Below are 230,686 nucleotides of genomic sequence, written 5' to 3' on the forward strand. Positions count from 1 at the left end.
CCGCCGCTCGATGACCCGCACCAGATGCGCCTCGCAATCGCGAAAGGAGCGAACCAGCGCCGGTCGCGCGGTCCTGAACTGCGCATCGAGCGAAGCCGAAGCTGCCAGCGCCGCTTCGAGATCGGCCGCAATCGACGCCGGCTTGGCCTGACTTTGCCCGATCCTGCGCCCGAACAGCCCCGACGTGTCGATCCCGGCCGTCTCATCGAACAGCCGCCGGTGCTGCAAATCAGCGGTCGCGGTCAGTGAATCCAGTTGCTTCACCAGCGACAGGGCCAGATTTCTCCAGCGATCGAGCAGCTCGATCGTTTCACGCACCAGCGCCTCTTCCACCGGGAAATTGATGGCGTCGACGCGCCCGTTGCCCTTGGCATTGCCGCCGAGCCCGGCATTGGCCGCATCCATGCCCTTGATCGCGTCCTCGAGCGCCGCGCGGGCCTTGTCGATCTCGCCGTCGAAAGAGTGGGCCTTGACCATGAAAGCGTCTCTCAATTGCCGTTGTTGGCGAGACTAACCGCTTAAATGCACAAAGAAAATGCCTGAGCGTGCAAACCTGCCTCAGTGTGTGACAGAAGGGTTCTTCAAATAGGCGATCAGATTGTCCAAATCCTTGTCGCTCTTCAAACCGGGAAAGGTCATCTTCGTGCCTTTCACCAGGAATTGCGGACTGGGCAGGTATTTCCGCAGCAGCGCCTCGTCCCAAACCTTGCCATCGGCGCCGAAGGCCTTCATCGCCGGCGAGTAGTTATAATCCGGCACGGTGGCCACGGGACGACCGACCACGCCCATCAGCGATGGCCCGACATGGTTCTCATGTTCGGTTGCCGTGTGACAGACGGCGCACTTCTTGAAGACTGCCGCACCGGCAACTGCATCTCCGTCGGCAAGAGCGGCCGAAGCGGAAAGAAGAACGGCGGCCACGGCCGTCAGACAGCGCAATTTCATGTTTCCTCCACCATCGGATGTCTGGATGCGATTCCGATTGCCACGACCATAAAGAAATTCGCCGCCATCTACCGGATGACGCAATGCCGCGGACGCTTCATTCCCCGGCCATGGCTTCCTCCCAGTGACGGCGGCAGAGAGAAACATATTTGTCGCTGCCGCCGATCTCGATCTGCGCGCCCTCGTGCACCACCCTGCCCTGTCGGTCCAGGCGCACCAGCATCGTCGCCTTGCGGCCGCAGTGGCAGATCGTCCGCACTTCACGCATCTCGTCGGCAATCGTCAAAAGCTCCTGCGAGCCCGGAAACAGCTTGCCTTGGAAATCGGTGCGCAGCCCATAGGCCATGACCGGTACGCCGAGGCGATCGACAATGTGGGCAAGCTGCCAGACCTGCTCGCGCGACAGGAACTGCGCCTCGTCGACGAAGACGCAAGCAAGCGCTTCCTCGGCGTGCAGGTTGTCCACCATTGCAAAGAGATCGTCCGTTTCATCGAAGGGCGTGGCGGCCATCTCCAGGCCGATACGCGAAGCGATCTTGCCGCGGCCGGCGCGATCATCCAGCGCGGCGATGAAGGCAACCGTCCGCATGCCGCGCTCCTCATAATTATAGGCAGCCTGCAGCAGCATGGTCGACTTGCCGGCATTCATCGTCGAATAGTGGAAGTACAGCTTGGCCATGATATTCTCCTTGAGCGTCTCATGGGTTCTCCATCGCCGGAAGGAAAGACGCCTTCGGCGAAAACCACAGGAATTGCGCGGCCCGGACAGGACAGATCGGCTCGGCAATATATGGCTGAAAAAATATTGGGGAGTCGCAATCAGCCCCTACAAACCGACGCAAATACAATGAGGTCGCTTGAAAATGTCAGTTATTGGTGGTTGCTTGGGAACGTTAGACTGGGAGTCACACAATGATAAAAATGACTTTAACCGCATTTGCCTTCGCTTCAGCTCTTTCCGCGCTGATGCTGGGCGCAACCACCGCATCCGCCGCTGAGCCGGCAAGCTGTGGCAACGTACATTTTGCCGATGTCGGCTGGACCGACATCACCTCCACCACCGCGACGGCCTCCATCCTCCTGAAGGCTCTCGGCTACGACACCGACGTCAAGGTGCTCGCCGTGCCGGTGACCTATCAGTCCCTGAAGAACAAGGACATCGACGTGTTCCTCGGCAACTGGATGCCCTCCATGGCCGAGAACATCAAGCCGTTTGCCGCTGACAAGTCGGTCGAAACCGTACGTGCCAACCTCGAAGGCGCCAAATACACCCTGGCGACCAACGAAAAGGGCGCAGCACTCGGCATCAAGGACTTCAAGGATATCGCTGCCCACAAGGACGACCTTGACGGCAAGATCTATGGCATCGAGCCGGGCAATGACGGTAACCGCCTGGTCATCGACATGGTCGACAAGAACACCTTCGGCCTGAAGGGCTTCGAGGTGGTCGAGTCCTCCGAGCAGGGCATGCTGGCTCAGGTGTCGCGCGCCGACAAGGAAGGCAAGCCGATCATCTTCCTCGGCTGGGCGCCGCATCCGATGAACAACACCTACAAGATGACCTACCTCACCGGCGGTGACGACATCTTCGGACCGAACTTCGGCGGCGCGACCGTCTACACCAACGTCCGCACAGGCTACCTGCAGGAATGCCCGAATGTCGGCACCTTCGTCAAAAACCTCGTCTTCTCGCTGCCGATGGAAAACGAGATCATGGGTAAGATCCTGAACGACAGCAAGGAGCCGGAAGCGGCTGCCACGGAATGGCTGAAGGCAAATCCGACTGCGATCACTCCCTGGCTCGCTGGCGTCACCACCAAGGACGGCGGCGACGGGCTTGCAGCGGTTAAGTCCAAGCTCGGTCTCTAACAACATCCGGGGATAAGGGGCGGCTCAACCGCCCCTTTCTCTTCCGGTGGACGAGAGACTGTTTCCTTCCTATTGCGCCACATATCCGGCAGTGACCGGGTGGCGCCATAGGCCGTTATTCTCCGGCGGCCCTATCCGGAATCATTTAAGACGCCCGGAATTGCCGCCCCAATGGTGGGCAAAGACGTGAACTGGTTAAACGATTACCGCATCCCCATCGGTCCATGGGCCAAGGCCGTCGTGGATTGGCTGACAAGCAATTTCATATGGTTCTTCGACGGCCTTTCCTTCGTTGCCTCACATGGGATCAAAGGACTGCTGTTCCTCTTGCAGGAACCACATCCGCTGGTCGTCGTCGTCATTTTCGCGGCCGTTGCCTACTGGTTGCGCCGGAGCATTCCGGTCACGATCCTGACCCTGGTCGGCCTGCTGATCACCATCAATCAAGGCTATTGGAAGGAAACGACGGAGACGCTAGCGCTGGTGCTGGCCTCGACCTTCGTCTGCATGCTCGTGGGCGTCCCCCTCGGGATAGCCGCCGCTCGCCGCCCCTGGCTCTATGCCTTCATGCGGCCGATCCTCGACCTGATGCAGACCATCCCGACCTTCGTCTATCTGGTACCGGCGATGATCCTGCTCGGCCTCGGCATGGTCCCGGGCCTGATCGCCACCGTCGTCTTCGCCATCCCCGCATCGATCCGTATGACCCGTCTCGGCATCATCTCGACACCGCCTTCTCTCGTCGAAGCAGCCGAAGCCTTCGGCGCGACGCCGCGACAGGTGCTGCGCAAGGTCGAGGTGCCCTTCGCCATGCCGCAGATTATGGCCGGCCTGACGCAGACGATCATGCTGTCGCTCTCGATGGTCTCAATCGCCGCCCTCGTCGGTGCGCCTGGCCTCGGCGTGCCGGTGCTGCGCGCGCTGAATAGCGTCAACGTCGCCAAGAGCTTCGATTCCGGCTCCTGCATCGTCATCCTGGCGATCATTCTCGACCGCATGTTCCGTGCCCCCGGCGAAGGAGAAAAATCATGACCACCGCCGTCGGCTTCAAAAATGTTAGCATTATCTTCGGCGACCGTCCCGAGGCAGCGCTCAAGCTTGCAGATGCGGGAAAAACGCGCGACGAGATCGGCAAGGCGACCGGCCTCGTGCTCGGCGTCGCCAATGCCTCGCTCGAGATCGAAGAGGGCGAAATCCTCGTGCTCATGGGCCTGTCCGGCTCTGGCAAGTCGACACTGCTGCGCGCCGTCAACGGCCTGGCGCCGGTCGTGCGCGGCGAGGTCGTCGTCAACAGCAAGACCGGACCGGTCAATCCCTATAGCTGTAATCCCAAGGCACTGCGCGACCTGCGTATGCATACCGTCTCCATGGTGTTCCAGCAGTTCGCGCTGCTGCCCTGGCGCACCGTCGCCGAAAATGTCGGCTTCGGTTTGGAGCTGGCGGGCGTGCCCGAGGCTGAGCGCAAGAAGCGTGTCGACGAGCAATTGCAACTCGTCAACCTGACGCAATGGGCAAACCGCAAGGTCAACGAACTCTCCGGCGGCATGCAGCAGCGCGTTGGCCTCGCCCGCGCTTTCGCCACCGGCGCGCCGATCCTGCTCATGGACGAGCCGTTCTCGGCGCTCGACCCGTTGATCCGTACCCGCCTGCAGGACGAGCTTCTGGAATTCCAGCGCCGCCTGAAACGGACGATCCTCTTCGTCAGCCACGATCTCGACGAGGCCTTCCGCATCGGCAACCGCATCGCCATCATGGAGAGCGGCCGGATCATCCAGTGCGGCACGCCGCAGGAAATCGTCAAGAACCCCGCTGACCAATATGTTGCCGACTTCGTGCAGCATATGAACCCAATCAGCATGTTGACCGCCCGCGATGTCATGCAACAGGGTCTCGGCCACTCCGGAGCAGGCGGCTCGGTCACTGCTACGGCCACGGCCACGACACCGCTCATCGATATCCTCGACGCGCTGACACATCAGCCAGGCAATATCGGCGTCGTTGACAACGGCGTGATTATCGGGACGATTTCCGCCCAGGATGTCGTGGCTGGCCTCACCAGCCACCGGCGGAGAGAGTAGTCTATCTCAGGCTCTCTCCCGTCTTGTAGAGAGAGCAACTATGAACGACAAACCGTCCGTATTGCGGGAAACCGATGACGAGGCGCGCAAGCAGGCACGTATCCTGCTGCGCGCCGCTCGCTATGCGGCCATGGCCGTCATCGATCCGGAAACAGGCTTCCCTTCCGTCAGCCGCGTGCTGACCGGCACGGATATCGATGGCGTGCCGGTCATTCTCGTCTCCGGCCTTTCCGCCCACACTAAAGCGCTATCGAAAGACCCCCGCGCCTCGGTTCTCTTCGGCGAGCCCGGCAAAGGCGATCCGCTCGCCTACCCGCGCCTCGGTGTTCAGTGCAGGGCCGAGCGCGTCGATCGCGAAAACCGTCTGCATGGACGCATTCGTTCGCGCTTCCTTGCGCGGCATCCCAAAGCCAAGCTCTATGCCGATTTTGCCGATTTCTGCTTTTTCCGCCTTATACCGCTTACCGCCAGCCTGAATGGCGGTTTCGGAAGAGCATATATTTTGCCCGGGAACGATCTGATGATTCTTTCAGCGGCGAACGAGATGCTTGCTGAACAAGCAGACGAGATAGTGCGAGAATTACTAGCCCACTACCCACGTATCATTACAACTATAGTGAGTAGTCTAAGAGGATCGGGCGGCAAAAATTGGCGGATTTGTGGCCTAGATATGGCAGGAATCGACCTAATTTGGGGAGATGAGGCCTTGAGATGGGAATTTGACCCACCTTTGGCGGAGCCGCACGACGCTCATACATACATATCTAAAATAGCATACTCGATACCTTAAATTTAGGTATATACAATCTTTGGCCTGTATTGGTATTGTTACTTATCGGATTAATTCCCCGATTAGAGCAAAAACCCGCAATTTCTGATGTACGCTCCGCATTAGGAAGATTAAAAAGATGAAGACAAGAAATTTGGCCGAACACTCCAACGTGGCGGCAGCATTATTATCTGCTATGGCGAACCCGAAGCGCCTCATGATTCTTTGCAGCCTGGTCAAGGGTGAAGTTCCGGTTGGTGTATTGGCCAATCAGGTGGGGCTCAGCCAATCTGCACTTTCCCAGCACCTTTCGAAGCTGCGCGCCCAGAAGCTGGTGAAGACCCGCCGCGATGCTCAAACGATTTACTACTCCAGTACTTCAGACTCGGTTATCCGGGTTCTGGAAACACTGGAAGACATTTATTGTGAACCGGAAAAAAGTAGATCGGCTGCTTAATAGCCAAAACTGGCTATGAGTATGTCGAGGCAAGGTCCGCAAGGAAAAGATAGTTTCCAACCTTAGGATCAAGCCTCTTTCATCACCACATATATAAATGATTTGGCTGGCAAATTACCCAATTTGCCAGCCTTTTCGTGTTCGGTGCCTTGCTCTTGGGCGAGCGCGGTGCGGCATGCGAGCATTGCGCCAAGCGCTGCGGCACGCGGGGCGGGGCAGGATCCACTATAGACCCGCGCGCTATCCTAACGCCCACCTTTGTCTTGACACCCATGTTTGTCTTGACGCCAAGGGGCCGGCTGATAATTTGACCAGGCAGTAAATAATCACGCGGCCCCACGGCTGCGATCGGGAAATGGCCCCCGAATGGCCATGGAGAACAGCATGTCCGACCGTCAGAATGCCACCCCCAACGATCTGCGCGCCTTTTGGATGCCGTTTACGGCCAATCGCCAGTTCAAGAAGGAACCACGTCTCTTCGTCGGCGCCAAGGATATGTACTATACGACCCATGATGGGCGGCAGGTGCTTGACGGTACGGCCGGCCTCTGGTGCGTGAATGCCGGCCACTGCCGGCCGAAGATCACTGAGGCCATTCGCGAGCAGGCGGGCGAACTCGATTATGCGCCGGCCTTCCAGCTCGGCCATCCCAAGGCTTTCGAATTGGCGAACCGGCTGGTGGACATCGCCCCCGAGGGCATGAACCACGTTCTCTATACCAATTCAGGTTCCGAATCCGTCGAGACCGCGCTTAAGGTGGCGCTCGCCTACCATCGCGTGAAGGGTAACGGCTCGCGTTTCCGCCTCATCGGCCGCGAGCGCGGCTATCACGGCGTCAACTTCGGCGGCATCTCCGTCGGCGGCATCGTTTCCAACCGCAAGATGTTCGGTACGCTGCTGACCGGCGTCGACCACATGCCCCATACGCATATTCCCGGCAAGAATGCCTTCACGCGCGGCCAGCCGGAGCACGGCGGCGACATTGCCAGCGAGCTGGAGCGCATCGTCACGCTGCATGACGCCTCCACCATCGCCGCCGTCATCGTAGAGCCGATCGCCGGCTCCACGGGCGTGCTGATCCCGCCGAAGGGCTATCTGCAGAAGCTGCGCGAGATCTGCACCAAGCACGGCATCCTTTTGATCTTCGACGAAGTCATCACCGGCTTCGGCCGCCTCGGCGCTCCCTTCGCCGCGCAATATTACGATGTCGTCCCGGACATGATCACCACAGCCAAGGGCCTGACGAACGGTGTCATCCCGATGGGCGCCGTCTTCGTCACCTCGGAAATCCATGATGCCTTCATGCAGGGACCCGAGCACATGATCGAGTTCTTCCATGGCTACACCTATTCCGGCAACCCGATTGCCTCTGCCGCCGCTCTTGCGACGCTCGATACCTATAAGGAAGAAGGCCTGCTGACGCGCGCTGCTGAGCTTTCGGACTATTGGGCCGATGCGCTGCATTCCCTGAAGGATTGCCCGAACGTTATCGACATCAGAAACACCGGCCTGATCGGCGCCATCGAGCTCGACCCCATCGCCGGCGAACCCACCAAGCGCGCCTTCACCGCCTTCCTGAAGGCCTATGAAAAAGGCCTGCTGATCCGCACCACCGGCGACATCATCGCACTCTCCCCACCGCTGATCATCGAAAAGCACCATATCGACGAACTCTTCGGCAAACTCAGGGATATCTTGCAGAATAATATCTGAGGCTTAGTCTCGTCAGAATCAGCCCCTCATACCCCCATTGCAATTGCAGAATGGTCGGGCATGAGGGGCAAACTTTATACGAGGAATGGACATGTCGGAAAAACTTGAACGCTATATCGACCAGGGTGTCGGCCGGGAGCCGGCGGATATCGTGCTCAAGGGCGGGCGGTTCTTCGACCTGGTGACGGGCGAGCTCGTCGCCTCGGATATCGCCATCTGCGGCGATCGCATCGTCGGCACCTGCGGCACCTATCAGGGCCGCGAGGAGATCGATATCTCCGGGCGGATTGTCGTTCCGGGCTTCATCGATACGCATCTGCATATCGAATCCTCCCTGGTGACACCGCATGAGTTCGATCGCTGTGTTCTGCCCTATGGCGTGACCACGGCCATCTGCGATCCGCATGAGATCGCCAATGTGCTCGGCACGGAAGGTATCCAGTATTTTCTGGATTCCTCGCTGGAAACCATCATGGACGTCCGCGTCCAGCTTTCCTCCTGTGTGCCGGCAACGCATCTGGAGACGTCGGGAGCCGATCTGCCGATCGAACGACTCCTGCCCTTCCGCGATCATCCGAAGGTCATCGGCCTGGCAGAATTCATGAATTTCCCGGGTGTCGTGCACAAGGATCCCATCTGCATGGCCAAGCTCGACGCCTTTCAGGGCGGCCATATCGACGGCCATGCGCCGCTTTTGCGTGGCAACGACCTCAACGGCTATCTCGCCGCCGGCATCCGCACCGAACATGAATCGACGACCGCCGAGGAAGCGCTCGAAAAGATCCGCAAGGGCATGCATATCTTGGTGCGCGAAGGCTCGGTCTCCAAGGACCTGCATGCGTTGATGCCGATCCTCACCGAGCGCCTGTCGCCCTATCTGGCGCTTTGCACTGACGATCGCAATCCGCTCGACATCGCCGAACAGGGCCATCTCGATTATATGATCCGCACTGCGATCGCCCACGGCGTCGAGCCGCTGGCGATCTATCGCGCAGCCTCCATCTCGGCCGCCCGCGCCTTCGGCCTGCGGGACCGTGGCCTGGTGGCGCCCGGCTGGCGCGCCGATCTGGTCGTCATCGACAGTCTGGAGAACTGCAAGGCGGAGACCGTCTTCTCCGCGGGCCGGCGCGTCACTGCAGAGCTTTTCGCCACCCGCAAATCCGTCGCCCCGGTCGGTCTCGACAGCGTCAAAGCGCGCCCGATCAACGCTGCCGATTTCGGCGTGCCGATGACCGAGGGCGAAAGCTCCGTGATCGGCGTCACCCCCGGAAAAATCATCACGCAGCATCGCCGTTACCGCCTGCCGGTCAAGGGCAACCAGACCGATATCGATCTCGGCAACGATGTCATCAAGGTGGCCGTCATCGAGCGGCACGGCAAGAACGGCAATCATGCTAATGGTTTCGTTCAGGGCTTCGGCCTGAAGAAGGGCGCCATCGCCTCGACGGTCGGTCACGATAGCCACAACATCTGCGTCGTCGGCGTCAATGAAGACGATATGGCTCAAGCCGCCAACCGCCTCAGCGAAATCAATGGCGGCTTCGTCGTCGTCGAAAACGGCGTCGTCACCGGCGAAATCGCCCTGCCAGTCGCCGGCCTGATGAGCCTCGAGCCCTATGAAAATGTGCGCGATACGCTGCATCACCTGCGCCAGGCTGCTTACGCCCTCGGCGCGACGCTGGAAGAGCCCTTCCTGCAGCTCGCCTTTCTGCCGCTGCCGGTCATCCCACATCTGAAGATTTCAGACCGAGGTCTTGTCGATGTCGACAAGTTTATGCTGATTGGGTGATGAAGCCCGCAATCAAACAATTCACGCGCTGGGACTCCAATTGAGTGGCGCGTATTGTTATCTTTTAATCGCAACGCAAAATCACTTGGCAACGGAAAATACTCGTGACGAAGCTTGAGCAGATTGAGAAAAACATCACCGAACTGGGACAAGAGGATTTCAAGGCGTTCACCGAATGGTTTGAAGCTCTCCAGGCGGCTCGCTGGGACAAGCAGATTGAGGCCGATATCAACGCCGGTAAGTTGGACCAGCTAGCAGACGGAGCCCTCGCCGATTTCCGGGCAGGAAAGACTAAGGCGCTGTGAAACATCATGCGGCGCCGACATTCTGGCAAGCTTATGAAAAGCTGCCAAAACACGTCCAAGAACTGGCTGATCGCAACTTCGAACTACTGAAATCGAACCCGAAGCATCCGTCGCTTCACTTCAAGCAAGTGGGACGCTTTTGGTCAGCCCGTGTAGGAATTTCCTGGCGTGCGCTTGCCGCAGCGGATGGGGAGGATCTCATTTGGTTCTGGATCGGCTCCCACACCGACTACGACAAACTCCTGCGCTGATCATCCCACCTGCCCGCAGAACACGTCCAGTGCCGCGAGGGTCACCGCCTCGCTGGCGTGGGCGGTCGCAAAGCCCGGCATCGGCACGGTCTTTGTCACTTTGATCCCCTTTGGCAAAGCGACCTTTACAGGCTCCCGGGACAGGTTGAAGACAAAGAGCAGTGTTTCGCCCCCCTTCTTGCGCGTAAAGGCGAGAACATCTGCTTTGGTATCGAGGAAGGTCATGTCGCCGTCGACCAGCGCTGCGTGCCGCTTTCGGAAGGCCAGCGTCGCACGGTAATGATGAAGAACGGACTGCGCATCCGCCTCCTGCTTGTCGACGGCGAGTGACGCGTGCTGATAGGGCACCGGCAGCCATGATTTCTCGGCCGTGGTGAAGCCCGCATGCACGCGGCCCGCCTCCCAGGGCATCGGCGTGCGGCACCCGTCGCGGCCCCTGAAGGCCGGCCAGAAGCGGATGCCGTAGGGGTCCCGAAGATCCTCGAAAGCGAGCTCCGCCTCGGGCAGGCCCAGTTCTTCACCCTGATAGAGACAAATCGAACCGCGCAAGGTGGAGAGCAAGGAGATCGCCAATTTGGCGACACGCGGCTGCTCGGCCTCCGTTTCGGCAAACCGGCTAACATGACGGTTCACGTCGTGGTTGGAGAAAGCCCAGCAAACCCAGCCGTCTGTGACGTTTTCCTGGAAATCGCCGACACAGCGGCAGAAATGTTCTGGCGTGAAGTCCGGGCCTAGCAGGTCGAAGGTATAGCACATATGCAGCTTGTCGCCGCCGCTGGTATAGGCGGCGACCGTCTGCAGCGAGCGGGCGCCATCGCCGACTTCGCCGACGGTCGTGCGTCCCTCGTACTGATCCAGCAGCTTGCGGAAGCGCTTCAGGAAGCCGATATTTTCCGGCTGCGTCTTGTCGTGGAGGTGGTTCTGCATGCCATAGGGGTTGCTTTCCGGCGCATCCAGTCCGCCAATGGCAACCGCGGCCGGCGGATTGTCCCGCAGCTTCTTGTCACAGAAATAATAGTTCACCGTATCCAGCCGGAAACCGTCGACGCCGCGATCGAGCCAGAACTTGACCGCCGCAAGCACGGCATCCTGGACCTCGCCATTGTGGAAATTCAAATCCGGCTGAGAGGTCAGAAAATTGTGCTGGTAATATTGACGGCGCACGCCGTCCCATTCCCAGCCCGGCCCGCCGAAGATCGACAGCCAGTTGTTCGGCGCCGTGCCGTCCGGCTTCGAATCGGCCCAGACATACCAGTCCGCTTTGGGATTGTTGCGGCTTGCCCGGCTCTCGACGAACCAGGGATGGCGATCCGACGTATGCGAGATCACCTGATCGATGATGACCTTGAGGCCGAGCGCATGTGCAGCCGTCATCATCTCATCGAAATCGGCGAGCGTGCCGAAGATTGGATCGACGTCGCAATAGTCGGCGACGTCATAACCCATATCGGCCATCGGCGAGGTGAAGAACGGAGCCAGCCAAATGGCATCGACGCCGAGTGAGGCAATATGCGGCAGGCGGCGGGTGATGCCTTTGATATCGCCGAGCCCGTTGGCGTCGGTATCCTGAAATGACCGCGGATAGACTTGATAGATCACCGCACCGCGCCACCAATCGGCTCCCGCCGCTTTGTCCGTTGATTTCATGAAACAATCCGCCTCGATTTCCTCTCGCCCTTCAGATTGCACACTAAGCCTTGGGCGGCAAGCTGCAACTCAGGCGAAGGGTGAGCCCGTGCTTATATGAGCAAAAATTTGTGAAGTGATTTCGGAAAACTGCCAATGTAGATATTCACAGCCGCGAGCCCGAGCTTGCTTTAGGACTTGAAAGCGACGTTGCATCGGATAACTTGCGACATTGACCTGCACGTACAGGTCACCTGCGGGATAAAAATAGCCTTAAAAAACAAGGCCCATAGCTCCAGAAAGGTGGGGAAAGATATGACTCATTTTAGCAAGAAGTTCATCGTGTCGGCATTCGTCGGCACGTTGTTAAGCGTCTCTGCACATGCAGCAACCCTCAATATCCACAACGGCGGCGACCCCACGTCGCTCGACCCGCAAAAAATTTCCGGTGACTGGGAAAACCGCATCGACGGCGACATTTTCGAAGGCCTGGTGACGGAAGATTCCAAGGACAACCCGATCCCTGGCCAAGCGGCAAGCTGGACCGTTTCCCCCGACCAGAAGGTCTATACCTTCAAGCTGCGTGACGGCATCAAGTGGTCCGATGGCCAGCCGGTGACCGCCGAGGATTTCGTCTTCGCCTTCCGGCGCCTGATGGACCCGAAGACCGCCGCCCAATACGCCTATCTGCAGTACACGATCTTGAACGCGGAGAAGATCAACAAGGGCGAGATCAAGGATCTGACGCAACTCGGCGTCAAGGCCATCGACGACAAGACGCTGGAAATCACGCTTGAGAACCCGACGCCTTACTTCCTCAATGCCCTGATGCACTACACGGCCTACCCGCTGCCGAAGCATGTCGTGGAAGCCAAGGGCGACGAATGGGTCAAGATCGGCAACATCGTCACCAACGGCCCCTATAAGCCCGTAGAATGGGTGCCCGGCTCGCACGTCGCCAACGTCAAGAACGATCAGTACTATGACGCCAAGAACGTGAAAATCGACAAGGTGAACTTCTACACGCTGGAAGATCAGGCAGCCGCGCTGAAGCGCTATCGCGCCGGCGAATTCGATGTTCTGACGTCGTTCCCCGCCGATCAGTTCGAGTGGATCCAGAAGAACCTTCCTGGCCAGGCACATGTGGTTCCGTTCCTCGGCACCTATTACTACGTCCTGAACGCCACCAAGCCGCCCTTCAATGACAAGCGCGTCCGCCAGGCCCTCTCCATGGCCGTTAACCGCGAGGTCATCGGGCCGAAGATCCTCGGCACCGGCGAGCTGCCGATGTATTCCTGGGTACCGCCGGGCACGGCCAATTACGGCGAGCCGGCTTACGTGAGCTGGAAGGATGAGCCTTATAAGCAAAAGGTCGAAGAGGCCAAAAAGCTGCTGAAGGACGCCGGCTTCGGCCCTGACCATCCGCTGAAGGCACAGCTTCGCTACAACACCAACGACAACCATAAGCGCATCGCCGTTGCGATCGCCGCCATGTGGAAGCCGCTCGGCGTCGATATCGAACTCTACAACACCGAAACCAAGGTGCATTACGATGAAATGCAGCGTGGCCAGGTGGAAATTGGCCGTGCCGGCTGGCTTGCCGACTACAACGACCCGATCAACTTCCTGAACCTGCTGTCCACCGGCGTCGAGATGAACTACGGCCGCTGGAGCAACCCGGATTACGATGCGCTGATCAAGCGGGGCAACGAACAAACCGACCTGCAGAAGCGGGCCGAAATCTACAAGAAGGCCGAGCAGCTCGCTCTCGACGACAGCGCTGCCATCCCGATCTACTACTACGTTTCCCAGAACATCGTCGCCCCGAAGGTCCAGGGCTTCGTCGATAATATCCAGGACATCCACCGCACGCGCTGGCTGTCGATCAAAGAATAATTGGGAACAGGCCCCCTCCCGGACACAACCGGGAGGGGGCCGTCTAAGACCATGTTTGGCTACGCTCTCCGTCGTTTGCTGTCTACAATCCCGGTCCTGTGGATTGCCGTGACAGTGTGTTTTTTCATTCTGCGCCTCGCTCCCGGCGGCCCTTTCGATGGCGAAAGGCCATTGCCGCCGGAAGTCAAAGCCAACCTCGCGGCTCACTACAACCTCGATAAGCCCCTGGTTGAGCAATACCTGATCTATGTCGGCGACGTCATGAAGGGCGACCTTGGCCCCTCCTTCGCCAATCAGGACTTCACCGTCACCCAGCAGATCATGTCCGGCTTCCCCTATACGCTCACCATCGGCGGCGCCGCCTTCGTGCTCGCAACCATCGTCGGGGTGTTTATAGGCTGTCTTGGGGCGCTCTATCAGAACCGCTCGGCCGACTATTGGCTGGGCGGCGGGCTCTTGATCGGCCTGGTCATGCCAAGCTTCCTGATCGCCCCGATCCTTCAGCTCGTCTTTGGCAATACGCTCGGCTGGCTGCCGGTCGGCGGCTGGGGTGATGGCTCGATCCGGTTCCTGATCCTGCCCATCGTCGTCCTGACGCTGCCGCATGCGGCACGCATCTCGCGGCTGATGCGCGGCTCGATGATCGAGGTGATGAGCCAGAACTTCATCCGCACCGCCAAGGCCAAGGGCATAGGCCCGCGGCTCACCGTAATGCGGCATGCGTTGAAACCGGCCATGATGCCCGTCGTGTCCTATCTCGGACCGGCGGCAAGCTACCTGCTCACCGGTTCACTGGTCGTCGAAAGCATTTTCGGCCTCCCCGGCGTCGGTCGCTACTTCGTCGGCGCAGCGCTGAACCGCGACTACGGCATGGTCCTCGGCACGGTCATTTTCTACATGGTCCTGATCGTGGTCCTCAATCTGCTGGTCGACATCGCCTATGCCTGGCTCGATCCGAAAGTGAGAATGCGATGATCCTCAATTCCGCCAAGAGAGAATTGCTGGAAGCGGAATTGCTTTCGGCAGAAGGGCTTGCACCCAAGGGGCGCTCCCTCACCGGCGATGCGATGCGTCGCCTGCTCCGCAACAAGGCCGCAGCACTTTCCCTGATCGTGCTGGGGCTGCTGGTTCTTGTCGCCATTTTCGGCCCGTACTTCCTGCCCTTCAACTATGAGGACCCGGACTGGAACTCCTTTCGAGGCGCGCCAGACTTTGCCGCCGGCCACTATTTCGGTACCGATGGCAACGGTCGCGACCTTCTATCGCGCACGCTCTACGGTACGCGCGTTTCGCTGACCGTCGCGCTCGTCGCCACCCTCGTCTCGGTGGTCATCGGCGTGCTCTACGGTGCCGTCTCGGGTTATTTCGGGGGCCGTGTGGACGCCATCATGATGCGCTTCGTCGATATCATGTACGCGCTCCCCTACGTCCTCTTCGTCATCCTGCTGATGGTGATCTTCGGCCGCAACGTCTATCTGCTGTTTGCGGCGATCGGTGCGCTCGAATGGCTGACCATGGCGCGTATCGTGCGTGGCCAGACGCTCTCCATCAAGCAGCGGGAGTTCATCGAAGCCGCGCGGGCCTCCGGCCAGCGATCGTTCAAGATCATCCTCAAACACATCGTGCCGAACCTCGTCGGTCCGGTCGTCATCTACGCGACGCTGACCATTCCCGAGATCATCGCAACGGAGAGCTTCCTCTCCTATCTCGGCTTCGGCGTGCAGGAACCACTGACCTCCCTCGGCACGCTGATTGCGGAAGGCTCGGCCGGCATGGAGACGACGCCCTGGCTGCTGTTCTTCCCGGCCGGCTTCTTGGTCGCGCTGTTGATGAGCCTGCTCTTCATCGGCGATGGCCTGCGCGACGCTTTCGATCCGAAGGATCGCTGACATGACAGATACACTTCTCGAACTCAAAGACTACTCCATCACCTTCCGCACCCCGGAAGGCGAAGTCGCCGCCGTCTCAAAGATGAACCTCAAGATCGGCCGTGGCGAACGCATCGCCATCGTCGGTGAATCCGGTTCCGGCAAGAGCCAGACCTTTCTCGGCCTGATGGGCCTGCTCGCCAAGAACGGCCGCACCAGCGGCCAGGCGCTGCTCGACGGCAAGGACCTGCTGACGCTGAAGCCCCGCGAACTCGACCATGTGCGTGGCAAGGACATGGCCATGGTCTTCCAGGACCCGATGACGGCGCTCAATCCATCGCTGCGCATATCGCGGCAATTGACCGAGCAGCTCGAGGTCCATGGCGGGCTTTCGGCGCGTGCGGCTTCGGCGGCAGCACTCGACATGCTGAAGCGGGTCGGTATCCCTGACCCGACGCGCCGCTTCAACCTCTATCCGCATGAGCTCTCGGGCGGCATGCGCCAGCGCATCGTCATCGCCATGGCGCTGCTCACCAAGCCGAAGCTCCTGATCGCCGACGAGCCGACGACGGCGCTCGACGTGACGATCCAGGCGCAGATCCTTGATCTCTTCAACGAGCTGACGGCGGAAATGCACACGGCGCTGGTGATGATCACCCACGATCTCGGCGTCGTTGCCGGCCTCGCCGACCGCGTCGCCGTCATGTATGCCGGCCGCATCGTCGAGGAAGCACCGGTCGAGGAGCTGTTCGAAAATCCGGCCCATCCTTACACCGCGGCGCTCCACGCCTCCATCCCGCGGCCGGATCAGGATGTCGATGATCTCGCCGTCATTCCTGGCCGGCCGCCGAACCTGATGCATCTGCCACGCGGCTGCTCCTTCTCGCCGCGCTGCGCCCATGTGCAGGACGACTGCCTGGACGCACCGCCGCCGCTCGACCGGCTTGCGCCGCAACGCTGCGCCGCCTGCTTCCATCCTCTTTCCGCCCAGCAGGAACGGAGCCTCATCCATGGCTGAACCCACGCTTCTGAAGGTCGAGCATCTGACCACCGAATTCGAGCTGCCATCGAAATCCTTCTTCAAACCGCCGTTGGTCCTGACGGCGGTCAACGACGTCAGTTTCGAACTGAAGACCGGACGCACGCTCGGCATCGTCGGCGAATCCGGCTGCGGCAAGTCCACGCTCGGCCGCTCCATCCTGCGGCTGATCAAGGCGCAGAAGGGCCGCATCATGTGGCAGGGCGGCAACCTGCTAGATCTTTCGGAGGAGGAAATGCGCGCCGCCCGCCGCGACATGCAAATCATCTTCCAGGACCCGATCGCCTCCCTCGACCCGCGCATGACGGTCGGCGACATCATCGCCGAGCCGCTGACCGTCTTCGAGCCAAAGCTGACGAGAGCTGAGCGGCAGGACCGCGTCCGCGAGATCATGGCAGCGGTCGGCCTCGTGCCGGAGATGATCAATCGCTATCCGCACGAGTTCTCCGGCGGCCAGGCGCAACGCATCGGCATCGCCCGCGCTGTGGTGACGCGGCCAAAGCTGATCGTCTGCGATGAGCCGGTCTCGGCCCTCGATGTTTCGATCCAGGGCCAGGTGATCACGCTGTTGCGCAAGCTGCGCAAGGAGTTCGGTCTGACGCTGATCTTCATCAGCCACGATCTCTCCGTCGTGCGCCTGATCTCGGACGACGTGCTGGTGCTTTACCTTGGCAAGGTGGTGGAAGCGGGCGACGCTGCCACCGTCTTCGACCATCCGGCCCATCCCTATACGCAGGCGCTGTTCTCCGCCGCCCCTATCCCCGACCCGAAACGGGCGCGGGGCCGCGAGCGCATTCGCCTGCAGGGCGATCCGCCTTCGCCGCTCAATCCACCAGCCGGCTGCGTCTTCTCGCCGCGCTGCTGGAAGGCGACGGATATCTGCAGGACAAAGATGCCGCCGACCGAACAGGTTCGCCCCGGCCAGACCGCGGCGTGCTATCATATGGACAGGCCGTAAAGCTCAAAAAAGGTGGACGGCGCAGCCCGCCGTTCGCCTTGCTCAAGCAGCCACATACGCGTATGCAGCAGCGAAGGGAAAACGCAGGAGGACGTCTTGGGCGGGCATTTTCTATCGATCGGCGAATGCATGGTGGAGCTGTCGCAGGCCCCGGACGGGCATCTGCGCAAGGGCTTTGCCGGCGACACCTTCAACACAGCCTGGTACGCCCGCGCCTGCCTGCCGGCGGATTGGTCCGTCGATTATTTCACCGCGCTCGGCGATGACCCGATGTCAGACGAAATGCTGGATTTCATGAAAGCGCATGACATCGGCATTTCGAATATCCGCCGTCTCCGTGGCAAGACGCCTGGCCTCTACATGATCAACCTGAAGGATGGCGAGCGCTCTTTCAGCTATTGGCGCGATAGTTCGGCTGCCCGCCAGCTTGCCGCCGATGGCGACCGGCTTCGCACCGCGATCGAAGAGTCCAACGTCCTCTATTTCTCCGGCATCACCCTGGCGATCCTGTCGCATGAAGACGCCGAGACGCTGCTTGCCGAGCTCCGCCGCGCCAAGGCCGTCGGCAAGCTGGTGGTCTTCGACCCCAACCTGCGCCCGCGTCTTTGGTCGAGCTTCGACGCGATGCATACCATGATCGGCGAAGGCGCACGGGCCTCGACGCTAGTGATGCCAAGCTTCGACGACGAGGTCTCTCATTTCGCCGACGACTCGATTGCCGGCACCATCCGCCGCTATCGGCAGCATGGCGCCAATATGGTCGTCGTCAAGAATGGTCCAGACGGCGCGACCGTCGGAACCGATGCCGGCGAAACGCTTGTTCCAGCCGTCAAGGTCGCCAAGGTCGTCGACACCACCAGCGCCGGCGACAGCTTCAATGGCGCGTTCCTCGCGCATTATCTGGAGCATGACGACCCCGTTGCCGCCGCCCATTTTGCCGCAGGGATCGCCGCAAAGGTCATCCAGGAACACGGTGCCTTGGTGCCGCCGGAAAAGCTGCAGGCCGCCGGCTGAACACTGTAATATTTCCATCATAGACACCCCGCACAATAAGGCAGGCGCGGGAATCATCTTTACTGCACCGGAATTGGTTGTACCGACACCATGAGGGTGCGGTGCGGATGGAACGTTTTTGGATATGTTGCAGCGCTTGTCGGACATCGATCACAGAGCATGGGCCGAAGCGGCTACCCCGGTCGCGACGCCGGAGCGCTTGCTCATCGTCAGCGATGCCTGGCACCCGCAGGTGAATGGCGTCGTCCGCTCCATCGAAAATACCAACCGCGAACTGGCGCGTATCGGCGTGGATGTCGTCATGATCACGCCGGAAGGTTTCCGCAACGTCCCCTGCCCGACCTACCCGGAAATCCGCTTGTCGATTGCAAGCTACCGCAAAGTCGCCGCCAGGATCGAAGCGGTCCGGCCAACCTATGTGCATATCGCGACAGAAGGTCCACTCGGGCTGACGGCCAGGCGCTGGTGCTTGAAAAACGGCATGCCGTTTTCGACGAGCTATCACACCCGCTTCCCCGAATATGTTGCGGCCAGGCTGCCGATCCCACAGAGCTGGCTCTACGCCTTCGTCAAATGGTTTCACAATGCCGGCTCCGGCTGCATGGTGGCGACACCGAGCCTTGCCAGTGAGCTCAAGCAGAAGGGCATCCATAATCTGCTGCCCTGGAGCCGCGGCATCGACTCGACGCTTTTTCGCCCCCAGCCGCTCGAGGAAAACCCCTTCGGCCTGCCTCGCCCGATCTTCATGACCGTCGGCCGGGTAGCGCTCGAAAAGAACCTGCCGGCCTTCCTCGATCTGGACCTTCCCGGTTCGAAGGTGGTCGTCGGCGACGGACCGGCGCGCGCCGAGCTGCAGAAACTTTATCCAAAGGTGCTCTTCCTCGGCTCGAAGTTCGGCGAAGCGCTAGCGCATGCCTATTCGCAAGCCGACGTTTTCGTCTTCCCGTCAAAGACCGATACGTTCGGCAACGCTATTTTGGAGGCCTTGGCGAGTGGCGTCCCCGTCGCCGCCTATCCCGTCACCGGCCCCGCCGATATCCTTGGTGGCAACGATGCAGCCGGCGTCGTCGATGAAGACCTGGCGAAAGCCTGCCGTGCCGCACTCTCCTCTTCCCGCGAAGAGGCTCGCGCGCTGGCACTCAACTACTCCTGGGAAGCCGCCACGACGCAATTCATCAGCAACGTCCGTCTCGCCAATCATCGCGGCCGGACGTTGCCTCGAAACGACTGAGTGTGGGCCATTCGCCGTCGCCCGACGGCCGCTGTTGCGTGTCAGGCACGCATGAATTCACGATTCTCTTCGATCTTTAGCTGACAAGGAATGAGGTTCGCATCGCAACCGGCTCTGGCCGGCGCAGGCGTGACGTCATATTGCGCAATGCGGCGAGGGAACAGTTAGCCGGTCCACCGCGTTCACTGGCACGCATAGCGACGTTTTGCCTTCATCCGCGAACGTCACAACATTGAATTCTTTGGCATGTTCCGCCACAGACTTGGCATCGGCACCAATGTTGGTGACCATCCGCGAACCGCGTGGCCGGCTCTCCAAGGCAACTTACATTGCGCAGGACTCTTTATCGCTAAAATCAAGAAAATGCATAGCTGTCATGCATTTTTATGTATACGATTATTTATCGCACGATTTAAGTAAAGTCGCTTATGGAGTGCTAAACATGACAGACGACCCGCTGAAACTGGATACTTTCATATGCTTCGCCCTTTATTCGGCGAACCATGCGATGAATCGGCTATACAAGCCCATGCTCGACGAGCTGAACCTCACCTATCCGCAATATCTCGTCATGGTGACGTTGTGGGAGGAGGATGGCCAGACCGTCGGCGGCATCGGCGAAAAGCTTTTTCTGGAATCAAGTACGCTGACGCCGCTGCTGAAGCGCCTGGAAGCCGCCGGCTTCATCCGGCGTACCCGCAGCAAGGAAGATGAACGCCAGGTGCTGATCCGCCTGACGAGCGAAGGCACGGCTTTGAAGAAGAAAGCCACAGGCATTCCCGCCTGCATTCTCGATGCATCGGATACGACGGCGAACGAGCTGACGCGGTTGAAAGTGGAAATCATTAAGCTGCGCGAAGCACTGAGCAAGAACGCGGCCTGATCCCTCAGCCACTGATCCCCTGGGCCGTCACCGCTTCTTTTTGCTCTCGTACGGATTTTCCGACGAGCGGAAATGGATGCGGATCGGCACGCCCGGCATGGCGAAATCTTCGCGCAGGCCGTTGATCAGGTAGCGCACATAGGATTCCGGCAGCGCATCCGAGCGCGTACAGGAAATCATGAAGGCCGGCGGGCGCGCCTTCACCTGGGTCATGTATTTCAGCTTGATGCGCCGGCCGGAAACCGCCGGTGGTGGATGCTGGACCTGCTGCGTCTCCAGCCAGCGATTGAGCCTTGCGGTGGACACGCGCTTGTTCCAAACCTTATCGGTATCGACGACCGCTTGCATCAAGCGATCCAGCCCCTCGCCCGTCTGACCGGAAATCGGGACGGCGCGAATGCCGCGAGCCTGCGGCAGCAGCCGATCGGTCTTTTCGCGCAGATCGGCAAGCACCGCCTGGCGATCCTCGATCATGTCCCACTTGTTGAAGGCAAGCACGGCGGCCCGGCCCTCGCGGACGACGAGATCGACGATCTGCAGATCCTGCTTCTCGAAGGGAATGGTGGCGTCGAAGACGATGACCACGGTTTCCGCGAAACGAATGGCGCGCAACGCATCGGCGACGGAGAGCTTTTCGAGCTTTTCGGTCACCCTGGCCTTGCGGCGCATGCCGGCGGTATCGAACATTTTCACGGTGCGGCCGCGCCAGCTCCAATCGACCGAGATCGAGTCGCGGGTAATTCCGGCTTCCGGACCGGTCAGCAGCCGGTCCTCACCAAGGAAGCGATTGATCAGGGTCGACTTGCCAGCATTCGGGCGGCCGACGATCGCGACACGCAGCGGCCGCGTGTCGTCATAGGCCGGCTCCTCGTCGATCTCTTCACCGTCTTCGCCGACGGCAGGACGCGGAATGTTGACATTCGTCTCCGCCTCATCATCCCTGGGCGGAAAGGCGCGCTCATGGCCGAGCGCCTCGACGATGGCATCGCGCAGATCCATCATGCCCTGGCCATGTTCGGCAGAGATCGGGCAAGGCTCGCCAAGGCCGAGCGTGAAAGCATCGTAGAAACCGCTATCCGAACCGCGTGCTTCCGACTTGTTGGCGACGAGCACCACCGGGCGTCCGCGCTTGCGCAGCATTTCGGCCAGCGCCTTGTCGACATGTGTCAGGCCCATCTTGGCGTCGACGACGAAGAGCGTCAGATCGGCTTCGTCGATCGCAGCCTCCGTCTGGGCGCGCATGCGGCCTTCCAACGTCTCCTCGCCGGCTTCTTCAAGACCAGCGGTATCGACAATGCGAAAACGAAGATCGACGAGGCGCGCATCGCCGGGACGGCGGTCGCGCGTCACACCCGGCGTGTCGTCGACAAGCGCCAGCTTCTTGCCAACCAGACGGTTGAAAAGAGTGGACTTACCGACATTCGGGCGACCGACGATCGCAACCGTGAAACTCATTTAGTGATTTACCCTTCAGCCTTTCGCGACCGGTGCCTTGCCGGATGCGGTAATGAGATCAAGCAGCATCTGGGCGCGGTTGCCGACATTGCGCGGGCTCTGGGGATCGTCGACGATCGCCTGGAACCATTGACGCGCCTTGGCAAAATCGCCGGCCTTGTAGGCAGCAAGACCGAGCACGTCACGTGCGGAATGCCGGAAGGCATTGGCCGGCACGGCCAGTTCCTGGGCTTCCGCGGCAACTTGGTCGTACGTGCCCGTATCGACAAGCAAATAAGCAGCGCGCAGGCGAGCCGCATCCTGGATAACGGCCGGAACGCCGGATTCCTTGCCGATCGCCGAGAAGGCGGCGATCGCGCCGGCCGTATCGCCCTTCTGCGCCTGCAGCGTAGCGGCGCGCATGCGCGCCAGCAGCGGATAAGAACCGCTGCCGCTCTTCTCGATGGCGGCCAATGCAGCCAGCGCATCGTCCGTCTTGTTCTGGTCAGCCAGCGTCAACGCGGCGATGAACTGATCGCCGCTGCTGCCGGCCTGACGACCCGACCAGTAGCGGTAGCCGCTAAAGGCCGCAGTGCCGAGAACGATGAGCACGGCAGCACCGATGATAAGCCGGCCAAAACGGCGCCATACGAACCGCAACTGGTCCGAACGCAGTTCCTCGTTCACCTCGCGGATGAAGCTATCGTCGTTGAATGCCATTCTCGTCTCCGGCCCAGGCCAAAATATTGCAAAGAGCTTATGGGTAGTGGGGCCTTCTACTCCATTTTGCGGCCGTTGTAAGGGGGAATGGCAGAAATCGTCACATAACGAGCGGCGAAACCCCGATAATCCACGCGTGCAGCTTCCAAATGATCAATCCCCAGACCACGATGCCGATGACGATGGCATAAAGATCGTATTTCGCCGAAACGAAGGGCCGCAGGGAAATCTCGCCCGCGCGTTCGCGCCGCTTCAGCGATATCCGCATGATAACGCCCCAGGCCAGGAAGGCGGCAAACAACAGCATGGCGGCGCCATCGCCATTGGAAAGCAGATGCGCGAAGGCCCAGATCTTCACCGACAGCACCATCGGATGCTTCGTCCTGACCGCGATATGCCCTGCCGGCAGCAGAGAGGCGACAAGACAGATCAGTGCAAAAAGCATTAGCAGGATGGTGATATGGCTCATCCAGAATGGCGGAGACCAGATCGGGGTCGAATCGCGCGCTTGCCCGAAGCCGTAGATCAATAGAATCAGCGTGACGATGCTGGCAATCGAATATCCGATCTTCCAGCCGCCCTCGCCGAGACTCTCGATCATCGAGCGGCGGAAGCCGGGTATCACGACGCGGATCAGATGAATACCAAGGAAAAGGATGATGCCAAGGATGAGCAGTGACATGAGTGAAATCCTGTTCGTGTCTTATAGAGACACCAGTATCGACTATGGCGAAAAATTGCCAGCGGGACCGCAGCTTTGCCGCATTTGACCGGCAGGGAGGCAAGAAAGCTAAGCATCTCTCCCGAACCGCATGTTCACGCTGCGAAAAGCGTGAAGCGGATTACGGACAAGATCATGCCCACCTCCACAATTTTCACGGTGCCCATGTTTCGTTTTGTCTCTTTCACCTCCCTCGCCCTCTCCTTTGCCTTGCCGGCAATTGCCGAGGCTCAAGAAAAGCCGAAGCAATTGGTAATGATCTCTTTCGACGGCGCACATGACAATGCGCTGTGGACGAAGAGCCGCGAGATCGCTTCGCGCAACGGCGCACATTTCACCTACTTCCTGTCCTGCACCTTCCTGATGAACCGCGATCAGGCCAAGGTCTATCAGGCGCCGGGACAGAGAGCCGGCAAATCGAATGTCGGTTTCGCCAAGAGCGAGGACGACGTGCACACGCGTATCGCCAATATCTGGGGCGCACATCTCGAAGGCCACGATATTTCCAGCCACGCCTGCGGCCATTTCGACGGCAAAGCATGGACATCGGCAGACTGGCAGCAGGAATTCATGAATGCCCGCATCGCGCTACGCGATGCCTGGAAGAACGTCGGCGAAGCGGACAAGGAACCACCGGGCTGGCAGGAATTTGCGACGAAAGACGTCAAAGGTTTCCGCGCGCCCTATCTTTCGACCAGCGACGGCCTGATGCCCGCCGAAAAGGCCGTGGGTTTCCAGTACGACGCCAGCCTGGTGACCAAAGGCCCGGCATTGCCGCAGGTGGTCGACGGCATCTACCGCTTTGGCCTGCCGCTGATCCCTGAGGGTCCGGACCACCATCCGGTGATCGGCATGGACTATAATCTCTATGTTCACCATTCCAAGGGCGTCGAAGACAAGGCGGATTCCAAGTCCTTCGAAGACCGCACCTTCGATGCATTCGAAGCCGCCTTCGCCAAGCAATATAATGGCGACCGCATCCCGCTGCAGCTCGGCTTCCATTTCGTCGAAATGAACGACGGCGCCTATTGGCGCGCGCTTGATCGCTTCGTCAGCGACGTCTGCCACAAGGACGGCGTTGCCTGCGTCAGCTATTCCCAGGCGATCCCATTGATCGCGGCGCGAGGCAAAGCGCAACAGGGGTGAGGAGCGGTTGGGCGAGCCCGAGCAAAGCTAAGGCCGGTGGTGCGGCAAGCGGAGGCTCCTCGATTAGCCTAACGCTCCCAATTTCCCGCCATTGGTATCATTGAAAAAGGCTCCGCTTCCGGAGCCTTTTCCTTGTTTCATTACCCATCGACATGCACGATGCCGGTCTCACGCTCCAGATAAGTCTGGTCGATCTTCGGTAACGGCTCATCATCGATCGCCGCTTCGAAAGCCTTGAGGCGCTTGTGGATCGACAGGAGCTCGATGATCGTCGTCCAGGAGTTGACGAGATACTGGAACGAATTGCTGACCTGGCCAAAGGCGGTCGCGATCTGCTGATAGATGCCGTAGGTGATCGCGCCGGCGACAAAGGTCGGAACCAGCATGAACAACACGAACATCGAGTCCGCCTGCAGATAGAAATAGCGGGCGACGTTGAAATAGACGTAGTGGAAGTAAATGCGGTAATAGTTCCGCCTGACATTCGCGAAGAGCTCTCCGACGGTCGCCGGCTGCGCACGCTCGCCATTGTCTTCGCCGTAAACGAGCTCCTTGCGGTAAGCTGCTTCCACACGCTGGTTCTTAAAATTCAGGCCGGGCAGCTTGATGCCGGCAACCGCCAGCAACACCGTGCCGAAAGCCGACCAGAAGAGCGCCAGCCAGAAGAGCGAATGGGAAATCTTGCCGATGATCGGCAGTTCGGTGACATAGCTCGAAAGCGCAAGCAGAATCGGCAGAAACACGATCAGCGTCATCACCGAGTTGATCAGGCTGATGCCCAATCCTTCCAGGGTGCTGGAAAAACGCATCGTATCTTCCTGCACACGCTGCGAAGCGCCTTCGATGTGACGCAGCTTTTCCCATTTCGACATGTAGAAGCTGTTCATCGCCGTACGCCAGCGGAAGATATAATGGCTGGTGTAGAAATCCGTCAGGATGGAGACGAACATGCTGAGGAAGGCGATCTGCGCGAAGATTATCATCAACGTGTAGAAGCTCTCCACCGTCACCCCAGGCTGTTTCGTGAGCGCAGCCTGCAGGAGGTCACCGAAAGGACGGCGGAAGTTGTTGACGACGACGGACACCTGGACACCGAAATAGGTGACCAGAATGATCAGCGCCGAGCCCCAGATCGACCAGAGCTTCCAGGGATGATCCCAGGCTTTGATGTGCCATGCCCCGCAGAAAATCGCGGTGCATAAAAAGAAAAACCCGTAGAACCAGAGATTCCCCCACAACACGAAATAGCTGAGGTCATAGGGCTCCTGCCCTTCCGCAGGCATGACGAAACCGAGATGCGTCCCCAAATCGGAAAGAGACGCATACCAGACTGCTATGCAGAGAATCGTCCAGACCACCATCGAGGTGAAGAACAGCTTTGGCTGGGGGAAGAAAGAGTGAAACACGGGAGGCAAGCTTTCTTGATTGGGTCAGCGACCGCAATGACGTTTATTCGCGGCGAACCTAAGGCACTTCGCTGGAGGCGGCAACCGGCCTTGGCTTATTCTTACATAGATGTAATCGCTTATCCCATGATCGTGATGCGATTGTTCAGCCACGGTTTCCCTTTTTAGGAAGGCCACCCTGTCGCCGTTCAGAGATCCGGCAACCCCTTCACTGCAAAAATCCCGTGCCCTCTTGCAGAATTCTATCTTACGATATATATCGTACGACATGACGAACGATATAAACCCTCGTCATCAAAGGAGATACATTATGAGAGGCTTTAGAGATCGCATGTGCGGCGATAGCTTTGACACCATCGAGGCATATATCCTACGACATGGCGAAAGCCGTGATTCACACGGGAGGCACAGGAGAGACTTCATGAGAGGCTTCAAGGGCGGCATGTTCGGCGGCGGCTTTCGCACCGGCCGAAAATTCGATGCCGCTGATCTGCAGCTCATCATTCTCGCCCTGCTTTCCGAGCAGCCGCGGCATGGCTATGAACTGATCAAGACCCTGGAAGAGCGCTCCGGCGGCTTCTATGTGCCGAGCCCCGGCGTCATCTACCCCGCCCTCACCTACCTGGAAGAGACGGGCCTGGCCGAAGTCGAAGCGAGCGGCACGAAGAAACTCTACCGCATCACTGAAAACGGTCAGAAGCGCGTCGAGGAAAACCAGGCGCTGGTCGAGGCGACGCTCGCCAAGCTCAGCGCCATTGGCGAGAAGATGGCGCATGTCAGGCGCGTCTTTGGCGGCGAAGATGCCGGCGACGATGAAGGCCGCGAAGGCCCGTTCGGCCGCGATGCCGGCGATGTTCACCTCGCACGCCAGCTTCTGCGCTCGGCGCTGCGCTCGAAATATCCATGGAGCAAGGCTGAAGGCGCGCGCATCGCCGCAATTCTCGAACGCGCCGCCGCCGATATCATCCGCGGCGAGACGAAGGCGGAAGACTAAGGTCTAGCCGCTTAGTTGTCCGCCAAGGTCAGGATGACAGGCCCGTTGCGGGTGGCGACGACGGTATGCTCGAACTGAACCGTGGGCGCGCGCGGATCGGCATAGAGCGTCCAGGCATCATCGCCGCCCTCCGCCCAGCTTGCGCCGAGCGATAGGAACGGCTCGACGGTGAAGACGAGGCCGTCCTGCATGATGCGGGTCTCGTCCGGATCAGCCCAGGTAGACACTTCCGCCGGTTCCTCATGCAGCGAACGGCCGATGCCATGGCTCGCAAGATTGGCGATCAGCGTATAACGGTTCTTCTGGGCGAAAGCACCAACGGCGTGGCCGATCTTCGAGAAAGGCGCGCCGCTGCGCACCTGGTTCAGCCCAACCCAGAGCGCCCGCTTGCCGTCGCGGCAAAGACGTTCGATCTTCGGCTTGACCGGCGGCACGGCAAAGGACGAGCCGGTATCGGCGAAGAAACCATCCTTCTCCGCGGAAACATCGAGATTGACGAGATCGCCGGCCTGGATCACCCGCGGACCGGGAATGCCATGCGCCACTTCCTCATTGACGCTGATGCAGGTGGCGCCGGGAAATTTGTAAACAAGTTCCGGCGCCGAGCGGGCGCCGGCATCGTCCAGCACCTTGCGGCCAATATTGTCGAGTTCCAGTGTGGTGATGCCCGGCTCCAGCGCCGCAGCCATCGCCTGTATGGCGTTGGCGCAGATGCGGCCGATTTCTTTCAGCTTGGTCAGTTCGTCGTCGTTCGAGATGATCATTCAAAGCTTCCGGATAGCATGCGTCTGTTCGGACAGGCGTTCAAGCCGTCGCTTTCGCCTCTTCGCTTTCTTCAGTCAATGCCTTTCTGACAAGCGGCGCGACTTTCGTGCCGTAAAGCTCGATCCCGCGCATGATCTGCTCATGCGGCATTGTGCCGATCGCCATCTGCAGCAGGAAGCGATCATTCTTGAACAGCTTGTGATGAGCGACGATCTTCTGCGCCACCACTTCGGGATCGCCGACGAAGAGCGCACCATGCGGCCCGCGCGATTGGTCGAAATGTGCCCGGCTCGTCGGTCCCCAGCCGCGCTCGCGGCCAATCCGGTTCATCACCTCGGCCTGCGGGCCATAGAACTGATCGGCGGCGGCCTCAGTCGTATCGGCTACGAAGCCGTGAACATTGATGCTGGTTTTTAGCTTGGCTGCATCCTGCCCGGCGCGGCGGGCGGCCTCGCGGTAGAGATCGATGAGCGGCGCAAACCGGCGCGGCTCGCCGCCGATGATGGCAAGTGCCATCGGCAGACCAAGGGCACCGGCGCGCGCAACTGACTGCGGCGTGCCGCCGACTGCCACCCAGATCGGCAAGGGATCCTGCAGCGGTCGGGGATAGACCCCTCGCCCATGGATCGGTGGGCGGAGTTCGCCTGTCCAATTCACCTGTTCGCTCTCACGGATCGCCAACAGCAGGTCGAGCTTTTCCTCGAAAAGCTGGTCGTAATCTTCGAGATTGTAACCGAAGAGCGGGAAGGACTCGATGAACGAGCCTCGTCCCGCCATGATCTCGGCGCGGCCGTTGGAAATGAGGTCGAGCGTCGAAAACTGCTGGAATACGCGCACCGGATCGTCCGAACTCAGCACCGTCACGGCACTGGTCAACCGGATGTTCTTCGTCTTTGCCGCAGCCGCCGCAAGGGCGACGGCCGGAGCCGATGCTGCGTAATCCGGGCGATGATGCTCGCCGAGCCCGAAGACATCGAGACCGACCTGATCGGCCAGCTCGATCTCCGCGATCAAATTCTTCAGGCGACGCGCCGCTTCCGCACCCTTGTTGAGGGCGGGATTGGGATCGACGTCCGCGAAGGTATAGAGACCAAGTTCCATGATAAAAATCCCATCTGTCATTGACGGACGAAATAGGAAGGCAAGGCTGATACCGCAAATATGAATTGTCGAACGGTTTGTTCGACAATGTTGATACTAAGCCTCTAATTCGAATCCGAATTCAACAGCTTGTCCGCCGCTTCGGAATCGACATCGGAAGCCCTTGATGCTGGACATCAAAGGCGCGGATCGTCCGACAGCAACGCCCAGCGTTCATGGTCGCACCAGACGCCGCCGATCCTCAGATATTTGGGTGAGAAACCTTCCTTGCGGAAGCCGAGCCTTTGCACCAAGGCGATGGAGGCATGGTTCGCGGGCTGAATATTAGCCTCCAGCCGATGCAGGCCGATATCGTCGAAACCATGGGCGACTGCCAGACGTAGTGCCTCGGTCATGAAACCCTGGCCGGCAAAGGCCACCATGCCGTGATAGCCGAGAAAGGCGCTGCGGAAACCGCCCCAAACCACCTGGCTGATATTGACCACTCCGACGATACCGCCCGAACCGGCATCGCGCGCAACCAGGCCGATATTGGATCCGGTCACGGTTTGCCCGAACCAGGCATCGAAGCCATCCCGATCCAGGAAGGGATAGGCCCATGGCGTATGATAAGCGCGGCTCGCTATATTCGCCGCGATCAGTTCGCCAGCATCGGATTGCCTGACTGGTGCGATGGTGACTTGCGGCATGGCTCGCTCCACAAATAGATGTGGCAGCGAGGCATAGCAAATCGAATCCAAAATCAACAGCTTCAACGCAGGAACGGAATCATTTTCCGAACCGCTTCATAGCGAAGATAAAGTCCGCCCCAGGCGATGACGCCGAGGTAGAAACCGAACAGCAGATGCGAGAACACCGGGCTGCCGACCCTGAGATGCGTCGCCATCGCCCCACCGAGCAGACCGGTGAGAAGGATCGCGCCGAGAACCGATGTCTGGGGAATGGCGTATAGAACTGCGCAAAGAAGCGTGATGGCACCGAGCAGCCGCGCCAATGCCGGATCGGCGGAATAGCCGAGAGCTTCCATAGTCTCCGTAACCACAGGCAAAGGAATGAGCTTGATCGCGCCGTCAAAAACAAGAAAGGCGACGATCAGGCCGCTGAGGATCGTGCCGGCCACACGCTGCACCCGAGAACTGGATGGTGATTCCATTGCATAAAACATTGCTGTATCCCCCGGAATTGAATCAACAATTCAGATCTTCGACGCCAGCGCCGCGAGCTGGTCGGTGCACTGGCCCCACCCCTCGTGAAACCCCATCTTCTCATGCGCCTCGCGATCCTCCGCCGTCCAATGCAGGACCGTCGCGGTATAGCGTGTCTTGCCATTGCCGAGATCGTCGAGCTGGATGGTGCCCACCATGAAGGGTTTGGCCGAGGGTACCCACGCGCTGGTGAAGGCATCCGTGAACACGATCCGCTCGTTCGGAACGACCTCGAGATAGACGCCGACGTTCGGGTACTCCTCCCCGTCCGGACTGCGCATGGTGATGGAGCTTGTGCCGCCGGCGCGAACGTCGAGTTCGGCCGCCGAAATCGTCCAGGGCAGCGGCGCAAACCATTGCTTCACAAGGTCCGCTTCCGTCCAGCATCGATAGATCTTCTCGCGCGGAGCATCGATGATGCGGGTAAGAGAAAGTTCGAGGCGTGCATTCTGTTCGGTCACGGCGTGTTCCTTTCTTTCGCGTGAAACGGCCTGATCGGCCTATGTCTCAAGGACGTTGACGTCAGCCTCTTCCCGACATGGAAGGACGGATTTTTTGATTATTTTGCAATTGCCGGAACCGCGGCGCTGAGGCGGTCGAGCTGATGACGGATATGGGCGGCTTCGGCGGGCGAATGGGCCAGCGCGATTGCACGGTCGAAGGCAACGTGCGCCTCACGCGGCCGCCCTAATTGGGCAAGAAGACCGCCCCGAAGCCCGTGAAAATAGAAATAGCCATCGAGTTTATCCGTGAGCGCCTCGACCAAGGCCAGCGCCTCCTCCGGCCCTTTAAGCTTGGCAACTGCGACGGCGCGGTTCAGCGTCACGACTGGCGACGGGTGCAGCCGCTCCAGCGTTTGATAGAGCAGATCGATTTCCGCCCAATCCGTATCCTCGGCTCGCTTGGCGCGCGAATGCAGCGCGGCGATGGCGGCCTGAAGCTGGTAGGGTCCGGGGCGGCGATGGCGGATTGCCTTGTCGAGCAGAGCAAGCGCCTCATCGATCAATTGGCGGTTCCAGAGCGACCGGTCCTGGTCCTCCAGTAGAATGATCTGGCCGTCCGCATCGAAGCGGGCAGCATTCCGCGATTGCTGCAGCAGCATCAGCGCCAGCAGACCCATGATCTCAGGTTCCGCCTGAAAGATGCGCAGCAACAACCGACCCAACCGGATTGCCTCATCGGCAAAGGCGGACGCCTCGCGGCCCGGTCCGCCGGCGGAATAACCCTCGTTATAGATGAGATAGATCATGGCGCTGACAAGCGCCACGCGCTCGGCCCGCTCGACCGCACCCGGCGTCTCGAAAGGCACGCCGGCGGCCGCAACACGCGCCTTGGCGCGGGTGATGCGTTGCTCCATCGCGCTTTCGCTGACGAGGAAGGCACGGGCGATCTGGGTCACCGAAAGGCCGGAGACGACGCGCAGCGCCAATGCGATCTGCTGCGTCGCCGGCAGGTCGGGATGACAGCAGATGAACAGCAATCGCAGAATATCGTCACGATAGTTGGAGCCGTCGAGCCGCTCGGCAATATCGCTTTCGGCGTCGCCGGTATCGGAGATCACCTCCTCATCCGGCAAGCCCTGCGTCTTCGACTGTTTGCGCACGGCGTCGATGCCGCTGTTGCGGCCGACGAAGATTAGCCAGGCGACGGGATCGCGCGGCGGCCCCTTATCCGGCCATGTCTTCAAAGCTCTAAGACAAGCCTCCTGAAACGCCTCCTCGGCAATATCGAGATTACGGAAATACCGCAGCAACGCGCCGAGCACCTGCGGCCGGGCATTGGTGAATGCGATATCGATCCAGGCGAGGTCCGTCATGTTGCGATCGTCCCTGGTCTAAAGACATAAAGCGGGCGGATTTCATAGGAACCGGCGCCGGGATTGGCGATGGCCAGTTTCTTTGAAAATTCAATCGCTTCGTCAAGCGTCTCAAAGTCGACGACGTAGAAGCCGAGCAATTGTTCCTTCGTTTCTGCAAAAGGTCCGTCGATGACGAGGGGTTCGTTCTTGCCCTTGCGCAGCGTCGTTGCCGCCGTCGTCGGCATCAGCCGCGCGACCGGACCGAGCTTGCCGGCTTCGCCAAGCGGCGCCTGCACCGCCAGCAACCGGTCCATCGTCGCCTCTTCCTCCTCCTTGGACCAGGAAAATACGGCGTCTTCGTCGTTGTAGCATAGGATCGCGTAGAGCATGAGGACCTCCTTCTCATGTAAGACGAGGGAGTATCGCCCGCGCCGACAAGCCGCGTCAAAAAATTATCGCAGCAGAAAGCTATGCATCACCGCGGCGGACCGTCAGCGTCCCCGCTTTCGCATCGAGAATGGCAGCCGCGCCGATCGGTACGTTCAGCGGGCTGTGCCCATGCCCCAGCGGCAGGCCGCCGAGGACCGGCACGCCGAGCGCATCGAGATGCTCACGCAAGATATCGATGACCGAGAAGCGGCGATCGAATTCGAAGCGGGTGAACTGGCCGACCGCAACGCCCGCCAGACCGTTCAAATGCCCCGCCTTGCGCAGCATCGTCAATTGCCGGTCGACCTGCCCGCGGTACATGTTGACCGCTTCGAGCAACAGGATGGCACCGCGCAGATCCGGCAGAGCCCAGCCGGCGGCTGTTGCGACCATATCGAGATTGCCGCCGATCAAGCGTCCGGTAACCGTACCCTCGGTCGTCAGCGCCACCGTCGGTTCCTCCGGGCGCGCGCGAATGACGATGTCCTCTGATGTCATCAGCACCCGGCGAAGGGACAAGCTGGTTTCCAAACTGACCTCCTGTTCGCCGTCACCGACGAAAAGCGCGCCGTGGACACCCACCTGCCGGCAGTGCATCCACAGGCTGAGATGCAGTATGGTGATATCGCTGAAACCGACGAGAAACTTGGGATCACGCCGGACGGCTTCGAAATCCAGCCGGTCGGCGATACGGTAAGACCCCTTGCCGCCGCGCGTAGCGAAAATCGCCCGAACCTCCGGATCACGAAGCGCCGCATTGAAATCCGCCAGCCGCTCCTCGTCGGTTCCGGCAAGATAGTCGTGCTTGCAAAACGCATGTTCGCCGAAATCGACGTTGAGCCCCCACTCCTTCAGTATCTCCACCTGCTTCAAAATGAGGTCCCTGTCGGGCGGGCTTGCGGGCGAAACAAAACGGATTTTATCGCCCAGCCGGAGCAGCGGCGGCGTCAGGACGAGATCGGTTTCGGCGCGATCGGGTGATTCCATGCGGGGATTTTGGCATGGAACGCTGATGGGCGTTAGCCTCTGGCTGCGCATCACGCGGCCGCCTGGATTGAGACCGGAATTCCCCTCTTCAGGGAATTGCTGACCATGCATCTCGCCTTGGCTTCATCGATCACCGGCTGCGGATCGGAACCATCGAGCGTTTCGCAGGATACCGTCATCATCGCTGCCTTGGTAAACGACAGATCGCTCTCGAGTTCCACCCGCACGGAGATCGCGATTTTTCGCAAGCCGACACCCATTTCGGCTGCGATGTAATACAGGTCGTTGCAGAAACATCCGCCGATCGCCAATCCCAGCAGTTGGGCGCCGTTGAAGCCGAGCCCCTGCCCGCCGGCACGGCCTGGCGGACGGTCGACGGCAAGCGTATGGCCGCTGGCCCAGCCCAGTGCCGCCTGCGTATCCTCCACATTGCGCAATTCAACGGTCACGGACACCATGGCTGATCTCCTCATTCGCCGGAAAGACGAATGATTGCGCGATCAACGCAGCGATGGAGTCAAGTGAGTAGCCCCTTTGGAGGTCAGCCCTTCAGCATTCGCGGAGGCTTGCGTCTCCCGCCGGGCCGACGCCTTGCCCTGCCACAAAGGCAATCCGAGGGATTCCGATACGGTTGGATCGGCCGTAAAGACGGGGTAACCCTGCTCCATCAACCGCAACAGAATTTCCCTGTCCTTTTGAATATGCAGCCGGGCCAGATTGACCTGGTTGTAAATGTGACCGCCGGAAGCTGGATTGATGCCGGTAATGATCACCGCCGTCGCACCGTTATAGAGCGCGAAAAGTACCGCATTGATACCGTTCGAACATTTGTCATCCGCACCCAGTTCGCTGCATTTTACGCCGCCGATCCGGTCGAGAAGCGCCATCCGCTTATAGCGGTCGACGATTTCAAGATCGTCATATTGGTACTTGAAGGCCTTCAGCCCATTCTCCAGCCGCTCACGGCTCTTTCGCCACAGGAGAATGTAAAGCTTCTTCGTGCGCTCGCCATTGAGAACGCGGCGCACTTCGACGGCGTTCGTATTCGTCCCCTCGATCTGGTTGAATTGAACGAACGAGACATCCGGCACCTCAATGCCCCATGCCTTGGTGACGACCTGAGAGCCGTTGATGGTGATAACCTTGAAGGTCTCGTCGAAATCCGCGGGCTTATGAGACACCGGCGCCGATCCGACCACAAGAACGGGTCCGCAGAAAGGCTCGGCCAGCGTCGGAGGTTTCGGCCGGCAAAGCCAGTATTTGACACTCCGATAAAGGTGTCTCTTCAATTCCGTATAATTAGCAGCCATGCCTCGCCTTGATGTCCCCAAAAGGCGTTCATCGGAAAACAGTCGAATCCAGCCCCCCACTCGAAGGGCGCACTATCACCGCTTCGAACTACATTAGGAAAATAAAATTATCTTACATAATCAAACCGTAGGTGATCTGCCGGCTGGCTTCTGCCGCCTTCAACCCGCACTCAAGGTGCGCGCCACGGCGTTCTTCCATCCCTTGAGCTTCGCGCTTCGCGTCTTCTCGTCCATATCGGGCTCGAAGCGCCGGTCGCGAGCCCAGGCCTTGGCAAAGCTCTTGCGGTCGGGCCAGACACCGGCACGGCTGCCGGCAAGCCAGGCGGCACCGAGCGCGGTGGTTTCCAGGATGGTGGGGCGATCGACGGGCGCGTCCAGCAGGTCGGCGAGCCGCTGCATCGTCCAGTCGGAAGCGACCATGCCACCGTCGACCCGCAAAACGGTCTCCTTGCCGCTGCCGCTCTTCCAATCCTTGTGCATGGCGTCCAGCAGGTCGCGCGACTGATAGCAGACCGCCTCCAGCGCAGCGCGAACGATTTCCGCGGGGCCGGTATTGCGCGTCAGCCCAAAGATCGCACCGCGCGCATCCGGATCCCAATGCGGCGCGCCGAGACCGGTGAAGGCCGGCACGAGATAAACCTCCTGCATCGGATCAGCCTTTTCCGCAAACCCATCGGAATCGGAAGCGCGCTTGATCGCCTTCAGTCCGTCGCGCAGCCATTGCACGGCCGCGCCCGCGATGAAGATCGAGCCTTCCAGCGCATAGGTCGTCTCGCCGTTCAACCGATAGGCGATGGTGGTCAGCAGACGATTTTTCGAGCGCACCATGTCCGTGCCGGTGTTAAGCAGCGCGAAGCAGCCGGTGCCGTAGGTAGATTTCATCATGCCGCGCTCGAAACAAGCCTGGCCGATGGTCGCCGCCTGCTGATCGCCAGCAACGCCGAGGATGGGGATTGCCGCCCCGAAGATGGATGGATCGGTGATCCCGAAATCGGCCGCGCAGTCCTTCACCTCCGGCAGCATCGCGGCGGGAACACGCAGGATCTCGAGCAGATCCTCGTCCCATTCATTGCTGCCGATATTGTACATAAGCGTCCGCGAGGCGTTGGTCGCATCGGTGACGAAACTCTTGCCGCCGGTCAGTCGCCAGATCAGGAAGGTGTCGATCGTGCCGAAGCAGAGTTCGCCCTTGGCGGCACGCGCGCGGGCGCCCTTCACATTGGCCAGCATCCACGAAAGCTTCGTGCCGGAAAAATAGGGATCGAGCAGCAGGCCTGTGTGGCGGGTGAAGAGCTTTTCCAGATCCTGCCGCTTCAGCTTGTCGCAATAGCTCGCGGTGCGGCGGTCTTGCCAGACGATGGCATTGTGGATCGGCTTGCCGGTCGCGCGGTCCCATACGACGACGGTTTCGCGTTGGTTGGTGATGCCAAGAGCGGCGATGTCCTTTGCGGTGATCCCAGCAGCTTTGATCGCCTTATTGACGGTCGCAACCACGGAAGCCCAGATTTCCTCCGGATCATGCTCGACCCAACCGGGCTTCGGATAGTGCTGCGTGAACTCCTTCTGGTCGACGCCGGCAATCTTCATGTCACCGTCGAAAACGATAGCCCGCGTCGACGTCGTTCCCTGGTCGATCGCCAAGACATAACCGCTCATGCATTCCTCCCCGATTGTTCCTGTCCTTGAAACAACAGATACGGCAGCAAAACGAATGTGAAAAGAAAGCAAAACGAAATTTTTGACGAAAATTCCTTATTCCAGCTCGCGGATATATGAAGGGAACTGTCTCCAAAGAGTCTCGCCGGGATGCGATTGCCATATCCGCCGGTTTGAGACTAACCTCAAAGCCGCTATTGCGCTGCAACAACAGCCGCGCCGTCCAAGGAGAAAATCATGGCAAGAACAGTTGTTGTCACCGGTTCTACAAGCGGCATCGGCCTCGCCATTGCGACCGCCTTTGCCGCGAAAGGTGAAAACATCGTCCTCAACGGCTTCGGCAAGCCTGAAGAAATCGATGCCATCAGAAACACGCTCGAAGCCTCCGGCGGCGGCAAGGTGATCTACCATCCGGCCGACATGACCAAGCCCGCGGAAATCGCCGACCTGATCGCGAGCGCCAATTCAACCTTCGGCAGCGTCGATGTCCTCGTCAACAATGCCGGCGTTCAGCATGTCGAGAAGATCGAGGACTTTCCGATCGAGAAGTGGGACCAGATCATTGCCATCAACCTCTCAAGCTCGTTCCATACGATGCGCGCCGCCATTCCGCTGATGAAGGCGAAGAAATACGGCCGCATCATCAATATCGCCTCGGCCCACGCCCTCGTCGCCTCGCCCTTCAAATCCGCCTATGTCGCGGCAAAACATGGTATTATGGGTCTGACCAAGACTGCGGCACTCGAGCTTGCCGAGTTCGGCGTCACCGTCAACGCCATCTGCCCCGGCTATGTCCTGACCCCTCTCGTCGAAAAGCAGATCCCGGATACGGCCAAGGCGCGCGGCATGACCGAAGAGCAGGTGAAGACCGAGGTCATCCTCAAGGCGCAGCCGACGCGTGAATTCGTCAAGGCCGAAGAAATCGCGTCATTGTCGATCTATCTTGCCAGCGACGATGCCCGTCAGGTCACCGGCACGCACGTCTCGATTGACGGTGGCTGGACTGCGGCATAACCATAGACGGTCGAGCATGATCCGAAAAGTGCGGAGCGGTTTTCGGATCAGATTATGCTCAACCGAACAGATGGAACGAGATGACGGTTCGAAGGAAAGTTATCTCGTTCTAGAGTCCGGACTGGGGTTATCCCGTGACCGGCCTTGAAAGACCAAAATAATTGGGAACGACATGAACGACAGCATCCGCCTTATCCTCAACGGCGAGGATATTTCACTTTCCAGCCTGCGCCCGACCGAGACGCTCCTCGATTTTCTGCGTCTCAACCGGCATTTGACCGGCACGAAAGAAGGATGCGCGGAAGGCGATTGCGGCGCCTGCACTGTGCTGGTCGGCCGGCTGATCGATGGCGGATTGCATTACGAGTCGGTCAATGCCTGTATCCGTTTCGTCGGATCGCTGCATGCCACCCATGTCGTCACCGTCGAACATCTGGCCGCCAAGGACGGCACGCTACACCCCGTACAGCAGGCCATGGTCGACTGTCACGGCTCGCAATGCGGTTTCTGCACGCCGGGTTTCGTCATGTCGCTTTATGGCCTGTGGCTCGCGACCGAAAAGCCGAGCCGGGCACAGATCGAAAAAGCCCTGCAAGGCAATCTCTGTCGCTGCACCGGTTACGAGCCGATCGTCAAGGCGGCCGAACAGGTAAGCCAGGCGCGTCCGAGCGCTCTGTTCGATCCTCTTGAAAAGACAAGGGCGGACATCATCGCCCGCCTCTGGGCCATGCAGGGCGGCGATACCATCACCATTGCCTCCGGCGAAGATCGCCTGATCGTGCCGGGCTCGGTCGCAGCCCTTGCGCAAGTGTTGGCCGACGAGCCGAAGGCGACCGTCGTTGCCGGCTCCACCGATGTCGGCCTCTGGGTCACCAAGCAGATGCGCAAGCTCGACCCCGTCGTATTCATCAACCATCTGACGGACTTGCAAAAGATTGTTATGGAAGACACCGGCCTCACCATCGGCGCCGGCGTCACCTACACCCAAGCCTTTGCAGCCATGGCCGAAAAGATCCCGGCGATCGCGAACCTCATCAACCGCATCGGCGGCGAGCAGGTGCGCAACATGGGCACGATCGGCGGCAACATCGCCAACGGCTCGCCCATCGGCGACACGCCGCCGCCACTGATCGCGCTCGGCGCGACCGTGAAACTGCGCTCCGTTGCCGGCACCCGCACGCTGCCGTTGGAAGACTTCTTCATCGATTACGGCAAGCAGGACCGTAATCCCGGCGAATTCGTCGAAAGCATTTTCGTGCCCTATCCCGCCGAAGACATTCATTTCGCCGTCTACAAGATCTCCAAGCGCCGGGATGAGGATATTTCGGCGCTCTGTGGCGCTTTCCACTTGGCACTGGATGCAGCCGGTAACGTCGCCGATATCCGCATCGCCTTCGGCGGCATGGCCGGCACGCCGAAGCGCGCCCGCACGGTGGAAGCCGAACTGATCGGCAAGCCCTGGACGGAAGCAACGGTCACCGCCGCCCGCTCGGCCTTCGATGCCGATTACACACCGCTCACCGACTGGCGCGCCAGCGCCGAATACCGGCAGTTGACCGCCAAAAACCTGCTCATCCGCTTCTATCTTGAAACGGCTGGTGCGCCGCAGGAATTGAAGCGCTTCGCAACGGTGGAGGCATAATCATGGACAAATCCACCTTCGAAGAACGCAAGGTCATCAACGGCTCGATGCATGGTTCGCTGAAGCACGACTCGGCGCACAAGCATGTAACGGGCGCCGCCGACTATATCGACGACCTGCCGGAGCCGGCGGACCTTCTGCATGGCGCACTTGGCCTTTCCGACCGCGCCCATGCGGACATCGCCGGCATCGACCTCTCCGCCGTGAAAGCCTATCCGGGCGTCGTCTGGGTGTTCACTGCAAAGGACATTCCCGGCGCCAACGACACCAGCTCCAACGGCATGCATGACGAGCCGCTGCTGGCCGACACCAAGGTCGAGTTTCACGGCCAGCCGATCTTCGCCGTGATCGCCGAGACCCGCGATGCAGCCCGTCGCGCCGCGCGCCTTGCCAACATCGACTATCGCGATCTGCCCCATTGGAGCGACATCGATGGCGCGCTCGCCAATGGCGCACCGGTGGTCTACGAGCCGATGACCCTGAAGCGCGGCGAGCCGGAAACCGAGATGGCCAATGCCAAGCACCGCATCAAGGCGCAGATGCGCATCGGTGGCCAGGAGCATTTCTATCTCGAAAGCCACATCGCCATGGCGATCCCCGGCGAAGACGACGAGGTTGCCGTTTGGTCGTCCACCCAGCATCCGAGCGAGATCCAGCACATCGTCGGCCATGTGCTCAACATTCCGTCCAACGCCGTCACCGTCAACGTGCGCCGCATGGGCGGCGGCTTCGGTGGCAAGGAAACGCAGGGCAACCAGTTCGCAGCCCTCGCCGCTGTCGCCGCCAAAAAGCTTGGCCGCGCCATCAAATTCCGCCCCGACCGCGACGAGGACATGGCTGCCACCGGCAAGCGCCACGATTTCCTGGTCGATTACGAGATCGGCTTCGACGACGACGGCCGCATCCACGCCGTCGACGCGACCTATGCCGCCCGCTGTGGCTTCTCCTCTGATCTCTCCGGCCCGGTCACCGACCGCGCCTTGTTCCATGCGGATTCGAGCTATTTCTATCCGCATGTCCATCTCGTCTCGAAACCGCTGAAGACGCACACTGTTTCCAACACCGCCTTCCGCGGCTTCGGCGGCCCGCAGGGCATGGTCGGCGGCGAACGGTTCATCGAAGAGATCGCCTATGCGCTGGGCAAGGACCCGCTGGAGGTCCGCCGTGCGAATTTCTACGGCCAGCCGGGCTCCGGCCGCACGCTGACGCCCTATCATCAGGAGGTGGAGGACAACATCATCCACCGTATCGTCGACGAGTTGGAAGAGAGCTCCGACTATCAGGCGCGGCGCAACGCCATCATCGAGTTCAACCGCTCCAGCCGCTTCATCCGCAAGGGTATCGCGCTGACGCCGGTGAAATTCGGCATCTCCTTCACCATGACCGCCTTCAACCAGGCCGGCGCGTTGGTGCACATCTATCAGGACGGCTCCATCCATCTGAACCATGGTGGCACGGAAATGGGCCAGGGCCTCTATACCAAGGTGGCGCAGGTTCTGGCCGACAGTTTCCAGGTGGATATCGACCGGGTGAAGATCACGGCCACCACCACCGGCAAGGTCCCGAACACCTCGGCGACGGCAGCATCCTCCGGCTCCGATCTCAACGGCATGGCAGCCTTTGACGCCGCCCGACAGATCAAGGAGCGGCTGGTTGCCTTTGCCGTCGAGAAATGGGGCGTCGCCGCCGAAGAAATACAGTTCCTGCCGAACCGGGTGCGGGTCGGCGACATGGAAATTCCCTTCCCGGATTTCATCAAGCAGGCCTATTTCGCGCGCGTGCAGCTTTCCGCCGCCGGCTTCTACAAGACGCCGAAAATCCATTGGGACCGCAAGGCCGGCCGCGGCACGCCGTTCTATTACTTCTCCTATGGCGCCGCCTGCTCCGAAGTGTCGATCGACACGCTGACCGGCGAATATCTGATCGACCGCACCGATATCCTCCACGATGTCGGCCGGTCGCTGAACCCGGCGATCGACATCGGCCAGGTCGAAGGCGCTTTCGTGCAGGGCATGGGCTGGCTGACGACCGAAGAGCTTTGGTGGGACGCCAAGGGGCGGCTGCGCACGCACGCGCCTTCGACCTACAAGATCCCCCTCGCCTCCGACCGGCCGAAGATTTTCAACGTCCGCCTTGCCGAATGGTCCGAAAATGCCGAGGCCACCGTCGGCCGCTCCAAGGCCGTCGGCGAACCGCCTTTCATGCTCAGCATCTCGGTGCTCGAAGCCTTGTCCATGGCCGTCGCTAGCGTCGCGGACTACCGCGTCTGCCCGCGGCTCGACGCGCCGGCAACGCCGGAACGGGTGCTGATGGCGGTAGAGCGGCTGAAGGGGATGTGACCATGGCGGTCCGCGAAGTGCTTTCCGGCGTCATACCCAGGAGCGACTTCCGCGCATTTCTCGCGACACGCCCCTCTTCCATCCTCATCGAGATCGTTGAAACACAGGGTTCAACGCCGCGCGAGGCTGGCACCTTCATGCTCGTTTCCGAACGTGCCATCTGGGGCACGATCGGCGGCGGGCAGTTCGAATTTTTGGCGATCCAGAACGCCCGCGAATTGCTGGCGGGCAACGGCGTCGAACTGATGGACATCCCGCTTGGGCCGGAGATCGGCCAATGCTGCGGCGGTCGCACGCAACTGTGCTTTCAGAAGATGACGGCACAATTGCTCGAAGAACTCGAAGCCAAACGGGCCAGCGAAGCGGAACATCGGCCCGAGACCTATCTCTTCGGCGCGGGACATGTCGGCCATGCTCTCGCGGCCGCGCTGGCACCTCTGCCGCTTGCGGTGACGGTGATCGAGACGCGGAAGGAGGAATTGGCAAACCTGCCGGCAGAGACGAAAACTGTGCTTTCGCCAATGCCGGAGGCGCTGGTGCGAGATATTCCGGCCGGCTCGGCCATCGTCATCCTGACCCATGATCACGCCCTCGATTTCCTGATCGCCAAGGAAGCGCTCGCTCGCACCGATCTTGCCTATGTCGGCATGATCGGCTCGGCAACCAAGCGGGCCACCTTCTCCCGTTGGCTGACCCGCGAAGGCGGCGACAAGGCCTCGCTTGAGCGACTGACGCTGCCGATCGGCGGGGCCACGGTGAAAGACAAACGTCCGGAAGTGATCGCCGCCATGACGGCCGCCGAGCTGCTGACGGCCTTCGCGGCTTACCCCATACGATCATCCTCATAACGCGGCTCGCGCCCGTCCAGAAAACCCAGATCGCGCTTAAGCCGATCCGGCATTCCCTCCAGATCCAAGTGTGGCGAAGGCTCTGTGCCCCTCATGAAGACCTGCGCCAGTGTTTCCAACATGCGGGCCAAGGCTGATGGCCCGGCGTTCGTCTGTTCGACGGCATAGCAATCCATGACAATACCTCAATCCAATCGGTGATGTGGATTGCAGTTTGCCGCTGAAAATGCTGAAATTCCAATCGAACAATCGTCTGCATACATAAAGAGAACTTATCCATGAAGCTCTCGAAACAGTTTCCGCTGAATGCGCTGCGGGTCTTCGAGGCCGCTGCCCGACACGGCAGTTTCACGCGCGCCGGTAAAGAGCTCGGCATGACGCAGACGGCCGTCAGCTATCAGATCAAGCTTCTGGAGGAGAATGTCGGCGAGCCGCTGTTCCTGAGGCGGCCGCGCCAGATCGAGTTGACCGACGCTGGCCAGCGCTTGGCGCCGAAGGTAAGCGAGGCCTTTGGCATGCTGCATGAGGCGATGGCTTCGGTCAGCAGCGATGCCGAAACCACGCTCCTCATTCACTCGACACCGACCTTCGCCTCACAATGGCTTGCTCGCCACCTGGGCTCATTTCAACTGCTGCACCCGAATGTCGCGGTACGGCTTGCCACATCAGACAAGATCATTGATTTCTCTCGCGAGTCGTCCGACATCGCCATTCGCAGTGGCCGCGGAACTTGGCCGGGGCTGCGCGCGCATCTTTTGATGAAAATGAACTTCACGCCCATGCTGAGCCCAGCGCTCGGAGCCAGCATCGGCGGCGTCCATACGCCGGCCGATCTTCTCAAACTTCGGATCATCGATGCCGGCGACCCGTGGTGGGTGCAATGGTTCGAAGCGGCTGGGGTTCCGGATCCCGGCCTGCAAGGCCGGCCGAGAAGCAGGCTTGGGGCACAATCCTTCGAAGCAAGCGCCGCCATCGCCGGACAAGGCGTCGCCGTCCTGACGCCTGAATTCTATGCCGACGACCTAGCCGCCGGCCGGCTTGTCCAGCCCTTCGATATCCTCTGCAACGATGGCTCGAATTATTGGCTCGCCTATCCCGAAAACAGACGTCACACGCCAAGAATCCGCGTTTTCCGGAATTGGATACTCGGCGAGTTCGGCATGCCGCTGGAATAGGCGTCGTTCAATAGGCCATATCCGGCGCATAGAAGCAGCGCGGCGTGTTCTCGTCCGGAAACAGACAGAGATGATAGGCTCCGTCCGGCGAACGCATCGTCTTGCGCTGTGGCAGCGTGAAGATATGGGCGTGCGTCACGTAGCGATGATCTCCGGGATAGAGTGTGATCCGATAGCCGCCCGGGATAACGGTAACCGTGCGCGAGGGGATCATCTCGCAATCACCGGTCTTGCTGTCACCGTTGCAACAATAAGGATCGTAGGACCAGCCGGAGGGCGCATCGTGCGCCATGGCGGAAGTTGCGAAGAGGAATAGTGCAAACGCCAGTATACCACGCATGGGCAAATCTCCGACGATGCGGCGAACCGGGGGCTCCGCTGCCCGTTTATCGCCGACGGCGCTGAAAAAAGCGTCCGATTTTGATCTATGGCGAACTTAACGCTCGACAAGAGCGGCAGTATATCGGTCACGGAAGTGTGTGATAATACGAAAAGTAGTCCCTCGCTCAAACTCCGCTTCCCTCTGCGCCCAACATTTTGCAAGGTGTCGAGTCGGAGGAAGAAAAGGGGACCTGAATGTATGAATACGCCATAGCGTGGGAATGGCTGGCCTTTGCTGCCCGCTGGTTCCACGTCATAACCGCCATTGCCTGGATCGGCTCGTCTTTCTATTTCATCGCGCTTGATCTTGGGCTGGTGAAGCGCCCGCATCTTCCGCCCGGCGCCTACGGCGAGGAATGGCAGGTGCATGGCGGCGGTTTCTACCACATCCAGAAATATCTGGTGGCGCCGGCCACGATGCCCGAGCACCTGACGTGGTTCAAATATGAGAGCTATTTCACCTGGCTTTCAGGCTTCCTGATGCTCTGCATCGTCTATTACGGCGGCGCAAATCTCTTCCTCATCGACCGGCATGTGCTCGATGTCAGCGTTCCCGTCGCCATCCTGATTTCGCTGGCTTCGCTCGCTGGCGGTTGGATCGTCTATGATCTGCTCTGCAAGTCGCCGCTCGGCAACAATACCTGGGGCCTGATGGTGGTGCTCTACGCCGTCCTCGTCTTCATGGCGTGGGGCTATACGCACCTGTTCACCGGCCGCGCCGCCTTCCTGCATCTCGGTGCCTTCACGGCGACGATCATGTCGGCCAATGTCTTCATGATCATCATTCCCAATCAGAAGATCGTCGTCGCCGACCTTATCGCCGGACGCACGCCCGATCCGAAATATGGCCGCATCGCAAAGCAGCGCTCGTTGCACAACAACTACCTGACGCTGCCCGTCATCTTCTTCATGCTGTCGAACCACTATCCGCTGGCCTTCGGCACCGCCTATAACTGGATCATCGCGGCGCTGGTGTTCCTCATGGGCGTCACCATCCGCCACTGGTTCAACACGACCCATGCCCGCAAGGGGCGGCCGACCTGGACCTGGATCGTCACCTTCATCCTCTTCATTCTCATCATATGGCTCTCGACCGTGCCGAAGATTCTGACCGGCGAGAAGGATGCCAACGCCATCGCACCGGCTTTCCAGCAGTTCGCATCGGATGCACACTTTCCGGCCGTGAAGCAGATGATCTCGACGCGCTGTTCGATGTGCCATGCCGCCGAGCCGGCGTTTGAAGGCATTGCGCGGGCGCCGAAGGAAGTGATGCTGGAAAACGACGCGGAAATCGCTATGCATGCCCGAGATATCTATATTCAGGCCGGCCGCAGCCACGCCATGCCTCCCGGCAACGTCACCGATGTGACGCCGGAGGAACGCAAGCTGCTGGTCGCCTGGTTCGAAAGCTCCGTCGGAGAAAAAGACCAATGATTACCCTTTTGCGCGGCCGCCTGCTCTCCTTCAAGCGTGCGCCGCAGAGCCTGAGCGACACGGACAGCTACTCGTATGAAAGCGATGGCGGCCTGCTGATCGAGAATGGCATCATCGCAGCCGTCGGTCCCTATACGGAGGTCAAAGCGAAAGCGCCCGCAGACGTCGCCGAAGTCGACCACCGGCCGCACCTGATCCTGCCGGGCTTAATCGACATGCACCTGCATTTCCCGCAGATGCAGGTCATCGCCTCCTATGCCGCAAACCTGCTGGAGTGGCTGAACACCTATACCTTCCCCGAGGAATGCCGCTTCGTCGAAAGCGCGCATGCTGAGCGTATCGCCACCCATTTCTACGATGAGCTGATCCGACACGGCACGACGACGGCAGTTGCCTATTGCTCGGTGCACAAGACCTCCGCCGATGCTTATTTTGCCGAGGCCATGCGACGCAACATGTGCATGGTCGGCGGCAAGGTGATGATGGACCGCAATGCACCGCAGGGCCTGCTCGACACACCGCAGATGGGCTACGACGAGACCCGGCAGGTGATCGCCGACTGGCATGGCAAGGGCCGCAATCATGTCGCCATCACCCCACGCTTCGCCATCACCTCAACGCCTGAGCAGATGGAAGCGACCGCCGCACTCGCGCGCGAATTCCCGGATCTGCATATCCAAACGCATCTTTCCGAGAATGACGACGAGATCAAATTTACCTGCGAGCTCTATCCGGAAGCGATCGATTACACCGATATCTATGCGCGCTACGGCCTGCTCGGCCGCAAGAGCCTGTTCGGCCACGCGATCCACCTTTCCGAACGCGAAGCCGACGCCATGAGCGAAGCCGGCGCCGTCGCCGTCCACTGCCCCACGTCCAACCTCTTCCTCGGCTCCGGCCTCTTCCCGCTGAAAGCGCTTGCTCGCCGCGAAAAACCCGTCCGCATCGGCGTCGCCACCGATATCGGCGGCGGCTCCAGCTATTCGATGCTGCGCACGATGGACGAGGCCTACAAGATCCAGCAGCTTCTCGGCGAACGGCTGAACCCATTGGAAAGCTATTACTACATGACCCTTGGCAATGCCGAGGCCCTGTCGCTGACCGATAAGATCGGCACTCTCGATCCCGGCACCGACGCCGACCTCGTGATCCTCAACGCCTCGGCAACGCCGGCCATGGCGCTGAAGATGGAAGTGGTGAAGAGCCTGACCGAGGAGCTCTTCCTGTTGCAGACCATGGGGGATGATCGGGCGATCATCGAAACCTATGTCGCTGGAAAGCCGATGAAATCGATCCTGCAATAAAGCGATCCGACCTCGCCGCAATGTAACCGCCCAGAGGACAAACAGCCATGACCGCGCCGCTCACCATTGCCGAACTGAAGAAGCTCGCTCAGCGGCGCGTCCCGAAGATGTTCTTCCAGTATGCCGATTCCGGTTCTTGGACGGAGTCGACCTACCAGGCGAACGAGGCTGACTTCGCCAAGATCAAGCTGCGTCAACGCGTGCTCGTCGACATGTCCGACCGGTCGCTGGCAACCAGCATGGTCGGCCAGAAGGCTGCCATGCCGGTGGCGCTGGCGCCGACGGGTCTTACCGGCATGCAGCACGCCGATGGCGAGATGCTGGCGGCTCGCGCGGCGGAAGAATTCGGCATTCCTTTCACGCTCTCGACGATGAGCATCTGCTCGATCGAAGACATCGCCGCGGTCACGAAGCAGCCCTTCTGGTTCCAGCTCTACGTCATGAAGGACCGCGATTTCGTCTTGAACCTGATCCAGCGCGCCAAGGCGGCGAAATGCTCGGCACTCGTGTTGACGGCCGACCTGCAGATTCTCGGCCAGCGCCACAACGACATCCGCAACGGATTGTCGGCGCCGCCGAAAATGACGGCGAAAAATCTCTGGCAGATGGCAACACGGCCCGGCTGGTGCATAGGCATGCTGAAGACGAAGCGTCATTCCTTTGGCAATATCATCGGCCATGCCAAGGATATCTCCGACATGACGACGCTGTCGCACTGGACGCATTCGCAGTTCGATACCAAGCTTTCATGGAGCGATGTCGGCTGGATCAAGGAGCGCTGGGGCGGGCCGCTGATCATCAAGGGAATCCTCGACGTCGAGGATGCGAAGGCCGCCGTCGCTACCGGTGCGGACGCGATCATCGTTTCCAACCACGGCGGCCGGCAGCTTGACGGCGCTCCTTCGTCCATCAGCATGCTGCCGAGGATCGTCGACGCCGTCGGCGACAGGATCGAGGTACACCTCGATGGCGGCATCCGCTCCGGCCAGGACGTGCTCAAGGCCATGGCCCTCGGCGCCAAAGGCACCTTCATCGGCCGCCCTTTCCTCTATGGTCTGGGTGCCATGGGTAAGGAGGGCGTGACCCTCGCGCTTGAGATCATCCGCAAGGAGCTGGATATCTCCATGGCGCTCTGTGGCAAGCGGGATATCAAGACGGTGAATCGATCGATCCTCGCCGATCTCTAACGCAACCAGCCCGTCGCCAGACCGCTAGCCCATTCCATGCGGCCATTCTGCGCCGCCAGCTTCGCCATCGCCATGTGATCGTAGGCCACCTGCCGGAATATAGGCAGCCACATGCCGTCCACCTTCTCCAGAATGGCATAGGAGGCGAAGGGATGGCCTGCTTCAACCTTATGAAAATGAGGCAGATCGTCGTCGTAGGCGGGGCAGCCGACGCTGCCGGGATTGACGATCAGGCGGCCATCGGCAAGCCTGACAACGCGCTGAATATGAGTATGTCCGCACAGGATCAGTGGAAAATCGATGCCGGCGGCCAGTGCTTCGATTTCCTCGATGGGCTTCTGATAGACATGACCGTCTGGCGAGACGGATTCGAGCCAATAGGTATTATCGTCTTTGGGCGTCGCATGGCAAAGATAGGCCTCGTCCCTATAGACGGCACTGAAGGGCAAGCTACGCAGCCAATCGAGATGACGCTCGGCCAGTTCGGCATGGGCGGCACTATCCGAAGCGTGCATCTGCTCGGGCATCTGCTCGATCAGATACCGATCATGGTTGCCGCGAACCGTCACGGCATCAAGCGCAAGGAGAATATCCGCTGTCTTTCCCGCCGTCAGCGGCCCGCTAAAGCAGTCACCGAGATTGACGATGTCGGCAATGCCCTCCCCGCGGATATCCGCAAGCACCGCCTCCAGAGCCAGATGATTGCCATGTACATCCGCAATCGCCGCAAAACGCAAGTCTCAGCTCCCGCGATAGGTGGAATAGCCGTAGGGCGAGATCAGCAGCGGCACATGGTAATGCGCCGTCGTATCGGCAATGCCGAAACGGATCGGCACAAGATCGAGGAACGCCGGCTCCGGCAGCTTGGCGCCGGTTGCTCGTAGATAGTCGCCGGCGCGGAAGAGCAGCTCGTAAGTCCCGGCGATAAAACTGTCGTCGACCAGGATCGGCCCGCCGTCGACGCGCCCATCCGAATTGGTCGTGACCGTCTTCAGATGCCTCCGCGTCTCACCCTCGATCTTGAAAAGATCGATCGTCAAGCCTTCGGCGGGCTTACCGAGAGCAGTGTCGAGCACATGGGTGGTCAATCCGGTCATAGCGTCGGCGCTCCGATGATGAAGGGGGTGTCGAAGAAATATTCCTCGAGATTATTTCCAGGCCCGTCGCGATCCACGATGAGAAAATCACTCCGCTCGCCGAGCGCCATGAGGGGATAGTGCCAGACATTGCGGTAATAATTCACGCCCTGATCGCCTTGCGCCAGGAAAACTTGCGGCCTGCCGGGCTTGCCGCCCTCATCACGCGCGACCACAACGAGGAACGGCCAGCCGTTCAACGGTACGAAGCACTGGCTGCCGAAGGGATGACGCTCCATCATGTCGATCGAGAAGGGAAAGGCACGCGGCTGGCCGCGAAACAGATTGATGATGACCCTCGCTTCGTCGCCCACGGCCTCCGCGCTCGAAAGCGCATGAAACCGCTCCGTCGTGCCGCCATTGATGAATCGCATCGTGGTCGGATCAGCCTCGATCACATCGCCGAACGGCGCGAATGCGGCTTTTGTCAAAGGCTTGATGTCCAGATGCTGTGTCATTGAATGATCATTCGCCTTCCGCGCGCCAATGGCGAATGGACTCCAATCGCAGGAGCAGCTCCGGAAGAGATTTCTGTGCGATGTCCCATAGGGTCGTCAACTCGATGTCGAAATATCCCTGCATAATCCGATTCCTGAAGTCGCGCATCTCATCCCAAGACAACTCCGGATGGTCAACGACAAACTCAGGATAGTCCTCCGCAATGCGCGCAGCCGCCTCGCCGATCAACATGAGATTCATGCCGGTAGCACGCTGCTTCTCAACATTTTTGAAAAACGCTGCTTGATCGACTCCTCGAAGGAATTGATCAATTTCAGATGCAGCCCGCTGCATGCGCTCAAGGTAAATGATCAGCCGATCCAAACTCATACCGGCTTCACTTCGTCGACAATGGTCTGCCGTCTGCTTCCAGCTCTATCCAATGCTTTCCAAAGCCTCATCACAGCACCCTACCGAGCGGATACTAAGCCATGAACGGACCGAAACATAGCGTGCAGGCCGCGCATCAGCCTTCAGGAAGCATGGATTGCAGCCGCAGCAGGGCGATCTTCTCCACCTGCGCCGTCGCGGTCGCAAATTCCGCGTCCCGGTCATTGCCGATCCGTGTTTCGAAGGCGGCAAGAATGTCGTCTTTGCCCAGCCCCTTGACCGCAATGATAAAAGGGAAGCCGAATTTCGCTACGTAAGCCGTATTGAGCTCGGTGAAGCGCGCATGCTCGGCCGGTGTCAGCCGGTCAAGCCCGGCGCCTGCCTGCTCCTTGCGGCTGTCTTCGGTGAGCTTGCCGGCGATTGCGAGCCGACCGGCGAGATCGGGATGCGCGCGCAAAACGCCAAGCCGCTCGTCAGCGCTGGCAGCGCGGAAGATGGCGGTCAGCGCGCCATGGACACCGCCCGATGTCAAAGGCTCGGCAATTTTTCCGGTGTCATAAGCGCGTTCGGCGATGAACGGAGAGTGCTCAAAGACGCCGCCGAAGTGGGTCACGAAATCATCACGCGATATCATCTCAGGGCGCGCCTACGGGAAGGTGATGCTGGTGCCAATGGTTGGCGATCTCGATGCGCTTGGGTATCCAGACCTTGTCGTGCTTCAGCACATATTCAATGAAGCGCCTGAGCGCCGCTGCGCGACCCGGTCGCCCAACCAGACGGCAATGGAGGCCGACCGACATCATCTTCGGGCTCCCCTGCTTGCCCTCTTCATAGAGCGTGTCGAAAGCATCCTTGAGATAGGTGAAGAACTGATCGCCGGAATTGAAGCCCTGTGGCGTGGCGAAGCGCATATCGTTGGTTTCGAGCGTGTAGGGGATGATCAGAAATGGCTTACCGTCGATGCCATCGACCCAATAAGGCAGATCGTCGGCATAGGAATCCGACGAATAGAGGAAGCCGCCTTCCTCCATCACCAGCCGCAGCGTATTGTCGGAGGGCTTGCCCTGGTACATGCCATAGGGCCGCTCACCGGTCAGCTCTGTATGCAGGCGCACGGCTTCGAGGATGTGCTTGCGCTCCAGATCCTCTGAAAAATCCTTATATTCCAGCCAGCGATAGCCATGACTGGCAATTTCCCAACCGGCTTCCTTCATGGCGGCGACCGCTTCAGGATTGCGCGCCATGGCGAGCGTCACGCCATAGACGGTCGCCTGTACCTTGAGTTCGGTAAACATGCGCCACAGCCGCCAGAAGCCCGCGCGCGAACCATATTCGTAGATCGATTCCATGTTGAGATTGCGCTGGTTTGGCCACGAGGCCGCACCCACGATCTCGGAGAGCAGGTTTTCGGAGCCACCATCACCATCGAGAATGCAGCTTTCCCCGCCCTCTTCGTAATTGATCACGAACTGCACCGCGACGCGGGCGTCACCCGGCCATTTCGGATCGGGTGTATTGCGGCCATAGCCGACGAGATTGCGGGGATAGGTATCGGACATCAAAGCACCTTCTCGAATATGCGAGGACGGTAGCATTCACGGCCGGAATGTCGAGACGGAAAGTGTGAAATCTACTTTCCTTTCAACGTCGAGGTCTCAGGCGATCTTACGGGCGCTGACCTTGCCCATGGGATGCAGCGAGTGCACCCGGAACGGCCCGCCCGTGCCCTCTTCCATCATCAGCGCGATGTTCGACACCGGCATCGGCTCGGCAAGCACCGGCTCGAAGAAATCGCGCAACACCCGCTCCATCCGCGGCAGATCGGCGGGGCTGACCGTGCCGGTCAACATCATCTGGAAGCGGAATTCGTCCATCACATGCGGATGGCCCCATCGATGCAAATTGGCGAACTGCGCTGCCGACAGGCCGTCGGGATCGCTGCGCTCGATTTCCGCTTCGGTCAGCGGCGCGCGATAGTGATCGAAGGCCTGGATCAGCGACGCCGCCAGGAAATTCATCTGCTGAGATGGTTCTGATGGCACCAGCCCGAATGCACCGCCGAGACGCGCGACCTCCATCCGCGGAATCTCAAACGGCGTCACGGTGCCGGAAAAACGCATGAGATCGCGCAGAAGCGCCGCCTCGGACATATCCTCAGCCAGGCGAAACGGCGCTTTCAAAGTGCCGTTGAAGCCATAACGGCGCGGCACGGCGGTATGGAAGGCGATTTCATGAATGCCGAGGCCGCGAATAGCGGGCGGATCGACCATCTCGCCGGAATAGACATTGCGGCCGAGCCAATTTGCGGCCACGAGCGTCAGCGGATCGCTCGCAGACGGCGTGAAGCAAATGGCGTAGCGCATAAAATCTCCTCCAGAGCGCGAAAAGCCGGCCGACCGATCCAACCGGCAGCCGATGGGCAAGGAGATAGGTGATTTGCGTGACAGATTAACGACCTGAACGGCGTTTATATTCACGTTTTATGTGATGCTACCATAATGTGATGCGAAAGGGCGAAGCCTTCGGGCAGCTTGAAAGAACAGGGAATTTCCATGGCCTCCCGGATCGCTGCTTCGGCCAGGCGATGCGCAAGGCCGAAGCTGACCTTGAAGCCGCCGGTCAGCGCGATGAGCCGCGGATGGTCCGGATGCGCTCCCACCATGGGGTCCCGATCGATCGCCTTCGGCCGCAAGCCGGCCCAGCGTTCGACCACTTCGGCATCCGCCAGTTCCGGCGCCATTGTTCGCGCAGCGGTCAGCAGCTTATCCAACTGACCATCCGTCGATACCGGATCGTCGAAGCGGTTCTCGCTCGTGCTGCCGACTGCGACCAATCCGCCCTCATGCGGAACGATATAGAGCCCATCGCGGAAAATCACCGGCGAGCCGAGATCGACATCCGCTTTCAGCAGCGCCGCCTGACCCTTGACCGGCTGACCGAGTAAAGAATGACGTCCGGGCGTCAATCCATCCAATAGCGGAAAGGAGCGATGCCCGGAGGAGAGGATGCAACGGCTAAAGCAAATGGTGCCTTCGCGAGTCGTCGCGATACCGCGATCTGGATCGATACTTTGGATTTCCAGACCTTCGGCAAGCCGGACATGCTTCGCCCTATCAAGAAAGCCGGTAAGAACCCTTATGAAAGCTCGCGGCGCCACGCGGGCGGCGAGCGTGTCGAAGACGAATCCGCTGTCGCCGGCGGCCGGATCGATCCAGCCGTCTACCGGCGCAGCTTCGAGCACATGCCAATGAAATCGCCGCTCGCCATGATGCCAATGCGTTTCGGCATCCTGCGAGTGGCCCAAAGCGATCTTATGTAGATGCGGCTTCGGCAAAGGCATCAGCCGGCCGGAACGACGGTATCCGGCGGCAAGCCCGGTTTCCGCTTCCATCGCGGCAATCTCGTCCTCGAGAGAAACCAGCGCATCGAACTGGAACTGCTTCTTCTCAGACCACTTATCCGGCATATGCGGCATCAGCGCGCCCAGCAGGCCGCCGCTTGCCCCCTGCCCCAGCCGACCTGCGTCGACGAGCAGAGTCTCGATGCCCAGACGCTCCGCATGCACCGCCGCCCAAAGGCCCATGATGCCGCCGCCGACGATCAGCAGTTCGACGGATGATTGACCGGCAAGCCCCGGAGGATTATCGGCTCTTCCCATGACAGATCCAGTTTCCGATCAGACGCCCGCGGCAAACACTAATGCGGCAAGCCAAACGCTGGAATGGCGCGACGGCGATATGCCCTATTCGACCGCCTTTGGCGACCATTTTTATTGCCAGACCGATGGCCGGCTGGAATGCGGCCATGTCTTTCTCGCCGGCAACGGTCTGCCCGCGCGCTGGGATGAGCAACGGAGCTTCCTGATCGGCGAGCTTGGTTTCGGCACCGGCCTGAATTTCTGCGAGACCTGGCGGCAATGGCGCCAGCACCGCAAACAGGGTTCGCAACTTCACTTCATGTCCTTCGAGCTCTATCCGATGCGCGCCGCGGAGATCGACCGCGCGCTGTCGCACTGGCCGGAAATCGATGTCGAACGTCGGGCACTCGTCGCCGCCTGGCCGGAAGAACCGCGCGACATCGTCACGCTCGCCCTCGATGCTGAGACGCGCTTGAGCGTCGTCTGTGGCCCGGCGATCGACGGCGTGCGCCAAGCTGCAACAGGCTTCGACGCCTGGTACCTCGACGGCTTTGCCCCTTCCAGAAACGGCGATATGTGGTCGCCGGAGCTGATGCAGTTCCTCCATGACAAGACCGTCGCCGGCGGCACCTTCGCCACCTATGCCGCCGCCGGTTTCGTGCGTCGCAACCTGCAGGCGGCGGGCTTCACGGTCGAGCGGCGCAAAGGATTTGCGGGAAAACGCGAAATGCTCTGCGGCGTCAAATAAGTTTACCTGGTGGAACGCTCGGTCTGCAGCATGGCATCGCCGAGCCAGCGGCGGGCTTTGGTTTCCAGGAGTTCCGGGCTGATCGGCTTGGACATATAGTCGTCCATGCCCGCATCCAGACACATGTCGCGGTCGACATCGAGCGCATGCGCCGTGACACCGACGATCGGTACGTGCCAGCCCTGTCCCGCCTCCGTTTCCAGTTGCCGGATCATGCGCGTTGCCTGATGGCCGTTCATGATCGGCATGGAGACATCCATCATGATCAGCGATGGCCGAAGCCTTCGCCAAGCCTCCACGGCTTCCTGGCCGTTCGGGACCACGAGGAAACGCAGGCCCGTAACCTGCAGAATCTGCGTGAAGACGATCTGGTTGACCTCATTGTCCTCGGCAACGAGGATATCGATAGCGCTAACCGGCTTCGCCGCCACTTCGCGCTCGACGGCATCGATGGCGGCAACGGCCTCGGCCTCGATCGACTTCGAAGCGGCAGCGATTTCATCGCCGCTCATCCGCTGCCGGCGTGCCGTGCGCACGACATCGATGATGGTGTTACGCAGCACATTGGCGCGGGCTGGCTTCATCAGATGTGCTTGACCGTTCAGCGCCGCAAATTCCTTGTCGCTGCCGGCGACGTCCATGGATGTCAGGAAAATCAGCGACACCTTGTCGAAGCGAGAATCGGCGCGAATTGCACGCGCGACTTCATCGCCGTTCATGTCCGGCATGTGATAGTCGAGGATCACGGCATCGACCGGCACGCCCATGTCGAAAGCGGCATGGAGGATCGCGAGCCCCGTCTTGCCATCCTCGGCCGCGTAGCCGTCAAAACTCCATTGCTCCAACTGCTCGGTCAATATCCGGCGGTTGATCTCATTGTCGTCGACGACAAGAATACTCGCGCCCTTGACATTGACCGGCACCGGACGCGCTTCGTTGCGCATGGCCGCCGGTGGCATGGGCAGATGCACGGTGAAAACCGAACCCTTGCCCCACTCGCTCTCGACTTCGAGATAGCCGCCAAAGAGATCGACCAGCCCGGCAGTAATGGCAAGGCCAAGGCCTGTGCCTTCGTGGCGGCGCGTCGAAGAAGCGTCGACCTGCGAAAACTTCTCGAAAATGGAATCGAGCTTCTCGTCGGGAATACCAATGCCGGTGTCTTCGATACGCAACGTCAACATGATCTCGCCATTGTCGACCGGCCGGCTGTCCACCTCGACCAATACGTGGCCGCGCTCGGTGAATTTGACCGCATTGCCGACGAGGTTGGTGACGATCTGGCGGAAGCGGCCGGCGTCTCCCAGCACCATGGCCGGCACCTCGGGCGCGGTGCGCACCAGCAACTCGATGTCCTTGTCCGCCGCCGGCGAAGACAGCAGCGTCGCAACATCCTCCACCGCCTCGGCCGGATCGAAGGCAGCCTTGCGCAAGCGCATCTGCCCAGCATCGATCTTCGAGAAATCCAGAATATCGTTGATGATCGTCAACAGTGCATTGCCAGACTTGACGATGATGTCGACAAAGGTCTTCTGCCGGGCGTCGAGATCGGTCTTGGCGAGCAGCTCCGCCATGCCGAGAACACCGTTCATCGGCGTGCGGATTTCATGGCTCATGTTGGCGAGGAATTCGGACTTGGCACGGTCGGCGGCTTCGCTGCGCGAAAGCAGCAGTTGCAGCTCGGCCTCGCGTTCCTTCATCTCGGTGACATCGGTCAGCACCACGGTCCAACGGCGGCTTTCGCTCATCGTCGCTTCGAGCTGCATCCAGCGCTCGCCAGCGACCTGGAACACCGCCGAAACCGGCTTGCTCGCCGCCATGCTTCGGCTCCAGATACGCCGAACTGCCCCCGGATGGTGACCGAAATCGCCGCGCGCGGCGCAATGATGGAAGGCGGCGGACCAATGCTTACCGACCTCGAGATCGTCTGCCGGAATGCGCAGCATGTCCCGCACGGCATCGTTCGCCAGCATGATGATGCCGTCTTCGACGATGAGCAGTCCCTGCGACATGGCATGCGTCGCGTCCGTCATCAGCTCGCCGAGGCGTTCCAGCGCAAGACGCGCCTCGGTGATCTCACGGGCTTGCTGACGCACGGAGGAGATGTCCGCATAGGCGACCAGCATGCGGCCGTTCGAAATGCGGCGTGCATCCGCGATGACGGATTTGCCGTCGGCAAAGTTCATCTCAGTCTGGAAATGCGGTCCGGCATTGCGGAAGGATTCCAAACGCGCCTGATAAATATCGTCGATACTGCCGGCATCGGCATCGTATCGGCCAAGCTCAAAGTGCTTGGCGACAAGATCTCGATAAGACCGGCCTTCGAAGCGTTCGTCCTTCGGGAATTCCCAGATGTCGTAAAAGGCATCGTTGGTATATTCCACAACATAGTTGCCGTCGTGGATCATCACGCCGATCGGCATCGAGCGCAGGATGTTCTCCAAATCCTGATGCAATGTTTCGGCGTGCGCCTGCGCCTCGATCAACTCGGTCTCGCGCAGCTTCAACACCGAAATATCGGTCATGGACCCGACGGCATAGCGCTTGCCGTCAGAGGTGACGACGCGGTTGACGCGCGTCATGATCGGATGCGTCACATGCTCCCGATCGATCACCGTACCTTCGAATGCGAGTGCGCGCCCTTCGTTCAGCACCCGCTCGTTTTCCGCGAAGTAATCGTCGCCGCCGGTTTCGAACATTTCCTGTTCGGTCTTGCCCAGCACCTCGGCGCGGCTGAGCCCCGTGATGGCCGCATAGGCCTCGTTGGAATAGATCAGCCGATGGCTGGCATCGCGCACGAAGGCGGCAACCGGCAGGTCTTCGAGAATTGTGCGGTAAAGTCCGATCTCGTCGACGTCACCCGGGATATCGCCGCTTTCCCGATCAGAAGAGGCACGCGAAGGCACGGCCGGCGCGTCGAGGAACATGCCAAAGACATAAAGGCGGTCTTCAGACGGCGAAAAACTTTCGATCTGCACACGGGAACGTTCCCGCCCCGTCGGGTCGAAGCATAGCGCCATCTCTTCCGAGCCGAAGACCAGCGCCCGGCGCTCCTTGTCTTCGCGGTCGGCTTCCTCGCCGCTATCGAAGAGATCACGGCTGCGATTGCCGATGAAATCGCCGATGTCGCGGCGAAAAAAGCGCGCATAGGCTTCGTTGACGGCGACGTATCGCAGATCGCTGTTCTTGACATAGGCCGGCTGATCCAGATCTGCGATCCGGCGGCAGGCCATCTCCAGCAATTCACCGTCCGAGTTCAACGGGACCCCTCTTCTCACCGCTCGCTATAGTTTACTGAACCCAAGCTTTATCACAAATCGCTTTAACAAGCCGTTAACCATATTGCGAAGATGCAGAACGTCGCGTTCAGACCATTGACTATCCCAGAACGGACGTCCTTTGGTCGCAAACGACGGCAGCATTTGAGGTCGAACTCTGCCAAGAATCATATGAGCACAATGGTGGAGCGAGAGCATGAGCGACGATAGAAACACGGCCTTGCACGAGACTGACACTGCTGCCATTCCCGTCGAGCGCCGCCGCCGGGCCGGAGGTCGCGGGGCCGAGCGCAGCCGCAAGCCGAGTGGCACGAAATACCTCAACCTCGTCAACAATCTCGCCCGTACCGAACTTCTGTCGCCCGAGGCGCTCGACGATATCCACGAGGCGTCGCTGACCATTCTCGAAGAGATCGGCATGGACATCATCCTGCCGGAAGCGCGCGAGCGCATGAAGGCCGCCGGCGCCGATGTCACGCCGGGCAAGGAGCGCGTCCGCTTCGACCGCGGCATGATCACGGAGCTGATCGCCTCCGTCCCCTCGACCTTCACCTTGCACGCCCGCAACCCGCTCCGAAACGTTCAGATCGGCGGCAGGAACCTCGTCTTCGCCCAGGTCGCCTCGGCGCCTTTCGTCGCGGATCGCGAGGGCGGCAGACGCGCCGGGAATCAGGAGGACTTCCGCAAGTTGATCAAGCTTGCCCAATCCTACGACGTCATCCACCTGACCGGTGGCTATCCGGTCGAGCCTATCGATATTCACGCTTCGGTCCGCCATCTCGATTGCCTCTCCGATATCGTGAAGCTGACCGACAAGGCATTTCATTGCTATTCGCTCGGCAAACAGCGCAATCTCGATGCCATCGAGATCGCCCGCATCGGCCGCGGCATCAGCATGGAGCAGATGGAGCGGGAGCCGTCGCTCTTCACCGTCATCAATTCCTCCTCCCCGCTGCGCCTCGACGGACCGATGCTGCAGGGCATCATCGAGATGTCGTCGCGGGGTCAGGTCGTCATCGTTACGCCTTTCACGCTGGCGGGTGCCATGGCGCCGGTGACCATCGCTGGCGCGCTGGTGCAGCAGAATGCCGAGGCGCTCTGCGGCATTGCCTTCACGCAGATGGTGCGCAAGGGCGCGCCGGTCATGTATGGCGGCTTCACCTCGAACGTCGACATGAAAACGGGAGCCCCCGCCTTCGGCACGCCGGAATATATGAAGGCCGTGATTGCCGGCGGCCAGCTCGCCCGCCGCTATGGCATCCCCTACCGCACCTCCAACACCAATGCCTCCAATACGCTGGACGCCCAGGCAGCCTATGAATCGGCGCTGTCGCTCTGGGCGCTGACCCAAGGTGGCGGCAATTTCGTGCTGCATGCGGCCGGCTGGAGCGAGGGCGGCCTCACTGCCTCCTTCGAGAAATTCATTCTCGATGTCGACATGCTGCAGATGGTCGCCGAATTCCTGACACCGCTGGATGTCAGTAGCGAAGCGCTGGCGCTTGATGCCGTGCGCGATGTCGGCCCCGGCGGCCACTATTTCGGTACGGCGCACACACTCGCCCGTTACGAAACGGCCTTCTATTCGCCGATCCTGTCGGACTGGCGCAATCACGAGACCTGGACGGAAGCCGGCCGGCCAACGACCTATGATCACGCCAACCGCATTTTCAAGGAAACGCTCGCCCATTACGAACATCCGCCGCTCGACCCGGCGATTGAGGAAGAGCTGGACGCCTTTGTCGCCAAGCGCAAGAAGGAAGGCGGAGTCCCCACCGATTTCTAGTTGAAAATCAAAGGCTTTCACCTAGCTATCGTGAACAAAATTTAATGTCGAGACCCTCTTTTTAGCCGCGACTTCGCCCGCTTTCCTCCGCACCTTCAAGCTCGGCGTCGGCTGGGAGCTGTGTTTTGGGAAAGGGATTTCGATGTCTTTGCTTCGCACTTTAACGACGGACGGTTTGATCGCGCTGACGCTTGGCAGCGCCGCCGCCGTAACCACAACGACTGCCGGCGCCTCCGAGCGCGGCGCCTTCTTCGGCGGTCTTGCCGCCGGTGTCGTCGGCGGCGCCCTGGCTGCCGAAGCCGTGTGACCGGCCTACCCGGTCTATCCGGCTTATTATCCTGCCTATCGAACCTATTACGCTCCGGCCTATGTACGCGCCTATCCCGACTGCTACTGGGCATGGCGTCACGATGGTTGGGGTTGGCCCTACCGCGTCGAGGTCTGCCGCTAAGCCTATAAAGATCGGCCGCGACGCCGCCGGATTTCCGGCGGCACTTTCGCCGACCTTCCGAAAAGCTTTTGGCTTCACCTCTTGACTTCGGCGGCGAATAAGACCAAATGCGCGTCAGCTTTCACCTTCCGGCCGCCGCGTGAGCGTGCCCTGCGGGACTAAACGTACGCAAGAGAGGGACAAAAGCGCTTTTGAAATGAGACCGCACCCAAGGCGGTCGGATGCGCTGGAAAGCTTTTTCCAACTTACAAGTTCCCACTTCACGCGGGGTTCTTGACGCCAGAGACAGACCGGACCGCATGGTGCGACCCGGCCTATTCGCTTTGGCGCCCCGAAAGGTATTGAATTGACCGATTTTCACTCGCTTGGTCTCTCCAAGCAGATCGTTGACACGCTGTCGCAGAACAACTTCGCGACGCCGACGCCCATCCAGGCACAGGCTATCCCGCTTGTTCTCCAGGGCCGCGATCTCATCGGCCTCGCCCAGACAGGCACCGGCAAAACGGCCGCTTTCGGCCTGCCGATCATCGAAATGCTGCTGAAGGATGCCAAGCGTCCCGACAACCGCACCGTCCGCACGCTGATCCTCGCCCCCACCCGCGAACTGGTGAACCAGATCGCCGACAATCTTAAGCTGTTCGTCCGCAAGACGCCGCTGAGGATCAATGTCGTGGTCGGCGGCGCCTCGATCAACAAGCAGCAGCTTCAGCTTGAGCGCGGCACCGACATCCTCGTCGCAACCCCCGGCCGCCTGCTCGACCTCATCAACCGCCGCGCCCTGTCGCTCGGCCATGTCAGCTATCTCGTCCTCGACGAAGCCGACCAGATGCTCGACCTCGGCTTCATCCATGATCTCCGCAAGATCGCCAAGCTCGTCCCGGCCAAGCGCCAGACCCTGCTGTTTTCGGCCACCATGCCGAAGGCGATTGCCGATCTCGCTTCCGACTATCTGACCAATCCGCTGAAGGTCGAAGTCTCGCCTCCCGGCAAAGCTGCCGACAAGGTGGAGCAATATGTCCACTTCGTTGCCGGTCAGAACCACAAGACCGAGATCCTCAAGGAAACGATTTCAGCCAATCCGGATGGCCGCGCCATCGTGTTCCTGCGTACCAAGCACGGCGCCGAGAAGCTCATGAAGCATCTCGACCATGTTGGCTTTGCTGTCGCTTCCATTCACGGCAACAAGAGCCAGGGCCAGCGCGAGCGTGCGCTCAAGGGTTTCCGTGACGGTGAAGTCCGCGTTCTCGTCGCAACCGACGTCGCCGCCCGCGGCATCGATATTCCCGGCGTTTCGCATGTCTACAATTACGACCTGCCGGAAGTGCCGGATGCTTACGTTCACCGCATCGGCCGTACCGCGCGCGCCGGTCGCGACGGCATCGCCATCGCCTTCTGCTCTCCCGATGAAATCCGTCTGCTGCGCGACATCGAGCGCCTGATGGGCATCGAAATCGCCGTTGCCAGCGGCGAAGCTCCTGCCGATCGCGCCCGTCCGGCCCGCGGCAACAACCGAGGTGGCGGTCGTGGCGGCCAAGGTCAAGGCCGTGGCGCAGGCCAGGGTCGCTCCGAAGGTCGTCCGGCTCGCCCGGCTCGTCGTCCCTTCTTCGACAAAGAAAATGGCGAAGCCCGAGGCCAGACCGGCGAGCGCCAGGAGCGTCGTCCGCGCGAAGATCGTCCGCAGCGCGAAAACCATCGCAATGCCGATTTCCGCGGCCAGCGCCGCGACGAGCGGACACCGCGACCGGAAGCAGACAACGATCTCGTTTCGACGTCCGACTTCCGCCCGGCCAAGAAGCCGCATCACAACGGCCCGGCAAACGCTAACGGCGCCGCCCACGAAGCTGGCGCCCATCGCGGCCCCCGCCACGCCCATGGCCGCCCCTCGGGTCGCCACAATGAGGAGCGCGGCCACGGTCACGCCCACGGCGAACACCGCGAAGGCGGCAACGGCGGCATGAAGCGCCGCGGGCCGCGCAACGGCAACGGCCAGCGCCGCGAACGCGCTTGATCGAATGAAGAAAGGGGGCGAACAGCCCCCTTTTTTGTGAGTATTCCATAAGCGTTGGATTTCTTCCGACCATCCAAACGCTCGCCCTTTTTGGAGTGCCACCCAAGCAAACGGCAGCGATTTCGAAATCGCGTGGTTCTGCTGAAAATCTCGTTTCCAATGGCCTAGAACATTTGGATGTCTGTTCCGCCTCAATCGGGTCCCGTGCGAGTAGGATATTCGGGCATTCGCAGAATTCCCAACGTTGTAAGGCGAGACGTTGCGTGCGGCAGGATCAACACGGCCGATGTCTGCAAGCGACTGGGGGCAGCTCCTGCTTCTCGGCGGTCTTTGGGGCGGCTCGTTTTTCTTCGCCCGTATCGCCGTAGCCGAAATCCCGCCGCTGGCGCTTGTCCTCTACCGCGTCTCGATCGCCGCGCTTGTTCTGCACCTGTGGCTGCGAATACGCGGCATTTCGTTCTCTCCCGCCTTGGCCAGACCTGCCTCATTCCTGTGCCTGGCCATGCTCAATAACGTCATCCCATTTTCCCTGATCTTTACCGGGCAAACGAAAATCGGCGCGGGTCTCGCCTCCGTGCTCTATGCGACGACGCCTCTCTGGACGATCCTGGTGGCAAATCTGCTGACGGCAGACGAGAAGCTCTCGACCACAAAACTCGCGGGCGTGGGGCTTGGGATCGCTGGAGCGGCCGTCATGATCGGCCCCGGCCTTCTCTCCGATTTCGGCAGCCCGACTTGGGCGAAACTCGCCGTCGTCGGGGCAGCGATTTCCTATGCGTTTGCTGTCGTCTACGCCAAGCGATTCAAGGATTTAAAACCATCCGTCGTTGCAGCCGGCCAGCTCACCGCCTCCACCGTTCTGATGGTGCCGATTGTCCTTCTCGTCTACAGACCCCAGGATATCGTCACCTCAAGCCTTTCCATCTGGATGGCCATCGGTGTTCTTGCAGTCTTCACAACCGCATTCGCTTACATTCTCTATTTCAACATCATCGCCTCGGCAGGAGCGACTAACGCCTCCCTCGTGACGCTGCTGGTGCCCGCCAGCGCGATCATGCTGGGCACAGCCTTTTTAGGCGAGCGGCTTGAGCCTTATGAATTCGCCGGATTGGCGTTGATCATTTCCAGCCTGATTGTCGTGGACGGCAGATTATTTCGCCGCTGACGGGCGGATAACCGCCTGCCCCTACTCCGGAACCACGTCCGCCGTGCGTCGATTGGTAAGATAGACGCCGATCACCACGATCAGCGTGCCGATGATGATCGGCGGTGTCAGCGGTTCGCCGAAGACGATGGCCGCTTCGATGGCGACCGCGGGCGGCATCAGGTAGATCAGCGACGCAGCGCGCGATACCTGACCACGGCGAATGAGGTAGAGCAGCAGGCCGACCGCACCCATCGACAGGCCGAAGACCGACCAAGCGAGGGCAAAAAATGCTTCGTGCGTGCCGTCGAAGTGCAGATTCTCGAATATCAGCGCCAAAGGCGCGGTGACGATGAGAGCACCGACATATTGCAGCGTCGCGATGGTTCGGAGATCGCCGGTCTGCAGATGACGCTTTTGATAAAGCGTGCCGTACGTCACCGAGACCATCGACAACAGATTGACGCCGAGCGGGATCGCCGATTGCCAGAGATTGGCGGTATCCGATGCCAAAAGCTTCGGCGAGATGGCAATCGCTATGCCGACGAAGCCGAGCAGCAAGCCAAGCCGCTGCGCCGGCTTCAGGCGCTCGCCGACCAGATAGGGCGCGGCCATCGCCGTCATCAGCGGCTGCAGCGCCGCGATGATGCCCGAAATGCCCGCTGGCACGCCGCTGGCGATCGCCCACCAAAGACCGCCGAGATAAAACCCATGCAGAAAGATGCCGGAATAAATGGCGCGGAAGACGCTGGACCAATCACGCGGCCATCTCGCGCCGGTGAAAGCGCAAAACAGGACGAAAGCGAGCGCGGACAGGCTGTACCGGATCAGGAGAAAGGTAAACGGACCCGAGTGCATCGTCGCATATTTCGCAACGATCCAGCCTGTAGACCAAAGAAAGACGAAGATCGCCGGCGCGAATGTGTCGAGGGACATGGGGCTCTGACTGAAATTGATGTGGCAGGCTCGGTCCGGGCCTGAATTGAAACCGGGACGTCGCGTGCACAGGGGCAACCGCTGATAACCGAAGACGGCCAAAGCGTCAAAATCGAACCGCTGAAACCAATCATCAATTTTTCTTCATGTCCGCTTCCCGACCGTTGGCCTGAGGACTCGGCACACCACCATGCGCCGACGACAAAATAAGCACACGCTCAGATTTTGATCGCGGCGCCGCGGTAGTAAACTTTCATTTACGGATACGTCGGCTCAAAAAGCCCGGAATTCCGCCATTTTCGGCGGTTTCGAAATTCGTGCGCGCAAATGCGCATACTTCTTGCATTGTCAAAATTGTTGTATTCAAATGGGAAAAAACACGGGGACCGCGCCTTTGGCATTTGATGAAATGATTACTGCGGACGAAAATCCGCGCGCACCTTACGAAAAATATTTCGAGTGGTACTCAGGCCAGGACAGAGGCCACCTCATTGCCAAATCCCGCGATGCGGAAAACATCTTCCGAAAGACGGGCATTACCTTCGCAGTCTACGGGCACGCGGACTCCGCCGAAAAGCTCATCCCCTTCGACATCATCCCCCGCATCATTTCCGGCCGAGAATGGCGCAAGCTCGCCCAAGGCATCGAACAGCGCGTCATCGCGCTCAACGCTTTTCTCGACGATATCTACCACAAACAGGAAATCATTCGTGCCGGTCGCGTCCCGCGCGAGCTGATCGAGAGGAACGACGCTTTCCTGCCGGAAATGATCGGCTTCCGCCCGCCGGGTGGCGTCTACACCCACATCGTCGGCACCGATATCGTGCGCACCGGCGAGGATCAGTTCTACGTGCTGGAAGACAATGCCCGCACGCCCTCCGGCGTCAGCTACATGCTGGAAAACCGGGAAACGATGATGCAGATGTTCCCGGAACTGTTTCATCAGAACAAGGTGCAGCGCGTCGAGGACTATCCGCTGTTGCTGCGCCAGAGCCTCGCCTCGCTCGCTCCCCGCGGCTGCAACGGCAAGCCGCGCGTCGCCGTTCTGACCCCCGGCATCTACAATTCCGCCTATTACGAGCATTCCTTCCTTGCCGACATGATGGGCGTGGAGCTGGTCGAAGGCTCGGATCTGCGTGTCATCGACGGCAAGGTGAAGATGCGCACCACGCGCGGCTATGAGGCGATCGACGTTCTCTATCGCCGCGTCGACGACGACTTCCTCGACCCCCTCACCTTCCGTGCGGATTCGGCCCTCGGCATCCCCGGCATCATGGATGTCTATCGCGCCGGCCACATCACCATCGCCAATGCGCCCGGCACCGGCATCTCCGACGACAAGGCGATCTATTCCTACATGCCCGAGATCGTCGAATTCTACACCGGCCGCAAGCCGATCCTCGAAAACGTGCCGACCTGGCGCTGTTCCGAGCCGGCCAGCCTGAAATACGTACTCGAGAACCTGGCCGACCTCGTCGTCAAGGAAGTGCATGGTTCGGGCGGCTACGGCATGCTCGTCGGCCCGACCGCCTCGAAGAAAGAGCGGACGGAATTTGCCGAGAAGCTGAAGGCCAAGCCGAACAATTATATCGCCCAGCCGACCCTTTCGCTGTCGACCGTGCCTATCCTGGTCAACAAAGGCATCGCTCCCCGCCATGTCGACCTGCGCCCCTATGTCCTCGTTTCCGACAAGGTGCAGATCATTCCAGGCGGCTTGACCCGCGTGGCACTGAAGGAAGGGTCGCTGGTGGTCAATTCCAGCCAGGGCGGCGGCACCAAAGATACCTGGGTTCTGGAGGACTGAGACGGACATGCTTGGAAGAACCGCGAATGGCCTCTACTGGATGTTCCGTTACATCGAGCGCGCCGAAAACATAGCCCGTCTGGTCGATGCCGGCCAACGCATGTCGCTGACCCGCAGCGGTGCGGTGGAAGACGATTGGGATGGTGTATTGCAGAGCGCCGGCGTGCGTGAAGCCTATAACGAAGTGCACAGCAAGCTGACTGGCGCGGACGCGATCGATTACCTGATACGCGACCGCTCCAATCCGTCGAGTGTGATGTCCTGCATCGATTATGGCCGCAACAATGCCCGCATGGTCCGCACGGCGCTGACCCGCGACACCTGGGAAGCCACCAACGAATGCTGGATCGAGCTGAAGACATTGCTCGCCAAGCGCCTGAAGACCGCCGAAGTGCCGGAGATGATCGAGGTCATCAAGCGCCGCGCCGGATTGATCCGTGGCGCATTTCACGGCTCGATGCTACGCAACGAACTTTACAACTTCGCCCGCATCGGCACCTTCATCGAACGCGCTGACAACACGGCGCGCATTCTCGACGTGAAATACTACGTGCTGCTGCCGTCGATCTCGCATGTCGGCTCGTCGCTCGACAATGCGCAATGGGAATCGATCCTGCGCTCGGTCTCCGCCCATCGCGCCTATAAATGGGCGTATGATCCGGAGTACAAGCCGGCCAACATTGCCGACTTCCTGATCCTCAATGGCCAGATGCCGCGCTCGCTCGCCTATTGCTACGAAAAGATCGTCAGCAATATCGGCTATCTCGGGACCGAATACGATCAGCGGCTCCCCGCGCACGACACCGCCGATGCCATCCGCAAGATGCTGCAGACGCTCACGGTCAAAAGCATCATGGATCAGGGATTGCATGAGTTCCTGGAGGATTTCGTTTCGCGCAACAATAAGCTCAGCGCGGAAATCTCCGACGGCTACCGGTTCTATCAGTAAGCGGATCACACTATGAGACTGACGATCAGCCATACCACCGAATACCGCTACGACGAACCGGCGCAGTTTTCATTGCAGCGCCTGAGGCTCACGCCGCTCACCGGTCCCGGCCAGACCGTCCTCGATTGGAAGCTGACGGTCGAGGGCGCCCATCCGGAAGTGGAATATGAGGACCAGTTCGCCAATCGCGTGACGCTTGTTTCGCTCGACGGCGCACAGGACGCAACCCGGATCGTTGCCACCGGCGTGATCGAAACGCAGGACCTGAATGGCGTGACCGGCCAGCATACCGGCTTCAGCCCGCTCTGGCTCTTCCTGCGGGAAACGTCGCGCACCAAGGCCGGCAAGCTGGTGAAGGAGCTGTTGCGCGGCCTTTCCGGCGACAACGAACTCGGCAAGATGCATGCGCTGATGGGCGCAATCCACCAGACGGTGGAATACAAGCCCGGCACCAGCGATACGGAAACCACCGCAGAACAGGCGCTGGAAAAGAAGAGCGGCGTTTGCCAGGACCATGCCCACATCTTCATTGCCGGCGCCCGCGCGCTGCGCATACCGGCCCGCTATGTCTCAGGCTATCTCCTGATGGAAAGCAAGGCCGAGCAGGCCGCGACGCATGCCTGGGCTGAAGCGCATATTCCGGGTCTTGGCTGGGTGGGTTTCGATCCGGCCAACGATGTCTGCCCCGATGCGCGCTACGTTCGCATCGCGACCGGCCTCTGCTATCGCGACGCTGCCCCGGTCTCCGGCATGCGCCTCGGCACACCGGGCGAAAGCCTTTCTGTCAAGGTGACGGTGGAGAACCAGGGACAAAGCCAGAGTCAGAGCCAAAGCTGAGTTCAGAGCAGTTCATCGCTTCACGGAATCGCTGAACTGCTCTATCTCTTTGTTTTCACGCAATTCCGGACGGAAAACCGCTGCGCACTTTTCCTGGAATTGCCTAGTGCGCCTCGCCATCGGGCAACAGGAATTCCAACCCGTTGCGCCGCCCGATCTCAACCACACGCGGCATATCCTGAGGGTGCCCACCCGGCGGTGGCAGGTCGCGCGTGCCCACCGGCATCGCCTCGCCTGCTTCGGTAAAGAAGCCATCGTGAACGCGGCCGGGCGAATTGATGATCAGCAGCCGGCCCGGCGTCGAACCGATATTGCGGAACGCATGAATGGCGCCTGTCGGTATCTTGACGAAACTACCGGCCTGCGCCTGGACGGTCTCACCATCGACCATGAATTCGAACAGGCCCTCGAGGATATAAAACGCCTGGTCATCATCGGGATGCCTGTTCGGCGGCGCCCCCGCCCCTGGCGCCGTCAAAGTCTCGATGAGGCAATAGGCCCCGCCTGTGTCGGCGCTGTGAGCATGAAAACAAAAAAGATTGCCAAAGAGATAGTAGGTATCGGCCTGCAAGGCTGACATAGCGATCCCCCGGATGCCAGATTAAGAATGCAATCCGGAAGGAACTATATCATGAACTGCTGATCAAAGCAGCGCGGCCGGAAACAGGCACCGACATACGCCGCACACTTAGAGCGGTTCAGCGTTTCACGGAATCGCTTTCCCGCTCTATCCCTTTGGTTTGACGCATTCCGGACGGAAAACTGCTTCGCACTTTTCCTGGAATTGCTCCAGCGAACGGCCGCAACATACGAAAAGGGCGGAACTTTCGTCCCGCCCCTTTCCAATTCCAGTCGCCAAACTTAGTGGCTGTCGCGATTGTTCGGGATTTCCGAGCCGCGTGGGCCGACGAGGAAGTCGAGGTCAGCGCCGGTATCGGCCTGCATGACCGACTTCACATAGAGGCCGCCGTAACCGCCGGTAAGCGGCTTGACCGGGGAAACCCAGGCGGCGCGGCGCTTTGCCAATTCCTCATCCGACACTTCGAGCTGGATGGTGCGGGCAGGAACGTCGACGGCGATGATGTCGCCGTTCTGAACCAGTGCCAGCGGTCCGCCATCGGCAGCTTCCGGAGCCGTATGCAGGATAACGGTGCCGTAGGCCGTACCGGACATGCGCGCATCGGAAATGCGGATCATGTCGGTGATGCCCTTCTTCAGCACCTTCGGCGGAAGACCCATGTTGCCGACTTCGGCCATGCCCGGATAACCCTTCGGGCCGCAGTATTTCAGCACCATGACGCAGTTCTCGTCGATGTCGAGATCCTCGCGGTTGATGCGGGCGTGATAGTCCTCGATGCTTTCGAAGACGACGGCGCGGCCTTTATGCTGCATCAGATGCGGAGAAGCGGCCGACGGCTTCAAGACAGCACCCTTCGGAGCGAGGTTACCGCGCAGAACCGCGATACCGCCCGACTGCGTCAGCGCCTTTTCGCGCGGCACGATGACGTCGTCATTGTAGTTGACGACATCCTTGACGCCGGCCCAGATCGTGTCGCCGGTCACCGTGATGGCGTCCTTATGCAGCAGGCCCATTTCGCCGACTGCCTTGATGACGACGGGCAGGCCGCCCGCATAGTAGAACTCTTCCATCAGGTGCTTGCCCGACGGCTGCAGGTTGACGATCGTCGGCACTTCGCGGCCAAGGCGGTCCCAATCGTCCAGCGACAGATCGACGCCGACGCGGCCGGCAAGCGCTAGCAGGTGCAGAACGGCATTGGTCGAGCCGCCGACGGCGCCATTGACGCGGATGGCGTTTTCGAACGCTTCCTTGGTCAGAATGTCGGACGGCTTCAGATCTTCCTTGACCATGTCGACGATACGGCGGCCGGAAAGCTGCGAGATGACGCGGCGGCGCGCATCGACAGCCGGGATAGCCGCATTGCCGGGCAGCGTCATGCCGAGTGCTTCGGCCATCGACGCCATGGTCGAGGCTGTACCCATGGTCATACAGCTACCGGCCGAGCGAGCCATGCCCTGCTCTGCATCCATGAATTCATCCAGCGACATCTCGCCGGATTTCACCATTTCCGAGAACTGCCAGATTGCCGTGCCGGAGCCGACATCCTTGCCGCGCCACTTGCCGTTCAGCATCGGGCCGCCGGAAACGAGGATGACCGGGATGTCGACCGAAGCCGCACCCATCAGCAGGCTCGGCGTGGTCTTGTCGCAGCCGCCGAGCAGCACGACGCCGTCAACCGGATTGCCGCGGATCGCTTCTTCAACGTCCATAGCCGCCAGGTTGCGGAACATCATCGCCGTCGGGCGCAGCGTGCTTTCGCCAACAGAGAAGACCGGGAATTCGACCGGGAAACCACCCGCTTCGTAGACGCCGCGCTTCACGCGCTCCGCAAGATCACGCAGGTGCGCGTTGCAGGGCGTCAGCTCCGACCAGGTATTACAGATGCCAATGATCGGCCGGCCGTCGAAGGTGTCGGCCGGAAGGCCCTGGTTCTTCATCCAGGAGCGATGCATGATCGCGTTCTTGCCGGTGCCGCCGAACCAGTCATAGGAACGCAGCTTGCGCGGCCATTCAGCTTTCTTTTTCATGTCTCAGTACCTTTTGCGTCGCCCAGGCCGCCTCGTTCGCGCCTGGGCTTTGAAATCGATGGTCAGGCCAGCGTGTACGCGGTCTTGACGGTGGTGAAGAACTCGGCGGCATATTTGCCCTGCTCGCGCGGACCGAAGGACGAACCCTTGCGGCCGCCGAAAGGCACATGGAAATCGACGCCGGCCGTCGGCAGGTTGACCATCACCATGCCGGCTTCGGCATTGCGCTTGAAATGCATCGCGTGCTTCAGGCTGGTCGTGGCAATGCCGGAAGACAGGCCGAATGGCGTGTCGTTGGCCGTTGCCAGCGCCTCTTCGTAATCCTTCACCCGGATGACCGAGGCGACCGGCCCGAAGATCTCTTCGCGGCTGATACGCATCTGGTTCGTCGCTTCGGTGAACAGCGTCGGCTGCAGGTAGAAGCCGGGCGTGTCGCGGCTGACGAGTCCGCCGCCGAAGGCGAGCTTGGCGCCCTCCTGTTTGCCGATCTCGATATAGTCGGTATCCGTCTTCAACTGCTTGGCGTCGACGACCGGACCGATATGGGTGCCGGACTTCAGCGCGTTGTCGACATTCAGCGTCTTCAGCTTCTCCGTCAGCGCCGCCACGAACCTGTCGTGGATGCCTTCGGTGACGATCAGGCGTGACGAGGCCGTGCAGCGCTGGCCGGTCGAGAAGAAGGCGGAATTGGCAGCGGCCTCGACGGCAACGGTCAGATCGGCATCGTCAAGCACGACCATCGGGTTCTTGCCGCCCATTTCGAGCTGGTACTTGCGGCCATGCTCGACGGAGGAAAGTGCGACGCGCTTGCCAGTGCCGACCGAGCCGGTGAAGGTGATGCCGGAAAGAACCGGGCTGTCGAGCATTGCCTGACCGACGACCGAGCCCTTGCCCATGACGAGGTTCAACACGCCCTTCGGCAGGCCGGCGCGATGGAGAATATCGACGATCGCCCAAGAACAGCCGGGTACGAGATCGGCCGGCTTGAAGACGACAGTATTGCCGTAGCAGAGCGCCGGCGCGATCTTCCAGGCGGGAATGGCGATCGGGAAGTTCCAGGGCGTAATCACGCCGATGACGCCGAGCGGCTCGCGCGTGATTTCGACCCCGATGTTCGGGCGCACCGAAGGAACGACTTCGCCCGCCAGCCGCAGGGCTTCGCCGGCGAAGAATTCGAAGATCTGCGCGGCACGGATCGTCTCGCCGATCGCCTCGGGCAGCGTCTTGCCTTCTTCGCGGGCAAGCAGCGCACCGAGTTCATCCTTGCGCGCCAGGATTTCCTCGCCCGCCTTCTTCAGGATCGTGTGGCGCTCGAGAATGCCGGAACGCGACCACGCCGGAAAGGCTGCCTTGGCCGCGGCAATGGCGTCGGCAACGTCCTGTACGCTGGCGCTGGCATAGAGGCCGACAACTTCGTTGGTATCGGACGGATTGATATTCTCGGCGCCGGTCGTACCGGTCCATTCGCCGGCGATCAGATTCTGATGAATGGTCATGGCTTCATGCCTTCCTGGGTCTTCTTGGAGACGACCGGCCACTTAAGGAGTAGCCGGCCTCGATACACTAGAGCTGGCGAATGGCCACTTTCTCTTCGGCGGCAATAGCAAGTCGATTGCGCAGCGGCAGGCCGAAGTCGGCCACTTCGATTTCGAAGACATCGCCGGCTTCCGGCTTGATGCCTTCCGCGAAGGAGAGCGTCGCTGTGCCGAACATATGGACGTGGATGTCGCCGGGAATGCGGAACAGGCCGTACTTGAAATGATGGTATTCGAGATTGGCGAAAGTATGCGACATGTTCGCCTCGCCCGAGAGGAAGGGCTTTTCGAAGATCACCTTGTCGCCGCGCTTGATGCGCGAAGTGCCCCGGATATCTTCCGGTGCGGCGCCGATACGGATTTCCGGGCCGAAGCTTGCCGGGCGCAGCTTGGAATGGGCGAGATAGAGATAGTTGATCCGCTCGGTGACGTGATCGGAAAATTCGTTCGAGAGCGCGAAACCGATGCGGAACGGCGAGCCATCCTTGGCGATGACGTAAATGCCCGCCATCTCCGGCTCTTCGCCGCCATCAAGCGCGAAAGACGGTGACACGAGCGCCGCGCCGGGTGCCGTCGCACCAAAGCCGTTGCCCTTGTAGAACCATTCCGGCTGCACGCCCTTCTCGCCGTCCTTCGGCTTGCCGCCTTCGAGGCCCATCTTGAACATCTTCATCGAGTCAGTCAGCGTCTCTTCAGCAGCCTCCGTCGTCTTCTTGTGCATGGAATCGCGGGTTGCAGCGGAGCCGAGATGGGTCAGACCGGTACCGGTCAGATGCATGTGTGCGGCATCGGGATGGGTGATCGGCGGCAGGAAACGACCTTCGGCATATGCTTTTTCCAGATCGATCTCTTCGCCAAGCCCATGTGCCTCAATGACCGCGACGAGAGATTTGTCGTTGTCGGCGGCTTCCATGGCCAAGGCGTAGACGCTGCCGGCATTCAGAACAGCCTTAGCGGGGGTGCCCGGCCCATTGCGCACGGCGACGACGATGCCACCGTTCGAACCCTTGATCTGGGAAATGAGCATGTTTTTCATCCTTTTCTAACGGACAGAGATCGGATGCAGTTTCCCGCTCCGGCTCTCAGCGAGAGCCGGACTCTGTCATGGATTTGGTTTTAAAAGCCCGGCTGATCGCGCTGCGATCAGCCCTTGTTCTTGTTGTAGACGTCGATGAACACGGCAGCGAGAAGGACCGCACCCTTGATCATCTTCTGCGAGTCCGTCTGATAGCCGAGGATGGACATGCCCTGGTTCAGCACGCCCATGATCAAGGCACCGATGACGGCCCCCGTCACCTTACCGACGCCGCCGGATGCCGAAGCGCCGCCGATGAAGCAGGCCGCGATCACGTCGAGTTCCAGACCGTCGCCGCCCTTGGCAGTTGCCGAGTTCAGGCGCGTGGCGATGATGATGCCGGCAATGCTGGCAAGGATGCCCATGTTGATGAAGGTATAGAACGTCAAGCGGCGGGTATCGATACCCGAAAGCTTCGTCGCCTTCTCATTGCCGCCCATGGCATAGATGCGGCGGCCGATCGTAGTGCGCTGTGTGGCGAAGCTGTAGAGAGCAATCAACAGCAGCATCAGAACCAGAACGTTCGGCAGCCCTCTGTATGAGGAAATCTGGTAGCCGATGAAGATGGTCGCAGCCGCAACCACCAGATTCTGGCCAAGAAAGAAGCTGAACGGCTCGACGTCAATGCCGTGCTGCTCGTTAACATTGCGGCGACGCCATGAGAGGAGGAACATAACGATCGGGATGGCGATGGTCAGGAAAATCGACGTCGAACGGATGGTACCCATATCGACAAAGTCCGGAATGAAACCAGTCGCGACGATCTGGAAAGCAGGCGGGAACGGACCGATGCTGCTGCCGTTGCCGGTCGTATTGATGATCGTATAGGTCAAGCCGCGGAAAACCAGCATGCCCGAAAGCGTAACGATGAACGACGGAATGCGGTGGTAGGCGATGAAATATCCATGCCAGGCACCGACCGCGGCACCCATCAGAAGACAAATGACGGTCGCAAGCGCCAGATTCATATGCATCTGCACAACCAGCACGCCGGCAACGGCACCGACGAAACCGACGACGGAACCGACGGACAGGTCGATATGACCGGCCACGATGACCAGCAGCATGCCCAACGCCATGATGACAATGAATGAATTCTGCAGCACGATGTTGGTCAGGTTCTGCGGCCTGAACAGAACGCCGTTCGTGAGATACTGAAACAGCAGCATGATGACGACGAGCGCGATCAACATGCCGTATTCGCGAATATTGTTGCGGATATGGTCGCCGATGGAAACGACGTGGCTGCTTTCCGTAGCTGGGCTGGCCGTAGTCATTGATGCTTCTCCCCTGAGCGCATGATAGCGCGCATGATACTCTCCTGGCTTGCCTCTGCCTTCGGCAGCTCGGCAACGATTCGACCCTCGTTCATGACATAGATACGGTCGCAGGTACCGAGAAGCTCCGGCATTTCCGATGAAATCATCAGAACGCCCTTTCCGTCGGCGGCAAGCTGGTTGATGATGGAATAAATTTCGTATTTGGCGCCGACGTCGATGCCGCGCGTCGGCTCGTCAAGGATCAGGACGTCCGGATCAGAGAACAGCCACTTCGACAGCACCACCTTCTGCTGGTTGCCGCCGGACAGGTTGCCCGTCTCCTGGAAGACGCCTGCCGAGCGAATTCGCAGCTTCGAGCGATAGTTCGTCGCCACCTGCAGTTCCCGAACGTCGTCAATGACGGTCGCCTTGGAGACGCCCATCAAATTGGCGAGCGTCGTATTGTGCAGGATGCTGTTCGACAGCACGAGACCGAGCTGCTTGCGATCCTCGGTCACATAGGCGAGACCGGCATCGATCGCCCTGCGCACCGTGCTGGTGTCCACCTGCTTGCCATCGACGAAGACCTCGCCGCTGACCTTGTGACCGTAGGACTTGCCGAACACGCTCATGGCAAATTCGGTGCGGCCGGCGCCCATCAGGCCGGCAATGCCGACAACTTCGCCCTTGCGCACATTGACGTTGATATTGTGCAGGACCTGACGATCGCGATGGTGCTGGTGGAAGGCGTTCCAGTTTTTGACTTCGAAGATCGTCTCGCCGATCGGCACCGAGCGCGGCGGATAACGGTCGGCCAGCTCGCGGCCCACCATGTTACGAATGATGATGTCTTCGCTGATCTCTTCTTCGTGACAGTCCAGCGCCTTCACCGTCATGCCGTCACGCAATACCGTGATCTGATCGGCCACCTTGCGCACTTCGTTGAGCTTGTGCGTGATGATGATCGAGGTGATGCCCTGATTGCGGAACTCAATGAGGAGATTCAGGAGCGCATCGGAATCGCTTTCATTGAGCGACGCCGTCGGCTCGTCGAGAATGAGCAGCTTGACGCTTTTCGACAAGGCCTTGGCGATCTCGACGAGCTGCTGCTTGCCGACCCCGATGTCGGTGACCAGCGTATTCGGAGATTCCTTGAGGCCCACCTTGGCAAGAAGCTGCTTGGTGCGGGTGAAGGTTTCCTGCCAATTGATCATGCCATTGGCGACGACCTCATTGCCCAGAAAAATGTTTTCCGCGATCGACAGCAGCGGCACGAGCGCCAGCTCCTGGTGGATGATGATGATGCCGATCTCTTCGGAGTCTCTGATGGTTTTGAACTGACGGACGGCGCCGTCATAGAAGATATCGCCATCATAGGTGCCGGCCGGGTAGACGCCCGAAAGCACCTTCATGAGGGTGGACTTGCCTGCCCCATTTTCCCCGACCAAGGCATGGATTTCGCCCTGCCGGACCTTCAGATTGACATTTTCCAAGGCGTTCACACCAGGAAACGACTTGGTGATGCTCCGCATTTCGAGGATGGTATTGTCCATTGTCCGTATCCAACGCCGCGATCAAACATAACAGACCGGGCGATCGTCTTAAATATCAAAGCCAGGGCCCGCATTTCAGCGAGCCCTGACCGGTATGTCGGAAGATTACTTCAGCTGATCAGCCTTGTAGTAACCGCCTTCTACGAGGATCTTCTCATAGTTGGTCTTGTCGACTGCGACCGGGGTCAGCAGGTAGGACGGAACAACCTTGACGCCGTTGTCGTAGGTCTTGGTGTCGTTGACTTCAGGCGTCTTGCCTTCCATCAGAGCGTTGACCATGTTGACGGTGACCTTTGCGAGGTCACGGGTGTCCTTGAAGATCGTGGAGTGCTGCTCGCCAGCAATGATGGACTTAACCGACGGAATTTCGGAGTCCTGACCGGTAACGATCGGCAGCTTCACGCCGCCGCTGCCATAACCAACGCCCTTGAGCGAGGAGAGGATGCCGATCGACAGGCCGTCATAAGGAGACAGAACGGCATCGACTTTAGCGTCGGTGTAGTAGGCCGACAGCAGGTTGTCCATACGAGCTTGGGCCGTTGCCGGGTCCCAACGCAGCGTACCGACCTTGTCCATGCCCATCTGGCCGGACTTCACGACCAGCTTGCCGCTGTCGATGTAGGGCTTCAGGACAGACATTGCGCCGTCATAGAAGAAGAAGGCGTTGTTGTCGTCCGGAGAACCGCCGAAGAGTTCGATGTTGAACGGACCCTTGCCATCCTTGAGGCCGAGAGCGTCGACGATCGAGCCAGCCTGGAGAACGCCAACCTTGAAGTTGTCGAAGGTCGCATAATAGTCGACATTGCCGCTGTTGCGGATCAGACGGTCATAAGCGATGACCTTGATGCCGGCATCGTGAGCCTTCTGCAGAACGTCGGACAGCGTGGTGCCGTCGATCGAGGCAACGACGAGAACCTTGTCGCCCTTCGTGACCATGTTCTCGATCTGCGAGAGCTGGTTCGGAATGTCGTCGTCGCCATACTGCAGGTCGGTGCCGTAGCCGGCTGCCTGAAGCTGCTTGACGATGTTGTTGCCGTCATCGATCCAGCGAGCCGAAGCCTTGGTCGGCATAGCGATACCGACGGTACCCTTATCTGCCGCGAAGGCAGGCGCAACCAGCGTAGCGACGCCGAGCGCTGCGCCGGCCATCAATGAGATAATGGATTTCATTACTCTCTCCCTTAGTTAATAATGCGGCGGACGAAAAAACGCCCGCCCGAGACTGCGGCAGGTTCCGTAGAAGGAATGGTTACTTCTAATTGTGAGAAACGAAGTAGGTCTCCTCCACGCTCTCACGTGCATGAGCTGCACCCAGCGCACGACCGGCAAACTCGTACGATTTCGTATAACTGTCAAATAGAATAACTGGCGCGACATATACCTAGTTTGGTATAATGTTAAAAAATAGTACTTTTTTGCCGACGAACAGGAAATTTGGCCGTGATGGAGAAAATATATAGCGATTATCCGAGCGAAAGCATCGAGATTCATTCCGACAGTTTTCGTGACGACACGCTGCTCAAGGCCGGTTTGAAACTCAATCACCTGCGTATGATCGTCACAATCGAGGATCATGGTCAGATTTCGGCCGCCGCTGAGTCGATGAACATCTCACAACCTGCAGCCTCTCGCATGCTGTCAGAAATGGAGTCGATCGTCAAAAGCCCCCTTTACGAACGTGTCGCACGTGGCGTCGTGCTGACACCCTTCGGCCTGGCACTGGCCAAGCGGGCACGCAAGATCCTGCTCGAACTGCGTGAAGTCAGCCGCGAGATCGGCGAACTCAGGACCGGCAAAGGCGGTTCGGTCTTTCTCGGCGCCGTCACCGCACCCGCGATCAGCCTCGTTGTGCCGGCGATCCAGCGCGTGACGCGCGCCTATCCCGGCATCGAGATCAATATCGAGGTCGAGACCAGCAACGTGCTCGCGCGTGAACTGCTCGCCGCCCGCCACGACTTCATCATCAGCCGCATTCCAGACGAGCTCGATCCCCGCTTGTTCAACGCCCACGAGATCGGGGTGGAGAAGGCCTGCCTGATCGTCCGCAATGGCCATCCGCTGCTGGAAAAAGGCGTTGCCAGCCTCGAGGACCTGCCGGGCTATGACTGGGTCTTCCAACCGCCCGGCACGCTGTTGCGGCGCAAGGTAGAAGACATCTTCATCAAGGCCGGCGTGCCCCTGCCGGAAAACATTATCAACACCTCTTCGCTGCTCCTGACGCTCGCCATCGTCTGCAAGACGGACGCCATCACCCCGATCGCGCTCGATATGGCGCAATTCATCTGTGGACAGACATCGCAAGCCGGCGAATCCTGCATCCTGCCCATCGATTTCGATATCGAAGTGAAGCCTTACAGCCTGATTACGGCCCGCGAGCGTGCCATGCCACCAAGCGCCCGGCTGCTGCACGACATGATTCTGCAGGAAAGCAGGAACCCCGATCCGGCCATCGGCTTGCAGCCATAAGCTCCGCGCCAACTTGCACGGCTATCCCGAACACTTCTGGAGGCAGGCATGTTGTTCGGGCAATCGCTGTTTCAATCCGTCCTCGATCGTCTCGATGCGGAGGAAGAAAAGTCTGAGAAGAATGAGGCGGCGCATCGCATCCGCGGCCTCAACGTGAGCTTTGCCGCAACCGTTTTCGGAGGCGAGCCGGCGGCATCCTCCCGTCCGGACGATGCCTATGTCGACAATCTCGGCAACGACATCCCCTCGCGCGAGCCAATGCGGCCGGATTCTAAACCGAAAGAGCCGGAGCCGGCGGTCATGCCGGACTATCTCGCACGAACCTCGCGGGAAGACGTGGCGGCCGAACTGGAGATCTCTTCGCAGACCACCCTTCAGTCTCTTCACGAAAAACGCCGCGCGTTCGCCAAGGCCAATCATCCCGACGGCGTCGCCCCGCCCTTCCGCGAGCAGGCGACGACACGCATGATGATTGCCAATCAATTGATCGACGAGGCCATACGGCGTCTCGCGCGATAGCTACTTCTTCTCGTCCGTCGGCGCGTCGTCTTCCGCCTCGTCGCTCGCAGCGGCACGTTCAGCCTCGGCCTTGGGCGGCTGCGGATTGAAGCTGAAGAGCAGCATCCAGGCGGCATAGACGCCAAGGCCGCCTGCGAGGACCGCCCAGAAAGGCTGCGGCCCCAGAGCCTCGACGATCGCCCAGCCTAAGCAGACGGCAACGATCAGAACCCGCACCCAAAGCGGCTTATAGATAGGATGGTTGGGATCGATCAGTTGCATGGGCCTCGTTCGCCTGTTGGAGAGAACTTGTCTTTAGCGCATGATCCCGAAAAGTGCGAAGTGGTTTTGAAAGAGACTATGCCGATCAAATCGGGCACAGGGCGCCGATTTCAGAAAAAGCCATTTTCGCGACATGAATTTCAGAATTGTGAAATGCTAGCGGCTTGACGCCGCCATTGGAAAATGGAATGAAAATTCCATACGGATCATTATTCGGTTTATTTGTTCCGAATTAGGGAGGTAAAGATGACTGTCAGATTTGGTCTGCTCGGCGCCGGGCGCATCGGTAAAGTGCACGCGAAGGCCGTGAGCGGCGATGCCAACGCCAAACTCGTTGCGGTGGCGGATGCGTTCCCGGCCGCTGCGGAAGCGATTTCCTCCGCCTACGGCTGCGAAGTCCGCACCATCGAAGCGATCGAGGCTGCGAAGGACATCGATGCCGTCGTGATCTGCACGCCGACCGACACCCACGCCGATCTTATCGAGCGCTTTGCGCGCGCCGGCAAGGCAATTTTCTGCGAAAAGCCGATCGATCTCGATGTTGCCCGCGTCAAGGCCTGCATCAAGGTGGTCGAAGAGGTGAAGGGCAAGCTGATGGTCGGCTTCAACCGTCGCTTCGACCCGCATTTCATGGCGGTCAAGAAGGCCATCGACGATGGCCGCATCGGCGCGGTCGAGATGGTGACGATCACCTCGCGCGATCCCGGCGCCCCGCCGGTCGACTATATCAAGCGCTCCGGCGGTATCTTCCGCGACATGACCATCCATGATTTCGACATGGCCCGCTTCCTGCTCGGCGAAGAGCCGGTCGCCGTGACCGCCACCGCCGCAGTCCTCGTCGACAAGGCGATTGGCGAGGCCGGCGATTACGACAGCGTCTCCGTCATCCTGCAGACCGCATCCGGCAAACAGGCGATCATCTCCAACTCCCGCCGCGCCACCTATGGCTACGACCAGCGCATCGAGATCCATGGCTCGAAGGGCATGGTCGCTGCCGAAAACCAGCGCCCCTTCTCCATCGAAGTTGCCAACGGCGACGGCTATACCCGCCCGCCCCTGCACGACTTCTTCATGACCCGCTACACGGAAGCCTACGCCAACGAGATCGCAAGCTTCATCGCTGCAGTCGAAAAGGGCTCTGCGATCACGCCATCCGGCGCCGACGGCCTCGCCGCGCTCAAGCTTGCGGACGCAGCGGTTCAATCCGTCAAGGACGGGAAGCTGGTTAAGGTCGATTAAGACCGCGCTCAGCGTCCAGAAAATCAAAAATGGCCGGGTTGATCGCCCGGTCATTAACGTAAATGTGGAATCATCAAAAATGTTAAGGTTCCACATTTTTGCGATAACCGCTAACGCTGCCGGCCCCAAGCGCACGGTCGACTCATGTCGCTCACATCTCCGGAGTTCAAAGAGAAATACCGTTATTGCTCGCCCAGGCGAGGAAATACGTTCGGGCTGCAGGCCGAAGTCCAATTGCCTCTCGCAGTCGCCGAGTTGCCTCGTCTCTATCGCCCGACAGCAAGGCTGCGCTGAATGACAGCAAAGAGGGGCTGTCTTTCAGGGCCGCTGCAAGGCGCGAGGGATCGAGGTGAGATTCGAGCCATGGAATGCCAGTGGACTGCATCTTCTCAGCCAGATCAGCCGCGACCAAATCCAGGTCCGATGCCGCCGTAACCTCCCACCAATGATCTCGGCCATACACGAGTGTCCCCAACCTAGTGCGAAGGGTCGCGCTCGGCTCTGAAGGTTTTCCTTCAATGGCGTTCTGCCCTGCCATGGAGGCCACCGCAGCCACGAAGACGCCGAGGTTAACGGTAAACTTGCCGTTCTCTTCCAAATTCCAGCGGCTCGCTTGCAGGTTTACGATCAGCCAATCTTTGCCTTGAGACCGGTGCCAGTTGCGTCCCGACTTTTTAAACCCCTCACTTTTGAGCAATTGCGCAAATCCGCGCTTGATAACTTCATCTATGCTTTTTGCAGCGCCGCCCATACATTATCTCCAAGCTCGCAGACCACTATATGGATAGGAATTCGATCCTGTCACCGAGCAACTAGGCGAGAGCAATCATTAAACGGTTCGATGACCGCAATTGGCGGCTAGTTGCCATCAGGGGGAAGAAATCGAAACCGCGTTGGGCGGAGAAATCTTCGGGATACGCAACACCCCTCTTAACTGGCGTTACAAGGTTTTGGTGAAGGTTGGCCGGTCGATTCCACATTTAGGGCTTAATCGCCCGGCCATTTTTATTCGCTCATATCACTTCGTCGCCGGCTGATCGGTCACCGGTTGAGCGGTCGGCTCAGCCGCAGCGGCCTGATTCGCGTTTGGCGGCGACGCGAACCAGTATTTGGCCGATGTGGTACCCCGCTTGATGACGACGTGTTGGTTGGCGAAGATGCGATAGGGCTGGCTCCATTCTCCGTCCGGCCACTGCACGCGCACCACGGCACGTTCATTGGTTCCAAGACCGAAATGCGTGAAGCCGACATGGCCTGATGCGTGGCCACCGCCGATCTGGACGCGCTGCACCTGCGTCTGCGTGCCGGCCCGGACATTGATGGTGGCGCCGATGCCCATATGGTTGATCGGGCCGTTGTCCAATTCGATTTCGGTCCAATTGCCGAGGGGGCGATAACCCCAGTCGGTCTTGGCGCCGAGATTGCGGAACAGGAAGGCGCGCTGCATGCGGTTGACGACGAGGATGTCGAGCATGCCGTCATTGTTGAAGTCCTCGACCACCGCGCCGCGCCCCTTGCCGGGAAGCGCAATGCCGGCCTCGTCGCCCTTCTCGGTGAACTTTCCGTCGAAGCCGCCGAGCAGCAAGTTGTCGGGATCGCTGCTGGCGAAATCCGGCATGGCTTCGACATTGCCCTTGGTCAAAAACAGATCCATGTTGGTATCGTTGTTGATGTCGGCGAACTGCGCATGCCAGGCCGTCGACGGCCTGTGGTCCTTGCCGATATAGGGCCGATAGGCGGCTGCTCCCTTTTCATAGGCGGTGTCGCGATAGGTCGGGCTGTTCTCGTCAGCCTCGTCATCGAGTTCTTGCAGCTTGTTGTCACCCATCGATGTGATGAAGTATTCCGGCTTGCCATTTGCCTTCGGATCGGCCTCCGCAAGGCCCATGCCCCAGATCTTCAACGGCGCCCAGCCTTCTGCAGTCGTATATTGCCGCGGCGGCCGTCCCGGCGCGATGTCCCAGAGCTGCTCCTGTCCGCCGCGATAATATTGCCGGTCGTTGGCGACGCGCAGCGAATCCTGGCCCGAATGGTTCCAATCGGTGAACAGCATCGACAGCGTGCAATAGCTCGGCTTCAGCGGCAGCGGATTGGAATAGTCGACCTTGTCATTACTGACAGGACGATCGAAAACATTGTCGCTGCAGGTGCCGAAGGGCGTTCCCGGCGCATAGCGGTCGACATAATTGCCGAAAGCAAGCGTCGGATATTTATTGCCGGCTTCCCAGGTGGCCGCAAAAGCGACCGTCCAATCCTTGCCGCCGTCGAAGGCGAAGGTGCGATTGGCTTTTTCGAAGATGCAGTCCGGACCGCCCTTCAGGATGATATTTTCACCGAGCCGCAACAGCACGACATCCGTATAACCGTCATTGTCGATATCGATCGGATAGACGCCGAGGACGGACCGGAGATCCTTGTCGGAAAGATTGATCGGCTTCTCTTTGAATTTCAGAGCGCCGCCCGTCTCGCTTTCATTGACATAAAGCGCCAACGGGCTGGTGCCGCCGGCTATCATAAGATCGGGCTTGCGGTCGCCGTTGCAGTCGAAGCTGGCGACGCCGCCACCGACGAAATATTCCCAGCCGCCGGTATATTGATGATCTATGCCGGCGGCGACCGCTTCCTCCTGGAAATGCGGGACATCCATCAGAAAAGGCGCCGGCGCGGGCGTGTCCTCGGCGAAACCGCCGGGCGCGAATGAGAACGAAAACAAGCCGGCAACGGCAAGGAGGGCTGCGATCTTCTTCATTTATCCACCCCTGCCTGCTCGATAACCAGCGTCTTGAGGAAAGCGACGATGCGGGCGCGATCGTCATCGGACGCGCCGACATAGGCGTCACGGGCAGCGCGGCCGTCGCCGCCATGGGCGCGGATCACGCCGTCAAGGGTCGTGATGTCGTTGCGATGGCCGTAGGGCGGTGTCGAAGCCACACCCCAAAGCTCCGCCGTCATGAAGATATTGCGATCGACGAAGCGTTGCGCCAAAAGTTCGTTGCCGAGCTGGTCGACGGTGTTGTCGGTCATGGTGTGACGCTTGAGATCGCCGAACAGCGGCACCAGCACCTGCCCCTTATCATTGCGCTTCAGCTTCTTCGTCCAGTCGAGCTGCGACAGGTCGTAGACAGCAGGGTCTTTCACCTGCGAGACGTTCAACGTGCCGGCAACGTCGTTCGGACCGGGATCGGAGAAGGAGAGACTGTCGAGCGGCAGGCTCGTCCTGTGACAGGCCGTGCAGCCCATGCCATCGAATAGCTTCTCACCGGCGGCCGCCATGTCGCGCCATTGCGCGTTGTCCGGCACCTTCTGCACCGGCGCCGGCAAGGTTGCCTGCCAGGCCACCATCGCCGAAACGTCGCCGTCGCTGATCTCGTCGGCATGTCCGTCACCATCGAAATCCGTGGCCCCCGTCCAGCGGCCGCCGAAGCGCTCCACTGGCTCCATACCATGATGCTGGTTCAACGCGTTGACCGTGAACTGCCGGAGCGAGGTCATCACGCCCTTCTGGCTGAAGGGCCGGATGACAAGATCCATGTCGACGCCGTCGAGTTCCTGCATATCGACCAGGCCATTGGGCTGCGCGGTCAACCAGCCGAATTTGACGCCCTTGGTTTCGAGCGCGATGCGCTGGGGCTGGCCGGTTTTCGCCGCAAGCGTAATTGCCTCGGCGCGCTGGTGCTGCAGATCGACGGTCATCTCGCGCGCCAGAAGCTCGACCAGACCATCGCCGAACAGGCTGTTGGTGCCGCGCTCATTGGAGAATTGCGGATCGGTCGTGTCGAAATCCGCGCTCTCGAAACCTTCGGACACGAAGACATTGGTGGTGAAATCGCCGGCGCCGCCCGGAAAGGGCATGTTATGGCAGGAGGAACAGGCATTGGCGTCGACACCGGCCGTCCGGCTGAATTCGTTCATCACCGGGTGCTTGCGCTTGGTCGGCACGATCGCCTGCGTGGCGCCGGGGCGCCCTGCCCCGTCCTCCACCGTGAAGCGTGCCGTAAACAGCGCCTCGCCGATCTCGATGAGATTCTTGAGTTGCTCGACCGTCTGATGGCCGGAAACATCGGCGCCGGCCTGGCCCAGCGCCGCGGTCTTCTCCTCCCAAGGCTGCGCCGCGATAGCGGGCAATCCCGTCGCAGCAAGACAGAGGCACATCAGTGCCATTCGTTTCATAGTCCCCTCCTCAACCAGTCTGGCCGTTCAACTCCGTAACGACACCCGATCTGACGATATCGTCGTCCATCATCGCCAGCGCGCGGTTGAGATGCCCTTCGAACACCAGCGTCGGTTCGTCCGCCATCACCCGCAGCTCCGGCATGCCCTCCATGCGTACGACATGCGATTCCGCCAGCCCCTCGGAAATGCCCTCCAGCAACAGGTCGTAATAGCGCGTCCCCGGTCCGGTGATCGCGATCGGCATGCTTTCGTGCAGGCTGAGGACACGCGACAGGCCGATACCAAGCGCCAGCCCCGCCTGACGGAAGGCGAAAATGTTGCGGCGGCTGCCTTGCCGGGCGCTGGCGGCGATCTTGTCGAGTTCGGCAACCGGCACGAATTTCGCAGGGATCGTATCCAGCGGCACGTCGAAGGCGGCACGCAGGATGGCGTAAAAGCCGGCATAGGCTTCGATGCAGCCGCGCGAACCGCAGCGGCAGAGACCGCCGCCCGACATGTGCAGCATATGGCCGAAATTCGGCGCCGATATTTCGTGCTTTCCTTCCTCGCCGCGGCGCACGATTCCGAGACCAATGCTGTGGCCGAGCGAGAGAGCCGCAAGCCCCCGGAAGTCGCGGCCCTTTTTATTCTCTTCCTGCCGGCCGACGGCAGCGGCCACGAGCAGCGTCTCGTTGCCGAGGATGACTTTCGCCGACCATTCGTCGCGCAGCACCGCGGCAAAATCGATCTGCTCGCGCCCGAAGATCGGCGACCAGCGCAGCACCGGCTCGGAGCTCTCGACCAGGCCCTTGCTGCTGATCGAAATCATCAGCACCTTGTCCCGCGGCAATCGCGAACGGGCGACGATCCGGTTCAAGGCATCGCACAGCCCCGTGACGAAAGAGCCGACACCCGAGACGTTCTGCTGCCTCTCCTCGGTGAAGCGGTCGATCAGCCGGCCGGCATAATCCACAAGCGAATATTGCACTGCATCCGAGGAAATAATGACGACGATGAGATAGCCGCAATCGCGCCGCTGCGAGAAGAGCACGCGCGGCCGGCCGCGGCCGCTGGCGGCCTGCTGCTCTGCCTTTTCGATGATCTGCGCCCGCTCCAGGTCGGTGGTGATGACCGATACCGTCGCCGAGGAAAGCTTGGTGAAATCAGAGAGTTCCGTATGGGCGAGCGGGCCGTGACGGCGCAGTGCCGTCAGCACCAGAACACTGTTTTTCTGGCGGACCAATTCGGTGCTGGATTTGGCCAGCATTATCAAGCCTCCCGCTCATGCCATCCTCCCCTCCGCATCTCCGGCCGGCTTTTGTCAGCGGCGATTAAACCTGGAGATGCGGGTGTTGACAGGTGAAAAAATCTCTGACACTAAATTTCTCGACTGTCGAGAAAAAAATCCGAACCTTTCTCGTCAGCGTTATCGCGGCGGCCGGCGGGAGCTTAGGGCACGTGCGGTCGCATTCACTCGGGAGGATAATATGAGAGCTTTTATTAAGCTGGCTGCGGGCGCGGCCATCGTTTTGACCATGCAGACGACAGCCTTCGCGAAGGATCTGGTCGTCGGCGTTTCCTGGTCGAACTTCCAGGAAGAGCGTTGGAAGACCGATGAAGCAGCCATCAAGAAGGCTCTGGCAGCAGCCGGCGCCAAGTACATTTCCGCTGACGCTCAGTCGTCGGCTTCCAAGCAGCTCACGGACGTTGAGTCGCTGATTTCTCAGGGTGCCAACGCCCTCATCATCCTCGCACAGGATTCCGACGCCATCGGCCCGGCCGTTGAAAAGGCTGCCGACGAAGGCATTCCGGTTGTCGGCTATGACCGCCTGATCGAAAATCCGGCTGCCTTCTACATCACCTTCGACAACAAGGAAGTGGGCCGCATGCAGGCTCGCGAGATCCTGAAGGCGAAGCCGGAAGGCAACTACGTCTTCATCAAGGGCTCGTCGTCCGACCCGAACGCCGACTTCCTGTTCTCCGGCCAGATGGAAGTGCTGAAGCCTGCCATCGACGGCGGCAAGATCAAGAACGTCGGTGAAGCCTATACGGACGGCTGGCTGCCGCAGAACGCGCAGCGCAACATGGAGCAGTTCCTGACCGCCAACAACAACAAGGTTGACGCGGTCGTCGCCTCCAACGACGGCACCGCCGGCGGCGCCGTTGCAGCCCTCGACGCACAGGGCCTCGCCGGCTCCGTTCCGGTTTCCGGCCAGGATGCCGACAAGGCAGCTCTGAACCGTATCGCGCTCGGCAAGCAGACCGTTTCGGTCTGGAAGGACTCGCGCGAACTCGGCAAGCGCGCCGCTGAAATCGCCATCGACCTCGCTGGCGGCAAGACGATGGACAAGATCTCCGGCGTTCAGACCTTCAATGGCGGCCCGAAGCACGTTCCGATGAAGTCGGTCTTCCTGACCCCGATCCCGATCACCAAGGACAACCTCAACGTCGTCATCGACGCAGGCTGGATCAGCAAGGCTGAAGCTTGCCAGGGCGTTAAGGCCGGCAGCGTTGCAGCCTGCAAGTAAGCTGTCCTTGAACGGTTGACCCGACCATAACACCGACGCCGCAACGGCACCCCCGTTGCGGCGTCGAATGCGGATCAGGAGCAGACAACTCTCCCTTGCAGGTGGAGATGGAGCTTCCCGCATCCTTGCTGCGCCATCGCATATCCCATTGGCCTGCCGGATGGCGGTCATCGGGACCGGAACGAAGACCGGCCACACAGGCGATGACGCATTTTTGAGATCGGCGCGATATTGCCAGCGATTGCCCAGAATGCATCGCAGGCCGCGCCCAACAGTGGGAGAACGGCAAAGCGATGGCCGACATGACACAGTCCACCACATCGAGCGGTCCCCGCAATGCAGAAGCCGGAGCAATCACCCGGTTCCTGCGTGCCACCGAAATCGATACCCGCCTGCTCGGCATGATCGGAGCGCTGCTGATCATCTGGATCGGCTTCGATCTTTATCTTCGGATATTCGACGGCCGGGAATTCCTCACCGCCAGAAACCTTTGGAACCTTTCGGTGCAGACCTGCGAAATCGCGGTCCTCGCCACCGGCATGGTGCTGGTCATCGTCACGCGCAACATCGACCTTTCGGTCGGCTCGCTGCTCGGCTTCGTCGCCATGATCATGGGCGTCATCCAGGCCAAGTGGCTGCCGCAATATCTCGGCTTCGACAGTTCCTGGACCTGGGTCATCACACTGCTCTGCGGCCTGGCGATCGGCACGGCCATCGGCGCCTTCCAGGGCGCGATCACCGCCTTCTTGAATGTTCCCTCCTTCATCGTCACGCTCGGCGGGCTTCTCGTCTGGCGCGGCCTTGCCTGGTATGTCACCAGCGGCCAGACCGTGGCCCCGATGGACTCCACCTTCCTCGTCATGGGCGGCGGCGGCGCGACCGGTTCGATCGGCGCCACCTGGAGCTGGGTGGTGGGTGTGATCTCCTGCCTGCTGATCATCTTTGGCATCATCAGCTCGCGCCAGCAGAGAAAGCGCTTTCACTTTCCGCGCCGTCCGCTTTGGGCCGAATATTTCCTCGCCGCCCTCGGCTCGCTGCTCGTCCTCGGCACGGTCTATCTCTTCAACAGCTATTATTGGCCGATCGGCATCGCCAAGCGCTACGCCACGGATCATAATATCACCTGGCCGGAAACGGGATTGAACATTCCCTACGGCATCGCCGTTCCGGTTCTCATCGCCGTCTTCATCGGCATCGTGATGACCTTCATCGCCACGCGCCTTCGCTTCGGCCGCTATGTCTTCGCGATCGGCGGCAATCCGGAAGCTGCCGAACTCGCCGGCATCAAGACCAAATGGGTCATCGTGAGGATCTTCGCGCTGATGGGCTTCCTCGCCGCCGTCGCGGCCGCTATTTCCACGGCGCGCCTGAACTCGGCCGTCAACTCGCAGGGCACGACCTACGAACTCTTCACCATCGCCGCGGCCGTTATCGGCGGCACCTCGCTTGCCGGCGGCAGCGGCACGGTTGCCGGCGCCATGATCGGCGCCCTCGTCATGCAATCGCTGCAATCGGGCATGGGTCTCGCCAATGTCGATACGCCAATTCAGAACGTCGTCGTGGGCATTGTCCTGGTGGTCGCCGTTTGGCTTGACATCGTCTACCGCTCGCGCGCCAAGTAAAAGGAATTCGGAACCATGACGGACCAAACCACTCCGCTTGTGGAAATGAGGAACATTTCCATCTCCTTCGGCGGCATTCACGCCGTCGACAACGCCTCGGTCGACCTCTACCCCGGCGAAGTCGTGGCGCTGCTCGGCCATAACGGCGCCGGCAAGTCGACGCTGATCAAGATTCTCTCCGGCGCCTACAAGCGCGACAGCGGCGATATCCTGATCAACGGCGAACCGGCTGATATCCGCACGCCACGCGACGCCAAGAAATACGGCATCGAGACGATCTACCAGACGCTCGCCGTCGCCGACAATGTCGACGCCGCCGCCAATCTCTATCTCGGCCGCGAGCTGCAAACCCGCTGGGGCACGCTCGACGACGTCGCCATGGAGGCTTCGGCCCGCAAGGTGATGGGACGCCTGAACCCCAACTTCAAGCGCTTCAAGGAGCCGGTGAAGGCGCTCTCCGGCGGCCAGCGCCAGTCGGTGGCGATCGCCCGCGCCATCCTCTTCAACGCCCGCATCCTGATCATGGACGAGCCGACGGCGGCTCTCGGCCCGCAGGAAACCGCGCAGGTGGGCGACCTGATCAAGGAGCTGAAGAAGGACGGCATCGGCATCTTCCTCATCAGCCACGACATCCACGATGTCTTCGACCTCGCCGACCGCGTTTCGGTGATGAAGAACGGCCAGGTCGTCGGCCACGCCCGCACCGAAGACGTCACAAAGGACGAAGTCCTCGGCATGATCATCCTCGGCAAAGTCCCGCCCAAAGCCATCCCCGGCCCCGGCGCGATGAAGAGCTGAGCCCGATATCCTAAGCAAACAAACAGGGCCGCGCCCCCAGGGGATCGCGGCCCTTTTTCATTCTGAGATACCGATATGCGCTTTCCCGCATTTTCCGCATTGAAGCCAAACGCTTCCTAGGCTAAGAACCACCTCATCGGACAGGCGAGTCAACCCGCCTCAGGCATGCACCCGTAGCTCAGCTGGATAGAGTGTTGGATTCCGATTCCAAAGGTCACAGGTTCGAATCCTGTCGGGTGCGCCATCATTTTGATTGTCCATACCGAAGACATAGGTAACAGTTTGCACCTAAGACATGGGTGAAAACCTCGTGCCGAACGGTTGCCGATAGTTTGTAAGGTCCTCTGTTCCAAGTCGATATATCCCAGATCATAGCGTGACGCCGACGAGCCAAATGCCGTCGTCGACTTCTTTGATGCCGAGCCTCTGACCTGCCAGCACCGTCGAGATGTTGAATCTCCTTGCGATAGATGCAGATGCGGCCGCAATGGGTCACGAGCGCCACTAGTGGCGAATAAATTCAACATTCACTAACGCGACTGTTACATGATATGCCGTCTTAGCTGGTATCCTGAAAGTTGCTGTTTTGAAGTTCAAAGTCTCGAATTTAGGAAAGATCAACCTTGCCGAGGTCACGCTGTCGCCTCTGACGATCCTTGTTGGCAAAAACAACACCGGGAAAAGCTATCTAGCTAGTTTGATTTGGGCTTTGGGGAACATTGATAGCCCTTATTTTTGGCCAGATTGGCCAGAGTGGCCGATTGGTGAGGATACAGTCCCTAACTGGCTAGCCGAATTCTGTGATCTTGATGGTACGTTGATTGGCAGAAGCTTGCTGATAGACAACGACAAAGCCGCCGATATCCTCGCTTTCATTAGAGATACTATCGACCGCAACCTGCCAGCCTACTTGTCTGAGATTTTTGCATTTCCGGGCTTCAGCGAGACGAAGCTATCGATTGAAGATGCTGATTTCCAACCTTTTACAATTTCTATCGGTCCAGACATTTCCGGAGACAGCGAAGTCTCCGACAAGGACGAGATGATTTTATGGGTTGACTTCGGAGATGGTGATCCGAAAATGCGATTGTTTTTCGCGAAAGATGCTGCGGGGCAACAATTCAATCAATTCCGCATCGTGACTGAGACGTGCGGCCACGTCCTTTTCGGTCCCGATTGGGAAAAATATTCAAGACAAGCTTACATCCCCGCGGCCCGCACTGGCCTAATGCTAGCTCTTCCCGCGCTGCAGCAGCAGGCATTTTCACATCATACTGAGCAAGCCCAGACACCTTTTCCGGCTACGCTAAGGAGCTTTGTGAGACTGATGTTGCGTGCTCGACCCAATTTTGAAAATAGCCCCAATATCGCGGAGTGGCTCTCGGAGCGCATTCTCACCGGGACGATTGCTTCAAAAAGTGGACGAACTGGCGATTATCGGTATATCCCCAGCGGCCTTCCATTAGAGCTTCCTTTTCATGCGACTTCGTCGATGATTACGGAACTAGCTCCGCTCCTGATAGCTTTGGAAAGAAGCTTCAGCTCGCGCCATATCGTATTTGAGGAGCCGGAAGCTCATCTGCATTTGGAAGCACAACGTGAGATGGCTCGCTTCATCGCACGTTTGGTTGGTAGTGGTTGGCTTGTCACGTTGACCACCCATAGCGACACGTTTGTTCAAGAAATAAATAACTTAATGAAGCTTCATCAGTTGTCGAACAAAGAGGAGTTAATGCCAGCGCTCGGTTATGATGAAGCAGACTTAATCAATCCGATGGTTGCCCGAGCGTACGAATTTCGCGCATCGAAAACCGGCACGGAGGTTGTTGAACTCGAGAGGACCCAAGACGGATTCGTCGTGCCAAGCCTGAATGAAACTCTGATGGCCCTCGCGACGGAAACGCTTCAATTACGAGATGCCGATGATAACTGAAGCATGCAAGACGGGGATGCTGCACCTTTCAAAAAGCTTTGTTTACTACCCTGACCATCACGCGAATTTTCACTTTGAAGAAAAGAATGTCGCTGGAGCTGGTAAAGCTTATTTTTCTTCTAACGCGCCTTGCGTTGTGATGAGAGCGACGAATCAAGCGCCGCTACTCTGGGCCCTAAATAATCGTAAATGCGCAGAAGGTGCATTTGTCACCTTTGATGCTGATGGCTGCAGACTTCATATTGTCGAAATGAAAAGTAAACTCACTCAAGGTACGTGGGCGAAAGTCCTGCTGCAGTTCAATGGGATGTATCTTTCCGCCTTAGCGACCGCAAGAATACTCGGCATTGAAAGCTTTACCTCTGTAACTTGTTATATTGCCTACACAGAGGATGCGATGAATCCGGACAAATCTGCTGATATGATTTTGATCAAACCATTTGTGGGGGTTCCAAATCCGGTCGGCGGCGCAACTGAGTGGGAAAAAGAACGGTGCCTGTTGCCGCTGAATCAAGCTGCTACTATCCGCAAAACCCAGCGAGATGCTAACAATGACGCGAATTTCGGTCTCGTGTAAGCAATTGTCCTTGCCAACTAAACAAGTCTTTCTCGGATCGTTAAGGACCAGCCGCAAGACAACGAGGCTGTGAGCCATAGCCCCGCAGGTCACGCGCCGTTATAAACCACATAAGCCGCCCAGCATGGGCGAGGTCGCTCTTATTTCTGTGGTTCCTCAGCTCGCTATCCGCCGAGAAAACCACCTCTGAAACGGAAACTCCGTCCTCAGAACGGCGCTTCTTGGCTTAAGCTAGAATGTCCGGTCCGGGCTGGACTCGACAGCAACCGGCACCACCTCTTCCACCCCCTTCCCCCCAAACATCCATGAACAAACCGTAACTTGCCTCCCCGCCCCTACGGGATGACACTTCTATCGCGCCGGATAACGGAGATGATAGACATGTCGAATTTGGAAATGCTCGTCAGACGCCGGATTGAAGAAGAGCGGGCCAAGGGGACATCCCCGGAGCGGATAACGCAACTCGTTCAGGAACTCTTCAACAGCATGGACGCCGCGCAGGCGAATGCTCCCCATACGGTTTCGCGCGATCGGAATTCTTAAGCCGAATTGCGCATGCATCACCTTCGCCGGCTCGAGCTTTGATATCTTCGCGCCGGCGCCTCCTTCGAACCTGCCTCGAAAGCAAGCGCCGGTCCGCCGGCCGATGGGGAGAGTATAAGCCGGTCTTAATGGAACAGCCGCTATAGACATGCGATAACGAGCCGGGAAACGAGGGCCACTATCCATGTCCATTGGGAATTACCTTCGCACGATACTCGCCGCGCTCGCATTGCTTTGCAGCGCCTTGTCGGCCGGGGCGGCCGGGCGGGTTATCTATCTGACCTTCGATGACGGCCCGCTGTCGGGGACGGCGAATGTTCTGGATGTGCTGGCCGAAGAGCAGGTGCCGGCGGCGATGTTCATGGTCGGGCTGCATGTCGATTCCAGCGTTGAGCAAAAAGCGCTGCTGATGCGCGCCAAGGCGCTGCCCTTAGTAACTGTCGGAAACCACAGCTACAGCCACGCCAACAATCGCTACAGGGACTTTTACTCCAACACCGACGCCGTCGTTGCAGATATGCTCAAAGCCAATAGCGTGCTTGGCCTGACGCCCTGGGTCTATGCCCGTTTGCCCGGGCGCGACGTCTTTCGCCTGATCGACTATTCCAAGGACGATCTTTCAATGGACCCCGCCCATTACGAGCGCGAAGTGGTCGACTACGACTATGTGGCGGCGATGAAGTTCCTGATCTATGGCTGGGACTTCGAATGGGCGCATTCGGGAGATGGCAAACCGGTGCAATCCGTCGATCTCCTGCTCAGCGAAATCGATCATCTCTTCGCCTATGGCCGGTTCATGAAACGCAACGAGATGATCCTCTTGATGCATGATGAGATGTTTCAGGATCGTTTTGACGGCAAGGCAAAACTCCAGACACTCATCCGGCAATTGAGGCAACGGGGCTATACCTTTGGCGACGTAAAGCAATATGATCCGAACCCCTATACCGGAACCCCGATGCATTCGTCGTCCAAGTGATCTGGCAATCGCAACGCGGGACCGGGCATCATGAGAGTCCGGATCACGCAATCTGACCGCCAATGCAAAAACATTTAGCGCATCATGTCGGGAATGCGGCCCGTCTTCCGTCCTTGGGCAAGATCGGCGATACCATAATCTGCATCGCCGAACAGTCGAACAACGGAGGATATCGACATGGGTAAGACAATCGCAATCTGCCTGGCCAGATTGATCTTCGGCGGCGTCTTCGTGATGGCGGCCGCCTTCAAATTCGCGGGCATGCAATCGACAGCCGACTATATCGCCTCGGCCGGTTTTCCGCTGTCGCTACCCCTCGCCTGGATAGCCGCCTTCTTCGAAAGCGCGCTGGCGATCTGCCTGCTGACCGGCGCTTTCTTCTCCGAAGCCGCGCTGCTTGCCGGCATCTATGTCATCTTTCTGGCCTTCAGCTTCCATGGACCCAACCGCTGGACCGGCGCTCAGGCGGAATTCGGTTTTTTCATCGATCACTTAACCTTCTTTGCCGGGCTGCTGTTTGCCGCGGTTCACGGGCCTGGCGAAAGATTTGCCATTCGCGTCGGCATGCTGCGATCGGATACCGGCATCTGATCGCAGCCGTTTTCTTCAAGAGTGACGCATCTCTCGCCCTGTAGTGTATAATTGTGGTTGCGATGCTTCCGGCGGTTGGCGCGCCTCCTGAAAAAGGGTTGCGGCGCCGGCCATTCGGAAATCCGCTGCTGTGACCGTCATTTGCGTGACACGATACATGGGGGAAAAAGCGCAATGAGCGATGATCGCGTCTACAATGTTCTATTTCTCTGCACGGGCAATTCCGCCCGTTCTATCCTGGCTGAATCGATCTTGAACACCGAAGGCAAAGGCCGCTTCCGCGCCTTTTCGGCCGGCAGCACGCCCAAGGGCAAGATAAATCCCTGGGCCGTCAGGACACTGGATGCTCTCGGCTATCCCTCTTCCGGCTTCAGCTCGAAACGCTGGGATGTCTTTGCCGAGCCGGGCGCACCGCAGATGGATTTTATCATTACCGTCTGCGACGACGCAGCAGGGGAAGCCTGCCCGGTATGGCCCGGCCATCCCGCTTCCGCGCATTGGGGCATCGAGGACCCCTCCACCGTCGAAGGTTCCGAACTGGACAAGGGCCGCGCCTTTGCACAGGCTGCCCGCTACCTGAAAAATCGGATCATGCTCCTGGTCAACCTGCCGATTACATCGGTCGACCGGCTGGCATTGGAAGCGCATCTGCACGAGATCGGCCAGATAGAAGGCTCGACATCGCTGGAGGCCTAAGCGGATGATCTCATGACGCATTTCAAGGGCGAGCGGGGCTTTCCCGCGCAGATTGACGCATGGATGACATAGCGATTGCAAGGCGGGTCGGCTTGCAAATACAGTGATTTCAGAAATTTCTGAAATCACTGACAATGGGGTGCAACCATGAATCTTCCGCCTCTCGTACAATCCTTCGTGCTTCATTTTGGGGAAATGGGTTCGCGCTGGGGCATCAACCGCACGGTCGGGCAGATCTATGCCCTGCTCTTCGTCTCCCCGACACCCGTCTGCGCGGAAGAGATCGTCGAAGCCCTCGGCATTTCCCGCTCGAACGTCTCCATGAGCCTGCGCGAGTTGCAGGCCTGGAACCTCGTGCTGCTCAAACACAAGCCCGACGACCGCCGCGACTTCTTCACAACGCCGGATGATGTCTGGCAGATCCTGCGCACGCTCGCCGAAGAGCGCAAGAAACGCGAGGTCGACCCCACCCTTTCGATGCTGCGCGAAATCCTGATGCAACAGCCGGCCAGCGATGCCGAACGCCATGCGCAGGCGCGGATGAGCGAGATGTACGGCCTGATCGAGCGCCTGACCAATTGGTACGAGGACGTCAAGCAGTTGGAGACCGAGCGGCTCGCCACTCTGCTGCTGCTCGGCTCGAAGGTGACGAAGCTGCTGGAGGCCAAGGACCGTGTCGTCTCGCTCGGCCGCCGCCGTTCCAAAACGGCGAAAGAGGATTGAACGATGACGACGGCTTTCTTCGATCCCGACCTCAGCCCGGAAGAAACGCAGACGGTAGCGCCCGATGCCGGGCCGGCGGCAAAGCGAAATCGGCCAGTCCGACCACGAAAGCCGGCAGGGCTCTTGCTTGCCGCAGCCCTGCAGACCGCGGCAGCTCTGGTCTGGATTCCGCAGGCAGCCCTCCTCGCCTTCAGCGTTGGCGTCATAAACGATGGCGACAGCACGATGGATGTGGCCTTTACAGCGCTTGCAATACTGGCGCTCGGCATCGTTCGCGCCGCTCTCGATGCCGCCGGCGGACGCACCGCCTTCCGTACGGCGAGATGCGAACTGACATCGCGGCGCAATCGCGCCGTTGCAGCGCTTGCGGCCCGCTCACCGCTCGATATCGGCAAGCCGGCCTCCGGTCTCGCCGCGAGTGTCGTCGGCGAACAGGCCGAGGCGATCGTCCCCTATCTCGCCCGTTTCCAGCCGGTACGTATGAAGGCAAGCGCGGTGCCGCTCGTCATCCTTGCCTGCGTCTTTCCCGTTTCCTGGATTGCGGGTCTCATCCTGCTTATCTCGGCACCGCTCATCCCGATTTTCATGGCTTTGATCGGCTGGCGCGCCAAAGCTGCCAGTGAAAAGCAACTGGCCGAAACCGGCGGCCTCAACGCCTTTCTGCTCGACCGCCTGCGTGGGCTAACGACGATCCGCGCGCTCGGCGCCGTCGATGTCACGGCCACACGGCTGCGCGCCGATGCGGATTCGCTGCGGCAGCGTACGATGGCGGTGTTGAAGATCGCCTTTCTGTCCTCTGCCGTTCTCGAGCTTTTCGCCGCCCTCGGCGTTGCCGCAACCGCCGTTTACATCGGCTTCAGCCTGTTGGGCTCGATCGATATCGGTACATGGCATGGCCGGCTCACACTGACGCAAGGGCTTTTCATCCTTCTGCTCGCCCCGACCTTTTTCGAACCCTTGCGCGAACTTTCAGCCGTTTGGCACGATCGCGCCAATGGCGAAGCGGCGCTTGCGGCATTGAACGCCCTATCCTCGCAAGGACCTACAATTCTTGGTGGCGATGAACGAGATATCGGCGATGGCCAGATGCTGCCTGCCGCTCCCTCCGTTGAGATCGACCGGCTTGCCTTCCGCTACGCGCCGGACCTTCCGGCGGTCATCGACAATCTCTGTCTCGACGTTGCGGCCGGAGAACATGTAGCGCTTTGGGGCGCCAGCGGCTCCGGCAAGACCACGATCCTCTCGCTGATCGCAGGGCTCGCGCCACGGGAAGCCGGTGTGATCAGGATCGGCGGCATCCCGCTGGCTGACAATAACGCCGCCTCCCTTCGCCGTCGCATGGCCTGGATCGGACAACGGCCGCATATTTTCTCCGGCAGCCTGAAGAGAAATGTCGGCCTCGGACGCGCCGATATCGATGACCGCGCCATCGACGATGCACTTCGCAGCGTGCGTTTGGACGGCGTGATTGCTGCGAACGAGATCGCCGCAGTCGGCGAAAACGGCCTTGGCCTTTCCGGCGGAGAAGCGCTGCGGTTGGCACTGGCCCGTGTAGCCGCCAACCGGGAGGCCAGCATCATCCTCGCCGACGAGCCGACCGGTCATCTCGACGCCGCCACCGCGGCCGAGGTGACCGAAGCTTTGTTGGCATTGGCGAAGGGCCGCACCCTGATCGTCGCGACGCACGACCCGATGCTTGCATCGCGCCTCGACCGCGTCATTCGGCTCGAAGCGGACCGCAAGGAGATTGCCGCGTGAGACGGAGCCTCGCAACGCTTCTCCCGGTCATCCGCCTGTTCCATGCCGAGCGCGGACGCGGTCTCTGCCTCGGCGCGGTGCTATCGGCGGTGGCCGTGTTGGCTGGCGCCGGATTGCTCGGCCTTTCCGGCTGGTTCATCACCGCGACGGCGCTCGCCGGTGCCTCGGCAACGACCGCCATCGTCTTCGACGTCTTCGCGCCATCGGCCGGCATCCGCCTGCTCGCCATCGGCCGCACGGCAGCACGCTATGGCGAGCGGTTGGTAACCCATGACGTAACCTTGCGCGTTCTCGCGGCCTTGCGCGAAAGGCTCTTTCGCGGCTGGGCAACGCCCGGTAGCGCCGCAGCCATGATGCGTCGCCCGGCCAAGCTACTGTTCCGGCTCACAGCCGACATCGACGCGCTGGATTCGCTTTACCTGCGGGTGCTGCTGCCTGCAGGCGTCGCCCTGCTGTCGGCGCTTGCCGTCGGTGTAGCGCTGGGCCTGATGCAGCCGCTCTTTGGGATTGTGATCGGCCTTTGGCTCATCACCACCGGCCTCGCCATCCCCTTGATCGCCGGCCGAATGGCAATGAAACCCGGACGTCGCCGTGCCCACGCGATGGAAGCGCTCCGCGCGCGCATCATCGATCTGGTCGCCGGCCAGACAGATCTCGCCATGACCGGCCGCCTGCGGGCGCAACGCGTCACCATCGGCGAGGCTGACCGGCGTCTCGCGGAAGCGGACCACGCATTGAACAGGATCGAAAACGTCGTTGGCATCGGCTTCTCGCTCGCCTCCACCCTTCTGCTGACAGCCACGCTGTTGACTGTCGCCATTCTGGCAAAAGAGGGCGTCATCGGCGCTCCGGCAGCCGCCTTCGGCTTGCTGATCGCCTTTGCCGCCACGGAGCCTTTCGCAGCACTGCGTCGTGGCGCGCTGGAGCTCGGCCGCACGCTGCTTGCCGCCAGGCGTATTGCCCCGCGCCTCGCCCCTAGAAACGTAGCCTCTGAGATCGCACGACCGCATAAAGGTTATGCGTTCCAGTTGGACGTCGTCAGCGCTCGTTACGAGAGCGCCCGGCATCCGGCAATCGAGACCCTTTCCCTGTCGCTAGCCGTCGGCGAACCACTTGCTCTTGTCGGGGCCAGCGGCGCCGGAAAATCCACGATATTGGCTTTGCTTGCCGGCGAAATCGCTCCGGCGTCCGGCACGGTCGCCTCTCTCCAGGCGACCACGCTGACGCAACGCACTGAACTCTTCGACGATACGATCCGCGGCAACCTGTTGCTCGCCAACCCGCGTGCAAGCGACGAAAGGCTTCACCAAGTACTGGAGGCTGCAGGCCTCCTTGCTGACATCAAGGCATTGCCGAAAGGGCTTTCGGCTCGCCTCGGCGAAGGCGGCATCGGCCTGTCCGGCGGCCAATCGCGCCGGCTGGCACTTGCCCGGCTTTTCCTGCGCGACACGCCGCTCTGGCTGCTCGATGAACCGACCGAAGGGCTCGACAGCGAAACCGCGCGCGCCGTTTTACGCGAGATCGCCGGCAACGCCACCGGCGGCAGCCTCGTCATCGCCACGCACATACGCCGCGAAGCCGCGATCGCCGATCGCATCGTCATGCTCGAACACGGCCGCGTCACGGCAACGGCGCGGCGCGGCGAACCAGAATTCGACGCCATCCTGAACCGGCTGCGGCCGGACTGAGGCGGCAAACTGAAAGTACAATTACGGCGCCCCGAATAGCGCCGCGCGACCAAACCCCGTTGGACCGTGGGAGAAAGACTATGGAACTCGACATCGTGGCGCTATCGCGCCTGCAGTTCGCGATGACGGCGCTTTATCACTTCCTGTTCGTACCGCTGACGCTCGGCCTCTCCGTGTTGCTTGCCATTATGGAGACGACCTATGTCATGACGGGACGGCAGATCTGGCGCCAGATGACCAAATTCTGGGGCACGCTGTTCGGCATCAACTTCGTGCTTGGCGTCGCCACCGGCATCGTCATGGAATTCCAGTTCGGCATGAACTGGAGCTATTACAGCTACTACGTCGGCGATATCTTCGGTGCGCCGTTGGCAATCGAAGGGCTGATGGCCTTCTTTCTGGAGGCGACCTTCGTCGGCCTGTTCTTCTTCGGTTGGGACAGGCTCTCCAAGGTCGGGCATCTCATTGCCACCTGGGCCGTCGCGCTCGGCTCCAACTTCTCGGCACTCTGGATTCTCATTGCCAATGGCTGGATGCAGAATCCCATCGGTTCGGCACTCAATCCGCAGACAATGCGTATGGAGATCACCAGCTTTTTCGATGTCGTCTTCAACCCTGTCGCCCAGGCAAAGTTCGTTCACACGGTATCGGCCGGCTACGTCTGCGCCTCCATCTTCGTGCTCGGCGTTTCCGCCTGGTACATGTTGAAGGGTCGCCACATCGAGATCGCCAAGCGCTCGATGACGGTCGCCGCCTCCTTCGGCCTGGCTTCGGCCCTTTCGGTCGTCGTCCTCGGCGACGAGAGCGGCTATCTGTCTACCGAGCATCAGAAGATGAAGCTCGCGGCAATCGAGGCCATGTGGGAAACTGAACCGGCGCCCGCAGCCTTCACGGCCTTCGGCTTTCCGGATCAGCAGGCGCGCGAGACTCATTATGCCGTGCACATACCGTGGGTCATGGGCCTGATCGGCACGCGCTCGCTGACCACCGAAATCCCCGGCATCAACCAACTTGAGGAGCAGGCGAAGACCCGCATCCGCGACGGCATCAAGGCCTACGACGCGCTGTTGAAGATCCGCGCCGCTCAACCGGCCGCCGCCGGCGCCACGGCCCAGGACACCTCCATCCAGCAGGCACGCGCCTCCTTCGAAGATATCGGCCATGAGCTCGGCTACGCCCTGCTTCTGAAGCGCTATGTCGATGATCCCCGTCAGGCGACCGACGCCCAGATCGATCAGGCCGCCCGCGATACCATCCCGAACGTGCCGACCCTCTTCTGGTCCTTCCGCATCATGGTCAGTCTCGGCATGTTCTTCATTCTGCTGACGGCAACCTTCTTTTGGCTCTCGGCCCGCCGCCAGCTTAACCGTTCCCGTCTGTTGCTCAGGATCGCCGTATTCGCCATCCCGCTGCCTTGGGTTGCCATCGAGGTCGGCTGGGTCGTCGCCGAGTTCGGCCGCCAGCCCTGGATTATCGAAGGCGTGCTACCAACCGCCGCCGCTGTTTCCAATCTCGGAGCCGGTAGCGTGCTTCTCACCCTGCTCGGCTTCGCCGCGATCTACACGGTGCTGATCGTCATCGAGATGAGCCTCATGCTGAAGGCCATCCGCAAAGGCCCGGAACCGGACGACGAGCCGGAAGCCGACCTCATCTCCGAAACTCTCGTTCCCGCTGCGGAGTAACCACCATGATCCTGCATGAATTGATCGACTACGAAACCCTGCGCATTATCTGGTGGCTGCTGCTCGGCGTTCTGCTGATCGCCTTTGCGGTGACCGACGGCTTCGATCTCGGTATCGGCGCCCTCCTGCCCTTCGTCGCGAGGACGGATACCGAGCGGCGTATCGCCATCAATTCGATCGGCGCGACCTGGGAAGGCAATCAGGTCTGGCTGATCCTCGGCGGCGGTGCCATCTTCGCCGCCTGGCCGCCGCTTTATGCAGTCTCCTTCTCCGGCTTCTATCTGGCGATGTTCGCGATCCTCTTCGCGCTGATCCTGAGGCCGGTGGCGTTCAAATACCGCTCCAAGCGGGACAGCGCCCGCTGGAAGGCCGGCTGGGACTGGGCGCTTTTCATCGGCGGCTTCGTTCCTTCGCTGATCTTCGGTGTCGCCGTCGGCAATGTGCTGCAAGGTGTGCCGTTCCGCTTTGCCGACGACATGCGGATCTATTACGAGGGTTCTTTCTTCGAGCTGCTTAATCCCTACGCCCTGCTTTGTGGCCTGCTCTCCGTCGCCATGCTCACCATGCATGGCGCGGCCTGGCTGCAGTTGAAGACGAATGGCATCGTAGCGGAGCGGGCCCGCAGTTATGGCATCATGGCGGCGCTCGCGACGATCGTGCTATTTGCCCTCGGCGGCCTCGCCCTGTGGTACGGCATCGACGGCTACCGCATCACCAGTGAGATCAACACGATCGGGCCGTCCAATCCGCTTTTGAAGACCGTCGATCATGCTGCCGATGCCTGGCTCAGCAATTATCACAGCCACCCCTGGATGATGATTGCGCCGACCATGGGCTTTCTCGGCGCTATCGCGGCACTTGTGTCGATGCTTGCCCGTCGTGAACTGGCGCCGCTGCTCTTCAGCCAGCTCGCCATCATCGGCATCATTTCGACGGTCGGCCTCTCGATGTTCCCCTTCATCCTGCCATCCTCACTCGACCCGCGCTCCAGCCTCACGGTCTGGGATGCATCGTCCAGCCATATGACGCTGTTCATCATGCTGGTCGTGGCGCTGATCTTCCTGCCGATCATCTTCCTCTATACGGCCTGGGTTTACCGAGTGCTCTGGGGCAAGATCGACACCAATACGGTCAACGACAAGAGCGGCCACGCCTACTGATCTCGAAAAGGAGAAAGAACATGTGGTATTTCGCCTGGCTCCTCGGCTTCCCCCTCGCCGCCGCCTTCGCTGTCCTCAATGCAATGTGGTACGAAATCGTTGACGACGATGCAAAGAAGCAGGGATTGCCGAAGCAGGCTCCCTAAGCTCGATCTTGCAGATTTCGCCGGGCGCGATCCTTTCGTCGCGCTTGGCCTGACGGTTCGGCTCAATGGAACAAACAGCCGCCGAATTGCCTTTTGCCGCCGTAAATCCTGCAGTTTGACGGCGCTCCAGTCTTCGCTTTGCACATAGCGGCGAGTCTGCGTTCCCTACTCCTCCGAGGATGCCGGTATCATGACGAACGGAAACCTGCTTCTGACTTTCAATGCCGGGTCCTCGACCGTCAAAATCGGCGTGTTTGAGATCCGGGCAGGCAAAGCCGACCGCATCGGCAAGGGCCTGATCGACTTTCGCCGCCGCCCCCTTACCTTCCATTTGACGGAGGGGCCTGCCGCCTTCGATCGTTCCCTGCAAACCGATGCGGATGAGCAATTGCATGAGGTCGTGGACGAAACTTTCGGCATCCTTGGCGAGCATTTCGATATGTCGGCGGTCTACGCCGTCGGCCATCGCGTCGTCCATGGAGGCGATTTGTTCACCGGTCCCGTGCGCCTCGATGAAGACCGTATCCGCGATATCGACGGCCTGACCGTGCTTGCACCGCTGCACCAGCCGCAGGCGCTGCGCCTGATCCGCGCCGTCAAGCATTTGCGACCGACGCTTGCACAAACCGCCTCCTTCGACACGGCCTTCCACGCGACACAGAGCGATCTCGTTCGCCGCTTAGCTCTGCCGCGCGCGCTGCACGATCAGGGGATCAAACGGTACGGCTTTCACGGCCTTTCCTATGCCTTCATCGCCGCCGAGATGCGGCGGCGGGCACCCAAGGCGGCTGCTGGCAAGGTCGTCGTCGCCCATCTTGGCAGCGGGGCCAGCCTCTGCGCCCTCGATAGGGGCGAAAGCCGGGATTGCAGCATGGGCTTCTCGACGCTGGATGGCATTCCCATGGCGACACGCTGCGGCAATCTCGATCCCGGTGTGCTGCTGCATCTGCTCGGGCCGAAAGGCGGGACGCTGGAAGAGCTCGAAGACATGCTCTACCACAAATCCGGCCTGCTCGGTGTCTCCGGCATCAGCGCCGACACGCGGGATCTGCTGAAGAGCCAGAGGTCGGAGGCGCGAGAGGCGATCGCCCTGTTTTGTCTGCGCATCGGCGGCGAAGTCGGCCGAATGGCGGCAACGCTCGGGGGTCTGGACAGCATCGTCTTCACTGCCGGCGTCGGCGAGCATCAGCCGGAAATTCGCGCTGACATCTGCGACCGCCTGCACTGGCTGGGGCTTGAGATCGACAGGCATGCGAACGCAGCCAATGCGCCTATCATTAGCACATCATCAAGTTCTGCTACGGCTTTCGTCATCCCGACGGACGAAGAGCAGATTATTGCCGATGAAGCCCTGTCGATTTTTGCGGGCGAATGATCCAGATCATAAGTGCCCCGCTCTATCGGCGATAGTTTCGTATTCAACCCCATTGAATTGGAGCAATCACATGAAAGAGCAGGTAACCGCACCCTCCGCCACCGTGCTTGGCACCACCGAACTCGACCTTATCGACCGCTATTGGCGCGCCGCCAACTATCTCTCGGTCGGCCAGATCTATCTTCTCGACAATCCCCTGCTGCGCGAGCCGCTGACGGCCGACCATATCAAGCCCCGCCTGCTCGGCCACTGGGGCACAACCCCCGGCCTCAATTTCATCTACGCCCATCTCAATCGCATCATCCGCAATCGCGATCTCGATATCATCTATATCTGCGGCCCCGGCCACGGTGGTCCCGGCATGGTCGCCAATACCTATCTCGAAGGCACCTACAGCGAAATCTATCCGGATATCTCCGCGGATACCGACGGCATGCGCAAACTCTTCCGTCAGTTTTCCTTTCCCGGCGGCATTCCGAGCCATGCGGCGCCGGAGACGCCCGGCTCGATCCATGAGGGCGGCGAACTTGGTTATGCCCTTGTCCACGCCTATGGCGCCGTCTTCGACAATCCCGATCTGATCGCTGCCTGCGTGGTCGGCGATGGCGAGGCCGAAACCGGCCCTCTGGCAGCAAGCTGGCATTCCAACAAGTTCATCAACCCCGCCCGCGACGGCGCCGTGCTGCCGATCCTGCATCTGAACGGCTATAAGATCGCCAACCCCACCCTTCTCGGCCGCGCCGGCGATGAGGATCTCCGCCAGCTCTTCACCGGCTATGGCTATGAGCCTTTCTTTGTCGAGGGTTCTGACCCTCACCAGATGCATCAGGCCATGGCCGCGACCTTCGAACAGGCCTTTGATCGCATTCGCGCCATCCAACAGGAGGCCCGCAACGGCGCGCCCGGCAATTCCTGCCCGCGTTGGCCGATGATCGTATTCAGAAGCCCGAAGGGCTGGACGGGCCCCAAGGAAGTCGATGGTAAGAAGGTCGAAGGTTTCTGGCGGGCCCATCAGGTGCCGGTTTCCAATTGCCGCGAAGATGCCGCCCATCGGAAAATCCTGGAAGACTGGATGCGAAGCTACGATCCGCAGGATCTCTTCGACACCGACGGACGCCTGAAGGGCGATTTGCGTGCACTTGCACCGGCAGGCAAACGGCGCATGGGTGCCAATCCCCATGCCAATGGCGGCCTTCTGCGCCGCGAACTCATAACGCCTGCGATCGGTGATTACGCGGTTGCCGTCAAGGAAGAGCGCGGCAGAACGGTGGCGCAATCGACGGAAATCCTTGGTCGCTATCTGCGCGATATCCTGACCCTCAACGCAGACAACGCCAATTTCCGCATCTTCGGTCCCGACGAGACGGAATCCAATCGTCTCGGCAGCGTCTTCGAAGTGACAGACCGTGTCTGGATGGAAGAAATCAAGCCCTATGACGTCGGTCTAGCCCGTGACGGCAGGGTGATGGAGGTCCTAAGCGAACACCTTTGCCAGGGCTGGCTGGAAGGTTACCTGCTGACTGGACGTCATGGCCTGTTTTCCTGCTACGAAGCTTTCATCCATATCGTGGATTCGATGTTCAACCAGCATGCCAAGTGGCTGAAGGTGTCGCGCGAACTGCCGTGGCGCAAACCGGTTTCTTCGCTGAACTACCTGCTGACGTCGCATGTCTGGCGGCAGGACCATAACGGCTTCAGCCACCAGGACCCTGGCTTTGTCGATCTCGTTGCCAACAAAAAATCAGACATCGTGCGCATCTATCTGCCGCCGGACGCCAATACGCTGCTGTGGACATCAGATCATTGCCTGAAGACCTATAATCGCATCAACGTCATCGTCGCCGGCAAGCAACCGGAACTGCAGTGGCTGCCGATGGACGAAGCCGTCCAGCATTGCGAGGCCGGCATCGGTATCTGGCATTGGGCAAGCAACGAACAGAGCGCCGTGGAGCCCGATGTCGTCATGGCCTGCGCCGGCGACGTGCCGACCATGGAGACGCTTGCCGCGGTCGATCTCCTCCGCCAGAACATTCCGGAACTGTCGATCCGCGTCGTCAACGTCGTCGACCTGATGGCGCTGCAATCCAACGAGCAGCATCCGCATGGTCTCACTGATGAGATCTTTGACAAGCTGTTCACGCCGGATCGGCCTGTCATCTTCGCCTATCACGGCTATCCCTATCTGATCCATCGCCTCACCTATCGGCGAACCAACCATGGCAACATTCATGTTCGCGGCTTCATCGAGGAAGGAACGACAACAACGCCGTTCGACATGACCGTTCTCAACGAACTTGACCGCTACCACCTCGCCATTGGGGCAATCGAGCGCGTGCCGGGACTGAAGGAAAAGGCCACCGATGCGGTCAAGCTTTTCCGCGACAAACTCGAAGAGCATCATCGTTACGTCCGCCAGCATGGCGAGGACATGCCGGAGATCAGCGGATGGAAATGGCCCTATGATAATAAAGGTGCGCGTATCACCTGAGCGGATCGGCAGAAAAAGCAGGAAATGAGAGGTCACGTCCGGCGCTATCCGCCTGCGGCGGCGAGACAGCAATGTGCGTCAAGCCAGCCGTAAGGTATTGAGCGAAAACGATCCTGCACCGTAGCCAGGAGAGGCCAATCTTCTGAATGCGCGGCATCGTGACAGAACGATCTTCACGGTGTCGGCCCATAAATGATCGGATACCAATCAAATTCTAGCAAGTTTGTTGATAGGATAGGTGCAGATCTTACATTGCGTTGCACACTCACGCTCTCCGAGGCGATATGCCGATAACAGGAGCAAGATAGCCGGCTCTCATAACCTTCCATCCATCGGTTGAATTCCAGCCTCCGCCAGCCGAGGCTTTCTGGCTGGGCGCCGATAGAAGACAGAGTGATCTCATCGCTCTTGAGAGAGCCCGCTCCCCAGGATTACACCGCGCGATCCGAACAGTCCTTATTTTTCAATAGCTACCGTCCTCAAACCGAACGACTGCGGACATTGTCGCGCGATTGCGGTCTCACTTTTCGGACCGCCGATAATCGAGAAAACCGCACCTGGAAAGGCTTTACGGGCACGCCCTCAATCAATTAGGTGGCCTGCAAAACCGCGCCTTAGAGTTGTGATTAGATGATGCTTACATTACGTCACATTGAGTCGCAGGGGGATTAATCCCCATTTTATCATGACATGAAACACCAAGCGGTATAATATTCGCGCCGAGATGGAACGCATTTATCCTTGGGGGGCGACACGTGTCCATCAGTTCCAGAACGAAACGCCGGATCGGTCGCAATGCACCGACGGTCATCATAATAGACCACCATACACTTGCCCGTACGACCATCGTGAAACTTCTTGAGCACGAACTCGCCGGCTGGGAATTTGTTGATATGGTCTCTACTGAGAGTCTTGATAGGGCTCTTGGAATGGACGTGCGTCTGATTGCTTTGGGTTTGGAGGGCAGGAGCGTAGAGAGCGCCGGTCTGCTTGACGATCTTACGGCGATTGCCGAACGTTTTTCCGAAGCACCGATCGCGCTGCTGTCGAGTACGGATGACGCCTCGCTGGCCTCTCAGGCGCTGAAAATGGGCATTCGAGGCTTCTTCACCACGTCCATTCCCATAGAGATTGCCCTTGCCGGGCTACGGCTCGTTCTCGCAGGCGGCATATTCTGTCCGCAGCCGCTGGATACGCTGACGACCGGCCCAACCAGGCACATCGACTCTCATGAGGATGGTCACAGGATGATAGAGGCGCGGGCGCATAGTCCCGATCTTGCCGACTTCACGCCGCGCGAAGCGGATGTGCTTGCAGAATTGCAGCGCGGCTGTTCGAATAAGGTCATTGCGGGAAAGCTCAACCTGTCAGGCCACACGGTGAAAATGCACGTGCAGCACATTATGCGCAAGTTGCAGGTCCAGAACCGGACCGAAGTCGTTGCCCGTCTAGGTTATAGGCTAACCAACGGACATGATGTGGCGGCATCGTAAATTAAGCGCTTTCCTTGGAAGTCTTTTCAAGCATTTCGCTTAACGTTGCCGCAGCCAGCATGGTCTCAGCCAATAGCTTCTTGAGCTTCCGGTTCTCCTCCTCCAGGGCCTTGAGCCTTTTGACGTCGAAGCCGACATTCTTGAGCTGCAGGGATTGCCACCGATAGAAGGTCGGCTCGCTGATCCCGTATTTGCTGCACACGTCCGTCACTGTCATGCCACCCTGATGCTCCTTCAGAATGTCCATGATCCTGTCATCATTGAATTTTCTCTTACCCATCACTGCGTCCCTTCGACGGCGACATGCTAGAAATTCAGAGGCGCCAGGAAGGAATGGTGGGAGTACCAATCCATATTCGCGTCGCATTTCCGAGTCTTCTGCTTCGGAGCTCACTTCAATCCTCACGAAACGCTCTGTTGAAGCTATCCAGAAGCGGTCTGATTGCATAAAACGCGACACTGCTCTTGCCCGTTTCGATCAATGTTTGGGCGGGCATGCCCGGAACCATCGCGACATCGTGCATCTTCGCCAATCGTTCGTCTGTCACGCGGATCGTCGCTGCATAGTAGGCCTGACCGGTCTGCTTATCGACAAGGCGATCCGCGGAGACATAGTCCACGATACCTTTCAGCAGCGGAACCCGCCGCTGATTATAAGGTAGAAGATGAACTTGTGCATCCAACCCCGGTCGCACCAAATTAATATCCTCCGGCCGGACATGGGCCGATATCACGAGATGGGCTTCGCGCGGTACCAGATCGACAAGTGGTTCACCCGCGCCGACCACGCCGCCTGCCGTATGAAAATGCAGGTCCATGATCACCCCGTCCTCGGGCGCCCGGATTTCGGTTCTGGCAAGCTGATCGTCGATCGCCCGCAAACGTTCGCTCAACTGCAGAATCTGACTTTCCGTGTCGCGCAGACCCTGAGCGACCTCATTCAACCGATCGCTCTGCAGCTTCACCAGATTGGCCTGCGCCTCGCTGATCACCTGATAGGCACGCGATATCTGGGCGTCCACCTCACCAGCCTGACCATCGATGTCGGCCTTCTCACGCCCGAGATTGAAAATCCTGCTCTTTCTCTCCGCCCCTTTGGAAACGAGGCTGGTGGCCGACTCCATCTCCTGCCGGGAGATCTCGGCCCTGTCGGCAAGCGATGCCTTCTGCGCGCCGAGACCCATGATCTCCTGCTGAACCTGCCGCATCTTCTCCTGCGTGATCCCGATCTCGGATTGCATCACCTGGCGGCGCGTCTCGAATATCCTTTGCTGCCCCACCATGATGGCTTTGACCGACGGAGTGTCGTTCATCAACGCTATAAGGTCCTGTGGGAAGGTGATCTGGTCGGTGCCACTCTCTTCGGCAACCAGGCGCGCATGCATGCCCTCGGCGTCCCAGAGCTGCCCTTGAACGCTATCCCGTTCCGACCGCGACTTCGTATCGTCAAGTTCGATGAGCACCTGCCCCGAAGTGACGGCGTCACCGTTCTTGACGAGAATCTGTCGTATGATTCCGCCCTCCAGATGCTGGATGGTCTTGCGGCTGAACTCCGGCTCCACGACACCCGACGCCACCGCCGCGCTCTTCAGCGGAGCCAGGAGCGACCAAATCCCGAAACCCAGAATGAACACGCAAATCAGCAGATTGCCCGTCCGCTTCACTGACCGTAGTACCGGCATCGGCGACGGCGGTGCCAGCCTCATGAAATCGGTATCGACGACAGGGGCATAGCTCAGGAACTTCTTGGCCGCTTCCAATCGCTGTGCAGACCGGCTGCTTGGGTTTGACGCGTTTATGAATTTGGCTGAAGCGCCGGAAGGAAGGACGGTGGTCATGACGCAGCCTTTCCTTCCAGTGTCTGCGCCGGCGCCGGCGACGGCGGGCGAAGATAGGTGTCGTATATATGCTCGCTCTCCCCAAACGCATTGACCATGCCATTGCGCATGATCGCGATCTTGTTGGTGATGGGCAGAACTCCCATCCGATGGGTAATGATGACGACGATCATTCGTCTGGATCTCATGCGTTCGATCGCGTTGTACAGGATGCGTTCGCCCTCATAGTCCAGACTGGAATTCGGATCGTCGAGCACCACGAGCGAGGGATTTCCGTAAGCGGCGCGTGCCAATCCGAGCTGCTGCCGCTGAGCGCGCAGCAGCAAGTTCCCACCCTCGCCGATGTCGGTCTCGTAGCCCTGCGGCAGCCGCATGATCGTTTCGTGCAGTCCGACAAGCTTGGCCGCTTCGATGGCCCTGGTGGGGTCCGCGCCGTCCAGGCGCCCGATGACGTCCTTGATGGCTCCGCCGAAAAGTTCGATATCCTGTGGCAGATAGCCGACATGACGAGTATCGCCGCAAAGGCGCAGCGCGGAAATGTCGACGCCGCCCAGAAGGGTGCATCCGCTTGTCGGATGCAGGACGCCGGCCATGATGCGGCCGAGCGTCGACTTGCCGGATCCTGACGGGCCGATGAGCGCCATGCAATCACCCGGCAACAGGTGCAGCGTGACGCCCTTCACTATGGGCCGATCAGCAAACTGCAAGGCGTAGCCGACATTGTCCAGGATGAGGCCACTCGGATCGGGAACAGGGATCGTTCTGGGATCCTCCTGCGTAGACACAAGGATCAGCATCTTGTTGAGACGATTGAAGGAGTTGCGCGCAAACGCAAACGAGCGCCATGCGCCGATCGCGCCCTCGACGGGTGCAAGACCGCGGCCGAGCAACAGGCTTGAGACAAAGATGATACCGGGGCTGCTGTTATCCGCGAGCACCAGCCAGGTGGCCGCTCCCATGACCAGAATCTGGGTTAGTGTCCTGATGGATTTCGAGAACCCCAGAATGATCTCGGTGCGGTGCATCGCGGTGTCCTGGGCTTTTCTGGCCCTCTCGGCATCGCGGTAGACGATCTGCGCCGCACCGTCCTGCATTCCCATGGCACGGATCACCTGAATATATCGAAGAGCCGTCGCAAGCCGCATGTAGCTCCGCGACAGCGCAAGATTCGCCTGTGCGATCGGCTGCTGCGTCGCCAGTTCCGTCAGGAGGGCGAGCGACAGGAGAGCGACTGCGCTCAGAAGGCCGATCACGCCCAGCAGAGGATGAACGAGAAAGAGCAGCAGCAGGAATACCGGAGCCCAGGGAATATCGAAAAGAAGTGCACTTGCCGGTGAATCGAGGAACTGACGCAGCGAGGCAAGGTCGCGATAACAATCGGCCGCAACACTGGTATCCGCACGGGACGCGTATTCGAATGAAGCGTTCAGGACGTCCGGACGCAGACGATGGTCCAGCCAACTGCCGATGCGTGAAAGCGCTGCTCTGCGGACGATATCAAGGGTGGATCCGACCACCACCGCAACGGCGACGATGAGTGTCAGCATCACCAGCGTATCGACGCTGCGGCTCGACATTACCCGGTCGTATATTTGCAAAAGATAGATGGAAGGGGCGAGAAGAAAGAGATTATAGCCGCTGCTATAGAGAAAGACCAAGCCGAAGGCCCCGGCGCAGGCCCGTAGTGCCATGACCAGTTGAGTTTGCTGGCGCTGGGGTTGTGCAAGATTTGTTGGCGTCATCAGATCTCGCAGCTCCGGATTATGACAAGGCGAATGCTTGGTCGAACTGTCATAAATACGAGGATCGCTGGCCTGAACCTGCGATCCTCAGGACCCGAATTAACGGGCCGGTTGGCATAAATCGATCACGTACCGAGGTGGTGCACGTCGATGCTGCCGCCGAAAGAATTGTCAAAATGATCGAAAGCATTCGATACGGCCGTGCTGAGGGTGTCCGTATGAACCAATGCCGTCGAGATGCTGCCGCCCTCGGCCAGGTTGCCGTTACCGCCATTACCACCGGCGCCGGACACGATAGTGGCATGCTGGTCGACAAACGACTGGGTGGTTTGCGTAGCTGTCGTGGCTGCAGAAACCGCTGCTACGTCGCCGCCGCTCACAGAGCCTTGGCTACCGTTCGAAGTGGCGCTCCCGCCAGCTCCACCGGTGCTGGTGAGTGCTGAAAACGCGGCGTTATAAGCTTGGGCCAATCCGCCAGCTCCGCCACCGCCGGCATCCCAGTCAGCCGTCTGATGAACGTGATCGCCATTATGGAGATCAGTTGAGGCGCCGTAGACGTCCTGGTAGTTATTGACATAGGCACTGGGATCATAATGGATATTACCATTGCCGTATCCATCGCCGCCATTGCCGGCATTTGCGTTGCCTGCAGACGGATCGGTGAGATTGATCGTGTCAGTTATCTGTGGAATAGGCATAGTGTAGCTCCTCTCCTATTCGGTCCGAAAGTCTCCCACGGCCCGATGCCGGTACGTCATTACCTGGCAAGAAAACCGCTTGCAGACAGTGCTCGCAATTCAACCGGTGAACCAGCCGGATATTCGGAGATGTCCCTTTGGGTGGGGTATGGCCGGGAAAGAGGATGTATCCCAAATGGTTATGCCGAAATAACAGCAGGCACGGGGCTCGCAAAAAGGGGGCATGCTCTCTACGAACGCTTCCGTTGAGAGTTGGAACGCGGAACTGAAATGATCTGCGCGTGTTCCTGCGAACACGCGCTTCTGACGCAATTTCTACAAAAGTGCTGAGCGGCTTTTCCATCCGCAACTGCGAAAAAACAAAAGATAAAGCAGTCTCTGAAAGGCTCAGCCGATCTAGGTGTGCATGAAATTGAGGATGTCATCGACGAGAGCCGAATGGGCATCCGTCAGGTTACCCTCACCGCCGTGACCGCCTATGCCCGCCAGTTGCAGCGTATGCTGATCGGTGAGGACATGGTCGATCTGCTGGGCGTCGGCCGTGCCGCCGGCCGGAACAGCAATGTTGATCGGATGGAAATATCCGAGGCTGACATCGACCAAACTGCCGGTCGAAGATCCCGATCCGCCGCCGCCACCCACGCTGTGTCCGGTGAAGATCGTGTCCGACGACAAGTTGAAACTACCGCCATTGCCGCCGATACCCGCCATCTGGATACCGCCCTGGTCGAAAACCACATCGTTCGTCTGGTGGGCTTCCGCCGAGCCGCCAGCAGCGCCGATCGCGATGTTGATTGGCGAAAAAATGGCGACGTTCACATCGATCATACTGCCGATGAAGTGGCCATCGCCACCATGGCCCGCATAGTTGTCACCGTTGAAAATGAGTGTATTTCCGGCGTTTGAACCGCCGCTCTCCGGCCCCCCGCCGGCAGCCAGATTATGGTCGCCGCCCGAGCCGCCGACGCCGCCGATCTGGGTTGCACCTTGCAGAAACGCTGCGTTGTTCGTCTGTTCCGAATGCGCGACGGATCCCTCACCGCCAGCGACGGCGGTATTCACCGGAGCGAAGACGGCAACATCGGAGCTCACGATACCGCCGAAAAACAGGCCGTTGCCGCCAGTTCCGGCATGGTTGACGGAGGTGCTGCCGATACCGCCGAGCGCGACATTGCCGCTGCCGCCATCGCCGCCTAGGCCGGCCATTTCGGTAGAGTGTTGATTGATAAGCGCACCATTGCCCTGAAAGGCGTCTACTGTCGAATGAGGGCCGGCTACCGCCGTGTTGGATGGGATGAAGATCGCGAGGGGATTGCTGCTGATAAGGCCGGTCGCGATTCCGTCGCCGCCGCTTCCTGCGGAATTGACGTTCTGGTTCGATGCAAGATCCAACGGCATCCATGTCGGAACCAGCGCCAGATGTCCTGCACCGACACCGGAGAGCACGTTTTGACTCATGCTCGCGTTGGACGCGTCTTCCCCTGTCAGACGAGTTTCCGTCATCGCGGTCTCCCCCTTGCACTCTCGCGCATGGCGCGGATTGTCGAACCCCATTGTGGAATGGGACGGGCAAAAAGAAGAGCCTGCAATTCGTCTACGCCCATATGGGCGGGATGACAGCCGTTTGGCGGTCATCCCATTTGGCCGCAAGCCGTGAGCGCAAAGAGATTGGTCGGCGCACCGTGCAGCATGACTTCACGCTCGAAAGTGAAGCCGCATTTTTCCAGCACATGTCTGGAAGCGGCATTGGCCGAGCGGACGAGACCGATCATCCGTTCGGCATGCAAGCTGTTGAACGAGAAAGATAAAACATCATCTACCAATTCGGTCGCATAGCCCTGTCCCCAGCTATCCGGATGCAGGTGATAGGACAGGTTGAGACCGTCGAATTCCTTCGACACCGTCACGCCGCCGAAGCCGATCAGCCTGCCATCCGCCTCGACAGCCCAGCGACCGAATCCGTGATTACGCCAATGCTCCATGTCACGAGAGAGACGTTGAGCACTTGCGTCCCGCGTATCCGGTGTGGGATCGGGCCGATGCGCAACGAGTTCCGGCCGGGCAAAGAGGTCCGTCACGAAATCGAGATCCGCCTCCGCGGGCATGCGCAGCAGCAGGCGTTTCGTGTGTCTGACCAAAGGTGATGGCATGGGGCCGCTCTCTTGAAGCTTCACACTGCCTCAGCCAAAGGAACCTGGTCGAAGCAGCAGGCAGCCGTGGAAACGCCCATGCGGCACCCGGATGCTTGCAATGACTCTGCCGCGATTTCCACGAACAGCCGGCGGAACCAAACTGCCCGGCTGTCCGTCCGGTCAACGCGACGGTAGAGCATCGTCACCGGCTCGGCCGGCAGATCAAGCGGCGGCTCCGAAATGGTGAGGCCATGAAGCTGGGCCATGCAGCGGGCAATGGATTCCGGGATCGTGGCAATGGCCGGCATTGCCCGCAAAACCGTCGGCAGAGCCGAAAAGCGCGGCACCGTCGCCACCACCTGCCGGCGATCGCCGGTGCGGGCGAGAGCAATATCGACGTTGCTCGATGTATTGCCTTCAAAGGACACGGTGACGTGAGCGGCGGCGACAAAATCCTTGAAGCTCAGCGGCGCGGTCAGCCTTAGCTGGTGAGGGTCGTAGATACAAACCGATGCCTGCTCGAACAGCGGCGCGCGAATATGCCAGGATGCCGGCTCGTCATGCACCGAGACGCTGAAATCATAGGCGCCCTCGTCCAGCAAACGCCCGGCGTCACGCTTGTCGAAAGCCACGCCGATCAAACGCGCCCCTGGCGCCTGCAGCCGCAACCGCGCCACCAGCGGGCCGAAGAAAGCGGATTCGAGATTGTCGCACATGCCGACGCGGAACTCGCCCTGCCAGCTTGCCGGGTCGAAGGCCGTTGGCGGGCGGATGGCGCGTTCGATGCCCGAAAGTGCATCCTCGATGGCTGGCGCAATGGCGAGTGCGCGCGGCGTCGGCTGTAGACCCCGCCCGACACGCACGAACAATTCGTCATCGAGCGTCTCGCGCAATCGACGCAGCGCAGCCGACAGGCCGGGCTGGCCAAGCAGCAGGCGCTCGGCAGCGCGGCTCACATTCCGTTCCTGCATGAGCACGGAAAAGGCGAGCAACAGATTGAGATCGATTTTTCGAAGCGTAGCATCATTCATCATCACCAGTAATACCTGGCATGGTTACTATCAATTTGCAATAGGGTTAGAAGCTGTACATTTTCTCGTTCCCTGCCGCCCGCCAACCTCCCGAGAGACGGCAGCATAGGAAGGAACGATTCCGATGACTTATTCCAAATCACGAAGTGGGGCCGGGCTGGCATTGCTGCTGCTTTGCGCCGCCAACTTCCTGGACGCCATGGATGTCTCCACCATCGGCGTGGCCCTGCCCGCAATCCAAACCGAGCTCGGCATACAGGCGACATCGCTGCAATGGGCCGTCAGCGCCTATGTGCTCGGTTATGGCGGCTTTCTGCTGCTCGGCGGCCGCGTTGCCGATCTTTTCGGCCACCGCCGCGTCTTCCTCTGGTCGCTTGGCGTCTTCGCCGCCGCCAGCATCGCCGGCGGGTTCGTCGACAGCGCGCCGACCTTGATCGCTGCACGCCTGATCAAAGGCATTGCCGCAGCCTTCACCGCGCCGGCCGCGCTCGCCCTACTGCTGTCCGTGTTTGGAGAAGGAAGCGCCCGCGCCAAGGCGCTCGGGGTGTTCTCCTCTACTGGCGCCGCCGGCTTTGTGCTCGGCATGGTGCTTGGCGGAGCCGCAACCATCATTAGCTGGCGGGCGACGCTGGTCATGGGAGCGCCCGTTGCCATCCTCGCTCTGGTGCTTGCGCCCTTCGTCCTGCCTGCCGATCATCAGCGGACCGGGCCGCGGCCTCACTTCGACTGGGCCGGTGCGCTGACGATCACGCCCGGATTGCTGCTGTTCGTCTTCGGCATCACCAACGCCGCTGCCGCCGGCTGGCAGGCATTTCCCACCTGGGGAGCATTGGTCGCGGCGCTGGTCCTCATCCTGCTCTTCCTGCTGGTCGAAGCGCGGCACAGGGATCCGATGGTGCCGCTTGCCATCTTCCGGCGGGCAAAGCTCAGCCATGCCAACGCCATCGCCGCGCTCTTCCAGGGCGTCTATGTCGGCTTCCAGTTCATCGCGACGCTCTACTATCAGGACGTCGTCGGCTGGTCGGCTTTCGCCACCGGCTTCTCCTTCGCCTTCGGCGGCGTCTGCGTGATGTTCCTCGCACCGCGATTTGCGGCGATCGGGCAAAATCGCGGCACGACCGGCCTGATGACGCTTGGTGTCGGACTGCAGGCTATCAGCTATGTCTTTTGGGTCCTCTCGGTCGGAAATATCAATCCGATCCTGCTCGTCGCCGTCTCTCAGCTATTGCTTGGCGTCGGCTATGCCATGACCTATCCGTCGGTGCAGGTGGCGGCACTGTCCGATGTCGAAGACGATAAGTCGGGCCTGGCCTCCGGGCTGCTGTTCGCCTCCTTCCAGATCGGCGGCGGCATCGTGTTGGCAGCCGCATCCGCCATCTTCGGCGCGGCACCAAGCTTCGGCTGGAATCCCTATATCGCCGGCACCGCCTTCGTCGCGATATTGGCCGCTACGGTGACATTGCTGGCGGCGGTCGGCCCGAGGACATCGACATCGCGTTCGAATGTCTATCAGGCGGCGGAATAGTCGGCGTCGCGAGTACCCGCATCACCTCGGGTGCGGGTACTCGTCATCAGCCCAGCTCCGATCGTCCCGAAGCGGATTGTCGGAGGATGCCATTATGACAACAGCGATGCCGCCTCGGCGGCACGCCGCATCAAGAGGTCGCGTTCCCGCTGGTTTCCGGCCAGAGCAGCGGCCGCCTCGAAAGCGGCTTTAGCCTCCCCGTAGCGGGCGAGTTTTTGGAGCAGATCACCGCGAACGCTCGGCAGCAGGTGATATCCCCTGAGCGCCGGCTCATCTGCGAGATGATCCACGATCGCCAGCCCCGCCTCCGGCCCTTCCGCCATGCCCACCGCGACCGCGCGATTGAGTTCGATGACCGGCGAAGGCATAAGCGCCGCCAGCTCCCCATAGAGCCTAGCAATACGTAACCAATCCGTCGCATCGGCCGTTCGAGCCTCCGCGTGGCAGGCGACGATTGCCGCCTGCAGTGCATAAGCGCCGCCCGCGCCGCCGAGGTCCCGCGCCCGTGCAAGTGCCCGCAGTCCCCGCCGGATCTGTAGCTGATCCCAAAGGGCGCGGTTCTGTTCCAGCAGAAGGATCGGCTCACCGACGGCATCTGTGCGCGCGGCGGTGCGTGAGGCATTCAGTTCCATCAGCGCCAGCAGCGCATGCGCTTCGGGCTCATTCGGTGCAATGGAGGTGAGGATGCGGCCCATGCGCAACGCTTCGTTGCAGAGCTGCGGCCGCAGCCAGTCCTCGCCGCGCGCCGCCGTATAGCCCTCGTTGAAAATCAGATAGACGACCTCCAATACGGAGGCAAGCCGTTGCGCGAGTTCCTCGCCGCCGGGGGTCTCATAGGCCAGCCCCGACTCCGAAAGGGTTCGTTTGGCGCGGACAATGCGCTGGGCAATCGTCGCCTCCGGCAGCAGAAAAGCTCTGGCAATCTCCTCTGTCGTCAAGCCACAAATCATCCGCAGCGCCAATGCGACGCGGGCTTCCCGCGATAGCAGCGGATGGCAGGCGGTGAAGACGAGACGGAGCAATTCGTCGCCTATGTCATCGTCGAGGGCAGCGTCTACATCGGGCATGGCCTGCTGCTCCTCGTCCATATCCAGGGCAATCATCTCATGCTTGCGCTCAAGCATCGGGCGGCGGCGCAGATGATCCAGCGCCCGCCGCTTGGCGGTCGCCATCAGCCATGCACCCGGCCTTTCCGGAACGCCGGTCTCGGGCCACCGTTCCAGCGCCGCCAACAGCGCTTCTTGAGTGAGGTCCTCCGCCAACGGCACGTCGCGCAGCATCCTTGCCAAGCTGGTGATCAGCCTGGGCTGCTCGATCCGCCATACAGCCAGGATCGTGCGGTGGGCGTCGGCGGCCGTCACGGCCGCCCGTCCCTTCTTTCAGCCATTCGCCTCAAGCGACCGCGACCGCGACCGAGTGTGCGCTGCATGGGTTCATATCCGGCGTGAAGAACGGACGAACCTCGCAGGTGCCTTCCCAGCCCGGCATGTGATCTATGTGGAGCTGCATGAATTCGACCGTCAGCGCCAGAGCCTCCTCCTTGTTCTGAAATTCGAAGATCGCATAGCCGCCGACCACTTCCTTGGCCTCGACGAACGGGCCGTCGACGATGACGAGCTTTCCGTCTTTGATGCTGACGCGGGCTCCGGTTTCCATCGGCATAAGTCCGGCGGTATCGATCATGCGGCCGGCCTTGATCTCGCGATCGGCGAGCTTGCCGATGGCTTCCATGAGCTCCGGCGTCGGCATGCCCATTTGAGCAGAAGTGATGATAGACATGAAACGCATTTGACCATTCCTCTCGAGCCGAGCCGCTGGCGCCATTGCCGCGAAATTGTCTCGCTCAATACGACGACGAAGCAACCCTTCGGAAATCGACAGACGATTTGAAAAAAATGTGCGGCTGAGTTGCCAAGTCTTGATTGTGAGTCAAGCGGATTGATCAAACGCCCCACGAAAGCCTGCAATTCGTCGAAATCCATCAGCACCGCCACCCTATCAATTCTAGTTGTGTGCAGGCAATCTGCCCAATGCAGAGAATCGAGCGCGTCTCGTGCACAAGATCCCAAATGGGCGCCTGCCACTCTTCATTGACTTCAAACGGTCGTTGAAAGATGGTTGGATCCAACATCCGAAGCCATTGGATTTTGAAGGGATGTCGTACCCTTAGCCTTGGCAATCATGAGGCCGAGGAAGCGGATAATAGGAGCCTGCATTTATGTTCGATCATGTCTCGATTGGCGTCAAAAGCCTGGAAAGAGCACGGCAATTCTATGATGCGACGCTAGCGCCGCTCGGCTATGAGCGGCTGTCGAATTTCGACGGCACGGTCGGATATGGCGCTGAACGGGCACAGTTCTGGGTCATGGAGGTGGAGCACCCCGTTCCGGCGGATCGCGGCTCCGGCCTGCATTTCTGCTTCGTCGCACCAAGCCAGGAGGCCGTCGACGCCTTTTACGCCGCCGGGCTTGCCAATGGCGGCGAAGACAACGGCAAACCGGGCATCCGGCCTGACTACAGCCAATTCTATTACGCAGCCTTCGTCATCGATCCCGACGGCTATCGTCTCGAAGCCTATTTCCAGACCGGCGAGTGACGGGCGCGCAAAGCAAGATAACAATGCTGCCCGTCGAGAAGACGAACCGCACTTCCTAAGCATCTGATGTTTCAGGCTGCTGTCAGGCTTCTACCGTAGGGAAAGCTGGGCGAAGATCGTTAGCGCGTTTCGCGAGAGCCGAATCTCGCCCTATTCCTATATGCGATGACGGAAAACGGCCTTTCCTGATGTACGACAATTATGCTGCTTACCCCAAAAGTGCTGCGCCGTTCGGCAAGCCGCTTGCCTCTTTCCTGGCGCTGTCGGCACTGTGGTGTTTGCTCCTTCTTCTCTTCAACAGATTTCCCGAGATCGATATTTCCGTCGCCCGCAGCGTCTTTACGAGTAAGCCTTGTCCGTGGACCGATTCGGCCGACGACATCTGCGGCATGTTTGCCTACGACAAGGATCGGCCCTTCGTCATCCTGCGCTCGATCACGCTCGTTTTACCCTATATCGCGGTGATCGTGCTGCTTGCAGTTCCCTTCCTCTCCTGGAAGAAACTCGGACCCAACTGGCGCACGCCGAAAATCGATCAGTGCATGGCGGCGCTGTTGTCGCTTGCGATTGGCTGTGGCCTCATCGTCAACTTGATCCTGAAAGCCTTCTCCGGCCGGCCGCGCCCCCGCGATACCGATCTCTTCGGTGGAGCGTTGGATTTCGTTCAGGCGGGCTCGTTTGCCGGCAAGTGCCTCAGGAATTGTTCCTTCGTTTCCGGAGAGTCGTCATCGGCCGGATGGCTTCTCTGTCTCGCCCTGCTGCTGCCGCCACGCTGGCGTCTTCCTCTAGGGGTGCCCCTCGCCGTGACATCGATTATGATGCCGACGATGCGTGTGCTGACCGGCGCGCACTATCTGTCCGACGCAGTCCTCGGTTGGCTTTTGTCGCTGGTCATGTTCGCAGCCATGCTGAGCGTTTTCGAGTTCTTCAACTCCAGATCGCAGCAGCATTGAGGAGAGGATTGTGGCTGCGCCGTTCAGCCGACTTTCGGAAGAACGTGCGAGCGGCAATTTCCCGGTTTTCCTTTGCTTGAAGGCGTCGTTGCCTTGCGGATGCGGGCCGCGAGTTCGCCGAGCCCGAACGGCTTTATGAGATAATCGACCGCACCGATGCTCATTCCGGCCATCTGATCCGATAGCTGATCATAAGCGGACATGATGATCACCGGCATCGAAGAGACCTTCGGCCCCATATATCTTAGCAATTCCAGGCCACTTCCGTCCGGCAGGCGAAGGTCGAGAAGAACAACGTTATAAGCTCCGGCCGAAACCGCCGCCATCGCGGACCGCAGGTCCATCGACCAATCAACTGCCCAGCCTTCGGCAAGCAAATGATCCTGCACTGCATTGCCGATGGTGGCATCGTCTTCGACCAGCAAAATCCGCACGACTTCTCCCTTATGCAAGAGATGAAGCTATGATCGGGATTTCTGACGGCGACCTGAAATTCGCCTGCCCGCAGGCGGAAAAGAGTAGATAAGGGACAGCGATCGCCAATCAGTAGTGCACAAACGAATATCGTTCAGGTAAATGTCAGCAACGGTGGGCACGGTCCCGCGCTTTAAAATAGTCAAAGTCGCGTCCTATGCGCTGCGGTTTACGGTTTCCCGACCCGCTTTTCAGGAAACGCCTTGGAGAAAAACATTGAACGATAAAAACATCCAGCCTGGCCGGCAAAGCGTCCGGCCAGCAATCGGCAGCGTCACTCTTTGCCTTTTAACCACGATTTATATCCTTCTTGTGACGAACCAGACGTTTTGGACCAAGGCCTACGGTTATTTTATTGCGGAACCCACCGCCTTTGCCGCCTTCGCCATTGGCATCGCCGCGGCCATCATGGCGCTCTTCACGTTTTTCTCCGCCAAATACCTCACGAAGCCGATCCTGATTTTCTTCGTTCTCGTGGCGGCGGTGTCCTCCTGGTTCAACGATCAGTTCGGGGTCATCATCGACAAGGAGATGATTCGCAATGCGGCGGTATCGACGGGTGCCGAGGCCGGCCATCTGATCACGCTGCGCTTTGCGACACATGTGCTGCTGACGGGCGTTTTACCCTCTCTGGTGATTGCGTGGGTGCGCATTGCGCATCGTCCCCTTCTCAAGAAGCTTGCTCATAATACCGCTGTCATCCTCTCCTGCCTCGCCGTCTTCGTGATCGCAGGCACCAGCTTCTACAAGACGTTCGCAGGTGTCGGCCGTGCGCACCCCGATCTCGTGGATATGCTCAATCCAGTCATGCCGATCACCAGCGCCGTGCGCTACGCCATCAATTCGCGCAAGGATTCAAGCATCGTCGCGCAGCCTCTGGGCACGGACGCCCACAGGGTTGGCACGAACGACAACGGCAAGCCGCGTGTGACCATCATCGTCGCCGGCGAAACGGCGCGAGCCCAAAACTTTTCCCTCGGCGGCTATGGCAAGATGACCAATCCGGAGCTGGCGAAACAGAATGTCGTCTATTTCCCCAACACCAGCAGTTGCGGGACGGCGACAGCAACCTCGATCCCTTGCCTGTTCTCGGTCTATACGCGGGAGCAATATACCCACCTGAAGGGCCTCGAGACGCAGAACCTGCTTGATGTGCTGACCCATGCCAAGGTCGATGTCTCCTGGCTGGACAATGATACTGGCAGCTATCACGTCACCGACCGCGTGCCCTACACCTATCTGCCGACATCGGCCGATCCCCGCTTCTGCAAGGATGGCGAATGCCTGGATGCGATCCTGGTGGACAAGGTCGATAACTGGCTGGACCATATCAAAGGAGACAGCGTCCTCGTGCTGCACCAGCTCGGCAGCCATGGCCCAGCCTACTACCAGCGCTATCCCGACGAGTTCCGCCGCTTTACCCCCGACTGCCGCGCCAACGATTTCGGCAGTTGCACGCCGGAGGAGATCACCAACGCCTATGACAATACGATCCTCTACACCGATCATATCGTTTCGGCGGTGATCGATAAATTGAAGCAGCGCTCAAACTCGCTGTCCGGCGCGGTCGTCTACTTCTCCGATCACGGCGAGTCGCTTGGCGAGAACGGGATTTACCTGCACGGTACACCATACATCATCGCACCTGCGCAACAGACCCATGTGCCATTCTTGGTCTGGCTGGCCGACGATCTGGCGAAGACCGGCGGCTATGACATGACCTGCCTGGCAAAACGCGCCGCTGACGGCACCCATTCTCACGACAACATCTTCCACAGCGTCCTCGGCCTGATGGATATTGCGACGAAGGTCTACGACCGCAGCCTCGATGTGTTCGCCGAATGCCGTCCGCCGAACAAGCTGGCACAATTGAATTGATGGCTGTCAGCCCCGAATCCGAATTGCGGTCTCGCTAAACCGAAGCCGCAATTCGTCCCACATCCTTCAAAGCCGCGCCGGCTGACGCACCGTGCGCTCATTCTCGACATTGCCGGTGTTGAGCGTCGTATTCCTCTCCAGCAGCGGGACCTCGCATGTCGGCTCCGCGGTCGGGCAATGTTCGACGCCGTGCGGCACGATGATGTATTCGCCGGGGCCGAGGACGATATCGCCGCCATTTTCCTCGCGCAGCTTCATGCGAAGCGTGCCTTTGACAACGAGGAACAACTCGTCCTCCTCTTCGTGATGGTGCCAATGAAAGGCGCCTTCGAGTTTGACTAGCTTGATCTGAAAGTCGTTGATGTCCCCGCAGATCCGCGGGACCCAGGGCTCATTGAACCCCGCAAAGGCCTTCGTGAGATTGATTTTCTTCAGCTCTGACATGCGCCTCTTCCTCCGACGATCGGGTGCCCAGGGACACTATCGACGGCGGCTCCGCCAAACGCAACGGTCCCGGCATTTGGGGCACACCTCCCGCTACCATCACGGCCATATCGAATTCTTCGAAGGAAACCTCCGAAACTTTGCGGATGGTTCGCCTGCGGGAACGCGCGTAAATGCCCACAACGCAATTGCGATAGGCAACGGAAACATCATGACGGCAAACACTGTCGAATTCGGGCTCGATACTTTCGGTGACGTGACGCAGGACGAAAACGAGGCCCCGGAATCTCATGCACAGGTCATCCGCGATGTGATCGAGGAAGGCGTGCTCGCAGACCAGCTCGGGATCGATTTCTTCGGCATCGGCGAGCATCATCGCCAGGATTTCGCGATTTCCTCGCCGGAAACGGTGCTTGCCGCCATTGCCGGCCGCACGTCGCGGATTCACCTCGGCTCGGCCGTGACGGTTCTGAGTTCCGATGATCCCATCCGTGTCTTCCAGCGCTTTTCCAGCCTGGACGCCGCCTCAAGCGGGCGCGCGGAGGTGATCCTCGGCCGCGGTTCGTTCACAGAATCCTTCCCGCTCTTCGGCTTTGAGCTGTCGCAGTATGAAAAGCTGTTCGAGGAAAAGCTCGATCTTTTCGCGGCTCTGCTTTCCAATGAGCCGGTCACCTGGAAGGGAACGACGCGCCCGCCGCTCAGCAATCAACGCGTCTTCCCGACGATCGAGAAGGGTCACCTGAAAACATGGATCGGTGTTGGCGGCAGTCCGGCTTCGGTCGTCCGCGCCGCGCAATATAATCTGCCGCTGATGCTGGCGATCATTGGCGGCAGCCCCTATCGCTTTCGGCCGTATATCGATCTCTATCACAGGGCATTCGCGCAATTGGGCCGCCCTGTTCAGCTGATCGGCATCCATTCGCCGGGCTATATTGCCAATACGGACGATCAGGCCCGCGAGGAGCTCTGGCCGAACTACAAGGCGATGCGCGATCGCATCGGCCGCGAACGCGGCTGGCCGCCGATAACGCGCGACGAATTCGAAAGCGAGATCGAAAACGGCTCGCTCTATGTCGGCTCGCCCGAAACGGTCGCCGCCAAGCTCGCGCCTGTCATCAAGACGCTCGGCATCAGCCGCTTCCAGTTGAAATACAGCGCCGGCACGCTCAGCCACAGCAAACTGATGCGCTGCATCGAACTTTATGCCCAGAAAGTGATCCCCGCGGTACGGGCAGCATTAGGCGACGCCTGATATCCAGAAAAAGGATCACGGTGCTCATTTTCGGCAATCAGGCCGAAATCGCGTGGAATGACATGGCAACGCCGTTCATGCAGTAGCGCAGACCTGTCGGCTTTGGTCCGTCGGGAAAGACATGGCCGAGATGGCCGCCGCAGCGGCTGCAATGCACCGCGGTACGCGTCATGCCGAAGGAATGATCCTCTGTCGTACCGACTGCGCCATCGATCGGCGCCCAAAAGCTCGGCCAGCCGGTGCCGCTATCGAACTTCGTGCTTGAGGAGAAAACATCCTGCTGGCAGCCGGCACAGGCGAAATTGCCTTTGCGCTCCTCGTGCAACAGCGGGCTGGAAAACGGATATTCCGTCCCCTCCTCGCGCAGTACGGAATATTGGTCCGACGTCAGCAGCTTGTGCCATTCTTCGTCGGTGTGGGTAACGGGAAATTTCCCGGCCGCAACGGCTGGGCTTGATGCCAAACCAAATCGAGCCGCAACCGCCCCGAGGCCGGCAGCGATGAGAAGAAGTCGTCTGTTCAACATTCCTGGAACCTCCCGTAGAAGGGACGATCACCTGTCCCGCAAAATATACGGCGCCAATGCGGATTTTGTTACATATCTGCGCGGGAAGCACCGAAACGTGATCATGAATGTGACTTTCGGCATGGTCTTACTCGAAAAATTCGAGCGGCTTTCGGATAAGATCACGCAAAATCAACAGCTATCCGTTATCCAGGATTCACTGCATGAACAGTCTCACACCCATTCTTTCCACCATAACGGCCTCCTTCCTCGGCTCCTTCGTCGAAGTCGTGGAAGCCTTCACCATCGTCCTTGCCGTTGGGGTCACGCGAAGCTGGCGCCCGGCGCTGACGGGTGCCGCTCTCGCGCTTGCGGTGCTTGCGGCCCTCGTCCTGATCTTCGGGCCGCTGCTCGCGCTGGTACCGATCACCACGCTGCAATTCGTCGTCGGCGTTCTGCTGATCCTGTTCGGCATGCGCTGGCTGCGAAAGGCCATTCTGCGCTCGCTCGGCGTTATCGCTCTGCACGATGAGGAAGCAGCCTTCTCCAAGGAAACGGCAGCGCTCCGCCAACAATCCGAAGACCGGCGCGCCGACTATCTCGCCGGCCTTGCCTCCTTCAAGGCGGTGCTGTTGGAAGGCGTCGAGGTGGTCTTCATCGTCATCGCCGTCGGCGGTGCCCATGGCCTGACGCTCTATGCCGGCATCGGCGCCCTCGCCGCCTTCATCTTGGTCATGCTGATCGGCCTGCTGGTGCATCGCCCCCTCGCCACCGTGCCGGAAAACACGCTCAAATTCGTGGTCGGGCTGATGTTGACCAGCTTCGGCATCTTCTGGACCGGCGAAGGAATTGGCGCTGATTGGCCGGGCGCCGATCTTGCGCTTATCGCCATCTTCGCAATCGTTGCCCTGGCGTCCTTCGCCATCATCCGCGGCCTGCGCGGCTCCGTCGGCAAATCCACAGTAAAGGCAGCCCAATGAACGTCATCCGCATCGCCATATCCGAACTCATCGGCATGTTCATCGACGATGGCAGCCTCGCGGCTTTTTCCCTGATCCTGGTGATCATCGTCGCCGTCGCGGTCAAGCTTCTCGGCCTGCCACCATTGATCGGGGGGCTTCTTTTGCTGCTGGGCTGCCTCGCCATTCTGATGCACAGCGTCCGCCGCGCCGTGAAACGATGAGTTGAAATCCCTCTGCAAGCGCTGATATCCTCCCTCGACAGAGCGTCTCGCGGATGCGAAGAATTACGGGAGTTTCAGCGCGATCGAGAGGCGTTCAGATGAGCAGCGCGTATCCGGAAATCTATCTGGTTCGGCACGGACAGACGGAATGGAGCCTGTCCGGTCGGCATACCGGGCGAACCGATATTCCCCTCACCGCCGCCGGTGAAGAAGCCGCCCGCAAGGTCGCGAGCCGCCTGCCCGCCATCGATTTCGCCGCCGTCTGGTCAAGCCCGTCCCAGCGCGCCAAAAGCACCAGCACGCTCGCCGGCTTCGGCGATGCGCGTGTCGTCAAGGACGATCTGGCGGAGTGGAATTATGGTGCCTATGAAGGCGTCACCACCAAGGAAATCCTGGCTCAGCGACCCGGCTGGCAACTCTTTCGTGACGGATGCCCTGACGGCGAGACTGCGGCCGATGTCGGCGCGAGAGCAGATCGGATCATCAGCGAGCTTCGGGAGGTAACCGGCAACGTCCTGATCTTCTCCAGCGCGCATTTTCTGAGGGTCTTCGCCGCCCGCTGGCTCAGTCTGCCGCCGCAAGGTGGCGCACATTTCGTGCTCGACACCACCAGCATCAGCATCCTCGGCTATGAACACGACCTGAGCGAACCGGTCATCCGCCGCTGGAATGAGGTTTGACCAGCTTGGCAATCTTTGCCGCCGCCGCATCCGCCGCCTCGGGCGCCATGCGCGCTATACCGAACAGCAGGCCCTGCCGCGGCGGACCAAGATGCAGGGCAGACATGGAGCGAAGTGCGAAGCCATGGGCATTGATCTCCCGTATGGCCGCCTGATCATCGATGCCAGGGTCCCGGAACCAACTGGCCAGTTGCAGCCCGCCAGTGCCCCCGCCGATCTCGAGCCGATCTCCGCAATGACGGTTCAGTGCCGAAACAGCCGCTGCCATCCGCTCGGCATAGACCGCATTCATGTGCCTCAGATGCGCACGAAAGCGGCCTTCGCGGATGAAATCGGCAAGCGCCGCCTGGATATGGATCGGCACGACAGCCCCTCTCAGCCGCTGCGCGGCCGCAGCCTCGGATACGAGCCAGGATGGCACGACCGCGTAGGCGACGCGCAGGCCGGGTGCCAGCGTCTTCGAGAAAGTGCCGAGATAGGCAACCACTTCGCCGCGATCGATGCCCTGCAGCGCGGCGATCGGGCGGGAGGCATACTGGAATTCGCTATCATAATCGTCTTCCAGCACGACCGAACCATTGGCGCGGGCGAATTCCAGTAGCGCCAGGCGGCGTGGCAGGCTCATCGTGACGCCGGTCGGATATTGATGCGAGGGCGTGACATAAATCAGCCGCGGCGGCGGACCGACCGCTCTGCCGACATCGATACCCGCCTGATCGCATGGCACCGGCACGAGATCCGCGCCCGCCATCCGCAGCAAGGCCTGTGCTGTCTCATAACCCGGCTCTTCCATCCAGGCGACTGTGCCATGCGGACGATCGGGCCGCAGCAGGAGGCGCGCCAGCAGATCGATCGCTGCCACGGTGGAGGGAACGATGAGCAGTTGTTCGGGGCGGGCAATCACGCCGCGTGTGGCGGAGATGTGATCAAGGATCGCCTCACGCAGCTCGCGAATACCGCTGTGAGCGCCATAGCCGAGATCATGCACCCGCAGCGAACGGCCGCGAGCGCCGAGGCAACGTGCCCAGGCAGCGTGCGGAAAAGCTGAGACATCTGGCACGCCCGGCTCGAACAGGCCGCCCGCGGCACCCTCGGCCACCGGCATCGGACTGAGCGGCGTCGACGCAGCTTGCCCATGCAGAGGTGGTGTCGTGAATGCGGCGACGCGGGTCGCAGCACCCGTCGTCGATTGCAGATAGCCCTCCGCCTTCAGCCGCTCATAGGCGTTGACCACGGTGGAGCGTGCGACGCCGAGCGAAATCGCCAGCGTTCGTGTCGACGGCAGCCGCTGGCTCGGCGGCATCTGCCCCTGGAGAATGCGATCGCGCATCACGCGATACACCTGGCCTTCCAAATCGCCCGCCACTCGATCGAGCGTCGGCCATTGTGCGACGGCTGTCATGACATCTCCAACTGGTCTGCAAGAAATAGAAAAACTGGCCGTTTATAACCTACCTCTTTGGCGCATAAACAGAAATGATACCGATGAGGACATCATGGCTGACCTTTACCCGCCGCAGACAGAAGACTATCCGACTACCGAACGCTCACGCGTGCGGCGCGAACATCATCGCGGCAGCCATGCCCGTGCCGATGTCCATGCCATTCTGGATGCCGCGCCCCTCTGTCACGTCGGCTATGTCATCAACGGCGCACCCTATGTGACGCCGACACTGCATTGGCGCGAAGGCGACCATGTCTATTGGCACGGTTCAGCGGCGAGCCGCTTTTTGCGCGCGGCCGAGGATATGCCTGTTTGCCTCACCTGCAGCCTCATGGATGGTTACGTCCTTGCCCGCTCCGCCTTCAACCACTCGGTCAACTACCGCTCCGCCATGGTTTTCGGCACAGCCCGCCTTGTCGACGATGTCGAGGAAAAGGCCGACGCGCTCCGCCGCTTCATCGAAAATCTGTTTCCCGGCCGCTGGGACAGTCTGCGGCCGATGACGCGCCAGGAGGTGAAAGCGACGTCAGTACTGAGGATGGAAATCGACGAGGCGACGGCCAAGGTTCGCAACGGCCCGCCAGGCGATAGCGACGAGGCGGATTTCCCCGTCTGGGCAGGCGTTCTGCCGGTGCAAAGCCATCTGGCCCCGGCGGAAGCGGCGTCCGGATTGCCCGAAGGGATAGAGCTACCCGAACCGCTCGCGGCACTGATACAATCGGGCCGGATTCGATAGATTATTTTTCGCATTTGATACCAAAGGACTTCGACATGAACCTCGAAAATTGGAACGGTGTGCCGCGCCCAGAACGCATCACCCTGGAAGGCTGCTATGTCCGGCTGGAGCCGCTCGACGCGGCCCGCCATGGCGCCGATCTCTACGCCTCGGCCCAAGCGCCTGGAGCCGACGATCGCTTCCGCTATCTGTTCGAGAGTGCACCGGCCGACCTCGCCGCCTTCACGCCCTGGCTCGAAAAAGCTGCCGCCGGCACCGATCCGCTGTTCTTTGCGACGATCGACAAGCGGACGGGCAAGGCCGAAGGCCGGCAGGCGCTGATGCGCATCGATCCCGTGCATGGCGTCATCGAGATCGGCAGCATCCTCTGGGGACCGGCGATCGCCCGCAGCCGCATCACCACCGAAACGCTCTATCTCTTCGCCTCCTACGTCTTCGATACGCTCGGCTATCGCCGTTTCGAATGGAAATGCAACAATCTCAACGAGCCGTCGAAGCGCGCTGCCGAACGTTTCGGCTTCACCTTCGAAGGCATCTTCCGCCAGCACATGGTCGCCAAAGGCCTGAATCGCGACACCGCCTGGTTCGCCATGATCGACGCCGACTGGCCGCGCCTGAAGGCCGGTTACGAAAGATGGCTGTCGCCTGAGAATTTTGACGAGGCCGGGCAGCAGAAAAGCAAGCTGGCATTCGGGTAGAAACGAAGCTTATCGACCTTGCACAGGGGGAGCACGATGATGTGTTCCCCTCAAACCATTCGGAATGCGCCTCGTATCGTCTCGACAACCTCCGTAATCGGCGGCCCGTGCCGACCAACCGCAACACGGCGAGATACAACGCTTCCATCTCGGATTAAAATTTCGCTTCCTCGCCCACAATCCTCGCGGTACATATCGCGCGTATTTTACGCGCAAGCTCACCCGATCGACTAGAATCCGAGGATAATGGCATGACATTTCAAAACAGTTCGCGTCTCTACGCTGCTGTTTCATCCTTGTTGTGGCCGGCAATCTTTTGCGCCGGACTGACAGGCTCTTATTTTGCGTTTCAGTCGCATATGCAGCTCTTTTGGTTCAATGTCGTCTATCTCTCCGCCGTGGCGACGATTGCGCTTTTCGAGCGGCTTATGCCCTACGAGGAGACCTGGCTGGAGCGCGACGGCGAGACGTTTAGCAACATCGCACACACCCTTTTGAGCAAGGGCAGCGTGCAGATCGCGGCAGCCATCGCCACGTCATTTCCAATGGCTGTGGCGACTGTAGCGCAACCTTTTCTGAGCCATCAGGCGCATATTTGGCCGGAGCAATGGCCGATGGCCTTGCAGGTCGTGCTGGGGTTGATCATCGCCGAATTCGGCCTCTATGCGGCCCATCGCCTTGCGCATGAGTACCTGACACTTTGGCGTTTCCATGCCTTGCATCACAGCGTCGAGCGGTTGTGGGTCATCAATACCGGACGTTTCCACATCATCGATTCGCTGTTCAAGATCGCGCTCGGCCAGATCCCGCTCTATCTCCTCGGTGCGCCGCTGCCGGTTTTCCTGTGGATTGGCGCGGTAACCGCGTTTATCGGCCTCCTCACCCATTGCAACATCGACGTGCGTACCGGCCCGCTCGATTGGTTCCTCTCGACGCCACGCCTGCACCGCTGGCATCACTCGAAACTGCTTTCCGAGGGCAACACCAATTACGGCGAAAACCTCGTGATCTGGGACCAGATCCTCGGTACTTACTATAACCCGCCCCGCCCCTCCTCCACGGACATCGGCATCACCGGCAAGGTCGCTAAGGGTTTCCTGGCGCAGCTCGTGCAACCCTTCTCCACCAAGGGACGCAGGCAGATCATTGGGAAAAAGCCGAAGGAACTGGTGGCCAAGGAAGAGCTGGCGGCAAGGAAGGCCGCTCTACGCAAGCAGGCCGACGAGCCGATCCGCAAACGAGCTGAGGGATGACGACCAGCATCCGCTGGTTGGCATCGAAGCGTTAGCCACGGCGAATAGTGCCGCGATGCTCACCGCGCCAGCGATGGCGGGAGGCGTAGACTTTTTTGGTCGAAACCGTCGCCGTAAAATTCCAGGATGCAACCAGTGCTCGGAAACCTATTTCAAACCGAGAAGATATTGTCATTTAACGTGTATTGAAAAAGATACCACACGGGGGTACCTATCCGACGCAAATTGATGGTCATGACAGATTAGGAAAATCATTGAAATGGAAGGGAGATTTACCCCAGATCATCTCAAGCAACTTCATAGAATATTTTTCACATCGCGTGAAATAGACCGGCTTGAACGAGAATTCATCAAGCAAGGCATAGCACATTTTCACGTTTCCGGTGCCGGACATGAGTCGACGGCGCTGCTCAACGAATTCCTCCATGATGACGATTGGTTGCATCTGCATTATCGCGACAAAGCTTTGATGCTGGCGCGCGGCATGCCCATTCGTGAGTTTTTCTCCAGTCTTCTCGCCACAGCCAATTCTCATTCCGCCGGCCGACAGATGAGCGCGCATCTTTCCTCCCGCGCTCTCAACATCACCTCGATCGTCGGCCCCGTCGGCAACAATGCACTGCATGCCGTCGGCGTCGGCGCGGCGCTGAAACACAAGTCCGGCATGCCGATCGCCATTTGCTGCCTCGGTGACGGCACTACGCAGCAGGGCGAATTTGTCGAAGCCGTGGCTGAAGCCGTGCGCAGCCAATATCCCGTCGTCTTCATCGTCGAAGACAATAGTTTCTCCATCTCGACGCGCACCACCAAGCAGACCTTCTTCGATCTGCCAAACGGACCCGCCTCTTCTTTCTACGGTCTCGATATCATCCGTGCCGATGGCGATGATCTGCAGGCGTCGCGCGAAGCTTTCCGTAAAGCTGTCCGCCACAGCCGCAACAACCGCACGCCGAGCCTCGTAATTGTCAATGTCGAGCGCCTATCCGACCATACCAATGCCGATGACCAGAAGACCTATCGCACCCAGGAAGAGATCGAGACCGGCTCCGTCCGCGATCCGCTCGTCAATCTGCGTGCCGCTCTGCTGGAAGCGGGTGTCGACGCTGCCGCACTGGAACAGATCGAGAAAGATCTGACCGCCGAGGTGCAGGCGGAAGCAGCCCTTGCCCGCAAGGAAGATGCGCCGCATGTCGAGCCGGAAGCGAAGGCGCCCTACCCGGCTTCGTTCGACAAGACGACTGAATATCGCGGCGGCAAGAGTGCCGCCACGCTGACCATGCGCGAGGCGCTGAACGGCGTGCTCGACAAGCAGCTTGCCGACAATCCGGATGTCGTCCTTTTCGGCCAGGATATCGAAGACCCCAAGGGCGACGTCTTCGGCGTCACCCGCGGTCTCAGCACGAAATATCCCGAACGGGTGCACAATGCGGCGCTCAGCGAATCCACCATTGTCGGCACCGCGGTCGGCCGTGCGCTTGCCGGTCAGCGCCCGGTTGCTTTCCTGCAATTCGCCGATTTCCTGCCGCTCGCCTATAACCAGATCGTCTCGGAAATGGGCAGCATGTTCTGGCGCACCCAGGGCGCCTGGGAATCACCCGTCATCCTCATGGTGAGCTGTGGCGGCTACAAGCCGGGCCTCGGACCGTTCCATGCGCAAAGCTTCGAGAGCATGCTGGCGCACACGCCCGGTATCGACGTCGTCATGCCCTCCAGCGCCGGCGATGCCGCTGGCCTGCTCAACGCAGCCTTCGAGTCACGCCGCCCGACCGTTTTCCTCTACCCAAAGGCCGTGCTCAACAATTCCGACGGTCGCACATCCACCGATCTCGATAAGCATTTCGTCCGCCCCGGCCTCTCACGTTACGTCGCCCGCGGCCGCGACCTGACGCTGGTCACCTACGGCAACACCGTTTCGCTCTGTGCCAAGGCGGCGAGTGCCTTCGAAGCCCAGGGATTTTCGGTTGAAGTCATCGACCTCCGCTCGATCTCGCCCTGGGACGAGAAGGAAGTGCTTGCGAGCGCCAAGCGCACCAGGCGCCTGATCGTCGTGCATGAGGACAATCGCACGGTCGGCATGGGCGCCGAAATCGTCGCGACCGTCACCGAGAAGACCGACGTACCGGTCGTCGTCCGCCGGCTCGCCCGTTCGGATGCGCATGTGCCGTTTAATTTCCGCAATCAGTTGGAAACGCTGCCATCCTACAGCAAGCTGGTCGATCTGATGGCCGAGGTTCTCGAATGCGAGGTTACCTGGCATGAGGAAGACAAGTCCGGCCCGACTGCAGCCATCAAGGCCATCGGCTCCGGCCCTGCCGATGAAAGCGTGCTGGTGACCGATATGCTGGTCAAGCCCGGCGATACGATCGAAGTCGGCCAGCTCGTCGCCGTGGTCGAAGCAACCAAGGCTTCGGTCGAAATCTGCGCCAATATCGGCGGCGTTGTTCAGGAAGTTTTCGCCAAGATCGGCGATCAGATCGCCACCGACAGCGCGCTTTTGACCGTCGACGCCGACCGTGACCTCAGCGAACGCAATTTCGCGCTTGCCTCGGAAGCCCATAATAAGTTCGTGCTCCGGCGGCTGAAATCCCATTCGATCCCGGCGCTCCGCCGTCATTCCGGCAACTTCTCCGAAATTGCCGTCAGCGGCATGGGTTTTGCGACCGGCGCCCGCCGCGTCAGCAACGAAGACATCATCCATAACTGGCCGAACCGGCGCGCCGAGGAAATTTTTGCGCTGACCGGCATCAAGAGCCGCTTCTGGATTGGCCCCGACGAAGGCACGTTGAGCCTCGCGACCAAGGCTGTCCGCGATCTCTTGCGCCAGACCAATATGACGATCCATGACATGGACCTCGTCATCGCAGCGACAGGCACGCCCGATATTGCCACGCCGTCGCTTGCAAGCCGTGTTGCGGTTGCCGTTGCCGAAGATGGCGTGCGGCCTTCGCTTGCCGCCTATGACATGGGAGCCGCCTGCTCCGGCTATCTCTACGCCCTGCAGCAGGCCTACGACTTCATCGCCCAGCAGAACGACGCCAAGGTGCTGATTGTCACTTCGGAAGTGCTATCGCCGCTGCTCGACATGAACGATTTCTCGACGGCCATCCTGTTCGGCGATGCCGCCACGGCATGTCTCGTGACCAGCCGCGACATGGCGCGCAATCCGCTGTTTGCCGCGAGCCGTCCGGTCATCAGCGGCCGTCCGGAGCCGGGTGACCTTCTCTATGTGCCGCTGCCGGACGAAGGCGTCATTTCGATGAACGGCCGCTCGGTCTTCACCGAAGCCGTGCATTCCATGTCGCGCTCGATCGAGGACGCTTGCGTCGATGCCGGGCTTGAACTCGCCAATCTCGATCTTCTGGTGCCGCATCAGGCCAACCAGCGCATCATCGACACCATTGCCAAGCGCAGTGGCCGGCCGGCGCTCAGCGTCATCGAAACCTACGGCAACACCAGCTCGTCAAGCATCCCGCTTGCCATGATGCACGTTGCCAAAGAACACCCCGAGCCGCTCAATCTCGGCCTCGTCGCCTTCGGCGGCGGCATGACATCGGGCGCCGCCATCGTGCGAACGATCAAATAGCTGTAAACAACGTCAGTTCAGCCAAAACAAAACCCCGGAATCTCAGAGATTCCGGGGTTTTCCGTATGATCTACATGCCGGTACGCGTCATGCCTTCGGGCGGTTTCTCAGCGCCTCGGCTTCGGCATAAAACTTCTTTTCCCATTCCTTGTGATTGTCGAGGCCTTCGCGGATGAACGGCGTGAAGATCGCCAGGTTCATCAGCGCCCAGTTGACCACGCGGGCCGGGAATTTCAGCGGCTTGACGAAATCGACGAAGAGCACGACGCGGGTCTTGTCGGTGTGGTTCCAGGCCTCATGCTCATAGGCGTCGTCGAAAATCAGCGCCTTGCCTTCCTGCCAGTGGCAGACCTGCCTGTCGACGCGGATCGCGAGCTGATCGTTCGGCTCCGGCACGATGAGACCCACATGCAGGCGCAACACGCCGTTATAGGGGCCGCGATGAGCCGGAAGGTGTTTACCCGGCTCGAAGATCGAGAACATCGCCGTTTTCAGACCCGGAATTTTCTGCACGGCCGCCCAGGTGTTCGGGCAGGCTTTGATGTTCTGTTCGGACTTCACGCCGAAACCGAGAAGGAAGAAGGTCTTCCAGCGGCTATCCGTCGAAATGGTCTTCACATCGGTGGAAATGTCCTGGAAGGTCGGCAGCTCGCTCTGGCGCAGCAGCACCTTTTCCAGCTCGGCACGGATCGCGGGATAGTCCTTCTCGATCTCGGCGGCCCAGGGAAAGGTCGCATTGTCATAGACCGGCGGATTGCCGAGCTTGGCATATTTCAGGTTGAGGCTTTCGGCCCAAGCGACGATGCCCATGAAAAAGCGTGTCATTGCGCTGGGCCGGTCCATCGGTGCGATGCCGGCTGTGCCGAAGGTTTGTTCCGGAGCACGCGGCTCGGTGGTTGTGGGAGCTGGTACGCTCAAAGTGCTCTCCGTCATGTCTGTCTAATAGGGGCTGTATTGGGGGAGGAAATCTTGTCTCGGGAGAAATTGCGTAGAAATCTTGGAGAGGCGACGGTCCGACAATTCAGCGCTTGCCTGGCTCATCCCTGATCGACGCGCGACTCCTCTGTTATGCAATGATCACAATAGGCGATTATATGAGTTCGTTAGTCGAATTTCGCAAGGGGAACCGTTCGCAAGAGCGGCGTCTTGTTGTGCGATGAAATTCCAACGAATTTCCCGAAATGCTGCACCGCGGAATCGGCAAAAATACGGCCGACAACAATGCTTTTTGCCGCAGGCAGCTTCACATTTTCGATAGCCGCGCCAAGCGTCTCCAGCTTACATCCGGGCGCAGAGTTATGCCGTCTGGCTTTGCCCGAGCAGCCGAATGATCATGAGCCCGGCGACCAATGCGGCCAATGACAGGAAAACGGAAAACATGATATAGATCAACGAGCTCGCCCATTGGCCCCGCTCCCAGAGAGCGATGGCATCCAATGAAAAGGTCGAGAATGTCGTGAAGCCGCCGAGGATGCCCGTGGTCAGAAAGAGCCGCAACTCCTGCGACAAGCCACTGCGGAGAACGAAATATTCGGTCAGCAAGCCCATGATCAATGAGCCGACGACATTGACCACGAGAGTCCCATAGGGAAAGCCGAGACCAAACAAGCGGATGCTCGCCTGATTGACGCCAAGACGAAAGGCGCCGCCCAATCCGGCGCCAAGGAAGACGATCAGATAATTCATGGAACTCCCCTAGTAGAAATTACACAACGATATCTGCTTTCAGAAAACCTTCAGCCGTCCTGTCGCGACGACCGCATTCCAATGCCTGGCCAGCAACCTGTCGCGTTGCCTTTCAGAGCAGATCGTGACGGATCATGGCTCCGAGCCTTCCCATTGGGTTTGTGATGGCGCCCGGCGAACTTTGCCGACCATATCCCCGAGTGAATTGACGTTGAGATCGCGAACGTGACGAAGAGTGACGTCAACGGGAATGTGACTAGCGGCAGCACTCTTCACGATGCCGATGCGCTGCGACAGATAGATACTGGTGTGACCGCTGCAGATGTAGGCAAGAAAGCAGGCGACAGCGAGATAGACCGTATGCATTGCGCCGAAGAGTTCGATGCCCATGATCATGCACGCGAGCGGCGTATTGGTGGCACCTGCGAAAACCGCGACAAAACCGAGAGCCGCAAACAGATCGACCGGCGCGCCGAGAACGGCGGCAATGGCATTGCCAAGTGCGGCACCGATGAAGAATAGCGGCGTCACCTCGCCACCCTTGAAGCCGGCGCTGAGCGTCACGATCGTGAAGACAGCCTTCCAAAACCAGCTCCAGTAGTCGATACGCGCCGGATCGAAGAAACCCGGAATCGTCGCATCGCCGATATTGGGCGACCAGACACCGAGGCCCAGATATTCGCGCGTGCCGAGCAGATAGACGAGGCCGATCAGGACTGCGCTGGCGATGACCGGCCTCAGCGGCGCGTAGGCGCAGATGCTCTTGAAGAGAGCCGACATCCTATGGGAAATTTCGCTGAAGCAGCGTGCCATCAGTCCGAAAAGCACGCCGGCGACGCCGACTTTTGCCAGCAGCAGCGGGTCGAGATGAAACGTGCTCGCGGGCGTGCCGGCAAGATAGGCGACGTGATACTGAACATGTTCGATGCCCCAGGCATGGCAGGTCCAGTCGGCCGCAATGGCTGCAGCAAGAGAGGGGATCAACGCTTCATATTGCATGCGCCCGATGGTCAGCACCTCGAGCGCAAAGACCGCGCCGGCAATCGGCGTACCGAACACCGCGCCGAAACCGGCAGCAACGCCGGCCATCAGCAGGATACGAACTTCGGCATGGCTGAGACGGAAAAGCTTGGCAAAGGCGCTGGCAATACTGCCGCCGAGCTGCACTGCCGTTCCCTCGCGCCCCGCCGAACCACCGACCAGATGCGTCAATACAGTCGAGACGAGGATAAGCGGCGCCATACGCAGCGGCACGCCGCCGCCGGGCTCATGGATCTGCTCGACGATCAGATTGTTGCCACCCTCCGCCCCCCGGCCGAAGCGCTGATAGGTCAGCACCATCAGGAAGCCCGCGACCGGCATCAGAAAGATCAACCAGGGCTGATCGAAACGCGCCGCCGTTGCCCGGTCGAGGCTCCAGAGAAACAGCGCGCAGAGCGATCCGACCACGGCGGCCATCGGCACCACTAGGACGATCCATTTGAATATGCTGCGCAGTTGCTGAAAACGATGATGAAAAAATAAGGATGCGGACATCAGTTCGCCTCTCCCGGAAGACCAGCGGTGGATCTTTCGGGGAAAATGATCATTGAGCAAGAAAGGGGTAACAACAGAATTGCAGACATGACTCTACTCCTTCGCCCTATCGGACGTGTTGAGTAGGAGTCATTAGCGTCCCTGGAAATTCAGAGCAGCGGTTCGGCCACCATGGCCCGGCAGAATCCATTACCGTTGGATTCTCCATACAGACAGGCGAACGCTCCTGTCAATCCGGACAAAGTAGGCGAGACTCCATCAGCCGGCCTTGGCCACCATTTCGATCGGTGCGACTAACCCGCCTCCGACCGCCGTGCTGATATTGCCCATCCGCTCCGCCGCCCTCGGCCCCATCAGTGCGCCGAGGCTCAGCCCCTGCCCGCCATTTGCGGCGCTCGCGCGCATCTCCTGCGCCATCCGGATTGCCAGAGCGCTGCGGTCCTGTTCGAACTCCACCGTGAAGCCGGCCTCTTTGAGCAACTGACGATAGGTCATTGGGCTGCACACGAAACTCGTCTCCGGCGTCATCGCCCAGGGCATCGGATAGGGCAACGTGCCGTCGCGGACCTGCATGATTTCGTAGAGACCGAACCGGCCACCACGCTTCAGCACCCGCCGTACTTCGGCAAACAATGCCGCCTTGTCCTCGATGTTCATGCCGACATGGATCAACGTGGCGCGATCGAAGCTTTCATCTGCCAGAGGCAGCGCCAGAGCACTTCCCTGATGGAAGGATACTTGCATGGCCATGCCGCAGCGCGCCGTCAGGTCATTGGCGACATTGACGAATTCATCGGTCAGATCGACTCCGGTGACGATGCAGCCATAGGCGCTGGCGATATAGCGCGCCGGTCCGCCAAGCCCCGATCCGACGTCGATGAGCCGCATGCCATCCAGCAGATCGAGATCCTTTGCGAACTCCACCGTCGCCTCGCGCCGTCCGAGATGGAATTCATCGACACCAGCGAGATCGTCAGTGCTGAGATGATCGATATCCTTGCCGCTGGCCGTGAGCGCGCCAAGGATCGTCGATCCCAGCGATCCATGCGTATAGTGGCTTGCAACCTTTTCTTCGGTGGACATGACCCCTTCTCCCATGACCTCGCATTCACACGATCATGGAAGAATGCTGCGCCCCCGCCCCCGCTCCGTCAAGCGGTTGCAATTCGCGTGTACGAGACGGATCGCTAGAAATCGTAACGCATGCCGGTCAGGCTTCGCCCGACCGCGTCTCACCCCATCCTGATTCCTGCCAGCAGCAGGGACAGTTCCGGTTGCCGGTTCGTGTCGGTCTTGCGGTAGATCGATTTCAGATGGGCGCGCGCCGTCTGATAGCTGACGGTGCGTTGGGCGGCAATGTCGTGCAAAGTCATGCCTTGCGCCAGCATCAGGGCAATTTCCGCTTCGGCGCGGGTCAGTCCAAAAAGCTTGGTTAGCGTTGCCGGGCGCTGGTGGACTTTTTCTTCGGGATCCTCGATGGTCGCAAAGGCGCAGGAATGACAGAAGATATCCTGCATATCGCCATCGAGGCGCTGCATGCGTACGATCAGCGGCCGCCTTCCTTTGCGGCTGAGCAGCAAGATATCGGGCTCCGCCATCGTCAGTAGGTTCTCTTCGCCCAATATAGCCTTGAGCTGCCGGTCGAACGCGTTTGCGTCGTCCTTACGGACCGGCCGCATTTGCCCCTGGGTGATTTGCAGATCAGGACCGAGCAATCGGCGCATCTTCTCGTTGACGGTGGTCACATGACCCATCCGATCGAAAAAGACGCAGGCGACATTGGCCATTTCGAAGGCGGCCGCCATGCCCTTCACTTCACTTGCGGATATGTCGCGCATAATTCTCGCCGTGATCATAAGTTTCTGACGAATGCGATATAAATTTCTTGCTTCTTCTCGACTGTAGGGACCGTCCTTGATCCGCCGCTGCAAGGCAAAAGCCAGGAGATCGTCACCTGACGAAAAACCCACTATTGCCGACCAACGCAGGCCGAAACGTTCTTGGGATTGGTAGAAGTCGAGCGTTTTGAACTCGTCCTCCCCCGCAAAATCCTGCTCGACCATCACTCCCGCACGTCGCATGATCGGCACGTTCAGTCTGCGAAAATCCTGCTTATACCACTCTTCCGCGAAATAATTCTCCATCGCGGGAATAAGACTTTCCGTGACGATGAAGGTGTTCAGCAACCGACCTTCGATCGGCGCGATGTTGACGCCGTAGGATCCGGTCGCGGCCGAGACCTTCTCCAGCACGACCGGCCACAGCGTCGGATCCAGCGCAGCGCCGAAGAATCCGTCCGTTGCCCGGTCTAGCGCATGGAGATCAAACCGCATTGTCCCCTCACCTCGGCCTCATCGACCGATCCAAGCACTTCACCCACAACACCCATAAGTATTATGTCCGAATCAGTTTATTGATATGATTTCCAAATAATACAAGAAACATTTTTGGTATTATCGATATTTTATAGAATATTTTAAATATCTATTTTGTCTAATATACAAAAAATCATCAACAATATCATTGTTTTACCAAAATCCGGCGAAATATGCCCCGGAATACTACTGTCTCCAAAAGAAACGGCCGCCCAAAGGCGGCCGCATAAACCTCAGAGACAAAATAGAGGCGCCGTTAAACCTTCAGTTCGCGTCTTTCCAACTCTGTGACCATCGCAAGATCGAGCACCCGCTGCAGGTTAGCGGCATGCCGGAAGGTCGGGTCCTGATGGCTGCCGGTCATGACCGCTTCGGCAAAGCGCTGATAGTTGGTCGGCACCGGCGGAACCTCGAGAACCTTCCATGTCGCCGTTTCCGTATCGTCGCCGAGGCAAGCCCGCAATTCGGAGCCGGACGGGCTATGGGAGATCTCCAGCCCGCCGCGCTCGCCATAGATGCGCAACTTCAGCTCGTTGAGATGCCCCGTTGCCCAGCGGCTCGCATGCACCACACCGAGCGCGCCGTTGGCGAAATCGACCGTCATCGAGAAGCTGTCGTTCGCATCAAGCGTATATTCGCCGATGCGCTCGTCCGGCGCCTTGTTGAAGGTCTTCAGCCGGGCAAAGACATGGTCGATATCCGTCGCCGCGCCATAGGCAGCGAAATCGAGGATATGGATTCCGATATCGCCGAGCACGCCGTTCGAACCGTGACCGGTCGATAGCCGCCACAACCACTTGGATTCACTGCGCCAATCGCCCCAAGCCCGTGAGACGAGCCAGCTCTGCAGATAGGACGCCTCCACATGCTTCACTGTGCCGATCTCACCCGATATCACCATCTCGCGTGCCCTCTGCAGCGGCGCGACATTGCGATAGGTGAGGTTGACCATATTGACGACGCCGGCGCGCTCCGCCGCCTCCGTCATTTCCAGTGCCTTTTCGTAATTCTCCGCAAGCGGCTTTTCGCAGAGAACATGCTTGCCGGCAGCAAGCAGCGGCAAGGTGGTCGGATGATGCGCCCGGTCCGGCGTGACATTGGTCGCCGCGTCGAACTCGCCCCAGGCCAGCGCTTCGTCCAGCGACGAAAAGCGCTTCTTGATATCGAACATATCGGTGAAGGCCGTGAGCCTCGTCGCATCCGTATCGACGGCGCCCACGATCTCGACTCCTGGAATACGGGCAAAATGCTCTACATGGTTCTTCGCCATGCCGCCCGTGCCAACAACTATGAGACGCATATCGTACCTCAGCGATAACCGGCTTCGCCGGCCTGGTGGAGTCTTGGGCCACGCTCGACGATCGGCTCCAGCGCCTTTTCGACCGGGACATTCGGCGCATCATGAATGCTTGTCTGCGTGCCGAGCGGATTGTGCGCCCACTTGACGGCGTTGATCAGCACCTTCTGCACGGTCTCATTGTGATAGGTCGGATAGGTCTCGTGGCCGGGACGAAAATAGAAGATATTGCCCGCGCCGCGACGCCAGGTCATGCCGGAGCGGAAAACTTCACCGCCCTGGAACCAGGAAATGAACACCGTTTCCAGCGGCTCGGGAACGGAGAACTGTTCGCCATACATTTCCTCGTTTTCCAGCTCGAAATGCTCGCCAAGACCGGCGGCGATCGGATGGCGGGGATTGATGACCCAAAGGCGCTCGCGTTCGCCCGCTTCGCGCCACTTCAACGCGCAGGGCGTGCCCATCAGCCGCTTGAAGATTTTCGAGAAATGGCCGGAATGCAGCACGAGCAAGCCCATGCCTTCCCAGACGCGCTTGGCGACCCGCTCGACAATTTCGTCCTTCACGGCACCGTGGTCCTTATGACCCCACCAGACGAGGACATCCGTGTCCTTCAGCCGTGCCTCGCTCAGACCATGCTCCGGCTCCTGCAGCGTCGCAGTCGTCGCCTCTATGCCGGCATCGGTATTCAGCGCTTTGGCAATCGTCGTATGCATGCCTTCCGGATAGATTTCGGCTACGACCTTATTGGTTTGCTCATGAATATTCTCCCCCCAAACGACGGTGCGAATGGTCATTTCGGTGCTCCTCTAAAACACACTCGATTGAATAGGTTGGCCGATCCAAAGCGCTTTGAGAAATAGCCGCTCAACTCTCCTGTCGGCATCCTGATGCAAGACATAGCCCCTCATTAGCGATTTGACAAAGGCAAAAACGCCGGACCGAAAACGTTTTCGGTCACATAATATAAACTGTGAATGTAAGGCGTGTAACCCGCACTAGGGTCGAGACGCAATCAGATCCACCAAATGATGATTGCGGCGATATAGCATGTTGCGGCGAAGTTTGTGGCGAGCTTGTCGTAGCGCGTAGCGACCCTGCGCCAGTCCTTGAGACGGCAGAACATGCGTTCGATGATGTTTCTGCGTTTATAGGCCTGGGGATCGAACGGCTGGATTCGTTTACGGGTCGGGTTGTTGGGAATGACGGGACAGGTTCCTCGCTGGATGAGGAAAAGCCGTAGGGCATTGCTGTCATAGGCGGTATCGGCAGCGCAGAGACGACTGGGCGGTAGGGGTTCGAGCAGGCTGATGGCGACGGGAGCGTCGCCGCGCTGGCCGGGTGTTATTTTGACCGCGACGGGGCGGCCGCAACGATCGACAACAGCATGGATTTTTGTCGTTCTGCCGCCTCGCGAGCGCCCGATGGCCTGGGCATCCGCCCCCCTTTTCCACCTGCAGCCGAGCGGTGGACTTTGGCGGTTGTGCTGTCGATCATCTGAATATCGGTGTCATCCGTCTTGACCAGAGCATCGAATAGCTGACGCCAGATACCGCGGGCCGACCATCGATGGAAGCGATTATAGATCGTCGTCGAAGGTCCATAACAGGCCGGGCAGTCTTGCCAGCGGCAGCCAGACTTCAACACATGGATGATGCCGCTGATCACGCGGCGATCGTCGGTGCGGTGCGCTCCGGGTTGGTTCGTCGGCAGCAGCGGCTCAATCGCCGCCCACTGATAATCATCGAGCCAGAATTCCCCTGCCATGATCCAATCTCCTTCAAACAGCTAGATTGAATCAGAAAGACAATATATAATCAACTATATGATTGGGTTTTCAGCCTAATGCGACACGGATTTCGAAAAAAGATTGACCACGAGCACCCCGGCGATGATCAGTCCGAGGCCGATAATAGCGGCCAAATCCAGCTTCTGGCGAAAAAACACCAAGCCGACGGCAGAGATCAGCACGATACCCAGCGCGCTCCAGATGGCATAAGCGATGCCGACCGGGATGACACGCAGCGTCAGCGACAGGAAATAGAAGGCGCCGACATAACATAGGACAAGCACGATCGAAGGACCGAGGCGGGTAAACTGCTGCGACATCTGCAACGCCGTCGTGCCAATCACCTCCAGCACAATCGCCACCAGCAGCATCGCATAGACGGATGCATTCGCCATTACGGTCTTCCTTAATTTTTAAAGCTGCGTGAGTTCGATGAGCCGGTCGACCAGCTTCTCGCGGGCGCTCTCATCCATCTCATGGCTGCCGAGCAGGTCGGCAAGCCAGATCCCATCGGTCGCCAGACGCACGATCGCGGCATCCGCCGAAGAGTCCGTGCCGACATATTCCTCGCTGCGTTCGCGCACCCAATCGCGCCAGCGCTGCCGCAAGTGCGGCTCGCTGAGCAGCACCATCGTCACCTGCGCCCAATCCCTCGTTTCCTGCGGCTGATCGCGAAGCGCGAGGCAGGCCCGGAGATAGCCGCGCGTAAAACGTCCGTGCGGCAACGGATCGGCGCGCATCGCCTCTTCGATTGCCCCGTCCAGGCGCTCGAGCAGACTATCGAACAATGCCTCCAGAAGCGTATTCTTGTTGGGAAAATGGTGCAGCAGCCCGCCTTTGCTGACCCCGGAAGCGCCGGAAACTGCATCCAGCGTCACCGCCGTCATCCCCTTCTCCGAAGCCAGCCGTGCAGCAACCTCCAGCAACTGCTGGCGGACGAGCAAAGGCTGCTTCTTTCTGTGGTGCGCGTCAGACATGCCAACATAACATACCAATTAGACGGTTTCGTCAATGATAAGTTTGGTGGGGGCCGCCGCCCGCGGTTATTCTGGCTGTTAGTGCGTTCCCTCGATCGCGGAATGATGCGCGACATCGTTCTGGTCGAAGATCGTCAGCTTGGCGCTGTTGACGGCAAAGGCGATCGGCGCCCCCGTGGCGATGGTGGTCATGCCCGGATCGGTTCCGATGATCTTCGAGCCGTCCTTCAGCCTGACATGGACGAGCGAGCGGTCGCCCAATCTCTCCACCGTCTCGACGGTGCCGGCAATATCGCCCTTCTCCGCCGTCGTGACCACCAGATATTCGGGCCGGATGCCGAGCGTCAGTTCGGACCGCATGATACCATTCAGCGGAATGGCCGTCTTGATGACAGATCCATCCGGCAAGGTCGCCGTCGCAAAGCCGCCGGCTTCGCCGACATCGGCCACACCAACGAAGTTCATGCCCGGGGAGCCGACAAACTGAGCGACGTAGCGCGTTGCCGGACGCGTATAGATCTCCACAGGTGTTGCCACCTGTTCGATCTTCTTGTTGTTCAGCAATACGATCCGGTCGGCGAGCGTCATCGCCTCGACCTGGTCGTGGGTGACGAAGACCATCGTCGCGCCCAGTCGCTCATGCAATTGAGCAAGCTCGACACGCGTGCGGGTGCGCAGACCGGCATCGAGGTTGGACAGCGGCTCGTCGAACAGGAAGACCTCGGGTTCCCGCACGATGGCGCGGCCGATGGCGACACGTTGGCGCTGCCCGCCGGAAAGTTCGGACGGCTTGCGGTCGAGCAGATGCGGCATTTCCAATATCTTGGCGGCTGCATCGATGCGCTTCTGGATCTCTGCCTTCGGCGTCTTGATGTTCCTGAGGCCGAACGACATGTTGTCGCGAACCGTCATATGCGGATAAAGCGCGTAGGACTGGAACACCATCGACACGCCGCGCTCGCCCGGCGGAAGCTGGTCGACGCGCTTGCCGCCGATCCAGATCTCGCCGCTCGTAATCGATTCCAGCCCGGCAATCATCCGCAGCAAGGTGGACTTGCCGCAACCCGACCCGCCCAGGAACACGACAAACTCTCCCCGCTCTATCGTCAGGTCTATGTCGTTGAGAACCTGCACCGCACCGAAATGCTTGCTGAGGGATTTGATGTTGATACCTGCCACTTTTTCCTCCTCCAGGAGAATTGAACCTTGTCAGACCTGCCTTTTCCCTCGGTCTATTTGACAGCACCAACGGCTACGCCACGCGTCAGCGTGCGCTGGAAAATCAGGAAGAAGATCACCGTCGGCGTGACGCCGAGCAACGACGCCGCAGCAATCGCGGTCGGGTCCTGCGTATTGGCGCCCGACAACACGCCCATGGCAACGGAGACTGTCTGATTATTGTTGGAGACCAGGAAAACCAGGGGAATCAGGAACTCATTCCAGGTCCAGATGAAGAAGAAGGTTGCCAGCACGGCAAGCGTCGGCCGCAGCACCGGCACGATCACCTTCCAAAGGATTTGCCATCGGCTCGCATTGTCAAGCTGCGCAGCCTCAATGATCTCGCGCGGGAACGTCGTCAGCACCGATGACAAAAGATAAGTCCCGAACGCGGTGTGCAAGACGCCGAAGATCAGGATGACGGCGAGCATCGAGTCGAACAAACCGGTCTGCTTGGCCATATAGTAGAGCGGGTAAACCAGCGCCTCCTGCGGGGCCATGATGGAAATCAGTAGGATCACCAGCAATGCTTTCCCGCCCCGCACGCGCCCGATGCCGATGGCATAGGCATTGAGCAGGCTGAGGACCACGGCCAAGATGGCCGTGCATCCGCTGATCAGAATGCTGTTAAGGAGCTTGCGGGTGAAATCGACAGTCGTCCAGAAGTTCTTGAGCGCTGTCAGGTCGAAACTATGCGGTAGGGCAAGCGGACCATTGGCCGCATAGTCCGCCGGCGTCTTGATGGCATTCAAAGCCGCCAGCAGGAATGGAAAGAGCGTGGCAGCAAGAAGAATGAGCAGGATAGCCAGGACGACCCAGCGGGCAAAGCCCTTCTTCTGGCCATGATGCACATGCATTTCCGATGCAACTTCAGTCGAAAGCGACACCGTGGTCGTCATGTCAGCGCCCTCCCTCTTGTTTCGACTGCATGCGTAGGAAGAGGATGCCGAGCACGATCGTCATCACGGTCTGCAAGGTCGCGATCGCCGCTGCATAGCCGACGCGGTTTGTCGTGAAGAAATGATAGTAGGACAGATAGGACGGCACCGTCGTCGCGTTGTCGGGGCCGCCCGACGTCAGAACATAGATCGGCGCGAAGACCTTGAGGGCCGCGATCAGCGTCGTAAGGGCGACGACAAAAATCTCGGGCATGAGCATGGGGATCGTGATGTAGCGGAAACGCCCGAACCAGCTCGCGTTGTCGAGTTCGGCAGCTTCATAGAGCGAGGGATCGACGCGCGCCAATCCGGACATGAACACGACGAGGCAATAGCCGACCTGGACCCAGACGATAACGGCGGACACGGCCCAGAGTGCAAAGCTTGCGTCCCCCAGCCAATTCTTCGCCAGGAAATCGAGGCCAATCCCTTTCAGCACCGCATTGATGATACCGACCGGGTTGAGGATCCACGCCCAGAGAACGCCGGCGGCCGTCAGCGGCAAAATCTGCGGCAGATAGAAGCCAGCGCGAAAGAAACTCGACCAAGTCTCGCTAAACTGCGCGCTGATATAGTCGAACAGAACCGCCGCCAGAACCAATCCAAGCAGAATGGGCACGATCGTCATCGAAATGATGAACAGAACCGTGTGCTGGATCGAACTCCAGAACACCGTATCGGCGAGCAGCCTCTGGTAGTTCTCAAGTCCGACATAGCGCGGTGCAATGTTTCCACCTTTCCAGGTGGTAAAGCTGATCACGAAGTTGGCGATCAACGGAACGAGCACCACCAGGGTAAATCCCAGCATGCCTGGGATTATATAAAGATAGTACCCTGCTCTCCCGGCGTTCTGCGACTTCTCCATCAAATTCCTCCAGTTCGATACAGCGAGGCGGCTTTGAAGCCGTCCCGCCGCCGTGAATTGTTGCCGATGGTTTTATTGAGCCGCCTGCACGTCGTCATAGGCCTTCTTCAGGCGCGCGACGAATTGGTCGGGCGTCGTCGAGCCGTTCACCAGACCGGTGGTCGCCTGGATGAGAAGCTCGTAGTAGCCCGGCACCGGCCAGTCCGGATAGAGGCCAAGACCGCCCTTGCCGGAAATCTGGCTGAAGAGCTCGACATTGCGCTTGCCGACCTCGTCGGTGATCACGGCCGGATCAGCGGCGATGGCGACGCCGCCGAGATTGGCGTCCAGATTCTGGTTCTCCTTGCCTAGCACCAGATCGATGAATTCGTAGGCGAGATCCTTGTTCTTGGAGCTCTTCGGCACCATGAACAGGTTGCCGGTCGAACCGGTGCTGTATTTCGGTGTCGGGAAGACGAACTGACTCCACTTGAAGTTCTTGATATTGGTCGCGAAATTGCCATTGTTCCAGGTACCGCTGACAAACATTGGCGATTTACCGGAGGAGAACAGGTTGTCGGCACCGCCCGTGCCCTTGAGGCCGGTCGAATCCTTGGAGATATAGCCCTTGCTCACCCAGTCGACGATCTTCTGTGCGGCGAACAGGAAGGGTTTGGTGTCGAGCGGTGCCTTGAGGCCCTGATAGTTCTTGACCCAGGTGTCGTCGGCTTGCGTCAGGGCCAGCGTATAAAGCAGGTGCTGCGCGTTGGAATCCACCGTGCCATAGGCAAGCGGCGTAATGCCCTTCTTCTTGAAGGTGTCGAGAGCGGCTTCGAATTCCTCCAGCGTGGTCGGCACTTTCACGCCGTTGGCCTGGAACATATCGATATTATAGAAGACCGAGACGAATTCGGCATAGGTCGGAACACCGATCATCGGGCCTGAACCGTAAATGCCGTTGGCATCATATTTGCTGAGCTGGGTGTTGGTTTCGTTGAGGATCTTGTCCCAGCCGCGCGACTTGAATTGGTCGTCAAGTGGCGTCAGCAGGCCTTGAGACGCGACGAGACCGGCCGTGGCATTGCCCTTGTTGTATTCGAGAAGGTCCGGAGCCTGATCCGAATTGAGGATAAGACTGCCTGCCTTCTGCAATTGCTCGAAGGTCTTCTGTTCGAAATTGATGGTGATATCCGGATGCTTGGCCTTGAGCGTTTCAAGAGCCTTGGTCCAGGCCTTGGCCTGAGGCGTGTCCGGCAACTCGAACCACCAGACGTTAAATGTCTTGCTCTGGGCTTGCGCCACGCCGGCAGCCAACAGGAGCGACATGCCGGCCGTGATCGCCAGCTTCGAAAACATGTTCATATATTCTCCTCCACTTTGCGAACCGTGACGGTACCCGCCCGATGGCATGGCTCGCGATGCCGATCGGCGTTTTCCTCTTGGCTTTATGTCTGTCCGCCACCTGAGCCCGGCAAACAGTCCTTCGACCTCGCAACGCTCCTCCGTTTCGACGCCCGGGCTAGGCTGAAGCGTTATAGAGAGCCGCTCCAGCGTCCCGAATTAGCGCACAACTCCTCCCCTAAATCGATCCGGATTTAGGCGACTGCGCGCTATTCGACGAATTCGCCGCCGCGACTCTTCTTGAGATAGTTCAGGCCATGGATCTGGCCAGTCATTTCCAGCTCATCGCGATAGACCGGATCGTGCCAGCCTTCGATGTCGATCGAACCGGACCAGCCGGCGAGACGCAATTCGGAGATGATATCCGTCCAATTGCTGTCGCCAAAACCCGGCGTGCGCATGAAGACGAACTTCTCCTTGCCGAAAATGCCGTGTTCCCTGATGACGTCCCAGCGGATGGTCGCATCCTTGCCATGGACGTGGAAAATCTTCTTCGCCCATTTGCGAATCTGCGGCAGCGGCTCGATCAGATAGACCATTTGATGGCACGGCTCCCATTCCAAGCCGAGATTGTCGTCCGGGGTCTCGTTGAACATCAGCTCCCAGGCATCCGGGTTGTGTGCGATGTTCCAGTCGCCGGTCGCCCAATTGCCGTCCATGGCGCAATTCTCAAACGCAATCTTGATGCCCTTGTCGGCGGCGCGCTTGGCAAGCTCGCTCCAGACCTGCTTGTAGCGCGGCAGGCTGTCAGTGAGCGGCTTGTTACGGATGCGGCCGGTGAAGCCCGCAACGCAGGTCGCGCCAAAATGATGGGCATTGTCGATGCAATCCTTCCAGCCCTGCAGTGTCTGCTGGTCAAGCTCGGTGCCTTCGAGCGGATTGCCGAACATGCCGATCGACGAAATGGTGATGTCGCGGCTGCCGATCGCATCGAGGCAGCGCTTGCCGAGTTCCGCAAGGTTCTGGCCGTTGGTCGTCTGCCAGAAGAAGGGTTCGAAGCTTTCGAAGCCGAGATCGGCGATCTTGGCAATGCCCGCGGCGGCATCTTCGTTGGTCGCCCTGATCATCGTGCCAATGCGGATGGCCTTTGCCGGATTTGTCATGATCTCACTGTCCTTATGCTGAAATGTCGATACGTCGGCCCGATTTGGCGCTTTCGATCGCACCGAGGACCATGGCGAGGCTGTGGATGTTGTCGCGGCTATCGGTTTCCGGCCGCTCGCCTGTTTTCACCGCCTCGATGAACGACGCGATAACGCTGGCATGCCCATGTGTCTCCTCATCATGCTCGGGACCGGGGACTTCGATTGGGGTAAAACCGTGCAGCAGGCCGGGCTCACGGCCGGCAACGGAAGCTTCGAAATGCTCTTCGCCGTCCCAGGTCAGCATGCCCCTGCTGCCAGTAATCCGCCATTGGCTCTCCCAGCTCGTGCGCTTGCCTTCGGCACACCAGGAGCCGCGATAGCTGAAGACGACATCGTCGGAAAATTCGAATAGCGCATGCGCCGACGCGCCGTGCCTGTACCAGGAGCCCGCGGGATTTTTCTCCACGCAATAGACTGAAAGCGGCGTCTTGCCGGCAACGAAACGGGCGGCATCGAACGTATGGATGGCCATGTCGAGCAGAAGCACATTGTCCATCTCCTCACGGAACCCGCCAAAATGCGGGCCGAGGAAGAAATCGCAATGGATGCCGGTGAGCTCGCCGATCGCCCCCTCCTCTACGAAACGGCGCATGCGGCGCACGCCAGAGATGAAGCGGCGGTTCTGGATGATGGCATGCACCTTGCCGGTCTCGGTGGCGAGATCGATAAGGGCAGCGCCCTCGGCCAGCGAGGTTGCCATCGGCTTTTCGCTCAACACATGGCAGCCAGCCTTCAGCGCGGTCGAAACGACGCCGAAACGGGCGGCGGGGATGACGACATCGAACACCAGATCGGCCTTCGTCGCGGCAATGACCTCGGCCAGATCCGAGCCGATCACGGCATTCTCGAGAGAGAACTCTTTCGCGAGGCCTTCAGCGGTCGCTCGATTGAGATCGACCAGACCGACGATCTGAATGGATTCGGCAAGCGCCGGGGTCGAGGCGATGGCCCTGAGCCAGCCCTTGGACATAGCTCCGCACCCGCACAGAATGGCGTTAAATTTCACGATTTCCTCCAGCGAACGGCGCCAAACTCCTCGTGACACACGTCCCGTAAACGTTTACGATCCTATGCGAAAAGATTTTACTGTGTCAATAGAGGGAGACCGGAAATTGCCGCAGGAAGGAAAATCGCAGTCTATGAAGGGAATCCGTCAGCTTGCCGAACATCTCGATATCTCGATCGGCACGGTGTCGCGGGCGCTAAACGGCAAGCCGGATGTCAATGAAGAGACCCGCAAGCGCGTGCTCGCCGCAGCAGAACAGCTTGGCTATGTGGCGAACCAATCAGGCCGCAGCCTTCGGCAGGGCACGACGAATGTCATCGGCCTGATGATTCAATCCAGCAGGGAAACCGTTGAAAACAGCGACAATTTCTTCCTGACCGTCACGGGCGGGCTGCAGAGTGTATTCTCGCGCCACAAACTCGATCTGGTCATGTTGCCCTGCCCGCATGATGAAGATCCCTATGAATATCTGAAGCGGATGGTGGCAAGACGCATCGTCGATGCGCTGATCATTTCGGAGACGCAACGCGTCGACAAGCGTTTCGATTTGCTCGCCAAGACGAAAATCCCTTTCGTAGCGCTTGGCCGCAGCCTTTCGGACGGCAACGCCTCCTGGATCGATCTGGATTTTGATGGTGTCGTCAACAGCGCAGTCGACCGCCTCGTGGCGCATGGGCACCGCCGTATCGCCATCAGCGCGCCCTCCAGCGATATCAATCTCGGTTTCGTTTTTGTGGAGGGCTATCGCCGGGCGCTGGAACGGCATGGCATCATCCATGACCCGGCCCTGGTCATACGCGCCAAATCGAGCGAACAGGGCGGCTATCAGGTTGCCGATGAGCTGTTGCGCCTCGAAGACAGGCCAACGGCCGTCATCCTGATCTACGAATTGATGGCCATTGGCTTCTACCGGCGCGTAATGGAATCCGGCATCATTCCCGGGCGAGACATCGCCGTCGTAGGCTTTCGCGAGGCGCCGCGTGCCAAATTCCTGCAGCCGCCACTCACTTGCTTTCGCACCTCGCTGCATGATCTTGGCGTCGAGCTGGCGGAGATCCTGCTTTCCGGCATGCCCGCCTACAGCGAGGAATACCCCGGGAAGACGCGCCAGACGATCTGGCCGCTCGAACTCATGCCTGGGGAAAGCGACGCTTTCGAGCTAGGGACCAAAAAATAAAGCAGCGCCGAAACGCCGCACCGGCCGCGTCGACGGTTGCGGCACAGCCTGTCAGTTGCCATGTAGGACATCGCAAAAAGGGGCCGGCATTTGAGCGAAGAGACCATCACACTTTACCAGGCAATCGGCGGCGATCGGACCGTGCGGGCGCTGACAGCGCGTTTCTATGACCTGATGGATACGCTGCCGGAAGCAGCGAACTGCCGCGCCGTGCATCCGCCAAGCCTCGAAGGCTCCAGCGAGAAACTCTACGAATATCTGACCGGCTATCTCGGCGGACCGCAGCTCTATATCGAAAAACGCGGCCATCCGCGCCTGCGTAGCCGCCATTTCATCGCCGCTATCGGCCCAAAAGAGCGAGACGAATGGTTGCTCTGCTTCCGCCGCGCCATGGACGAAACCATCGAAAACGAGAAGCTTCGGGCCATCATCTGGGAGCCGATCGAGCGCCTTGCCTTTCACATGCAGAACCGGGAATGACAAAAGACATGAGCTTCAGCGCCCCAATCCGTCCACTCACCCTGTTTATTGCCGGCATTCTCGGCGGCGCCGGTGTCGCGCTCGCAGCCGCGGCATCCCATGGCGGTGATGCGCATTTTCTCGGGTCTGCCTCGATCATGTGCCTGGCACATGCCCCTGCCCTGCTTGCGCTCCACGCCGGATACGACCGTATCCGCACCGCGCCGGTAGCGGCGGTGCTGCTTGGGTTGGGAACACTGATCTTTGCCGGCGATCTCGTCAGCCGCCATTTCGGCGGCGATTCGCTTTTCCCGCTTGCCGCACCCACAGGAGGGCTCGGTATGATAGCGGGATGGGCCGTAGTGGCTCTGGGCGCGTTCTTTAAAAGAGCCGCGGCGGAAGCTTGAAGAACCGGCGGCTCATCTCGCCTGACTGATATATGGCGACGCCGTCAAACCCCGGCAACCACATTGAATCCCTCGAAGCGAGGCGGTCCCCAATAGAGCGCCTTGTTATCCCCGGCATTGCGGTGCGCCATGCGGAAATTCTCGGATTTCGTCCAGTTGAGGAAATCCTCTTCGCTGCGCCAGATCGTGTGCGAGGAAAACAGCGTAAAGCCCTCTTCCACATTCGTGCCGCCGCGCAGCAGGCGGAATTCCACGAAACCGGGGACCTCTTCCAGCCGTGAATCGCGGCCTTTCCAAACGGCCTCAAAAGCGCTCTCCGAACCGATGATCACCTTGAAGCGGTTCATCGCAATGTACATGGCTGGATCTCCCGGCGGTCAAACCTTCTTGCGGCGCTCGGCAGTTTTGCCCGGCTGTTGTGTAAAGGCAATGACATTCGTGCCGTCGCGCGCAGAAATGCCGAGCGGCGCATCCGGTGCTTCGCCTGGAAGCCGCGCTTGCCAAAAGGGAAAAGCCGTCACGTTTGGAGCCTGTCGCTGCTCTTCGGCGCGACGCATCAGCAACTCGTAGAGTTCCGGCACTAGGCCGTCGCCATTCTGCGAGGCCAGCTTATGCAGGCCGATCATCATGAACCCGTCAGGGCCTTTGTCAGTCATCGGGAATTGTCTCGTTCGTTCATGGTCTGCAGCGCCCGCTCGAGGCTCGACTTGCTGCCGTTGCGCAAAGGTATGAAAGCCTTGCCGAATTTCTTGCAGCCGGTCTTCACCCGCAGGCAAGCATCGTGGCTGATACAGTCGATCGGGCAGAAGACGCAGTCGACGGAAGGCAGCACGGTGTCGATGCGCGACACTGCTTCACGCAAACCCCCGTCGTGATGGATCAGCTCGGCGCCAAAGTTGCTGGCGATCTGGCGAAGATGAGCGACCTGGCAATCGCGGCCGCCGACATAAAGGAAGCTGCGCCCGTCGAGACTGGACCTTGCCGATACCTGCGCCGGCGTTTGCGCCTCGCGGCTATCGCGGCCAAAATCCCTTTTCCCCTTACGCGCCATGCGTCACCCGTTTGCTGGTTGCTCTTGCGCGCTCGATTCCGGCGAGCGCAAGCGGACCATATTAAAGTTGATTTTTGCAGTAAAGTATAAAGTTGATAATTTATGTCATATTTTATTGCGACCTATCGTCCTGTCACCTGAACCTCTTGCGTGAAGGACCAGCTAGGCTTGCCCCATTCCGGAGGCAGAGGCGGAAACGGCGCGGCGCGGCGAACACCGTCCGTGACGGCATCATCCAGTTCAGGAATGCCGGAACTCCGCGCTACGGAAAGTGAACTGAGTTCACCGCTCGCACCAATCGTCAGACGCACACGAACCGTTATGCCCTTTTCGTATTTCGAAGACAGGCGGACGGCGCGGCGAATGCGGGACTGCACTTTGCCTGGATAGTTGGCGACTGCCGCACTGCCCGAGCCCGTGCGCTGGCCGTCGGCCTGCGAATTCCCATTCGACTGCACCGTTTCCGTCCCTTCGGCAGAGCCCTTCTTCGAATCCTGCTCGCTCTCACCGCCGGAGCCAGCCTTCTTTGCGACCTCCGGCGGCTGCTTCTTGACGATATCCTTCGGCTTTTCGACCGGTTTGGCTGGCTGAACCGGTTTTTCGACCGGGGTCACCACTTCGGTAGGTGGCACGGCTGCTTGCGCGGTTTCCGCCGGCTGTACTTCAACGGGCTCCGCGGGCCGGACTTCGGCAGGCTCCGCATCCGTCGGCTGCGCCATTGCCGTCATCGGCTGAACCACTGTTGTCTCGGCCGGAGACTCAGTCGCCAGCACCTCCGGTTCCGGGCTGACGACGGTTTCCGGGGACACCTGTTGCAGCGGTTGCGACGGCTGCGCTACCTCCATGGTCTTGGGCATCGGCTGAACAGCTTCCGTTTCTGCGAGCTTTACGTCGGCTGGCTGCACCGTCTCCGGCTGCACGACATCTGCCGTTATCTCTTCGGGCTGCGGGTCCTTGCTTTCCTCACCTGCCGACATCTGGTCCATATCGGAGCTGCCGAGCATGATGACGCTGACGGTATCGCCCGCCTCTTCCACGGCATCTTCGGGCGCAGCAACCATCGTCACCAGCAAAGCGGCGACAATGGCGGCGTGAAAAAGGAAGGAGCCGAGGCAGGCGAAGGTGACTGTTCTCTTGCCCGTCGAAAGAGCCTGGTTCGGTCTCTCCGCCGGCAGCTCCATGATGGGCGGCTCTGACGCATCTGGCACAGGCTCGGCAGGATGGGCGGGAAAGGAACCAATTTGGGCAAAGCGGCTATAATGAACAACCGCCTCGGCGGCTGGCGGCCTCGGCAAGCCATCTAGGCCGGTTAGCTCGTGGCCTGGAAGGACGCTCGGATAATTGTCATTCATGTCACCGCCAGTGCGGCGACGCTCGATGGAAACCTTGACCGAGCGGGAGGCCATGATCTCAGCCTTCGAAAGGAACGTTGAGCTGCGAACGTGTCGTCAGCGCTGCTTTGCATTCGCCCGCCGCCGGACCATCGCACACCGGCGTGTCATTGATGATGATGCGGCTGACGCTCTCGCACTTCACCCCAGGCATATCGAATTGCCGCACCCGCTTCTTGCCGACCGGCAGGTCGCGGAAATCGAGGACGGTCACACGGTCGACTGCGTTCTTGTCGTTGAAGAAGGCGAGCTCGAAGGAGATCTTGCCGATCGGCGTCGCCAGATCGTTTTCCGCGACGAAGGTCATCATGCAGCCCTTCTGAGACGGCACGAGCGCGTTCAGTTCGACATTGAGCTTCGGCGCGTTCGTCGAAGCCGCAGTCGAATCCTGAGCGAAGGCCGGGAGGCAGGAGGCAATGGTGAACAGCCCGCCGGCAGCCACCGCCAAAATCGTCTTCGTCGGCATCGGCAATCTCTCCTGAATCTTTGCTGGCGAGCGCGGATCAATGCCGCGCGTTCATCGCCCAAAATTAAAACTTGACTCTCAAAGTCTTCTATTGCGTCTTTAGGAAACCTTGAGTATGTGAGTCAAGATAAATCTGGCCGGAGCAGAGCCCGGCTTCCTATGAATTTTCAGGCAAAACCAAGCAGGATGATTGCTGAGAAAACACCAATACAGCCGGTGCCGCCGACTGCCGCACCGCACATTAGAATTGTCGAGAGCACGGATATTTTTCGTGGCCAGACTGAAATCATGATCAGGCACGAGGGCGTCATCTACCGGATGAAAATCACGCGCCAAGGCAAACTCATTCTCAACAAATAGGCATTGCAGATGACTGAGACGACCAGAGAAACGACCCGATTGGCCCCAGCCGATATTCGCGCCTTTCGCGCCGAAAATTCGAAAATGCGCGAGCGCGATATCGCGGCTCGCTTGGGTGTTTCCGAAGCGGCCCTAGTCGCCGCTGAAGTCGGCATTTCCGCTACCCGCATCGATGCCGATGCCCACCGGTTCCTTGCCCACATTGCTTCCCTCGGCGAAGTCCTGGCGCTGTCGCGCAACGAAAGCGCGGTGCACGAAAAGATCGGGGCTTACGAAAACATCAAATCAGGCGCGCAGGCGGCCATCGTGCTCGGCGAAAATATCGACCTGCGCATCTTCCCGAAGCGCTGGGCGCATGCCTTCGCCGTCATCAAGACCGATGGCGACCAGCAGCGGCTCAGCCTGCAGTTCTTCGATAAGGCCGGCGACGCCGTTCATAAGGTGCATCTGCGCCCCGCCTCGGATGTCGAAGCCTATCACGCCATGGTCGCCGAACTGCGGCTCGAAGACCAGTCGCAGGATTTTGTCGAGGATCGCTCCGGCTATGACAACGGCGAGATCGACGGCGACGTCAGCCGGTACGAACTGCGCGACCACTGGAGCCGCATGACGGACACGCATGAATTCTTCGGCATGCTGAAAAAGCTGAAGATCGGCCGCCAGGCGGCAATCCGCACGGTCGGCGACGATTATGCCTGGAAACTGGAGACGAACGCGGTCGCCGAGATGATGCATACCGCCGTTCGCGAAGGTCTGCCGATCATGTGCTTCGTCGCCAATGACGGCATCGTGCAGATTCATTCCGGCCCGATCTTCAACGTGCAGGCCATGGGTCCGTGGATCAACATCATGGACCCCACCTTCCATCTGCATCTGCGCAAGGATCACATCGCCGAGGCCTGGGCCGTGCGTAAGCCGACGAAAGACGGTCACGTCACCTCGCTCGAAGCCTACAACGCCAAAGGCGAGATGATCATCCAGTTCTTCGGCAAGCGGAAGGAAGGCTTCGACGAGCGTCCCGACTGGCGCGCCATCATCGAAAATCTGCCGAAGGCCGACGCCAGCGTCGCCGCGTAAGGATCGAGCCATGACGATGCTGAAGAACCTCAAGCGCATCAAGCCGTGGGAAATCGCGCTGACCGCGCTGGTGATGGCTCTGCCGCTTGTTCCCCCGAGCCCGGTCAAGGGCGGCTATGGTCTGGTCGAGCGCGCTCATGCTGCGGAAGCGCCGAAGATCGATACATCCCGCCTCGTTTCGGTCGGCGGCGACGTCACCGAAATCATCTATGCGCTCGGCGAGGAAAGCAGGCTGATCGCCCGCGACTCCACCAGCACGTATCCGGAGGCGGCAGCCAAGTTGCCCGATGTCGGTTATATGCGGGCGCTGTCGCCGGAGGGCATCCTCGCCGTCAATCCGACCGCCATCGTTGCCGTGGACGGTTCCGGTCCGCCGGAGGCTTTGGCAGTGTTGCGCAATGCCAGCATACCTTTCGAGACAGTGCCGCAGACCTATGACCGCGCCGGCATCCTGAAGAAAATCGACGTCGTCGGCTCACTGCTCGGTGTGCCCGACAAGGCGAAGGCACTGGAAGACAAGGTTGCCGCCGATCTCGATGCGGCAATTGCAGACTCCGAGAAGCGCCCGCAGGCCGAACGCAAACGTGTGCTTTTCATCCTTAGCAACCAGAACGGCAAGATCCTCGCCTCCGGCAGCAATACCGCCGCCGAGGGCATCATCAAGCTTGCCGGGGCCATCAATGCCGTCGGCAATTTCTCAGGCTACAAGCCAATGACCGACGAAGCGATCATCGAGGCAAAGCCCGACGTGATCCTCATCATGGATCGCGAAGGTCCGCTGTCGATGAAAGACGACGACCTGTTGAAGCAGCCGGCAATTTCGCTGACACCCGCGGCCAGCCAAAAGGCGATCGTCCGCATGGATGGGCTGCATCTGCTCGGCTTCGGGCCGCGCACCGCAGGTGCCGTGCGCGAGCTGAATGCCGCGATCTACGGAGGCTGAGGGTGGCGCTCAACGAGGTCATGCCGGGGCTGAAGCGCATGTCGCACCGAAGGGACCGCCACCACCGCGAGGGCGACCGCACTGCACTCTCCCTCTTCGTGCTGACCGGCCTCGTCATCGCCGCCCTTCTTGCGTTCGCTTTTTCGATCACCACCGGCGCATCCGATGCCTCGATCGTCGACGTCATCGGCAGCATGGTGAACGGCGGCGCCGACAATGCGCTGAGCAACCGCGACCGCATCATCATCTTCGATATCCGCCTGCCCCGCGCCATTCTCGGATTCCTGATCGGTGGCGGGCTCGCAGTCTCCGGCGCGGTCATGCAGGGCCTGTTCCGAAATCCGCTGGCCGATCCCGGCCTGATCGGCATTTCGGCCGGCTCCAGCCTCGGCGCAGTGGGGATGATCGTCCTCGGCGGCATCCTCGCGCCGGTCGCACATGTCTTCGGCATCTTCTCTCTACCGATCGCAGCCTTTGTCGGCGGCCTCGTCACGACCATACTTCTCTACAGAGTGGCGACGCGACAGGGACTGACATCCATAGCGACCATGCTGCTGGCCGGCATTGCGCTCGGCGCGCTGGCGCTGGCAGCGACCGGCTTGCTGATCTATATGGCCGATGACCGGCAACTGCGCGATCTCACCTTCTGGAGCATGGGATCGCTCGCCGGCGCGACCTGGACCAAGATCGCCGCCACCGGACCGATCATCGTCCTTTCCATGCTACCACTGCCCTTCATGGCGCGCGGCCTCAATGCGCTGACGCTCGGCGAAGCAGCAGCCTTCCATATGGGCGTCGCTGTGCAGCGGCTGAAGAATATTGCCATCGTCAGCGTTGCGGCCGCGGTTGGCGCTTCCGTCGCGGTCAGCGGCGGCATCGGCTTCGTCGGCATCATCGTGCCGCATATCCTGCGCACGGCAATCGGCCCGGACCATCGCTTCCTGCTGCCGGCTTCCGCCCTGCTCGGCGGTTCGCTGCTGATCATCGCCGACGTGGTGGCCCGCACCGTCGTCTCGCCGGCCGAACTGCCGATCGGCATCATCACCGCGGGTGTCGGCGGGCCTTTCTTCCTGTGGATGCTGCTTCGGCAGCGTTCGCGCCTCAGCCTGTGAGGTTCCGATGATCGACGTCTCGAACCTTTCCGTCCGGCTCTCCGGCAAGACAGTCGTGCAGGATGTTTGCTTCACCGCCAAGGCCGGCGCGCTGACGGCGATTTGCGGGCCGAACGGCTCTGGCAAGACGACGATCATGAAGGCCATTTCGGGGGAAATCGCCTATCAGGGTTCGGTGCGCCTCAACGCATCGGAGATCGGCAGCCTTCAGGCTTGGCAACTGGCTGAAATGCGCGGCGTGCTGCCCCAGGCAAGCGCCATCTCGTTCCCTTTCACCGTTCGCGAAATTGTCCGTATGGGGCTGACCAGCGGGCGCAACAGCCATCCCGAACAGGCCGATCGCATCGCTGCCGAGGCGCTCTCCTCCGTCGATCTTGCCGGCTTCGAAGGGCGCTTCTATCAGGAGCTTTCCGGCGGGGAGCAACAACGCGTCCAACTCGCCCGGGTTCTATGCCAAATTTCCGAGCCTATCGTCGACGGTAAGCCCTGCTGGCTGCTTCTCGATGAGCCCGTCTCCAGTCTCGACATCAGCCACCAACTGACCATCATGACGCTCGCCCGGCAATTCTGCCGGCGCGGCGGCGGCGTCATCGCCGTCATGCATGATCTCAACCTGACCGCGCTCTTCGCCGACCAAATGGTCCTGCTCAAGAACGGGCGGTCGCGGGCAGCGGGTCCCGTGGGGGACGTTCTAACCGACCGGCATTTACAGGATGTCTTTGGCTGCGCGCTAAGGGTCAATCGTGTTCCCATCGACGGCGTCCCATTCGTTCTCGCCCATAGCGCACTGGCGGACTGACCTTCCTTTCGTCAAATCCGGAACTTTTCGTTGCATCGCCGCGTTGATGATCGGTGATCCAGATCAATGTTCTGCGCGATCATCAGCGCAATATGTCTGGCAGCATTCGCTCATCGCAAAAGCCGGCGCAGCTTTGCAGCGCCAGGCCAAAGACGCTAACGACGCAAGGGAGCAAGACCATGGCAACATCCATCCTCCATTCGGCGCGAGCTAAACGGAATGGCGGCAGCCTGCACGACCTCGAAGCCAGCATTGAGGAGCAGATCCAGCATCTGCGCAACGAAATTGCCGCTTTCGCCAAGATCGTCGGTGAAAACAGTGCTATCCAGAGTAAGACGATGCGCGCGCGCGCCGAGACCGGGTTCGAAGATTTGGCGGCTCGTGGCGAAGACTTGCTGCGTGACTTGCAGCACGGCTATACGAAGGGCACGCGCGAAATGCGCAGGACCGTGCGCCAACATCCCATTGCCACCATCGGGGCTGCTGCAGCTTTCGGATTGGCGTTCGCCCTGCTTCTGTCACGCCGCTAAGGAGCTGCAATGCTAGCTCCGCTCCTCGGCCTGTTTCTCTCGGGCACATTGAGCCGCACCGTTGCGCGTACAAAGCGCGACGGTGTTTTCATCGGTATCGCCACTGTCCTCCTTCTGACGGCCTATGCCTTTGCCCTCATAGCGGCCGCTATCTGGCTGGCAACGATCTATGGTCTAGCCGTTTCGGCGCTGCTGATTGCCGCCGGCGCGCTGCTGCTCGCCCTGATCCTTCTCGTCATCATGGTCATCATCGACAGGCAGGAAGAACGGCGTGCCCGCGAACGCCGCGCCGCCTTGGAATCAATGGCCGTCGCGGCGCTCGGCCTTGCAAAGTCGCAACCGCTGCTGACCGCTGCCATCGCTACCGCGCTGGTGTTCGGCAATCTGATCGGCACAAAGAGGCGAGATGATTGAGAGCGGCTTGATCAGGCCCGTATTGCAGCACATCACCGCAAACAGTTCAAATCCCATGAGCCGCCGGCAACGCCTAGAAATGTTGCCGTGCCCGCGCCACCAGGCGCGGACGACAGGGATGCAGATCACATGATTTAGAAGGCAAACGCCTTGGACGTCAAAGGCGCTGAAGTGGCGTCCGGGCCGAAGTCCGCTTCTCCGGAAATCTGCAGCAATTCCTGCAGACGCTGGCGGGCGCGGTTGACCCGGCTCTTGATGGTGCCGACAGCGCAGCCGCAGATTTCGGCAGCTTCTTCATAGGAAAAACCGGACGCGCCGACCAGGATGATGGCTTCGCGCTGATCGGGCGGCAATTGGTCCAGTGCCTTGCGGAAATCCTGCAGGTCGAGCGCACCGTATTGCGCGGGATGCGTCGCCATCGATTCCGTGAACAGGCCATCGCTGTCCTGCACCTCGCGGCCGCTCTTGCGCATCTGGCTGTAGAGTTCGTTGCGCAGGATGGTGAAGAGCCAGGCCTTCATATTGGTGCCCATCTCGAAATGGTCCTGCTTGGCCCAAGCCTTCATGATCGTGTCCTGCACGAGATCATCGGCTCGGTCGTGGCGGCCGGTCAACGAAATGGCAAAGGCACGCAGGCTCGGTAGGGCAGCCAGGAGTTCGCGCTTGAAGCTCGGTTGCGGTTCCATAACGCTTCCTCCTTAATCGGAGACTTTTGCGGAAGCCAAACGTTCGGCCTGATCCAGCTTCTCGAGCAGGTCGAGCAAGCGATCCGGGATAGCCTCATCCTGCGCCGCAGCATAGAATGAGCGCAACCGGTTGCCGATTTGATTGTTAGGATCGAGGATATCGACAGCACGCACGTCAGGCCGTTTGCGGTCCGCGTCCTCTTGATTCTGGGTGGTCATTTAGCCTGCTCACTTCCGCATTTCTTGCGTTCATGGATTCGGGGTGTACCTCTATGCACCCCAATGTGGAGGCCGCTGCCCTCCTCACGTCCCTTCTTGGCCCGAATTCGGAGAGGTTGAAGCCTACTGTTCGTCGGCAGGGTAATGTCTTTCCTCAAAAAAAGTTCCGATGCCGAGGAACTTTTTTACTGAATTTGCGTTTGTTTGTCATTGCAGTCTTGGAGGCTGTGTTTCAATTAGGAATTGATAAAGGGCGGGAGCCATTGATGACACTTTCCACACGCATTGCGCCGCATCTTCCCTATTTGCGCCGCTATTCCCGTGCGCTGACCGGGACACAGACATCGGGTGACGCCTATGTCGCGGCGGTTTTGGAAGCGATCATTGCCGATCTTTCCATCTTCCCAGACACGCCCAACGACCGCGTTGCACTCTATAAACTCTTCACTCAACTCTTCGGTTCCACGGCGATCCAGATTCCCGAGCCGACCTCGCCCTATGCGTGGGAACAGCGCGCTTCGGTCAATCTCGCCAAGGTTTCGCCGGTCGCGCGCCAGGCCTTCCTGCTCGCCTCCGTCGAAAACTTCCGTCTCGGCGAAATCGCCGACATTCTCGACGTGACGGAGACCGAAGCCATGAATCTGCTCGACAAGGCATCACAGGAAATTTCACGCCAAGTCGCGACAGACATCATGATCATCGAGGATGAACCGCTGATCGCGATGGATATCGAGCAGATGGTGGAAAGCCTCGGGCATCGGGTCACCGGCATCGCCCGCACCCATGCGGAGGCGGTTGCCCTGCACAATGCCACCAATCCCAGCATGGTGCTCGCCGACATTCAGCTTGCCGACGGCAGCTCCGGCATCGATGCTGTCAATGACATCCTCAAGACGTCGAGCATACCGGTCATTTTCATCACCGCTTTCCCCGAGCGGTTACTGACCGGCGAGCGGCCGGAGCCGACCTTCCTTGTGACCAAGCCATTCAATCCCGACATGGTGAAAGCTCTGATCAGCCAGGCGCTTTTCTTTAACGAAACCACAAAGGTGGCCGCCTGACCCGAATCGACATTTTGTCGCGGAACAAAAAAAGCAACCGGACGTTCCGGCTGCTTAGGGACGCTTTACCGACTGTTATAGCGAATGATTGTATAAACCGGATCGAGTTCTTCCGGCTGAGAATACCCTGTCGGCAGGGTTCTCGAAATTGGAGTGAAAGGCAAGCCGGTGAATACGACTGAACCATTATCCGGCACGCCTTTAAGTTTTGAAGGCAAGGTCGCTATGATGGAGCGGGCGCTGGGCAGCGCCGGTATCTCGATCCTCTTTCAAGACCCAAGCCTTGCGATCCGCTATGCGGAAAACTTGCCCGATCACCTGAAACCGTCCCTCATCATCGGCGGCACGGACATCCATCTCTTCGGCGAGAAGGATGGCGAACACCTGTCTCGGTTGAAACGCGGCGTGCTGGAAAGCGGCAAGCCCGTCAGCGCCGAAGTGGAGTTCGTGACCGGCGATGGCGTGCGCATTTACGAGCTGAAGATCGAGCGCATCGGAGGGCGCAAGCCGCAGGGCCTGCTCTCCGTCATCACCGAGGTCACCGAGAGCCGCCACCGCGAAAAAGTATTGAAATCGCTGCTGCGCGAGCTGTCGCATCGCTCCAAGAACCTTCTGGCGATCATCCAGGGCATTGCGACGCAGACGGCGCGTCATACGCTGTCGCTCGACAATTTCCTGATCAAGTTCCGCGGCCGCCTGCAATCCCTATCGAATTCGCAGGACCTGATCACCGATTCAAGCTGGCGCGGCGCCTATCTGTTCGAACTCGCCGAAAAGCAATTCGCCCCCTACTGGCCCGATGCGGGAGTGCCGATGCCGATCTACGGCATCAATGCGCATCTCACCCCGAATGCCGCAGTGCATCTCGGGCTTGCCCTGCATGAGCTGATCGTCAATTCCGCCTCGCATGGCGCCATCTCCGCCGGCGCCACCAGCATCACGCTGAACTGCAAGGAAGCAGAACTCGATGGTAAGAAGGCGATCGAGGTGGCTTGGTCGGAGCGCTTCTTTTTCCCCGCCGATCATGAGTTCGAGGACAACAGCTTCAGCCGCACCGTGCTGGAGCGGGTCGTGCCCACATCCATGAACGGACGCGCCCAGTTCGCCATCGACGACGACAGCATCGGCTATCGCCTGACAATACCCGAAACCGAATATGAAATCCTGAAGCGCCGGTCCTAGAGCAGTTTTCTGTCCGGAGCGGGAAAGCGATTCCGTGAAACGCTTTCCCGCTCTAGGCAAAGCTACAAAAGAAAACAGCCAGCGCGAGGGCGGCGCACTGGCTGCTTTTCACTCATCGGGAGGGGACCGTGAGTAGATGCCCGGTGATGAGTTTTGGGGGCGTGCATCGGTTGATGCGATCATCACCAGGACACCTCCTTAACGATGGCGCCGAACCTTGGTTCCATCTTTCTTAAAAAAATTTCGATTTTTTCTCCAGCATCTATCGCCAATGTCAAAAATGGGCGCCAACGGACCTTTGAGGCCGCGCTGAACTCGGAAGCTTACCGCTTTGCGCTCCGCTCAGCCGGCATCCGTTCCTCGAAAATAAAATCGAACCATATGTTTAGCGGAGACCCCTCGACTGGGTGCAGCACTGCATGATCGCGACAGCGCTGCCTGTGCTGACAATGGCAGAACGCTCCAAAATTTTACCGTTTGATAAATTTTTTATCCTGAGTTACCGTTCATACCACTGGCTGTTTACTATAATGAGGGAACTTCAATGGGACGCCTGGAAACTGGGATTCATAAAGGCAGGCTGACGCCGGCCGAATATGATGCGAACTTTTCCGATCTGCATCCGCGCCTTGATCGTCACGAGGCCTTGGTCGCTGCCGACCGCTGTTATTTCTGCTATGACGCGCCGTGCATGACGGCCTGTCCGACCTCCATCGACATTCCGCTGTTCATCCGGCAGATTTCGACTGGCAATCCGATTGGCTCGGCCAAGACGATCTTCGACCAGAACATCCTCGGCGGCATGTGCGCCCGCGTCTGTCCCACCGAACAGCTCTGCGAGCAGGCTTGCGTGCGCAACACTGCCGAAGAGCGCCCCGTCGAAATCGGCCGCCTACAGCGCTATGCCACTGACACGGCGATGGCCGAGAACAAGCAGTTCTACGCTCGGGCCGCCTCCACCGGCAAGAAGATCGCTGTCGTTGGCGCCGGTCCAGCCGGCCTCGCCTGCGCCCACCGCCTCGCAGTGAATGGCCACGACGTCACCATTTTCGACGCCCGCCAAAAGGCCGGCGGCCTCAATGAATATGGCATCGCCACCTACAAGACGGTCGATGATTTCGCCCAGAAGGAAGTCGACTACGTGCTGTCGATCGGCGGCATCGAAGTGAAGAACGGCCAGGCACTCGGCCGCGATTTCAGCCTTGCCGATCTTTCGTCGCAGTATGATGCCGTCTTCCTCGGCCTCGGCCTTGCCGGCGTCAACGCATTGCGTGCCGAAGGCGAAGATCTCGACGGTGTTGCCGATGCCGTCGGCTATATCGCCGATCTGCGCCAGGCCAAGAACAAGGCAGACATCGCCATCGGCCGCCGCGTCGTCGTCCTTGGCGGCGGCATGACCGCGATTGATGCCGCCGTGCAGGCAAAGCTGCTCGGCGCCGAAGAGGTGACGATCTGTTATCGCCGCGGCAAGGAGAATATGAACGCCTCGGAATACGAGCAGGATCTCGCCGCCTCCAAGGGCGTCATCATCCGCCACTGGCTGGCGCCAAAGCGCATTCTCGACAAGGACGGCAAGGTCGCCGGCATCGAAGTCGAATATACCGAATTGCGCGACGGCAAGCTGACCGGCACCGGCGATACCGGCGTCATCGCCGCCGATCAGATCTTCAAGGCAATCGGCCAGACATTCGAGGCCTCCGGATTAGGCGCGTTGCGCATGGAATCCGGCCGCATCTCCATCGACGGCGAAGGCCGGACCTCGCTCGAGGGCATCTGGGCCGGCGGCGACTGCGTGCTCGGCGGCGACGACCTGACGGTCTCCGCTGTTGCACAGGGTCGCGACGCGGCCGAATCCATCAACCGTGCGCTCGCTGCCGCCAAGCCGGCCGCTGCAGTCGCCTGAAAGGAGAACCAACATGGCTGATCTCCGCAATAATTTCGTTGGCATCAAATCCCCAAACCCGTTCTGGCTCGCCTCGGCGCCGCCGACCGACAAGGCCTACAACGTCGAACGCGCCTTCAAGGCCGGTTGGGGCGGCGTGGTTTGGAAGACCCTCGGCGAGGAAGGCCCGCCGGTCGTCAACGTCAACGGTCCGCGCTACGGCGCGATCTGGGGCGCCGACCGCCGCCTGCTCGGCCTTAACAACATCGAGTTGATCACCGATCGCGACCTCTACACCAACCTGCGCGAAATGAAGCAGGTGAAGATGAACTGGCCGGACCGCGCCCTGATCGCCTCGATCATGGTTCCCTGCGAGGAACAGGCCTGGAAGGCCATCCTGCCGCTGGTGGAAGAAACCGGCGCGGATGGCATCGAGCTCAATTTCGGCTGTCCGCACGGCATGTCTGAACGCGGCATGGGCTCCGCGGTCGGACAGGTGCCGGAATATATCGAAATGGTCGTGCGCTGGTGCAAGCAGTACACCCGCATGCCCGTCATCACCAAGCTGACGCCGAATATCACCGACATCCGCAAGCCCGCCCGGGCAGCCAAGGCCGGTGGCACCGACGCCGTGTCGCTGATCAACACGATCAACTCGATCGTTTCCGTCGATCTCGACAATTTCGCGCCGAACCCGACGGTCGGCGGCAAGGGCAGCCATGGCGGCTATTGCGGCCCGGCCGTCAAGCCGATCGCGCTCAACATGGTGGCCGAGATAGCGCGCGATCCCGAAACCTACGGCCTGCCGATCTCCGGCATCGGCGGCATCACCACCTGGCGTGACGCAGCTGAATTCCTGGCTCTCGGCGCCGGTAACGTGCAGGTCTGTACCGCCGCAATGACCTATGGCTTCAAGATCGTCCAGGAAATGATATCCGGCCTCTCCGATTGGATGGACGAAAAGGGCCACAGCAATCTGGACGACATCATCGGCCGTGCCGTGCCGAATGTTTCCGACTGGCAGTATCTCAACCTCAACTACATCGCCAAGGCGAAGATCGATCAGGACGCCTGCATCAAATGCGGTCGCTGCTATATCGCCTGCGAAGACACCTCGCACCAGGCCATCACCAACATGGTCGACGGCGCCAGACACTTCGAGGTGATGGATGAGGAATGCGTCGGCTGCAATCTCTGCGTCAGCGTCTGTCCCGTCGAGAACTGCATCACCATGGAAGCCTTGCCGGCCGGCAGCCTCGACAAGCGCACCGGCAAGACCGTCGACCCGAACTATGCCAACTGGACGACCCATCCGAACAATCCGATGGCCCGGCAGGCGGCGGAGTAACACTGGCGACAATTCGCTTGAACATAAAGAGGCGGTCGCAGCTTGCTGCGGCCGCCTCTTCGTAGCTGGCATCGGCCTCATTCAAAAAACATGTTTCGCGGCTCGCGGAAGCATAGAAAACGAGCTATGGGGCACGCGCTGCGAATAATCGCAAAAATAACAATCCAAAGGAGGCGACCATGTCACGCAAGTCCCACACCCTCCACGACGTGAGCTTTTGAGGTCACGTCCAAACGACGTAAGGCTTTCCCATCGGAATCGCGGGTTAAGACTGGCTCACAATTCGTTCATGGCGATGTCGAGCTGATCGAAAAACTCGGCCGCAACGATCCCTGCCCCTGCGGTTCTCGGAGGCGGTTTCAAGAATTGCTGCCTGAAATCAGGCCGCTATGACGGCATCGAGCGGGACTACTATTTTTAGAGATCGGAACTGAGTTCAATCAGCCTGGCATGTGTGACGCAATTTCTTTCGAGGATTGCGTCACCGCTCAAGTGTGGCGCATGCGGAGCCCGTCGACGAAAAGCTGTTCGAGGTACCGTGCCGCATCCTCGAAACGCCCCTCCCCTGAATGTTCCTGCCCGAGCACCGCGCGCACCTGCACGTCGAAATCCGCATAATGCTGCGTCGTCGACCAGATGGAGAAGATCAGGTGATAGGGATCGCATTTGGCGATCTTGCCGGCCTTCGCCCAGGCGCGGATGACCTCGGCCTTTTCATCGACAAGGCTCTTCAGCGGACCTCGGAGCTCATCCTCCACATGCGGCGCTCCCTGCAGCATCTCGTTGGCGAACAGGCGGCTTTCCCGCGGAAAATCGCGGGCCATCTCCAGCTTGCGGCGGATATAGGAGCGGATCTCGCTTTCGGGATTGCCATTGGCGTCGAAGGCGCGCAGCGGCTCCAGCCAGGTGAATAGCACCCGGTCGATCAGCGCGCGGTGCATGGCTTCTTTTGTCCGGAAATAGTAGAGCAGATTGGGTTTCGACATGCCGGCGACCTCGGCGATCTGGTCGATGGTCGAGCCGCGAAAGCCATGCACGGAGAATACGTCCAGCGCGGCCTCGAGTATTACTTCTTCTTTTTCTTCCTGAATTCGAGTGCGGCGTTGCGTCTTGGCGGCTCTGGGGATGGCCATGTCTGGTTTGTTTCTCCTTGAAATCCAAGCCCTTCGGCCAAGCTCTCATTCCCCTGCCCATGCTTTAATTTTGGGCAACTGCCTGTAATTTTGTCGGGAATTTTCGTGCTTTTCGTCTTGAGCGCCGCCACGGAAGTTGTAATGTTTACCAATCGGTCAAATTATCCGTCAGATGTCTTTTAAAGGCAACCGGCGATTTTCCGGGGCGAGAAAAACAAGCAAGCGCGCCGGAAGCGACCATCGGGAACAATTGGGCATGCGCCTTGCATGACCCGGGAAAAACAGGTGAGGATTGCATCATGGTGGCAACGCCAGGAGAAAACATGCGTATCAATGGCGATCGCCTTTGGGACGCACTGATGGACATGGCGAAGATCGGCCCCGGCATCGCCGGCGGCAATAATCGCCAGACGCTCACCGACGCCGACGCCGAAGGCCGAAGCCTTTTCAAGACATGGTGCGACGAGGCCGGCTTGAAAGTAGGTGTCGACAAGATGGGCACGATGTTCGCGACCCGCCCCGGCACCGATCCGAACGCCCTGCCGGTCTACGTCGGCTCGCATCTCGACACCCAGCCGACCGGCGGCAAATATGATGGTGTGCTCGGCGTGCTCGGCGCGCTGGAGGTTGTTCGCACGATGAACGATCTCGGCATCAAGACCAAGCATCCGATCGTGGTCACCAATTGGGCCAATGAAGAAGGTGCTCGTTTCGCCCCTGCCATGCTCGCCTCCGGCGTCTTCGCCGGCGTGCATTCGCTGGACTATGCCTATGGCCGCAAGGACCCCGAGGGTAAAACCTACGGCGAGGAACTGAAGCGCATTGGGTGGCTCGGCGATGAAGAGGTCGGCAGCCGCAAGATGCATGCCTATTTCGAATATCACATCGAACAGGGACCTATCCTCGAAGCCGAAGACAAGACCATCGGCGTCGTCACGCACTGTCAGGGCCTGTGGTGGCTGGAATTCACGCTGACCGGCAAGGAAGCGCATACCGGCTCGACGCCGATGAACATGCGCGTCAATGCCGGGCTTGCCATGTCGCGCATCATCGAAATGGTGCAGGGTGTGGCGATGGAAAACCAGCCGGGCGCCGTCGGCGGTGTCGGCCAGGTCTTCTTCTCGCCAAATTCGCGCAACGTGCTGCCGGGCAAGGTGGTCTTCACGGTCGACATCCGCTCGCCCGACAAGGCGAAGCTCGACCGCATGCGCGCCAAGATCGAGGCTGAAGCGCCTGGTATCTGCGACGCCCTCGGCGTCGGCTGTTCCGTCGAAGCCATCGGCCATTTCGAACCGGTGACCTTCGATCCGAAGCTCGTCACCGCGGTGCGCGACGCGGCAGAGAAGCTGGGCTACAGCCACATGAACCTCATCTCCGGCGCCGGCCACGACGCCTGCTGGGCCGCCAAGGTGGCACCGGCCACCATGGTCATGTGCCCCTGCGTCGGCGGCCTGTCGCACAACGAGGCCGAGGAGATTTCCAAGGAATGGGCGACCGCAGGTGCGGATGTCCTGTTCCACGCGGTCCTGGAGACTGCGGAGATTGTGGCGTGACGGCCATCCTCGCGCAGCACCAGACATTCACACATCGGGAGCAGACACCATGAGCACAGTCATCAAGGGTGGAACCATCGTCACGGCCGACTTGACCTATAAGGCCGATGTCAAGGTCGAAGGCGGTAAGATTGTCGAGATCGGGCAGAACCTGTCCGGCAATGAAGTGCTCGACGCCACGGGCTGCTATGTCATGCCGGGCGGCATCGATCCGCATACGCATCTCGAAATGCCATTCATGGGCACCTATTCCTCGGACGATTTCGAGAGCGGCACCCGCGCTGCCCTTGCCGGCGGCACGACGATGGTGGTGGATTTTGCCCTGCCCTCGCCGGGCCAATCGCTGCTCGAAGCGCTGACCATGTGGGACAACAAGTCGACGCGGGCAAATTGTGATTACTCCTTCCACATGGCGATTACCTGGTGGAGCGAGCAGGTCTTCAACGAGATGGAAGCCGTCGTCCGCGAAAAGGGCATCAACACCTTCAAGCACTTCATGGCCTATAAGGGCGCCCTGATGGTGGATGACGACGAGATGTTCTCCTCCTTCCAGCGCTGCGCCGAACTCGGCGCGCTGCCGCTCGTTCACGCCGAGAATGGCGACGTGGTCGCGCAGATGCAGGCGAAACTGCTTGCCGAAGGCAATAACGGTCCGGAAGCACACGCCTATTCCCGCCCCGCGGAGGTCGAAGGCGAAGCGACGAACCGCGCCATCATGATTGCCGACATGGCCGGCAGCCCGGTCTACATCGTGCACACCTCCTGCGAACAGGCGCACGAAGCCATCCGCCGCGCCCGTCAGAAGGGCATGCGCGTCTATGGCGAACCCTTGATCCAGCACTTGACGCTCGATGAGAGCGAATATGCCAATGCCGATTGGGACCATGCCGCCCGCCGCGTCATGTCGCCGCCCTTCCGCAACAAGCAGCATCAGGACAGCCTCTGGGCCGGCCTCGCTTCCGGCTCCCTGCAGGTGGTGGCCACCGACCATTGCGCCTTCACGACCGCGCAGAAGCGTTTCGGCCTGAATGACTTCACCAAGATTCCGAACGGCACCGGCGGCCTGGAAGACCGCATGCCGATGCTCTGGACCCATGGCGTCAACACCGGCCGCCTGACCATGAACGAGTTCGTCGCGGTGACGTCGACCAACATCGCCAAAATCCTCAACGTCTATCCGAAGAAGGGCGCGATCCTCGTCGGCGCCGATGCCGATATCGTCGTCTGGGACCCGAAGCGTTCGAAGACCATCTCTGCCAACACTCAACAGTCGGCGATCGACTATAACGTCTTCGAAGGCAAGCAGGTGACGGGCCTGCCGCGCTACACGCTAACCCGCGGTGTGGTTGCCATCGAGGAAGGCACGGTCAAGACGCAGCAGGGGCATGGCGAGTTCGTCAAGCGCGAGCCTTTCACCGCCGCCAACCGCGCACTCTCGACCTGGAAAGAGGTCACCGCGCCGCGCAAGGTTCAGCGCAGCGGCATCCCCGCAAGCGGGGTGTGACGCTTGGCAACGGCGTTCCGGTCCATCAGCTCACAACGGCACATATCGCTCCAGATCCGGCAGCAGGACGACACTTTCCTGCTCGTTCGGGTCGGTGCGGGCGATGATGGCTGTCGCCGGCCGGTCGCTGAGATTGGCGGGCAGATGCGGAACGCCGGCCGGAATGTAGAACATCTCGCCGGCATGAACGACAACATGCTCTTCCAATTGATCGCCGAACCAGCAATGCGTCTCGCCGGACAAAGCGTAAATCGCCGTCTCATGCGCGGCATGCAGGTGCGCCTTGGCGCGTCCGCCCGGGGGAATCGTCAGGAGATGCATGCAGATGCCTGTCGAACCCACTGTCTCGGCGGCAATCCCTTCGAAATAGTTGAAGCCTTGTTTCCCGGCATAGGTGCTGCCGGGCTGCACGATGCGGCAGGTTGGCTTCGATGAAACGCTCATGCCATTCCTCCATAAAATTCGATAGATCTGCGGCATCCTCCGGTTCTAAAACCACCGCGATGCCGTATAGGATAACACGCAATCCGCCTCGGCTGCGCGGCGAAAACATGACTGGTAGGTGTTAATGACGTCATCCGCTCCCTCCGTCGTCTCCGCGCGGAACCTCTGCCTCACCTACGAGACAAATGACGGGCCGGTGCATGCACTGAGCAATGTCGATCTCGACGTGCGGAAGGGCGATTTCGTCTCTTTCATCGGCCCGTCCGGCTGCGGCAAGACCACGTTCCTGCGCGTCATCGCCGATCTTGAGCGCAAGACCTCCGGCGACATCACCGTCAACGGCATGACGCCGGAAGAGGCGCGCACCAACCGCGCCTATGGCTACGTTTTTCAGGCGGCTGCCCTTTATCCCTGGCGCACGATCGAAAAGAACATCGCTCTGCCGCTGGAGATCATGGGCTATGCGAAGAGCGATCAGGCCAAGCGCATCGAGCAGACGCTTGATCTGGTCAACCTCACCGGCTTCGCGCACAAATATCCCTGGCAGCTCTCCGGAGGCATGCAGCAGCGCGCCTCCATCGCCCGCGCGCTCGCCTTCGATGCCGACCTGCTGCTGATGGACGAACCCTTCGGTGCCCTCGACGAGATCGTGCGCGATCACCTCAACGAAGCGCTGCTGAAACTTTGGAAGCGAACGAACAAGACCATCTGTTTCGTGACGCACTCGATCCCGGAGGCGGTTTATCTCTCCACCAAGATCGTCGTCATGTCGCCGCGCCCCGGCCGCGTCACCGATGTCATCGAATCCTCCCTTCCGCACGAACGCCCACTGGGTATTCGCGAAACCCCGGAATTTCTGGAGATCGCCCATCGTGTCCGCGACGGGCTGAGAGCCGGGCATAGCTATGAGGAATAGGATCACGCTATGAACCCGCAATTTCTCCTCTGGCTCACTGGTGCCATGGCGGTCTTCATCGGTGGCGCGACTGCTTCGCGGGCCTATATCGCCAACAACAACATATTGATCCTCATCTTCGCGCTCAGCCTCTATTGCGTGGGCAATCTGATGATGGTCCGGCTGATGCGCGAGGGCGGGCTTGGTCTGGCGATCTCCGCCTCTGCCATTGCTCAGCTTGTGGTCGTGAATATCGTTGCCTTCGTCGTCTTCGGCGAGCGGCTCAGTCTGCCGCAGCTTGCCGGCGTCGGGCTCGGCATCGTCGCGATGGCGCTGATGCTGTTTCCGGTGGAAAGGGGCGCGTGACCATGGAGAAGGAGCAATTCTTCAAACATAAATTCCTGCCGGTCACGGCCATCCTGGTGGCAATTATCGTGTTGTGGTACGCCTTTGCCGTCATTCTCAACGCGCCATTCCAGCGCGATCTCGACCGCCGCGCCAACGTCACTTCCGGTACGATGGAATTCATCGGCAAGACGCTCGCGCAGCCGAAGCCGATCCTGCCGGCACCGCATCAGGTGGCGCAGAATGTCTTCGAAAACACGTTTCTAAGACCGCTGACGAGCAATCGCAGCCTCGTCTACAATGCCTGGGTGACTTTGTCCTCCACGGCTGTCGGTTTCGCTTTCGGGACCCTTTTGGGCATCCTCATTGCCGTCGGCATCGTGCATGTCTTGGCACTCGACCGCAGCCTGATGCCATGGATCATCGCCTCGCAGACGATACCGATCCTGGCCATCGCGCCGATGGTCATCGTCGTCCTGGGTTCGATCGGCGTTACCGGCCTTATTCCCAAGGCGCTGGTCTCAACTTACCTCTCCTTCTTTCCCGTCGCCGTTGGCATGGTCAAGGGATTGCGATCGCCGGAAATCATGCATCTCGACCTAATGCGTACCTACAATGCCAGTTCGATGCAGACCTTCTGGAAGCTGCGTGTCCCCGCATCGGTTCCGTTCCTCTTCACCTCGATGAAAGTTGCGATCGCAGCCAGCCTCACCGGAACAATCGTTGGCGAACTGCCAACGGGCGCCGTCGCCGGCATCGGAGCCAAACTGCTCGCCGGCTCCTATCAAAGCTTGACCATCGATATATGGGCGGCCCTCGTTGCCGGCTCGATACTAGCCGCGGCACTGATTGCCGTTGTCAGCATCGCGGCACGTATCGTCGATCGTGCAATGGGAGGTCGGGCGGCATGAAGAATTCTCATGTGTCGTGGCAAGGCACGCTCTCCTTTCTTCTCTGTCTTGCGGCGCTATTGGCGCTGCCGCTGCTCGCCGCCGATGCCGCCACCCCCATCAGTAGCGGAACCACGTTCGTCATCTTCGTTCTCATTGGTGCCGCGGCCCTTGTTTCTTTCATGAACCTGTCCGCAATCCTCTGTGCGTCGATCCTCTTCTTTGCCGCACATGCAGCCGCCTTGCTTCTGCTGGATGGAATATCGGGCAACGAAGGCACCGCGCTCGCCTCGTTTTTTATCCTGCTTGCCGCGGCGTGGCTGCTGGCCTGGCGCTGCGTCGCCATCCTGTCGGTCACCCCGGCACATTCGACCGCCGGGAGCTATACGCTACGGTTGCTCATTCCCGCGATTTTCGGCGTCTGGATCATCATCATCTGGGAAGCCGTAACGCGCGGGTTTGGCATCCCTTTCATCCTGCTGCCACCACCAAGCGCCATTGCTGCCCGCATTGCCAGCTCCGCTTCCATTCTTTGGACGGATGTTCAGCAGACGATCTTCCGGTCGGTTCTAATCGGCTACATTATCGGCTGCACCAGCGGCTTCATCGTCGCCATTCTCGCCGACCGCTTCGCCTTCCTGCGCCGCGGCCTGCTGCCGATCGGCAATCTGGTCTCCGCCCTGCCGATCATCGGTGTCGCGCCGATCATGGTCATGTGGTTCGGCTTCGATTGGGAATCTAAATCGGCTGTCGTCGTCATCATGACCTTCTTCCCGATGCTGGTGAACACGGTCGCCGGCCTCGCCGCCGCCGGCAATATGGAGCGCGATCTGATGCGCACCTATGCGTCGAGCTATTGGCAGACTTTGTTCAAGCTTCGCCTGCCGGCCGCGGCTCCCTTTATCTTCAATGCACTAAAGATCAACTCGACCCTGGCCCTAATCGGTGCCATCGTGGCAGAGTTCTTTGGCACACCCATGTCGGGCATGGGCTTTCGTATTTCAACCGAGAACGGTCGGTTGAATCTCGATATGGTCTGGGCTGAGATCGCGGTCGCCGCGGTCGTCGGCTCCGTCTTCTACGGTATCGTCGCCGTTCTCGAGCGGATGACGACGTTCTGGCATCCGTCTATCCGTGGTGGAAAGACGTAGTTCAGGATCCTGCCAAGGGATCAGGGCATAACTTCAGAGGGAAAAGGACAAAAAATATGAAAAAACTGATGGTCGCATTGATGGCAAGCGCGATGGCGTTGGCCGCAGCGCAGGCGGCGCAGGCTGCCGACAAGGTGACGCTGCAGTTGAAATGGGTGGCGCAGGGCCAGTTCGGCGGCTATTTCGTCGCCAAGGACAAGGGCTTCTACAAGGAGGAAGGCCTCGACGTCGACATCAAGCCCGGCGGTCCGGATATCGCACCGGAACAGGTAATCGCCGGCGGCGGTGCCGATGTCATCGTTGACTGGATGGGTGGCGCTCTGGTCGCTCGCGAAAAGGGCGTGCCGCTGATCAACATCGCCCAGCCCTATGACAAGTCCGGCCTCGAACTGATCTGCCCGAAGGACGGTCCGGTAAAGACCGAAGCCGATTTCAAGGGCCATACGCTCGGCGTCTGGTTCTTCGGCAACGAATACCCCTTCTTCGCCTGGATGCATAAGATCGGCCTGAAGACCGACGGCGGCAAGGATGGCGTCACCGTCTTGAAGCAGAGCTTCGACGTTCAGCCCCTCGTCCAGAAGCAGGCCGACTGCATCTCCGTCATGACCTATAACGAATACTGGCAGGCGATCGATGCCGGCTTCAAGCCGGAAGATCTGATCGTCTTCAACTATAGCAAGCTCGGCAACGACCTTCTGGAAGACGGCCTTTATGTCAACGAGACCAAGCTGAAGGACGCGAAGTTCAAGGCCAACATGGTCAAGTTCGTCCGTGCTTCGATGAAGGGCTGGAAATACGCTGTCGAACATCCGGATGAAGCCGCCGAAATCGTCATGGATAATGGTGGCCAGGACGAAAATCACCAGAAGCGCATGATGGGCGAAGTCGCCAAGCTCATCGGCACCGGCAAGCTCGACGGGAAACTCTACGATCGCACCGTAGCCGCCCTGCTCGACCAGAAGATCATCAACAAGAAGCCGACCGGCGCCTATACGCATGAGATCACCGACGCCGCGCTGAAATAGGCCCGACGCCGAAAATCCGAAGAAACGTGCGCGGTTCACGCCACGCGCGTTTTTTTCATTTTGTAACAGCCGTGATAAAAGACTGGCTTTGTCGTCGCGTTTGCCTAAAAAACCATGCTTCGATCAAGTATCGTAATGCAGACATCACGAGCACGTAATTGATTTGCAATGCAACGCCCATTAGAATTGCGCGCCACGTAGAAATCATTTTCTCGTGATCTTGCAGGATTTGGAAATCGTTCCCACCTAAAGGGGCAAATTGAGGATGAGGGACTTGCAGGCATGACAGACGGATGTTGATCCGCCGGAAGAGCCGGCCCGCATGCATTGATCCCCCGTGCTCGCGACGGAAAACAGCGAGATCCCGTTACACAAATACCGAACTGGAACTGAACGCATGGCCTTCACGCCGCATAGATTTCTGAGCACGACTGCAATGTTGCTTGTTCTCCTGACGGCACCGGCGGCTTTTGCCGAAGAACCCACCGTCACCGCGCCAAAGCAGAACCTGCCTGCAATCGTCGTCACACAGGCCGTAACACGCAAACTGACCGACAAAGTGGTCGCCACCGGCACCGTGAAAGCGGTGGATGAGGTCTATATCCAGCCGCAGGTGGACGGCCTGTCGATCCGCTCGCTCAACGCTGACGTCGGCGACAAGGTCGAGGCGAACAGCACGCTTGCCACGCTGAACGATGATGCGCTGATCCTGCAGAAGAGCCAGATGGAAGCAACGAAGGCGAAGGGCGAAGCAAGCCTCGCCCAGCTTCGCGCGCAGCTCAACGAGGCCCGCGCCAATGCTGAGGAAGCGGAATTGCAGCGCGTCCGCGCCGTCACCATGGGCGCCAAGGGCACCGTCTCGACCTCGTCGGTCGAGCAGGCGAATGCGGCGGCCGCCGCCAACAAGGCGCGCGTGGCCTCGGCCGAACAGGCAATCGCAGTTGCTGAAGCCGATCTCAAGGTCATCGACAGCCAGATCGCCGATACGGACCTGAAGCTCGCCCGCACGGGCGTCAAAACGCCGGTTGCCGGCACCGTCGCTTCGCGTAACGCCCGCATGGGAGCCATCGCCAACGGCAATGGAGATCCGCTCTTCACCATCATCCGCGACAGCGATCTGGAGCTGGTGGTCGATGTCTCCGAAAGCGACATCACCAAAATTACCCTTGGTCAGAAGGCGCTGATTTCGCTTTCCGGCAGCCGCGAAAAACTCACCGGCTCCGTCCGCCTGGTCGCGCCGATCGTCGATGCGGTGACCCGCCTCGGCGCAGTCCACATCTCCATCGATGACGACGAAAAGGCGCGCGCCGGCATGTATGGCAGCGCCGAGATCATCGTCCGCGAGACACAAGGTGTTTCCCTGCCGCTGACGGCAGTCAACAGCGACGAAAATGGCTCTTCTGCCCGCAAGGTAGAGGGTGGCGTCGTCAAATTCGTCAATGTCCAGACCGGCATTCAGGATGGCGCTTACGTCGAGATCGTCAAGGGCCTGAAGGATGGCGACGAAGTCGTCGCCAAAGCCGGCGCCTATGTTCGCGACGGTGACCACATCACGCCCGTCAAAGAAGCTCCGCAAGCGTCCAACTGAGCGAGAACGGCAAGATGAACTTCTCCGCCTGGTCAATCCGAAATCCGGTCGCCCCGCTCCTCGGCTTTTTCCTGCTGATGGTGGTGGGCGCGCACGCCTTCTTCAATCTGCCGATCACCCGCTTCCCGAATATCGACGTGCCGGTCGTCAACGTGACCGTAACGCAAAGCGGCGCCTCGCCTGCCGAACTCGAAATGCAGGTGACGAAAGAGGTCGAGGACGCCGTCGCCAGCATCAACGGCATCGACGAGATCCAATCGACGGTGACGGACGGCCAGTCGCAGACCGTCGTCATCTTCCGCTTGGAAGTGCCGACGCAGCAAGCCGTTCAGGATACCAAGGACGCGATCGACCGCATCCGCGGCAATCTGCCGTCGACCATCGACGAGCCGATCGTCTCCAAGGTGGATGTTGAAGGCCAGGCGATCCAGAGCTTTGCCGTTTCCTCGCCCAATATGTCGCTCGAAGAACTGTCCTGGTTCGTCGACGACACCGTCAAACGTGCGCTGCAGGGTCAGGTCGGCATCGGCCGCGTCGATCGCTATGGCGGCGCCGATCGCGAAGTGCGCATCGAGCTCGATCCGAACAAGCTGAATGCCTACGGCATCACCGCGCTTTCGGTGAGCCAGCAGTTGCGCGGCACCAATATCGATCTCGGTTCCGGCCGCGGCCAGGTGGCGGGCAGCGAACAGGCGATCCGCGTCCTGGGCGACGCCCGCGATGTCGCCCAACTCGCCGACACCACGATCGCGCTGACCAACGGCCGCTTCGTCAAGCTTTCCAATCTCGGCGTCATCAAGGATACCTATCAGGAACCGAAGTCCTTCTCGCGCTTCAACAGCACGCCTGTCGTGACCTTCGGCGTGTTCCGCGCCAAGGGTGCCAGCGAAGTCTCCGTCGCCAATACCGTGGCTGGCACTTTGACCAAGGTGCGTGCCGAAAACCCGAACGTCTCGATCGAGATGATCGACGATGCGGTCTATTACACCTACGGCAACTACGAGGCGGCGATGCATACGCTGCTGGAAGGCGCGTTGCTGGCGGTCATCGTCGTCTTCCTGTTCCTCAAGAATTGGCGAGCGACGCTGATCTCGGCCGTTGCCCTGCCGCTTTCAGCAATCCCGACCTTCTGGGTCATGAACCAGATCGGCTTCTCGCTAAACCTGGTCAGCTTCCTGGCGTTGACATTGGCGACCGGGATTCTCGTCGACGACGCGATCGTCGAGATCGAGAACATTGCCCGCCATATCAAGATGGGCAAGACGCCGTATCGCGCCGCGATCGATGCCGCGGACGAAATCGGCCTAGCCGTCATCGCCACGACCTTCACCATCATTGCCGTGTTCGTGCCCGTCTCCTTCATGCCGGGCGTTCCGGGCCAATACTTCATCCAGTTCGGCCTGACGGTCGCTTTCTCAGTGTTCTTCTCGCTGCTGGTCGCGCGCCTGATCACACCGATGATGGCCGCCTACTTCATGCGCGCCGAGGATGCCGTCGAAGACCACCACGACAATGACGGCCGGTTCATGCGCGGCTATAGCTGGCTGGTACGGATCACAACAAAGCGGTGGTATACGCGCTATCCGACATTGCTTGCGGCTTTTGCATTCTCCGTCGCCTCCGTCTTCGCGCTCATCATGTTCGTGCCCGGCAGCTTCATCCCTCCGGACGATTCGTCCCGCATCGTGCTGTCGGCCGAACTGCCGCCGAATGCCCGGCTTGACGACACCGAGCAGGCAACCAACGAGATTTACAGGCGCGTGAAGGACATCGACGGCGTCGAGAATGTCTTCGTCCTTGGCGGCGCCTCGCCCAAGGGCGATCTGGAACTGCGCCGCGCCACAGTAACGCTGACGCTCGGCAAGCTTGACCAATCGCTCGTCAAGAAGCTGGTCAACGATGTGGCGGGTTCGCTGCCCATCATCGGCCCCTACCTTCCGAAGGTTACCGTCCACGGCCGCATCAAGCCGCAGTGGGAGGTCGAGAAGGAAGTCTTCGCCAAGCTGCGCTCGATCCCCGACGTCCGCATCACCAAGCTCAATGACCGCGGCGACCGTGACCTGACCTACAACTTCCTCTCCCGCAACGAGAAGGATCTGAACGAAGCGGTCGGCATCCTCGAAGCCAAGCTGCGCACCGATCCGGCGCTTGCCAACGTCAGCGCCGACGGCGCCCTGCCCCGGCCGGAGCTGCAGGTCTATCCGCGCAAGGACGAGGCAGCCCGCCTCGGCATTACGCCGCAGATGATTTCCGATACGGTGCGCGTCGCGACCATCGGCGATATCGACGCGTCGCTTGCCAAGATTTCGCTCGATGATCGCCAGATCCCCATCCGGGTGCAGGCTGCAGTCGGCATGCGCCGCGACCTTGCCGCGATCCGGGCATTGCGCATCAAGACCGCCACCGGCGCGTCAGTGCCGATGTCGAGCGTGGCCAATATCGAATATTCGGAAGGCCTGTCTTCGATCAAGCGCAACAACCGCTACCGCGTCGTCGCGATCGGCGCCGACCTCCCGCAAGGCGTGGCCCTGGACACAGCTTCGAGCCATTTTCTCGCCACCGTCAACAGCGCCAAGATCCCGGCCACTGTCCATCTGGCTGAAAGCGGCGACACCAAGGTCCAGAAGGAAATGCAGCAGAGCTTCGGCAATGCCATGCTGCTGGGCCTCCTGCTGGTGCTGACCGTGCTGGTGCTGCTGTTCAAGGATGTGATCCAGCCCTTCACCATTCTGCTGTCGCTGCCTCTGGCGATCGGGGGCGTGGCGCTGGCGCTGATCGTGACCGGCAATGCCCTCTCCATGCCCGTCATGATCGGCATTCTGATGCTGATGGGCATCGTCACCAAGAATGCCATTCTGCTCGTCGATTTCGCCATCGAAATGATGCACCATGGTATGCCCCGGCTGGAGGCCGTGGTCGAGGCCGGTCGCAAGCGCGCACGGCCGATCATCATGACCTCGATCGCCATGTCCGCCGGCATGTTGCCGTCCGCGCTCGGCGTCGGCGAAGGTGGCACGTTCCGCGCGCCGATGGCGATCGCGGTGATCGGCGGCATCATCGTCTCGACCGTCCTCAGCCTGGTGGTCGTGCCGTCCTTCTTCCTGATCATGGACGACCTGTCGCGCCTGCTTGCCTGGCTCTTCGGCCATCTCGTCGGCAAGAAGGATGTGAACGACGAAGTCGTGACCAAGGAAAAGCTGGCAACCGCCGTCGACGAAAACCGCAAGTCGCTCACGGCACTGGAAGAGCGCCTCGACGCCGTGGAAAACAAGGACGTCCCGCAGCGCGGCGGAAAGGCCAAGACGAATATCCTGAAACTGCCGCCGTTTGCTGCCGAATAGAGCGGCAGGCCGGTAAGCGGAATGACAATGGCAGGGCGGCTTACAGGCCGCCCTGTTCCTTTAGGAAGTCGACGATCGTTGCAACACCATCGCCGCGCTTCATGTCGGAGAACACAAAGGGGCGGGCCTGGCGCATGCGGGTGGCGTCGCGGTCCATGACATCAAGATCGACGTCGACGAAGGGAGCGAGATCCCTCTTGTTGATGACGAGAAGATCGGATTTGGTGATGCCCGGACCGCCTTTGCGCGGAATTTCCTCACCCTGGCAGACCGAGATCACATAGATGGTAATATCGGCGAGATCCGGCGAAAAAGTCGCGGCCAGATTATCGCCACCGGATTCGATGAAGACGACGTCGAGATCGGGAAGCCGCTCGTTGAGGCCGGCAATGGCCTGCAGGTTGATCGTCGCGTCTTCGCGAATGGCGGTGTGCGGGCAGCCGCCGGTTTCGACGCCGACGATACGATCCGATGTCAGCGCCTGCATACGCACCAGCGCCTCGGCATCCTCGGTCGTGTAGATATCGTTGGTCACCACCGCGACGGAATAATCGTCACGCATCGCCTTGCAAAGCTTTTCGGTAAGCGCAGTCTTGCCCGAACCGACAGGCCCGCCGATACCGACGCGCAAAGGTCCATTTCTCGATTTCATGCTCGAAACTCCGATAAAAACATAGAATAGCGGGGCAGACGCGTCTCGCACAGCGGCGAATGACGTAGCTCAACCGCAATATTTGCTCGAGCCCTTCAGGACCGAAAGAGCCTGGTGCCCTGCGTCTCATGACGAAGGCTTGCGATATCGGCGTGCACCGTCGCCGCGCCGAGATCGTCGAGGCTCGATCGTGCGGCCCGCTTGGCGACCTCAGCGATGACGTCTTCCAGCGCCGCCAGGATCGCGACACCATCCCTCTGTCCGGTCACCCCAAGCCGAATGCCTGCCGACAGCATCTGCGATGCCAGCGCATGCAGGAAGGCCGCGAGCGCCTTTTCCCGGGATATACCATGCGCGCCAGCCACGGCGCCGACCGCTACCGGATAAGCCACTTTCGCAGGCAACATGGAAAAGACCGGATGCGGCCAGGCATTGGCGGCGGAGAGGAAAGCTTCGCCGAGCAGCATTGTTTCCTGATGGCGCTCCTTCGAGCCGGCTAGCGCTTCGGCAAGCTCGGCTGCCTCGGCCAGCCGCGCCGCATCCTCGGCCGCACCATGCGCCTCGGCAAGCAAGACGGCATCGTTCCAGACCGAGCCATGGCGTATCAGCGCCGCGACCCAATCCCGAAGGCTTTCCACGTCTTGCACAAGGCCATCATGGACAGCACGCTCGAGGCCGCCCGAATAGGCGAAGGAGCCGACGGGAAACGCCGGCGAGAGCCAAGCCATCAGCCGCAAGAGCGCCTGCAGATCGCCATTCTCCGCCTCTGAAATCCTAGCCATCACGCTCAATCGTGCGAATGATCGTGATGATCGTGACCGTGTCCGTGCGAATGGCCGCCATGCGCATGATAGGCGCCACGCGCCGGCTGGAAGGCTTCGCTGACCTCCGTCACCGTGGCACCGAGGCCTTCGAGCATGGAGCGGATGACATGGTCGCGCAGGATGAGGATGCGGTCTTCCTCGATCTGTGCCGAAAGGTGCCGGTTGCCGAGGTGCCAGGCAAGCTCGATCAGATGCCGGCGATCACGCTGCTTGATCTCGAACAGCTTTTCCGCTGCCGCGACGATTTCGATCAATTCGCCATCTTCCCGTACCAGCAGATCGCCATTGGCGAACAGAACCGGCTCTTTCAGATCGAGCATGACCATCTCGCCATTTTCGAGATGCAGCAGCTTGCGGCGCAAATGCCGGAGATCATGCGGCAACACGACACGATCGATCGGATTGGAGGATGGGGTGCCGGCCGGCAGATAGGAGGTGACGCGTAGCATGACATGTCCAGTTCAAAACTTTATCAGAGCATGCAAAATAGCCGCTTTCCGCGCAAGGGCCAGTACCGGTTTCGTAGACCTATATCCCATGGCCGTATCGATGCGGCTCCCCACGGTCGGGCATCTCTTCCTGCCCTTCCTCGGCCGGAGGGCGCTGCCAGATATGATTCAGCCATTCGCTTTCATGAACGACGCGATTGCGGCCAAGCGCCTTGGCGAGATAAAGCGCCTTGTCCGCGGCGGCATAGACCACCTCTTTCTTGCGCTCGCCCCAAATATCAGCGATCCCCGCGGAAATAGTGATCTTCACCGAGCCGCCTTCGACAGCGATAGCGTGATCGGCAATCCGCGTTTTCACGCCCTCGATGCGGGCGATGCGTTCGGCCATGTCACGACCATGGACGATGGCGCCAAACTCCTCGCCGCCCAGGCGGGCGATCACGTCCCTGCCCTCGAAAATGCCGAAGAAGATCTGTGAGACCGCGATGATGACGGCATCGCCGGAAGCGTGCCCATAGCGATCATTGATCGTCTTGAACCGGTCGACATCAAAGATCACCAGCGAGGCGTCGTCTTTCGCCTCTTCCAACGCCTCGGTAAAGGCGCGACGGTTCAGCAGTCCCGACAACATGTCGGTGCGGCTTAGCCGTTCGAATTCGGCGCGCGAGACGGCAAGCTTATGAATGGCGTAGCCGGCCAGCAGCGCCAATGCGCCGGAAACCGTACCGCCAATGAACCAGGCAAGCAGGACACCAAGCCGGATCGCGTCCAGCATCCGCAACGGCAACAGGCCGAGCCACTCGAGGACAGGCAGCATCACGAGAATGATGGCGACGGACAGGATAACCGCAAGAAAACTCATCTTTAGCGCGAAAATATATATCGTGCGGCGCTGCTGAAAATTACCGAGTTCGGCCTGCAGCGAAATCCACCTTTTCATGCGAATCACCTTCCTCAGCCCACGAATTCGATGAAGTGAGATAGGGGTGAACGCTCTTCCAGGTCTTTAATACGATCGTTAAAATGCCGGACATTTCTCAACTTATAAGCTGCTGGAAATTGGCACTGAACACTTGCGTCACCCAAGGTGAAGTTGCGATATAAACAACCATCGGCGCAAGTCTCTGATTATGCTGTATTAGTTCGAAGAACTCATGAAAAACCCCTGAAATTCAGGGGTTCCCGGTAATTATAGCGATGAAACGTCACGGTTCCCATTAAAACAGGAAATAACGCTGCGCCATCGGCAGCACAGTCGCCGGCTCACAGGTCAGGAGTTCGCCATCGGCGCGCACTTCGTAGGTCTCCGGATCGACTTCGATATGCGGCGTCAGGCTATTATGGACCATCGACGCCTTGGAGATGCCGCCGCGGGTATTCCTGACGGCAACGAGGCTCTTGGCGACGCCGAGCCTGCCGGCGAGACCGGCATCAAGCGACGCCTGCGACACGAAGGTGACCGAGGAGTTTGTCAGGCTCTTGCCGAAAGAGGCGAACATCGGGCGGTAATGGACCGGCTGCGGCGTCGGGATCGAGGCGTTCGGATCGCCCATGGGAGCCGCTGCAATCGAGCCGCCGAGCAGAACCATTTCCGGCTTGACGCCGAAGAAGGCCGGGTTCCAGATCACCAGATCGGCGCGCTTGCCAACTTCGATCGAACCGATCTCATGGCTGAGGCCGTGGGCGATCGCCGGATTGATCGTGTATTTGGCGATGTAGCGTTTGACGCGGAAATTGTCGTTGTCGCCGGTTTCCTGGGCAAGGCGGCCGCGCTGGCGCTTCATCTTGTCGGCGGTCTGCCAGGTGCGGATCGCCACCTCGCCGACGCGGCCCATGGCCTGGCTATCGGACGAAATGATCGAAAAGGCGCCGATATCGTGAAGAATATCTTCCGCCGCAATCGTCTCCTTGCGGATGCGGCTTTCGGCGAAGGCGATATCCTCCGGGATCGATGGCGACAGGTGATGGCAGACCATCAGCATGTCGAGATGCTCGGCAATCGTGTTAACCGTATAGGGGCGCGTCGGGTTGGTCGAAGACGGGATGACATTCGACTGGCCGCAGATCTTGATGATATCGGGCGCATGGCCGCCGCCCGCCCCTTCGGTGTGGAAAGCATGGATGGTGCGGCCCTTGATGGCGCCGATCGTATCCTCGACAAAACCGCTTTCATTCAACGTATCCGTGTGGATCATCACCTGCACGTCATATGCATCGGCGACCGTCAGGCAGCAGTCGATCGCGCCAGGCGTCGTCCCCCAATCCTCGTGCAGCTTCAACGAGGTGGCGCCGGCAAGCACCATCTCCTCGAGCGCACCGGGCAGCGAAGCGTTGCCCTTGCCGGCAAAGGCGAGGTTCATCGGAAAGGCATCGGCAGCCTCGATCATGCGGGCGATATGCCAGGGGCCGGGCGTGCAGGTGGTGGCAAGCGTTCCGTGCGCCGGGCCTGTACCGCCGCCGAGCATGGTTGTCAGCCCGCTCATCAGCGCCTCTTCGATCTGCTGCGGGCAGATGAAGTGGATATGACTGTCCATGCCGCCGGCCGTGACGATCTTGCCCTCACCCGCGATCGCCTCCGTGCCCGGACCGACGATGATGTTGACGCCCGGCTGCATGTCCGGGTTGCCGGCCTTGCCGATCGCGACGATCCTGCCATCCTTGAGGCCGATATCAGCCTTGACGATCCCCCAGGTGTCGACAATCAGCGCATTGGTGATGACGGTATCGACGGCACCGTTCGCCCGCGTTACCTGGCTCTGCCCCATCCCGTCACGAATGACCTTGCCGCCGCCGAATTTCACCTCTTCGCCATAGGTGGTGAAATCCTTCTCCACCTCGATGAAAAGCTCCGTATCGGCAAGCCGCACCTTATCGCCGGTCGTCGGCCCGAACATGTTGGCATAGGCGGCGCGGGAGATTTTATAAGGCATAAATCAAGCTCCTTGGGAGGAAAGAATAGGGGTCTTGTCGGCGATGCGCCTTAGGCGACCAAGGGAAATATAATGATCGACCAGCCGCTTCTCCGCCGCAAACGGGTGGCCATCCCATCCGGTATGGCTGAAGCCGGTGATGGCGATGCCCTCGCCGGGATAGCGCAAAAGCAGCTCGGCGATCGCGACCATGCCGCTGCTCGGCACGACATAAGGACCGGGGTCGTAAGCTGCGAGCGCCTCATCGACACTCTCATGAACCGACTGGTCGATGACCACATGACGTTTGCCTGTGGCATTGCAGAAGGCGGTGAATTGATTGGTGTAATCGTCGCAGAAATCACCGAGTTCCGGATGCGACAATGCCAGCGGCGCACGGAGGGCAGCGAACTTGCGGGGATCGCGGACGCTCCAGATTTCCGATGCCGCCGCAACCGGCGCACTGTTGCGCCACTCGGCAGAACCGAGCATGGCACGCGCCGGCCGGCCGGTATTGCAGACCGCGACAATATCCGTGCGGCTACCGCCCGTCTCTGTGGAGCGGCAATCATTGAAACGCACGACCAGATCGGCGGCGTCGATCTCCGGCGCCGCTCCTTCCGCAATCTCGCCGTTGCCGACGATCATGATCCTGCGTCTGGCGCTCACTGCGCACCCTCCGGCCCATCGGCCAATGTCTTCAGCTCCTTGGTCCGCTGCTCCGTCAACGTCGCCTTGCATCCGGTAACGAGCATCGGCTCCATCGTCCCGCCCCGCGCCTCAAATCCTTCCGCCTCGCATTGGCCATCGCGATAATCGACCCAGGCGCGCTGCGCCTTGACCAATGCTTTTTCGGCACCCTTTTGGTCGTCTTCGAGATCCGCATCGGTGGCAACCATTGCCGCGCGCGTCTTTTTATATTGCTCGTTCAATGCCTTATCGGCCTTGTCGTAGTCCCGCTGCGCGCAGATGTTCATGTCCATCTGCGTTTGCGCATTGGCGCAGTCGACCTCCGGCTCGTCCGGATCATTTTGCGCATAGGCCGAACCGCACATCAAAACAGTCGCGACAAACGCGCTGGACGCAAGCAATCTCAAGGACATGCTATCTCCTATACGCCTCAGAGCTTGCCCATGATCTGCTGGCGGAAGCCATAGACCTCGCGCTTGCCGGAGAGTGGGATCAGCGTCACCGAGCGCGTCTGGCCCGGTTCGAAACGCACTGCGGTCCCTGCAGGAATATCGAGACGCATGCCCTTGGCCTTGTCGCGGTCGAAGGCGAGACCACCATTCGTCTCGGCAAAATGATAGTGGCTGCCGACCTGCACCGGGCGGTCGCCGGTATTGGAGACTTCCAGCGTTACCGTCGGTGCGCCGGCGTTCAGTTCGATGTCGCCGCTTGCGGCAAGAATTTCACCTGGAATCATGGCTTTTTCCCTTGCCGTCGTTCAGCGGATCGGCTCGTGCACGGTCACGAGCTTCGTTCCATCCGGAAACGTCGCCTCGACCTGTACGTCGTGGATCATCTCGGCAATCCCTTCCATCACCTGGTCACGGCTGATGACATGGGCGCCGGCTTCCATCAGCTCGGCGACCGGGCGGCCATCGCGAGCGCCCTCGACGACGAAATCGGTGATCAGCGCGATGGCTTCCGGATGGTTGAGCTTAACGCCGCGCTCCAGCCGCCGCCGCGCAACCATTGCCGCCATGGAAATCAACAGCTTGTCTTTTTCTCTCGGAGTGAGGTTCATCGCCTACCTATGTGATTGCTATTGCTTGAACTACAGATTCCAGACTTTCGGCACTGGCGCTGCGTTGCGCAAGGCGGAAATGACCGGGATCAGGATTTTTCTGAGAGCGAAGCCGTCGGGTGCCGCGAGCCGCACCACCAGCTTGTCGCGCCATTGGCTGACGCCGCCCATGTGCCCCTCAACGAGAGGCCGCACCTTGGCGAGATAGGTCTCCGCCAGCGGTCCGGCATAGAGCAGGGTCGCGAAAGCCACTTGGCCGCTCAGAACAGCACGCTCGGCCGTCAACGCCGCGACATCACCGTCGAGCCGCAGCTCCTCGGCATGGATCAATCGCCCAGCGCGGCGGATGCGCCAGCGGTCGCGAAACAAGCCCTGCGCCATCGCCTCACCCATGGCTTTGCGGCCGAGCAGGATTGCTTCGACGGCCAGAAATTCGGCGGTTTCGTCGAGATCGACAGCGAGCTTGCGCGACAGCGAGGCGCGGTCAAACAGAATGGTTTCCTGCGGCAACCAATCGACGCGCGCGCCAGCGCCGACCTTGATGGAAGTCACGACTTCGGCGGTGCCTGCGGATGCCTTGTAAATCTTCTCGCAGGCCTGGGTGGTCGCATCGATGCGCGTGCCCGGCCCAGCGACGATGCTCCAATCCATCCGGTCGCCGCCGGTCAGGCCACCGGCCGTGTTGATGATAACGGCTTCCATGGAATTATCGAACGTATCGGGCAGACGAATCTTCGCCGCACCGTCCTGGAAAAGTTCGGCAAGGCGCGTGCGCCCATCAAGCGCCTTAGCCGCCAGATGGCCGCGCCCGCGCGCCCTCTGCGGTCTTGTGCTCGCCGCTGCCATCACCATTCCGCTTCTCCACTCATCACATCATGCCATCGCGGATCATTGAAACCCGTCGAAGAACAAAAGCAAGCAATTTCCGTGCCTTATGAAGCCACACGGAACATTGGCCGGCTGCGGCGGATATCCGCTGCATTTTTCACCAGATGATGAAAAGAACGGCAATGGCTTCACACCGTCAGGTGCCTGCGGGCCTCCGGCGTATCCAGCGTCTCCGCCAGCCCCTCATGGACGATCTCGCCGCGATCCATGATGTAGACGTAATCAGCAAGTTCGCGGCAGAAATCGAGATATTGCTCGACCAGCAGGATCGCCATGCCGGTGGAATCCCTGAGATAGCGGATCGCCCGGCCGATATCCTTGATGATCGACGGTTGAATGCCTTCGGTCGGCTCATCCAGCACCAATATTTTCGGGCGCGTCACCATCGCCCGGCCGATCGCCAATTGCTGCTGCTGGCCGCCGGAAAGATCGCCGCCACGGCGCGACAGCATGGATTTCAGCACCGGAAACAGATTGTAGATGTCCTCGGGAATGTTGCGGTCGCGGCGTGGCACGGGGGCGAACCCCGTCTCCAGGTTTTCCTTCACCGTCAATAGCGGAAAGATCTCGCGCCCCTGCGGCACATATCCGATGCCATGCTTGGCGCGGGCAAAGGGCGCCATGCCGTTCAGCGTTACCCCGTTGAAGGCGACCGAACCTGCCGATAACGCATGCTGGCCGGTAACAGCGCGCAGCAGCGAACTCTTGCCGACACCGTTGCGACCGAGCACGCAGGTGATCTTCCCCATCTCAGCCTTGATGGAGATGCCGCGCAGTGCCTGAGCGGCGCCATAGTGCAGATTTGCGTTTTCGACTGTCAGCATCTCATCGCCCCAAATAATTCTCGATCACCTTCGGATCGTTGCTGACGAAATCGATCGAACCTTCGGCCAGCACAGAGCCTTCCGCAAGGCACGTCACCTTGACGCCAAGGTCGCGGATGAAGCCCATGTCGTGCTCCACCACCACCACGGACCGCGTCTTGGCGATCTCCTTCAGCAGCACCGCCGTCTCCGCCGTCTCGGCGTCGGTCATGCCGGCAACGGGCTCATCGACCAAAAGAAGCTTCGGCTCCTGCGCGAGCAGCATGCCGATCTCCAGCCATTGCTTCTGCCCATGCGAGAGATTGGCCGCCAGTTCGTCGCGCCGGTGAGAGAGGCGCACCGTGTCGAGGATTTCGTGGATGCGGTCGCGATCTTCCGGCGTCAGGCGGTAGAAGAGCGTCGAGAAAACACCGCGCTTGCGGTTGAGCGCCAATTCGAGGTTATCCCAGACCGTATGACTTTCGAACACGGTCGGCTTCTGGAACTTGCGGCCGATGCCAAGCTGGGCGATGTCGGCCTCGTCCTTATTGGTCAGATCGATCTGGCCGTTGAAGAACACCTCGCCCTGATCCGGCCGCGTCTTGCCGGTGATGATATCCATCATCGTCGTCTTGCCGGCGCCGTTCGGGCCGATGATGGCGCGAAGCTCCCCCGGCTCGATGACGATCGACAGCGAATTCAGCGCCTTGAAGCCATCGAAGGAGACGGAGACGTTGTTGAGATAAAGCATGCTGTTAGGCTTGATGTCCGGGATCATGGCTTCACTCCGCCGCCTGGATGGTCGTCTTGTCGGCTTCGTCTTCCTCGACCGTGGGCTTTGCGCTGACCGGCTTGCGATCGCCGCCGATATATTGCGCTATCGTGCCGACAATGCCCTTGGGCAGGAGCAACGTCACTGCAACGAAGAGGCCGCCGAGCGCGAAGAGCCAGAAATCGGGGAACAGGCCAGTGAAGATCGTCTTGCCGCCATTGACGAGGATGGCGCCGATAATCGGGCCGATCAGCGTCGCCCGGCCGCCGACCGCTGTCCAGATGACCACTTCGATGGAATTGGCGGGAGCGAATTCGCCGGGATTGATGATGCCGATCTGCGGCACATAGAGGGCACCGGCAATGCCGGCCATCATCGCCGACACGACGAAGACGAAAAGCTTCATGTGCTCAACGCGGTAACCCAAGAAGCGCGTCCGGCTCTCCGCATCGCGCACGCCAACCAGCACCTTGCCGAATTTCGAGCGCACGATGGCCGAGGACAGCATCAGTGCCAGCGCCAGAAACAGCGCAGTGATGGCGAAGAGTACGGCGCGCGTGCCATCGGCCTGGATGTTGAAGCCGAGGATATCCTTGAAGTCGGTCAGACCGTTATTGCCGCCGAAGCCCATGTCGTTGCGGAAGAAGGCGAGCAGCAGCGCATAGGTCATCGCCTGTGTGATGATCGACAGATAGACGCCGTTGACGCGCGAGCGGAAAGCGAACCAGCCGAACACGAAGGCAAGCAGACCGGGAGCCGCCAGCACCATGATCATGGCGAACCAGAAATGATCGAAGCCATACCAGAACCAGGGCAACTCCTTCCAGTTCAGGAACACCATGAAGTCCGGCAGGATGGGATTGCCATAGGTGCCGCGCGGTCCTATCTGCCGCATCAGATACATGCCCATCGCATAGCCGCCGAGCGCGAAGAAGGCGCCATGGCCGAGCGAGAGAATGCCGCAATAGCCCCAGACGAGATCGAGCGCCAATGCCAGCAGCGCATAGGTCAAATACTTGCCGAACAATGACATCAGATAGGTCGGCACATGCAGCGGGCTGGTTTCCGGCAAGGCCAGATTGGCGAGCGGCACGAGCACGGCCACAGCCAGCAGGATCGCGATGGCGATACTGATGCGGCGGTCGAGCGAGCGGAGGAGAAAGGCCGTGATCATGCTTCCACCGCCCTTCCCTTGAGGGCGAAGAGCCCGCGCGGACGTTTCTGAATGAAGAGGATGATGAGGACGAGAACCAGGATCTTGCCGAGCACCGCCCCCGCATAGGGCTCAAGGAACTTGTTGAGGATGCCGAGCGAGAAAGCGCCGACCAGCGTTCCCCAGAGATTGCCGACGCCACCGAAGACGACAACCATAAAACTGTCGATGATGTAGCTCTGGCCAAGGTTTGGCGAGACGTTGTCGATCTGCGAGAGCGCAACGCCTGCCATCCCCGCAATGCCCGACCCCAGGGCAAAGGTGAAAGCGTCGACCCAGGGCGTACGAATACCCATGGACGAAGCCATGCGCCGGTTCTGAGTCACCGCCCGCATCTGCAGCCCGAAGGCCGAACGCTTCAGCAGCAACAGCAGGGCGACGAAGACGCCGAGCGCGAAAACGATGATCCAGAGACGGTTCCAGGTGATCGAGAGGTAGCCGAAATCGAAGGAGCCCGACATCCAGGAGGGATTGCCGACTTCCTGATTGGTCGGCCCGAAGATCGAGCGCACCGCTTGCTGCAGGATCAGCGAAATGCCCCAGGTGGCGAGCAACGTTTCCAACGGCCGGCCATAGAGAAAACGGATGACGCCGCGCTCGATGACGAGGCCGACGGCGCCGGTCACCAGAAACGCCACCGGCAGTGCGATCGCCAGCGACCAGTCGAAGAGTTCAGGATAGGAGCTACGGATGACGCTCTGGACCATGAAGGTGGAATAGGCGCCGAGCATCACCATCTCGCCATGCGCCATGTTGATGATGCCCATGACGCCGAAGGTGATGGCAAGCCCGATAGCGGCAAGCAGCAGCACCGAGCCGAGCGAAAGCCCGTACCAAACATTCTGCACCGCATCCCAGATCGCCAATTGGCTTTGGATGCCGGCAATGGCGGCCGCGACATCGGGCTTCAGGCTGTCGTCTACGGAGACAGAAGAGAGAATGCCGATGGCGTCACGTCCGCCTTCGTTCTTGATCGTCTCGATCGCCGCCTTCATCTGCTCCGGCGAGCGATCGGAGCCGAGCACAGCAACCGCGCGCGCCCTCTCGAGCACGCCGCGAATTTCGCCGTCCTTTTCGTTCTTTAACGCCGCCTCCAATGCCTCCAGCGAATCCGCGCTTGGCGATTTCAACACGGATTGCGCCGCCTCCAATCGGACGCCGCGATCCGGGCTCATCAGCGTCAGGCCACCGAGCGCCGCGCGGACCGAGCGACGAAGATTGTTGTTGATCTTGATTTTGCCGAGGTTGCCCTTGGCTTCCTGGCCCGCCGCCTGTCCGGTCAACGGATCGATCAGGGCCATGACATCGCCCGAAGATTTGGCGATGAAGACCTGATTGTCGGATTTGCGGACATAAAGATCGCCGTCCGAAAAGGCCTGCAGCGTCGGCACCACCTTGGGATCGCCAGTCTTGGCGAGGCTCTTCACGATCTCATCCGCCTGCTGGAAGTTCGCCGGACCCAGCGCGTTGATAAGACTATGCGCATCCTCCTGGGCACGCAGCGCTGTCGCCGTCAGCGCCAGCATCAGGCAAAAGCCGGCGGCAAGCGCCACGGCCATGCGGTAAACGAATTTGTCGAACATCGCGCGTCCCCTCATGCTGTCGCGGGCAGAGGAGCCTGCCCGCGACGAGCGCACACTAAAAGCTGAACTCAGGAACCCTTGCCGCCGCACTTGCCGGTGGAGACGTTGAAGTTGCCGCAGTTAAGCGGCATACGCCAATCCGAGATCAGGTCCTTGCTATCAGGCAGGTAGTCCGACCATTCCTTGCCGACCACTGCAGGGGTCTGCGAAACAACGTCGAACTGGCCGTTCTCCTGCACTTCGCCGATCAGCACCGGCTTGGTGATGTAGTGGTTCGGCATCATCGTGGCGTAGCCGCCGGTAAGGTTCGGCACGGAAACGCCGACGAGCGCGTCGATCACCTTGTCCGGATCGGTCGTACCGGCCTTTTCGACGGCCTTCACCCACATGTTGAAGCCGATATAGGCGGCTTCCATCGGGTCGTTCGTGACCCGCTTGTCGTTCTTGGTATAGGCGTGCCATTCCTTGATGAATTCGGCATTGGCAGGCGTATCGACGGACTGGAAATAGTTCCAGGCGGCGAGATGGCCGACCAGCGGCTTGGTGTCGACGCCAGCAAGCTCTTCTTCGCCGACGGAGAAGGCGACGACCGGAATATCTTCCGCCTTGACGCCCTGGTTGCCGAGTTCCTTGTAGAAGGGAACGTTGGCGTCGCCATTGATGGTGGAGACGACCGCCGTCTTCTTGCCGGCCGAGCCGAAGGCCTTAATCTTCGAGACTTCCGTCTGCCAGTCGGAGAAGCCGAACGGCGTATAGTTGATGATGATGTCTTCGTCCTTGACGCCCTTGGACTTCAGGTAGGCTGCAAGGATCTTGTTGGTCGTGCGCGGATAGACGTAGTCGGTGCCTTCAAGAACCCAGCGCTGCACGCCTTCGTTCTGCATCAGGTAATCGACGGCAGGGATCGCCTGCTGGTTCGGGGCAGCGCCGGTGTAGAACACGTTGCGCTCGGATTCTTCGCCCTCGAACTGCACGGGGTAGAACAGGATCGAGTCCAGCTCCTTGAACACCGGCAGGACCGACTTGCGCGACACCGAGGTCCAGCAACCGAACACGGCGGAAACCTTGTCCTTCTGGATCAGCTCGCGGGCCTTTTCGGCAAACAGTGGCCAGTCGGAGGCCGGGTCAACGACGACGGGCTCCAGCTTCTTACCGAGAACGCCGCCCTTCTTGTTCTGCTCATCGATGAGCATCAGCATGGCGTCCTTCAGCGTCGTTTCCGAAATCGCCATGGTGCCGGAAAGCGAATGGAGAACGCCAACCTTGATGGTGTCGTCGGCCGCAAAAGCTCCATGAAATGCAGTCGTCGACATGATGGCGCCCAGAAGCGCGCCGGAGACAAGAGTCTTCAGTTTCATGTGTAGTTCCCCTCTTTTTGTCTGCTGCAACGGCCCGTAAACAAAGATTAACCGTTGCCTGCCGCGACTATCCGGCAGCACCGGGGGATTCCACATACGTAATATGACGTAGGAAACGGGGCGAAATGTGCAGCATATTAGCGGCCCATGCACTTAAGGGCTGCTGCATTCCGTGTTACGACATCGGCTAGACTTGGAAAGACTGCTGAAGGATGGGCATGGCGGCGCGGCAACGCATCATTCCGGTGAGACGCGAATATAACCGCTGGGTCGCGAACCAGACGCTGGAAGACTATGCGCTGCGCTTCACCGCCAAAAGCGCCCGGCAATTTTCGTCACAGCGCATCTCGCAGACGGCGATCGGCGCCATCTCTTTTCTGGCGCTGGAGGCGATCGGCGGCGCCATTACGCTCTCTTACGGTACGACCAACGCCTTCTATGCCATCATCGTTGCCAGCATCGCCATGCTCGCGATCGGCCTGCCGATCAGCCGCTACGCCATCCGCCATGGGGTCGATATCGACCTGCTGACGCGCGGCGCGAGCTTCGGCTATATCGGCTCGACCATCACCTCGCTGATCTATGCCAGCTTCACCTTCATGCTGTTTGCCATCGAGGCGTCCATCATGTCGGGAGCGCTGGAGCTGACGCTCGGGATACCCCTGTGGATCGGCTATATCGTCAGCGCCGTCATGGTTATTCCGTTGGTGACCCATGGCGTCCGTCTGATCAGCCGGTTTCAGTTGTTGACGCAGCCGTTCTGGATCGTCCTCAATATCCTGCCCTTCGTCTTCATCGCCTTTTCAGATTGGGGAAAATTCGATCTCTGGCGTGCCTTTGCGGGCATACATCATGCATCAGGTGCGTCCGGAACCGCCGCTCCCTTCGATCTCGTGGAATTCGGTGCCGCTTCCGCCGTGATCCTGGCGCTGATGTCGCAGATCGGGGAGCAGGCCGATTTTCTGCGTTTCCTGCCGCCGGAAGGCCGTCGTAAATGGCGGCATCACCTGGTGATCTTTCTTGCCGGTCCCGGCTGGGTGATCATCGGTGCACTGAAGCTACTGGCCGGCTCCTTCCTCGTCGTGCTGACGTTGAGTTCCGGTGTCCCCGCCGATCGCGCCGCCGACCCGGCGCAGATGTATCTGACCGCCTTCGGCTATATGATCCCCTGGCACAACGCCGCGCTGCTGTTGATGGCCGCTTTCGTCGTGGTCTCACAGCTTAAGATCAATGTGATGAACGCCTATGCCGGCTCGCTGGCCTGGTCGAATTTCTTTTCTCGGCTGACCCACAGCCATCCCGGCCGCGTCATCTGGCTGGTCTTCAACGTCGCCATCGCCCTGCTCTTGATGGAACTCGGCATCTATAAGCTGCTGGAGGAAACCCTCGGCATCTTTTCGATCATCGCCATGGCCTGGCTCTGCACGATTTCCGCCGATCTCTTCATCAACAAACCGCTCGGCCTTGCCCCTCCCGGCATCGAGTTCAAGCGCGCCCATCTCTACGACATCAATCCAGTTGGCTTAGGCGCCATGGCGCTCTCGGCGACGATTGCCCTCATCGCCCATTTCGGTGTCCTCGGTGCGGTTGCCGCCTCGCTCGCTCCCTATATCACCTTAGTCATTGCCTTCATCGCCTCGCCCACGCTCGCCTGGGCAACCAAGGGCAAATTCTACCTCGCTCGCAAGCCGCGCCAAAGCTGGAAGCGCCTGACCACCATCACCTGCTCCGTCTGCGAACATCCTTTCGAGCCAGAGGATATGGCCTGGTGCCCGGCCTATGCCGCGCCGATCTGCTCGCTCTGCTGTTCGCTCGACAGCCGTTGCCACGACATGTGCAAGCCGAAGGCGCGGCTCAACACGCAGGTCGGCACCGTCGCCAAGACCCTGCTGCCGGAGACCGTCGTCGCCAAGCTTGCTACCCGTCTCGGCCGTTATGGCATTGCTGTTGTGGTGGCGTTGACGGCCGTGGGCGCCATCCTGGCGATGATCGCGCATCAGGTCGGCTCCGCTTCGCCGGAAACCGCAGCGGTGGTCGACCGCACCATCCTGATCGTCTTCTTCGTCTTCGCCGTCATTGCCGGTGTCGTCTGCTGGTTCTATGTGCTCGCCCATGACAGCCGGGTCGTCGCCGAGGAAGAATCCTCGCGCCAGAACACGCTGCTGCTCAAGGAAATTGCCGCACATAAGAAGACGGACGCGGCTTTGCAGAGTGCCAAGGAGGCCGCAGAAGCCGCCAACCGCGCCAAGAGCCGCTACGTCGTCGGCTTGAGCCACGAATTGCGCACGCCACTCAATGCCGTGCTCGGCTATGCCCAGATCCTCGAGCGCGACGAGACTATCCCGGCGCCGCGGCAATCCTCGCTGAAGGTCATCCGCCGCAGCGCCGAACATCTTTCCGGTCTGATCGACGGGCTGCTGGATATTTCCAAGATCGAGGCCGGCCGGCTGCAGGTCTATTCCAACGAGATCAACATTCAGGATTTTCTCGACCAGATCGTCGACATGTTCCACCCGCAGGCACAGGCCAAGGGTCTCGCTTTCGTCCATGAGCGATCCGCTGCCCTGCCCGATTATGTCCGCACCGACGAAAAACGGCTGCGACAGATCCTCGTCAATCTGCTCTCCAACGCCATCAAGTTCACGGATACGGGCAGCGTGCGCTTCGAGGTCGGCTATCGCAGCCAGGTCGCTAGCTTCACCATCGCCGACACCGGCCGCGGCATCGCCGAAAAGGACCTCACCCGCATCTACGAGCCCTTCCAACGTGGCGAGGCCGACAGCGTCCGCCCGATGCCGGGCCTTGGCCTGGGGCTGACCATCACCCGATTGCTCACCAATACGCTCGGCGGCGAAGTCTCCGTCGTCAGCGAAAAGGACAGGGGCTCGACCTTCAAGGTGCGGCTGATGCTGTCGGCGGTGATCCGGCCGATGAAGCCACCGGCGCAGGAACAGCGCATCGTCAGCTATGAAGGCCCGCGCCGCACCATCGTCGTCGTCGATGACAATGAGGATCATCGCGAACTGATGCGCGAAGTGTTGTCGCCGCTCGATTTCATCGTGCTGACGGCCAATGGCGGACCGGACTGCCTGACGCTGATCGAAGGCATCAAACCGGATCTTTTCCTGGTCGACATCTCCATGCCGGGCATGAACGGCTGGCAACTGGTCTCGCGCCTCAGGGAGAGCGGCCAGATGGCGCCGATCCTGATGCTGTCGGCCAATATCGGCGACGGTGCCGCCGCCAAGGACAGTGACCACAGCCATAATGACGCCATCGCCAAGCCGATCGATATCCGCCAGCTTCGCGACAAGCTCGCGCTGCATCTCGGCCTGAAATGGGTCTATGCCGACGGCTCCGTCCCCGTCCTGCCGAAACCCGCCCTACAGATGAAAAGCCCGGGGATAGAGCATGTGCGCGAGTTGATGCGGCTTGGCGAGATCGGCTACGTCAGAGGCATCGAAGCGAAGCTCGCGGACCTTGCCAAGCTGGACGAAAACCAACCCTTCACCGACGCTCTGCGCACCTATGTCCAAGCCTTCGATCTCGCCGGTTTCCTGGATTTCCTGCGCAGATTCGACAATGAAAAGGTAGAACCGATTGGCTGAGACCGCCCTTCCCCGCGACATAGTCTTGCTCGTGGACGACTCGCCGGAGGCGCTCGGATTCCTGACCGACGCCCTGGAGCAATCGGGCTTCTCCGTGCTGATCGCGACATCGGGGCAGGCAGCGCTGAACATCGTCGATCGCATCACGCCGGACCTGATCCTGCTCGATGCCGTGATGCCGTCCATGGACGGTTTCGAGACCTGCCGGCGGCTCAAGGCCAATGCCGGCGTCGCGCAGGTGCCCGTGGTCTTCATGACCGGACTGACCGAAACCGAGCATGTGGTGCATGCGCTGGAATCCGGCGGCGTCGACTACCTCACCAAGCCGATCAACGTCGACGAACTGCGCGCCCGCATCCGCGTCCATCTGCGCAATGCCCGCTCTGCCCAGAGCGCCAGGGTGGCGCTCGACGCCGCCGGCCGGCACCTCTTGGCGGTCAAAGGCGATGGCGCTATCCATTGGTCGACACCGCAAGCGACGCGCCTCGTCAATGCCGCCACCGGCAGCGACGACGGCCTCGATCTCGTGGCGAAACACATCGCCGCCTTCATGCGCGAACGGCCAGGCTTCGGGCGCGACAACCCATTTTCCATCAACAACGGCAGTCAGGCCGCTCTGCAGCTCGCCTTCCTCGGCGCGATCGGCCCCGACGAATATCTCTTTCGCCTGACCGCCACCAACCAGCGCGCCGATGACGGCGTGCTGCGTCAGCATTTCGCGCTCACCCAGCGCGAATCCGAAGTGCTGCTCTGGATCGCCAAAGGCAAATCAAACCGCGATATCGGCGAAATCTTGGGACTGTCCGCCCGCACGGTGAACAAACATCTGGAGCAGATCTATGTGAAGCTCGGCGTCGAAAACCGAGCATCCGCGGCGGTAAAGGCAGCGCATGTGCTGCATGAGATGTAACTGAGGTCATCCTCCACCGCATGGCGGAGGGAAGGAATTAGGCCTCTCGATCCAACAGCTTGCGCCCTCCGAAAAACCACGGAAATGCCGTCGTTACCGCCTGAACGCAAAGAAGCCCGGTCAATGACCGGGCTTCCAGTTCGAACGCACCGCCGGTAAGCCGACGATACGGATGATTACTTTTCGATTTCGGCGTAGTTGTACTTGCCGTCGGAACCCTTGGACCACTTGTACATCACGTAGTCCGGACGGGTGATGTCGCCCTTTTCGTTGAAGCCGAGTTGGCCGATGGCGGTCTTGTAGGGGCCCTTTGCCTTCAGCGCGTCGGCAACAGCCATCGGGTCGCTAGATCCGGCAGCCTTTGCGGCGTCGGCGATGACCTGCATGGCAGCATACGCATAGAGCGTGTAGCCTTCCGGCTCATAGCCGGCAGCGCGGAACTTGGCGACCAGGTCCTTGGAAGCCGGGTTCTTGCGCGGATCCGGCGCGAAGGTCATCAGCGTGCCGTCAACGGCATCGCCGGCGATCGAAGCAAGTTCGTTCGAGACGATACCGTCACCGGACATGAAGTGAGCCTTGACGCCCTGGTCGGCCATCTGACGCATGATCAGGCCAGCTTCGGTGTGCAGACCGCCGTAGTAGACGAAGTCGACGCCGGCGTTCTTCATCTTGGCGATGAGGGCCGAGTAGTCCTTGTCGCCGGGGGTGATGCCTTCATAAAGAACTTCCTTCACGCCAGCGGCGTTGAGGTTCTTCTTGGTTTCGTCGGCAAGGCCCTGGCCATACGGGGTCTTGTCGTGAACGACGGCAACCTTGGCGCCCTTGAAGTTGTCGGAAATGTACTTGCCGGCAACTGCACCCTGCTGGTCGTCACGGCCGCAGGTACGGAAGGTGTTCCACAGGCCGCGTTCGGTGAAAACCGGGTTGGTGGAAGCCGGGGTGATCTGCAGGATGCCGTTTTCGGCGTAAACTTCAGAAGCCGGGATGGAAACGCCCGAGTTGAAGTGACCGACAACGAACTTCACGCCATCAGCGACGAACTTGTTGGCAACCGAAACGCCCTGCTTGGCGTCGGAAACGTCGTCGCCGAGTTCGAGCTTGATCTTTTCACCGTTGATGCCGCCGGCCGCGTTGATGTCGGCAACCGCCTGTTCAGCACCCTTCTGGAGCTGAGCGCCGAAAGCCGCGTTTGCACCCGTCAGAGGCCCTGCAACGCCAACGATGATGTCAGCCTTCGCAACGCCGCTAAGCGCGATCATCGCCGACAGAGCCACGGCCGACAGAAGATACTTCTTCATATTGTTACTCCCAATTTTTTGAGCGGGTTCCGTTTGATTTGCCGTGCGCAATACCCACCAATCATCGCGCCGGTAAGCTTGTATTTCGAAGTCTGGAGGGCATGATCCCGAAAGTGTCGAGCTGTTTTGGATAGGATCAAGCCCACCTTGTGTTCAGACTGAGCCTAGTTTCGGCGCACTGTCAATTCTTCTTCTTCCACGAGAAGGCAGAAGTTTTTTCATACAGCCAATAGTAGTTGTTCACCATCTGGTAGGTGCGGCGATAACGATACCCAGCCGTCGAGAAAATAAGGAGAAGAACCACATCGAGGATATAGTTGCCGAGGTCGAAAACCGGACCGTTGAACAGCGCATGATGCAGGAATTGCAGCCCGAGGCCGATCAGGAACGTATAGATCACCGCCAGCGGATACGAGTTCCAGTTGCTCGCCACAGCGCGGCCGGCACGCCATGCCGTCCAGAAACCCAAAAAAACGATAATGGCACGAATGACGAGGCGCCCGCCGCTATCGCTTTCGAAGAAAAGTCCTTGCATATCAAATTCTCCGCAGAACGGGGCTCAATGGTGACCGCCTTCGAGATAGGCGGAACGCACTTCCGGATTGGCGAGCAGTTCCTGGCCGGAGCCGCTCATCGTCACCCGGCCGTTGACCATGACATAGGCGCGGTCGGAAAGCTTCAGGGCCGCAAAAGCGTTCTGCTCGACCAGGAAGACGGTGAGCCCCTGGCTCTTGTTCAGAACCTTGATGGCTTCGAAAATGCCCTTGACGATCAGCGGCGCGAGGCCGAGCGACGGCTCGTCGAGCAGAAGCAGCTTCGGGCGCGCCATCAGCGCACGGCCGATCGACAGCATCTGCTGCTCGCCGCCCGACAGCGTACCACCACGCTGCGACTGACGCTCCTTCAAGCGTGGAAACAGGGTGAAGATCTTCTCGACGTCCTCATTGAAATATTTGAGCTTGTCGAGGCTCGCACCCATCTGCAGGTTTTCATAGACCGTCATGCGCGGGAAGATGCGCCGCCCCTCGGGTGACTGCGCGATACGCAGCCGGGCGATCTCATGGGTCGGCATGTGGGTAATGTCGCGGCCGTCGAAGGTCACCGAACCAGTGCGGGCTTGCGGGCTGCCGCAAATCGTCATCATCAATGTCGACTTGCCGGCACCGTTGGCGCCGATCAGGCTGACGATTTCGCCGCTGTTGACTTCAACATTTACGCCGGCAAGGGCGCGGATATTGCCGTAATAGGTTTCGACGCCTTCAACTTTCAGAAGCGGTTGCCCCGTCATCGATGTTCGCCCTCTTGGAGGTGCTCGACTTCGGCAATCACCTCTTCCACTTCTTCATCTTCGACACCCAGATAGGCCGCGATCACTCTCGGATCGTTCTTGACCTCATCCGGCGTACCATCGGCAATCTTCTGTCCGTATTCCAGCACGACGACATGGTCGGAGATTTCCATCACCACGGACATGTCGTGTTCGATCAGAAGGATCGACGTATCGGCATCCTTGCGAATGCTGCGCAGGAATTCGTTGAGCACCAGCGACTCGCGCGGGTTGAGACCGGCGGCCGGCTCGTCCAGGCATAGGAGTTCGGGGCCAGTACACATGGCACGGGCAATTTCCAGACGACGTTGCGCGCCGTACGGAAGATCGCCGGCCGGATCGTCGGCGCGATCGACAAGATCGGCCTTCTCCAGCCAGAAGCGTGCCAGCTCGATGGCATTCTTGGCCTCGGCGCGATATTTGCCGATGCCGAGCAGACCAAGCACGGTAAAGCCGGACGCGCGCATGAGCTTGTTGTGTTGCGCGACCAGCAGGTTTTCAAGCACGGTCAGGCCCGAGAACAGGCGGATGTTCTGGAATGTGCGCGCCACCTTGGCTTCGCGCGTGATCCGGAAATCCGGCAGCCGCTCCAGGAGGAACTGCTTGCCACTCTTCTGATTGAGCGTAATCATCCCCATCGTCGGCTTGTAGAAACCGGTGATGCAGTTGAACACAGTGGTCTTGCCGGCGCCGTTCGGTCCGATCAGCGCGGTAATATCGCCGCGCTTGGCCTCGAATGAGAAGTCGTTGATCGCCATCAGGCCGCCGAACTTCATCGACAGGTGATCGACCTTCAGCAGGATGTCGTCGGGGATTGCGGTCACAGCGTTCATCAGCCGTGGCCCTCCTTTGTAAAGCTGCCGGAGACCGCTTTCCGCTCCTTGAGGAAGGCGGTCGGCTCGCGCGTGCCGACGAAGCCGCGCGGCTTGATGATCATCACGACCACCATGGCGAGCCCGAAAATCAGCATACGGTAGAGTTCCGGGGTGAAATCAGCACCGAAAATTATCTTGAGGAAGCCCATGTCGCGCAGCAATTCCGTGCCGCCCACCATGGCGATCGCGGCGATGGCGATGCCCTTCAGCGAACCCATGCCGCCAAGCACGACGATAGCCAGGATGACAGCCGATTCGAGGAACACGAAGGATTCCGGCGAGACGAAGCCCTGACGCGCGGCAAAGAACGAGCCGGCGAAGCCGCCAAACATCGCGCCGGTGGCGAATGCCGTCAGCTTCGTCGTCACCGTATTGATGCCGAGCGAGCGGCAGGCGATTTCGTCTTCGCGCAAGGCTTCCCAGGCGCGGCCGATCGGCATCCGCCGCAGCCGGATCGTCACATAGGCGGTCAGCATGCAGAGCGCCAGGATGACGTAGAACAGGAAGATCTTGTACCAGGCCGACGAGATCGGCAGGCCGAAAGTCTTGATGACGTTGTGCGGATCCTTGAGATCGAAGGTATAAAATCCGAACAGCGAGGCCTTGGTGATGTTGGAAATGCCGAAACTGCCGCGGGTAAGATCCGTCCAGTTGGTGATGACGATCCGGATGATTTCACCGAAAGCCAGCGTCACGATGGCCAGATAGTCGCCGCGCAGGCGCAGCACCGGGAAGCCGAGGATCATGCCCCACAACCCGGCGAAGATGCCAGACAACGGCAGCAGGATCCAGAAGGACAGGCCGAAATGCGTCGACAGAAGCGCGTAGGAATAAGCTCCGACCGCATAGAAGGCGACGTAACCGAGGTCGAGCAGGCCGGCGAGACCGACGACGATGTTCAGGCCCCAGGCAAGCATCACATAGATCAGGATCTGGATGCCGAAATTGTCGACATAGGTCAACGATCCCTGCGCACCGAAAAGCGCCAGCGCCAACAGCGGATAGACGAGCAGGAAGACCAGCGCTATCGCGTTAAAGTTCTTCGAGATGAAGCCGGGTTCGGCTTCGACGGGCGGAGCCTTCGCCTTGGCGGCTTTCATGGCCGCCAGATTGGGCTGTACGAACACCGTCATGACGAAACGGCCGACTGCAGCGATCGCGACGATGGATGCCAACAGGCCCCAGCGCTGAATGATGATCAACTGGTTGTCGATATTCTGCTCGGTCTTCAGGCCGATATAGAGCACGAACATGCCGAATGCGATGAGCGCTGTCCAAAGGGCGTCGGTAAGCCCTTTCTGGACAAGGCCGGGCGCGGTCTTGCCTGGAACGAAATTTGAACTTGCCATGGCGTTATACCTTTTCGACTTCCGGCCGTCCGAGAATACCCGTCGGCTTGAAGATCAACACGTAGGCCAAGATGCCGTAGGTCGCGACATCCTTGTACGCGATAGCGAAATTGCCCGACCAGAACGACTCGATGAAACCGATCATCAGTCCGCCGAGAACGGCACCCGGCAACGAGCCGATGCCTCCGAGAACGGCCGCGGTGAACGCCTTGACACCGGGAACGAAGCCATCGGTAAAGTTGGCGACACCATAATACATCAGGTACATCGTGCCAGCGACAGCGGCGAGCGCTGCGCCCATGATGAAGGTGACGGAAATGGTGCGGTCGACATTGATGCCAAGCAGTGCCGCCATCTTGCGATCCTGCTCCGTGGCGCGCTGGGCGCGGCCAAGCGCGGTCTTGTTGACCAGATACCAGAAAGCAGCGAGCAGAACGACCGTGCAGATGAAGATGATGATCTGCTTCAACGACAGCGATACGCCGCCGATGTTGTAGACATCGCCCACCAGCGTCGGGATCGGCTTGTTGCGCGGGCCCTGTGCGACCTGGATGAAGTTCGACAGCACGATCGACATGCCGATCGCGGTGATCAGCGGCGCCAGGCGGAACGAACCGCGCAGCGGCCGATAAGCGACACGCTCGATCACCCAATTCCACAGGCTCGTCATCAACATGGCGACGATGAGCATCACCAGAAGCATGATTGCCACCGGCAGTCCTGCAAACAGCGATACGAGAACCAGGTAAGTGATAAGAGCGGCGAATCCGCCGAGCATGAACACGTCGCCATGAGCAAAGTTGATCATGCCGATGATGCCGTAAACCATGGTATAGCCAATGGCGATCAGGCCGTAAATTGACCCGAGAGTCAGCCCGTTAAGGAGCTGCTGGATAAAATAATCCATATGTCATTTCCCCTGGATGCGGAGTTCATCGACCGCATCTCTTATTGGTTAGGGTTTCCTTCAAGAGGGCCCGTAGGGGCGATTCCATACTGTTTTCGAAGGAAATGTGAAGCCAAAAAGGCAGGAAATTGACAAAATCTTTTCAAAAGGCGGCGCAATGACGCAATTCGAGCCAGAAAAGATAGAAAAACAGCATTCTCTGGCTCAAAAATAGCCAAGACAATCCGCCTGTGTATTTCGGTCAAAAAAATCTCTTCAGAAACGGGCTCCTGAGAAGCCCGCTCTCTTCCCTTCAGACCTGACGGTCAGGAGCGCATGCGCGCACCTTCGGCATCGAACAACGGCTGCGACTGCAATGTCGCAGGCAGTATTTCGCCGAGCAGTTCGATCGACCATCCCTGCGTCTCGTCGGCAATCTCTTTCGGCACGTAACCAACGGCGACCGAGACGCCGGAGGCGTGCGCATAGCCGCCCGAGGTCACCCAGCCGCAGACGGCGCCGTTGTGATAGATCGGCTCATCACCGATAACATCGGCATCTTTCGCTGCGAGAATAAACGTGCGCAGCCGCAAGGCCCCTCCCTCCGCCTTCTCCCTGGCCGCCACCGATTTGCCGATGAAATCGGCCTCCTTGGATAGCGCCACGAATCGGCCAAGCCCCGCCTCCAGCGGCCCATAAAGCGGGCGGTATTCGCGTGCCCAACTGCCATAGGATTTGTCGAGGCGTAGCGCGTTCAATGCCCTAAGACCGAAGAGCTTGATACCGAATTCGGCACCCGCCTCCATCAACAGATCGAAGAGGTAGCGCTGATATTCCGGCTTCATCCAGATCTCATAACCGAGATCGCCGGTGTAGGAGACGCGGCCGACGATGGCGGGCGCCATGCCGAGATCCATGCGGCGGATGGACATGAAAGGAAAAGCGGCTGCGGAGAGATCCTGATGCGTCAGCTTTTCCAAGAGCTTGCGCGCATTCGGCCCCGCGATCGAAAGTCCAAGCAGCGACAGACCGAGCGCCTTCAGCTCTACCGATCCGTCCTTGGGCAATTGGCTCTCGAACCAGCGCATATGATAGGCCTCGGCTATGCCGGAGCCTATGACGAGGAAATCCCCCTCGCCCAGTTTGGCGAGCGTGAAGTCGCCTATCAGCTTGCCGTCATGCTTCAGCATCGGCGCCAGCGTCATACGGCCGACGGCCGGAATACGGCAGGCCAGCAGCCGATCAAGAAAGGCTTCCGCGCCCGGTCCCTTGACCGAATATTTGGCAAAGCCGGAGGTCTCCATCAGGCCGACGCTGTCGCGCACCGCCTTCGCCTCCGCGCCGACCACGTCGAAATCATTGGAACGCCGCCAGGAGAACTCATCCGCTTCACCCGCCGGCGCGAACCACAGTGCCTGTTCCAGTCCATAAGATGCGCCGAAGACGCCACCAGCAGATTTGAGCTTGTCGTAGATCGGCGTCGTCAGCAGCGGCCGTGCCGCCGGCAGTTCCTCGTTGGGATAGCGGATGGAGAAACGCCGCGCATAGTTCTCGCGCACCTTGGCGTTGGTATATGCCAGCGTCGCATAGTCACCGTAACGGGAGACATCCATGGCGAAGACGTCGAAGCCGGGATCGCCATGGATCATCCAGTTGGCAAGCGCCAGCCCCACGCCGCCGCCCTGGCTGAAGCCGGCCATGACCGCGCAGGCAGACCAGTAGTTCGTCAGCCCCCGCACCGGCCCGACCAGCGGATTGCCATCCGGCGAGAAGGTAAAGGGGCCGTTGATAATCTTCTTGATGCCGGCATTGTTGAAGGCGGGGAAATGGCGGAAACCGACTTCGAGTTCTGGCGTGATGCGCTCGATATCCTCGGCCAGCAGCTCATGGCCAAAATCCCAGGGCGTCGTCACCGGCGACCAGGGGCGACAAGCCTTTTCGTATGTGCCCATCAGCATGCCCTGCCGCTCTTGGCGCAGATAGATCTCGCCGTCGAAATCGACGCAGTGCATCAGCTCCTTACCGGTCGTCCTGTTGAAGTCGGCAACCTCCGGCATGTCCTCGGTGATCAGATACATGTGCTCCATAGCAAGCACCGGCAGTTCCAGCCCGACCATGCGGCCTACCTCGCGCGCCCAGAGGCCGGCGGCATTGACGACATGCTCAGCGACGATCTCGCCCTGATTGGTCATCACCCGCCAGGAACCGTCCTCGCGCTGCACCAGCTCCTCGACCTTGGTGTGCAGGTAAATCTCTGCACCGTTCTTCTTTGCCGAGCGCGCATAGGCATGCGTGGTGCCATAGGGATCGAGATGACCTTCGACGGGATCATAGAGCGCGCCGACGAACTGGTCGGGATCAAGAAGCGGCATCATCGCATGCGCTTCCTTCGGCGTCAGCAATGTCGCCTCCAGGCCGTTGTAACGCCCTTTGGCGAGGATCGATTTCAGCCAGTCGAAACGCTGCGGCGTCGCCGCCAGCATCAGGCCGGACGTCATGTGCAGGCCGATATCCTGGCCGGAATAGTCCTGGATTTCCTTGTAGAGCTCGACCGTATATTTCTGCAGCTTGGCGACGTTGGGATCGCCATTGATCGTGTGCATGCCGCCGGCCGCGTGCCAGGTCGAACCCGATGTCAGCTCGGAGCGCTCCAGCAGCACGACATCCGTCCAGCCGAATTTCGTCAGATGATAAAGCACCGAACATCCGACGACCCCACCGCCGATGACGACGACCTTGGCATGGCTTTTCATCCCGAAATCCCCTGTGTTCGGCGCGAAGTCGGCGAGAGTTTCCCCGCCCAACCGACCGTATTTGCAGGGCAGCCTAGAGACTATCCGTGAGGCCAAATAGCCCGAACTGCGAAACCGATATGTCTGTTTGCGCCATCACAATTGTTCGGATCGCGCCATTTATTTCCTGGCGCATAAGCCCTTAGCCGCTCAATCAGCAAACCCTGCCGTCAGGGCGAACTCGCGCCCCATCTCCATCAGCTCCTCGAAGACGCTTCCGGCATAGGAGCGAGGGACGATGATCTCGAAAAGGTAGGGGCCGGTGTGGGCCAGATTGGCGCTGACGTGGCAGCACAGCATGTTGGCCGACCGCCCCTCGGCGAAGACCTGCGGGTGCAAGTCCACAGCCACGCATTTCGCCAGAATACGCCGGACACTCGGACCCGAAAGGCGCAGCAGCACACGGCCGTCGCTTTGTTCGAAGAAGGAAACGCGGCCGGCATCCAATAGCGCAAGATCACGCGCCAGGCTCTCGGCTCCCAACACGTCCGACACCACCAGCCACTCGCCCGGCCCCGCCTGGCGCACCGAAATATCCGCCATGGCGTTCAGCGCCGCCAACGTCCAGGCTTCCTGGCCCGCATGGGCGAGCACGGAAAATATAACGGGACGGCGGACGACGGCGAGATGGTTCGGATTGGGTTCCGCCTCGAAGCCGGAGATGTGGTCTTCCAGCACATGCCGGTTCTGATATGCGACGCTCATCGATCCCTCATCCCAAAAGCTTCTTGTTGGCAGGATCGACGAAGACCGGATTGCACACCTCGGCAATCACCTCCTCGCCGCGCAACCCATCCCAGACGATCACATGTTCACCGATCCGCTCGCGGCCGGATTTCAGGAAGGCCAATGCGATGAAATGGCCAAGAACCGGTGAGAAGCAGGCGGAAGAAACATGGCCCTGATCATTCGCCGTCGACGGCTTTGCGCCTTCTTTCAGGAGGTGCGCACCCGCCCGGATTTCCTTGGTGGCATCGACTGGCTTCAGCCCGACGAGCTGGACACGATCGGCGGCGGTCAGGCCAAAGCGGGTCGAAAGCCGCTTGCCGATGAAATCCGGCTTCTGCGTCGCCATCATCCGGCCGAGGCCTACATCATCGGGCGTGGTGCGGCCATCCAGCTCATTGTGGGTGATATGCCCCTTCTCGACGCGGAGCACATTCAGCGCCTCAACCCCGTAAGCGCAAATACTGTGCGCCTTACCCGCTTCCATAATGGCATCCGCCACAGCCTCGCCATAGCCAGCGGGAACGGCGAGCTCATAGGCCAGTTCACCGGAGAAAGAGATGCGGAACAGTCTCGCCTTCAAACCGCCCTTCAGCATCACTTCTGCGGCGGCAAGGAACGGGAAGAACGCGTCGGAAATATCGTCCTCGACAATCTGTTCCAGAACCAGCCGCGCCTTCGGCCCAGCAATCGCCATCTGTGCCCATTGATCCGACGAGGAGACGAAACGCACGTCGAGCTGCGGCCAAAGGGTCTGGGCGCAGAATTCCATATGCGCCATCACCTCTCCAGCCATCGCGGTCGTGGTGGTGAGGAAGAAATGGTTTGGCGACAGCCGGCTCGTCGTCCCGTCGTCGAACACCATGCCGTCCTCGCGCAGCATCAGCCCATAGCGCGCCTTGCCGATCGGCAGTTTCAAAAAGGTATTGGAATAGAGCCGGTTGAGAAACTCCGCCGCATCCTTGCCGAACACTTCGATCTTGCCGAGCGTCGAGACATCGCAGAGGCCGACATTGTTGCGGACATTCAGCACCTCGCGGTCGACGCTGTCGCGCCAGTCTTTCTCACCCGGGCGCGCAAACCAGGCGGAGCGATACCAAAGGCCCGCTTCGACGAAGGTCGCACCATTTTTCTTCGCCCAGCCATGCAGAGGTGATTCCCGCACCGGCTGCGCATGCTTATCGCGCGCCGTACCCGCCAGGGCACCGAAGGAGACGGGCGTATAGAAAGGCCGGAACGTCGTCGTGCCGACAGCCGCCGGGCTGACGCCGCGCATGCCGGCGATGAGGCCGGCGGCGTTGACATTGCCGAGTTTACCCTGGTCGGTCGCCATTCCGCTCGTCGTATAACGCTTGGCGTGCTCCACATGACCAAAGCCTTCGCGCAGGGCCAAGCCCAAGTCTTTCGCATGCACATCGTTCTGGAAGTCGACGAAAGCCTTGTCCTTGGCGCCCGGCACATGCCAGATGGCCGCAAAGGACGGATCGTAATCGCCTTCGACCTCCGGCATCTCAGCCTCCTGCGCCCTGCGCCCGAGACTTTGGACGATCAACCGTGCCTTTGCAGCGCCATCGGCGAGACAGCCGGAAACACTGTCGATACCCGCAGCCGATCCGGCAATCTCCATCTCGCCGCCGACCGTCGGCGCCATGAAGGCCTGTTGCTCGTCCGACCACACCGGCTTTGCGCCACGCTGACAGGCAAGATGAATGATCGGCGACCAGCCGCCGGACATGGCAAGCGCATCGCAGGCGATAAATTCGTCCAAGCCGCCACGATCGGCAATCACGCCGCTGATGCGATGCCGGCCCTTCGTGGCCTGTACGGTGCCGCCATGAATGATGCGAACACCCTGCGGCGCAACATCTGAAGAGGCGCTGCGCGTATCAATAATGGCCGATATTTCGACGCCTTCCGCCGCCAGATCCAGTGCCGTGCGATAGCCGGACCCGCCATTGGTGAACACCGCCACCTTCTGGCCCGCCACAACGCCATAGCGATTGAGATAGCTGCGCATCGCACCAGCCATCATCACGCCCGGTCTGTCATTGCCGCCAAACACCAGGGGCCGCTCTTCCGCGCCGGTCGCCAGGATGGCGCGTTTGGCGGCGATGCGCCAGAGACGCTCGACCGGCAGATCGGGCGACGGCATCGCCACATGCTTCTGCACTTTTTCGACCGCACCGAAGACATTGTCGTCGTACCAGCCGAAGACCGTCGTGCGTGGCATCAAAGTGACGTTCTCGAAGCTCTGGAGTTCGTCGAGCGCCGCATGAACGAAAACATCCGCGGCGACGCCGCCGATCGACAATCTCTCCGACAGCAGCGATCCGCCCAGACGAAATCCTTCGTCTGCAAGAATGATGCGGAGCCCCGTGCGCGCAGCCGTCAGCGCCGCCATCAGCCCGGCCGGGCCGGAACCGATCACCAGCAGATCACAATACGCCCAGGCCTTCTCATAGCGATCGGGATCGGCCCGCATCGCCGTCTTGCCGAGACCGGCGGCACGGCGGATCAGCGGCTCATAAACCTTTTCCCAGAAAGCCGAGGGCCACATGAAGGTCTTGTAGTAGAAGCCGGCGCCGAGGAAGGGCGAGAGGAGACCATTGAACGAGGCAATGTCATACTTCAGTGACGGCCAGCGGTTCTGGCTGACGGCGGTCATGCCTTGATAGAGTTCGGCGACTGTGGCGCGTGTATTCGGCTCCCCGCGCCCATCCTTACCGATCGTCACCAGCGCGTTCGGCTCGGCCGAGCCCGCCGTCAGAATTCCGCGCGGACGATGATATTTGAAGCTGCGGCCAACGAGCAATTGGTCGTTGGCAAGAAGGGCTGCGGCGAGCGTATCGCCCTCCATCCCCTTCATTTCCCTACCGTCGAACTTGAACGAAAGCGGCCGGCTGCGGTTGACGAGGCCGCCGGAAGAAAGGCGATAGGCCGTCATTGCGCCGCCTCCTTCGCCTTGTCCGCGGCATCGGTGACGGAGAAGACCTCATGGGTGACATTGCTGCGGTCGACGATCAGCCAGCGGCGGCAACCGGCCGCATGGTGCCAATATTCGAGAATGCGCCCGCGCTCGTTGTCTCGGATATAGACATAACGATGCCAGTCTTCATCCGGTGCGGATGGCGCCGGACGATCGGCGGAAGCAGAACCGCGAATGGTGAACTCTTCTTTCGGGCGCGTGCCGCAATGCGGGCAGGTGATCAGGCTTGCCATTTGTTTCGTGCCCTCAATGCAGATTCGGCTGCGGACCCTTGCCGCTTTCATCGATCACAAAACCGCGTTCGAAACGATCGAGGCGCAGGAGGCGGCTGACCTCATGGCTTTCACCCTTTGCGATCAGGTGCGCGAAGCAGAAGCCGGAGGCGGGCGTCGCTTTGAAGCCGCCATAATTCCAGCCGCAGTTCAAATAGAGATTGTCGATCGGCGTGCGGTCGATGATCGGCGAGCCGTCCATGCTCATATCCATCACCCCGCCCCAGCTACGCAGCACGCGGACGCGCGACAGGCCGGGGATCAGCGACACCCCCTCCTCCATCGTATGTTCGACGGTGGCGAGATTGCCGCGCTGAGCATAGGAGCTGTAATAGTCGATATCGGCGCCGAAGACCAAACCGCCCTTATCCGACTGCGATATATAGAAGTGGCCGGCGCCGTAGGTGATGACGTGATCGAGTACCGGCTTCAGCCCTTCCGTGACGAACGCCTGCAGCACATGGGTTTCGATCGGCAGTTCCAGATCCGCCATGCGCCCAAGAATAGAAGTATGGCCAGCCGCCGCCAGCGCCAGCTTGTTGCAGCCGATGAAGCCGCGCGTGGTCTCGACACCGGTCACCACGCCACCTTCGCGGCGAATGCCAATCACCTCGCATTGCTGGATGAGATCGACGCCGCGGCTGTCGGCGCCGCGCGCATAGCCCCAGGCGACGGCATCGTGCCGCGCTGTGCCGCCCCGCGCCTGCAGCAACCCGCCCAGGATCGGAAAGCGCGCGTGATCGAAATTGAGATAGGGCATCATCTTGCGGACCTGATCGCGGTTCAGCAGTTCCGCATCGACCCCGTGCATCCGCATGGCATTGCCGCGCCGGGCATAGGCGTCGCGTTGCCCATCGGAGTGGAAAAGATTGATGATACCGCGCTGGGAGATCATGGCATTGTAATTGAAATCCCGCTCCAACCCTTCCCAAAGCTGCATCGAAAATTCATAGAACGGCTCGTTGCCGGGCAAGAGATAGTTGGAGCGGATGATCGTGGTATTGCGGCCCACATTGCCGGAGCCGAGATAGCTCTTTTCCAAGACCGCGACGTTGGTAATGCCGAACTCCTTGGCGAGATAATAGGCCGTTGCCAGTCCATGCCCGCCACCACCGACGATAATGACGTCATAATGCGATTTCGGCTCCGGAGTTCGCCAGACAGGCTGCCAATGACGGTTTCCTGAAAGCGCCTGCTTCAGAAGCTGATATGCCGAATAACGCATGTATCAATCCCGGTCTCTACGCGGCTACACATTTGCATATGCAGCAGAAACGACAAGTCCGGAAAGGACGGAAAACCTTCGCAAACAGAACATGTTCTTTCCCGAATGCGCAGCAAGGCGAGGCACTGTATCTTAAAGAACACGCGGCACCCAGAGATGTTGTCGACAACGGCGCATGGATGCGAACCCCCGTTGCAGAAGCCCGATCCAAGCGTTAGGCGGTTGAAACGTGATCGGCACGAGGTCTAAATTTTGAAGTGAAGACCTCTTAAATATTATATCTTTAAGCTCGAAACACGGACGAGCTGCGGAAAGACGACAAGGCGAATGCTCGCGACCTTTGAAAAAGCGGCCCTTGAGGCAGGTAAGGCCATATTGGAGGTCTACCGTGCCGGTTATGCCGTCGCCTTGAAGCAGGATATGAGTCCCGTCACCATTGCCGATGAACGCGCCGAGCACATTATTCTCGAACATCTGACGCGCGACTTTCCGGCCATTCCCGCGGTTGCCGAGGAATCGGTGTCTGCCGGTAAGATTCCCGACGTTCGCGGCCGCCCTTTCTTCCTGGTGGATCCGCTCGACGGTACGCGCGAATTCATCGAACATCGCGACGAGTTCACCGTCAATATCGCCTATATCCAGAATGGCGTCCCGGTCGCCGGGATCGTCTTTGCGCCGGCGCTCGGCATTGCCTTCACCGGCGAGGCCGGCAAGGCACGTAAGCTCGCCGTCACCGACCATTTCACCATTGCCGACCGTTCCGCAATCGCGGTACGCGCCCGGCCCGAGCATTTGCTGGCGCTCGCCAGCCGCTGCAACAGCAGCCCGAAGACGGATAGTTTCCTGGCGGAAAATGCCGTCACCGCCTGCACGTCGATCGGCTCTTCCCTGAAATTCTGCCTGCTGGCCGAAGGCAAGGCCGACGTCTATCCGCGCTTCACGCGCACGATGGAATGGGACACGGCCGCCGGTGACGCAGTTTTGCGCGCTGCAGGCGGCTCGACCGTCACGCTCGATGGCCGCCCGCTTGCTTACGGCAAGATCGATCAGAGCGAAGATAGCGATTTTGCCAACCCCAATTTCATCTGCTGGGGCGGCGGGAAAAGCCTGGTCGACGCCTAAACACCACTCCAGAAGCGTAAGTTTTCACTGACGAAAACTCATAGAACAACCGGCTTTTCCGTTGCGATAACAGCGAATTGCCGGATTTTCTGCGTCGCCATCACCACGCAAATCAGCTCGCGCCGGCTTTCCTTAAAATTATTATCAAAGTGTTACCAAGCGCTTAGGCAATTTTTAAATGTGGCAAGTTAGAGTGGCTCCCGTGGTCTTGAGTATGTGTAGAGAGTCCAATGACCGAAATGATACGTCCCCGAGTGAAGTATGTCATCGGCCCCGATGGCAGCCCGCTTACGATCGCCGACCTGCCGCCGCCGAACACGCGCCGCTGGGTTATCCGTCGTAAGGCCGAGGTTGTCGCCGCGGTGCGCGGTGGTCTGCTGAGCTTGGAAGAAGCTTGCGAGCGTTATACGCTCACTGTCGAAGAATTCCTCTCCTGGCAGTCGTCCATCAATACCCATGGTCTTGCCGGCCTGCGGACGACCCGCATACAGCAGTATCGTCACTGACGGCTGCAACACCGACGCGACATCAGTTTGATCTTTATTTCGGGCCTTTTTCCTTCCTCAACAGGATATGAAGAAGGCCCGAAATCATGGTGGAACCCGCATAGAACCATAGGCCCGGCTGCGTAAACGCAGTGGCGAACCCACTGGTCTTGGCGGCGGCAATGACGATCGCCACCAGCAGCACGTCCGCCATCGACCAGCGCGCCAACTGCGGCACGATATGGTCGAAAAAGAACCCGCCCTCACTTTTTCTCCGCGTTCCCATCGCTTCAACGGCAAGGCTCACGGTCTTCAAGATCGGCAGCGCCACGGAGACCAGCGCGACAATGGCGGCAAGAAGATAGTTTTCCGTCTGCCAGAGGGAAGCGATGATGCCGAGCAAGGATGGCGTATCGCTGAAGAAATAAAGCTTTTCGAGACGGACCAGCGGCAACACAAGGCCGAAAGCCAGCAGAAACGGGACAGTGACCAGAAGCACAGCTTGCAGATTGCGCATTGGTGCCTGAAACCTCTCAAGTGGTTGCATCGCCCTTATCACAGCCCGCATAGCGCAGAAGCCCGAAAATCAAAATCGTTTTTCGAACGGCGGCAACCCTCAGCGACCGCTGCTTGCCAGCGGCGACAGGTTTGTTAGCATCGACCTAAGACAGGACGTTAACCGACGTCGAACCGAAACATTGCAGGTCAGAGGACAATCATGGACATCCGCAACGAAGACAACGCATCGGGCGGACGCTATGTCGCGACAGTCGAGGGCCACGAAGCCGAGATGACCTTCTCGCGCGCCTCCCCCAAGCTGATCATCATCGACCATACCGGTGTTCCCGATGCGCTTCGCGGCAAGGGCGTCGGTCAGGCGCTCGCCCTTCACGCCGTCGAAGAGGCCCGCAATGGCGGCTGGAAGATCATTCCACTCTGCCCTTTTTTCAAGGCGCAGGCCCAGCGCCACGAAGAATGGCGCGATGTGGTGAATATGTAGCCGCGCACTGGAGATCGAGAATCTCCTTTTGAAAACACCAAAAGCCGTGCATGGCCGGCCATCCACCATGGCCAGTCATGCACGGCTTTCGAGCCGCCTTCCGTCGCTTCTCGCATAATCCCAAAAATCGTTCCGATTTCGGAACGGAACTATGTGAGGATCAAGACATGGCGACAGAATGGTTAATTCAGGCGCGTGCCCTCATCGGGCCCGAGCCATCGCGCTCTTCGAGCGCTGCGGCCTTGGCATATTCGGCCTGCATTTCTTCCAGCGATGTTTCCAGCGCCTCTTCCTGCACCTGCAATTCCCGGATCGACACTTGCAGATTGTCCGCGCGCTGACGTGCGGCCTTGGCAAAGGTCGGATAGGCAAAGTGGTTCGGATCGGAAATGCCGGACTTTTTCTCTTCCAGCACGATCTGGCTCTCCAGATCCTTTGTCATACGGTCGAATTCCGCCATCATCATCTGCAGTTGCTGCAGTTGACGGCGTTTTTCGTTCACCTGAAACTCCTTCAGGCGCGTTAGGCTCTCACGTGACTTCATACGCATTACTCCCGTGATGCGAGACCCCGGCTCTCGATATGTTGACCCACCGCACCGCTTTGAAACGGCTTGGTTAAAAAAATTTCCAGCGATCTTAATAAAAACCTACCGCTGGTAACCTTTCGTTTACGGGCATCGTTAATGATAGGGACGATCATTTAAGGGTCAGTAAATGCCGCGATCGGAATTCGAGATGTTGGCATTGGTGAGTCGAATGAATCACTTAGCGTGTCTTCTTAATGCAACACCTTAGGAAAGATATTTGCTGATTATTATTGGAAAACAGTGGAATGGAAAAATTATTTAATAAATTCGATACGTCTTGCCAGAGTGAATCAGAATTTGTTAACCATTCCGTGGCAGCTTCCAAATCAGGCAGTGATTTGATCGGTATCGCGTAAGGGGGCTGACGACCTTTCGGCGGCGGTAAAGGGGATAATTATGCGGGTTCTACTCATTGAAGACGATAGCGCGACAGCGCAGAGCATCGAGCTGATGCTCAAATCCGAAAGTTTCAACGTCTACACCACCGATCTCGGTGAAGAAGGCGTCGATCTCGGAAAGCTCTACGACTACGATATCATTCTACTTGATCTTAACCTTCCCGACATGTCCGGCTACGAAGTGCTTCGTACGCTGCGTCTGTCGAAGGTCAAGACACCGATCCTGATCCTCTCCGGCATGGCCGGTATTGAAGACAAGGTTCGCGGTCTCGGCTTCGGTGCCGACGACTACATGACCAAGCCTTTCCACAAGGACGAGCTGGTCGCCCGCATTCACGCCATCGTTCGCCGCTCCAAGGGCCATGCCCAGTCGGTGATCATGACCGGCGAACTGATCGTCAATCTCGACGCCAAGACCGTCGAAGTCGGTGGCCAGCGCGTGCATCTGACCGGCAAGGAATACCAGATGCTGGAGCTGCTTTCGCTCCGCAAGGGCACCACCCTCACCAAGGAAATGTTCCTCAACCACCTCTATGGCGGCATGGACGAGCCGGAACTGAAGATCATCGACGTCTTCATCTGCAAGCTGCGCAAGAAGCTCGCTAACGCCGCCGGCGGCGCCAACTATATCGAAACCGTATGGGGCCGTGGTTATGTGCTGCGCGAGCCCGACAGCAGCGAGTTCGCCGAAAGCGCCTAAGCCGCCCTCCCCGATCACCGCCGAACCATCAAAAATCCCGCCCTTCCGGCGGGATTTTTTGTTGCCTATCTCATAGATGCAAAAAATAAGGCCGCTCAAAAAGCGGCCGTCGTCCATTCCGTCAATATCTGGCGTCAGATATTAGGCCGCGATGGCCCGATTGCCGAAAACCGCCGTCAGGATCTTGCGGTCGAAAGGCTTCAGCAGAAAATCGGTGGCACCAGCGCGTTTGCCCGCCATCAGCTTGCGCAAATCCGCCTCGACGACACAGTAGTAGATCTTGACGTCTTTGCCATCCGGCATGGCGCGGATGCTGGCAATGAGATCGAGGGCGCCTTCCATGCCGGCGTCGACGATCAGATAGTCAGGGATTTCAGCCTGGCACCGCGACAGCGCTTCACGGGCATCGGCGGCTTCGCTGACAAGAAAATCGAGCTCGGAGAGAATCCGCTTGCCGACCTTACGCACGACATCCGACGCGTCCGTAATCATGAATCGCTGCATCATCAACTCCTTTACGCACGGCCGCCCACCTATCTGGCGCCATCCTCAAATTGGGACGATAGGCGCACGAGGCTAAGGAATCGTTACCGTTGTATTCATAATTGCGCGAACAACCGAAAGAATGTGCGAGGGCGGCGATACACCTAAAGATAATCCCGCCACCGGACATTCGGCGGCGGGATCATCAGATAAATCATGCGTAATGGCGCTTATTCGCTGCGCATGGACGCGGTGAACGTCAGCTCTTCCGGTGTAGCGTTATAGGAGAGTTCCATGCCACTCTCGTCTGCCAAAAGCACCGTGTAATAGGGCTGGATGGAATGGGCATCAACCGCCTCTTCCAACGCACCCGAGCAGATTTCCGCGAATTTCGGCGGCACGCGCATCATCCGCCCCTTGGCGATGATCGTGAACTTGGCCTCGAATTCGGGATTTTCCAGCGTGACCTCGATATTGCCACCGCGCGGAATCGAGCCGTAAGCGACCAAAAAGAGATTGAGCAGCAGCTTCACGCGGTTCTTGGCAACGATGGCGCGCGGACCAACCCAACTGACCTCGGTCTTCTTTTCGGCGGCGGCAAAATCCTTGGCGGCGCGTTCTGCTTCGCCCGTGTCGATCGAGGCGCCGACCGAGCCGGACGCACCGAAGGCAAGGCGTGCGAATTTGAGGCGGACAGAGGCATTGAGCGCGCTTGTGCGGATCAGCTCCATCGCATCGGCATCGGCACCGCCCTCGTCGAGCAGCTCCAGGCCATTGTTGATCGCACCGACCGGGGAGATCACGTCATGGCAAACGCGGCTGCATAGCAGCGCGGCCAGATCAGGTCCGGTCAAGGTGAGGTTCGGATTCTTCGACATTCATTGTCTCCTGAATGCTGACTAGGCGGAACGCAGTATGATTCTACGTTGCCACGGCAAGATTGCCCGAGGGTTGCCGCAGGCGGCGTACCGCACGCCATAAAGACACCATATTTGGTAAACCGATTGTTAAGATGATCGCCGCAAAATGCATTCATCACCACCAGATCCTTGCGCACGCGATTCGCGGTGCGGAACATGGGCGGAACGGTCTGGACTGAGGAGCGAGGTACACTCGGCGCGTTCGTGCGAATGCGCAGGGCATCCGCTCCCGATTGCACCGACCATGATGAACGGATGAATGTCATGCGCTATCAACTCCTGAAGAGAATGCCCCGCCCCGGCACGAGAACGGTCGGCCTTGGCCTGATCTTAGCCATCGTTGCGTTCGTAAGCTTCGCGCTGCCGGTGCGTCCGGCCGCCGCCGCGGCCAACAACCAATATTCGATGCAGGAAATCGTCGATGCCGGTCATTCCTTCTTCGGCTCGACCAGCGGCGGCCTCGCAAAGGTGGTCGAACGGGCCTTTCAGCAATACGGCCTGCCGAACGGCTACATCCTCGGCCAGGAAGGCTCCGGCGCCTTCATCGCTGGGTTGACCTATGGCGAAGGCCAGCTCAACACCAAGAACGCCGGCGAGCACCCGCTCTATTGGCAGGGCCCGTCGCTCGGCCTCGACTACGGCGGCCAGGGCACCCGCGTCATGATGCTCGTCTATGACCTGCCGAACATCGACAGCGTCTACACCCGCTTTGGCGGCGTCAGCGGCCAGGCCTTCGTCGTCGCCGGCGTCGGAATGACCGTGCTGAAGAACAACGACATCGTGCTGGTGCCGATCCGCACCGGCCTCGGCGCTCGTCTCGGCGTCAACCTGGGCTACCTCAAGGTTACGCCGAACCCGACCTGGAATCCCTTCTGATCCCCCGGCGATATCACGTCGATTCATCCCCTGGCCCGCACAGATTGCGGGCCTTTTCTTGTCGCGAACGCCCGGGGTGCCGGTAAACCATATCCGATTTAAATGCTTGCCCGCATGGCCGCCCCATGCTTAATCATTTGCTTAATCACTGTATTGAGATTGAAAACAACTCCTAGATACTGGCTGCGCCGTGATTGAATTCGCTCTACTGTTTGGATTGGGCTTTCTGACCGCCGCCTTTCTGGTCTTCCTGATCGCGCCCGCAGTGCATCGCCGCATCGTTTGGTTCACGGAAAAACGGCTGAAAGCGACCATGCCGCTGAGCCCGCAAGAAGTACGCGCGCAAAAGGACATGGCGCGCGCCCTTTTCGCCGCCGAAAACGCCAAGACCGAGCAGGCGCTGACGCAGGAGCGCGACAAGAGCGTCGCCCTGCAGATCCGCAACGGCAAGCTCCAGCAGGAGGCCGGTCGCTTCGCCGCCGAAAACACCGAATTGCGGACTAGGATCGACGATCTCGAGGTCGAAGCCGGTGAACTGCGCTCGCGCCTGCGCCGTGAGGAAAGCTATATCAGCCAGCTCAAATCCGGCATTCATACCGCCGAACAGGTCGGAGCAGTGAAGGATGCCGACATCGATGGCCTGCGCAAGCGGATGACCAAGATGGGCGCCGACGCCGACAATCTGAAGATTGATCTTGCCACCCGCGAGACCGAAATCGAGAGCCTGAAGCTTCGTCTCAAAACGATGCGGGACGAGCGCGACACGCTGCGCCACGACCTGAACCTTGCAAGCCTCCGCGCCAAGGATGCAGAATTGCGACTGGGCCAGGGAAGCGACAAGGCCCAACGGCTCGAGGAGCGGCTGGACCGCGAGATTGCGGACAATGCCGATAAGGAAACCGCGATCGAACGCCACGTTCATGACGTGGCACGCCTAAAGGAAAAACTGGAAACGGCCAGTGCCGAGGCGGAGGAAGCCGGCCGCGCACTGCGGGCCGCCGGTCTTGTTCCGCCAGGGAAACAGACCAACGGCTCCAAGCCCCCGGTCGGACCGAGGATCGTGGACATTGATGATCATGACGCCAACGCAGCAGAACCGGAACACAACGTGGAAGACGACATCGCTCAAATGACGGAGGAAGTGCGCAACCGCGCTGCAGCCATTTCCGACCGCCTGCTAAAATCACGCTCGCCTTCGCATGATCAGGCCATGCGGGAAGAGATCGCCAACATCGCCGCCAACATGGTGGCGCTGACCGCCCTCAAGGAAGGCGACAAATCTCCGATCCTCGATCTCCTGCCAAAGGAGACGACCGCCGCCGAGCAAGGCGCACGCATCAGCCTTGCCGACCGTGCCGCCGCCCTGCTGCCCAAGCAGCCATGAGCGCTCGATACAAGGACGGAAATTTCAGACGCGTTTGATCAACGACGCCATCGTGAAAAGCGCGATGCCGCTTGCCGTTGCCACGTTTAGGCTGTCGAGGCCCGGCGCCTGCGGTATCCGCAAGCTGCCAAAGGCCGACAGGATCTTCTGCGGCAACCCCGCCCCTTCGGTGCCGACCACCAGCGCCATCCTATCGGCTGGCGGAACGGCACGGATATCGGTGTCGCCGCGCGGAGAAAGGCTCCAGATGGCAAAACCGCGCTCCGCGAGCGCAGTCAGCAGATCGACATCGCTCAATTGACGGCTATAGGGCACGGTCAGCACCGAACCGACAGAGACGCGCAGTGCCTTACGGTACAACGGATCGCAGCAGGTCTCGTCGAGCAGCACCCCATCGGCCCCGAAGGCGCTGGCATTGCGGAACATCGAACCGACATTGTCGTGATTGGAAATGCCGCAGCCCGCAAGAACAAGCGCCCGCTCCGGCAAACGATCGAGAAAGGCGTCGATATCCGCTTCCGCCTTGCGCCGGCCGAGCGCCAGCACGCCGCGGTGCAGATGAAAACCGACAATGCCGTCCAACACCGAGGCATCGGCAACATAGACCGGCACGTCAGGCGGAAAGGCAGCGATGATTTCTTCCAGCCCCGCGGCGCGGTTGCGCAGCAGCAGCACTTTTTCGGCGACGAATTCTCCGCCGGCCGCGTGCGCTTCGACCAGAAGCCGCAGCACTACCGTGCCCTCGGCAATGAAGCGGTTGTCGCGGCCCACGAGATCACGCTCGCGGATATCGCGAAATTCGGCGATGCGCGGATCGTCGGGATGCGTGATCTCGATCAGCCGGTCGCCTGTCATCCCAAAGCCGTCAGTTAGAAAGCGATATGGTCGCGACGATACGTCCGACAGCATAGTCGAAGACGATAGCCTGGCGCTGGCCGCTAGCAAGCGTGCCATAGAACAGCACCTGGTTTCCGGAAAGCGCCGTGGACTGCACGGTAAAACCCTGCGGCAGCGCTGCGGTCACTGCCACCGGTGCTTCCGAAGGAATATTCGAGGCAGCAGAGCCCGCCGCTTTCGGCGCGGGGCGCATCGTCTTGTAGACAACAGCGCCGAACACCGCCATAAGGCTCACCACCATGATGGCAGCCGAGACGATCTGCAGGCGTATCATCTTGCGTCGGACATTTTCCAGGGCCGGATCGAGGGGCTTTTCCTCTTGATCGTCTAGCTCGAGATTCGTCATCGATGCGTCCTATTCCCTAGAGAGCGCCCAGTGCGCCGGAGAAATGCGTTTGAGCGACCCCTTTAAAGAAGCCGCGGGCATTAGAAAAGTCCTAACCGCCGATGAAACAGCCGAAGGCCGGCTCGATGCATGGCTGACGGCGCAGGTCGGCGAGGAATTTTCCCGCAGCCGTATCCAGGCCCTGATCAAGGATAGCGCCGTTCTGCTCAACGGAGCCCCGGTAACCGACGCCAAACGCAAGGTGCGCCCTGGCGATACCTACCAGATCACCCTGCCCGAACCCGAAGACCCGACGCCGCTCGGCGAAGATATTCCGCTCGACGTACTCTACGAGGATGATGACGTCATCGTCATTGCAAAGCCCGCTGGCCTCGTCGTTCACCCCGCTGCCGGCAATTGGACGGGCACGCTGGTCAACGCCCTGATCCATCATTGCGGCGATAGCCTTTCCGGCATTGGCGGCGTGCGCCGGCCCGGCATCGTTCACCGGCTGGACAAGGACACCACCGGTGTCATGGTTGTCGCCAAGAACGACGTCGCCCACCGTCACCTCTCCCTGCAATTCGCCGACCACGGCCGCACGAGGTCGCTGGAGCGCGCCTATCAGGCAATCGTCTGGGGCCGTCCCCGCCAACTGATCGGGACTATCGACGCGCCGCTTGGCCGCTCCACCGGCGACCGTACCCGACGCGCCGTCAAGCGTCCGGGCAATCAGGACGCCGACGAAGCGATCACGCACTACGAAGTTATTGAACGTTTTCACGAGGCACCGGACGCCACCGCGCTCGCCTCCCTGGTCGACTGCCATCTCGAAACCGGCCGTACCCATCAGATCCGCGTCCATATGGCCCATATCGGCCATCCCCTACTCGGCGACGCCGTCTATGGCGGTGGCTTCAAGACCAAGGCCAATTTGCTGCCGGATGCTGCCAAGCAGGTGGTCAACCGCTTCCCCCGCCAGGCACTCCACGCTTACCTCCTGCAATTCGAACACCCTCGCACCGGCGAAGTCATGCACTTCGAAGCGCCACTGCCGGATGATATGGAGGAACTGGCGGCAGCGTTACGGGATTGAGAAGGCGGCCCCAGACCCCATAGCGCCACCGGTATGGCTTGCAATTCGCAGGAATCAGTCCGAGGCTTTAGTTTTCGGGTGAGGCCTTCGCGACATCGCCGATCGTGATTTGTCTCAGTCCCTGGCGCAGAGTTGCGATGTTTGCGCCCCCGTTTAACTGCTCGAATTCTTGCTGGGCCTTCTCCCAGAGAGGTTCCGCTCTCTTGTGCAGGAGACGGCCGTCCTTGGTGAGTTCAACGATACGAACCCTGCGATCTGCAGGAGACGGCTTGATGCTAACGAACCCGTCGCGTTCCAGGAAGCCGACCATCTTTCCCATCGCCGTCCGCTCGATATCGAGCCGCTCGGCAAGAACGTTGACCGTGGCACCGTCAGCCTCCTCGAGAGCCGCCAAAATCAGAAACTGCGTGATGCGCAGCCCGACTGGCTCAAGATGGTCATCGTAAAACCGCGTGATCTGTCGGCTCGCCTTTCTCATGGCGGAGCAGTTGCACTGATCGATTCCAAGCGGTTGGTTGGCCGACAACATTTTAATTTCCTTTCGATTTCATTCTTTACCCGAGCCATGGGCGCGAAGCCCAAGGAAGCCCCGCGTCCCATAGCAATTCCCGGCATCGCCGGATTTAGAATAGCCCCTCCGGTGGGGCGATGTAGCCGGGCACTTCGTCCGCAAGTGTGCTCTTCAGCAGCACCGTCCCTTGATCGGCCATGATCTCGCTCTTGCCAGCGGCGAGTGCGTCATAGGTCTGGCGCACAACATCCTCCGGGCTGGCCTTCGGCACGTCGATGCCGCTGGTCAGATCGGTATCCACGAATCCGACATGCAAGCCAAGGACCTCGATGCCGCGATCGCGAAGGTGGAAGCGAAGCTGGTTCGTATAGCTCCACGCCGCCGCCTTTGATGCCGCATAAGGTGTCAGAAAGGGCCGCGGAAGCCAGACGATGTCGGACAGCACATTGATGATGGCGGCATGTGGTTTGGCCGACAGGATTTGCTCGAAGGCCTGCGAGACGCGCACCACGCCATAATAATTGGTATCAAAGAGGCGCTGCGACTGCGCTTCGACATCATCTGCCAAAGGCCCGTTGATTAGGGCGGCGATCCCTGCATTGTTGATCAATAGCGTCGTATCCGTTGCCAGTTCCGCGGCTGCGGCGATCGATGCTTTATCCGTGACATCGATTTTGACCGGGACCATGCCCGGCTCATTGAAGCCGCTCGTGTTGCGCATGCCCGCATAGACCTTCGATGCTCCGCGGCGGAGTGCCTCGCGTGCGAAGGCTAGGCCCAGGCCACGATTGGCACCGGTGATGAAGACTGTGTTGTTGGCGATGTCCATAGCAATTTTCCTTTCTGGGGCCACAGGTCAGCGTAGAGATGTTTGTCGCTGGCCTGGCGATCGGTTGGGTTCAAAGAAAAATGTCTTCGGGCAACTGCCCGGAGAGCGCCCCGCGCAAATGGGCGGCGAGTGATAGAACCGAGCCAAGCGGGCTCATCCGCACGCTGACCCGGGGCACCGAGCCGTCGGAGGCGTGATCGACGACCACGACGGCGGTCAGCCTCTCCCCGTTCGTCAGAACGGCCTCATATTCGAGGAAGAGCCGGGAGCCGACGACCTGAAGGAACGTCGGCGTCTGCGAAGGATAGAAGGTTCCGACGGCATTCACGGCGAGCCTGATCTCGTCGCGTCCGATGACGGAACCTCGCAACACGGAGCTGGTCAGCTCCGCGTCGGCGGTCAGGTCGTCCAGAAAGGGATGACGTTCATCTTGAGCATGTGACATTGTAGAATCTCCGATTTGTCTTCGTGGAATTCACGCGAAGGCGGCGCGATTGTTGGAGACAAATTGCTGGACCGAGAGCGCCGGAGTTCCGGTAATCGTCTCGACCACATCATTGGTTCCCGAGAAGATGCCGTCGCGATAGTTCTGGGCGACTTCGACGAGGTGCTGCACAAGGAACGGCGGGAACTTGTAGAGATTTTCCATCTTGCCCTTGAACGCCTCTATCGAGGACGGCGCATATTCGATCTTCGCACCAAGCGCCTCGCTCATGACGGCGGCGATCTCCGTGTGGTTCATCTCGACCGGACCATGGAGCCGATAGATCCTGCCTTCATGCCCCTTCGGATTCGCCAGCACATGAGCGATCACACGACCCTGATCATCGGAGGAGATGGGCGCGTGCCGCCCGCTCTCAAAGGGGAACTCGATCTTCTTTGTGGCCCAGATTTCCTTTGCGAAATGGGGATAGACGAGCCAGTCGGCAAAGAAGGTCGGGCGAAGATGCGTCGTCGGAACACCTGACCAGTCGAAGACCCGCTCGGATATCCAGTGGTCCTGAGCTGCATGGCTTGCCGACTCCCGGCGCGCCGAAATCTGCGACATGTTGACGATCGCGGTAACACCGGCCTCCTTTGCAGCCTGTGCAAAATAGGCCGAAGCGCCAAGGATGCCTGGTGCGATCGGGTGAAGAAAATAGGCCGACCGGATGCCTTCCATGGCCGCCCTAATGTGATCGATGTCTGTGAAATCGCCGACGGCGATATCGACACCGCGCTGCCTCAGCGCCGCCGCCCGCTCATCGTCCGAGCGCACATAGGCACGCACACTTTTACCCATCTTCAGGAGTTCGTCGATAGCGGCGCCTCCGGTCCGTCCCGTTGCACCGCTTACAAGTATCTCAGCCTCGCTCATAATCGCTTCTCCATCGTTAAATAAGAGCATATGCTCTTACTTATATCGATATAGGAGCATATACTCTTATCGTCGAGGTTTTTTATGAACGCACACTTCGCCTTGATGGATCGAAGGGGAGAGGTCGATCACCATTGGTTGCAATTGTTGCCGAATACCGCAAAATGCGTGACTGGACGCCCGCCCTTTCGCCGCCTATAATAATTTTGTGAAACCGAACTCCGGTACGTGCCCTCAGCTACCCAAAGGCAACGCATTTTGGGGACTGAAGCGGCAAAATCTCACAGGACCGGAGCGTTCGGGAAGATAGTCTCAGAGATAAACGTTACGGCGGGCATAGCTGTCGCGCCGGGGTAACTCTTGCGTGACTACGTTCTTGAATCACTGTTTTGCCGTACTTATCTACACGTTGGTTTAGTGCGGGGTCTTCACGACCTGCACGCCTTGGTCTGCTTCGCAAAGGGCGCGCAATACGTCTCCAGAAGGGGCCAGATCTCGAATAGGAGGGTGCATTCATGACCCGTAATACCTTGCCGTCCATTACCGCCGGTGAAGCCGGCCTCAACCGCTATCTCGACGAGATTCGCAAGTTCCCGATGTTGGAGCCGCAGGAAGAGTACATGCTCGCCAAGCGCTACGCGGAACATGCAGACCGTCAGGCTGCGCATAAGCTCGTCACAAGCCATCTGCGCCTCGTGGCGAAGATTGCCATGGGATATCGCGGCTACGGCCTGCCGATCGGCGAGGTCGTGTCGGAAGGCAATGTCGGCCTGATGCAGGCCGTGAAGAAGTTTGACCCGGAACGTGGCTTCCGCCTGGCAACCTATGCCATGTGGTGGATCAAGGCCTCGATCCAGGAATATATCCTGCGTTCGTGGTCGCTGGTGAAGATGGGCACGACCGCCAATCAGAAGCGTCTGTTCTTCAACCTGCGCCGCCTGAAGGGCCGCATCCAGGCCATCGATGACGGCGATTTGAAGCCGGAACATGTTACGGAGATCGCCACGAAGCTGAAGGTCTCCGAGGAGGAGGTCGTTTCGATGAACCGCCGCCTCTCGGGCGACGCATCGCTGAACGCGCCGATCAAGGCCGCCGAGGGCGATTCCGGCCAGTGGCAGGATTGGCTTGTCGATGATCACGACAGTCAGGAAGACGTGCTGATCGAGCAGGACGAGCTTGATACGCGCCGCCGCATGCTGGCACGCGCCATGAGCGTCTTGAACGACCGCGAACGCCGCATCTTCGAGGCTCGCCGTCTCGCAGAAGACCCTGTGACGCTGGAAGACCTCTCGGCCGAGTTCGATATCAGCCGCGAGCGCGTCCGCCAGATCGAAGTCCGCGCCTTCGAAAAGGTGCAGGAAGCCGTGCAGAAGGACGCGCTGGAACGCGCAAAGGCATTGCGTGTGGTCGAAGCCACCGCATAGTGCTTCCGGTTATTACCGAATGAATTCAACAAAAAGGCGGACCGCAAGGCCCGCCTTTTTTTGATTCCGGCAGTTTGAGACCGCTTACTGGCCGCTCGAAGCGACGCCGCCAAGCGCCTGCCACTCGGCGATCGCCTTGTTGAAGGCGTCTGTACCGCTCGGCCCCTTCTCCATGGTCAGCAATGCGCGACGGCCATTGCGATAGACCACGGGAATATCCATCCAGTTGCGGGTTTTCAGGAGGTCGAGATTGGTCTTGCGCGCATCCGGAAAATCGTTGAGCGCGACCATATAGACGTCGTCGGTCACCTTGGCCGGCACAGCGACTAGGGAGTCGCCACGATCCTGCTCCGTCGACTTGAGCGCAATGCGTTGCACGCTGTCGATGGCGCCGCCTTCGAAATTCGGCGGAACCTGGAAAGCGAGCTCAACCAGATGGCTTGCCGGCAAAGAGGCATCGGTATTGCGCGACACTGTAATTGTCGCCGTCAGGCCGCGCTCGGGCACATTGATGAGGCCCTGGACGGACGGTTCCGGCCGGCCATCCTCACCCTTGCCTTCCTGCAGAGACCAGGTGACCGTGCCTTCGAAAGCCGTGGGCGACGTCTGGCCGAGACGCTCCTCATAGAGGAACACCTTCTGCCCATCCGTTACCGGCGCCGTCTGCTGTTGGGTCGCTGGCTGCTGCTGTTGGGTGGCAGGCGGATGCTGGGCAGGAGCCGATGCCTGCCGGTCGGTCGACGGCGGTGTCGTGGTCGGCGCGGTCGCGGCAGGAGCCTGCGCGGCATTCGCATTGTTGGCGGGTGCGGTTGCCCCTCTTGTCGGAGCAGCAGCGGCCACATTCTGTTCGGCCACGGACTTGCCTTCAGCGACACCCGGCTGTCCGCCCGCTGCCGGGCCTTCATCCTCTTCCGCGCCGTTCGCCATCAGGCGCTGCGTGAACTTGGAGTTGACCGTGTTGGCGTCGTTGTCGAGCGAGGCGACATTGGTGTTGCCGGCCGCCGGCTGCTGCGTGGCGGCGTTGTTTTGCGCCGGAGCAGTCGCGCCCGGCGCGGAAGCGGCAGGCGCATTCGTGGCCGGAGCGGTCGTATTGTTGTTCTTGGCCGTCTCGGTGGCGGGAGTGGTCGCAGTCTTCGGCGCCGAACTGATGAGGTCGGCGACCATCTTGTTGAGCGCTTCGCGGTTCCGCCAGGCGGCATAGCCGCCGCCGGCGACGATCGCGAGACCGACCAGTGTCAGGATAATACCGGTCACACCGAAGCGGCGGCGCTTCGGCTCCATGCGGAAGCTCTTGCCCTGCAGCTTCGATGCCATGGCCCGGCTGAGATCCGGCGGAACGGCAGGACCGCCGCCACGGTCTCCCTCGGCGAATTTGTTGAAGCCGGCGAGCTCCTTGAGCTCGCGCCATCCATCTTCGGCCGCATCATTCTTCGGCGTTGCCTTGGGCGAGGAATGCACATCGGCGAAGAGATCGACATCGTCAAAAGCGTTGTCCGGCATCTGCCGGCCAGGCTGCGCCGGCTTGACGGCTGGCGCCGGCACCGATTGCAGCTCCTCGAAAACATCTGCATCCCAGGCAAAGGCCTTGTCGCTCGCCGGTGCTTTCGCCGTGGGGGCCGGCTCTACCGGATGGCCGAAGACGGCCGGGGCAAAGGCGGCAGCGGGCATGACGGCTGCCGTCACCGGCTCGGATTCAGCCCGCTTTGCCGGCGCATCGACCTCGGCCCAAATCTCCTCGACCTGGCTCATAACATTATCGGCTGGCGCCTGATGAACAGCATGCGTCTGCGGAGCGACATATTCGGGCTCGGCGGCAACCGCCGGCACCTCCTCCGCATAATGCTCCGGCTCTTCCTGATGCACATGCTCTTCGACAGGCTCCGCATAGGCCTCGTCGTGATGAACAGCCGCGGGTGCCTGCTCCTGCGGCGCGTCGACCCATTCCTCTACCGGCTGATGCTCCTCCGCGGCCTGATGCTGAGCATGCACGGGCTCCTCATAGACGGGCTCCTCGTAAGCAGGCTCTTGATGGACTGGCTCTTGGTAGGCGGGTTCCTCGTGTACCGGCTCTTCATATACCGGCTCTTCGTGCAAGGGCTCGGAAGCGGCAGGCTCCTCATGCGCGTGAGCCTCCTGATGGGCCGGCTCCGGTTCCTCGGCATGGTGTTCCTGCGCAAGATGATGCTCTTCAGCGGGCTCATGTTGCGGCTCCTCCTGCACCGAAGGCGCTTCCGCTACCGGCTCTTCAGCCAGCGGCAACGCCTCCGCATGCTCAGCTTCTACCTCGACGATCGCGGCTTCCAGCTTGTCGAGCTGACGGCGCAGCATCTCCTCCGGCGGGCGCGGCTTCATGCTCTCAAGCTGCCGCTGAACGGCACCACGAGCCCGCTCGTAAACCTTGACCCGCATCTCGGGAGTGTTTTCGGCCAGGCCGTCAACGGCCCGGCGAATGACTGCTACAAAATCCGCCATCAGTACTTTCTCATGATGCCCGGCACGTGGCTGAACCGGGATTCGTCATTGATCCGCGACATTAGCCCTCAAAGGGATCGGTCACAAGTATGGTGTCTTCGCGCTCCGGGCTGGTCGAAAGCAGCGCGACAGGTGCGCCGATCAGCTCTTCGACCTGCCGGACATACTTGATCGCCTGTGCCGGCAGATCAGCCCATTTGCGCGCGCCGACAGTCGATTCCTTCCAGCCTTCGAGCGTGATGTAGATCGGCTCGACGCGGGCTTGCGCCGCCTGGCTCGCCGGCAGGTAGTCGATCTCATTACCGTCGAGCTTGTAGCCAACGCAGATCTTCAGCTCGTCAAGACCGTCGAGCACGTCGAGCTTGGTCAGCGCAATGCCGGTAATGCCGGAGGTCTTCACGGTCTGGCGAACCAGCACGGCATCGAACCAGCCGCAACGGCGCGGGCGACCGGTGTTGACACCGACCTCGCGGCCGACCGTCGACAGATGCCGGCCGATCTCGTCATGCAGTTCGCACGGAAAAGGTCCTTCGCCGACGCGCGTCGTATAGGCCTTGGTGATGCCCAGCACATAGCCGAGCGCCGTCGGCCCGAGGCCGGAACCGGCGGCTGCCTGCCCAGCCACGGTATTCGACGAGGTCACGAAGGGATAGGTGCCGTGGTCATTGTCGAGCAGAGCGCCTTGGGCTCCTTCGAAGAGGATACGCGCGCCTGCCTTGCGCTGCTCGTCGAGCAGCCGCCAGACCTGGTCGATATAAGGAAGAATGTCTTCGGCGACGGAGGTGAGTTCCTCGTGCAGGGCATCGAAGGAAATTTCGTCCAGGCCCATGCCGCGGCGCAGCGCGTTGTGATGCGTCAGCAGCCGATCGATCTTGGCCGGCAGCGTTTCCGGTTCAGCAAGATCGATAACGCGGATGGCACGGCGGCCGACCTTGTCTTCATAGGCCGGGCCGATGCCGCGGCGCGTCGTGCCGATCTTCGTGCCGCTGTTGGAGGCCGCATCTTCGCGCAGGGCATCGAGGTCACGATGCAGCGACAGAATCAGCGGAGCGTTTTCGGCGATGCGCAGTACGTCAGGCGTCACCGCAATGCCCTGAGCGCGCAGCTTTTCGACTTCGGCGACGAAATGATGGGGATCGACGACGACGCCATTGCCGATGACGCTCAGCTTGCCGCGAACGAGGCCCGAGGGCAGCAGCGCGAGCTTATAGCTGATACCGTCGACAACCAGCGTATGACCGGCATTGTGCCCGCCCTGAAAGCGCACAATCACATCGGCACGTTCCGAAAGCCAGTCGACAATCTTGCCCTTGCCTTCGTCACCCCATTGCGAACCGATCACAACTACGTTCGTCATTTCTCCATTCCCGCTTCCTGCGCGCAGAGGCGCGCCTTGCTCAAACCCGCGCATCTATAAAACTTTGTTTTTGGGAAAGCGACCCTGTTGTCTCAGGAGATTCGGCTTTTTACGTGACGAATCAGCGCGCCCAACAGGATTTTTCCCATCGGTGCGCGTTCACCTGCAAAATATTGGTGCTCGGCCAGGCAGCAGAATCAATCGTCTGGCCGCCAAAGAGCGACGTTTAGCCGAGTTCCAGCGTGGTCACGGCAAAGACCCGGTCAAGTGTGGTTTTGGGTGCTGCACCACGATACATTCGTGCCGTCTCGAACACCGGCGACAGCCCGAAGGCTTCGGCAAGCTCTATCGCTTCGGCATTGTCTGCAGGCACATCCAGATAGACAGGCCGCCCCTTCGCCTCGGGCACCAGCTTGGCCAGCAAATCCAGCGCCACATCGGAACTGTTCGCAAACAGCGGGCCGACCTTGTATCCCTCGAAACAGCGCCTAATCGTGCCGTAGCCCCGGATTTTGCTGCCGCTGCCGACCATGACGGATTTTCGTTTTTCCGGCGCGCCGCACCAGGCCGTGATGAAGGAATAACGCAGCCCCGGGAAAATGGCGGCATCATACCTGAGCAAGCCTTCGAGCTTGTCCTGCGTGACCGGACCGACATCCGCACTCGCTCCGCCTTTATCAGGCATTTTCGGGATGCCGCCATAGCGCAGGGTGCGATAGGCCGTCTCAAAGCCGTGGCGACGGTAATTTTCTTGCTGTGCGACGACGCCGTCGAGACCGATGGTACGATGGCCCGCGAACGCCATGCCCTTCTTCCATAGCGCCTTGCCGTAACCCTTGCCGCGAAATTCGGGATGGACCATGTAGAGGCCGAGAAAGGCGAAGCTTTCGCCATAACGCACAACGGAAATGCAGCCGACCGGCACTTCACCGATCGTACCCATAAAGAAGCCGGCAGGATCCGCCTCCCAAAAGGCAAGGGCATCATCGACACCGGGATTCCATCCCTCTTGCCGCGCCCATTCGAGAGCGAGCTCCAATTCCCCAG

The 230,686-nt window shown here is 59.9% G+C and carries 219 protein-coding genes, 1 tRNA gene and 2 pseudogenes (2 of these 222 cut by a window edge); 103 read left to right on the top strand and 119 right to left on the bottom strand.

Annotated features, from left to right (window positions below; all coding sequences use genetic code 11):
• The 3 genes from QD357_RS07680 to QD357_RS07690 all read right to left on the bottom strand — a co-directional run.
• On the bottom strand, window positions 1-477 hold the 5' portion of the coding sequence (locus QD357_RS07680) for a hypothetical protein (protein WP_107108710.1). The gene continues 546 nt to the left of window position 1, outside the view; the window shows 477 of its 1,023 coding nt (coding positions 1-477); it begins with the start codon at window positions 475-477; its stop codon lies beyond the left edge, outside the window.
• A gap of 81 nt (window positions 478-558) precedes the next feature.
• Complete coding sequence (locus QD357_RS07685; RefSeq protein WP_107108711.1) at window positions 559-945, bottom strand: c-type cytochrome; 387 nt, start codon at window positions 943-945, stop codon at window positions 559-561.
• A gap of 97 nt (window positions 946-1,042) precedes the next feature.
• Window positions 1,043-1,624 (bottom strand): thymidine kinase, encoded by a 582-nt coding sequence (locus QD357_RS07690; protein WP_107108712.1) that lies wholly within the window; start codon window positions 1,622-1,624, stop codon window positions 1,043-1,045.
• Window positions 1,625-1,866: 242 nt separating this feature from the next.
• Here QD357_RS07690 and QD357_RS07695 point away from each other — a divergent pair, with 242 nt between their 5' ends.
• From QD357_RS07695 to QD357_RS07735, 9 genes are all read left to right on the top strand, one after another.
• On the top strand, window positions 1,867-2,814 hold the full coding sequence (locus QD357_RS07695) for a choline ABC transporter substrate-binding protein (RefSeq protein ID WP_414124141.1): 948 nt from the start codon (window positions 1,867-1,869) through the stop codon (window positions 2,812-2,814).
• 171 nt (window positions 2,815-2,985) lie between these two features.
• A complete protein-coding gene (choW, locus tag QD357_RS07700; RefSeq protein ID WP_210318951.1) occupies window positions 2,986-3,846 on the top strand; it encodes a choline ABC transporter permease subunit in 861 nt (286 codons plus the stop codon).
• Entirely contained in the window at window positions 3,843-4,892 is a 1,050-nt protein-coding gene (gene choV, locus QD357_RS07705; protein WP_107108714.1) for a choline ABC transporter ATP-binding protein, read from the top strand. The genes choW and choV overlap by 4 nt, the downstream gene beginning before the upstream one ends.
• A 40-nt stretch (window positions 4,893-4,932) precedes the next feature.
• Complete coding sequence (locus tag QD357_RS07710) at window positions 4,933-5,682, top strand: HugZ family protein (RefSeq protein ID WP_107108715.1); 750 nt, start codon at window positions 4,933-4,935, stop codon at window positions 5,680-5,682.
• Between the two features lie 118 nt (window positions 5,683-5,800).
• The gene (locus QD357_RS07715; RefSeq protein ID WP_028751732.1) at window positions 5,801-6,118 is read left to right on the top strand and encodes an ArsR/SmtB family transcription factor; all 318 of its coding nucleotides are present in this window, start codon (window positions 5,801-5,803) and stop codon (window positions 6,116-6,118) included.
• A 384-nt stretch (window positions 6,119-6,502) separates the two neighbouring features.
• A complete protein-coding gene (locus QD357_RS07720; protein WP_107108855.1) occupies window positions 6,503-7,831 on the top strand; it encodes an aspartate aminotransferase family protein in 1,329 nt (442 codons plus the stop codon).
• Window positions 7,832-7,922: 91 nt separating this feature from the next.
• Window positions 7,923-9,620 (top strand): adenine deaminase, encoded by a 1,698-nt coding sequence (gene ade, locus QD357_RS07725; RefSeq protein ID WP_107108716.1) that lies wholly within the window; start codon window positions 7,923-7,925, stop codon window positions 9,618-9,620.
• A gap of 104 nt (window positions 9,621-9,724) precedes the next feature.
• On the top strand, window positions 9,725-9,925 hold the full coding sequence (locus tag QD357_RS07730) for a hypothetical protein (RefSeq protein ID WP_107108717.1): 201 nt from the start codon (window positions 9,725-9,727) through the stop codon (window positions 9,923-9,925).
• The gene (locus QD357_RS07735; RefSeq protein WP_107108718.1) at window positions 9,922-10,176 is read left to right on the top strand and encodes a type II toxin-antitoxin system RelE family toxin; all 255 of its coding nucleotides are present in this window, start codon (window positions 9,922-9,924) and stop codon (window positions 10,174-10,176) included. The genes QD357_RS07730 and QD357_RS07735 overlap by 4 nt, the downstream gene beginning before the upstream one ends.
• Here QD357_RS07735 and QD357_RS07740 read toward each other — a convergent pair whose 3' ends face one another.
• Entirely contained in the window at window positions 10,177-11,823 is a 1,647-nt protein-coding gene (locus QD357_RS07740) for an alpha-glucosidase family protein (protein ID WP_414124129.1), read from the bottom strand. It abuts the gene before it with no gap.
• Window positions 11,824-12,117: 294 nt separating this feature from the next.
• Here QD357_RS07740 and QD357_RS07745 point away from each other — a divergent pair, with 294 nt between their 5' ends.
• The 8 genes from QD357_RS07745 (at window position 12,118) to QD357_RS07780 (ending at window position 20,691) form a co-directional block, all read left to right on the top strand.
• A complete protein-coding gene (locus tag QD357_RS07745) occupies window positions 12,118-13,698 on the top strand; it encodes a peptide ABC transporter substrate-binding protein (protein WP_107108720.1) in 1,581 nt (526 codons plus the stop codon).
• A 51-nt stretch (window positions 13,699-13,749) separates the two neighbouring features.
• Window positions 13,750-14,673: an ABC transporter permease subunit gene (locus QD357_RS07750; protein ID WP_107108721.1), complete on the top strand. Its 924-nt coding sequence runs from the start codon at window positions 13,750-13,752 to the stop codon at window positions 14,671-14,673.
• Window positions 14,670-15,587: an ABC transporter permease gene (locus QD357_RS07755; protein WP_107108722.1), complete on the top strand. Its 918-nt coding sequence runs from the start codon at window positions 14,670-14,672 to the stop codon at window positions 15,585-15,587. The genes QD357_RS07750 and QD357_RS07755 overlap by 4 nt, the downstream gene beginning before the upstream one ends.
• A 1-nt stretch (window position 15,588) precedes the next feature.
• Window positions 15,589-16,584, top strand: coding sequence for an ABC transporter ATP-binding protein (locus QD357_RS07760; protein WP_107108723.1), 996 nt, complete (start codon window positions 15,589-15,591; stop codon window positions 16,582-16,584).
• Entirely contained in the window at window positions 16,577-17,563 is a 987-nt protein-coding gene (locus tag QD357_RS07765) for an ABC transporter ATP-binding protein (protein ID WP_107108724.1), read from the top strand. Before QD357_RS07760 ends, QD357_RS07765 begins: the two co-directional genes overlap by 8 nt.
• Window positions 17,564-17,659: 96 nt before the next feature.
• Complete coding sequence (locus QD357_RS07770) at window positions 17,660-18,577, top strand: sugar kinase (protein ID WP_107108725.1); 918 nt, start codon at window positions 17,660-17,662, stop codon at window positions 18,575-18,577.
• Between the two features lie 124 nt (window positions 18,578-18,701).
• Entirely contained in the window at window positions 18,702-19,808 is a 1,107-nt protein-coding gene (locus QD357_RS07775) for a glycosyltransferase family 4 protein (protein WP_107108726.1), read from the top strand.
• 442 nt (window positions 19,809-20,250) lie between these two features.
• Window positions 20,251-20,691 carry a MarR family winged helix-turn-helix transcriptional regulator gene (locus QD357_RS07780; protein WP_107108727.1) on the top strand — a complete coding sequence of 147 codons (441 nt, stop codon included), beginning with the start codon at window positions 20,251-20,253 and terminating at the stop codon, window positions 20,689-20,691.
• A gap of 27 nt (window positions 20,692-20,718) precedes the next feature.
• On the opposite strand, the gene der is transcribed toward QD357_RS07780, so the two are convergent.
• The 3 genes from der to QD357_RS07795 all read right to left on the bottom strand — a co-directional run bounded on the left by der (window position 20,719) and on the right by QD357_RS07795 (window position 23,527).
• On the bottom strand, window positions 20,719-22,146 hold the full coding sequence (gene der / locus QD357_RS07785) for a ribosome biogenesis GTPase Der (RefSeq protein WP_107108728.1): 1,428 nt from the start codon (window positions 22,144-22,146) through the stop codon (window positions 20,719-20,721).
• A 15-nt stretch (window positions 22,147-22,161) separates the two neighbouring features.
• The gene (locus tag QD357_RS07790; protein ID WP_107108729.1) at window positions 22,162-22,845 is read right to left on the bottom strand and encodes a tetratricopeptide repeat protein; all 684 of its coding nucleotides are present in this window, start codon (window positions 22,843-22,845) and stop codon (window positions 22,162-22,164) included.
• 100 nt (window positions 22,846-22,945) lie between these two features.
• Window positions 22,946-23,527, bottom strand: coding sequence for an NnrU family protein (locus QD357_RS07795; RefSeq protein WP_107108730.1), 582 nt, complete (start codon window positions 23,525-23,527; stop codon window positions 22,946-22,948).
• 204 nt (window positions 23,528-23,731) lie between these two features.
• Between QD357_RS07795 and QD357_RS07800 the strand changes: the two genes are divergently transcribed.
• Window positions 23,732-24,712 carry a polysaccharide deacetylase gene (locus tag QD357_RS07800; protein WP_107108856.1) on the top strand — a complete coding sequence of 327 codons (981 nt, stop codon included), beginning with the start codon at window positions 23,732-23,734 and terminating at the stop codon, window positions 24,710-24,712.
• 140 nt (window positions 24,713-24,852) lie between these two features.
• On the opposite strand, the gene sbmA is transcribed toward QD357_RS07800, so the two are convergent.
• Window positions 24,853-26,118: a peptide antibiotic transporter SbmA gene (gene sbmA, locus QD357_RS07805; protein ID WP_107108731.1), complete on the bottom strand. Its 1,266-nt coding sequence runs from the start codon at window positions 26,116-26,118 to the stop codon at window positions 24,853-24,855.
• Between the two features lie 421 nt (window positions 26,119-26,539).
• On the opposite strand from sbmA, the gene QD357_RS07810 reads away from it, so the two are divergent.
• Window positions 26,540-27,112 carry a PadR family transcriptional regulator gene (locus tag QD357_RS07810; protein ID WP_107108732.1) on the top strand — a complete coding sequence of 191 codons (573 nt, stop codon included), beginning with the start codon at window positions 26,540-26,542 and terminating at the stop codon, window positions 27,110-27,112.
• A gap of 11 nt (window positions 27,113-27,123) precedes the next feature.
• On the opposite strand, the gene map is transcribed toward QD357_RS07810, so the two are convergent.
• The 11 genes from map to glpK form a co-directional block, all read right to left on the bottom strand.
• Complete coding sequence (map, locus tag QD357_RS07815) at window positions 27,124-27,876, bottom strand: type I methionyl aminopeptidase (RefSeq protein ID WP_107108733.1); 753 nt, start codon at window positions 27,874-27,876, stop codon at window positions 27,124-27,126.
• 40 nt (window positions 27,877-27,916) lie between these two features.
• A complete protein-coding gene (locus QD357_RS07820) occupies window positions 27,917-28,978 on the bottom strand; it encodes an LLM class flavin-dependent oxidoreductase (protein WP_414124130.1) in 1,062 nt (353 codons plus the stop codon).
• Between the two features lie 176 nt (window positions 28,979-29,154).
• Window positions 29,155-29,667 carry a GNAT family N-acetyltransferase gene (locus tag QD357_RS07825; RefSeq protein ID WP_107108857.1) on the bottom strand — a complete coding sequence of 171 codons (513 nt, stop codon included), beginning with the start codon at window positions 29,665-29,667 and terminating at the stop codon, window positions 29,155-29,157.
• 62 nt (window positions 29,668-29,729) lie between these two features.
• Window positions 29,730-30,143: a DoxX family protein gene (locus tag QD357_RS07830; RefSeq protein WP_107108735.1), complete on the bottom strand. Its 414-nt coding sequence runs from the start codon at window positions 30,141-30,143 to the stop codon at window positions 29,730-29,732.
• Window positions 30,144-30,173: 30 nt separating this feature from the next.
• On the bottom strand, window positions 30,174-30,644 hold the full coding sequence (locus QD357_RS07835) for an SRPBCC family protein (protein WP_107108736.1): 471 nt from the start codon (window positions 30,642-30,644) through the stop codon (window positions 30,174-30,176).
• Between the two features lie 98 nt (window positions 30,645-30,742).
• Complete coding sequence (locus QD357_RS07840; RefSeq protein WP_107108737.1) at window positions 30,743-31,999, bottom strand: RNA polymerase sigma factor; 1,257 nt, start codon at window positions 31,997-31,999, stop codon at window positions 30,743-30,745.
• Window positions 31,996-32,370: a YciI family protein gene (locus QD357_RS07845; RefSeq protein ID WP_107108738.1), complete on the bottom strand. Its 375-nt coding sequence runs from the start codon at window positions 32,368-32,370 to the stop codon at window positions 31,996-31,998. The genes QD357_RS07840 and QD357_RS07845 overlap by 4 nt, the downstream gene beginning before the upstream one ends.
• Before the next feature lie 79 nt (window positions 32,371-32,449).
• On the bottom strand, window positions 32,450-33,397 hold the full coding sequence (locus tag QD357_RS07850; protein ID WP_107108739.1) for a S66 peptidase family protein: 948 nt from the start codon (window positions 33,395-33,397) through the stop codon (window positions 32,450-32,452).
• A 50-nt stretch (window positions 33,398-33,447) separates the two neighbouring features.
• Window positions 33,448-33,855 (bottom strand): OsmC family protein, encoded by a 408-nt coding sequence (locus QD357_RS07855; RefSeq protein WP_107108740.1) that lies wholly within the window; start codon window positions 33,853-33,855, stop codon window positions 33,448-33,450.
• A gap of 42 nt (window positions 33,856-33,897) precedes the next feature.
• Complete coding sequence (locus tag QD357_RS07860; RefSeq protein ID WP_107108741.1) at window positions 33,898-34,707, bottom strand: membrane-anchored protein; 810 nt, start codon at window positions 34,705-34,707, stop codon at window positions 33,898-33,900.
• Between the two features lie 159 nt (window positions 34,708-34,866).
• Window positions 34,867-36,363 carry a glycerol kinase GlpK gene (glpK, locus tag QD357_RS07865; RefSeq protein ID WP_107108742.1) on the bottom strand — a complete coding sequence of 499 codons (1,497 nt, stop codon included), beginning with the start codon at window positions 36,361-36,363 and terminating at the stop codon, window positions 34,867-34,869.
• 237 nt (window positions 36,364-36,600) lie between these two features.
• Between glpK and QD357_RS07870 the strand changes: the two genes are divergently transcribed.
• The 5 genes from QD357_RS07870 (at window position 36,601) to QD357_RS07890 (ending at window position 43,381) form a co-directional block, all read left to right on the top strand.
• The gene (locus QD357_RS07870; RefSeq protein ID WP_107108743.1) at window positions 36,601-37,377 is read left to right on the top strand and encodes a 3-hydroxybutyrate dehydrogenase; all 777 of its coding nucleotides are present in this window, start codon (window positions 36,601-36,603) and stop codon (window positions 37,375-37,377) included.
• A 172-nt stretch (window positions 37,378-37,549) separates the two neighbouring features.
• Window positions 37,550-39,019, top strand: a complete 1,470-nt coding sequence (gene xdhA / locus QD357_RS07875; protein WP_107108744.1) for a xanthine dehydrogenase small subunit — start codon at window positions 37,550-37,552, stop codon at window positions 39,017-39,019.
• Window positions 39,020-39,021: 2 nt separating this feature from the next.
• Complete coding sequence (gene xdhB / locus QD357_RS07880; protein WP_107108745.1) at window positions 39,022-41,358, top strand: xanthine dehydrogenase molybdopterin binding subunit; 2,337 nt, start codon at window positions 39,022-39,024, stop codon at window positions 41,356-41,358.
• Between the two features lie 2 nt (window positions 41,359-41,360).
• Window positions 41,361-42,206, top strand: coding sequence for a xanthine dehydrogenase accessory protein XdhC (gene xdhC / locus QD357_RS07885; RefSeq protein ID WP_107108746.1), 846 nt, complete (start codon window positions 41,361-41,363; stop codon window positions 42,204-42,206).
• Window positions 42,207-42,484: 278 nt separating this feature from the next.
• On the top strand, window positions 42,485-43,381 hold the full coding sequence (locus QD357_RS07890; RefSeq protein ID WP_414124132.1) for a LysR substrate-binding domain-containing protein: 897 nt from the start codon (window positions 42,485-42,487) through the stop codon (window positions 43,379-43,381).
• Between the two features lie 7 nt (window positions 43,382-43,388).
• On the opposite strand, the gene QD357_RS07895 is transcribed toward QD357_RS07890, so the two are convergent.
• A complete protein-coding gene (locus tag QD357_RS07895) occupies window positions 43,389-43,721 on the bottom strand; it encodes a hypothetical protein (protein ID WP_107108749.1) in 333 nt (110 codons plus the stop codon).
• 236 nt (window positions 43,722-43,957) lie between these two features.
• On the opposite strand from QD357_RS07895, the gene QD357_RS07900 reads away from it, so the two are divergent.
• From QD357_RS07900 to QD357_RS07910, 3 genes are read left to right on the top strand one after another with little or no spacing between them, the layout of a single operon-like run.
• Window positions 43,958-45,196 carry a urate hydroxylase PuuD gene (locus QD357_RS07900; protein WP_107108750.1) on the top strand — a complete coding sequence of 413 codons (1,239 nt, stop codon included), beginning with the start codon at window positions 43,958-43,960 and terminating at the stop codon, window positions 45,194-45,196.
• Complete coding sequence (guaD, locus tag QD357_RS07905) at window positions 45,193-46,500, top strand: guanine deaminase (protein WP_107108751.1); 1,308 nt, start codon at window positions 45,193-45,195, stop codon at window positions 46,498-46,500. Before QD357_RS07900 ends, guaD begins: the two co-directional genes overlap by 4 nt.
• A gap of 47 nt (window positions 46,501-46,547) precedes the next feature.
• Entirely contained in the window at window positions 46,548-47,687 is a 1,140-nt protein-coding gene (locus tag QD357_RS07910; RefSeq protein ID WP_107108752.1) for an alpha-hydroxy acid oxidase, read from the top strand.
• Here QD357_RS07910 and QD357_RS07915 read toward each other — a convergent pair.
• The 8 genes from QD357_RS07915 to QD357_RS07950 all read right to left on the bottom strand — a co-directional run bounded on the left by QD357_RS07915 (window position 47,684) and on the right by QD357_RS07950 (window position 53,309).
• Entirely contained in the window at window positions 47,684-48,424 is a 741-nt protein-coding gene (locus QD357_RS07915) for a metallophosphoesterase family protein (RefSeq protein WP_107108753.1), read from the bottom strand. The genes QD357_RS07910 and QD357_RS07915 overlap by 4 nt on opposite strands.
• A 3-nt stretch (window positions 48,425-48,427) precedes the next feature.
• Window positions 48,428-48,784 carry a hydroxyisourate hydrolase gene (gene uraH, locus QD357_RS07920; protein ID WP_107108754.1) on the bottom strand — a complete coding sequence of 119 codons (357 nt, stop codon included), beginning with the start codon at window positions 48,782-48,784 and terminating at the stop codon, window positions 48,428-48,430.
• Window positions 48,781-49,281: an ureidoglycolate lyase gene (locus QD357_RS07925; protein WP_107108755.1), complete on the bottom strand. Its 501-nt coding sequence runs from the start codon at window positions 49,279-49,281 to the stop codon at window positions 48,781-48,783. The genes uraH and QD357_RS07925 overlap by 4 nt, the downstream gene beginning before the upstream one ends.
• A 7-nt stretch (window positions 49,282-49,288) precedes the next feature.
• The gene (locus tag QD357_RS07930; protein ID WP_107108756.1) at window positions 49,289-49,651 is read right to left on the bottom strand and encodes a DUF86 domain-containing protein; all 363 of its coding nucleotides are present in this window, start codon (window positions 49,649-49,651) and stop codon (window positions 49,289-49,291) included.
• Window positions 49,652-49,787: 136 nt separating this feature from the next.
• On the bottom strand, window positions 49,788-50,285 hold the full coding sequence (uraD, locus tag QD357_RS07935; RefSeq protein WP_107108757.1) for a 2-oxo-4-hydroxy-4-carboxy-5-ureidoimidazoline decarboxylase: 498 nt from the start codon (window positions 50,283-50,285) through the stop codon (window positions 49,788-49,790).
• Between the two features lies 1 nt (window position 50,286).
• The gene (puuE, locus tag QD357_RS07940; protein ID WP_107108758.1) at window positions 50,287-51,213 is read right to left on the bottom strand and encodes an allantoinase PuuE; all 927 of its coding nucleotides are present in this window, start codon (window positions 51,211-51,213) and stop codon (window positions 50,287-50,289) included.
• A gap of 93 nt (window positions 51,214-51,306) precedes the next feature.
• Window positions 51,307-52,014: a DUF1045 domain-containing protein gene (locus tag QD357_RS07945; protein WP_107108759.1), complete on the bottom strand. Its 708-nt coding sequence runs from the start codon at window positions 52,012-52,014 to the stop codon at window positions 51,307-51,309.
• A 110-nt stretch (window positions 52,015-52,124) separates the two neighbouring features.
• Window positions 52,125-53,309, bottom strand: a complete 1,185-nt coding sequence (locus QD357_RS07950) for an NAD(P)/FAD-dependent oxidoreductase (RefSeq protein ID WP_107108760.1) — start codon at window positions 53,307-53,309, stop codon at window positions 52,125-52,127.
• Between QD357_RS07950 and mnmD the strand changes: the two genes are divergently transcribed.
• Entirely contained in the window at window positions 53,308-54,036 is a 729-nt protein-coding gene (gene mnmD / locus QD357_RS07955; protein WP_107108761.1) for a tRNA (5-methylaminomethyl-2-thiouridine)(34)-methyltransferase MnmD, read from the top strand. The two genes, QD357_RS07950 and mnmD, sit on opposite strands and share 2 nt — an antisense overlap.
• Before the next feature lie 2 nt (window positions 54,037-54,038).
• Here mnmD and QD357_RS07960 read toward each other — a convergent pair whose 3' ends face one another.
• Entirely contained in the window at window positions 54,039-57,293 is a 3,255-nt protein-coding gene (locus tag QD357_RS07960; RefSeq protein ID WP_107108762.1) for a response regulator, read from the bottom strand.
• 214 nt (window positions 57,294-57,507) lie between these two features.
• Between QD357_RS07960 and QD357_RS07965 the strand changes: the two genes are divergently transcribed.
• The 4 genes and pseudogenes from QD357_RS07965 (at window position 57,508) to QD357_RS07980 (ending at window position 62,718) form a co-directional block, all read left to right on the top strand.
• Window positions 57,508-59,094, top strand: a complete 1,587-nt coding sequence (locus QD357_RS07965; protein ID WP_414124133.1) for a trimethylamine methyltransferase family protein — start codon at window positions 57,508-57,510, stop codon at window positions 59,092-59,094.
• A gap of 142 nt (window positions 59,095-59,236) precedes the next feature.
• Window positions 59,237-59,545: pseudogene (locus tag QD357_RS07970) on the top strand (hypothetical protein).
• 346 nt (window positions 59,546-59,891) lie between these two features.
• A complete protein-coding gene (locus QD357_RS07975) occupies window positions 59,892-61,553 on the top strand; it encodes a DEAD/DEAH box helicase (RefSeq protein WP_107108764.1) in 1,662 nt (553 codons plus the stop codon).
• A 286-nt stretch (window positions 61,554-61,839) separates the two neighbouring features.
• Entirely contained in the window at window positions 61,840-62,718 is an 879-nt protein-coding gene (locus QD357_RS07980; RefSeq protein WP_107108765.1) for a DMT family transporter, read from the top strand.
• 21 nt (window positions 62,719-62,739) lie between these two features.
• On the opposite strand, the gene QD357_RS07985 is transcribed toward QD357_RS07980, so the two are convergent.
• Complete coding sequence (locus QD357_RS07985; protein WP_107108766.1) at window positions 62,740-63,633, bottom strand: DMT family transporter; 894 nt, start codon at window positions 63,631-63,633, stop codon at window positions 62,740-62,742.
• Window positions 63,634-64,027: 394 nt separating this feature from the next.
• On the opposite strand from QD357_RS07985, the gene QD357_RS07990 reads away from it, so the two are divergent.
• Genes QD357_RS07990 through QD357_RS08000 form a run of 3 tightly spaced genes read left to right on the top strand, consistent with a single transcriptional unit; the run spans window position 64,028 to window position 67,223 of the window.
• On the top strand, window positions 64,028-65,437 hold the full coding sequence (locus QD357_RS07990; RefSeq protein ID WP_107108767.1) for a circularly permuted type 2 ATP-grasp protein: 1,410 nt from the start codon (window positions 64,028-64,030) through the stop codon (window positions 65,435-65,437).
• Window positions 65,438-65,444: 7 nt separating this feature from the next.
• Complete coding sequence (locus tag QD357_RS07995; RefSeq protein WP_107108768.1) at window positions 65,445-66,386, top strand: alpha-E domain-containing protein; 942 nt, start codon at window positions 65,445-65,447, stop codon at window positions 66,384-66,386.
• 12 nt (window positions 66,387-66,398) lie between these two features.
• Window positions 66,399-67,223 carry a transglutaminase family protein gene (locus QD357_RS08000; RefSeq protein WP_107108769.1) on the top strand — a complete coding sequence of 275 codons (825 nt, stop codon included), beginning with the start codon at window positions 66,399-66,401 and terminating at the stop codon, window positions 67,221-67,223.
• A gap of 103 nt (window positions 67,224-67,326) precedes the next feature.
• Here the strand turns inward: QD357_RS08000 and QD357_RS08005 are convergent, their stop codons facing one another.
• The 7 genes from QD357_RS08005 to chvE form a co-directional block, all read right to left on the bottom strand.
• Window positions 67,327-67,803, bottom strand: coding sequence for a cupin domain-containing protein (locus tag QD357_RS08005; protein ID WP_107108770.1), 477 nt, complete (start codon window positions 67,801-67,803; stop codon window positions 67,327-67,329).
• 281 nt (window positions 67,804-68,084) lie between these two features.
• The gene (gene araD, locus QD357_RS08010) at window positions 68,085-69,830 is read right to left on the bottom strand and encodes an L-arabinonate dehydratase (protein ID WP_107108771.1); all 1,746 of its coding nucleotides are present in this window, start codon (window positions 69,828-69,830) and stop codon (window positions 68,085-68,087) included.
• 62 nt (window positions 69,831-69,892) lie between these two features.
• Window positions 69,893-71,326 carry an aldehyde dehydrogenase family protein gene (locus QD357_RS08015; protein ID WP_107108772.1) on the bottom strand — a complete coding sequence of 478 codons (1,434 nt, stop codon included), beginning with the start codon at window positions 71,324-71,326 and terminating at the stop codon, window positions 69,893-69,895.
• A gap of 67 nt (window positions 71,327-71,393) precedes the next feature.
• A complete protein-coding gene (araD1, locus tag QD357_RS08020) occupies window positions 71,394-72,392 on the bottom strand; it encodes an AraD1 family protein (RefSeq protein ID WP_107108858.1) in 999 nt (332 codons plus the stop codon).
• A gap of 116 nt (window positions 72,393-72,508) precedes the next feature.
• Window positions 72,509-73,717, bottom strand: coding sequence for a multiple monosaccharide ABC transporter permease (mmsB, locus tag QD357_RS08025; protein WP_107108773.1), 1,209 nt, complete (start codon window positions 73,715-73,717; stop codon window positions 72,509-72,511).
• On the bottom strand, window positions 73,714-75,252 hold the full coding sequence (mmsA, locus tag QD357_RS08030; protein ID WP_107108774.1) for a multiple monosaccharide ABC transporter ATP-binding protein: 1,539 nt from the start codon (window positions 75,250-75,252) through the stop codon (window positions 73,714-73,716). Before mmsA ends, mmsB begins: the two co-directional genes overlap by 4 nt.
• Window positions 75,253-75,357: 105 nt before the next feature.
• The gene (gene chvE / locus QD357_RS08035) at window positions 75,358-76,422 is read right to left on the bottom strand and encodes a multiple monosaccharide ABC transporter substrate-binding protein (protein ID WP_107108775.1); all 1,065 of its coding nucleotides are present in this window, start codon (window positions 76,420-76,422) and stop codon (window positions 75,358-75,360) included.
• A 273-nt stretch (window positions 76,423-76,695) separates the two neighbouring features.
• Between chvE and QD357_RS08040 the strand changes: the two genes are divergently transcribed.
• Window positions 76,696-77,718 (top strand): LysR family transcriptional regulator, encoded by a 1,023-nt coding sequence (locus tag QD357_RS08040; protein ID WP_107108776.1) that lies wholly within the window; start codon window positions 76,696-76,698, stop codon window positions 77,716-77,718.
• 48 nt (window positions 77,719-77,766) lie between these two features.
• Window positions 77,767-78,237 carry a hypothetical protein gene (locus tag QD357_RS08045; protein ID WP_107108777.1) on the top strand — a complete coding sequence of 157 codons (471 nt, stop codon included), beginning with the start codon at window positions 77,767-77,769 and terminating at the stop codon, window positions 78,235-78,237.
• On the opposite strand, the gene QD357_RS08050 is transcribed toward QD357_RS08045, so the two are convergent.
• Window positions 78,238-78,498 carry a hypothetical protein gene (locus QD357_RS08050; protein ID WP_107108778.1) on the bottom strand — a complete coding sequence of 87 codons (261 nt, stop codon included), beginning with the start codon at window positions 78,496-78,498 and terminating at the stop codon, window positions 78,238-78,240.
• A 246-nt stretch (window positions 78,499-78,744) separates the two neighbouring features.
• Here QD357_RS08050 and iolG point away from each other — a divergent pair, with 246 nt between their 5' ends.
• Window positions 78,745-79,737 carry an inositol 2-dehydrogenase gene (gene iolG, locus QD357_RS08055; protein ID WP_107108779.1) on the top strand — a complete coding sequence of 331 codons (993 nt, stop codon included), beginning with the start codon at window positions 78,745-78,747 and terminating at the stop codon, window positions 79,735-79,737.
• A gap of 166 nt (window positions 79,738-79,903) precedes the next feature.
• Here iolG and QD357_RS08060 read toward each other — a convergent pair whose 3' ends face one another.
• The 4 genes from QD357_RS08060 to QD357_RS08075 all read right to left on the bottom strand — a co-directional run bounded on the left by QD357_RS08060 (window position 79,904) and on the right by QD357_RS08075 (window position 85,156).
• A complete protein-coding gene (locus tag QD357_RS08060) occupies window positions 79,904-80,488 on the bottom strand; it encodes a DUF4304 domain-containing protein (protein ID WP_107108780.1) in 585 nt (194 codons plus the stop codon).
• Between the two features lie 267 nt (window positions 80,489-80,755).
• Entirely contained in the window at window positions 80,756-82,486 is a 1,731-nt protein-coding gene (locus tag QD357_RS08065) for a CRTAC1 family protein (protein ID WP_107108781.1), read from the bottom strand.
• Window positions 82,483-83,907 carry a di-heme oxidoredictase family protein gene (locus QD357_RS08070; RefSeq protein ID WP_107108782.1) on the bottom strand — a complete coding sequence of 475 codons (1,425 nt, stop codon included), beginning with the start codon at window positions 83,905-83,907 and terminating at the stop codon, window positions 82,483-82,485. The genes QD357_RS08065 and QD357_RS08070 overlap by 4 nt, the downstream gene beginning before the upstream one ends.
• 10 nt (window positions 83,908-83,917) lie before the next feature.
• The gene (locus QD357_RS08075; protein WP_107108783.1) at window positions 83,918-85,156 is read right to left on the bottom strand and encodes an ROK family transcriptional regulator; all 1,239 of its coding nucleotides are present in this window, start codon (window positions 85,154-85,156) and stop codon (window positions 83,918-83,920) included.
• Between the two features lie 220 nt (window positions 85,157-85,376).
• Here QD357_RS08075 and xylF point away from each other — a divergent pair, with 220 nt between their 5' ends.
• From xylF to QD357_RS08170, 19 genes are all read left to right on the top strand, one after another.
• Window positions 85,377-86,417, top strand: a complete 1,041-nt coding sequence (xylF, locus tag QD357_RS08080) for a D-xylose ABC transporter substrate-binding protein (protein WP_107108784.1) — start codon at window positions 85,377-85,379, stop codon at window positions 86,415-86,417.
• Between the two features lie 293 nt (window positions 86,418-86,710).
• On the top strand, window positions 86,711-88,039 hold the full coding sequence (locus QD357_RS08085) for a sugar ABC transporter permease (protein WP_107108785.1): 1,329 nt from the start codon (window positions 86,711-86,713) through the stop codon (window positions 88,037-88,039).
• A gap of 15 nt (window positions 88,040-88,054) precedes the next feature.
• Complete coding sequence (locus QD357_RS08090) at window positions 88,055-88,837, top strand: ATP-binding cassette domain-containing protein (protein ID WP_028751812.1); 783 nt, start codon at window positions 88,055-88,057, stop codon at window positions 88,835-88,837.
• Window positions 88,838-89,004: 167 nt separating this feature from the next.
• Window positions 89,005-89,081 (top strand) — tRNA-Arg (locus tag QD357_RS08095).
• Window positions 89,082-89,423: 342 nt separating this feature from the next.
• Entirely contained in the window at window positions 89,424-90,770 is a 1,347-nt protein-coding gene (locus tag QD357_RS08100) for an AAA family ATPase (protein ID WP_414124134.1), read from the top strand.
• Window positions 90,760-91,347 carry a hypothetical protein gene (locus QD357_RS08105; protein ID WP_107108865.1) on the top strand — a complete coding sequence of 196 codons (588 nt, stop codon included), beginning with the start codon at window positions 90,760-90,762 and terminating at the stop codon, window positions 91,345-91,347. Before QD357_RS08100 ends, QD357_RS08105 begins: the two co-directional genes overlap by 11 nt.
• 381 nt (window positions 91,348-91,728) lie before the next feature.
• The gene (locus QD357_RS08110) at window positions 91,729-91,890 is read left to right on the top strand and encodes a hypothetical protein (RefSeq protein ID WP_181316086.1); all 162 of its coding nucleotides are present in this window, start codon (window positions 91,729-91,731) and stop codon (window positions 91,888-91,890) included.
• Between the two features lie 184 nt (window positions 91,891-92,074).
• Window positions 92,075-92,869 (top strand): polysaccharide deacetylase family protein, encoded by a 795-nt coding sequence (locus QD357_RS08115; RefSeq protein WP_107108866.1) that lies wholly within the window; start codon window positions 92,075-92,077, stop codon window positions 92,867-92,869.
• 177 nt (window positions 92,870-93,046) lie between these two features.
• Window positions 93,047-93,460: a DoxX family protein gene (locus QD357_RS08120; RefSeq protein WP_107108867.1), complete on the top strand. Its 414-nt coding sequence runs from the start codon at window positions 93,047-93,049 to the stop codon at window positions 93,458-93,460.
• Window positions 93,461-93,634: 174 nt separating this feature from the next.
• Entirely contained in the window at window positions 93,635-94,156 is a 522-nt protein-coding gene (locus tag QD357_RS08125; protein ID WP_107108868.1) for an arsenate reductase ArsC, read from the top strand.
• Between the two features lie 147 nt (window positions 94,157-94,303).
• Complete coding sequence (locus QD357_RS08130) at window positions 94,304-94,879, top strand: GbsR/MarR family transcriptional regulator (RefSeq protein WP_107108869.1); 576 nt, start codon at window positions 94,304-94,306, stop codon at window positions 94,877-94,879.
• Between the two features lie 3 nt (window positions 94,880-94,882).
• Window positions 94,883-96,637, top strand: a complete 1,755-nt coding sequence (gene cydD, locus QD357_RS08135; RefSeq protein ID WP_107108870.1) for a thiol reductant ABC exporter subunit CydD — start codon at window positions 94,883-94,885, stop codon at window positions 96,635-96,637.
• A complete protein-coding gene (gene cydC, locus QD357_RS08140) occupies window positions 96,634-98,325 on the top strand; it encodes a thiol reductant ABC exporter subunit CydC (RefSeq protein ID WP_107108871.1) in 1,692 nt (563 codons plus the stop codon). Before cydD ends, cydC begins: the two co-directional genes overlap by 4 nt.
• An 80-nt stretch (window positions 98,326-98,405) precedes the next feature.
• The gene (locus tag QD357_RS08145) at window positions 98,406-100,007 is read left to right on the top strand and encodes a cytochrome ubiquinol oxidase subunit I (protein ID WP_107108872.1); all 1,602 of its coding nucleotides are present in this window, start codon (window positions 98,406-98,408) and stop codon (window positions 100,005-100,007) included.
• A 5-nt stretch (window positions 100,008-100,012) separates the two neighbouring features.
• On the top strand, window positions 100,013-101,167 hold the full coding sequence (gene cydB, locus QD357_RS08150; RefSeq protein WP_107108873.1) for a cytochrome d ubiquinol oxidase subunit II: 1,155 nt from the start codon (window positions 100,013-100,015) through the stop codon (window positions 101,165-101,167).
• A 20-nt stretch (window positions 101,168-101,187) separates the two neighbouring features.
• Window positions 101,188-101,313 (top strand): cytochrome bd-I oxidase subunit CydX, encoded by a 126-nt coding sequence (gene cydX / locus QD357_RS08155; protein WP_107108874.1) that lies wholly within the window; start codon window positions 101,188-101,190, stop codon window positions 101,311-101,313.
• 190 nt (window positions 101,314-101,503) lie between these two features.
• On the top strand, window positions 101,504-102,688 hold the full coding sequence (locus tag QD357_RS08160; protein ID WP_107108875.1) for an acetate/propionate family kinase: 1,185 nt from the start codon (window positions 101,504-101,506) through the stop codon (window positions 102,686-102,688).
• A gap of 70 nt (window positions 102,689-102,758) precedes the next feature.
• On the top strand, window positions 102,759-105,176 hold the full coding sequence (locus QD357_RS08165) for a phosphoketolase (protein ID WP_107108876.1): 2,418 nt from the start codon (window positions 102,759-102,761) through the stop codon (window positions 105,174-105,176).
• 755 nt (window positions 105,177-105,931) lie between these two features.
• On the top strand, window positions 105,932-106,669 hold the full coding sequence (locus QD357_RS08170; RefSeq protein WP_107108877.1) for a LuxR C-terminal-related transcriptional regulator: 738 nt from the start codon (window positions 105,932-105,934) through the stop codon (window positions 106,667-106,669).
• 1 nt (window position 106,670) lies between these two features.
• Here the strand turns inward: QD357_RS08170 and QD357_RS08175 are convergent, their stop codons facing one another.
• The 7 genes from QD357_RS08175 to QD357_RS08205 form a co-directional block, all read right to left on the bottom strand.
• The gene (locus QD357_RS08175) at window positions 106,671-106,949 is read right to left on the bottom strand and encodes a transposase (protein WP_028751823.1); all 279 of its coding nucleotides are present in this window, start codon (window positions 106,947-106,949) and stop codon (window positions 106,671-106,673) included.
• A 115-nt stretch (window positions 106,950-107,064) separates the two neighbouring features.
• Window positions 107,065-108,507, bottom strand: coding sequence for an HlyD family type I secretion periplasmic adaptor subunit (locus QD357_RS08180; RefSeq protein WP_107108879.1), 1,443 nt, complete (start codon window positions 108,505-108,507; stop codon window positions 107,065-107,067).
• Window positions 108,504-110,249 carry a type I secretion system permease/ATPase gene (locus QD357_RS08185; RefSeq protein WP_107108880.1) on the bottom strand — a complete coding sequence of 582 codons (1,746 nt, stop codon included), beginning with the start codon at window positions 110,247-110,249 and terminating at the stop codon, window positions 108,504-108,506. Before QD357_RS08185 ends, QD357_RS08180 begins: the two co-directional genes overlap by 4 nt.
• A gap of 125 nt (window positions 110,250-110,374) precedes the next feature.
• Window positions 110,375-110,947 (bottom strand): PE-PGRS family protein, encoded by a 573-nt coding sequence (locus QD357_RS08190; protein WP_107108881.1) that lies wholly within the window; start codon window positions 110,945-110,947, stop codon window positions 110,375-110,377.
• 396 nt (window positions 110,948-111,343) lie between these two features.
• Window positions 111,344-112,450, bottom strand: coding sequence for a hypothetical protein (locus QD357_RS08195; RefSeq protein WP_107108882.1), 1,107 nt, complete (start codon window positions 112,448-112,450; stop codon window positions 111,344-111,346).
• A gap of 128 nt (window positions 112,451-112,578) precedes the next feature.
• Window positions 112,579-113,097 (bottom strand): GNAT family N-acetyltransferase, encoded by a 519-nt coding sequence (locus QD357_RS08200; protein WP_107108883.1) that lies wholly within the window; start codon window positions 113,095-113,097, stop codon window positions 112,579-112,581.
• Between the two features lie 20 nt (window positions 113,098-113,117).
• A complete protein-coding gene (locus QD357_RS08205) occupies window positions 113,118-114,113 on the bottom strand; it encodes a LysR family transcriptional regulator (protein ID WP_107108884.1) in 996 nt (331 codons plus the stop codon).
• Between the two features lie 121 nt (window positions 114,114-114,234).
• On the opposite strand from QD357_RS08205, the gene QD357_RS08210 reads away from it, so the two are divergent.
• Complete coding sequence (locus QD357_RS08210; protein ID WP_107108885.1) at window positions 114,235-115,635, top strand: MFS transporter; 1,401 nt, start codon at window positions 114,235-114,237, stop codon at window positions 115,633-115,635.
• Window positions 115,636-115,727: 92 nt separating this feature from the next.
• On the opposite strand, the gene QD357_RS08215 is transcribed toward QD357_RS08210, so the two are convergent.
• On the bottom strand, window positions 115,728-116,996 hold the full coding sequence (locus QD357_RS08215) for an RNA polymerase sigma factor (protein ID WP_107108886.1): 1,269 nt from the start codon (window positions 116,994-116,996) through the stop codon (window positions 115,728-115,730).
• Window positions 116,997-117,027: 31 nt separating this feature from the next.
• On the bottom strand, window positions 117,028-117,423 hold the full coding sequence (locus QD357_RS08220; RefSeq protein WP_107108887.1) for a YciI family protein: 396 nt from the start codon (window positions 117,421-117,423) through the stop codon (window positions 117,028-117,030).
• Between the two features lie 430 nt (window positions 117,424-117,853).
• Between QD357_RS08220 and QD357_RS08225 the strand changes: the two genes are divergently transcribed.
• Both QD357_RS08225 and QD357_RS08230 read left to right on the top strand, forming a co-directional pair.
• Window positions 117,854-118,231 (top strand): VOC family protein, encoded by a 378-nt coding sequence (locus QD357_RS08225; protein WP_107108888.1) that lies wholly within the window; start codon window positions 117,854-117,856, stop codon window positions 118,229-118,231.
• Between the two features lie 188 nt (window positions 118,232-118,419).
• Window positions 118,420-119,184, top strand: a complete 765-nt coding sequence (locus tag QD357_RS08230; protein WP_107108889.1) for a phosphatase PAP2 family protein — start codon at window positions 118,420-118,422, stop codon at window positions 119,182-119,184.
• Between the two features lie 23 nt (window positions 119,185-119,207).
• On the opposite strand, the gene QD357_RS08235 is transcribed toward QD357_RS08230, so the two are convergent.
• Window positions 119,208-119,618 carry a response regulator gene (locus tag QD357_RS08235; RefSeq protein WP_107108890.1) on the bottom strand — a complete coding sequence of 137 codons (411 nt, stop codon included), beginning with the start codon at window positions 119,616-119,618 and terminating at the stop codon, window positions 119,208-119,210.
• Window positions 119,619-119,874: 256 nt separating this feature from the next.
• Here QD357_RS08235 and QD357_RS08240 point away from each other — a divergent pair, with 256 nt between their 5' ends.
• Window positions 119,875-121,536: a phosphoethanolamine transferase gene (locus QD357_RS08240; RefSeq protein ID WP_107108891.1), complete on the top strand. Its 1,662-nt coding sequence runs from the start codon at window positions 119,875-119,877 to the stop codon at window positions 121,534-121,536.
• 66 nt (window positions 121,537-121,602) lie between these two features.
• On the opposite strand, the gene QD357_RS08245 is transcribed toward QD357_RS08240, so the two are convergent.
• The gene (locus QD357_RS08245) at window positions 121,603-121,980 is read right to left on the bottom strand and encodes a cupin domain-containing protein (RefSeq protein WP_107108892.1); all 378 of its coding nucleotides are present in this window, start codon (window positions 121,978-121,980) and stop codon (window positions 121,603-121,605) included.
• 211 nt (window positions 121,981-122,191) lie between these two features.
• On the opposite strand from QD357_RS08245, the gene QD357_RS08250 reads away from it, so the two are divergent.
• Window positions 122,192-123,232 (top strand): LLM class flavin-dependent oxidoreductase, encoded by a 1,041-nt coding sequence (locus QD357_RS08250; protein WP_107108893.1) that lies wholly within the window; start codon window positions 122,192-122,194, stop codon window positions 123,230-123,232.
• Window positions 123,233-123,269: 37 nt separating this feature from the next.
• Here QD357_RS08250 and msrB read toward each other — a convergent pair whose 3' ends face one another.
• A complete protein-coding gene (msrB, locus tag QD357_RS08255; RefSeq protein ID WP_107108894.1) occupies window positions 123,270-123,758 on the bottom strand; it encodes a peptide-methionine (R)-S-oxide reductase MsrB in 489 nt (162 codons plus the stop codon).
• A 203-nt stretch (window positions 123,759-123,961) separates the two neighbouring features.
• Here msrB and QD357_RS08260 point away from each other — a divergent pair, with 203 nt between their 5' ends.
• The 3 genes from QD357_RS08260 to QD357_RS08270 all read left to right on the top strand — a co-directional run bounded on the left by QD357_RS08260 (window position 123,962) and on the right by QD357_RS08270 (window position 125,600).
• Window positions 123,962-124,717, top strand: a complete 756-nt coding sequence (locus QD357_RS08260) for a COG4280 domain-containing protein (protein WP_107108895.1) — start codon at window positions 123,962-123,964, stop codon at window positions 124,715-124,717.
• Window positions 124,714-124,920 carry a hypothetical protein gene (locus QD357_RS08265; RefSeq protein ID WP_107108896.1) on the top strand — a complete coding sequence of 69 codons (207 nt, stop codon included), beginning with the start codon at window positions 124,714-124,716 and terminating at the stop codon, window positions 124,918-124,920. Before QD357_RS08260 ends, QD357_RS08265 begins: the two co-directional genes overlap by 4 nt.
• 98 nt (window positions 124,921-125,018) lie before the next feature.
• Window positions 125,019-125,600 (top strand): histidine phosphatase family protein, encoded by a 582-nt coding sequence (locus QD357_RS08270; protein WP_107108897.1) that lies wholly within the window; start codon window positions 125,019-125,021, stop codon window positions 125,598-125,600.
• Here QD357_RS08270 and QD357_RS08275 read toward each other — a convergent pair.
• Window positions 125,575-127,002 (bottom strand): PLP-dependent aminotransferase family protein, encoded by a 1,428-nt coding sequence (locus QD357_RS08275; RefSeq protein ID WP_107108898.1) that lies wholly within the window; start codon window positions 127,000-127,002, stop codon window positions 125,575-125,577. The genes QD357_RS08270 and QD357_RS08275 overlap by 26 nt on opposite strands.
• 94 nt (window positions 127,003-127,096) lie before the next feature.
• Here QD357_RS08275 and QD357_RS08280 point away from each other — a divergent pair, with 94 nt between their 5' ends.
• The 4 genes from QD357_RS08280 (at window position 127,097) to QD357_RS08295 (ending at window position 133,314) form a co-directional block, all read left to right on the top strand.
• Window positions 127,097-127,780, top strand: coding sequence for a pyridoxamine 5'-phosphate oxidase family protein (locus QD357_RS08280; protein ID WP_107108899.1), 684 nt, complete (start codon window positions 127,097-127,099; stop codon window positions 127,778-127,780).
• A gap of 35 nt (window positions 127,781-127,815) precedes the next feature.
• Window positions 127,816-128,478: a GNAT family N-acetyltransferase gene (locus QD357_RS08285; RefSeq protein WP_107108900.1), complete on the top strand. Its 663-nt coding sequence runs from the start codon at window positions 127,816-127,818 to the stop codon at window positions 128,476-128,478.
• A 251-nt stretch (window positions 128,479-128,729) separates the two neighbouring features.
• On the top strand, window positions 128,730-129,731 hold the full coding sequence (locus QD357_RS08290; RefSeq protein WP_107108901.1) for a sterol desaturase family protein: 1,002 nt from the start codon (window positions 128,730-128,732) through the stop codon (window positions 129,729-129,731).
• Between the two features lie 259 nt (window positions 129,732-129,990).
• A complete protein-coding gene (locus QD357_RS08295) occupies window positions 129,991-133,314 on the top strand; it encodes a thiamine pyrophosphate-dependent enzyme (protein ID WP_107108902.1) in 3,324 nt (1,107 codons plus the stop codon).
• A gap of 87 nt (window positions 133,315-133,401) precedes the next feature.
• Here QD357_RS08295 and QD357_RS08300 read toward each other — a convergent pair whose 3' ends face one another.
• The 16 genes and pseudogenes from QD357_RS08300 to QD357_RS08375 form a co-directional block, all read right to left on the bottom strand.
• Window positions 133,402-134,247 carry an aspartyl/asparaginyl beta-hydroxylase domain-containing protein gene (locus QD357_RS08300; protein WP_107108903.1) on the bottom strand — a complete coding sequence of 282 codons (846 nt, stop codon included), beginning with the start codon at window positions 134,245-134,247 and terminating at the stop codon, window positions 133,402-133,404.
• Between the two features lie 363 nt (window positions 134,248-134,610).
• Window positions 134,611-135,000 (bottom strand): fluoride efflux transporter CrcB, encoded by a 390-nt coding sequence (gene crcB, locus QD357_RS08305; RefSeq protein WP_107108904.1) that lies wholly within the window; start codon window positions 134,998-135,000, stop codon window positions 134,611-134,613.
• A 132-nt stretch (window positions 135,001-135,132) separates the two neighbouring features.
• The gene (locus QD357_RS08310) at window positions 135,133-136,536 is read right to left on the bottom strand and encodes a voltage-gated chloride channel family protein (RefSeq protein WP_107108905.1); all 1,404 of its coding nucleotides are present in this window, start codon (window positions 136,534-136,536) and stop codon (window positions 135,133-135,135) included.
• Between the two features lie 258 nt (window positions 136,537-136,794).
• Window positions 136,795-137,619 carry a class I SAM-dependent methyltransferase gene (locus QD357_RS08315; protein WP_107108906.1) on the bottom strand — a complete coding sequence of 275 codons (825 nt, stop codon included), beginning with the start codon at window positions 137,617-137,619 and terminating at the stop codon, window positions 136,795-136,797.
• A gap of 149 nt (window positions 137,620-137,768) precedes the next feature.
• Window positions 137,769-138,869, bottom strand: a complete 1,101-nt coding sequence (locus QD357_RS08320) for a helix-turn-helix transcriptional regulator (protein ID WP_107108907.1) — start codon at window positions 138,867-138,869, stop codon at window positions 137,769-137,771.
• A gap of 298 nt (window positions 138,870-139,167) precedes the next feature.
• The gene (locus QD357_RS08325; RefSeq protein ID WP_107108908.1) at window positions 139,168-140,211 is read right to left on the bottom strand and encodes a Gfo/Idh/MocA family protein; all 1,044 of its coding nucleotides are present in this window, start codon (window positions 140,209-140,211) and stop codon (window positions 139,168-139,170) included.
• A gap of 8 nt (window positions 140,212-140,219) precedes the next feature.
• Complete coding sequence (locus QD357_RS08330) at window positions 140,220-141,005, bottom strand: ThuA domain-containing protein (protein WP_107108909.1); 786 nt, start codon at window positions 141,003-141,005, stop codon at window positions 140,220-140,222.
• A gap of 284 nt (window positions 141,006-141,289) precedes the next feature.
• A pseudogene (locus tag QD357_RS08335) lies at window positions 141,290-141,975 on the bottom strand (IS5 family transposase); the annotation flags it as partial.
• A gap of 75 nt (window positions 141,976-142,050) precedes the next feature.
• Window positions 142,051-142,392 (bottom strand): SMR family transporter, encoded by a 342-nt coding sequence (locus QD357_RS08340; protein ID WP_107108910.1) that lies wholly within the window; start codon window positions 142,390-142,392, stop codon window positions 142,051-142,053.
• Between the two features lie 18 nt (window positions 142,393-142,410).
• Window positions 142,411-142,974, bottom strand: a complete 564-nt coding sequence (locus QD357_RS08345) for a TetR/AcrR family transcriptional regulator (protein WP_107108911.1) — start codon at window positions 142,972-142,974, stop codon at window positions 142,411-142,413.
• Between the two features lie 78 nt (window positions 142,975-143,052).
• The gene (locus QD357_RS08350; protein WP_107108912.1) at window positions 143,053-144,153 is read right to left on the bottom strand and encodes an ABC transporter ATP-binding protein; all 1,101 of its coding nucleotides are present in this window, start codon (window positions 144,151-144,153) and stop codon (window positions 143,053-143,055) included.
• Between the two features lie 53 nt (window positions 144,154-144,206).
• Window positions 144,207-145,091: a carbohydrate ABC transporter permease gene (locus tag QD357_RS08355; RefSeq protein ID WP_107108913.1), complete on the bottom strand. Its 885-nt coding sequence runs from the start codon at window positions 145,089-145,091 to the stop codon at window positions 144,207-144,209.
• Window position 145,092: 1 nt separating this feature from the next.
• The gene (locus QD357_RS08360; protein WP_107108914.1) at window positions 145,093-145,995 is read right to left on the bottom strand and encodes a carbohydrate ABC transporter permease; all 903 of its coding nucleotides are present in this window, start codon (window positions 145,993-145,995) and stop codon (window positions 145,093-145,095) included.
• A 72-nt stretch (window positions 145,996-146,067) separates the two neighbouring features.
• On the bottom strand, window positions 146,068-147,336 hold the full coding sequence (locus QD357_RS08365) for an ABC transporter substrate-binding protein (RefSeq protein WP_107108915.1): 1,269 nt from the start codon (window positions 147,334-147,336) through the stop codon (window positions 146,068-146,070).
• Between the two features lie 248 nt (window positions 147,337-147,584).
• Window positions 147,585-148,478: a sugar phosphate isomerase/epimerase family protein gene (locus tag QD357_RS08370; RefSeq protein WP_107108916.1), complete on the bottom strand. Its 894-nt coding sequence runs from the start codon at window positions 148,476-148,478 to the stop codon at window positions 147,585-147,587.
• 13 nt (window positions 148,479-148,491) lie between these two features.
• Window positions 148,492-149,526 carry a Gfo/Idh/MocA family protein gene (locus tag QD357_RS08375; RefSeq protein ID WP_107108917.1) on the bottom strand — a complete coding sequence of 345 codons (1,035 nt, stop codon included), beginning with the start codon at window positions 149,524-149,526 and terminating at the stop codon, window positions 148,492-148,494.
• A 133-nt stretch (window positions 149,527-149,659) separates the two neighbouring features.
• On the opposite strand from QD357_RS08375, the gene QD357_RS08380 reads away from it, so the two are divergent.
• The 3 genes from QD357_RS08380 (at window position 149,660) to QD357_RS08390 (ending at window position 151,569) form a co-directional block, all read left to right on the top strand.
• Window positions 149,660-150,703 carry a substrate-binding domain-containing protein gene (locus QD357_RS08380; protein ID WP_107108918.1) on the top strand — a complete coding sequence of 348 codons (1,044 nt, stop codon included), beginning with the start codon at window positions 149,660-149,662 and terminating at the stop codon, window positions 150,701-150,703.
• 90 nt (window positions 150,704-150,793) lie between these two features.
• Complete coding sequence (locus QD357_RS08385; RefSeq protein WP_107108919.1) at window positions 150,794-151,183, top strand: group II truncated hemoglobin; 390 nt, start codon at window positions 150,794-150,796, stop codon at window positions 151,181-151,183.
• Between the two features lie 8 nt (window positions 151,184-151,191).
• Complete coding sequence (locus QD357_RS08390; RefSeq protein ID WP_107109433.1) at window positions 151,192-151,569, top strand: DUF423 domain-containing protein; 378 nt, start codon at window positions 151,192-151,194, stop codon at window positions 151,567-151,569.
• A 44-nt stretch (window positions 151,570-151,613) separates the two neighbouring features.
• On the opposite strand, the gene QD357_RS08395 is transcribed toward QD357_RS08390, so the two are convergent.
• The 5 genes from QD357_RS08395 to QD357_RS08415 form a co-directional block, all read right to left on the bottom strand.
• The gene (locus QD357_RS08395) at window positions 151,614-151,928 is read right to left on the bottom strand and encodes an antibiotic biosynthesis monooxygenase family protein (RefSeq protein ID WP_107108920.1); all 315 of its coding nucleotides are present in this window, start codon (window positions 151,926-151,928) and stop codon (window positions 151,614-151,616) included.
• 18 nt (window positions 151,929-151,946) lie between these two features.
• Window positions 151,947-152,225, bottom strand: a complete 279-nt coding sequence (locus QD357_RS08400; RefSeq protein WP_107108921.1) for a hypothetical protein — start codon at window positions 152,223-152,225, stop codon at window positions 151,947-151,949.
• The gene (locus tag QD357_RS08405) at window positions 152,222-152,620 is read right to left on the bottom strand and encodes a DUF2325 domain-containing protein (RefSeq protein WP_107108922.1); all 399 of its coding nucleotides are present in this window, start codon (window positions 152,618-152,620) and stop codon (window positions 152,222-152,224) included. The genes QD357_RS08400 and QD357_RS08405 overlap by 4 nt, the downstream gene beginning before the upstream one ends.
• A 122-nt stretch (window positions 152,621-152,742) precedes the next feature.
• Window positions 152,743-154,026: an energy transducer TonB gene (locus QD357_RS08410; RefSeq protein WP_107108923.1), complete on the bottom strand. Its 1,284-nt coding sequence runs from the start codon at window positions 154,024-154,026 to the stop codon at window positions 152,743-152,745.
• Window positions 154,027-154,030: 4 nt separating this feature from the next.
• Entirely contained in the window at window positions 154,031-154,477 is a 447-nt protein-coding gene (locus tag QD357_RS08415) for a hypothetical protein (protein ID WP_107108924.1), read from the bottom strand.
• 186 nt (window positions 154,478-154,663) lie between these two features.
• On the opposite strand from QD357_RS08415, the gene hemP reads away from it, so the two are divergent.
• The 7 genes from hemP to QD357_RS08450 all read left to right on the top strand — a co-directional run bounded on the left by hemP (window position 154,664) and on the right by QD357_RS08450 (window position 159,712).
• Complete coding sequence (gene hemP / locus QD357_RS08420) at window positions 154,664-154,837, top strand: hemin uptake protein HemP (protein WP_107109434.1); 174 nt, start codon at window positions 154,664-154,666, stop codon at window positions 154,835-154,837.
• A gap of 9 nt (window positions 154,838-154,846) precedes the next feature.
• A complete protein-coding gene (locus QD357_RS08425; RefSeq protein WP_107108925.1) occupies window positions 154,847-155,914 on the top strand; it encodes a hemin-degrading factor in 1,068 nt (355 codons plus the stop codon).
• 10 nt (window positions 155,915-155,924) lie between these two features.
• Window positions 155,925-156,857, top strand: coding sequence for a heme/hemin ABC transporter substrate-binding protein (locus tag QD357_RS08430; RefSeq protein WP_414124135.1), 933 nt, complete (start codon window positions 155,925-155,927; stop codon window positions 156,855-156,857).
• Between the two features lie 20 nt (window positions 156,858-156,877).
• Complete coding sequence (locus QD357_RS08435) at window positions 156,878-157,969, top strand: FecCD family ABC transporter permease (RefSeq protein ID WP_414124142.1); 1,092 nt, start codon at window positions 156,878-156,880, stop codon at window positions 157,967-157,969.
• 7 nt (window positions 157,970-157,976) lie between these two features.
• On the top strand, window positions 157,977-158,768 hold the full coding sequence (locus tag QD357_RS08440) for a heme ABC transporter ATP-binding protein (RefSeq protein ID WP_107108927.1): 792 nt from the start codon (window positions 157,977-157,979) through the stop codon (window positions 158,766-158,768).
• A gap of 179 nt (window positions 158,769-158,947) precedes the next feature.
• A complete protein-coding gene (locus QD357_RS08445) occupies window positions 158,948-159,298 on the top strand; it encodes a DUF883 family protein (protein ID WP_107109436.1) in 351 nt (116 codons plus the stop codon).
• A gap of 9 nt (window positions 159,299-159,307) precedes the next feature.
• Entirely contained in the window at window positions 159,308-159,712 is a 405-nt protein-coding gene (locus QD357_RS08450; protein ID WP_107108928.1) for a hypothetical protein, read from the top strand.
• A 134-nt stretch (window positions 159,713-159,846) separates the two neighbouring features.
• Here QD357_RS08450 and QD357_RS08455 read toward each other — a convergent pair whose 3' ends face one another.
• Both QD357_RS08455 and QD357_RS08460 read right to left on the bottom strand, forming a co-directional pair.
• Window positions 159,847-160,398, bottom strand: coding sequence for an RNA polymerase sigma factor (locus QD357_RS08455; RefSeq protein ID WP_107108929.1), 552 nt, complete (start codon window positions 160,396-160,398; stop codon window positions 159,847-159,849).
• A 12-nt stretch (window positions 160,399-160,410) separates the two neighbouring features.
• Window positions 160,411-160,617 carry a NepR family anti-sigma factor gene (locus tag QD357_RS08460; protein ID WP_107108930.1) on the bottom strand — a complete coding sequence of 69 codons (207 nt, stop codon included), beginning with the start codon at window positions 160,615-160,617 and terminating at the stop codon, window positions 160,411-160,413.
• A gap of 266 nt (window positions 160,618-160,883) precedes the next feature.
• Here QD357_RS08460 and QD357_RS08465 point away from each other — a divergent pair, with 266 nt between their 5' ends.
• The 5 genes from QD357_RS08465 (at window position 160,884) to QD357_RS08485 (ending at window position 166,483) form a co-directional block, all read left to right on the top strand.
• A complete protein-coding gene (locus tag QD357_RS08465; protein ID WP_107108931.1) occupies window positions 160,884-161,678 on the top strand; it encodes a response regulator in 795 nt (264 codons plus the stop codon).
• Window positions 161,679-161,903: 225 nt separating this feature from the next.
• Window positions 161,904-162,860, top strand: coding sequence for a sensor histidine kinase (locus QD357_RS08470; protein WP_181316102.1), 957 nt, complete (start codon window positions 161,904-161,906; stop codon window positions 162,858-162,860).
• A gap of 544 nt (window positions 162,861-163,404) precedes the next feature.
• Window positions 163,405-164,763, top strand: a complete 1,359-nt coding sequence (locus QD357_RS08475) for an NAD(P)-dependent oxidoreductase (RefSeq protein WP_107108933.1) — start codon at window positions 163,405-163,407, stop codon at window positions 164,761-164,763.
• A 13-nt stretch (window positions 164,764-164,776) separates the two neighbouring features.
• Window positions 164,777-166,090 (top strand): NAD-dependent dihydropyrimidine dehydrogenase subunit PreA, encoded by a 1,314-nt coding sequence (gene preA, locus QD357_RS08480; RefSeq protein ID WP_107108934.1) that lies wholly within the window; start codon window positions 164,777-164,779, stop codon window positions 166,088-166,090.
• A gap of 306 nt (window positions 166,091-166,396) precedes the next feature.
• Window positions 166,397-166,483 carry an SEC-C metal-binding domain-containing protein gene (locus QD357_RS08485; protein WP_245276515.1) on the top strand — a complete coding sequence of 29 codons (87 nt, stop codon included), beginning with the start codon at window positions 166,397-166,399 and terminating at the stop codon, window positions 166,481-166,483.
• Window positions 166,484-166,578: 95 nt separating this feature from the next.
• On the opposite strand, the gene rutR is transcribed toward QD357_RS08485, so the two are convergent.
• Complete coding sequence (gene rutR / locus QD357_RS08490) at window positions 166,579-167,223, bottom strand: HTH-type transcriptional regulator RutR (protein WP_028751882.1); 645 nt, start codon at window positions 167,221-167,223, stop codon at window positions 166,579-166,581.
• A gap of 299 nt (window positions 167,224-167,522) precedes the next feature.
• Here rutR and QD357_RS08495 point away from each other — a divergent pair, with 299 nt between their 5' ends.
• Both QD357_RS08495 and hydA read left to right on the top strand, forming a co-directional pair.
• A complete protein-coding gene (locus tag QD357_RS08495; protein WP_107108935.1) occupies window positions 167,523-168,776 on the top strand; it encodes a Zn-dependent hydrolase in 1,254 nt (417 codons plus the stop codon).
• Window positions 168,777-168,825: 49 nt separating this feature from the next.
• Window positions 168,826-170,280: a dihydropyrimidinase gene (gene hydA / locus QD357_RS08500; RefSeq protein ID WP_107108936.1), complete on the top strand. Its 1,455-nt coding sequence runs from the start codon at window positions 168,826-168,828 to the stop codon at window positions 170,278-170,280.
• A gap of 30 nt (window positions 170,281-170,310) precedes the next feature.
• Here hydA and QD357_RS08505 read toward each other — a convergent pair whose 3' ends face one another.
• The gene (locus QD357_RS08505) at window positions 170,311-170,724 is read right to left on the bottom strand and encodes a cupin domain-containing protein (RefSeq protein ID WP_107108937.1); all 414 of its coding nucleotides are present in this window, start codon (window positions 170,722-170,724) and stop codon (window positions 170,311-170,313) included.
• A 124-nt stretch (window positions 170,725-170,848) separates the two neighbouring features.
• Here QD357_RS08505 and QD357_RS08510 point away from each other — a divergent pair, with 124 nt between their 5' ends.
• From QD357_RS08510 to QD357_RS08540, 7 genes are all read left to right on the top strand, one after another.
• On the top strand, window positions 170,849-171,640 hold the full coding sequence (locus tag QD357_RS08510) for an ABC transporter ATP-binding protein (RefSeq protein ID WP_107108938.1): 792 nt from the start codon (window positions 170,849-170,851) through the stop codon (window positions 171,638-171,640).
• Window positions 171,641-171,649: 9 nt separating this feature from the next.
• Window positions 171,650-171,985, top strand: coding sequence for a hypothetical protein (locus tag QD357_RS08515; protein ID WP_107108939.1), 336 nt, complete (start codon window positions 171,650-171,652; stop codon window positions 171,983-171,985).
• 2 nt (window positions 171,986-171,987) lie between these two features.
• The gene (locus QD357_RS08520; RefSeq protein ID WP_414124143.1) at window positions 171,988-172,875 is read left to right on the top strand and encodes an ABC transporter permease; all 888 of its coding nucleotides are present in this window, start codon (window positions 171,988-171,990) and stop codon (window positions 172,873-172,875) included.
• A complete protein-coding gene (locus QD357_RS08525) occupies window positions 172,872-174,005 on the top strand; it encodes an ABC transporter permease (RefSeq protein ID WP_107108941.1) in 1,134 nt (377 codons plus the stop codon). The genes QD357_RS08520 and QD357_RS08525 overlap by 4 nt, the downstream gene beginning before the upstream one ends.
• Window positions 174,006-174,061: 56 nt before the next feature.
• On the top strand, window positions 174,062-175,030 hold the full coding sequence (locus QD357_RS08530) for an ABC transporter substrate-binding protein (RefSeq protein ID WP_107108942.1): 969 nt from the start codon (window positions 174,062-174,064) through the stop codon (window positions 175,028-175,030).
• Between the two features lie 397 nt (window positions 175,031-175,427).
• Window positions 175,428-176,618 carry an efflux RND transporter periplasmic adaptor subunit gene (locus tag QD357_RS08535; protein WP_107108943.1) on the top strand — a complete coding sequence of 397 codons (1,191 nt, stop codon included), beginning with the start codon at window positions 175,428-175,430 and terminating at the stop codon, window positions 176,616-176,618.
• A gap of 14 nt (window positions 176,619-176,632) precedes the next feature.
• Window positions 176,633-179,959, top strand: coding sequence for an efflux RND transporter permease subunit (locus QD357_RS08540; RefSeq protein WP_107108944.1), 3,327 nt, complete (start codon window positions 176,633-176,635; stop codon window positions 179,957-179,959).
• Between the two features lie 40 nt (window positions 179,960-179,999).
• On the opposite strand, the gene ureG is transcribed toward QD357_RS08540, so the two are convergent.
• The 15 genes from ureG to urtA form a co-directional block, all read right to left on the bottom strand.
• Window positions 180,000-180,611, bottom strand: coding sequence for an urease accessory protein UreG (ureG, locus tag QD357_RS08545; RefSeq protein ID WP_107108945.1), 612 nt, complete (start codon window positions 180,609-180,611; stop codon window positions 180,000-180,002).
• Window positions 180,612-180,706: 95 nt separating this feature from the next.
• Window positions 180,707-181,393, bottom strand: coding sequence for an urease accessory protein UreF (locus QD357_RS08550; protein WP_107108946.1), 687 nt, complete (start codon window positions 181,391-181,393; stop codon window positions 180,707-180,709).
• A gap of 5 nt (window positions 181,394-181,398) precedes the next feature.
• Window positions 181,399-181,884 carry an urease accessory protein UreE gene (gene ureE, locus QD357_RS08555; RefSeq protein ID WP_107108947.1) on the bottom strand — a complete coding sequence of 162 codons (486 nt, stop codon included), beginning with the start codon at window positions 181,882-181,884 and terminating at the stop codon, window positions 181,399-181,401.
• A gap of 79 nt (window positions 181,885-181,963) precedes the next feature.
• Entirely contained in the window at window positions 181,964-182,824 is an 861-nt protein-coding gene (locus QD357_RS08560; protein ID WP_107108948.1) for a GGDEF domain-containing protein, read from the bottom strand.
• A 277-nt stretch (window positions 182,825-183,101) separates the two neighbouring features.
• Entirely contained in the window at window positions 183,102-184,814 is a 1,713-nt protein-coding gene (gene ureC / locus QD357_RS08565; RefSeq protein ID WP_107108949.1) for an urease subunit alpha, read from the bottom strand.
• A gap of 3 nt (window positions 184,815-184,817) precedes the next feature.
• Window positions 184,818-185,441: a Urease operon accessory protein gene (locus tag QD357_RS08570; protein WP_107108950.1), complete on the bottom strand. Its 624-nt coding sequence runs from the start codon at window positions 185,439-185,441 to the stop codon at window positions 184,818-184,820.
• A gap of 17 nt (window positions 185,442-185,458) precedes the next feature.
• Window positions 185,459-185,896 (bottom strand): lysozyme inhibitor LprI family protein, encoded by a 438-nt coding sequence (locus QD357_RS08575; RefSeq protein ID WP_107108951.1) that lies wholly within the window; start codon window positions 185,894-185,896, stop codon window positions 185,459-185,461.
• Window positions 185,897-185,913: 17 nt separating this feature from the next.
• Window positions 185,914-186,219, bottom strand: a complete 306-nt coding sequence (locus QD357_RS08580; protein WP_107108952.1) for an urease subunit beta — start codon at window positions 186,217-186,219, stop codon at window positions 185,914-185,916.
• Window positions 186,220-186,240: 21 nt separating this feature from the next.
• Complete coding sequence (locus QD357_RS08585) at window positions 186,241-186,543, bottom strand: urease subunit gamma (protein WP_028751899.1); 303 nt, start codon at window positions 186,541-186,543, stop codon at window positions 186,241-186,243.
• 30 nt (window positions 186,544-186,573) lie between these two features.
• Entirely contained in the window at window positions 186,574-187,395 is an 822-nt protein-coding gene (locus tag QD357_RS08590) for an urease accessory protein UreD (RefSeq protein WP_107108953.1), read from the bottom strand.
• Window positions 187,396-187,559: 164 nt separating this feature from the next.
• Entirely contained in the window at window positions 187,560-188,255 is a 696-nt protein-coding gene (urtE, locus tag QD357_RS08595; RefSeq protein ID WP_107108954.1) for an urea ABC transporter ATP-binding subunit UrtE, read from the bottom strand.
• Window position 188,256: 1 nt separating this feature from the next.
• On the bottom strand, window positions 188,257-189,012 hold the full coding sequence (urtD, locus tag QD357_RS08600) for an urea ABC transporter ATP-binding protein UrtD (RefSeq protein ID WP_107108955.1): 756 nt from the start codon (window positions 189,010-189,012) through the stop codon (window positions 188,257-188,259).
• 4 nt (window positions 189,013-189,016) lie between these two features.
• On the bottom strand, window positions 189,017-190,180 hold the full coding sequence (urtC, locus tag QD357_RS08605) for an urea ABC transporter permease subunit UrtC (RefSeq protein ID WP_107108956.1): 1,164 nt from the start codon (window positions 190,178-190,180) through the stop codon (window positions 189,017-189,019).
• Window positions 190,177-191,802, bottom strand: a complete 1,626-nt coding sequence (gene urtB, locus QD357_RS08610) for an urea ABC transporter permease subunit UrtB (RefSeq protein ID WP_107108957.1) — start codon at window positions 191,800-191,802, stop codon at window positions 190,177-190,179. Before urtB ends, urtC begins: the two co-directional genes overlap by 4 nt.
• Window positions 191,803-191,870: 68 nt before the next feature.
• Window positions 191,871-193,160, bottom strand: coding sequence for an urea ABC transporter substrate-binding protein (gene urtA / locus QD357_RS08615; protein WP_107108958.1), 1,290 nt, complete (start codon window positions 193,158-193,160; stop codon window positions 191,871-191,873).
• Window positions 193,161-193,378: 218 nt separating this feature from the next.
• Between urtA and QD357_RS08620 the strand changes: the two genes are divergently transcribed.
• On the top strand, window positions 193,379-196,768 hold the full coding sequence (locus tag QD357_RS08620; RefSeq protein WP_107109437.1) for an ATP-binding protein: 3,390 nt from the start codon (window positions 193,379-193,381) through the stop codon (window positions 196,766-196,768).
• A complete protein-coding gene (locus QD357_RS08625; RefSeq protein WP_107108959.1) occupies window positions 196,761-197,678 on the top strand; it encodes a response regulator transcription factor in 918 nt (305 codons plus the stop codon). The genes QD357_RS08620 and QD357_RS08625 overlap by 8 nt, the downstream gene beginning before the upstream one ends.
• 176 nt (window positions 197,679-197,854) lie before the next feature.
• Here QD357_RS08625 and QD357_RS08630 read toward each other — a convergent pair whose 3' ends face one another.
• The 11 genes from QD357_RS08630 to QD357_RS08680 all read right to left on the bottom strand — a co-directional run bounded on the left by QD357_RS08630 (window position 197,855) and on the right by QD357_RS08680 (window position 211,414).
• Entirely contained in the window at window positions 197,855-198,976 is a 1,122-nt protein-coding gene (locus QD357_RS08630) for a branched-chain amino acid ABC transporter substrate-binding protein (RefSeq protein ID WP_107108960.1), read from the bottom strand.
• 181 nt (window positions 198,977-199,157) lie between these two features.
• Window positions 199,158-199,511 carry a DUF6867 family protein gene (locus QD357_RS08635; RefSeq protein WP_107108961.1) on the bottom strand — a complete coding sequence of 118 codons (354 nt, stop codon included), beginning with the start codon at window positions 199,509-199,511 and terminating at the stop codon, window positions 199,158-199,160.
• A 24-nt stretch (window positions 199,512-199,535) separates the two neighbouring features.
• Window positions 199,536-200,264: an ABC transporter ATP-binding protein gene (locus QD357_RS08640; protein WP_107108962.1), complete on the bottom strand. Its 729-nt coding sequence runs from the start codon at window positions 200,262-200,264 to the stop codon at window positions 199,536-199,538.
• The gene (locus QD357_RS08645) at window positions 200,261-201,136 is read right to left on the bottom strand and encodes an ABC transporter ATP-binding protein (RefSeq protein WP_107108963.1); all 876 of its coding nucleotides are present in this window, start codon (window positions 201,134-201,136) and stop codon (window positions 200,261-200,263) included. Before QD357_RS08645 ends, QD357_RS08640 begins: the two co-directional genes overlap by 4 nt.
• A complete protein-coding gene (gene livM / locus QD357_RS08650; RefSeq protein ID WP_107108964.1) occupies window positions 201,136-202,527 on the bottom strand; it encodes a high-affinity branched-chain amino acid ABC transporter permease LivM in 1,392 nt (463 codons plus the stop codon). The genes QD357_RS08645 and livM overlap by 1 nt, the downstream gene beginning before the upstream one ends.
• Before the next feature lie 4 nt (window positions 202,528-202,531).
• Window positions 202,532-203,434: a branched-chain amino acid ABC transporter permease gene (locus QD357_RS08655; RefSeq protein WP_107108965.1), complete on the bottom strand. Its 903-nt coding sequence runs from the start codon at window positions 203,432-203,434 to the stop codon at window positions 202,532-202,534.
• Between the two features lie 305 nt (window positions 203,435-203,739).
• The gene (locus tag QD357_RS08660) at window positions 203,740-206,166 is read right to left on the bottom strand and encodes a GcvT family protein (protein WP_107108966.1); all 2,427 of its coding nucleotides are present in this window, start codon (window positions 206,164-206,166) and stop codon (window positions 203,740-203,742) included.
• 189 nt (window positions 206,167-206,355) lie between these two features.
• On the bottom strand, window positions 206,356-206,910 hold the full coding sequence (locus QD357_RS08665) for a sarcosine oxidase subunit gamma (protein WP_107108967.1): 555 nt from the start codon (window positions 206,908-206,910) through the stop codon (window positions 206,356-206,358).
• Window positions 206,911-206,917: 7 nt separating this feature from the next.
• The gene (locus QD357_RS08670; protein ID WP_107108968.1) at window positions 206,918-209,875 is read right to left on the bottom strand and encodes a sarcosine oxidase subunit alpha family protein; all 2,958 of its coding nucleotides are present in this window, start codon (window positions 209,873-209,875) and stop codon (window positions 206,918-206,920) included.
• A complete protein-coding gene (locus tag QD357_RS08675) occupies window positions 209,872-210,150 on the bottom strand; it encodes a sarcosine oxidase subunit delta (protein ID WP_107108969.1) in 279 nt (92 codons plus the stop codon). Before QD357_RS08675 ends, QD357_RS08670 begins: the two co-directional genes overlap by 4 nt.
• Window positions 210,151-210,163: 13 nt before the next feature.
• Window positions 210,164-211,414 carry a sarcosine oxidase subunit beta family protein gene (locus QD357_RS08680; protein ID WP_107108970.1) on the bottom strand — a complete coding sequence of 417 codons (1,251 nt, stop codon included), beginning with the start codon at window positions 211,412-211,414 and terminating at the stop codon, window positions 210,164-210,166.
• Window positions 211,415-211,741: 327 nt separating this feature from the next.
• On the opposite strand from QD357_RS08680, the gene cysQ reads away from it, so the two are divergent.
• Window positions 211,742-212,536: a 3'(2'),5'-bisphosphate nucleotidase CysQ gene (gene cysQ / locus QD357_RS08685; RefSeq protein WP_107108971.1), complete on the top strand. Its 795-nt coding sequence runs from the start codon at window positions 211,742-211,744 to the stop codon at window positions 212,534-212,536.
• A gap of 230 nt (window positions 212,537-212,766) precedes the next feature.
• A complete protein-coding gene (locus tag QD357_RS08690; RefSeq protein ID WP_004107124.1) occupies window positions 212,767-213,042 on the top strand; it encodes a DUF1153 domain-containing protein in 276 nt (91 codons plus the stop codon).
• 34 nt (window positions 213,043-213,076) lie between these two features.
• Here the strand turns inward: QD357_RS08690 and QD357_RS08695 are convergent, their stop codons facing one another.
• Window positions 213,077-213,568: a paraquat-inducible protein A gene (locus QD357_RS08695; protein WP_107108972.1), complete on the bottom strand. Its 492-nt coding sequence runs from the start codon at window positions 213,566-213,568 to the stop codon at window positions 213,077-213,079.
• 171 nt (window positions 213,569-213,739) lie between these two features.
• Here QD357_RS08695 and QD357_RS08700 point away from each other — a divergent pair, with 171 nt between their 5' ends.
• Window positions 213,740-214,021 carry a GNAT family N-acetyltransferase gene (locus tag QD357_RS08700; protein WP_107108973.1) on the top strand — a complete coding sequence of 94 codons (282 nt, stop codon included), beginning with the start codon at window positions 213,740-213,742 and terminating at the stop codon, window positions 214,019-214,021.
• 187 nt (window positions 214,022-214,208) lie between these two features.
• Here the strand turns inward: QD357_RS08700 and QD357_RS08705 are convergent, their stop codons facing one another.
• Window positions 214,209-214,565, bottom strand: a complete 357-nt coding sequence (locus QD357_RS08705; RefSeq protein ID WP_028751924.1) for a flagellar export protein FliJ — start codon at window positions 214,563-214,565, stop codon at window positions 214,209-214,211.
• Window positions 214,566-215,006: 441 nt separating this feature from the next.
• On the opposite strand from QD357_RS08705, the gene ctrA reads away from it, so the two are divergent.
• Window positions 215,007-215,708: a response regulator transcription factor CtrA gene (gene ctrA, locus QD357_RS08710; protein WP_028751925.1), complete on the top strand. Its 702-nt coding sequence runs from the start codon at window positions 215,007-215,009 to the stop codon at window positions 215,706-215,708.
• Window positions 215,709-215,849: 141 nt separating this feature from the next.
• Here ctrA and QD357_RS08715 read toward each other — a convergent pair whose 3' ends face one another.
• Window positions 215,850-216,212: a response regulator gene (locus tag QD357_RS08715; protein WP_107108974.1), complete on the bottom strand. Its 363-nt coding sequence runs from the start codon at window positions 216,210-216,212 to the stop codon at window positions 215,850-215,852.
• Between the two features lie 209 nt (window positions 216,213-216,421).
• Window positions 216,422-217,069, bottom strand: a complete 648-nt coding sequence (chpT, locus tag QD357_RS08720; RefSeq protein ID WP_107108975.1) for a histidine phosphotransferase ChpT — start codon at window positions 217,067-217,069, stop codon at window positions 216,422-216,424.
• 306 nt (window positions 217,070-217,375) lie between these two features.
• On the opposite strand from chpT, the gene QD357_RS08725 reads away from it, so the two are divergent.
• Window positions 217,376-217,987, top strand: coding sequence for a DUF1134 domain-containing protein (locus QD357_RS08725; RefSeq protein WP_245407496.1), 612 nt, complete (start codon window positions 217,376-217,378; stop codon window positions 217,985-217,987).
• A 190-nt stretch (window positions 217,988-218,177) separates the two neighbouring features.
• On the top strand, window positions 218,178-219,371 hold the full coding sequence (locus QD357_RS08730) for a hypothetical protein (RefSeq protein ID WP_107108977.1): 1,194 nt from the start codon (window positions 218,178-218,180) through the stop codon (window positions 219,369-219,371).
• A 24-nt stretch (window positions 219,372-219,395) separates the two neighbouring features.
• Here the strand turns inward: QD357_RS08730 and QD357_RS08735 are convergent, their stop codons facing one another.
• Complete coding sequence (locus tag QD357_RS08735) at window positions 219,396-220,226, bottom strand: TrmH family RNA methyltransferase (RefSeq protein WP_107108978.1); 831 nt, start codon at window positions 220,224-220,226, stop codon at window positions 219,396-219,398.
• Between the two features lie 10 nt (window positions 220,227-220,236).
• Window positions 220,237-220,614, bottom strand: a complete 378-nt coding sequence (locus QD357_RS08740) for a hypothetical protein (RefSeq protein ID WP_107108979.1) — start codon at window positions 220,612-220,614, stop codon at window positions 220,237-220,239.
• A 49-nt stretch (window positions 220,615-220,663) separates the two neighbouring features.
• Between QD357_RS08740 and QD357_RS08745 the strand changes: the two genes are divergently transcribed.
• The gene (locus QD357_RS08745; protein ID WP_107109438.1) at window positions 220,664-221,689 is read left to right on the top strand and encodes an RluA family pseudouridine synthase; all 1,026 of its coding nucleotides are present in this window, start codon (window positions 220,664-220,666) and stop codon (window positions 221,687-221,689) included.
• A 67-nt stretch (window positions 221,690-221,756) separates the two neighbouring features.
• Here QD357_RS08745 and QD357_RS08750 read toward each other — a convergent pair whose 3' ends face one another.
• From QD357_RS08750 to QD357_RS08765, 4 genes are all read right to left on the bottom strand, one after another.
• Window positions 221,757-222,218: a MarR family winged helix-turn-helix transcriptional regulator gene (locus QD357_RS08750; RefSeq protein ID WP_107108980.1), complete on the bottom strand. Its 462-nt coding sequence runs from the start codon at window positions 222,216-222,218 to the stop codon at window positions 221,757-221,759.
• Window positions 222,219-222,312: 94 nt separating this feature from the next.
• Entirely contained in the window at window positions 222,313-223,029 is a 717-nt protein-coding gene (locus QD357_RS08755; RefSeq protein ID WP_107108981.1) for an SDR family oxidoreductase, read from the bottom strand.
• 70 nt (window positions 223,030-223,099) lie between these two features.
• Window positions 223,100-223,474, bottom strand: a complete 375-nt coding sequence (locus QD357_RS08760; protein WP_107108982.1) for a hypothetical protein — start codon at window positions 223,472-223,474, stop codon at window positions 223,100-223,102.
• Between the two features lie 30 nt (window positions 223,475-223,504).
• Window positions 223,505-224,386 (bottom strand): NmrA family NAD(P)-binding protein, encoded by an 882-nt coding sequence (locus QD357_RS08765; protein WP_107108983.1) that lies wholly within the window; start codon window positions 224,384-224,386, stop codon window positions 223,505-223,507.
• Window positions 224,387-224,901: 515 nt separating this feature from the next.
• On the opposite strand from QD357_RS08765, the gene rpoH reads away from it, so the two are divergent.
• Entirely contained in the window at window positions 224,902-225,810 is a 909-nt protein-coding gene (gene rpoH, locus QD357_RS08770; protein ID WP_107108984.1) for an RNA polymerase sigma factor RpoH, read from the top strand.
• A gap of 84 nt (window positions 225,811-225,894) precedes the next feature.
• Here the strand turns inward: rpoH and QD357_RS08775 are convergent, their stop codons facing one another.
• From QD357_RS08775 to QD357_RS08785, 3 genes are all read right to left on the bottom strand, one after another.
• On the bottom strand, window positions 225,895-228,282 hold the full coding sequence (locus QD357_RS08775; RefSeq protein ID WP_414124136.1) for a hypothetical protein: 2,388 nt from the start codon (window positions 228,280-228,282) through the stop codon (window positions 225,895-225,897).
• A gap of 61 nt (window positions 228,283-228,343) precedes the next feature.
• Complete coding sequence (locus tag QD357_RS08780) at window positions 228,344-229,639, bottom strand: adenylosuccinate synthase (protein ID WP_107108986.1); 1,296 nt, start codon at window positions 229,637-229,639, stop codon at window positions 228,344-228,346.
• A gap of 226 nt (window positions 229,640-229,865) precedes the next feature.
• Window positions 229,866-230,686: the 3' portion of a GNAT family N-acetyltransferase gene (locus QD357_RS08785; RefSeq protein ID WP_107108987.1), read on the bottom strand. It continues 34 nt past the right edge of the window; 821 of the gene's 855 nt are visible here — the last part of the coding sequence; the start codon falls outside the window, past its right edge — the gene reads right to left on this strand; it ends in the stop codon at window positions 229,866-229,868.

Source organism: Rhizobium sp. BR 317 (assembly GCF_047445835.1).
Taxonomy (GTDB): Bacteria; Pseudomonadota; Alphaproteobacteria; order Rhizobiales; family Rhizobiaceae; genus Rhizobium; species Rhizobium paranaense.

Bases quoted from the DNA above. Each gene is read 5' to 3' on its own strand.
- cydB (WP_107108873.1), top strand. From the start codon at position 100,013: ATGATCCTGCATGAATTGATCGACTACGAAACCCTGCGCATTATCTGG.
- QD357_RS08325 (WP_107108908.1), bottom strand. From the start codon at position 140,211: ATGCGTCTCATAGTTGTTGGCACGGGCGGCATGGCGAAGAACCATGTA.
- QD357_RS07850 (WP_107108739.1), bottom strand. From the start codon at position 33,397: ATGGAATCACCCGATCGCGCCGAAACCGATCTCGTCCTGACGCCGCCG.
- uraD (WP_107108757.1), bottom strand. From the start codon at position 50,285: ATGATATCGCGTGATGATTTCGTGACCCACTTCGGCGGCGTCTTTGAG.
- QD357_RS08145 (WP_107108872.1), top strand. From the start codon at position 98,406: ATGGAACTCGACATCGTGGCGCTATCGCGCCTGCAGTTCGCGATGACG.
- QD357_RS08280 (WP_107108899.1), top strand. From the start codon at position 127,097: ATGGCTGACCTTTACCCGCCGCAGACAGAAGACTATCCGACTACCGAA.
- QD357_RS08525 (WP_107108941.1), top strand. From the start codon at position 172,872: ATGAAGAATTCTCATGTGTCGTGGCAAGGCACGCTCTCCTTTCTTCTC.
- QD357_RS07685 (WP_107108711.1), bottom strand. From the start codon at position 945: ATGAAATTGCGCTGTCTGACGGCCGTGGCCGCCGTTCTTCTTTCCGCT.
- QD357_RS08295 (WP_107108902.1), top strand. From the start codon at position 129,991: ATGGAAGGGAGATTTACCCCAGATCATCTCAAGCAACTTCATAGAATA.
- QD357_RS07945 (WP_107108759.1), bottom strand. From the start codon at position 52,014: ATGCGCTACGCCATTTGCTTCACGCCGTCTGCGAGCGATCCGCTGACG.
- QD357_RS08690 (WP_004107124.1), top strand. From the start codon at position 212,767: ATGACCGAAATGATACGTCCCCGAGTGAAGTATGTCATCGGCCCCGAT.
- mmsB (WP_107108773.1), bottom strand. From the start codon at position 73,717: ATGACTACGGCCAGCCCAGCTACGGAAAGCAGCCACGTCGTTTCCATC.
- chvE (WP_107108775.1), bottom strand. From the start codon at position 76,422: ATGAAATCCATTATCTCATTGATGGCCGGCGCAGCGCTCGGCGTCGCT.
- QD357_RS08165 (WP_107108876.1), top strand. From the start codon at position 102,759: ATGAAAGAGCAGGTAACCGCACCCTCCGCCACCGTGCTTGGCACCACC.
- QD357_RS08125 (WP_107108868.1), top strand. From the start codon at position 93,635: ATGAGCGATGATCGCGTCTACAATGTTCTATTTCTCTGCACGGGCAAT.
- QD357_RS07845 (WP_107108738.1), bottom strand. From the start codon at position 32,370: ATGCTCTACGCGATCCTATGCTACAACGACGAAGACGCCGTATTTTCC.
- QD357_RS08445 (WP_107109436.1), top strand. From the start codon at position 158,948: ATGGCAACATCCATCCTCCATTCGGCGCGAGCTAAACGGAATGGCGGC.
- QD357_RS08330 (WP_107108909.1), bottom strand. From the start codon at position 141,005: ATGACCATTCGCACCGTCGTTTGGGGGGAGAATATTCATGAGCAAACC.
- QD357_RS08360 (WP_107108914.1), bottom strand. From the start codon at position 145,995: ATGGAGAAGTCGCAGAACGCCGGGAGAGCAGGGTACTATCTTTATATA.
- QD357_RS08645 (WP_107108963.1), bottom strand. From the start codon at position 201,136: ATGAACGCTGTGACCGCAATCCCCGACGACATCCTGCTGAAGGTCGAT.
- QD357_RS07855 (WP_107108740.1), bottom strand. From the start codon at position 33,855: ATGGTGTCCGTGACCGTTGAATTGCGCAATGTGGAGGATACGCAGGCG.
- QD357_RS07925 (WP_107108755.1), bottom strand. From the start codon at position 49,281: ATGACACAGCATCTGGACATCAAGCCTTTGACAAAAGCCGCATTCGCG.
- urtC (WP_107108956.1), bottom strand. From the start codon at position 190,180: ATGATCACGGCCTTTCTCCTCCGCTCGCTCGACCGCCGCATCAGTATC.
- QD357_RS07950 (WP_107108760.1), bottom strand. From the start codon at position 53,309: ATGGGAAGAGCCGATAATCCTCCGGGGCTTGCCGGTCAATCATCCGTC.
- QD357_RS07830 (WP_107108735.1), bottom strand. From the start codon at position 30,143: ATGTTTTATGCAATGGAATCACCATCCAGTTCTCGGGTGCAGCGTGTG.
- QD357_RS08590 (WP_107108953.1), bottom strand. From the start codon at position 187,395: ATGGTGATGGCAGCGGCGAGCACAAGACCGCAGAGGGCGCGCGGGCGC.
- QD357_RS08260 (WP_107108895.1), top strand. From the start codon at position 123,962: ATGAACAGTCTCACACCCATTCTTTCCACCATAACGGCCTCCTTCCTC.
- QD357_RS08225 (WP_107108888.1), top strand. From the start codon at position 117,854: ATGTTCGATCATGTCTCGATTGGCGTCAAAAGCCTGGAAAGAGCACGG.
- QD357_RS08755 (WP_107108981.1), bottom strand. From the start codon at position 223,029: ATGGACATCGCCAACAACACAGTCTTCATCACCGGTGCCAATCGTGGC.
- glpK (WP_107108742.1), bottom strand. From the start codon at position 36,363: ATGAGCGGTTATGTCTTGGCGATCGACCAGGGAACGACGTCGACGCGG.
- QD357_RS08410 (WP_107108923.1), bottom strand. From the start codon at position 154,026: ATGGCCTCCCGCTCGGTCAAGGTTTCCATCGAGCGTCGCCGCACTGGC.
- QD357_RS08575 (WP_107108951.1), bottom strand. From the start codon at position 185,896: ATGTCCTTGAGATTGCTTGCGTCCAGCGCGTTTGTCGCGACTGTTTTG.
- QD357_RS08440 (WP_107108927.1), top strand. From the start codon at position 157,977: ATGATCGACGTCTCGAACCTTTCCGTCCGGCTCTCCGGCAAGACAGTC.
- QD357_RS07895 (WP_107108749.1), bottom strand. From the start codon at position 43,721: ATGCGTGGTATACTGGCGTTTGCACTATTCCTCTTCGCAACTTCCGCC.
- QD357_RS08540 (WP_107108944.1), top strand. From the start codon at position 176,633: ATGAACTTCTCCGCCTGGTCAATCCGAAATCCGGTCGCCCCGCTCCTC.
- QD357_RS07820 (WP_414124130.1), bottom strand. From the start codon at position 28,978: ATGGAACTTGGTCTCTATACCTTCGCGGACGTCGATCCCAATCCCGCC.
- QD357_RS08465 (WP_107108931.1), top strand. From the start codon at position 160,884: ATGACACTTTCCACACGCATTGCGCCGCATCTTCCCTATTTGCGCCGC.
- QD357_RS08395 (WP_107108920.1), bottom strand. From the start codon at position 151,928: ATGTACATTGCGATGAACCGCTTCAAGGTGATCATCGGTTCGGAGAGC.
- araD1 (WP_107108858.1), bottom strand. From the start codon at position 72,392: ATGCTCATTTCCCAGATCAAGGGTTCGAACGGTGGCATCGTCGTCGCC.
- araD (WP_107108771.1), bottom strand. From the start codon at position 69,830: ATGAAAAAGAAAGCTGAATGGCCGCGCAAGCTGCGTTCCTATGACTGG.
- QD357_RS08120 (WP_107108867.1), top strand. From the start codon at position 93,047: ATGGGTAAGACAATCGCAATCTGCCTGGCCAGATTGATCTTCGGCGGC.
- ctrA (WP_028751925.1), top strand. From the start codon at position 215,007: ATGCGGGTTCTACTCATTGAAGACGATAGCGCGACAGCGCAGAGCATC.
- QD357_RS08675 (WP_107108969.1), bottom strand. From the start codon at position 210,150: ATGGCAAGCCTGATCACCTGCCCGCATTGCGGCACGCGCCCGAAAGAA.
- ureG (WP_107108945.1), bottom strand. From the start codon at position 180,611: ATGAAATCGAGAAATGGACCTTTGCGCGTCGGTATCGGCGGGCCTGTC.
- urtA (WP_107108958.1), bottom strand. From the start codon at position 193,160: ATGAAACTGAAGACTCTTGTCTCCGGCGCGCTTCTGGGCGCCATCATG.
- mnmD (WP_107108761.1), top strand. From the start codon at position 53,308: ATGACAGATCCAGTTTCCGATCAGACGCCCGCGGCAAACACTAATGCG.
- QD357_RS08160 (WP_107108875.1), top strand. From the start codon at position 101,504: ATGACGAACGGAAACCTGCTTCTGACTTTCAATGCCGGGTCCTCGACC.
- QD357_RS08190 (WP_107108881.1), bottom strand. From the start codon at position 110,947: ATGCCTATTCCACAGATAACTGACACGATCAATCTCACCGATCCGTCT.
- QD357_RS08180 (WP_107108879.1), bottom strand. From the start codon at position 108,507: ATGACCACCGTCCTTCCTTCCGGCGCTTCAGCCAAATTCATAAACGCG.
- QD357_RS08655 (WP_107108965.1), bottom strand. From the start codon at position 203,434: ATGGATTATTTTATCCAGCAGCTCCTTAACGGGCTGACTCTCGGGTCA.
- QD357_RS08290 (WP_107108901.1), top strand. From the start codon at position 128,730: ATGACATTTCAAAACAGTTCGCGTCTCTACGCTGCTGTTTCATCCTTG.
- iolG (WP_107108779.1), top strand. From the start codon at position 78,745: ATGACTGTCAGATTTGGTCTGCTCGGCGCCGGGCGCATCGGTAAAGTG.
- QD357_RS07890 (WP_414124132.1), top strand. From the start codon at position 42,485: ATGAAGCTCTCGAAACAGTTTCCGCTGAATGCGCTGCGGGTCTTCGAG.
- QD357_RS07760 (WP_107108723.1), top strand. From the start codon at position 15,589: ATGACAGATACACTTCTCGAACTCAAAGACTACTCCATCACCTTCCGC.
- QD357_RS08470 (WP_181316102.1), top strand. From the start codon at position 161,904: ATGATGGAGCGGGCGCTGGGCAGCGCCGGTATCTCGATCCTCTTTCAA.
- ureC (WP_107108949.1), bottom strand. From the start codon at position 184,814: ATGCCTTATAAAATCTCCCGCGCCGCCTATGCCAACATGTTCGGGCCG.
- QD357_RS08250 (WP_107108893.1), top strand. From the start codon at position 122,192: ATGACGGCAAACACTGTCGAATTCGGGCTCGATACTTTCGGTGACGTG.
- QD357_RS07765 (WP_107108724.1), top strand. From the start codon at position 16,577: ATGGCTGAACCCACGCTTCTGAAGGTCGAGCATCTGACCACCGAATTC.
- QD357_RS08765 (WP_107108983.1), bottom strand. From the start codon at position 224,386: ATGAGCGAGGCTGAGATACTTGTAAGCGGTGCAACGGGACGGACCGGA.
- QD357_RS07900 (WP_107108750.1), top strand. From the start codon at position 43,958: ATGTATGAATACGCCATAGCGTGGGAATGGCTGGCCTTTGCTGCCCGC.
- QD357_RS08620 (WP_107109437.1), top strand. From the start codon at position 193,379: ATGGCGGCGCGGCAACGCATCATTCCGGTGAGACGCGAATATAACCGC.
- QD357_RS08640 (WP_107108962.1), bottom strand. From the start codon at position 200,264: ATGACGGGGCAACCGCTTCTGAAAGTTGAAGGCGTCGAAACCTATTAC.
- msrB (WP_107108894.1), bottom strand. From the start codon at position 123,758: ATGTTGAACAGACGACTTCTTCTCATCGCTGCCGGCCTCGGGGCGGTT.
- urtD (WP_107108955.1), bottom strand. From the start codon at position 189,012: ATGATCCCGGACATCAAGCCTAACAGCATGCTTTATCTCAACAACGTC.
- QD357_RS08680 (WP_107108970.1), bottom strand. From the start codon at position 211,414: ATGCGTTATTCGGCATATCAGCTTCTGAAGCAGGCGCTTTCAGGAAAC.
- QD357_RS08040 (WP_107108776.1), top strand. From the start codon at position 76,696: ATGGAGAAAATATATAGCGATTATCCGAGCGAAAGCATCGAGATTCAT.
- QD357_RS08005 (WP_107108770.1), bottom strand. From the start codon at position 67,803: ATGTCAGCCTTGCAGGCCGATACCTACTATCTCTTTGGCAATCTTTTT.
- QD357_RS08285 (WP_107108900.1), top strand. From the start codon at position 127,816: ATGAACCTCGAAAATTGGAACGGTGTGCCGCGCCCAGAACGCATCACC.
- urtB (WP_107108957.1), bottom strand. From the start codon at position 191,802: ATGTTCGACAAATTCGTTTACCGCATGGCCGTGGCGCTTGCCGCCGGC.
- QD357_RS08105 (WP_107108865.1), top strand. From the start codon at position 90,760: ATGATAACTGAAGCATGCAAGACGGGGATGCTGCACCTTTCAAAAAGC.
- mmsA (WP_107108774.1), bottom strand. From the start codon at position 75,252: ATGGACAATACCATCCTCGAAATGCGGAGCATCACCAAGTCGTTTCCT.
- QD357_RS07790 (WP_107108729.1), bottom strand. From the start codon at position 22,845: ATGGCATTCAACGACGATAGCTTCATCCGCGAGGTGAACGAGGAACTG.
- QD357_RS08345 (WP_107108911.1), bottom strand. From the start codon at position 142,974: ATGTCTGACGCGCACCACAGAAAGAAGCAGCCTTTGCTCGTCCGCCAG.
- QD357_RS08015 (WP_107108772.1), bottom strand. From the start codon at position 71,326: ATGACCATTCATCAGAATCTGATCGCCGGCGAATGGACCGGTACGACC.
- QD357_RS08050 (WP_107108778.1), bottom strand. From the start codon at position 78,498: ATGCAACTGATCGATCCCAACCATCCTATCTATAAGCCGCTTTGGGTG.
- hydA (WP_107108936.1), top strand. From the start codon at position 168,826: ATGAGCACAGTCATCAAGGGTGGAACCATCGTCACGGCCGACTTGACC.
- QD357_RS07870 (WP_107108743.1), top strand. From the start codon at position 36,601: ATGGCAAGAACAGTTGTTGTCACCGGTTCTACAAGCGGCATCGGCCTC.
- QD357_RS08400 (WP_107108921.1), bottom strand. From the start codon at position 152,225: ATGACTGACAAAGGCCCTGACGGGTTCATGATGATCGGCCTGCATAAG.
- QD357_RS08185 (WP_107108880.1), bottom strand. From the start codon at position 110,249: ATGACGCCAACAAATCTTGCACAACCCCAGCGCCAGCAAACTCAACTG.
- QD357_RS08510 (WP_107108938.1), top strand. From the start codon at position 170,849: ATGACGTCATCCGCTCCCTCCGTCGTCTCCGCGCGGAACCTCTGCCTC.
- QD357_RS08580 (WP_107108952.1), bottom strand. From the start codon at position 186,219: ATGATTCCAGGTGAAATTCTTGCCGCAAGCGGCGACATCGAACTGAAC.
- QD357_RS08660 (WP_107108966.1), bottom strand. From the start codon at position 206,166: ATGAAAAGCCATGCCAAGGTCGTCGTCATCGGCGGTGGGGTCGTCGGA.
- QD357_RS08725 (WP_245407496.1), top strand. From the start codon at position 217,376: ATGCGCTATCAACTCCTGAAGAGAATGCCCCGCCCCGGCACGAGAACG.
- QD357_RS08070 (WP_107108782.1), bottom strand. From the start codon at position 83,907: ATGAAACGAATGGCACTGATGTGCCTCTGTCTTGCTGCGACGGGATTG.
- QD357_RS08060 (WP_107108780.1), bottom strand. From the start codon at position 80,488: ATGGGCGGCGCTGCAAAAAGCATAGATGAAGTTATCAAGCGCGGATTT.
- rpoH (WP_107108984.1), top strand. From the start codon at position 224,902: ATGACCCGTAATACCTTGCCGTCCATTACCGCCGGTGAAGCCGGCCTC.
- QD357_RS08715 (WP_107108974.1), bottom strand. From the start codon at position 216,212: ATGCAGCGATTCATGATTACGGACGCGTCGGATGTCGTGCGTAAGGTC.
- QD357_RS08320 (WP_107108907.1), bottom strand. From the start codon at position 138,869: ATGCGGTTTGATCTCCATGCGCTAGACCGGGCAACGGACGGATTCTTC.
- crcB (WP_107108904.1), bottom strand. From the start codon at position 135,000: ATGAATTATCTGATCGTCTTCCTTGGCGCCGGATTGGGCGGCGCCTTT.
- QD357_RS08310 (WP_107108905.1), bottom strand. From the start codon at position 136,536: ATGTCCGCATCCTTATTTTTTCATCATCGTTTTCAGCAACTGCGCAGC.
- QD357_RS07930 (WP_107108756.1), bottom strand. From the start codon at position 49,651: ATGAGTTTGGATCGGCTGATCATTTACCTTGAGCGCATGCAGCGGGCT.
- QD357_RS07980 (WP_107108765.1), top strand. From the start codon at position 61,840: ATGTCTGCAAGCGACTGGGGGCAGCTCCTGCTTCTCGGCGGTCTTTGG.
- QD357_RS08090 (WP_028751812.1), top strand. From the start codon at position 88,055: ATGACGGACCAAACCACTCCGCTTGTGGAAATGAGGAACATTTCCATC.
- QD357_RS08515 (WP_107108939.1), top strand. From the start codon at position 171,650: ATGAACCCGCAATTTCTCCTCTGGCTCACTGGTGCCATGGCGGTCTTC.
- QD357_RS08560 (WP_107108948.1), bottom strand. From the start codon at position 182,824: ATGAAAAGGTGGATTTCGCTGCAGGCCGAACTCGGTAATTTTCAGCAG.
- QD357_RS08425 (WP_107108925.1), top strand. From the start codon at position 154,847: ATGACTGAGACGACCAGAGAAACGACCCGATTGGCCCCAGCCGATATT.
- QD357_RS08270 (WP_107108897.1), top strand. From the start codon at position 125,019: ATGAGCAGCGCGTATCCGGAAATCTATCTGGTTCGGCACGGACAGACG.
- ade (WP_107108716.1), top strand. From the start codon at position 7,923: ATGTCGGAAAAACTTGAACGCTATATCGACCAGGGTGTCGGCCGGGAG.
- QD357_RS07800 (WP_107108856.1), top strand. From the start codon at position 23,732: ATGTTTCGTTTTGTCTCTTTCACCTCCCTCGCCCTCTCCTTTGCCTTG.
- xylF (WP_107108784.1), top strand. From the start codon at position 85,377: ATGAGAGCTTTTATTAAGCTGGCTGCGGGCGCGGCCATCGTTTTGACC.
- QD357_RS08550 (WP_107108946.1), bottom strand. From the start codon at position 181,393: ATGGCTAGGATTTCAGAGGCGGAGAATGGCGATCTGCAGGCGCTCTTG.
- QD357_RS08115 (WP_107108866.1), top strand. From the start codon at position 92,075: ATGTCCATTGGGAATTACCTTCGCACGATACTCGCCGCGCTCGCATTG.
- xdhB (WP_107108745.1), top strand. From the start codon at position 39,022: ATGGACAAATCCACCTTCGAAGAACGCAAGGTCATCAACGGCTCGATG.
- QD357_RS07695 (WP_414124141.1), top strand. From the start codon at position 1,867: ATGACTTTAACCGCATTTGCCTTCGCTTCAGCTCTTTCCGCGCTGATG.
- QD357_RS07810 (WP_107108732.1), top strand. From the start codon at position 26,540: ATGAGAGGCTTCAAGGGCGGCATGTTCGGCGGCGGCTTTCGCACCGGC.
- uraH (WP_107108754.1), bottom strand. From the start codon at position 48,784: ATGACCGGATTGACCACCCATGTGCTCGACACTGCTCTCGGTAAGCCC.
- QD357_RS07985 (WP_107108766.1), bottom strand. From the start codon at position 63,633: ATGTCCCTCGACACATTCGCGCCGGCGATCTTCGTCTTTCTTTGGTCT.
- QD357_RS07795 (WP_107108730.1), bottom strand. From the start codon at position 23,527: ATGTCACTGCTCATCCTTGGCATCATCCTTTTCCTTGGTATTCATCTG.
- QD357_RS07995 (WP_107108768.1), top strand. From the start codon at position 65,445: ATGCTTGGAAGAACCGCGAATGGCCTCTACTGGATGTTCCGTTACATC.
- QD357_RS08110 (WP_181316086.1), top strand. From the start codon at position 91,729: ATGTCGAATTTGGAAATGCTCGTCAGACGCCGGATTGAAGAAGAGCGG.
- QD357_RS08045 (WP_107108777.1), top strand. From the start codon at position 77,767: ATGTTGTTCGGGCAATCGCTGTTTCAATCCGTCCTCGATCGTCTCGAT.
- QD357_RS07775 (WP_107108726.1), top strand. From the start codon at position 18,702: ATGTTGCAGCGCTTGTCGGACATCGATCACAGAGCATGGGCCGAAGCG.
- QD357_RS08455 (WP_107108929.1), bottom strand. From the start codon at position 160,398: ATGGAACCGCAACCGAGCTTCAAGCGCGAACTCCTGGCTGCCCTACCG.
- livM (WP_107108964.1), bottom strand. From the start codon at position 202,527: ATGGCAAGTTCAAATTTCGTTCCAGGCAAGACCGCGCCCGGCCTTGTC.
- QD357_RS08340 (WP_107108910.1), bottom strand. From the start codon at position 142,392: ATGGCGAATGCATCCGTCTATGCGATGCTGCTGGTGGCGATTGTGCTG.
- QD357_RS07825 (WP_107108857.1), bottom strand. From the start codon at position 29,667: ATGCCGCAAGTCACCATCGCACCAGTCAGGCAATCCGATGCTGGCGAA.
- QD357_RS08635 (WP_107108961.1), bottom strand. From the start codon at position 199,511: ATGCAAGGACTTTTCTTCGAAAGCGATAGCGGCGGGCGCCTCGTCATT.
- cydD (WP_107108870.1), top strand. From the start codon at position 94,883: ATGACGACGGCTTTCTTCGATCCCGACCTCAGCCCGGAAGAAACGCAG.
- QD357_RS07910 (WP_107108752.1), top strand. From the start codon at position 46,548: ATGACCGCGCCGCTCACCATTGCCGAACTGAAGAAGCTCGCTCAGCGG.
- QD357_RS08450 (WP_107108928.1), top strand. From the start codon at position 159,308: ATGCTAGCTCCGCTCCTCGGCCTGTTTCTCTCGGGCACATTGAGCCGC.
- QD357_RS07715 (WP_028751732.1), top strand. From the start codon at position 5,801: ATGAAGACAAGAAATTTGGCCGAACACTCCAACGTGGCGGCAGCATTA.
- QD357_RS08315 (WP_107108906.1), bottom strand. From the start codon at position 137,619: ATGTCCACCGAAGAAAAGGTTGCAAGCCACTATACGCATGGATCGCTG.
- QD357_RS08735 (WP_107108978.1), bottom strand. From the start codon at position 220,226: ATGACAGGCGACCGGCTGATCGAGATCACGCATCCCGACGATCCGCGC.
- QD357_RS08275 (WP_107108898.1), bottom strand. From the start codon at position 127,002: ATGACAGCCGTCGCACAATGGCCGACGCTCGATCGAGTGGCGGGCGAT.
- ureE (WP_107108947.1), bottom strand. From the start codon at position 181,884: ATGCTACGCGTCACCTCCTATCTGCCGGCCGGCACCCCATCCTCCAAT.
- chpT (WP_107108975.1), bottom strand. From the start codon at position 217,069: ATGTCGAAGAATCCGAACCTCACCTTGACCGGACCTGATCTGGCCGCG.
- urtE (WP_107108954.1), bottom strand. From the start codon at position 188,255: ATGCTGACAGTCGAAAACGCAAATCTGCACTATGGCGCCGCTCAGGCA.
- QD357_RS08740 (WP_107108979.1), bottom strand. From the start codon at position 220,614: ATGACGAATCTCGAGCTAGACGATCAAGAGGAAAAGCCCCTCGATCCG.
- QD357_RS08570 (WP_107108950.1), bottom strand. From the start codon at position 185,441: ATGATCGTCGGCAACGGCGAGATTGCGGAAGGAGCGGCGCCGGAGATC.
- QD357_RS08200 (WP_107108883.1), bottom strand. From the start codon at position 113,097: ATGCCATCACCTTTGGTCAGACACACGAAACGCCTGCTGCTGCGCATG.
- QD357_RS08085 (WP_107108785.1), top strand. From the start codon at position 86,711: ATGGCCGACATGACACAGTCCACCACATCGAGCGGTCCCCGCAATGCA.
- QD357_RS08670 (WP_107108968.1), bottom strand. From the start codon at position 209,875: ATGACGGCCTATCGCCTTTCTTCCGGCGGCCTCGTCAACCGCAGCCGG.
- QD357_RS07720 (WP_107108855.1), top strand. From the start codon at position 6,503: ATGTCCGACCGTCAGAATGCCACCCCCAACGATCTGCGCGCCTTTTGG.
- cydX (WP_107108874.1), top strand. From the start codon at position 101,188: ATGTGGTATTTCGCCTGGCTCCTCGGCTTCCCCCTCGCCGCCGCCTTC.
- QD357_RS08460 (WP_107108930.1), bottom strand. From the start codon at position 160,617: ATGACCACCCAGAATCAAGAGGACGCGGACCGCAAACGGCCTGACGTG.
- xdhC (WP_107108746.1), top strand. From the start codon at position 41,361: ATGGCGGTCCGCGAAGTGCTTTCCGGCGTCATACCCAGGAGCGACTTC.
- QD357_RS07690 (WP_107108712.1), bottom strand. From the start codon at position 1,624: ATGGCCAAGCTGTACTTCCACTATTCGACGATGAATGCCGGCAAGTCG.
- QD357_RS08195 (WP_107108882.1), bottom strand. From the start codon at position 112,450: ATGACGGAAACTCGTCTGACAGGGGAAGACGCGTCCAACGCGAGCATG.
- preA (WP_107108934.1), top strand. From the start codon at position 164,777: ATGGCTGATCTCCGCAATAATTTCGTTGGCATCAAATCCCCAAACCCG.
- choW (WP_210318951.1), top strand. From the start codon at position 2,986: ATGGTGGGCAAAGACGTGAACTGGTTAAACGATTACCGCATCCCCATC.
- QD357_RS08705 (WP_028751924.1), bottom strand. From the start codon at position 214,565: ATGAAGTCACGTGAGAGCCTAACGCGCCTGAAGGAGTTTCAGGTGAAC.
- hemP (WP_107109434.1), top strand. From the start codon at position 154,664: ATGATTGCTGAGAAAACACCAATACAGCCGGTGCCGCCGACTGCCGCA.
- QD357_RS08630 (WP_107108960.1), bottom strand. From the start codon at position 198,976: ATGAAGAAGTATCTTCTGTCGGCCGTGGCTCTGTCGGCGATGATCGCG.
- QD357_RS08230 (WP_107108889.1), top strand. From the start codon at position 118,420: ATGTACGACAATTATGCTGCTTACCCCAAAAGTGCTGCGCCGTTCGGC.
- choV (WP_107108714.1), top strand. From the start codon at position 3,843: ATGACCACCGCCGTCGGCTTCAAAAATGTTAGCATTATCTTCGGCGAC.
- QD357_RS08695 (WP_107108972.1), bottom strand. From the start codon at position 213,568: ATGCAACCACTTGAGAGGTTTCAGGCACCAATGCGCAATCTGCAAGCT.
- QD357_RS08130 (WP_107108869.1), top strand. From the start codon at position 94,304: ATGAATCTTCCGCCTCTCGTACAATCCTTCGTGCTTCATTTTGGGGAA.
- QD357_RS08220 (WP_107108887.1), bottom strand. From the start codon at position 117,423: ATGCGTTTCATGTCTATCATCACTTCTGCTCAAATGGGCATGCCGACG.
- QD357_RS08520 (WP_414124143.1), top strand. From the start codon at position 171,988: ATGGAGAAGGAGCAATTCTTCAAACATAAATTCCTGCCGGTCACGGCC.
- QD357_RS08205 (WP_107108884.1), bottom strand. From the start codon at position 114,113: ATGATGAATGATGCTACGCTTCGAAAAATCGATCTCAATCTGTTGCTC.
- QD357_RS07860 (WP_107108741.1), bottom strand. From the start codon at position 34,707: ATGGCTGCTAATTATACGGAATTGAAGAGACACCTTTATCGGAGTGTC.
- QD357_RS08750 (WP_107108980.1), bottom strand. From the start codon at position 222,218: ATGTTGTCGGCCAACCAACCGCTTGGAATCGATCAGTGCAACTGCTCC.
- QD357_RS08210 (WP_107108885.1), top strand. From the start codon at position 114,235: ATGACTTATTCCAAATCACGAAGTGGGGCCGGGCTGGCATTGCTGCTG.
- QD357_RS08415 (WP_107108924.1), bottom strand. From the start codon at position 154,477: ATGCCGACGAAGACGATTTTGGCGGTGGCTGCCGGCGGGCTGTTCACC.
- QD357_RS07965 (WP_414124133.1), top strand. From the start codon at position 57,508: ATGAGCGACGATAGAAACACGGCCTTGCACGAGACTGACACTGCTGCC.
- QD357_RS07750 (WP_107108721.1), top strand. From the start codon at position 13,750: ATGTTTGGCTACGCTCTCCGTCGTTTGCTGTCTACAATCCCGGTCCTG.
- QD357_RS08075 (WP_107108783.1), bottom strand. From the start codon at position 85,156: ATGCTGGCCAAATCCAGCACCGAATTGGTCCGCCAGAAAAACAGTGTT.
- QD357_RS08355 (WP_107108913.1), bottom strand. From the start codon at position 145,091: ATGACGACCACGGTGTCGCTTTCGACTGAAGTTGCATCGGAAATGCAT.
- guaD (WP_107108751.1), top strand. From the start codon at position 45,193: ATGATTACCCTTTTGCGCGGCCGCCTGCTCTCCTTCAAGCGTGCGCCG.
- QD357_RS08405 (WP_107108922.1), bottom strand. From the start codon at position 152,620: ATGGCGCGTAAGGGGAAAAGGGATTTTGGCCGCGATAGCCGCGAGGCG.
- xdhA (WP_107108744.1), top strand. From the start codon at position 37,550: ATGAACGACAGCATCCGCCTTATCCTCAACGGCGAGGATATTTCACTT.
- QD357_RS08535 (WP_107108943.1), top strand. From the start codon at position 175,428: ATGGCCTTCACGCCGCATAGATTTCTGAGCACGACTGCAATGTTGCTT.
- cysQ (WP_107108971.1), top strand. From the start codon at position 211,742: ATGCTCGCGACCTTTGAAAAAGCGGCCCTTGAGGCAGGTAAGGCCATA.
- QD357_RS08430 (WP_414124135.1), top strand. From the start codon at position 155,925: ATGACGATGCTGAAGAACCTCAAGCGCATCAAGCCGTGGGAAATCGCG.
- QD357_RS08065 (WP_107108781.1), bottom strand. From the start codon at position 82,486: ATGAAGAAGATCGCAGCCCTCCTTGCCGTTGCCGGCTTGTTTTCGTTC.
- QD357_RS07840 (WP_107108737.1), bottom strand. From the start codon at position 31,999: ATGACGGACCTCGCCTGGATCGATATCGCATTCACCAATGCCCGGCCG.
- QD357_RS08245 (WP_107108892.1), bottom strand. From the start codon at position 121,980: ATGTCAGAGCTGAAGAAAATCAATCTCACGAAGGCCTTTGCGGGGTTC.
- QD357_RS08300 (WP_107108903.1), bottom strand. From the start codon at position 134,247: ATGACGGAGAGCACTTTGAGCGTACCAGCTCCCACAACCACCGAGCCG.
- QD357_RS08665 (WP_107108967.1), bottom strand. From the start codon at position 206,910: ATGAGCGTCGCATATCAGAACCGGCATGTGCTGGAAGACCACATCTCC.
- der (WP_107108728.1), bottom strand. From the start codon at position 22,146: ATGAGTTTCACGGTTGCGATCGTCGGTCGCCCGAATGTCGGTAAGTCC.
- QD357_RS08505 (WP_107108937.1), bottom strand. From the start codon at position 170,724: ATGAGCGTTTCATCGAAGCCAACCTGCCGCATCGTGCAGCCCGGCAGC.
- QD357_RS08780 (WP_107108986.1), bottom strand. From the start codon at position 229,639: ATGACGAACGTAGTTGTGATCGGTTCGCAATGGGGTGACGAAGGCAAG.
- map (WP_107108733.1), bottom strand. From the start codon at position 27,876: ATGATCATCTCGAACGACGACGAACTGACCAAGCTGAAAGAAATCGGC.
- QD357_RS08775 (WP_414124136.1), bottom strand. From the start codon at position 228,282: ATGGCGGATTTTGTAGCAGTCATTCGCCGGGCCGTTGACGGCCTGGCC.
- QD357_RS07740 (WP_414124129.1), bottom strand. From the start codon at position 11,823: ATGAAATCAACGGACAAAGCGGCGGGAGCCGATTGGTGGCGCGGTGCG.
- QD357_RS08495 (WP_107108935.1), top strand. From the start codon at position 167,523: ATGGTGGCAACGCCAGGAGAAAACATGCGTATCAATGGCGATCGCCTT.
- QD357_RS08585 (WP_028751899.1), bottom strand. From the start codon at position 186,543: ATGAACCTCACTCCGAGAGAAAAAGACAAGCTGTTGATTTCCATGGCG.
- QD357_RS08390 (WP_107109433.1), top strand. From the start codon at position 151,192: ATGAGCTTCAGCGCCCCAATCCGTCCACTCACCCTGTTTATTGCCGGC.
- QD357_RS08000 (WP_107108769.1), top strand. From the start codon at position 66,399: ATGAGACTGACGATCAGCCATACCACCGAATACCGCTACGACGAACCG.
- QD357_RS08435 (WP_414124142.1), top strand. From the start codon at position 156,878: ATGCCGGGGCTGAAGCGCATGTCGCACCGAAGGGACCGCCACCACCGC.
- QD357_RS07755 (WP_107108722.1), top strand. From the start codon at position 14,670: ATGATCCTCAATTCCGCCAAGAGAGAATTGCTGGAAGCGGAATTGCTT.
- QD357_RS08365 (WP_107108915.1), bottom strand. From the start codon at position 147,336: ATGAACATGTTTTCGAAGCTGGCGATCACGGCCGGCATGTCGCTCCTG.
- QD357_RS07710 (WP_107108715.1), top strand. From the start codon at position 4,933: ATGAACGACAAACCGTCCGTATTGCGGGAAACCGATGACGAGGCGCGC.
- QD357_RS08530 (WP_107108942.1), top strand. From the start codon at position 174,062: ATGAAAAAACTGATGGTCGCATTGATGGCAAGCGCGATGGCGTTGGCC.
- QD357_RS08265 (WP_107108896.1), top strand. From the start codon at position 124,714: ATGAACGTCATCCGCATCGCCATATCCGAACTCATCGGCATGTTCATC.
- QD357_RS07745 (WP_107108720.1), top strand. From the start codon at position 12,118: ATGACTCATTTTAGCAAGAAGTTCATCGTGTCGGCATTCGTCGGCACG.
- QD357_RS08700 (WP_107108973.1), top strand. From the start codon at position 213,740: ATGGACATCCGCAACGAAGACAACGCATCGGGCGGACGCTATGTCGCG.
- QD357_RS08380 (WP_107108918.1), top strand. From the start codon at position 149,660: ATGAAGGGAATCCGTCAGCTTGCCGAACATCTCGATATCTCGATCGGC.
- QD357_RS08475 (WP_107108933.1), top strand. From the start codon at position 163,405: ATGGGACGCCTGGAAACTGGGATTCATAAAGGCAGGCTGACGCCGGCC.
- QD357_RS08760 (WP_107108982.1), bottom strand. From the start codon at position 223,474: ATGTCACATGCTCAAGATGAACGTCATCCCTTTCTGGACGACCTGACC.
- rutR (WP_028751882.1), bottom strand. From the start codon at position 167,223: ATGGCCATCCCCAGAGCCGCCAAGACGCAACGCCGCACTCGAATTCAG.
- QD357_RS08175 (WP_028751823.1), bottom strand. From the start codon at position 106,949: ATGGGTAAGAGAAAATTCAATGATGACAGGATCATGGACATTCTGAAG.
- QD357_RS07780 (WP_107108727.1), top strand. From the start codon at position 20,251: ATGACAGACGACCCGCTGAAACTGGATACTTTCATATGCTTCGCCCTT.
- QD357_RS08370 (WP_107108916.1), bottom strand. From the start codon at position 148,478: ATGACAAATCCGGCAAAGGCCATCCGCATTGGCACGATGATCAGGGCG.